We start from the raw sequence: 224491 nt of genomic DNA, 5'->3' as shown, positions 1-224491 counted from the left end.
TCTACGTCTGGGAGCCTGCGGGCAACCGCGTCGAGCTGGCCAATGCCGGCGCGCGGCTGATCCTCGCGCCCGACTGGCAGCCGGTGTGCTGGACCGAGGACGACCGGAACAAGGGCCAGGCTTGGGGTCTGAAGACCATCGAGAGCTTCCACACCCACGGCACGCCGCCGGTGAAGGATTGACACCCCTGCCCGGCGGTGCCGCCTGCGGGACCGCCGGGACGTGCGTATTTGGAAAGAGAAGAAGCGGGAGAGCGGTCATGGCAGTCGTGGTTCAGAACGTGGCGCGGGCAGCGCCAGAGGTCATCGAGGCGCTGGGGCGCGCAGGCGTCGCCACGGTACACGAAGCGCAGGGCCGCAGGGGCTGCCTGCAGAGCTACATGCGGCCCATCTATGCCGGCGCGCAGATCGCCGGATCGGCGGTGACCATCTCGGCGCCGCCGGGCGACAACTGGATGGTGCATGTGGCCATCGAGCAGCTGCAGGCGGGCGACATCCTCGTGCTCGCGCCGACCTCGCCCTGCGATACCGGCTATTTCGGCGATCTGCTGGCGACCTCGGCGATGGCGCGCGGCTGCCGCGGGCTTATCATCGACGCCGGTTGCCGCGATGTGAAGGAGCTGACGCAGATGAGCTTCCCGGTCTGGTCGAAAGCGATCAGCGCGCAGGGCACGGTCAAGGAAACGCTGGGCTCGGTCAACGTGCCGGTGGTCTGCGCCGGGCAGGCGATCGCGGCGGGCGACGTGATCGTCGCCGATGACGACGGCGTCGTCGTCGTCAGGCGCGAGGACGCCGAGTGGGTGCGGGAGAAGGCCGAGGCGCGGCTGGCCGCCGAGGAGGCCAAGCGCCGGCGCCTCGCCGCGGGCGAGCTAGGGCTCGACATCTACGACATGCGCGGGCGGCTGGCCGAGAAGGGCCTGAAATACGTCTGAGACGGGCCACCGGGGCCGCGGCCTCCGGCGACGGCCGATCCGTTCTGGGAGAGCAGAGGGCGCGAGATGGGACAGACCGAGGATTTCGAGACAGCGGGCATTCCCTGCCTCTGGATGCGCGGCGGCACGTCCAAGGGGGCCTATTTCCTCGCCTCGGAGCTGCCTGCGGAGGCCGCGGCGCGCGACGATCTGCTGCTGCGCATCATGGGCTCGCCCGACCCGGCGCAGATCGACGGCATCGGCGGCGCCGACCCGCTGACTTCCAAGGTCGCGGTGCTGGCGCCACCCTCGCGCCCGGATGCCGACGTGGACTATCTTTTCCTGCAGGTCTTCGTGGATCGGGCGCTGGTCTCGGACGCGCAGGGCTGCGGCAATATCCTCGCCGGGGTCGGCCCCGCCGCCATCGAGCGCGGGCTGGTGGCGGTCGCGGGCGACGAGACCCAGGTGCGCATCCACATGCGCAACACCGGCGAGATCGCCCTCGCCCATGTACAGACCCCGGGGGGCCGGGTCACCTACAGGGGCGAGGCGCGCATCGACGGGGTGCCCGGTCATCACGCGCCGGTGCCGCTGCTGTTCGAGGGGTTGGCGGGCGCCATGTGCGGCGCCCTGCTGCCGAGCGGCAATCCGGTGGACGTGATCGACGGCGTGGAATGCACGCTGATCGACAACGGCATGCCCTGCGTGATCCTGCGCGCCTCTGACATGGGGATCACCGGCATCGAGAGTCGCGAGGCCCTCGATGGCGACACGGCGCTAAAGGCCAGGCTCGAGTCGATCCGCCTGCAGGCAGGCCCGCGGATGACCCTTGGCGGTGTCTCCGAGAAGTCCGTGCCCAAGATGACGCTGGTCTCGCCGCCGCAGGCGGGCGGGGTGATCAGCACCCGCAGCTTCATCCCCCACCGCTGCCATGCCGGCATCGGCGTCTTCGCCGCGGTCAGCGTGGCCACCGCCTGCACCCTGCCCGGCACGCCCGCCGCCGAGGTGGCGGTGCTGCCCGAGGGCGCGAGGTTCGCAATAGAGCACCCTACCGGCGCGGCAGAGGTGCTTCTCGAACTGGGCGCCGACGGCAAGGTGCAGCGCGCCGGAACCCTGCGCACCGCCCGCAAACTCTTCGACGGGCGGGTCTTCCCCCGGGCCTGAGCGCGTTCCCGGAGCGGGACGCCGGGGCCATGCCCGGAGTGCGCAATGTCGGTGATCGAGGCGCAGGCCCCTCACCCCGGGCTCACTGCATCTTTACCGGGCGCGCCGCCATGACGTTTGGCGGAGGCCGCTTTCGCGGTACACTGGCTACGGATCCCTGAAGACCGCGCGCCCCGGCGCGCTCCAGCAAGGAGCCTCGCATGACCCACGCTTCACAGACCCGCCGGACGCTCTTGGCCGGTGCCGGTGCCGCGCTGCTCACCGCCGGGAGCGGCCTGCGCGTGCCGGCGCGCGCGCAGACGCAGGCGCCGACCCGCTCGATGCGCGGCGGGGCCAACAACTACCTGCCGGGGGCGCCACTGGTCGAGCGCATCGGCGGCGGCGGCTTCTGGATGTCCGGCACCGTCCGGCGCGCCGGCGATGGCGCTCCCCTCGCCGGGCAGCGCATCCAGATCTGGGCACATACCACCGAGGGCCACGAGCGCGACCCGCACAGCCACGGGGCCACGCTGAGCGACGAGGCCGGCCGCTTCCGGCTCGAGATGCCGCAGATCGTGCCCGCCTTCGGGCAGCCGCACGGCCATCTCGCCTACGACAGCGGCGCCTTCGAGACGGTCTTCCTGCGGCCGGTGATGCGCAGCGCGCGCGACCGCAGCCTGGAAGCCCACTTCGTGCTGCAGCCGGCCTGATCCGCTTGCCCGCCCTCGGACCGCGCAGCCGCGCGGTGGTGGTCTGGCTCGGCCTCGCGCTGGCACTGCTGCTGCCCGTGCTGGCCGCTGCCGAGAGCCCGCTGCTGGCCTGGCGGCGACCGGTCTACATCGTCGCGGGCTTCGCCGGGATCGTGGGGCTCGCCCTTCTCCTGGTCCAACCGCTCCTGGCCCGCAGCGCGTTGCCCGGGCTGTCGCGGGGCCGCGCACGGCTGCTCCATAGGTGGCTGGGCGCAGCGCTGGTTGCCGCCGTGGCCGTGCATGTCGCCGGCCTGTGGATCACCAGCCCGCCGGACGTGGTCGACGCGCTGCTCTTCGCCTCGCCGACGCCCTTCTCGCTCTGGGGCGTGATCGCCATGTGGGCGGTTCTGGCGGCGGGGCTGATGGCGCTCAGGCGGCGCAGGTCGCGGCGGTGGCGGCAGGTGCACCGGGGCCTTGCCGCCGTGATCGTGGCGACGACCGCGGCGCATGCGCTGCTCATCGAAGGCACCATGGAGCCGCTGACCAAGGCCGGGCTCTGCGCGCTGGCACTGCTCGCGACCGCCGCCGCGATCGCGACGCGTCAGGTCCGGCGCCGGGGCTAGGGCCTCAGACGCCCGCCATGTCGAACCCTGCCGCCTCCAGCGCGCTGCGCAGCACCGGCGCCCCGGCCAGCCGCTTGCGCGACTGCATGTGCGTGCGGGCGTCGTTCACCGTCTCCACCGCAGAAAGCCGCTCCCCTGCAAAACGGAAGGTCGCGCCATCCTCGCGCGTGACCGAACAGTCCCCGGCCCCTGCGAGCCCGGCGATCTGCAGCTTGCAGTCGGCCTGGTCGGACCAGAACCACGGCACGGCGGCATAGGGGGCGTCGGCCTTGCCCGTCAGCCGTTTCGAGATGAGCCGCGCATGATCCGTTGCCGCCTGCACCGACTCCAGCCGCACCGGGCGGCCGGTCGCCGGATCGGGGAAGACCGCGCAGTCGCCGAGCACCGAGATCGCCGGGTCCGTGGTGAGCAGCTGCGCATCGACCACGACGCCATTGTCCACCGCGAGCCCCGCCGCCGTGGCCAGTTCGGTGTTCGGGATGACCCCGGCGGCCATCAGAACCAGGTCGGCCTCGATGCGCGTGCCGCTCGCCAGCGAAATGCCATCCTCGCGCACCTCGCAGACCGGATCGCCCAGGTGCACCCGCGTGCCCATGTCCCGGTGCATCGCGAGGAAGCGCGCGGAGGTCTCGGGCGAGACGGCGCGGGCCATCAGCCGCGGCGCGGCTTCGGCCACCGTCACCTCGTGCCCCAGCGCCCGCGCCACCGCCGCGAATTCGAGCCCGATGAAGCCGCCGCCGATCACCGCGCAGCGCATCGGCCTGTCGAGCGCGGCGCGCAGCCGGGCCGCATCCTCGCGCGTGCGCAGGTCGAGCGCCAGCTCGGCCCCGGGGATCGGCGGACGCAGGTTGCGCGTACCGGTGGCGAGGATCAGGTGGTCATAGGAAAATACCCGGTCTGCGGCGTGCACCCTTCGTGCCTCGCGGTCGATGCTGTCGACCCAGGTGCCCTCCACCAGCGTGATCTGCTTGCTCTCGAAGAAACTCTCCGGGCGCAGCTGCAGCGCCCCGGCATCGCCAGACTTGAGATAGGCCTTGGAGAGCGGCGGGCGCTGGTAGGGGAGTCCGGGCTCGGCGCCGATCAGGGTGATCGTGCCCTCGAAGCCGTCCTGCCGCAGGCTCATGGCCGCCTGCAGACCGCCCTGCCCCGCGCCGATGATGACGACGTCGCGCATCGCTCAGACCTGCTCTTCGGGCAGGTGCACGACCAGCCCGTCGAGCTCTTCGGTCAGCTTGATCTGGCACGACAGGCGCGAGACCGGCTTCACCTCGTCGGCGGCGCAGTCGAGCATGTCGTCCTCGCCATCCCGCCGCGTGCCCGTGGCCTCGGTCCAGCCCTCGTCGACGTAGCAATGGCAGGTGGCGCACATCATCGCCCCGCCGCATTCGCCGACGATGCCATCGACGTCATTGTCGAGCGCGGTCTGCATCACGTTGCTGCCGACCGCGGCGTCGACCTCGGTGCGCGTGCCATCGGCCGCGACATAGGTCACCTTGACCATGGTTTCCTCCTCCTTGGTAAGTCGCTGTATCGTCCCGCGCCCGCCGCTCAGTTGAGCGTGACGGGCATGCTGAGCGGGCCGCGGAACCCGAAGCCGTGCCAGACGATCGCCTCGGGGTCCGGCAGGCTCATGTTCGGGAAGCGCTCGAAGAGCTCCGGCATCATGATCTCGCCCACGGTGCGCCGGGCGATATGCGCGCCCGCGCAATGGTGCGGACCGGTGCCGAAGGCCTGATGCGGGTTCTTGTCGCGGAAGACACGGTAGTCCTCGCCGTCCTCGAACAGGTCCTCGTCGCGGTTCGACGAGGCCTGGATGCTCATCACGATGTCGCCCTTGGGAATGTCCACGCCGCCGATCTGGGTATCCTCCATGACCAGCCGCGACGAGGCCTGGATCGGCGCCACCCAGCGAATCCCCTCCTCGAAGGCCGCGCCCCAGGCCTCCTGGCGGCGCACTTCCGCGAGTTGGTCGGGGTTGGTCAGCAACCCGTAGACGATGGTCGCCATGGCGTCGCGCGGCTCGTTGATGCCGCCGCCGATGGCGATCTTGATATTGGCGACGATCTGGCTCCACGGGATCGGGTCTGCGGCATTCACCATCAGCGACAGCGCCGAGTCGTCGGGCTCCGCCCGGAGCCGCTCGGCGCAGGCGGCGATATGCACGTCCATCTCGTCGTTGGCCTTGTCGGTGATCTCGAACAGCTTGGGATCCCAACCAAAATTGCCCGCGCCGTCGATCAGCTGCTGCGACCAGCGCATCATCTCCGCGTCGCTCGCCCCGTCCAGGCCGAGGATATGGGTCAGGATGCGCGCCGAGACCGGGGCGCAGACCTCGCTGTAGAGATCCACCGTCTCGCCGCGCGGCAGCCGGTCGAGGTAGCGGTCGGTGATGTCGCGGTAGAGCTGCGCCCAGTTGGTCTTAATGACCTTGGGGGTAAAGGCCTTCTGCATCGCCATGCGCTCGCGGCGGTGCTCCTCGCCGTCCTTGCGCATCAGCGTGTGCGCCCGAAACGCCGGCTCCATCGGCGTGGTGGGGTCGTTCGAGCTGAACAGCACCGGGTCGTCCTTCACCATCTTGGTGTGGGCGGCCTTGGTCAGGAACGTGCGCTTGACCGAAGGCACCCGGACCACCGGGGTCTCGGCCCGCATGCGGCGATAGATCGGATAGGGATCCCGGACGAGATCCCCGATTGCAACAGTCTCATCAACAGGTGCCAGTGGCATTGTCGACGCCTCCTCCCAAAGAACGTGCTGCAGGCGAAGAGGCCACATCGGCCTCCATCGCACAACCCGATCCGCTTGATACACTTGATCGAAAATTCAGATGGCCCTAGGTAGGCGAGGTCGAGGAGGCCCGATGATCGACCCGCAGCAGCTGGATTTCCGCAGTTTTCACATCCTCAGCGTGGTGCACCGCGAGCGCTCGTTCAGCCGCGCGGCCGAGGAACTGGGGGTCAGCCAGTCGATGGTCAGCTACGCGATCGAGAAGCTACGCAGGGTCTTCGACGACCCGCTCTTCGTGCGCGAATCCGGCCAGACGCTGCCGACCGCGCGCTGCGAGGAGATGGTGGCCTATGCGCTCGATCTCATGGCCGGCTTCGAGGCGATCCGGGCCCGGCCGGAGTTCGATCCGGCCACCGCCACCGACCGGATCACCATCGCCTGCAACTACTACGAGCGCAGCATCATGATCCCGGCGCTCGTCGCCACTTTGCGGCGGGAGGCACCGAACCTGCAGCTCGAAGTGGTCGACGCCTCCGGCCGCGGCCACCAGCGTCTGCTCGACGGCGAGGCCGACCTGCTCATCGGCCCCTATCGCCGGCAGGACGTGTCCCTTTACGAGCGGATGCTGCTGACCGACAGCTATGCCTGCCTGATGGACGGCGCGCATCCGTCGGCGGGCAGCAGCCCGGACCTGCCGACCTACCTCGGCTTCGAGCACATCTTCATCACCTACGGGGGCCTCTGGGTCTCTCCCTACGTGCAGGAGATCGAAAGTGCAGGGCACCGGCTGCAGGTGGCGCTGCGTGTGCCGAGCCCGGCGGGCATCGACCGGCTGGTGGCCGGGTCGCGCCTCGTGGCCACGATCCCGCGGCGCCTGGCGCTCCTCCAGGATCCGGCGCTTGCGATCACCGGATGCCCGATTGCTGCGCCGATCGAGGTCAAGATGGTCTGGAGCGCCCGCACGCATCGCTCTGCCGTGCTGCAATGGGTGCGCGATCTGGTCTCGCGCACGGTGGCGGGTCTGGCCTGAGCTCGCCGCGAGACGGCCTGCGCGGGAAACCCGTCTCAGGCCGAGAAGACCCTGATCCAGCGAAAGACCAGCATCAACACGAGGGTGGTGACCACGAGGCCGAAGAGATCGCCCACTGCATAGGCCGCGAGCACCGCCACCGAGTGATCGGGCAGCACCTCACCGGAGAAGACCAGCGACTGCCCCAGCGAGTTGATCACCGAGGCCAGCGCGCCGACCAGCAGGAGCCATTTCCAGTGCAGGCATCTGTGCTCCGTGGCGTAGAGCCGCCGCCCGGCCACGCGCATCGCCTCGAAGGCCAGCAGCGCAGAAGCCGCCCCGACCATGATGGAGACAAGGATAACCGGGTCCGTGGCCACGCTGACCTCGGCCGGCGTGAACAGCACCTCGGACAGGAATGCCCCCAGGCAGAGCGGAAAGAAGGCGACCCGCCCGATCAGCCAGGTCGACAGCACGCGCACCCCGTGCGGCAGGTAGACCAGGCTGGCGAAGGCGGTGACATCCGGCAGCAGGCGCGACTGCAGCGGCGTGACCAGATGCGCCGTCAGGCCGTGCGCCAGGATGTAGGCCAGGGCCACGACCGCGAAATTGACCACCAAGCTCAAGGTCGCGCCTCGCGGATCGGCATGCGCGGGAGCTCAGGCGCGTGGGAGGTCGAAAGACTTGATGCAGGCATCTCGGTCTGCGTCGCCCGTCTCAGTGCAGCGGCAGCGGTGCGCCGATCAGATCGCTGCGCACAACATAGGTCTTGGCCTTCGACTCGCCGGCCCGCTCGAGCAGCCCACGCGCGAGCAGCGTCCGCAGCGCCCGGTAGAAGGTCGCCTGCGCCGCAGGGCGCACCAGGGCATGCTCCCGGATCTGCTCGGAACTGATCATCTCGCCCGGACGCTGGCACAGCCCGTGCGCCGCGAGCAGCACATCGCGCTCGAAGCGGCTGAGGTCTTCGAGGCCGACATCGCGTTCGAGCTGCCGAAGCATCTCGCGCAGGTGGAGAATTGAGCTGAGCTTGTCCATTCGAGCAGTCTTCCTACACCCGAGCCCTTCCGTCAAGAAATGTCACGGTTCGGCTTTCGCGAGATTATCGAATTGATAATCTCTTGGAGCCAGTGGCGCGCCGTGCTACGCGGACTACGTGGCGTCAGTTGGCGAGTAGTTCGTGTGATGAGTCTCCGTGAGTGGTGGCGTCGCGTCATATTTGATCAGCTTCCGCCTTGGCTGCCTCATGGCGCCAAGGCGTATTACTGACGGACGCGGCAGCGGGCTGCCGCGCGGAACAGGGGAATCCTCGCGGCATAGAGGCAAACGACGACGCAGACGTCTTCCTGCTGGCATCCTGGTGCGGCCGGTCCCCGGGTCAGAGCCCCGGGGAACGGCCGCGCGCTCATTCGATGGTCAGCCCCTTGCGGCGCTGCGTGCCCGGCTCCTCGATGACCGGATCGCGGCCGCCGCGCAGGATCGAGTTGCCCTCGTAGAGCGTGCGCTGGTCGATCGCCGGGGGCTCGAGCCAGTCGCTCTCCTTCATCTGCCCGCTCTGGCCGTAGGCCGCGAGCGCGTTGCCGTAGCAGACCGCGCGCACGGTGCTTTCGGGAACACCGCTCTGCAGCGCCAGCTGCGCGGTCTTGGCGACCCCCAGGCAATCGGAAATGCCCCAGTCGCAGGCGCTGTCGACGATGATGCGCTCGGAGCCGTATTGCTTGAGCAACTCGACCATCCGCGCGTTGCCCATCTTGGTCGAGGGGTAGATCGAGAAGCCCGCCCAGTAGCCGCGCTGCAGCACCTCGCCGACGGTCTCCTCGTTGTTGTGGTCGATGATCACCATCGACGGGTCGAGCCCCATTTCCTCGCAGACGTCCATCGACCGGCTGGTGCCCTGCTTCTTGTCGCGGTGCGGCGTGTGGACCATCACCGGCAGGCCGAGCTCCTTCGCCAGCGTCAGCTGCAGCCGGAAGTATTTGTCCTCGAGCGCGGTCTGCTCGTCATAGCCGATCTCGCCGATAGCCACGACGCCTTCCTTGAGGGCGAAACGCGGCAGCCATTCCATCACGCCCTCGGCCAGTTCCTCGTTGTTGGCCTCCTTCGAGTTCAGCCCGATGGTGCAATAGTGGCGGATGCCGAACTGCCCGGCACGGAAGCGCTCCCAGCCGACGATGGTCGACAGGTAATCGACGTAGGTGCCCACGAAGGTGCGCGGCTGGCCAAGCCAGAAGGCGGGCTCGATCAGCGCCACCACGCCGGCGGCGGCCATGGCCTCGTAATCGTCGGTGGTGCGCGAGATCATATGCGCGTGGGGATCAATCAGCATCATGACACAAACTCCTCGATAACACGTCCTTCGGCCCGCGCCCGATCGAGCTGGGTCCGGATTTCCGGGGTTTCCGCAAACGGGCCGACCAGCGGCCAGAGTTCCTCCATTACCGGCCGCCCGGCGGCCCAGCGTTCGCGCGCGTATTGCACGAGGATGCGGGCCAGCTCGGGATTGGCGCGGTCCTGTAGGCCGGTGATCGGCCCCAGAGCCGCGCCGATGAACAGCGCCTTGAGGATCATGTGGTTCCAGCGATGCTCGTCGAAATGGTCCCGCGGATAGGGGTTGTTGTGGGCGATGGCCTCGAACACCGGCTTGAGGTTGGAACGCAGCCCTTCGCCCACCTCGAAATGCAGGCTCTCGGGCTCGGGATAGAGCGGGAGGCCGCGGTAGAGCGCGATCATCTCGGCGGCGTCCGAGGTGCGGCGCAGGTCCTTGAAAGTCTCGGCAAAGGGGCGGTCACCGCTGAAGGTGAGCAGCCCCAGAACCCGCGCGGCGCCGTCGATGCTCCAGTCTCCCGGCTGCCAGCCCGGGCGCGCGGCCTCTGCCGCGGCCAACGCTTCGGGGCTGAGGGCAAGGTCGGCCTTGCCGAGCCGCCGCGGCGCGAAACCGAGGAAGAGGTGCAGGTCGCGCTCGGTCGCCGCGGGGGCGGCGAGGATCGCGAGCTGGTTCTCGAGCCAGGGCCTCTCGGCCCCCGCACGCTCCCCTATCCATTGCTGCAAAAGGTCTTTCGGACTGGTCATCAAACTCTCTCCCAAGTGGTCAATGAAACACTGGACGGGCGGAGGGGACGCGCGTCATAGTCGGCAAGTATTTTGTTGCTGGATATTTTTTGATCTCATGACACCGACTCTCGTTATTCTTGTCGTCGGCCTGACACCGAAGCTTGTCGGCCCCTTTACCCCCAACATCGCCGCCCTCGCCGCCCGCGGTGGCCTGCGCCCGCTGGAGACGGTGACCCCAGCGGTCACCTGCACCGTGCAGGCCACGCTGGCGACCGGCCTGCCGCCCTCGGGGCACGGCGCCGTGGCCAATGGCTGGTACTTCCGCGATCTCAAGGAGGTATTGCTCTGGCGCCAGCCGAATTCGCTGCTGGAGGGCGAGAAGATCTGGGACGCCGGCAAGGCGCGCGATGCGTCGTTCACCTGCGCCAAGATGTTCTGGTGGTACAACATGTACGCGACCGCCGACTACTCGGCGACGCCGCGGCCGATGTATCCCGCGGACGGGCGTAAGATCCCCGACCACTATGCGCATCCGCCCGAGCTGCACGACGAGCTCGATGCCAAGCTGGGGCGCTTTCCGCTCTTCACCTTCTGGGGGCCGACGGCGAGCATCACCTCCTCGGCCTGGATCGCCGATGCGACGCTGCACGTGATGGAGACGCGCCAGCCGACGCTGACCCTCACCTACCTGCCGCATCTCGACTACGACCTGCAGAAGTTCGGCCCCGATCTCGAGCACCCCGAGGTGCAGCAATCGCTGCGCGACATCGACGCGCTCGTTGGCAAGCTGGTCGCCGCCGCCGATGCCGAGGGACGCCGGGTGCTGGTGGTCTCGGAATACGGCATCACCCCGGTCAGTGACGCCATCCATATCAACCGCGCGCTGCGCGAGGCCGGGCTGATCGCCGTCCGCCCCGAGGAGCACGGGCGCGAAATCCTCGACGCGGGTGCCTCGGCGGCCTTTGCCATGTCCGACCACCAGCTCGCGCATATCTACGTCAACGACCTGTCGCGGCTTGCCGAGGTCAAGGCGCTGGTCGAGGGGCTCGACGGGGTCGAGGCGGTCTGGGACGAGGACGGCAAGCGCGCCAACGGCCTCGACCATCCGCGCTCGGGCGAGCTGGTGGCGATCAGCAAGCCCGACCGCTGGTTCAGCTACTACTACTGGCTCGACGACGACAAGGCACCCGATTTCGCCCCCACCGTCGATATCCACCGCAAACCCGGCTACGACCCGGTGGAGCTGTTCCTCGACCCCGCGCTGCGCTTTCCCAAGCTGGCGGCGGGCTGGAAGCTGGCGAAGCGCAAGCTGGGCTTCCGGCAGATGCTCGACGTGATCTCTCCCTCGCGGACCGACCTCGTGAAGGGCAGCCACGGACGGCTCACCGACGATCCCGGCGACGGTCCGCTGGTGATCTCCTCCGAGGCAGGATTGCTGCCGGAGGGCCCGGTGCGGGCGGTCGACTTCAAGGCGCTGACGCTGAGCCATGTCTTCGACTAGGTCCCCGCAATCCGGCGCTGCAGCACGCGCGTGAGGGCAAACCCGGCGACCGCCAGGAGCGCCGGGAGCCAGCCCCCGTGAACCCCGGCGATCAGCGCCGCGTCATAGAGAGAGATGGAGGCGATCAACAGGGTGACGGCCTTCGGCACGTCGCCCTTCGCCCGGCGGAAGAGGTATCGCAGGGCCATCCCGGTGGCCACGAGGAACCCCAGCGCGATCAGCAGCGCCAGCGGGTTGCCCCAACCCAGCACCAGCACCAGCACGGCGGGAAACCCCATCACCGCCAGCGGCCACGCCCGGCCCAGCCGATCATAGGCCTCCTGCTTGGCGGCATAGGTGAGCCCGACCACATAGGCCATCAGCCCCAGCGCCCCCCAGAGCGCCACGCCCGGAAAGGCGCCGGTGGCGGCGAGGGCGGCCAGCGCGTAGCAGAAGAACCGCGTCACCCCCATGATGACAGGCGCCAGCGCGGTGCGCTTGTGCAGCCAGTCGTAGAGGAAGATGCTGAGGGTGAGCAGCAACGCCGAGATCAGCGCCAGCCCGCCAAGCGGCAGCGTCAGCAGCAGGCCGAGCCCGAGCATGGCGAAGCCGCCGAGGAACACCGCGCCCTGCGAGATCTCTCCCATCGGGATCGGCCGGTCCGCCTTCTGCGCGCGGTCGATCTCGGCGTCGAAGGCGTCGTTGAGCCACATGCCCCCCACGTAGAAGAGCGTCAGCGCCAGCGCGCTCAGCAGGATGGGCACGAGCGCCGAACCGGCCGCGGCGGAGAGCGCCAGCAGCGCCCCCGCCATGGCATTGGTCCAGACCGTCGGCAGGTTCGACACGCGCCCCAGCTTGAGCGCCGTGCCGATCATTGCCCCAGCCGGTCGAGCACCCAGGTCAGTTCGCGCGTGATCGCCTTGTCCACGCTCGAGGTTCGCAGCTCTTGGGGCAGCACGTCCCATGTATAGGTCTCCACTTCGAGATGCGGTGAGATCGGCTCGGCCCGGTGCAGGTCGAGGATGTCCTTGAGAAAGTCCTGCGTGCTGTCGAAGAGCCCGAGCGAGCCGAGGAAGACCGGCACATGGAAATGCACCCGCCATTCCTCGCCGTCCGCCTCGGCGCCACGGGCCAGCGCCTCGGGCAGGTCGGAACAGGCGGTGATCGGGCCCTCGCCGCGGCGGGCGAGCACCTGGTGCAGGTAGGTGGGCTCGACGTAGGCCGCGAGCGCGGCACGCACCTCGGGGGTGACCCGTGCGCGAAGCGCCGAGCTGAGCTGCAGCTTGTGGATCGGAATGCCGGCTTCCTGCAGCAGGGCGAGGCTCTGCGCCGGGTCCTCGTATTCCACCGCCGCGTGGCAGACGTCGTAACAGAGGCCAAGGTGCGCGCGCAGGGCCACATCAGCCTCCGCGCCGTCCAGCCCGGTCAGCTCGGCGAAGCGCGCCACGGCGGTCGGACTGTAGAGCCACTCCTCGAAGAAGGCGACGCTGCCCGCGATGGTCTCCAGGAAGCAGAAGGGCTCCGGCTCGATCGCCAGCGCCACTGTGACCCCGCTGCGCGCCTTGACCGCCACGCAATGCGCCGCCGCCTGCAGGTAGTGCTCGGCCATGGCAGGCTCGGCGCCCTCGGCCAGCGTTCGGAAGGTGCCCGGCACGGTGCTGAGGCTGACCCAGTCGCCGGGCTCCGACAACTCGGCCATGAGGTCGGTGAGCCGGTTAGTGTAGCGCAGCCGCTCGGGGTCGCGCCAGTCGGGCTGGTAGACCTGCTCCTTGACGCGCACGCCGTGGAACGGGCCGTAGGGGAAGCCGTTCATCGTAGCGGGCACAAGGTCGTTCTCGCGCAGGAAGGACTTCAGCCATGCTCGGCGATCGCCCTGATCCAGCTCGTCGAGCGCGTTGGAGGACAGCCGCAGCCCCACGGCGAAACGCCCGTCGGGACAGAGCTGCGCCTTCACTGCCAGAAGCGGCCCGCTGAGGGCGGCTTCGCAGTCGGCCCAGGTTTCGGTGGCATGGATGTTGAGGCAGTAGGTCAGGGTGCCCAGCCCGTTGCCGAGCCTCATGCGTCCTGCCCCGCGTCGTCCGCATCCGCCCCGGCGCCAGCCCGCGCCGCGAGCCAGACAAGCGCCTCGGCCACCAGCTCGGGGCGCATCTCGTGCACCTCGACACCGTCACCGAGGTCCGACAGCAGCGTCACGGTCAGCTCGCCGCCGAGGTGCTCGCGGAACTCCTCGAGCCCGACGAGGACCTCGAGCCGCCCGCCGTCGTCGCGGCGACCGAGGTCCGGATGCCAGGCCGGCAGGCCGAGCGCCTGCAGCACGGCCAGAACGCGCTCCTCCATGCCCGGCGGCAGCAGCCCCGCCAACACCGAGTAGCGCGCGTCGAGCGCGATCCCCATGGCCACCGCGTCGCCGTGGCTGACGGCGTAATGGGTGAGCCCTTCGAGCTTGTGCGCCGACCAATGGCCGAAATCGAGCGGGCGGGCGGAGCCGCGTTCGAAGGGATCGCCGCCCTTGGCGATCTGCCGCATGTGCAGCTCCGCCGAACGGCGGATCATGTATTCCTCGGCCCTCGGCTCGAAGCGCTTCAGCCGGGCGGCGTTGGCCTCGAGCCAGGCGAAGAACGCCGGGTCGCGGATCAGCGCCACTTTCACCGCCTCCGAGATGCCGGAGCGGCGGGTGGCGGCAGGCAGCGTTTCCAGCAGATCGAAATCGTTCAGCACGGCCCAGGGCGGCGCAAAGCAACCGGCGAAATTCTTCGATCCCTCGAAGTTCACCGCGTTCTTCACGCCGACGCCGCTGTCGTTCTGCGACAGCACCGTGGTCGGCACCCGGATATGCCGGATGCCCCGGTGCGCCGTGGCCGCGGCCATGCCCACCGCGTCGAGCACCGCGCCGCCGCCCACCGCGATCACGTAGGAGTGCCGGTCAATACGGTGCTCGAGGATGATCCGGTAGAGCTCGAAGACCTTATCGAACCCGGCCTTGATCCCCTCGCCCCCCGCGACGGAAATCGGCGCGGCGACCAGCTCGACGTCTTCCACGGTGTCTCGGAAATAAGCACTGATCTCGACGGCCAGCCCCGGAAGCTGCGCCAGAAGATCGCGGTCGACAAACACCACGCAACGCTGGCGCCGCGTCTCGGCCCCGGCGGCCAGCGCCTCACGGAGCGCCGGGTTGTGCGCCAAGAACAGCCCGCGCGTGAAGACCACGCGATACGCGTAATCCACCGAGAATGCTTGCGTGACGGTCAGCGTGCCGGGCGCTTGCTCCGGTCCGGTCTCGTCCCTTCCCCGCGCTGCGGCACCGGGCGCCGGCGCGATGCCGCTCTCCGAGCCGGTCGGCTCGGCCGTGGCCACCGTCGCGGCCCTGAAACGGCCAAGCGCGAGCCGGCCAGCCACACCCGCGACCGGCAGCGCCAGCGCGGCACAGAGCGCCAGAAGGAAGGAGTCGATCTCGAGGGCGAGCGCCCCCAGCGAGGCATAGGCCGCGGCGATGCCGAGGTTGGCCAGCGCCACGACGCCGAGGAACTTGCGCAGGGGCAGCCGCGCCACCCCCGCGGCGATGGTCGAGGTTTCGGCCAAGACCGGCACCGCGCGCATCAGCAGAACCGACCCCAGGGCAATGCGCTCGGACACCTGCGCCGCGCGCGCGAGGTAGTCGGGGCCGAGAAGCCGGCCGAGCGCGCGGCTGCCGCCGGTGGCGCCGATCCAGTAGCCGAGCAGGCAGCTCAAGGTCATGCCTGTCCAGCAGACGAGCGTGCCGAGCGCAGCGCCGAGCATCGTACCGGCGGAGACATTGACCACGCTCGACGGGACCGGAAGGATGACGTCGAGCGCCAGTGCCGCGACGATGAGAGGCCAGACACCGGACGGGCTCTGCGTGGGGGACAGAAGCGTGTCGACGAGGGCTTCGGTTCGGCCTTCAAAGAGCAGGAAGCTCGCTCCGAGGACCAGGACCAGCAAGGCAAGAATCACCAGCCAGCGCAGCGACATGGAAACCGACATTACAAATACCTTTCTCAAACACATCGCGCCCCGGCGTGGGCCGGAGAGAAAAAATATATGAGTATCAATCAATTCACTTCGAAACATCCGTACCCAGGGGCGGAAATGCCCCGATAGCGGCACGGACGAGTCCTGACAGGCTAGGCAAGAGATCGCCATTCGCCTAGCCCTGATTTTTTGGCAGCCAGCCCGAATTTGACTTGGAGGATGATTTCCGGCGCCGGCACCTCCCCTGCCCGCGAGGCAAAAGTAACCACGGTCACGTCATCGCCGCTGGACACTCGCAGGCCCCGGGGGTCAGGTGGCCCGTGCCTCGCCCCCGGGCCTGCCATGCGCAGCCCGTTCGGCGCGGGAGGACGGAAATGAGTTCAGCGGGCCCGAAGGGACCCGCTGAACTCGGCGGTGCACCCGGCACCACCCTTTCCTGCGCGAAGTCAGTCCAGCACGGCCGCGATCGCATCCTTGGTGACAGAGACGATCTTGTCCGCCTCCTCGGTGGTCAGGCACAGCGGCGGCGCAAAGCCGAGGATGTCGCCCTGCGGCATGGCGCGCGCGATCACACCGCGCTCGAGCATCGCCGCGACGACCTTGGCGCCCTTGCCCTCGGAGGCGTCGAAGAACTTGCGCCCGTCGCGCTCTGCGACCAGCTCGACGGCGCAGAGCATGCCTTCGCCGCGGACCTCGCCGACATTGGCGTGCTCGCCAACCGCTTCGCGCATGGTGTTGACCAGGTAGGCGCCGGTGCTTGCCGCGTTCTCCACCAGCCCGAGCTTGTCGATCAGTTCGAGGTTGGCGATGCCCGCCGCCGCGCCGATCGGGTGCGCCGAGTAGGTCCAGCCGTGGCCCAGCACACCGTACTCGTCGGTGCCCTGGCACAGCACGTCCCACATGCGCTGGCCGACGATCGAGGCCGAGAGCGGGGCGTAGGCCGAGGTCAGACCCTTGGCGGAAGTGATGAGATCGGGCTTCACGCCGTAGTGGTCCGAGCCGAACATAGAGCCGAGCCGCCCGAAGCCGGTCACCACCTCGTCCACCACCAGCAGGATGTCGTGCTTGTCGAGCACCTTCTGGATCGCCGGCCAGTAGCCCTCGGGCGGCGGCACGATGCCGCCGGTGCCCAGCACCGGCTCGCCGATGAAGGCGGCGATGGTATCCGCGCCCTCGAGCTCGATCAGCGCTTCCAGCTCGGCGACGCAATGGGCGGTGAAGTCGGCCTCGGACATGTTCAGATCGGGGCGGCGATAATAGTAGGGCGCCTCGGTGTGGATCACCTGCGCCAGCGGCAGGTCGAACTTCTTGTGGAAGAGCTCGAGCCCGGTCAGCGAGCCGGTCATCAGCCCCGAGCCGTGGTAGCCGCGCCAGCGCGAGATGATCTTCTTCTTCTCGGGTCGGCCGAGGATGTTGTTGTAGTACCAGATCAGCTTGATGTTGGTCTCATTGGCGTCCGACCCGCCGAGGCCGAAATACACCCGCGCCATGTTGTCGGGCGCGCGGTCCATGACCATTTTCGACAGGGTGATCGAGGCTTCCGAGCCGTGACCGGCGTAAGCGTGGTAGTACGCGAGCTCATGCGCCTGCTTGGCGATCGCCTCGGAGATCTCGGTGCGGCCGTAGCCGACGTTGACGCAGTAGAGCCCGGCGAAGCCGTCGAGCAGCTGGTTGCCGTCGCGGTCGGTGATGTGCACGCCGCTGCCGCCGGTGACGATGCGCTGCGGACCCTCGCCGCGGGCGAACTGGCCGAGGTTGGTCGACGGGTGGAAGAAGTTCTCGCGGTCCCACTTGGCGAGTTGGTCGTTGGTCAGCATGTCATCTCCTTTGCTATCCTGTTGGTGCCTGCGCGGGGATCAGCCCCCAGGGGTCAGCCCCAGTCGCGGCAGACGTATTTGATGTCGGTGAAGGCCTCGAGGCCCTGCCGGGCACCCTCGCGGCCGAGCCCGGACTGCTTGGTGCCGCCGAAGGGGATCGGCGCGCCGGTGACCTTGGTGCGGTTGACCGCGACCATGCCGAACTGCAGCGCCCGGGTCAGTCGGTAGATGCGGCGCGGGTCGAGGCTGTGCACGTAGGCGACCAGCCCGTACTCGGTGGCATTGGCGCGGGCGATCACCTCCTCCTCGGTGTCGAAGACGGTGAGCGGCGCGACCGGACCAAAGGTTTCCTCGGACATGATCGCCGCCGCGTCCGGCACGTCGGCCAGCACGGTGGGCTTGTAAAAAAGCTTGCCGAGTCCTGCGTCGATGCCGCCGCCGGTGAGCAGCTTCGCGCCCTTGGCCACGGCGTCATCCACATGCGCCTGCTGCTTGTCGATGGCGCGCTCGTGGATCAGCGGTCCGATGTCGGGATCATCCATACCCCGGCCCAGCGTCAGGGCCTCGACCGCCTTGGTGAATTTCTCGCAGAACTCCTCGTAGACGGGGCGCTGGATGTAGAAGCGGTTGGCCCCGAGGCAGTCCTGCCCGGAGGTGGCGAACTTGGCCTTGATCGCCTCGGTCACCGCGCGGTCGATGTCGGCGCCCTTGAAAACGATGAAGGGCGCGTGGCCGCCAAGCTCCATCACCAGCCGCTTCACCGTGTCCGCCGACTGGCGGTAGAGCAGCCGGCCCACTTCGGTGGAGCCGGTGAACGACAGCGCCCGGACCCGCTTGTCCGAGGTCCATTCGCCGACGATGGCGGCGGCATCGCCGACCACTGTGTTTACCACGCCGTCGGGAAAGCCCGCGCGCTGTGCAAGCACGGCCAGCGCCAGCGCCGAGAGCGGGGTTTCGGCAGAGGGGTGGATGACCACGGTGCAGCCGGCGGCCAGCGCGGCGGCGGCCTTGCGGGTGATCATCGCGGAAGGGAAGTTCCACGGGGTGATCAGCGCGGCAACGCCCACCGGCTCGCGCCAGAGCTCCATCTCGGCGTCGGGCAGGTGGCTGGTGACGCCCTCGATGTTCGGGCGCAGCGCTTCCTCGGCGTAGAACTGCACGAAGCTGGCGGCGTAGTCGATCTCGCCGCGGGCCTCGCTGATCGGCTTGCCCTGCTCGGCGACCATGATGCGGGCGAGGTCTTCCTTGGCCGCCACGATCAGCGCGTGCCAGCGGTGCAGGATCGCGGCGCGGTCCTGCGGCAGGGTGGTGGCCCAGCCGTCGAAGGCCGCATCGGCGGCATCGACAGCGGCGCGCGCGCCATGCGCGTCGCTGATCGCGACCTGCGCGACCAGCTCGCCGCTCGCCGGGTCGCGCACTGCGAGACGGCCCTGCCCGGCAAAATCTCCGGCACCGGACAGCAGTTCCGGGTCGGTCAGTCCAAACGTCGGTTTGTTCGAAAGATCGCTCATGCCTGCGCACCTCCTTGGATGCTGCAAACATGATCCGCGGCGGGCAGAGATTTCTCCGGGACTTCGCGCCCGGGCCAGAAAATTCCTCTGCCGGTGCCCGCGGGGAGCGAGAAACTCTCTGCGCCCCCTGCCCTAGCCGCGCAGCAGACCCAGCGCGGGCGGGTCGCTCTTCACCGGCTTGGTGACGATGTAGCTGTAGTAGCGCCGCACCCCGGCCCGGCTTTCCAGCAGCCCGTCCATCAGCTCCTGGAAGGCCGCGACATCGGTGCTCACCACCTGCATCAGGTAGTCGTAGCCGCCGCCGATCGCCCAGCAGCCGGTGATCTCGTCGATCCGCGCCACGGTGCGCTCAAAGAGCTGGAAGCTCTCGGCGCGGTGGCTGTCGAGTTCGAGCGTGACGAAGACCTGCACGTGCGGGCCGAGCGCCGCGAGGTCGATCTCGGCGCGGTAGCCGGTGATCAGCCCGGCCTTCTCGAGCCGCTGCATCCGCTCCCAGCACGGGGTCGGCGAGAGGTTCACGCGGGCGGCGAGCTCGGTCTTGGTGATGCGGCCCTCGCGGCTGAGCGTGGCGAGGATCGCGATGTCTCTGCGGTCGAGGCGGGTGGAGTCCATGTCATGCTTGTTCCGGCGAAAACCCGTGATGTCAATCTGGACAAGTCCCGGATCGTCCTTGACCCTGCTCCCTATGTCGCATTGGCCGCTCACCCCCGAGGATGTCACCCGCCCTGCCTATCGAAGCGTCGCGCAGGGGATCGTCGCCGCCATCGGCGCCGGCAGCCTGCGCCCCGGCGACCGGCTGCCGGCGCATCGCGACCTGGCCTGGCAGCTCGGCATCTCGGTGCAGACCGTGAGCCGCGCCTATGAAGAGTTGATCCGCGCCGACATGGTCTCGGGCGAGGTCGGGCGCGGCACCTTCGTGAAGTCCGGCCCGCGCGACACGGTGGAGATCCCCTGGCACCGCACTTCGGCCAGTCGCGCGCCGCTCGACCTATCGCTGATGACCCCGGTGCACCTGCCGCAGATCGCCGATGCCTGGCGCGACGCGTTGCAGCGCATCGCCGCGCATCCGCCGCATGAGACCATGTTCGCGCTGCGGCCCGGCGAGACGCTGGCGCGCTATGGCGCCGCGGCCTCGGCCTGGCTGGCGCGCTGCGGGCTGATCGTGCAGCCGGCGCGCACGCTGGTGACCAACGGCGTGACCCCGGCGATGTTCGTCGCCCTGATGACCGTCGCCCGCCATGGTGACGTCATCGCCTGCGAGGCAGCCACCAGCCACACCCTGAAGCCCGCCGCCCGCCAGCTCGGCCTGCGCCTGCAGGGCATCGCGCAGGACGCGCGCGGCATGCTGCCCGAGGCGCTGGTGGAGGCCGCCGCGGGTTCTGGGGGGCAGATGAAGGCACTCTACCTGCTGCCCTCCGGGGCCGGGCCCTATGCGCATGTCATCGACCGCGAGCGCCGCGCCGAGCTCGCCCGGGCGGCCAGTGCCGCCGGGCTCTTCATCCTCGAATGCGACCCGCTGGGACCGCTGGCCCCGCGCCGCCCGCCTCCCGTGGCCAGTTTCGCCCCTGAACGCAGCTTCTATTTCACCGGGCTGACAAAATGCCTGTCGCCCGGGCTGCGCTTCGGCATTCTTGCGATGCCCGATCACCTCGCGGAGCGCACTGTTAACAGGCATCTTTCGGTGTCCTGGATGGCCACGCCGATTATCGCCGAGATCGCCGTCGACTGGATGGAAAGCGGTCTCGCCGACGATCTGCTGCAGGCACACCGCAAGGAGCTCGCCGCGCGCAACCGGCAGGCGCAACGCGCCCTCGGGCCGGAGAGCGCGGGCTTTGCCTACGGGCTGCACCGCTGGCTGCCCTTGCCGGAAGGCCTTGGAGAACGGGCATTTCAGCGCCAGGCGCTGCGCAATGGCGTGGCCGTGGCGACCGGCGCGAACTTCGCCGTGACCGACCGCCGGCCGGCGATCCGGCTGTGCCTCGGAGGGCTCGGCAGGGGAGAACTGGAGCAGGCCCTGGGCATCCTCGCCGCTTTGTTGCCCATGCCCGGACATCCCCCGGGTTGACAGTCACATCGCGATTCGCCTGAAATTGTCATGATTTAATATAGACATTGACTTGAGTATTTTCGGCTTCGAGGCTGGGCCCATCCGTGCGGGCCGTGACCCGCAACCTGAAACCAAGCCTCGTCTGCCTTTGGCGGCGGGGCCGCACGACAGGGGACCCTCATGACCTACAAGACACTCTTTGCCACCAGCGCCGCGGCGCTTCTGCTCGGCTCGGGCGCCGCCCTGGCCGACACCTGGCGGTACGCCTTCGAGGAGGCGATGGACGAGGTGCAGGGCAAGTTCGCCCAGAAATTCAAGGAAGAAGTCGAGGCCAATTCCGACCACGAGATCCAGCTCTTTCCCTTCGGCACGCTGGGCGAATCTGCCGACACGATGGAACAGGCCCAATCGGGCATCCTGCAGTTCGTCGACCAGTCGCCGGGCTTCACCGGGGCGCTGATCCCCGAGGCGCAGGTGTTCTTCGTGCCCTACCTGCTGCCGCAGGACGACGCGCAGCTTGCGAGCTTCTTCAAGAACTCCAAGGCGATCAACGAGATGTTCCCGCCGCTCTACGCGGATCAGGGGCTCGAGCTGCTGACCATGTTCCCCGAGGGCGAGGTGATGATGACCACCACCGAGCTGGTCGAGACCCCCGCCGACCTCGACGAGGTGAAGTTCCGGGTGATGACCAACCCGCTGCTGGTCGAAAGCTACCAGGCCTTCGGCGCCACGCCGACGCCGCTGCCCTGGGGCGAGGTCTACGGCTCGCTGCAGACCGGCATCATCCAGGGGCAGGAGAACCCGGCCTTCTTCATCGAGTCGACCAAGATGTACGAGGTGACCGACTACATCACCCGCACCGGCCACAACAATTTCACCACCGCGGTGATGGCCAACAAGGAGTTCTACGACGGGCTTTCGGAGGAGGAGCAGGCGATGATCGACAATGCGATCAGCGCCGCCTTCGACTACATCATCGACTATCAGAAGGGTCTGACCGAGGAGTCGCTGGAGAAGATCATGGAGGCCAAGCCCTCGATGACCATCACCGACCTCAGCGAGGAGCAGCGCCAGCCCTTCATGGACACGGCGGATTCGGTGGAGCAGGAGTTCCTCGAGATCGGCGGGCCGCAGGCGCAGGAGATCCTCGACCAGCTGAAGGCCGACCTCGCCGCGGCGGCCGAGGGCTGAACACCCGCACCCCTGCGTTTGGCAAGGTCCGACACCCAACCGGACCGGCCGCCCGACTACGGGCGGCCGGTGCCGAGCCCGGATCTCACCCGGCGGACTCCCCGACAGCCTCCCCGAAAGACTCCCCGACAGCCTCAAGGACAGCGGCATGAAGACTGACCAAGAACGCGCGCCTGCGATCGACCCCGACATCCTCGCCGAAGTGCAGACCTCGGCGGTGGACGATGACATCGACGATTCCGGCTATGTCTCTGGGCTCCCGGGCATTCTGGGGGTGATCGACGTGGCCATCGCCCGTATCGAGGCGGTGCTGCTGGCGCTCGGCGTGCTGCTCATGGCGCTCAACACCATCGCCAATGTGGTCGGCCGCTACCTGCTGTCGCAGAGCCTGTTCTTCTCGGAAGAGCTGAACCAGGCGCTGATCATTCTGATCACCTTCGCCGGCATCTCCTATGCCGCGCGCCATGGACGGCACATCCGCATGTCGGCGTTCTTCGATGCCACGCCGCCGAAGCTGCGCAAGGCGCTGATGGTGGTGATCGCGGCGGTGACCGCCGCGGCGATGTTCCTGCTCGCCTGGTACGCGCTCGACTACGTGATGGCGCAGGCGTCGCGCGGGCGATTGCTGCCGGCGCTGCAGGTCCCGGTCTGGTGGATCATCGTCTGGGCGCCGCTCGGCTTCTTCCTGACCGGGCTGCAATACACGCTCACCGCCATCAAGAACCTGCTGCACAAGGACATCTGGCTCTCGACCAGCACGCTCGAAGGCTATGACGACACCGGCGAAGAGGAGGTCTGAGACATGTCCCTTGCCATCTTTGGCACGATGATCGTGCTGCTGCTTCTCGGCTTCCCGATGATGATCCCGCTGATCGCCGGCTCGCTGATCGGCTTCGTCGCGCTGTTCGGCGGGTTCAGCCAGCTCGACACGATGGTGCAGCAGATCCTCGGCGGCATCCGCCCCGCGAGCCTGATCGCCGTGCCGATGTTTATCTTCGCCGCCGACATCATGACCCGTGGCCAGTCGGCGAACCGGCTGATCGACCTGGTGATGTCCTTCGTCGGCCACCTCAAGGGCGGGCTGGCGGTCTCGACCGCGGCGGCCTGCACGCTCTTCGGCGCGGTCTCGGGCTCGACCCAGGCGACGGTGGTCGCCGTCGGCGGGCCGCTGCGCCCGCGCATGCTCAAGGCCGGCTACAAGGACAGCTTCGCGCTGGCGCTGATCGTCAACTCCTCGGACATCGCCTTCCTGATCCCACCGTCCATCGGCATGATCATCTACGGCGTGGTCTCGGGCACCTCGATCTCCGAGCTGTTCATCGCCGGCATCGGGCCGGGGCTGCTGATCCTCGTGCTCTTCTCGATCTATTCCTACTTCTACGCGGTGCGTCACAACGTGCCGACCGAGCCCAAGACAAGCTGGTCCGAGCGCGGCCGCGCCATCCGCCGCGCGCTCTGGCCGCTCGGCTTCCCGGTGATCATCGTCGGCGGCATCTACGGCGGGGTGTTCTCGCCCACCGAGGCGGCGGCGGCCTGCGTGCTCTACGCGCTGATCCTCGAGATGGGCGTGTTCCGCGAGATGAGCGTCAAGCAGCTCTACGCCACGGCCAAGTCGACCGGGCTGATCACCGCCGTCGTCTTCATCCTCGTCGGCGCGGGCGCGGCGTTTTCCTACGTGATCAGCTTCGCGCAGATCCCGCAGCAGGTGCTGGGCAGCATCGGCATCGACGAGATGGGGCAATACGGCGTGCTCTTCACCATCTCCATCGCCTTCTTCGTCGGCTGCATGTTCGTCGACCCGATCGTGGTGATCCTGATCCTCGTGCCGATCTTCGCACCGGTGGTCGAGAGCGTCGGGCTCGACCCGGTGCTGGTGGGCACGATCATCACCCTGCAGGTGGCCATCGGCAGCGCCACGCCGCCCTTCGGCTGCGACATCTTCACCGCCATCGCGGTGTTCAAGCGGCCCTACGCCGAGGTGGTCAAGGGCACGCCGCCCTTCATCCTGATGCTGCTGTCGGTGGCGGTGCTGCTGATCTTCTTCCCGCAGATCGCGCTCTTCCTGCGCGACCTTGCCTTCGCGAAGTGAGGGACCGAGATGTTCAAGCGGATACTCGTCGCCTATGACGGCTCGAACGGCGCCTGGGAGGCGATCGGCAAGGCCGCGGAACTGGCGAAGATCACTGGCGCGGAAATCCTCGTGCTGACGGTCTACCGGCACCACTCAATGCTCGAGGCCTCGCTGTCGATGGTCCGCGGCAGCGACCGCGAGGGCGGCAGCCTCGACGACACCATGCGCGCCGTCGCCCGCGAGGCCGCGGAAGAAGCCAAGTCGCAGGCCAGGGAACTGGGCGCCGACAAGGTGCAGGCCTTCATCAAGGGCGGCAACTACGCCCGAACCATCGTCAGCTTTGCGCGCGAGAAAGGCTGCGACCTGATCGTCGTCGGCTCGCGCGGGCTGGGCTCGTCCGAGGGCTACATGCTGGGCTCGGTCAGCCACAAGGTGACCAGCCTGACCGACACGCCGGTGCTGGTGATCTGAGCCATGTCCCATGAAGAGCTGCGCCGCGACGGGCTGCGGCGCTTCGGGCTGATCGCCCTGGCCACGGACCTAACCATCGAGGGGGACGCCGCGCGGCTAATGCCGCCCGGCACGCAGCTGCATGTGACGCGCATCGCCTTCGAGAACCCGACCACGCCCGAGAGCCTGCGCCGCACCGGCCCGCGCCTGCGGGATGCCGCCGAGCTGATCCTGCCCGGCATGGCGCTTGACGGCATTCTCTTCGGCTGCACCTCGGCCAGCGCCGTGCTCGGGGCCGGCGTGGTCACGCTCGTTGGCCCTCGTGCCCCGGTCACCACCCCGCTCAGCGCCGCCGCGCGCGCGCTGGAAGCGCTGCGCATCGGGCGGGTGTCGCTGCTGACACCCTATATGGCGGAAACGACGGCGCTCGTTGCGGAGCATCTGCGCCAACATGGCGTCGAGGTGGTGGCGCAACACTCGATGGAACATGCGGATGATCGCGACATGGGGATGCTGACGCCACAGACGGTGATCGAGGCGGCGCTGGCCGCCGACCACCCGCGCGCCGAGGCGCTGTTCCTCTCCTGCACCGCGCTGCCTGCGGTGCAGGTGATCGAACGCCTTGAAAAGATGCTCGGAAAGCCGGTGCTCAGCTCCAACCAGGTTTCGTTCTGGTCGATGCTGGACACTGCGGAAATCTCGGGCGACGGTCCGGGGAAGTTGTTCAAGGTACGCAGATGGTGACGCTCGACGATATAGAACAGGCCGCCAGCCGCATCCGCGGCATGGTCCGGCAGACGCCGCTCAAACCCGCGCCGAGCCTGTCCGTCCTGGCAGGCGGCGAGGTCTGGCTGAAGTGCGAGCACCACCAGGAGACCGGCGCCTTCAAGCTGCGCGGCGCCTCCAATGCCGCCGCCCGTCTGGGCAAGGTCGCGGGGGTCACCACCGCCTCGACCGGCAACCACGGGCGCGCGCTGGCCCATGCCGCGCGGCAGCTCGGCCTGCCCGCGGTGATCTGCGTCTCGCGGCTGGTGCCGCAGAACAAGATCGACGCCATAGAGGCACTCGGCGCCGAGGCCCGGGTGATCGGTGCCAGCCAGGACGACGCCTTCGAAGAGGCGCGGCGGCTGGAACGCGAGGACGGCTTCGTGCTCGTGCCGCCTTTCGACCATCCTGACGTGATCGCCGGACAGGGCACGCTGGGGCTGGAGATTCTCGCGCAGATCCCTGACGCCGCCACATTGGCCATCCCGCTCTCGGGCGGCGGCCTGCTGGCCGGGGTGGCGCTGGCGGCGAAATCCCTGCGCCCCGACATTCGCATCGTCGGCATCTCGATGGAGCGCGGCGCCGCCATGGCCGCCAGCCTTGCCGCCGGGCGCCCGGTCGAGGTCGAGGAGCTGGAGACGCTGGCGGACTCGCTCGGCGGCGGCATCGGATTGGACAACCGCCTGACCTTCGACATGTGCGGCGCGCTGATGGATGAGCTGGTCCTGCTCACCGAGGCGGAGATCGCGGCCGGGCTGCGCCACCTCGCCCGCGAGAACGGCGAGACCGTCGAGGGCGCGGCGGCCGTGGGGGCCGGGGCGATCCTCGCGGGCAAGCTGCGCGCCGAAGGCGGCCCCTTGGTTCTGCTGCTTTCGGGCGGCAACATCGACCCGGCACGCCACGCCGCCATTCTCGGGGAGGAGACATGAGCGAGATCCGCATCCTGCACGAAGCCGAGCTGCGCGCCCGCGTCGCGCTCGATCCCGCCGCGATCGACGTGGTCGAAAGCGCCTTCGCCACTTTGGCGAAGGGCGGCGTCGAGATGCCCCCCATCCTGTCGATGCACATGCCGGACGTGAACGGCGAGCTCGACGTGAAGACCGCCTATGTGCCCGGACTGCCGGGGTTTGCGGTGAAGCTCTCGCCGGGGTTCTTCGACAACCCCTCCAAGGGGTTGCCGTCGACCTCGGGGCTGATGGTGGTGCTCTCCTCCGAAACCGGACGCGTGCAGGCGGTGCTGCTCGACAACGGCTATCTCACCGACGTGCGCACCGCCGCCGCGGGCGGCGTGGCGGCGCGGCAGCTTGCGCGCGGGGATGCGAGCCGCGCGGCAATCTTTGGCGCCGGTCTGCAGGCCCGGATGCAGTTGCAGGCGCTCTGCCTTGTGCGCCCGATCACCGAGGCGGTGATCTGGGCGCGCGATACGGCCAAGGCGCAGGCGCTCGCAGCAGAGCTGACCACCGCAGAGCTGAGCGTGCGCGCCAGCGCAGACCCAGCCGAGGCCGCCGCCTTCGGCGACGTCCTCGTCACCACCACACCGGCGACCGAGCCCATCCTGCGCGCCGACTGGCTGCATCCCGGCCAGCACGTCACCGCCATGGGCAGCGACCAGTCCGGCAAGTGTGAACTGGAGCCGCGTTGCCTTGCCCGCGCCGACCTCTACGTCGCCGACAGGGTCAGCCAGACCCGCCTCATGGGAGAGCTGCGCGCCGCGCTCGACGCCGGTTGCGCGCCCGACCCCGACAGCATTCCCGAGCTGGGAGACATCATCCTCGGCCGCCACCTCGGCCGCACGGACCCCGATCAGATCACCATCACCGATCTGACCGGCACCGGTGTGCAGGACACCGCAATTGCAACCCATGCGCTCGCCGCATTTTCAAAAGAGGCCTGAATGCCCGATCTCCAACGAACGCCAGAGCGCTACACAACCGAGGAATACGAGGCCCGCCTCGAGAAGATCCGCGCCCGCATGGAGCGCGAGGGGCTCGACCTGCTGATCCTCAGCGATCCGTCCAACATGGCCTGGGTCGCGGGCTACGGCGGCTGGTCCTTCTACGTGCACCAATGCGTGCTCGTCGGCCCCGATGGCCCGCCGGTCTGGTACGGCCGCGGCCAGGACGCCAACGGCGCCTACCGCACGGTCTGGATGGAACCCGACTATGTCATCGGCTACCCGGACCACTACGTGCAGTCCACCGAGCGCCATCCGATGGACTACCTCTGCGCCAAACTCGCCGAGCGCGGCTGGGACAAGGGCACCATCGGCGTCGAGATGGACAACTACTGGTTCTCGGCCCGCGCCTACGAGCGGCTGCAGAGCGGGCTGCCGGAGGCCAAGTTCAAGGACACCACCGGCTTCATCAACTGGCAGCGCGCGGTGAAATCCGAAAAGGAACTCGAGTACATGCGCCAGGCCGCGCGCATCGTCGAGCGCATGCATCACCGCATCGCCGACAAGGTCGAGGTGGGCATCCGCAAGTGCGACCTTGTGGCCGAGATCTATGATGCCGGGCTGCGCTACGACGAATGGTACGGCCATGGCGGCGACTACCCGGCGATCGTGCCGCTGCTGCCCTCGGGGCCGGACGCCGCCGCGCCGCACCTCACCTGGGACGACCTGCCGATGAAGCCCGACGAGGGCACCTTCTTCGAGATCGCCGGCTGCTACCAGCGCTACCACGTGCCGCTGTCGCGCACGATCTACCTCGGCACCCCGCCGCAGGAGATCCTCGACGCCGAGAAGGCGGTGCTCGAGGGCATGGACGCCGGCCTCGAGGCGGCGCGCGCGGGCAACCTCTGCGAGGACATCGCCAAGGCCTTCTTCGGCACGCTCGAGAAATACGGCATCGAGAAGGACAACCGCGCGGGCTATTCCATCGGTCTCAGCTACCCGCCGGACTGGGGCGAGCGCACCATGTCGATCCGCCGCGGCGACAAGACCGTGCTGCAGCCGGGGATGACCTTCCACTTCATGACCGGCCTGTGGATGGAGAACTGGGGCTACGAGACCACGGAATCCATCGCGATCACCCAAGATGGCGCACCCGAGGTCTTCTGCGACATCCCGCGCAAGATGCTCATCAAGTCCTGAAGACGCGAAATCGGGCCGGGGCCGCGGCTGCCCCGGCGCCTTCCCTGCCTAGTCCGCCGCCAGCGCGAAGCTGCGCGGGAAGGAGGCGGCGAAGGTCGCGCCGTGCCCCAGCCCTTTCAGCACCTCGAGCTGCAGCTTCAGGTCGGGGCGGCCAGCCAGCCGGGCGCCCATCCGCAAGGTCTCCGGGTTCGGGCGCGGGTTCGGCGGCGCTGGCGTCCCCGAGCGGTGCTCGCTGTCCCCGAGCATGATCAACACCTCGGCCTGCCCCTCGTCTGGCACCGGTGCCGTCTCTTCCATCGCGAAGAGGCTGCCGCCACCGAAGCCGGTGGTCGGGCTGATCGCCATGTAGGCGCGGAAGGCGGCGGGCTCCGAGAGCAGCGTCGCCAGCGCGAAGACCCCGCCATAGGAATGCCCCCAGAGGCTGCGCCGCGCCGGGTCGAGCGGCGCGCGCTCGGCCAGCGCCCGCGCCAGCGGGCCGAGCAGTCGGCCGCGAAAGGCCGCCTGCCCGCCGAACTCCCAGTCCCGTCCCCGGCCGTGCATCGGCGCCTCCAGCGGCACCGGCGTGTAGTCGCGGGCGCGCGAGGCGCCGTCGAAAGCCGCCTCGATCGGGTAGCCGATGCCGACGACCGCGAGCCCCGGATGTGCGTGCAGCTGCGCCGCCTCGAGGCGGCTGAAGGCGGCGTTGCCGTCGAGCATCCACAGCGACGGCCAGCCCTCTGCCGGGGCCTCGCCGCGCGGGCACGCGAGGAACAGCCGGTAGCGCAGGCCCTCGGCCATCACGTCGAACTGCGTCAGCACGTGGCTGGCGGGCGGCGCATCGAACAATGGAAAGGTGGCGGGGCGTTGTTGCCTCTGCGCCAGCGCCGGAACGGCGGCACAGGATGCGGCGGCGGTCAGCGTGGTCAGGAAGCGTCTGCGGGCGAGGATCATTCACCATCTCCTTGAAAACTCAGGGGCTGGCGAAAGGCTGGCTCTGCGATGCGGTCTAGCTGAGCCGCGCGGGGGTGGCAATCGGGCGAAGCGCGCGGTCAATCCAGATGCCGCAGGAAGCGCGCCGCGCTGCGCGGCGCCTGCATGGCCCAGATCATCTGCGCCTCGGTCTCGACGGCGCAGGGGCGCACGTGGCGCAGCCGGGCCAGTGCCTCGTCGGGCGCCTCCCCTGCCTCGATCATCAGCCGCAGCGCCACCATGCCCGAACGCCCGCAGCCGCCGCGGCAATGCACCAGCACTCGGCCGCCGCCCATCAGCGCCTGCCGGGCCTGCGCGCTGACCTCGGGCCAGTGGCGGCGCATCTCCTCGGGCGGCGTGCCGAAATCGGGGATCGGCAGGTGCACCCAGCGCGAGCCGTGGTCCTGCACCTGCGCGCCCAGACGTCCCGCCCCCGCCGCATCCATCTCGGCCCGGGTGACCAGAGTGATCACCATCGCCGGGCGCCATTCGGTCACATGCGCCATGTCCCCGGCAAGATCCCCGCCCGCACCCGGCAGGGGCGAGATCGCGAGGATGCCGTCGAGGACCGAGAGCGCGTGGATCATCATCGGTTCAGATGTCTCCCGAGAAGGTGTCGCAGGCCGCGATATTGCCCGCCTCGTAGCCGCGCGCGAACCAGCCCGAGCGCTGCGCGCTGGTGCCGTGGGTGAAGGTGTGCGGCTGCGGCACCCGGCCCGCGCGCTTCTGCAGAAGGTCGTCGCCGATCATCCGCGCGGCATTGAGCGCCTCCTCGACATCCCCGGGCTCGAGAATGCCGTCCACATGCGTCGCCCAGACCCCCGACAGGCAGTCGGCCTGCAGCTCGAGCCGCACGGTCAGCGCATTGGCCTGCGTCTCGGTCGCCTGTTGGCGGATCTCCTCGACCTGCGGCAGGATCCCGAGCAGGTTCTGCACGTGGTGCGCCACCTCATGGGCGATCACGTAGGCGGCGGCGAAATCACCCTCGGCCCCGAGTTGCTGCTCGAGCGTGGCAAAGAACTCGGTGTCGAGATAGGCCTGCTGGTCAAGCGGGCAGTAGAACGGCCCCGTCGCGCCGCTGGCGCCGCCGCAGGGCGAGGCGGTCTGGCCGGAGAAGAGCACCAGCACCGGCGGCCTGTACTCGCGTCCCGCCTGCTCCGGCAGGATCTGGCTCCAGACTTCCTCGGTGGTGCCGAGAACCTGCGCCGCGAACTCGCCCGCCAGCTGTTCCTGCGGCGTCAGCTCGCGCGGCTCGCTCGAGGTCTGCACCGCGCCGTTGTTGAGCAGCGGGGTGACGTCGACCCCGGCGAAATAGCCGATGGCAAGCACCAGCAGCAGCGCGATCCCGCCAAGCCCGCCTCCCATGGCAACCCGGCCCCCGGACCGGCGGCGGTCCTCGACATTGCTGCTGCGGCGCACTCCTCTGAGACGCATGACCAAATTCCTTATATGAAAATACTTGCGGCAGCCCGAGTGTAGGGGCTGCCGTGGTTTTATGGAACAGAATTTCCCGGTTAGGGCGATCCCTCCGACCCCGGAGCCTGGATCAGACGACCTGCCCCGGATGCGCCTGGGCCCAGCCGTGCAGGAAGGCGGCAAGATCGGGCCTGCCGACCATCGCCACGGCCTTGCGCGGCAGCGCGACGCCGTGCTCGAGCAACAGCGTCAGGCAGGCGAGATGGTCGCGTGCCTCGGCCTTCGGCGCATTCTCGGCCCCGTGCAGCAGGGTGCCGAGCAGCGTGCCGCCATGGGCATTCACGTGGCTCATATCCGGCCGCAGCTCGAGGAAGTACGCCAGCACCTCGGGGTAGCCCTCCCAGGCGGCGGCCTGCACCGGGGTCACACCATCACCTGCGTCCGGCGTGTCGTAGGGCAGCCCCAGTGCCACCAGCGCCCTGATCTGCCCCAGCCGGTCCAGACGGCCCGCGAGCCCGCGCATCAGCCCGTCGTAGGCAGGCGGCAGCGCGTCGGGATCGATGTAGGCGCCCTTGCTGGCCCGTCCCTCGGCGGCCTCGGCCATCAGCGCCTCTTCGCGCGAAAGCGCGGCGGTGACGCCGCGGGCCTCCAGCGCCTCGACCAGCGGGCGGCTGCCGAGCACCCTGGCGTAGGCATAGGCCGAAACCCAGCGCCACTCGCGCGCCGGATCGGCCCCGGCATCGAGCAGCAGGTCCACCATCCGCCGGTCGCAACCGCGCCGCGCCGCCTGGTGCAGCGCGGGGATGGTCTGCGTGTCCTCGTCGAGCGTCGCGCCATGGGCGAGCAAGAGCTCCACCGCGCCATGGTCGTTGAAGTCGAGCGCGCGCAGCAGCGCGTTGGTGCCGCGCGGGTCGGCCCCGTGCTCGAGGAGCAGCTTCAGACCATCCTGCGCGCCCATCTCCACCGAATGGTAGAGCGACTCGCCGTCATCGGGAGAGGCCCCCTGCTCCAGCAGCCAGCGTGCCAGATCGAGGTTCTGGGAGACGCAGAGCGCGCCGTAGAGCGCCGAGAGTTTCTCGCCCCCCGCCCCGTCCTGCGCGTCGTTCACATCCGCCCCCTGCGCGACCAGCAGCGCGGCGATCTCCAGCGTTGCAGGGCGCAACTCGGGGTGCAGCTGGTGCCAGCGCGAGAAGGCGAGGTGCAGGATCGGGCTGCGCGGGCCGCGCCGCTCGGTGGCGAGGCGAGGCTCTTGCGCCAGCGCCGCGCGCACCGCGGGCAGGTCGGCCAGCGCGCATTGCAGGCCAAAGAGGCCCTCTACCAGATCGGGCGTCTCGGCCAGCAGCGCCTGCGCCACCGGCATCTGCCCGTGGAACAGCGCGATCTTCAGCCGCTGGAGTTTCGCCGCACGGTCGAGGCCCTGCGTCTCCGCCGCGAGCTTGAGCTTGGGCCAGCTTTCGAAGCCGCGTTCGCGCGCCACGACCTGCAGGAAGTCGGCGCGCTTGAGTGCGCGGTCGTCGCCGCGCGGCGGCAGCTCGCGCAGGCGTTCGCGCGCGGCGCGGTCGCCCGCGTCGTAGGACTTGTGAAGTCGGCGCGCCTCGCGGCGCAGATCGTCGATGGATGGGGTCGGCCCTGAAAAGAGCATGCCGGTATCCTCCGTCATCGCCCGAGTGTCCGCTGGTCCGGGCAGGAGTGAAACCGAAAGATATGGGATCGGCTCGAACGGCAGGTGCGCGCGCTTTCCGCGGACGGGGCGGCCCCCTGCGATCGGGCCTGAGGGCGTCATAGCAGAGCCCCAGGCCGTGGGGAAGTCCTCGCGCGACACCTGCGCCACGATCCGCCCCGCGCCGGCACGCTCCCCGACGCCTGGCTTTACCTCGCCCCTCCCCCACCTTACCTTGGCCGCAACCGAAGGAGCGCCACGGATTCCATGACTGACGACAGCCCCAAGTACCAGGTACTCGCGCGCAAGTACCGCCCCGAGACCTTTGCCGATCTCGTCGGGCAGGATGCCATGGTGCGCACCCTGAAGAACGCCTTCAAGGCCGACCGCATCGCGCAGGCCTTCATCATGACCGGCATCCGCGGCACCGGGAAGACCACCACCGCGCGGATCATCGCCAAGGGCATGAACTGCATCGGCCCCGATGGCACCGGCGGGCCGACCACCGAGCCCTGCGGCCAGTGCGAGCACTGCAAAGCGATCATGGAAGGCCGCCACGTCGACGTGCTGGAGATGGACGCCGCCTCGAACACCGGCGTCGGCGACATCCGCGAGATCATCGACAGCGTGCACTACCGGGCCGCCTCGGCGCGCTACAAGATCTACATCATCGATGAGGTGCACATGCTCTCGAACAGCGCGTTCAACGCGCTGCTCAAGACGCTGGAAGAGCCGCCCGCGCACGTGAAGTTCATCTTCGCCACCACCGAGATCCGCAAGGTGCCGGTGACGGTGCTGTCGCGCTGCCAACGCTTCGACCTGCGCCGCATCGAACCCGAGGTGATGATCGACCTGCTGCGCAAGATCGCCAGTCGCGAAAGCGCCGAGATCACCGACGATGCGCTGGCGCTGATCACCCGCGCCGCCGAGGGCTCGGCCCGGGATGCCACGTCGCTGCTCGACCAGGCGATCAGCCACGGCGCCGGGGAGACGACGGCGGATCAGGTCCGCGCCATGCTCGGCCTCGCCGACCGTGGCCGGGTGATGGACCTCTTCGAGAAGATCATGCACGGCGATGCGCCGGGCGCGCTGACCGAGCTATCGGAGCAATACGCCGAGGGCGCCGACCCGCTGGCGGTGCTGCGCGACCTGGCGGAACTGACCCATTGGATCTCGGTGGTGAAGATCACCCCCGAGGCCGCCGAGGATCCCACCGTCGGCCCCGACGAGCGCGCCCGCGGCTCGGCGCTGGCGGCCAACCTCGGCATGCGCGCGCTGACCCGCATGTGGCAAATGCTGCTCAAGGCGCTGGACGAGGTGGCACAGGCGCCCAACGCCATGATGGCCGCCGAGATGGCGGTGATCCGGCTGACCCATGTGGCCGAGCTGCCCTCTCCCGAGGAGCTGCTGCGCAAGCTGCAAGACACGCCGCCCCCGCCCGCCCCCGGTCCGAATGGCCCCGGCGGCGGAGGCTATGCCCATGCGCCCGCGGGCGGCCCCGCCGGCGGCGGAAGCACGCAGGCCTACGGCAGCCCCGTGCAGCCGACGCACCCCGGCCCCTCCGGCCCCAGCGCGATGTATGGCAACGCCGTGCCCGCGGTGGCGCAGAACAATGCGCTCGCCCGCTATCCCACCTTCGAACACGTGCTCGAGCTGATCCGCGCCAACCGCGACGTGAAGCTGCTGGTCGAAGTGGAAAGCGGCGTGCGCCTCGCCGCCTACCAGCCCGGCCGCATCGAGTTCACCCCGGCCCGCAATGCTTCGGGCGATCTCGCGCAGCGGCTCGGCACCGCGCTGCAACGCTTCACCGGCGCGCGCTGGGGGGTGTCGCTGGTCAACGGCTGCGAGACGCCGACCATCGTGGAAAAGCGCGACGCCGCCGAACTGGAGCTGCGCGCCGAGGCCGAGCAGCACCCGCTGGTGCAGGCCACGCTCGCGGCCTTCCCCAAGGCGAAGATCGTCGAGATCCGCACCCCCGAGGCCGAACAGCAGCAGGCCGCGGTGGAGGCACTTCCCGAGGTCGAAGACGAGTGGGACCCTTTCGAAGAGGAGTGATCCTCTCTCGCGGCGGGAACATCCGGCGGACCTTCGGGGTTTGGCTTTGGTCATATCCCGGAGGACCCACGATGAGCTTCGACCCCGCAAAAGCCGCCCATAAGGCCACCCTTCCCGCACTGCGCGACCGCATCGGCGACGCGCTGCCCGCCAGCCGCCGCGAGCGCCTCGCGCCGATGCTCTTCGCCGGCGGGTTGCTGGCGGTCGGCGCGGTGCTGCTGAAAACCAAGCCGCGCATCGGCCACGTGCCCGAGCCGCGCCAGTTCGGCAATCTGCCGCGCCGCTCAAAGGCGCGCCGCGCGGCGCTGGCCACGCGGGACCAGGTGTCGACGTTCGCCCCGACCAATGTCACCGACTCCCTCGGTCGTTCGCTGATGATCGGCGGCGCGGCGCTGCTGCTCACCCGGCTGCTCGACGAGGCGGCGGGCCGCGACGGCAAGTAAGGCGCCCCGGCGCGGCCTTCTTCCGCGCCGTTCCGCCGTCGTTTCGGCATTTCCGCCGACGCGTCCCTTGTCGCCCCGACGTGCGATCCGTATCTAGGAGACAACTCGAAGACAGGTCCGTGACGGGCCCCAGACAGGAGACACCAGATGTTCAAGGGATTGGGCGGTCTTGGCGACATGGCCAAGATGATGAAGGCGGCGCAGGATATGCAGGGTAAGATGGCGGAGCTGCAGGAAGGCCTGCACACCACCATGGTCACCGGCGAGTCCGGCGCGGGCCTGGTGAAGGCCACCGCCACCGCCAAGGGCGAGCTCAAGGGCCTCGACATCGATCCCTCGATCTTCAACGGCGACGACAAGGAAGTGGTCGAAGACCTGATCCTCGCCGCGATCAAGGACGCGCAGGCCAAGGCGCAGGACCGCGCCGAGCAGGAGATGCGCAAGCTCACCGAAGAGCTGGGCCTCCCCGCCGACATGAAGATGCCGTTCTAAGGCATCCGCCTCAGGCATGGCGCGTGGCGGGACGGAGCGGGCCTTCGCAAGAAGGTCTGCGCAGTCCCGCACCGAGGAGTGGACCCCGAATGCCCGACCGCAGCGAGATCGACGCGCTGATCGAGATGATGGCCCGCCTGCCGGGTCTCGGCCCGCGCTCGGCGCGGCGCACCGTGCTGCATCTCATCCGCAAGCGCGAGCTGCAGCTCACCCCGCTGGCCGAGCTGATGACACGCGTCGCCGCCACGGCGCGCGAGTGCCTGAACTGCGGTAACGTGGGCACCTCCGAGATCTGCCCGATCTGCGCCGACGAGCGGCGCGGCAACGGGCAGATCTGCGTGGTCGAGGACGTCGGCGATCTCTGGGCGATGGAGCGCGGTGGCACCTTCAAGGGCCGCTACCACGTGCTCGGCGGCACGCTCTCGGCGCTCGACCGCATCGGCCCCGAGGAGCTGCGCATCCCGCAGCTGGTGGCGCGGGTGGAAAGCGAGGGCATCACCGAGGTGATCCTCGCGCTCAATGCCACCGTCGACGGCCAGACCACGGCGCATTACATCGCCGACCAGCTCGAAACCCGCGTCGCGATGAGCTCGCTGGCGCAGGGCGTGCCGATCGGCGGCGAGCTTGACTACCTCGACGACGGCACGATCACTGCGGCGCTCAACGCCCGGCGCAAACTCTGATATACGTAGGGTCACGCGGCTGTGACCCCGGGCCTCTGGGCGGCGCCGCGCCTTGGAGCTAAAGCCCGCCGCATGACCCGCACCGCCTCCCTCCTCCGCCTCGCCCTCATCGCCACGCTTGCTCCCGTCACCGCTCAGGCGCAGGACACTTCGGTGCCCGTGCTCGACCCCGCGCCGCAATCGCAAATCGACCTGCTGTCGCGCGAGATCGGCTTCGGCATCGGCCGGACGGCGGTGACCAGCCGGCAGGACGGGTTCTTCACCGGCGGCTACGCGGCGGGCGGCACCGCCGACCCGGACCACGTGCAGGGGGCGGATTACGACAGCCGCGGTCTGGTGCTGGGCTGGGGCTTCGGCAACGGGCTCTCGGCCTTCACCGGCTACGGTCAGGGTGCCTCCTATCTCGATGACGACACCCACGAGGCACGCATCCGCTCCTATTTCCTCGGCACGGGCTATGCCGGCGAGTCGCACGGCGTCAGCTACGGCGGCGCGCTCTACATGGGGCGAACGCACAACAAACTCTCCAGCCCCGCCTCGGCCAGCGGCAGCACCGATCACAACGGCCGCATCCTCGGCCTCAGCCTGCGCGGCGAGACGCTGCTGCGCGAGGGCGCAGCGCCCGGCACCGGCATCGACCTGGTGATGACCGGCGACGTGCTACGCCATGCCACGGGCGACTACGACCTTGTCCGCAAGGGCGGCGAGATCGAGAGCCGGGTGACCTACTCCAGCGCCTTCCGCGCCGAGCTGGGCGCGCCGATGCGCGCGGTGGGTGGCATCCTGCGCCCCTACGCGGCCTACACGCTCTACAGCGGCGACCAGGACGAGTTCAGCTATGTCACCGCAGCAGGCAGCCGCAAGTTCGACGCGACCGACCTGCTGAGCGAGGACCAGCTCGCGCTCGGCCTCGACTACGGGGCGGCGAGCGGTCATGGGCTCGGCGGGCGGCTCGAGGCGGCCTCGAACTTCGGTGGCGAGACCGCGCTTCGGCTCAATCTCAGCTTTAACTTCTGAAGCCGAGCAAATTGGGAGGCACCCGGGCGCCCTAGACGAGCGCCTCCGCCTCCCCGTCGCCTTCCCGGTCGAGCACGCGGGCCGGAGCGCGGGCGGTGACCAGAAGCGCCGCCACGTCCTGCCCACGGTCCTGCCGCAGCACGCAGCCCTCGAGCGCCACGTCTCCTAAGCCCGCCTCGGCCATAAGCCCGGTCACATAGTCCCGCGAATGCGCGAAGCGCCGGCTTTCCCGGAGCTGCACCGGGGCCTCGCCCAGCTCCACCGTAAAGGCCAGGTGTCCCCCCGGTGCCAGCGCCCCGGCGCACCAGCCGATCACCCGCTCCAGCGCACCGAGGTAGATGAAGACATCCGCCGCGACGATCAGGTCGTAGCGCGGCAGGATCGCCGCCATCTCTGCGATGTCGCGTTTCTCCAGCGCATCGTAGACGCCCTTGGCCTCCGCCTCCGCCAGCATCCCCGAGGAGATGTCGTAGCCGTCGAGCCGAGCGCAGGCAGGACGCAATAGCTCCCCCATCAGCCCGGTGCCGCAGCCGAGGTCCAGAGCGTGCCGGGCGCGGGCGAAGCCCTGCGCGCGCAGCACATCCAGCAGCAGTTCCGGGCCGCGGTAGTTCAGCTTGCCGACCAGCGAACGCTCGAAGCGCGGCGCATATTGATCGAAGAGCAGCTCGACGAAGGCGGGCGGCATGCTCTCGGCCACCGGCACGCCGCGCAGCAGGTCGCGGCGCAGCCCGGCGCCAAGTGGATCGCGCGGATCGGCGTCCACCGCCTTGTCCCAGGCCCCGGCGGCCTCCTCCAGCTCGCCCACGGCTTCGAAATATTCGCCCAGCCGGAACCAGCCAGCCGCCCACCCCGGCACCAGGTCCAGCGCCCCGCGCAGCGCCTCGATGGCACCGCCGAAGTCGCCGAGGTGCGCCAGCGTCTCGGCAAAGCCGGCGCGGCGCTCGGCAAGCGGATCACCACAGGGAAAAGACGTTCCCAGCATCGTTCATCTGTCCAAAGGGCCCGCTCATTTGCCGGAAATGGCCACGCGGCGGGCGACACGCTGCACCGCCTGAGGGTGCATCATCGCGGGCGATAGCCGCTCGCAGAGAGCCCGTCAATCTGGCGCACAAACGGTTGACGTAAAGACAAAAGTTCCGTGTCCGCGATGCCATGGAGACGAAAGCTACCGGCGCCCGGCCAGCGCAAAGAAAAAGCCCGCCGCAAGGCTGCGGCGGGCTTTCCCGAAACCGGTGGAAACGCGCGTCAGCCGCGCGGATCGTCGCTGTCGTCCTCGTCGTCATCCTCGTCGCTGGACGGCAGGTTGAAGAAGCTGTCGGCGTCCGAGAAATCGCTCGGGCCCTTGTCTTCTTCCTCGTCGTCCTCGCCGCGCGGGTCGGAAAGCGAGAAGGTCTCGAGACCTTCGATCGCCGAGGGCAGACGCGGCTCGTGGCTGTCCATGCCGAGGCTCTGCTCGGTCGACACCAGCTTGCGGCGCTCGTCGTCGGTCATCACCTCGTCGCGGTTCTTCGCGGCCTTGGCCACGGCGGCGTCGAGCTCGGACTGGCGGCACAGACCCAGCGCGACCGGGTCGATCGGCTGCATGTTCTGGATGTTCCAGTGGGTGCGCTCGCGGATCGACTGGATCGTCGGCTTGGTGGTGCCCACCAGCTTGGAGATCTGGCCGTCGGTCAGCTCGGGGTGGAACTTCACCAGCCAGAGGATCGCGTTCGGACGGTCCTGGCGCTTCGACAGCGGGGTGTAGCGCGGGCCACGGCGCTTGTCTTCGTCGACGGCGGCGGGGTTGTACTTCAGCTTCAGCTTGGCGAGCGGATTCTTCTCGGCCTTGTCGATCTCGATCTGCTCGATCTGGTTGTTGGCGACAGGGTCGAAGCCCTTCACGCCGCCGGCCACGTCACCGTCGGCGATGCCTTGGATTTCCAATTCGTGCATGCCGGTGAAGTCGGCAATCTGCTTGAAGGTCAGGGTGGTGTTGTCGACGAGCCAGACAGCGGTCGCCTTGGGATGCAGCAGTTTTGCCATGGGTCATCTCCTTACGTAAATCTTCTCCCCTCCCCCAAGGCGCTGGCCTCGGGAGGTCCCGGATTACTTCTCCAGGACGGGTTACCGTTGTCGGGGAACTTCGGGCCTATATAGTCGCGCGGAACCCAAGAGGGAAGAGAAAATGCATTGGCTGCCGATCCTGCTCCTCACCGTCATCTTCGCCGCGCCGCTGCGGGCGGATGGCGAGCGCGCGGGGGTCTTCGACTACTACGTGATGTCCCTGAGCTGGTCGCCGACCTGGTGCGCGCTCGAGGGCGAGGCGCGGAACTCGCCGCAATGCGACCGCGAGCTGGGCTGGGTGCTGCACGGGCTCTGGCCGCAGTATCACCGCGGCTACCCCGAGTACTGCGAGACCTCCACCCGCCCGCCGAGCCGCCAGGAGACCGCCGCCATGGCCGACATCATGGGCACCCCCGGTCTGGCCTGGTACCAGTGGAAGAAGCACGGCGCCTGCGCCGGCCTGCCGGCACAGGACTACTTCGCCCTCGCCCGGCGCGCCTTCGAGAGCGTGACCCGCCCCGAGGTGCTGCGCCGGCTCGACGCGCCGGTCACCCTGCCCGTCAAGGTGATCGAGGACGCCTTCCTGCAGGCCAACCCCGGCCTCGAGCCGGATATGCTGACGATCACCTGCCGTTCCGGCCGCGTCCAGGAAGCGCGGCTGTGCCTGTCCAAGGAGCTGGAGCCGGTGCCCTGCGGCCAGGACGTGGTTAAGGATTGCACCCTGCCAAACGCGCTTCTCGACCCGATCGACTGACGCATGGAGACGGATCGCTGCCGCTCAGGTCGGCCACGGAGCGGTTGGAAGCCGCAGTATCGGAGCAAGTTCGGCGGGGATCAAAAAGCGCCAGAGGGTGTACCCGAACCAAGATCAAATGCTTGCCAGCATACAGAAAACGGAAACGATCATAGGAGCGGTTCACCCCCTGGCACGGCCGCCAGTAGACGAGGTTGCGACCGTGGGCCCAGTCAAATCGCCAAGACATTAACAAATGGTTAACGAAATGGTTAATCGCCTTTAACTTGGCATAATTTCCCAAACCGGAGCCATAAACCCGGCACCGTCCCCTCAGTCGAAGCTATAGCCAAAGCGCCAGATATCCTCGGCGCAGATCCGCGCGACGTGGTCCACGGTCCGCGCGTTGTAGTAGCCCCGGTAGTCGCGGCGACGCTCCGAGGCGTTCTCGTGCCCCACCTCGAGACGGAACCCGAGATGCGCCTCGAAGGGGGCGAGGTCCTCGGACAGATGCTCGAGCCGCAGCCAGATGTCGCCGCGGTCCGCCCCGCTGACATCGCTCAGGTAGCGCGAGCTGGGCCAGGCGCTCAGGCTCGCCGTGGTCTGCGGGTGCAGCACGAAAGGCGCGAAATCGAGCGCCTGCGACAGGCGCACCGCCGGGTGATCGAAGCTCTGCACACGCAGCCAGTGGTAATAGCTCACCATCCGGTCCCACGGGTTGCGCACCAGCGCGACACGGCGCATCCCGGCGATCTCGCCCGGGGTCAGTATGCCGTCGATATCGGCCAGCGTGGAATGCTTCCAGAGCCGCCCGCGCGGGGTCAGCCCCTTCAGCCGCGCCTTGCGCTTCAGCGCCTTCGGCGTGTCGCCGATCAGGATGTCGTCGCGCTGCGCGCGTGCCTCCAGCGCCCGCGCCAGCGAGCTGCCCCCGGTCTTGGGGATATGCACGAAGATGTAATTGCGGCCGGCCGAGATGATCATGTCGCCGACCCTAGCCTCCGGTCGCGGGGCTGAACATCTGCAAGCCCTGCCGGACGCGTCTTTTTCGCAACCGTGACCGCATCGCGGCGCGACGTGAACGCCGTGCCGCGCGGCAGCGATTGCTCCTGCGCGGGGAGCTTGCTAAGCAGAGGCGGAGTACAGGCAGAGCAGCGGGCCCTTCGGCCCGGAAAAGCGCCGCAGAAACGCCCCCGAAGATCGCCCCGAGAACGCACCCCGAGCATGACAGCCCTCAAGGAGTACCAGCGCCTCGAAGCCACCGCGCTCTGGCGGCCCGAGCCGGATGCGCAGCGGCGCGAGGTGATCCTGTCGATGGGCGATGCCACGCTCACCGTCTCGGACATCTCCGGCCGCGCGCTCTCGCATTGGTCGATGGCCGCCGTGGTGCGCGCCAACAAGGGCCGCAGCCCGGCGCTCTACCATCCCGATGGCGATCCCGGCGAGACGCTGGAGCTGGCCGAGGACGAGAGCACGATGATCGACGCCATCGACCGCGTGCTGCGCGACATCGAGCGGCGCCGTCCCAAGCCCGGCAAGCTGCGCCTGCGCATGATCTCCGTGATCGCCGCGCTGGTTGCCGCCGGGGTGCTGCTCTGGCTGCCGGGGGCGCTGCTGGACCATGCCGAACGCGTCGTGCCCCGGGCCAAACGGGTCGAGATCGGCCAGGCGCTGCTCAGCCAGATCGCCCGCGTCTCGGGGCGTCCCTGCGGCACCAGCGAGGCGCAGCGCCCGCTGCGCCACCTTGCCACCCGCGTGCTCGGCGAAGCGCGGCGCGGCGATCTCGTGGTGCTGCGCGACGGCGTGCGCGACACGGCGCATCTGCCGGGCGGCATCATCCTCGTCAGCGGCGATCTGCTCGAAGACTACGAGGACCCGGACGTGGCGGCGGGCTACATCCTCGCCGAGTCGCTGCGGGCGAAGCAATCCGACCCGCTCGGCGACCTGCTGCGCCACGCGGGCCTCTGGTCGAGCCTCAAGCTGCTGACCACCGGCTCGCTGCCGCGCGGCACGCTCGAGAGCTACGCCGAGGAGCTGCTGACACGCCCGCAGACCCCCGTCCCCACCGACGCGCTGCTGGCCGGCTTCGCGAAGATCGAGCTGCGCAGTTCGCCCTATGCCTACGCCCGCGACATCACCGGCGAAGCCGTGCTGCCGCTGGTCGAGGGCGACCCCCGCGCCGCCGAGGGCAGCGTGCCGGTGCTGAGCGATGCGGACTGGGTGCGGTTGCAGGGAATCTGCGGCGGCTGAGGCCCTAATGAGCGAGAAATTGGCTACCCTGACCTTCTAAGGCCCTGACCTGTGAAGACCCTGGCCGCGGCATGGCCAGTTCGACAGGCAAGCCAGCTTGACAGGCATGAGGGGGCGCTGCCCAGCCGATGTTTGCCTGCGCCGCCTGCGACTATCGCGGCCCCTCGGGACCCTTGGGTGGCAAATATCGAGGTGGCAGGGGGCGCTGCCCCCGTCCGCTGACGCGGCCTCCCCCGGGATATTTCTGTCTAGCTGACGGGCGCGATCAGCGCAGGCTTGCCGCCTGATAGCCCGTGGCGCGGACCTTGGCCAAGGCGATCTGCGCCGCGCGGTCGTCGGCGTAGGGGCCGACACGCAGGCGGCGCATGCCGTCGGACTTGCGCAGAAGCTCCTGCACCGGCAAGCCGGCCGCCTGCAGGCGGCGGCTGGCATCCGCGGCCTTCGCCGCCGTGCTGAACGCTCCGATCTGCACGTAGCGCAGCGCCCCGCTATCGTCCGAGGCACTGTCGGAAGCCACCGCGACGACGGAGCTCCCGGTCGTCGACGGCGCAGGCTTCAGCGCCGGATCGCCCTCGAAACGCACCCGCGGCGCCACCGCGGTGGCCACGGTTCCGGCGGTCGAGGCATAGGGCACCTCGTGGGTCCAGACGCGCTGGGTGTCGTAGTAGCCCTTGACCGTCTGCAGCGCGCGATGCGGGTTGAGCCGGTCATCCTCCCAGGCCGGGCGATAGCCGGAGGGGACAATGGTCCGCTCCGCCGGGCCGTCCTCGTAGACATGGCGCGGCAGGATGCGGGTGCCACCGGGCACCATCAGTTTGCCGTCCTGCCAGCTGCCGACGCCGCCGCCCTGGTTGTAATAGACGTTCTTGCCCGGCGCCGGCGCCTCGCCCCGGCGCACCTCGGTCGCATAGGGCGCGGTCTGGGGCCCGCAGCGCACGGTGCGGCCATTGCTGACGATCTCGCCGCTGAAGCCGGGCGCGCAGGCGCCGCCGATGAGCCCGCTCGCCGGTGCTGCGGGGGCCGGGGCCGCATGTTGCGCGGGCACGCGCGCCACGACGCGCGGTGCCGGGGCGGCGGGTGGCTTGGAGGCCAGGGCCTTGACCACGGGCGCGGGCGTCGAGGCCACGGTGGTCATCGGCTGGCTACTGCGAGTGGTGGGCGCCGGCGCAGGTGTCGGCGCGGGCCGGGCGGTTGCGGTGCGGGCGGGCGCAGGAGCGGGCTCGGCCGGCGCTGCCGGGGCGGTCTGGGGCGTTGCGGTCGCGGTCCGGCTCTGACCCGACAGGCTCGGCGCATAGCCGCAGACCGGCTCGCCGGCGCGGCTGACCCGCGGCACCCAGATCACCGCATCATCGAAACCGGCCCGGACGAACACGCAGCCGCGGCTGTCGACATATTGCGACGCGGTATAGCTGGCCGGGGGCACTTCCGCCGGATCGCTGATCGTGTCGATCCGCTGCGCCAGCACGGGGGCGCCAATGAAGGCAGGGCCGATCGCCGTGCCCAGAGCCAGAATGGCGAGACTCGCCGGAACCTTGATACGCATGTCGCCCCCCAGGAAGCTGCGCGGCAAGCATTGCATGAGCGCCGCGCAGCTGTAAAGCGTTGAGGGGGCTTATTTTGTGCCGAACATGCGGTCGCCCGCATCCCCTAGTCCCGGAACGATGTAGCCCTTTTCGTTGAGCTTCTCGTCGAGCGCCGCGGTGATGATCGGCACGTCGGGATGCGCCTCTTCCATGCGCTTGACGCCCTCGGGCGAGGCGAGCAGGCACAGGAAGATCACGTTCTTCGCGCCCGCCTGCTTCAGCAGGTCGATCGCCGCGACCGAGGAATTGCCCGTCGCCAGCATCGGATCGACGGCGATCACCGTGCGGTCCTCGAGGTTCTTGGGCACCTTGAAGTAATATTGCACCGGCTCCAGCGTCTCCTCGTCGCGGTAGAGCCCGACGAAGCCGACGCGCGCGGCGGGGATCAGCTCGAGAATGCCGTCGAGCAGCCCGTTGCCGGCGCGCAGGATCGACACCAGCGCCAGCTTCTTGCCCTCGATGGTCGGGGCCGCCATCTCGCACATCGGCGTCTCGATGTGCTTGGTGGTGACCGGCAGCTCGCGGGTGACCTCATAGGCCAGCAGCAGGGAAATCTCGCGCAGCAGCTGGCGGAAGGAGGCCGTGGAGGTGTCCTTCTCGCGCATCAGCGTGAGCTTGTGCTGCACCAGCGGGTGATCGACGACGGTCAGGTGTTTCATGCGCTCTCCAGTCTCTTCAGCAGCGCCTCGCGCGTCCCGGCCGAACAGAAGGCCGCGTTCGCGGAGGTCTTGGCAATCTCGATGAAGTCCTCTTCCTCCCATCCGAAGGTGCGTGCAAGGTTTTCGTATTCCTGCACCATGGTGGAATGGAAGAACGGCGGGTCGTCGGTGGACACGGTGACCTTTGCCCCCCGGTCGCGCAGCTTCTGGATCGGGTGCGCCGCAAGCGCCGGGTAGACCCCGAGCCGCACGTTGGAGCCGGGGCAGACCTCGAGCGTGATGCCGCGCTCGGCGATCAGCTCGACCAGCCCCGGATCCTCGATGGCGCGCACACCGTGGCCGATGCGCTCGACCCCGAGATCCTCGATCGCCCGGCGCACTTCCGCGGGTCCGCGCCATTCGCCCGCATGGGTGGTCAGCCGCAGCCCGGCCTCGCGCGCCATGTCGAAGCTGTAGGCGAAGTCGCGCTGCTCGCCGCGGTTCTCGTCGCCGCCCATGCCGAAGCCGCAAATCCAGTCACCCGCGGTCTCGGCGGCGCAGAGCGCCGCGGCCTTGGCCTTCTCGGGGCCGAAGTGGCGCACGCAGGTGACCACGCCGCGCAGGGTGATGCCCATGTCGCGCTCGGCGCGGTCCGCCGCGTCCTGCATAGCATGCAGGTACTCACGCCAGGCGCCCAGATCGCCGCCGCCGCAGAAGTCGGGAGAAATGAAGGTCTCGGCGTAAATCACACCGTTCGCCGCGCATTCCTCGAGCACGGCAGAGGTCAGCCGGGCATAATCCTCGGGCGATTTCAGCACCGAGGTCGCCGCCTCGTAAACCTCGAGGAATTGCAGGAAGTCGCGGTAGATGTACGACCCGTCCGCGGCGAAGATGCCGTCGAGCCGCACGTTCTTCTCCTGCGCCAGCCCGCGGATGAAGGACGGGGGAGCCGCGCCCTCGATGTGCAGGTGCAGTTCGACCTTGGGCAGCCCCTTGATCCGGTGCAGGCTTTCCTCGTCGTGGTCTCTTGGGTCTCTCAAAGGAAGCTCCTTCCCGGTCCTTGCGCGGGCACCCGCAGGTGCGCCGCGATACTTGCCGCCACATCGGCGAATGCGATCTGCCCGATGTGCCCTGCCCCGCGCCCGTGCACAAGCACCGGAACGCGCTCCCGGGTGTGATCCGTGCCGACCCACGTGGGGTCATTGCCGTGATCGGCGGTGATCAGCAGCAGGTCGCCGTCGCGCAGGCGCGGCAGCAGCCGGCCCAGCTCGGCGTCGAACCACTCCAGCGCCCGCGCGTAGCCCGAGACGTCGCGGCGGTGCCCGTAGAGGCTGTCGAACTCGACGAAATTGGCGAAGGTGAGCGAGCCCTCCTCAGCCTCCTCCACCAGATCGGACAGGTGGCGCATGAGCGTGGCGTCCTCGCCCTTGCGCACCTCGTCGATGCCCTGCATCGAGAAGATGTCGCCGATCTTGCCGATGGCGTAGACCCGGCGCCCGGCATCCTGCACCCAGTTGGTGAGGATCGGCTGCGGCGGCATGATCGCGTAGTCGTGGCGGTTGGCGGTGCGCTTGTAGCTGCCCGGCGCGCCCACGAAGGGCCGCGCGATGACCCGGCCCACTTTCATCTCGTGCAGGGTCGGGGCGATCTTCCCGCAGAGGTCCAGCAGGCGATCCAGCCCGAAGCTCTCTTCATGCGCGGCGATCTGAAAGACGCTGTCGGCGGAGGTGTAGCAGATCGGCCATCCGCTACGCTGGTGCTCCTCGCCAAACTGCTCGAGCATCACCGTGCCCGAGCCGTGGCAATTGGCCAGCGTGCCGTCCACACCGGCGATCTCGCAGACCTCCGCCAGCAGCTCCGCCGGGAAGACCGGCTGCTCGACCGGGAAATAGTGCCAGTCCCAGGGCACCGGCAGCCCCGCCAGCTCCCAATGTCCCGAGGGGGTGTCCTTGCCCCTCGAGCTTTCGGAGGCCGCGCCCCAGAGTCCCGAAGGATCCGCCGCGAGCCCCGGCACCGCGTCGTCGCTGGCCAGCCGCACGGCCGCGCCGAGCCCCAGCGCACCCAGGACCGGCAGGTGCAGCGGCCCGCTGCGCCCCTCCTCGGCCCGCCCCTCGGCACAGGCCTGCGCGATATGAGCCAGCGTGTTCGCCCCGGTGTCGGGCACGCCCGCGTTGAAATAGGAGGCGGCATCCGGCGCGCCGCCGATGCCCACCGAATCCATTACCACAAGAAATGCCCGCATCAGGCGATCCTTTCCCGCACCAGGGACCCCGCGTCCGGCACCTCGCCGACCCGGATCGCCGCCTGCACCGCCCGCGCCGCCGCCCGCGCCGCATCCTCGCTTGCCGCATGGACCCGCGCCAAGGGCTGCCCTGCCTCGAGCCTTTGGCCAAGACGCACCACATGGGACAGCCCCACCGAAGGGTCAACCGGATCGCTCTCGACCTCGCGGCCACCGCCGAGCCGCACGACCGTCAGCCCCAGCGCCTCGCCGTCGATCGCCGCCACATGCCCGGCCTCGGGCGCGGGCACGTCGATCACCACCGGCGCCTGCGGCAGCATCTCGCGCCAGCGCGCGACGAAATCCACCGGACCGCCAAGCCCGTGCACCATGTGCCCGAAGCGCTCCGCCGCGGCGCCGCTGGCAACGCTCTCGCGCAGCCGCGCCGCGCCGCCGTCGATCCCGGTCCCCGCCAGCAGCTCCGCGCCCAGTGCCACGGACAGCTCCAGCAGCGGCCCGCCAGCCGCCTCGGTCAGCACCTCCATGGAGGCGCGCACCTCCAGCGCATTGCCAAGCGCATCCGCGAGCGGCTGGTCCATGTCGGTGATCAGCGCCGTTGTCGGGCAGCCCGCGGCCTTGGCGGTGCCGACTAGCGCGCGCGCCAGCGCCCGCGCCTCCTCCATGGTCTTCATGAAGGCCCCGGAGCCCACCTTCACATCCAGCACCAGCCCCTCCAGCCCCGCCGCAAGTTTCTTCGACAGGATAGAGGCGGTGATGAGATCGAGCGACTCCACCGTCGCGGTGACGTCCCGGATGGCATAGAGCCGCTTGTCCGCCGGGGCGATCCCCTCCGAGGCCGAGACGATGGCGCAGCCCGCCTCCCGCAGGACCGCACGCAGCCGGTCCTCGCTCGGGTCGGTCGCATAGCCCGGGATCGCCTCGAGCTTGTCCAGCGTGCCGCCGGTATGGCCCAGCCCGCGCCCCGAGATCATCGGCACGTAGACGCCGCAGGCCGCCAGCATCGGCGCCAGCACGAGGCTCACGCAGTCCCCCACCCCGCCGGTCGAATGCTTGTCGAGCACCGGGCCCGGAAGGTCCCACTGCAGCACGTGGCCGCTGTCGCGCATGGCCAGTGTCAGCACCGCCCGCGCCTCTTCGGGCAGACCGCGCAGGCAGACCCCCATGGCAAAGGCCCCGGCCTGCGCCGAGGTCACCGTGCCGTCGGCGAGCCCGGTGGCGAACCAGCGCAGCCCCTCGTCCGAGGGCACCTCGCCCCGGCGCAGCGCCGCGATGATCGTGCGCGCATCCATCAGGCCCGGTCCATGTGCCCCGTGCCGAAGGCGCCCGGCAGCAGCTCGCCGACGGTGGTCTCCAGCGTCGCGCCGTCGGTGGTGGCCAGGGTCACCTTGGCGTGGGACTTGCCGAACTCGGCGAGCTTCTGGCGGCAGCCGCCGCAGGGCGGCAGCGGGTGCTCGCAATCGGCAATGACATAGGCCTCGATGATCTCGGTCTCGCCCGCGGCCACCATCGCGGCAATCGCCCCGGCCTCGGCGCAGGTGCCCTCGGGGTAGGCGACGTTCTCGACGTTGCACCCGGAATAGATCTTGCCCGAGGGTGCCAGCATCGCCGCCCCGACCTTGAACTTCGAGTAGGGGACATAGGCGTTTTCACGCACCGCGCGGGCGGCTTTCTCGAGCGACATGGCGCACCTCATTGAACTTTCGTCGCGCATGTTGCTGAGCACAGGGGCCGAATGCAATCCCCGCGCCGGCGCCGCGCCTTCTTCTAGGCGGAAATATCCCACGGGGGTCCGGGGGTGTGAAACCCCCGGCGCGACCTCCGCCTCAGACCCCGCCTCAGACTGAGCCCTTCGGCAGGGGCGTGCGCGCCTTGTTGTACTCCGACCAGTCCTCGATCTCCGGGTACCATGCCCGGCGCCAAGCCCGCACCTTCGGGTTCATCACCCGCCGCCAGACCGGCGGCACCATCGCCGCCATGGTCATCACCGGGTAGCCGTAGGGCAGCTGCGGCGCCTCGCTCTCGGCGTAGGTCTGCAGCAGGGGAAAGCGCCGGTCCGGCTTGTAGTGGTGGTCGGAATGGCGCTGAAGATTGATCAGCAGCCAATTGGTCGCCGTATGCGCCGAGTTCCACGAATGGTGCGGCCTGACGTGCTCGTAGCGCCCCTCTCCGAGGTATTTCCGGGTCAGCGCGTAATGCTCGACGTAGTTGGTCAGCTCGAGTTGCCAGATCGCCACCCCCGCCTGCAGCAGGAACAGCAGCAGACCGCCCCAGCCGCCGAGCATCAGCGCAAGCGCCAGCATCGCCAGCTGCAGCACGAGGTAGAGCCAGAACGGGTTGCGCCGGTGCCACCAGGGCAGCCCGCGCCGCGCCAGCAGTTTCTTCTCGGCGCGGAAGGCCGAGACCGGGCATTCGCGCAGCACGCGCGCATAGTAGCGGTGGAAGCCCTCGTTGTAGCGCGCGGTCACCGGATCGCGCGGCGTGCCGACCCAGAGGTGGTGCACAAGCAGGTGCTCCGAGCGGAAATGCGAATAGAGCACCATCGCCAGCAGCCAGTCCCCGAGCCGCCGCTCGAGATTGTTGCGCTGGTGCAGAAGCTCGTGGGAATAGACGATGCCGACCGTGCCGGTCATCACCCCGGTGCCGAAGAAGACCCCGAACTTCTCCCAGCCGGTCAGCGCGTCGTTGCCCGACACATACCGGATCAGCGCGAACAGCGTGATGAATTGCACCGGCGCCCAGAGCATCACCCCGGCGCGGTACCAGAAGAGCGCGTGCTCCTCGGTCTGGGGATCGGCATTCTCGGTGTTCAGCCCCAGCGCCGCGTCCAGCGCCGAGAAGAGGTACCAGGTGGCCAGGGGCGGCAGCAGCACCCAGAGCCCACCGCTCAGCGCGCCGATCCAGACCAGCACGGGCAGCAGGTAGACCAGCCAGAACGGTGCGGCGGCGGTCCAGCGCGCGAATTTATCTGCCGAAATCATACACTCGTCCCCAACATCTGCCCCCGACATCGCCTCTGGCTGGCGCAGGGCGCGTGCTGAGAGTCTGTTGCCGCAGCTTGTGCCCTGCGCTTCGCCCGGTCAATGCGGCGCAAGGGCCGCGAACGGCGTGACGTGGCCGCGCTGCCTCAGCCCGCGGTCAGGGCAAAGGCCTTGCGCATCACCGTCGGCAGATCCCCGGCGTCGAAGACCTCCGCCTCGATGAACTCGCCGCGCTCGGGGCGCCGCTCCATCGGCACCAGCGCGGTCTTCACGGTCAGGCGCAGGTGGAAATGGGTAAAGGTGTGGCGGGCCTCGGCGTTGAGCTTCTTCCACTCCGCCCGGATCGGCGGCGCATCGGCCGGCGCGTCCTCGGACCACTCCGAGCCCGGCCAGCCCAGCATGCCGCCCAGCAGCCCGCTGTCGGGGCGGCGCTCCAGCAGCCAGGCCCCGTCCACGCGCTTGACCAGGTAGGCGATGCCGTGACGGGTCGGCTTGCGCTTCTTCGGGGCCTTCTTCGGCAGCTCCGCCTGCGTCCCGTGATCCCAGGCGGCGCAGGCGGTGCGCCAGGGGCAGAGCCCGCAGGCCGGGTTGCGCGGGGTGCAAATGGTGGCGCCGAGGTCCATCACCGCCTGCGCGTAGTCTCCGGGCCGCTCCTGCGGGGTCAGCGCCGCGGCGTAGTCCGTCAGCACGGGTTTCGACTGCGGCAGCGGCAGGTGCTCGTCGTGCAGCCGCGCCATGACCCGCTCGACGTTGCCGTCCACCACGGTCTCGGGCAGGTCGAAGGCAATCGCCGCCACCGCCGCCGCCGTGTAGGGCCCGACGCCGGGCAAGGCGCGCAGCCCCTCGAGCGTCTGCGGAAAGACCCCGTCATGCTCATCGGCCACCGCCCGCGCGCATTTCAGCAGGTTGCGGGCACGGGCGTAGTAGCCCAGCCCTGCCCAGGCGGCCATGACATCCGCATCCTCGGCGGCGGCAAGGTCCGACACCGTCGGCCAGCGCGCGGTGAAGGCCTCGAAATAGCTCTTCACCGCCGCGACGGTGGTCTGCTGCAGCATGATCTCGGACATCCAGACCCGGTACGGGTCGGGCCTCACCCCCGCCGCCCGCGCCGCCGGGCTGACGCGCCACGGCAGCTCCCGGGCGTGGCGATCGTACCAGGTGAGCAGATCTGCGGCCTGCGCCGTGTCACGCGTGGCTGACATTCCCTTGATCATCGACGACAAAAGCGATTCCCTGCTGGCATGCGGATGCGGGGTCACTAGAATAGGTCCGCAGAGAGGGATTCAAGATGGCACGGCGCAACACCTCAACATACGGGTTCGCAAAGACCTCGGGTCTGCTGAACGCGCAGATCCGCAAGGCCAGCGAGAGCCGCGGCTTCGCGCAGTCGCGCCTGCTCACCCATTGGGACGAGATCGTCGGCGCCGACATCGCGGCCATGGCCCGCCCGGTCGAGGTCAGCTACTCGCGCCAGCAGGGGCTTGGCGCCACGCTGACCCTGCTCACCACCGGCGCCATGGCGCCGCTGCTGGAGATGCAGAAGGAACAGCTGCGCGAAAAGGTCAACGCGGTCTACGGCTACAATGCCATCGCCCGCGTCCGCGTCACCCAGACCGCCTCCACCGGCTTTGCCGAGGGCCGCGTCGCCTTCGGCCACGCGCCGAAGGCCGAAAAACCCGAACCCTCGCCCGAGATCAAGGCCGAGGCCCACAAGGTGGCCGGTGACATCCATGACGACGGGCTGCGCCAGGCGCTGGAGCGCCTCGCCGGCAACGTCATCTCGAAATCGCGGCAGTAGCGCCGTGGAACGACAGGCGACCCCGCGCCGCAGGCAGAAACGCGGCTTCGCGCCGCAGGCAGAAACGCGGCTTCGCGCCGCAGGCAAGGCAACCACAAGAGGACCTTACATGACCCGCATTCTTCCCGTCGCCGCGTTCGCGGCCGCATTCGCCCTCGGGGGCGTCGCCATCTCCGGCGCGGCCAGCGCGCAGGAGGCGAGCAGCGAGGCCAGCGCCGCCGAAACCGCCACGGAAACCGCACCCGAGATCGTCGAGATGGTGAAGGGCGATGTGGACGCACCCGTCGAGATCATCGAATACGCCTCCTTCACCTGCCCGCACTGCGCGCGCTTCTCCAACGAGGTACTGCCGCAAATCGAGGAGAACTACATCGACACCGGCAAGGCAAAGCTGGTCTACCGCGATGTCTACTTCGACAAATACGGCATGTGGGCGGCGATGGTCGCGCGCTGCGAGCCGACGAAGTTCTTCGGCATCGCCGACATGATGTACAAGACGCAGGGCGACTGGATCAAGGCGGGCTCCGACCAGGGCATCGCCGACGGCCTGCGCAAGATCGGCCTGATGGCCGGCCTCGGCAAGGACCAGCTCGACGCCTGCATGAACGACGGCGAGAAGCTGAAGGCGCTGGTCGGCTGGTACCAGGAGAACGCGACCCGCGACAACATCACCGCGACGCCCTCCTTCATCATCGACGGCAAGCCCTACTCGAACATGTCCTACGACGATTTCGCCGAGGTTCTGGACGAGCATTACGAAGCGGCGCAGTAAGCGTATCCTGGCCGCCCAGCCCTTCGGCTGCGGCCACGCAGGGGCGTGCCTTCGGGCGCGCCCCTTTTCGTTTGCGGCGCCCGCCCTCTTCGCCCCGCGGCGCCCCCTGTCTCGATAGCGGGACAGCTTGACGGAAGAGCACGCATTTCCCGGATGGCCTTCGCCCCAAGCGCGGGATAAATCTGGATTCGCAAAGAGCCCAAATTTTCATCCATTCCAAGGCTGCCATGGCAAAGGAAATCGAACGCAAGTTCCTCGTGGGCGACGACACATGGAAGCAGCGGGTCGTGCGCAGCGAGCTTCTGCGCGACGGGCTTGTCGCCACGGAAAACGGCCGCAAGGTCCGCGTGCGCTTCTACGACGAGCGGGCCACGCTCTCGCTCAAAGGGCCGCGCAACGGGCTGGTCCGGGACGAGTTCGAATATCCCATCCCCGCCGCGGATGCGCAGGACATGCTCGACAACCACTGCACCGAAGTGGTCGAGAAGCGCCGCCACTACATCCTCGAGAACGGGCTGGAATGGACCGTCGATGTCTACACCGGCCTGCTGGAGGGCATCGTCATCGCCGAGGTCGAACTGACCTGCGCCGATCAAGCTCTGAGCCTGCCCGACTGGATCGGCCCCGAGGTCACCGGCCACCAGGAATACCGCAAGATCAACATGATCCGCGCCCGCCGCGGCGAGGCAGGTCAGACCGTCCGCCTCGCCTGACCCGTCCGCCCTCGGCCACCGGGGCGTTCTGACGCAAAAGCGCCGGCCCGCGGAAACGGGCCGGCGCTTTGTGTTTTCCGGATCAAACCGGGCCGAGGCGTGCCTCAGCCGGCCTCGTCGACGCGCATCATCCGCTGCGCGAGGCTCTCGACGCCGCCCAGCCAGCGCGTGACCAGCTTGGGATCGGAGGGCGCCGCCGAAACCCCGGGCTTGATCTCGCGGTTGAGCACCGCCTCGATCGCCCAGGACACCGGCATCGACACCAGCCGCGCCATGGCGGAACCGCGGGCATCGCCCCAGGCATCCATCACCCAGGTCTTGTGCCAGACGACCTCGCCGGCCTTCTCGGCCTTCAGCGTCACGCAGAGCACCACCCGGTCGGGCTCACCCTCTTCGTACTTGTTCTCGGCCAGCAGGTCGGAGGCCATCTTCGCCAGCCGCGCATCGTCGGCGGTTTCGACCTCGGCGAAGATCTCCTTCCACGCCTCGGACCAGCCGTTGAGGCGCAGCGTGCCGCGCACGAAGTCCTTCACCTTCCAGTCCTGGCCGAACTCGTATTGTTCGATGAACGGCAGCGAGTCGCGGTTGGGATAGACCTCGAAGCTCTCGGGCGGGTCGAGCGGCGCATCGTAGCGGCTCAGCGCATCCCACGGACGCGACACGTTCAGTTCCTCGAAATGGCGGATCGAGCGCGAGGGGGAGCGCAGCGCCTTCAGCACGCCGACCGGCGCCCAGGAGAACTTGTAGCGGAATGCGTTGGCCTCTTTCGGCACGCCGCCGCAGTAGCTCAGGAAGCTGATCTCGTTCTCGACATCGAAGGCGTCGGACGCCCGGTAGGCCGCGACGAGGTCATGCGCCATCAGGTGGTCGATGCCCGGGTCGAGCCCGACCTCGTTGACCAGCGCCACACCGGCTTCTTTCGCCTTGGCGTCCAGCCCGCGCATCTCCGGCGAGATGTAGGAGGACGACACGAAATGCGCCTTCTTCTTGATCGCGATCTCGGCCAGTTTCACGTGCCAGTCGCCCGGCAGCATCGAGACGATCACGTCGCCTTCCTGCACCGCGGGCTCCAGCACCTCGGGGGCGAAGGCGAGAATACGGTTGGTGATGTCGCCCACGGCCTCGCGGGCCTTGGTTTCGGTCCGGTTCCAAACCATCACGTCGTGGCCCGCTTCGATCAGCCGTCGCAGCCCCGGGATGGATGAAAGCCCCGTTCCGCACCAATGAATCATGCAAGTTCCTCCTTGAGGTATCTGTCGTAGGTCGCCGCCGCCCGGCCCCAGACGCCCGCGTCCAGCGCGGGCAGGGTCAGCAGATGCGGCAGCAGTTGCGCGGCGAAATCCTCCGAGCTCTCCCGCGGGAGCAGCGAGGGAAGGTTGTCGATCGCCATGACGTCGAGCGGCGGCTCCTCGTGAACCCGCAACGCGGGGGCCTGCCAGTCGGTCACGCGGTCATAGACCTTCACCGGCGAGAAGTCACTGTCCGGATCGCAGGCAATGTCGCCGATGGCCCGCAGCTTGCGCGAGTCAGTGACCGCCGAGGCCGGCACGAAGACCGGCGTGCCGGGATGCGCGAGGATGCAGTTGAAGAAGATCTCGTGCTCGAGCACCTCGGGGAACGGCCCGCCATGGGCGGTCTCGGCCATGTCCCAGCCGGTCACCTCGACGCCGATCTTGCGGCAGAGGTCCGACGCCCCGGTTCCGACCCGCCCCAGCGCGCCGATGACCAGCGCCTTGGGCCGCGCGCCGCCCGCTGCATCGAGCGCATCGGCAACCGCGGCCTCCATCGCCGCCGCCCCCGGCCAGACCGAGACCGGCGCGCAGAGGCCGCCCTGCTTCTGCGCCGCATAGGCCAGCAGCGTCACCGCCGCGCCAGCGTAGCCCGCCCAGTAGCCGAAGGCCGCAACCCGCCGCCCGTCCTCGCCCACGAGGTATTCCAGATCGTAGAGCGCCCCGCCGCCTTCGACGAAGCGCTTCAGCAGCACCTGCCCCGCCGGCTGGCCCTTGAAGGCATGGCCGAACATGATGTGACGGTGGCGCAGGGGCGTGCCGTCTTCGGGCAGCTCCTTGAGGCCGAAGATGATCGCTTCCCCGGGCGCCTCGGGCCAGCTGTTCTCCGGGGCGATCTCGGCGCCCGCGGCGCGGTAGCCCTCGATGCCGATGACCCGGGCGCGGCTTTCCTCGACGGTGACGCGCAGCCCCGCGGCGATCAGCGCCTTCACCCCCTCGGGCGTTACGCCCACCCGGTCCTCGTTCTGCCGCTGCTCCGCGCGCACCCAGAGATGTGTCATCCGTCTCTCCACAACCCAAATTCCCCGCCTTGCTACAGAAAAGCGCGCAGCGGGGAAACCCGGGCGTCAGAGATGCGTGCGCGCCAGTGACCGCTCCGCCCCTTCGAGGTGCGGCACGGCGTTGAACAGTGTCAGGCACAGCCCGGTCGAGATCGGCTGGAAGCGATGCAGCGAGGTGTTCTCGATGGCGAGGCAGGCATGCGCCAGCGCCTTCATCTCGAGCCCCATGGTCACCCGCATCGCCATGCCGATGAGCCCGCCCGAGGTCACCACCACGGCCCGCCCCTCGCCCGCGGCGATCTCGTCGATCACCTCGCGCACGCGGCCCTCGAAGTCCGCGAAGCTCTCGGGTGCGCCCTCGAGCCGGCCCTCGCGCCAATAGGTGAAAAGCGTCGGTAGGTGCCGGATGAAGCCTTCGCGGTCCGGCGGCAAGGCAATCCCGTGCTGCTGGTCCAGAAGCTGCGCCATGGTGAAATACTCGAGCTCGTTGAGGCGCGCGTCCTGCACCACCTCGAGTTCGATGCCCATCTCGGCCGCGGTCTCGCGGTGGCGCTGCAACGTGCCGCAATAGGCGCGGGCAAAGACCTCGCCGGAGCCGCGCAGGTGATCGCCGAGCCAGCGCGCCTGCTGGCGCCCCAGATCGCTCAGCCGGTCATAGCTGATCTCGTCCTTGGCATGGGTATTGGCCTGCCCGTGCCGCACGAGGGTGACATGAGACATGCGCTGTCCCTTTCATCTTTCCAGAAATGCGCCGAGGCCGAGCCGCGCGGCGGCAAGGGGCGCCCCCCTGCCCCGCCCGGCGCCCCGGCAAACTCAGCAGAAGTTCTCGGGCCCGACGCGCTGCGCCACCGAGTAGCGGTCGCCATGCGCCCAGCCCACGGGCAGCACCTCTTCGATCCGCAGCAGGTCAGCCTCGGTCAGCGTGGCGTGCAGCCCGGTCAGCAGCTCCTTGAGGTGGGCCACCGAGCGCGTGCCGGGAATCGGGATCACGTGATCGCCCCGGGCTAGCAGCCAGGCGATGGACAGCCCGGCCGCGGGCAGCCCCATCTCGGCGGCCAGCGCGCGGAAGCCATCGGTGATCGCGAGGTTGGCCGACAGGCTCGGCTCGATGAACCGCGGGTTGGTGGCGAGGAAGGGGTTGGCAGCGATCGTCTCGGGCCCGATCGGACTGTCGGTGAGCAGCGAGCGTCCCACCGGCGAGAAGGCGACCAGCGCCGTGCCCAGTTCCTTGCAGGCCTGAACCAACCCCAGTTCGGTGAAGCGCGACGACAGCGAATACTCCGACTGCACCGCCGCCACCGGATGCACCGCCGCCGCCCGCCGCAGCGAGGACGGGGCGATCTCGGAAAAGCCGAAGCTCTTGATCTTGCCCTTCTTCACCAGCCCCGCGAGGGTCTCGGTGACCTCCTCGATGGGCCGGGCCTCCTCGCGGCGATGCACGTAGAAAAGATCGACCTGCTCGATCCCCATGCGCGCCAGCGAGCCGTCGAGCTCGCTCTCGAGATGCCCGGCGGAATTGTCGAAGCAGCGGTTGCCCGCCGCGTCCTTGGTGATCCCGGCCTTGGTGGCGATATGCAGCGTCTCGCGGGCACCGGGGTTGGCCTTCAGCCAGGCCCCGATCGCCTTTTCCGAGCGCCCCATGCCGTAGACGTTGGAGGTGTCGATATGCGCCACCCCGGCCTCGGCCGCGGCATCGAGCACCGCGTAGGAATTGGCCTCGGTGGTCGGGCCGTAGAACTCGGCAAAGGACATGGCGCCAATGCCGAAGGCGGGCACCTCGGGGCCGCCGGGGCCCATGCGAACTGTTTTCATGCTCATCCCTTCACTTGTTCGGCGCTGCGCGCCCCGACCGCCGAGATCGCGGCGGCCACGGCGGCCTCAACATCCAGTTTCGAGGTGTCGATGGTTATCGCGTCCTCCGCCGGTTTCAGCGGCGCGTCGGCGCGGGTGGCGTCGCGGTGGTCGCGCTCGCGGGTCTCGGCCAGCACGGTGTCGTAGGTGGTCTCGGCGCCCCCGGCCACCAGCTCGTCGAAGCGGCGGCGGGCACGGACCTCGGCACTGGCGGTGACGAAGAGCTTGGCCTCGGCCTCGGGGCAGATCACCGTGCCGATGTCGCGCCCGTCCAGCACCGCGCCGCCGTCACGGCGGGCAAAGGCACGCTGGAAGTCCAGCAGCGCCGCGCGCACCTCGGGGATCGCCGCCACGCGCGAGGCCGCCTGGCCGACCGCGGCGGTGCGCAGCCCGCCCACCTGCAGGTCGTCCGGCACCAGCTCCTGCGCCGCGGTGATCGGCTCGACCCCGTCGAGCATCTTGCGCCCCACGGCGCGATAGAGCAGCCCGGTGTCGAGATGGGCAAAGCCGAAATGCGCGGCAACGGCGCGGCTGATCGTGCCCTTTCCGGCAGCCGCCGGCCCGTCGATGGCGATGGTAAAGGCCATGGCCGTCCCTTTCTGTCAGATCGCGGCCTTTATGGATCCCGCCGCGATGCGCCGCAAGTTACCTGCCCCGACCCTGCTTCCAGAGGCCGAAGAGCGCGATGGCGCAGACCGCCAGCAGCACGAACTTCATCTGCGTGAAGCCGCTCGACCATTCGACCAGCGCCCGGTCGAGCGCCACCGGCCCGCGCAGCAGCATTTCGTTGATCAGCAGGTTCTCGGCGGCGTCCGCACCCATCCAGGCCAGCGCCAGCAGCATGAAGATGCCACGCCGCCACCAGCTCCGACCGCGCGACAGCATCCACGCCCCGAGCAGCAGCGTGAGACCGAAGATCACCCGGAAGGCCAGCCCCAGCCAGCGCATCTCGAGCAGGTAGACCGAGCGCGCCTCCTCGCTCAGCGCAAGCAGGTAGCGCTGCGCCTCGACGGCGGAATAGCCGAATGCCCGCACGTCGAACGGGGCCAACCCGCCCGCACCGGGCCAGAGCACGCTCAGCGCGTAATAGCCCATGCAGAGCAGCAGCGCGGCGGCCAGCGCCGCGACGAAGGGCAGAACGCGGCGCAAGGGCTCAGGCCTCTCGGCCGAGGTCGGCACCGAGCGTTGTCATCAGCCTCTCGAAGATCGGGAAGGAGGTGGCGATCGGCCCGCCGTCGTCCACCCGCACCGGCGCCTCGGTGGCCAGCCCCATCACCATGAAGGACATGGCGATGCGGTGGTCGAGGTGGCTCTGCGCCGTCGCCCCGCCCGGCACGTCGCCGAAGCCGCGGCCATGCACCGTCCACCAGTCCTCGCCCTCGTCGACCTCGACGCCGTTGAGCCGCAGACCGGTCGCCATGGCGTCGATACGGTCGCTTTCCTTGACGCGCAGTTCCTTGACGCCGGGCATGTGGGTCTTGCCGCTGGCGAAGGCTGCGACCACCGACAGCACCGGGTACTCGTCGATCATGCTCGCGGCGCGCTCGGCGGGCACCTCGATGCCCTTGAGGTCCGGCGAGAACTTGGCGCGCAGGTCGGCGACGGGCTCGCCGCCCTCCTCGCGCATGTTCTCGAAGGTCAGGTCGGCGCCCATCTCCTGCAGGGTGAAGAACAGCCCCGCGCGGGTCGGGTTGAGGCCGATGTTCGGCACCAGCACGTCCGAGCCCTCGGTGATCAGCGCGGCGCAGACCGGGAAGGCGGCGGACGACGGATCGCGCGGCACGATGATGGTCTGCGGCTTCAGCTCGGGCTGGCCGACGAGCGTGATGACCCGACCCTCCGGGCTGTCCTCGGTGCGCACCTGCGCGCCGAAGCCGGTCAGCATGCGCTCGGAGTGGTCGCGGGTCGCCTCGCGCTCGATCACCACGGTCTCGCCCGGCGCGTTGAGCCCGGCCAGCAGCACCGCCGATTTCACCTGCGCCGAGGGCACCGGCGTGGCGTAGCGCACCGGGATCGCGGCCTCGGCCCCGACGATGGTCATCGGCAGCCGCCCGCCCTTGCGCCCGTAGGCCCGCGCGCCGAAAAGCGCCAGCGGATCGGTGACCCGGGCCATGGGCCGCGAGTTCAGCGAGGCGTCGCCGGTGAAAGTGGCGGTGATCGGCGTCGTCGCCATGGCGCCCATGATCAGCCGCACGCCGGTGCCGGAGTTGCCGCAGTCGATGACGTTGCCCGGCTCCGCGAAACCGCCGACGCCGACCCCATGCACGTGCCAGGTGTTGCCGCGCTTCTCGACCTCGGCGCCGAAGGCGCGCATCGCCTTGGCGGTGTCGAGCACGTCCTGACCTTCCAGCAGGCCGGTCACCTTGGTCTCGCCCACGGCCATCGCACCGAGGATCAACGAGCGGTGCGAAATCGACTTGTCGCCGGGCACATGCGCCTCGCCCTTAAGGCCCGCAGACTTGCGGGCAATCATCGGAATCGGGTCCCCGTGGCTCGACATGGCGCCTCTCCTGTTATCGCTCGCGCGCCTGATAGCAGCGCGATGCGCCTGCGTCCATCGCCCGCGCGCGCCGCGCCGATTCCGCCGGCAAACGCGCCACAGGGCGCCAGCGGACGGCACCTGCGCGGCAAAGACCCCTAACATTTCCGTGAGCGATAACAGCAAGGTTGCCCCTGCGGCCGGGTCGCTCTAGCTGTGCTCGCGGGGACGGACACACCGAGAACCTACCCGGTTCCCAGAACACGAAGCAGGTTTGCATGACCGAGACAACGGCCGAGATCGCCGGTGCCCCGACCAAGGATGGTGCCCGGGAATATTCAGCGCGCACGGTGCTTTTCGCACTTTCGATGGGCGGCTTTGCCATCGGCACCACCGAATTCGCGGCCATGGCGCTGCTGCCCAGCTTCGCGTCGGACCTCGGCGTCAGCGAGGCCCGCGCCGCCGACGCGATCAGCGCCTATGCGCTCGGCGTGGTCGTCGGCGCCCCGGTGCTGGCGGTGGCCGGGGCGAAAATGCGCAAGCGCATGCTGCTGATCTGGCTGATGCTGGCCTTCGCGCTGTTCAACACGCTCTCGGCCCTCGCGCCCAGCTTCGGGCTGTTCACCGTCTCGCGCTTCTTCTCGGGCCTGCCGCATGGCGCCTACTTCGGGGTCGCGGCGCTGGTCGCCGCCTCCATCGTGCCGCGCAACAAGCGGGCCACTGCGGTCTCGCGGGTGTTCCTCGGCCTGACCATCGCCACCACCATCGGCGTACCCGCGGCAAGCTGGATGAGCCAGTTCATCGGCTGGCGCTCGGGCTTCGCGATCGTCGGCGCGCTGTCCCTGGCGACGGCGCTGGCGGTCTACCTCAAGGCGCCGCGGACCCCCGCCGACCCCGATGCCAACCCGCTGCGCGAGCTCGGCGCGCTGAAGAACCGCCAGGTCTGGCTGACGCTGGCCACCGGCGCCGTCGGCTTCGGCGGCTTCTTCTCGGTCTACACCTACATCGCCTCGACCGTTCAGAGCACGCTCGGCGCCTCCGAGAACATGGTTGCGCTGATGCTGATGATCGCCGGGATCGGCATGACCATCTTCAACCTCGCGATGGGCGCGCTGGCCGACCGCAATCTCAACCTCACCGCCTTCTTCGCCTTCGGTGGCGGCGCGGTGGTGCTGGCGCTCTTCCCCGCGGCGGTGGCGGGCGGGCTCTGGACCATGGGGCTCGCGGTGCTCTGCATGAGCATCCTGGGCGGTGTCTCGACGGTGATGCAGACCCGGCTGATGAACGTCGCCGGCGAGGCGCAGCAGCTCGCCGCCTCGCTGCATCACGCGGCCTTCAACGTCGCCAATGCGGTCGGCCCTTTCCTCGCGGCGCGGGTCATCGCGGCAGGGCACGACTTCCCGGCCTCGGGCTATGTCGGCGCGTCGCTGAGCGCCGGGGGCTTCGTGCTCTTCGCGATCACGCTCTGGGATGCCCGCCGCAGCGGCATCGAGTGAGCGTGCGGAACCGTCGTCTGCAAACCGGCGCCGGTTCCCGCTTGAAAAAGAACACTTTTGCACGACAGGCGTCGCGGGTGGGAAACTGTCCCAGCCGCGGCGCCTTGCAAAATCAGCGGTCCAAGCCGAGCGCGAAAGCCGGAGCGACGTTCCCGGCCCGCCGCCGCTTCCGCGCCGCCGCGACCTTGCCGCCGCCCCCGCTAGACCGAAATAAGGCGGGGAAACGAACACTTCATTCCGAGAGGCTCACCATGACCTACAAAGCGATCGCTCTTTCCGCCGCGATCAGCGGCCTCACCGCCACCGGCGCGCTGGCCGCCGATCTCGGCCCGCTGGTCACCCCCGCCGAACTGGACACCGCCCTCGCCGCCGAGAGCGCGCCCGTCGTGCTCGACATCCGCGGCGACGGCTATGAAGACGGCCACATCGCGGGCGCCGTCTCGGCCCCCTACGGCCTGTTCCGCGGCCCCAAGGACAACCCCGGCGCAACCGTGCCCGTGGACCAGCTCGAAACCACCTACGAAGAGCTCGGCCTCGCGCCCGACGCGCCGGTGGTCATCGTCTCTCAGGGTGACACCGACACCGATTTCGGCGCCGCCGCCCGCGTCTACTGGACCCTGAAGAGCTCCGGCTTCACCGAGCTGTCGATCCTCAACGGCGGCGCACAGGCCTGGGTCAACACCGGCCTGCCGCTGAGCAAGGACGCGGTGACCCCCGAGCCGACCGAGCTCGACATCACCTGGAACGACGCCTGGACCGCCGAGACCCCCGAGGTCGCGGACGTGGTCGACGGCGGCCACGAGGCGCTGCTGCTCGACGCCCGCCCCGCCGCCTTCTACGAAGGCAAGAAGGCCCATGGCGCCGCCGCCAAGCCCGGCACCCTGCCCGGCGCAGAGAACTACGCCTACACGCAGTTCTTCCAGAGCGGTGCCACCGCCATCGGCCAGATCGCGGACGTGCAGGAACTGAAGGCCTCGCTCGGCATCGCCGACGGCGAAGAGGTCGTGTCGTTCTGCAACACTGGCCACTGGGCAGCGACCAACTGGTTCGCGCTGAGCGAGATGGCCGGCATCGAGAGCGTCAAGCTCTACCCCGGCTCGATGGTCGAATACTCGCAGACCGGCCGTGACATGCAGAACGCGCCGGGCCTGTTCAAGAACCTGCTGAACCAGGTCACCGGGGGCAACTGATGAGCCAGACCGCCACCCAAGGCGCGGCAGGAGCCGCGCCCGCAGGGGCCATGCCGCAGCGCGCCGGGTTGATCCTCGGCGCGCTTGTCGTCGTGGCCCTCGTCGCGCTCTTCGCCGGCGCACGCTACGGCCTGCTGCTGGCCATCGGCCTCGGCTTCGGCATCGCGCTGGAGGGCATGCGCTTCGGCTTCGCAGGACCGTGGCGCGCGATGATCCTGCGCCGCGAGCCCTCGGGCGTGCTGGCGCAGTTGCTGTCCATCGCGCTGGTCGCCGTGGTCGCCATCCCGCTGCTCAGCAGTCACGCCGGGGAGCTGATCGGCGCGCAGGCCCCCATCGGTTTTGCCATGATCGGCGGCGCCTTCGTCTTCGGCGCCTGCATGCAGATCGTGCTCGGCTGCGGCTCGGGCACGCTGGTCAACGCCGGCAGCGGAAACCCGGTGAGCCTGCTGGCCCTGCCCTTCTTCGCGCTCGGCAGCTTCGCCGGGGCGTGGAACCTGATCTGGTGGACCGACCTCGGCGCGTTGCCGATCCTGACGCTCTCGGGCGGCGCGGGGCTTGGCGTGACACTGGTGCTGCTGGCGCTGGCGGCGGCGATCTTCCTGTGGCGCGCCGCGCCCGGCACGGTGAAGCTGAGCCGCCGCCACGCCATCGCCGCCGTGCTGCTCGCGCTGCTGGCGATCGGCAACCTGCTGGTGGCGGGCCAGCCCTGGGGCGTGGTCTACGGGCTCGGTCTCTGGGCCGCCAAGGGGTACGCCGCGCTCGGCGGAGACCTCTCGGCCTCGGCCTTCTGGGCCGCACCGGGCTCGATGGAGCGGGTGCAGTCGAGCGTGCTCACCGACTACACCTCGCTGACCGACATCGGCATCATCCTCGGCGCCTTCGGCGTCGCCGCCTGGCGCCGCGGCGCGCTGGCCAGCAAGCTGCCGTCCTACCCGGCACGCGCCTGGGTCGCGACAATCGTGGCGGGCTTCCTGCTCGGCTACTCCTCGCGCCTGGCCTTCGGCTGCAACGTCGGGGCGTTCTTCTCGGGCATCTCCACCGGCAGCCTGCACGGCTGGGTCTGGTTCGTCGCCGCCTTCGCCGGGGCCTTCCTCGGCATCCGGCTGCGGCCGCTGCTGGGGCTGGAGGCGCGGACATGACCCGCAGCTTCACCGCCGCGCTCGCGCTGGCCTTCCTTGCAGCACTGCTGGTCTTCGACCTCGCGACAACGCCGCCGAACCCCTACCAGGCGCCCGCGCTGCTCGCCTTCGGCTCGGGCAGCATCGCCTCGGGCGGCTTCTGCGGCGCCCTGCCGAACTGATCGGCGGGACAGACATCAAGCCATGAAACGCGGGGCGGCCGGAAATGGCCGCCCCGTTTGCGTTAAGATTGTTACCGCCCGGGACCACTTTGAAGCCCAATGAAACAAGGGCAAAATGACGCTACGACAAGCCAAATCTTCACACAAATTTACGAGTTGTTAACCCCGCCCGGGGTAGGTCCACAGGCAGGGACTTTCTTAATGTGAGTGGCTATTCTACCTCCCGACAAATCCCCTTGGGTCCACACCGCAGCAGGCGGTACGCCCAAGGGGAATTGAGGTCTCCTTCGTCCCGACAGGCAGCTGTCCCCGCGGGGACAGCAGCTCGGATCAGAGCCCCTGCCCGCCCGACAGCTCGACCCGCTGCGCGGTCATCCAGCCAAGCCCGCCGGTCAGCAGCGCCGCGACTCCCGCGCCGATATCGTCCGGCTCGCCAACCCGGCCAAGCGTCGTCATCCCGGCGACCTGCGCGTTCAGCTCGGCGTTGTCGCGCACGGCGCCGCCGGCGAAATCCGTGGCGATGGCGCCGGGGGCCAGGCAGTTCACCCGGATGCCGCGCGGCCCCAACTCCTGCGCGGCGTAGCGGGTGAGCACCTCGACCGCACCCTTCATCGCCGCATAGGCGGCGTGGCCCGGCAGGGTGAACCGCGCCAGCCCCGTGGAGACGAAGAGCACCGCGCCGCCCTCGGCAATCCGCGGGGACAGCGTTCGGGTCAACAGGAAGGGCGCGCGCAGGTGCACGCGGTAGAGCTGGTCGAGTTGCTCCGGCTCGGTGCCGGCGATGCTGGCATGCAGGCCGAAGCCGGCGTTGTTGACGAGGTAGTCGAAGCTGTCGCGCCCGAAGCTGGTCTGCAGCGTCTCGTCCAGCGCCGCGGCGAAGCTGGCGATGTCATCGCCGCCCGCGTCGAAGGGCAGCATCGCCGCGCGCACGCCAAGGGCTTCGATCTCGCGCCGGGTCTCGGCCGCCGCCTCGGGGGCGCTTTTGTAGGTGCCGATCACCTCGACGCCCGCGCGGGCAAGGTGCAGCGCGGCGGCGCGGCCAAGGCCGCGGCTCGCGCCGGTGATGAGGGCAATCTTGCGGGTCATCTCAGGAACTCCTGTCTCCGCGGGGCGGCATATCCGCCCCGTTCGGAGCCAGAGATAGGTTGTCAGGCTGGTTCGATAAATCGTACAGATACGCATAGCCTATCCGGATATCCGAACAATGCAGCAGATCGACCTGAACTCCCTCGCGCAGTTCGTCACCGTGGCGCGGCACCTCAACTTCCGCCGGGCGGCGGCGGAGCTGGCAATCTCGCCCTCGACCCTGAGCGAGCGCATCCGCGAGCTCGAGGCGCGGCTCGGGGTGCGCCTGCTGAACCGCAACACCCGCAGCACCTCGCTCACCGAAGAAGGCGAGCGGCTGCTGGCGCGCAGCCGCGATGCGGTTGCGGTGCTGGGGGAAGCCGCCGCCTCGGTCGGCAGTGGGCGCGATGCGCAGCTCAGCGGGCGCATCCGGATCAACGGCCCGGCGCCGGCGATCGAGCTGCGGCTGATGCCGCTGGTCACCTCGTTTCTCGCGCAGCATCCCGGCGTGCGGATCGAGGTGGTCAGCGAGGGCGACCTTGTCGACGTGGTTGCCCGCGGCTTCGACGCCGGGCTGCGCTACGACGAGGCGCTGGCGCAGGACATGGTGGCGGTGCGGGTCGGGGCCGACCAGCGCATGCTGGTCGCCGCCGCACCCGGGTATCTCGCCCAGCACGGCGCCCCGGCGCAGCCCGATGACCTCGCAGACCACGCCTGCATCACCCATGTCTTCGGCACCGGCACCACCCTGCCCTGGTCCTTCGAAAAGGACGGGCGGGCCTTCGATCTGCACCCGCAGGGGCGGCTCGCGGTGAACAGCGCCGCCGCCGGACTGGTGGCCGCCCGCGCCGGGCACGGGCTGGTCTATACCTTCGACGACTACCTGGCCGAGGATCTGAGGACCGGGCGGCTGATGACGGTGCTGGAGGACTGGACCCCGCCCTTCCCCGGCCCCTCGCTCTATTTCACCGAGCGGCGGCTGATGCCGCCCGCGCTGCGCGCCTTCGTCGACCACGTGAAGGCGCAGGCGCCGCGGGGCTGACGTGCCTTGTGCCCGCGCCGCGAGACCCTATGTTTGGGGCGTGAACCAACGATGGATCGGAGCCCGCCATGAAAAGCTTTGCTGTTGTCTTCGTGATCGGCGCGCTGCTGGTCGTCGTCGGCCTCGCCATGGTCAACCGCAGCCGCACGCCGATGGACGGCGACCAGGCCGCTGCCCCCGGAGCCCAGACCGAAGAAGCCCAAGCCGAAGACGAGCGCTATGCGATGAGCATCGGCCGCCCGGTCGAGCTGACTCAGGGCGAGTTGCAGCAGGTGCGAACGCTCGCCCCCGGCATCGACACCAGCCGGATCCGGCCGGAGCAGGTCGGGAAGATCCGCGCGATCCTGCACAGCCAGGGCAATGACGCCACCAAGCGGGGCCGCATCGAGCGCCTGGTGAACTGAGGCCCGGCTCAGCCGGTCAGCTCGTCGAACAGCGCTTTCGCGTCCAGCACGCCGTAGCCCGCCCCGACGTGGTGATGCGTGGGTGAGCCGCGCACCGTCCGGATCAGCGCCGTCTGGAACTGCACCGCGTTGAGCGGCGGCAGCCCGAGCTTGCGGCGCCGCGACATGACCAGCGCGATCGCCCCGGTCACATGCGGCGCGGCCATGCTGGTGCCGCTCATCGTCCGCGTTTCGTCATGCCCCGTGCCGCCCGATTGCACCGAGCGGACCTGGAAGCCCGGCGCGCAGAGCTCGGGCTTGCGCCGCCCGTCGCGGGTGTTGCCCCAGGAGGAACTGTCGTTGAGCCGCGAAGGCGTCTCGGAATTGCAGGCCCCGACGGTGATCACCGTGCGCGCGGTACCGGGGACGGAGAGCGTCATCTCGGGATCCTGCGTGTCGAAGCGGATGGCCCGCGCGTTGGTGCGCTCGACCCAGATGTGCACCTCGCGCGCGGCGCTGAGCATCTGGCGGCCGTGCATCTCGAGCGTCCAGCCGCCCACCTGGATCGGGTCGGGCTGCGCGCGGATCGAGATCACCAGCCGGTGCGCGCCATTGTCGGGGTGCAGTTCCTTGAGGAACAGCCTGCAGAGATTGCCGCCGAGCGTCGCCTCGATCTCCGGCGCATCGAAGGAGACGAAGTCGGTCGCCTGCCCCGCCGGGGTGATCAGCCGGAAGGCGACATCGTCCATGCCGTCGACCCAGGCCTCGAAGTAATCCGCATCCCGCACCCGCGCCGAGCTGGCCCACTTGAGCTCGGCCAGCAACCCGTCGGCGACCGAGACCTTGGCGTGGCCCGCGTTGCCACGCTCGTTGCCGGCGGATTTGACGATCACGCAGTCCGGGTCGCGCCCGCCGCCGGTGATCGCGTCGAAGGCGGCCTCGAGCGTGGTGGAGCCGTCATGCGCGCCGGCGTTCATCCCGAGGCTGACGTTGATCGCGATGGGCCGCGGGTCGGCCAGCACCGCGGTGCCGCCCTGCGCGGCCCTTCGCAGGAAGGCGAGCGCGTCGACGTGGCTCATCGAGTAGCCGATGCTGGGCGGCTCGCCGGGCCCCTGGGTGATCCCCGCCATGACGCAGAGGATCGGCGCCTCGGGCGCCATGCCCTCGGCCATCTGCCCCGCCGCGCGGCCCGCCGCGATACCGGCGACGTGGCTGCCATGCCCGGCGAGGTCGCGCAGACGCATCGGCACCTCTGCCGCGCCCGCCTCATGCGCGGCGATCATCGCGTCGATCTCGCCCGCGAGAAACAGCCGCCCGTGAGTCTGGGTGAAGGCGGGATCGGTGCCCGCCGGGGTCAGGCCGCCGCCGCTGCGCTGGTCCCAGATCGCCAGCATGCGCGTGCGGCCGTCCGGCTTGCGAAAGGCGTGATGCAGGATGTCGACGCCGGTGTCGATGAGCCCGACGATGGCCTGGTCGCCGCGCTCGTCCAGCGGCGGGCGGTGGATGTCCGCCGCGCCGACGAAGGGCACCGAGTGGTCGAGTTCCTCGATCCCCGCCTCGCGGCTGACCTCGATGGCAACCACCATGGGATCGGCCCGCAGCGCGTCGATATCCGCCGCGCTGGCGAGCGCCGTGGCAAACTGGCCGAAGCGCGAGGACACCGGCATGCCGGCGGGCGGCACCCAGGCGTCGCTGCGCAGGCGGAGCACCACGGGCTGGCGCGGCACCTGAGGCGGGGGTGCGTCGCCCTCGAGCTCCATCTCGAACATGGTCTCGAGCCCGCCCTCGGTGTCGTCCTCGCGGCCGCGCAGCAGCGCCCGCGCCCCATCGTCGAACGTGTCGTCCTCGGCCTCGGTGGCCAGCGCCCGCACCCGCATGAGCTGCACGTAGGCGTCGATCCGGTGCGCCGCGACGCCGGGGATCACCCCTTCGACCGCGACATCGGCCCCGTCCTCGGCCCGGCCCTCGAGGGACTCGAACTCCGGCCCGACGGGGGCGGCGATGCGGGCGGCCTCGGCGGCCTCCTCGATGGCGGCCTCCTCTTCAGGGCTGACCGGCGGCGGGCCGTCGCTCGCCGCCTCTTCGACCGCGCTCTCGAAGCCGTTCTCGGCCTCCAGCGCGCCGGCGAAGTTGAAATGCAGCAGGCGCCCCGTGTGCCGGTAGATCACCGGGATCCGCGCGACGATGTCGTCGGCGTTGACCACCCGCACGTAGCTGGTGCCGAAGGTCGCGCGCATGAAGCCCGCCGCCCCGTCCGACAGCATCCGCGGCTGGCCGAAGGTGACCACCCCGGCGGGCCGCCGCGCCCGGTGATGCGCCGCGGCGACCACGGCGACCGCACCGCCGAGGCTGTGCCCGGTGAACCAGAGCGTGCGCCCGCCCGCCTCCTCGACGGCGCGTGCCACGAGATGCGCCACCGAGACGTAGGCATCGAGAAATCCGCTGTGGATGGCCGCGCCGAAGGCGGCGGAATTGGCAGGCGGGATCTGCAGGTTGCTCATCCAGTCGGCGAGCCCCTGCGTGCCGCGAAAGGCGAGGACCGCCGAGCGCGGCCCCATGGCCAGCAGCCCCTCGGTGGTGCCGGCGCGGAACACCCGGCCGTGCACCCGCCAGACCTGCCCCAGCACCCGGCTGGTCTCGGCGGTGGTCTCGTAGGAGAGCTTGCAGGCGGAGGCCAGCGCATAGGCCGTCTTCCAGGAGAACCCGCGTTGCGCGACCCAGTCGTCTTGGAACCTCATGGCCTAGAAGGCGCCGTAGAGCGGAGAGGTTTCGGCGTCGCTGGACCGGTTCCGCGTCGCCGCGCGGGCCGGAAGAGAGCGGCGCACAGAAAAGTTGCGCGCCTGGCCGAGTGCTGATCGGTTCACGAAAACCCTCCCCGGAAGAAATGCATTTTCAAAAGAATGGCGCGAGCATACCACGAAAACGCACCCCAAAGAAGCGAGCCGGGATGGTTCGCGCCCGTGATCCGGTCGTTCCGTGAGCGCCTATCCGGCGCGCGCGGGCCTTGGGCAGGCGACGTCGGGCCGGTCGCGGAAGCCCTTGGAGTTGTGAATTGACACGGCTCGCGCCGCCGCGCTAGGTCGAGACCAGACGCCGCAGCGCGGCAAATTTCTCAACTCCAGCACCCACCTATCCGGCAGGCAGCTCCTAGATCAGGAATTGTTCCTTGAGCGAACTTGCGATTTCCCTTCCAGCGGGTGCGCCCTGCCTCGGGCTTCCGCTGCGTCTCGGCCCCCGCAGCGGCGTCATCGAGGACGCCAGCTCCGACACGCTCACCGCCTTCGCCGCCGGCCAGGCCATCTCGCAGCGGCTCTATGGTGCCTTCCCCTTCGAGCGCGACCTGCCGGGCTGGCTCTACACGCTCCGTCCCGCGCTGGCCGCCGCCCCGGCCGAACCGCAGGCCGATGACGCCGCCCGTCCGCTCGCGCTGCAGCGCCTGCCGTCGCAGCAGGGCTATGCCGAGGCGGTGGCCGCGACGGCGGCGCAGGTGGCCGACCCCGCGCGCCCGCTGCGCAAGGCGGTGCTGGCGCGGGCGCTGGACCTGCGGACCGACCGCGAACTCGATCCCTTCGCCGTGGCCGCGCGGCTCGGCACCGACCCGCATGTCACCGCCTATTGCCTGCCCCTGCCCGGCGCCCAGGGCGCCGCGCGCTGGCTGGTCGGCGCCACGCCCGAGCTGCTGCTGCGCAAGACCGGCGCCGCGATCCGCTCGCACCCGCTGGCCGGCTCGGCCCGGCGGCGCGAGGATGCCGCCGAGGACGCGCAGGTGAAGGCCGCGCTGCTCGGCTCCGAGAAAGACAATGTCGAGCACCGGGTGGTGGTGGAATACATCCACGATGTCCTCGCCCCCTACTGCGCGAAGCTCAGCGTCCCGGATGCGCCGCAGCTCGACCGCACCGCCAGCATGTGGCACCTCGGCACCTGCATCGACGGCGAGCTGCGCGATCCGGACACGCCCTGCCTCGAGCTGCTGGCGGCGCTGCACCCGACCCCCGCCGTCGCCGGGGCGCCGCTGCGCGAGGCGCTGCAGGCGATCACCGCCGCCGAGCCCTTCGACCGCGAGTTCTATGCCGGCACGCTCGGCTGGGTGGACGGCGCCAACGACGGCGAATGGCACGTCACCCTGCGCTGCGCGATGATCGAGGGCTGCGCGGCGCGTCTCTTTGCCGGGGCCGGGATCGTCGCCGCCTCGGACCCGCTCGAGGAGGTCGCCGAGACCCGCGCCAAGTTCCTCGCCATGCGCCGTGCGCTCGGCATCTCCGAGGGCCTCTGACCCCACACTCCCACGTTCCGCAAGAAAGCTCCCATGGCCCTTCCGAAAATACCCGACTACCCGCTGCCCACCGCCGCCGAGCTGCCGACCCCGCGCGCGCCCTTCGCGCTGGCCCCCGGCCGTGCGGCGCTGCTGGTGCATGACATGCAGCGCTACTTCTGCGCCGCCTACGGCAGCGATGCCTTCACCCGCCAGGGCAGCACGATCGCCGCCGCCGCCGCCAATATCGTGCGGCTTCTCGAGGCGGCCCGCGCCGCGGGCGTGCCGGTCTTCTACACCGCGCAGAAGGGCAACCAGTTCCGCCCCGACCGCGGGCTGCAGGCGGCACTCTGGGGGCCGGGCATGTCGGCGATCCCGGAGCATGAGGAGATCATCCCCATGCTCGCGCCGGCAGAGGGCGACATCACCCTCGTCAAGCATCGCTACAGCGCGTTCCAGCGCTCGAACCTCGCCCACCTGATGCGCGCGCGCGGGCGCGACCAGCTGATCGTCACCGGCATCTACGCCCATATCGGCTGTCTCGCGACCGCCGCCGAGGCCTTCCAGCGCGACATCGAGCCGTTCTTCGTGGGCGATGCGCTGGCCGACTTCAGCCGCGCGCAGCAGGACATGGCGCTGAGCTGGATCGCCGGCTGCTCCGGCGTGCCGGTGATCACCGAGGACGTGGTCCAGACCCTGGGCATCGCCGCGCAGGGCTGAGCCCGCGCCCCGCTCAGCCCCTCTGCTTCGGGGGGCCGGGCCGTCCGGCGCATTCGAGGAAGATGCGCTTCTCGCAGGTGGCGCAGATGCTCTCGTCGAGCTTCGGCACGATCTCGGCGATGGCGTCGCCCTTGGACAGGTGCAGCCGCTCGCGGGTCAGCGTGCGGACCACCTTGAATCGGGCCAGCTTGGTCAGCGTGCGGGGGGTCTTCACCTGCAGGTGCAGCGTGCCGCCCATGCGCTCGCGCCGCTGCGCTTCGTCGAGGATCAGGTCGGCCCCGGCAAGGTCGATGTCGCCGCCGCCCTTGACGATGAACAGCATGGTCTTCTGCAGCGGGCGCTCGCGTTCCAGCCGGCGGAACTCGCGGCGGAGAAACTCCACCGAGCCGAAGAACAGCGGCCCGTCGAGCCGGCAGACCATGAGCTGCGGGCATTCCTGCAGCCCGTTCGGCGCGGCGTGCTTGAACACCCGGCCCGGGGTTGCGGGATCGGGGGCGCCCTGCCCGAGGAACGGCCGCGCCGCACCGCGCAGGAAGAAGCCCAGCGACAGCAGCACCCCGACGTAGATCGCCGTCTCGAGGTCGACCAGCAGCACGGTGACGAAGGTGACCCCCGCGATGATCGTCTCGGTCGAGGAGGAGGTGACGAGGTGGCGGATCTCGCGGAAATCGATCAGCCGCCAGGCCACCAGCATGATCACCCCGGCGATGCCGGGGATCGGCACCACGGCAAAGGCCGGGGCGACCAGCAGCAGGATCCCGAAGAGGAAGGCCGAAGAGAAGATCGCCGAAAGCGGCGTGCGCGCGCCGGCGTCGAAGTTGATGCCGGAGCGGGTGAATGACGCCGAACTCGGGTAGCAGCGGAACAGGCTGCCGATGACGTTGGACAGGCCCTGTGCAAAGAACTCACGGTTGCCGTCGATCATCTGCCCCGAGCGCAGGGCGAGCGCGCGCGAGACCGAGAGAGCTTCCAGCAGGCCGACGATGGCGATGGCCATGGCGCCGCCGCCGAACTCGCGCAGATCGCCGAGCGAGAGCTCGGGCAGGGCCATGCTGGGCACGATCTCTCCGAGCGGGCCGATGGTGGCGATGCCCGCCTCGGCGCCGCCGAGCGCCAGGCTGAGGCCGGTGGCGACCACCAGCGCGGCGAGGTAGTTGGGCCAGAGTGGCCGCCAGAGCTTGATCGCTAGCCCGACGCCGAAGGCCGCGCCGGAGATCGCCAGCGCCCGCCAGTCCGCCGCCAGCGCGCCCTCGGGGATGGCCGAGAGGAAAGCAACGAGATCGCTGGTCGAGGGTAGCGGCACGCCCAGCACGTGGCGGATCTGGCTCAGCGCGATGAGGATCGCAGCGCCGGTGACGAAGCCGGTCATCACCGAATGCGAGACAAAATCCACCAGCGCGCCGAGCCGCGCGAGGGCAAAGGCGAGCTGGATGAGCCCGACCATCAGGCACAGGGTGATCGCGGCGGTGATGTACTCGGGCGAGCCCGGAACGTAGCGCCCGGAGAGCGTGGCGAAGAGCATGATCGACAGCGCCGTGGTCGGCCCGGAGACCGCCTGCCAGCTCGAGCCGAGCAGCGCCGCGACCAGCGTCGAGATCATCGCGGTGTAGAAGCCGTATTCCGCCGGCAATCCCGCGATGGCGGCAAAGGCCACGCCCTGCGGCAGCACCAGCGTCGCGCCGGTGAGCCCCGCCATGAGGTCCGCGCGCAGCGTGTGGCGGCTGGTCAGCCCGACCCAGTCGGGAACCAAAGCGGATGCGCGCGCCCGGAGGGCGCGCGGGGAGGTGCTTGCGTCGGCCATCGGATCAGGCGCGGGCGACCGGGGCGGGCGCGGTCTCGGTATGCGCCAGCTCGGCCTGCATCAGCTGCTCGAGAAGCCGCGCCTTAACCGGGGCCGCCTCGGGCGCGTCCCAGAGGTTCCGCAATTCGTTGGGGTCGGTCTCGAGGTCGTAGAGCTCGCCCCAGCCGAGCCCCTGGAAGACCGAGAGCCGGTAGCGCGCCTCACGCAGCGTGTGCACGTTGGGGCAGACGCCGAGCCCGTCCATCTGCGCCTGGTGGGCGTATTGGATCAGCACGCCCTCGGGGGCGCTCGCCTCGGACATCAGGTCGCGCCCCTGCATGCCCCAGGCCTGTTCGATCTTCGCCCGCTCGAGGATGGTGGCCCCGATGTCCAGCGTCTGGCCGAAGCGGTCGCTGCGGGTGCCCGTCTCGCCCTGCGGGTCGGCCCAGACGAAGGGCACGCGGGTGATCTGCTCGTATTGCTCGGAGCCCTTGAACAGCAGCCGGTGGTCGCCGAGGTGGTCGCCGTGGTCCGAGGTGAAGATGGTGACGGTCTCGCCGCCGCGTCCACTTTCGGTCAAGGCGCCCTGCACCCGGCCCACCGCGTCGTCGATCATGGTGATCATGCCGCAGGTCAGCGCCTGCGCCTCCTGCGCCTCGCGGGCCGAGCAGCCGATGGCGTTCATCCCCTTGAGGTTGGCCGTGCCCGCCTCGCGCGCGCCCAGCACGCCGGCCACATGCGGCGGCGGGGTCCAGTCGTTCGCGGTGAAGGCGGCGGGAAGCGGCATGTCGTCCGGGTCGTACATGTCCCAGTACTCGCCCGGCGGGTTGAACGGGTGGTGCGGGTCGGGCCAGCTGACCATCAGGAAGAACGGCCTGTCGCTGTCTTTTCGCGCCTCCAGCCAGGCGCAGGCGCGCTCGGCGATGTAGGAGGTGGAATAGAGCTCGGAGGGCACCGCGGTGCGCACCGCCTGCGGGCAAGTATAGTCGTGCGGCAGCTGGTTCTGCGCCCCCATCTTGTTGCCGATCTCGGGATCGCGCTCCCGCGCCCAGCGGGCGTAGTCGCCGCCGATGTGGTCGCCGTGGCCGGTCACCAGTTCCACGTGGTCGAACCCGTAGAAGGGCGTCGGCACCGCGGGGCTCTCGCCCGACCAGAAGTCCGGCTCCTCGACGTGGTAGCCCGGCGTGGCGAAATCGTTACGCACCGCCTCGCTGAGCGGGCCGTTGGCCTTGTAGTAGCCGGGGCGTGCCTCGGGCGGGGTCAGCACCGGGGCGATGCCGGTGAAGGTCTGCAGGTGGCTCTTGCCGATAAGCGCGGTGTCATAGCCCGCGTCGCGCAGCAGCTCGACGAAGGTCACGTTGCGCTGCGACAGCGGGATGCCGTTGAAGCGCACGCCGTGGCCCGCGGGCATCCGGCCGGTCATCAGGCTGGCGCGATTGGGCATGCAGACCGGGCTGGCGACGTAGAAACGGTCGAAGGCGGTGCCCTGCGCGGCCATGGCGTCGATGTTCGGGGTGCGCACGATCGGGTGGCCGTAGCAGCCGAGGAAATCGGCGCGATGCTGGTCCGTGATGAACAGGATGAAGCTGGGACGGTCGGTCATCAGAGGGCCTCGGCGGGTTGAAGTTTGCTGGTGCGACGCCAGACGGCGAGCGCGACGCCCAGACCCAGCGCGGCGGCACCGGCCAGCACGTAGGGCGACAGGAGGGTTGCGGCGCAGGCGAGGCGCAGCAGGCGCTCCCAGCCCGGCAGGCGCTGCTTGTCGAAGCCGATGAGCGCGCTCGAGGCCAGGTAGAGCGAGGCCGCCAGCGTCAGCAGCGAGAAGGCGACGAAGCCGAGCGAGGCAGCGGCGGCAGCCTCGGTGCCCAAGAGCAGCGCCGGGTTGTAGACGAAGGCGAAGGGCACGAGGAAGATCATCGCGCCGATCCGCGTCGCCTCGACCGCCGTGCCGATCGGCTTGCCCTTGGAGATCGAGGCCGCGGCATAGGCCGCGATGGCCACCGGCGGGGTGATCACCGAGGCGACCCCGAAGAAGAAGACGAACATATGGGCGGTCAGCAGCTCGACGCCGAAGCCGGTGAGCGTGGGGCCCATGACGGCGACGATGGCGATATAGGCGGGCAGCGTCGGCATGCCCATGCCCAGCACGATGCAACCGGCGGCGGCGATCAGCAGGGCGGCCATCAGCGAGCTGCTCGCGGCATTGGCCAGCAGCACGGCGAATTTGGTCGGGATGCCGGTGGCGTTCAGCGTCGAGACCACGATGCCGACCATGGCGATGGCGATGGCCAGCTGCGCGACGGTCTTGCCGCCCTCGGCCAGCGCTTCGATCAGCTTCCACGGCGCACGGCGGATCTCGGGGTTGATGAAACTCATCGGGAACAGCAGGAAGATCGCCGCGATGGAGGCCCCGGCGGGAGACAGGCCCGAGACCAGCAGCCAGACGATCAGCGCGATCGGCCCGAAGACCAGCGCGAGGTTGATCCAGTCCTGCCCGGCGGGCGGCTCGATCGCCTCGTCTTCCTCGCGCGCGGTGATGCCGAGCTTCTCGGCCTCGAAGAAGACCGCGAGGAAGAGGCTGACGTAATAGGCAATGGCGGGGATCAGCACGGCGAGGATCACCGCGAGGTAGCTGACGCCGACGATATCGGCCATGACCAGCGCGGCGGCGCCCATGATGGGCGGCAGGATCTGCCCGCCGGTGGAGGCGGCGGCCTCGACGGCGCCCGCGAAATTGCCGGAAAAGCCGCGGCGGCGGATCATCGGGATGGTGACCACGCCGGTGCCGACCACGTTGGCCACGGCGCTGCCCGAGACGGTGCCGAAGAGCGCCGAGGCGGAGATCGCCGCATAGGCCGGCCCGCCGCGGAAGCGGCGCATCAGGTGGAAGGAGATGCGGATCATCGAGCCGCCCGCGCCGCAGCCTTCGAGCACCGCGCCGAGGATGATGAAGGGCAGCACGGTTGACAGCACGATGCCCATGATATTGCCGAGGATGCCCTGGCTGGCGTCGTACCAGGTGTTCTGGGCGATGAACTCGTTCATGTCGCCGACCACGGTCTGGAAGACCCCGGGCCAGTAAGGGCCGGTGGCGAGATAGCCGAAGACCACGGCGCCGAGAATGGCGATGGGCGCGCCCCAGAGCCGCCAGCAGGCGATGATCGACAGCACGGCGGGGATCGCCGCCATCCAGGCCTCGCGGGCCGAGAAGAACATGAAGCTGTCCTTCAGGATCATCGAGACCTGGTAGTAATCCCAGGACACCCAGCTCATCAGCCCCAGCGCGATGGCGTAGCCGATCAGGTGGAAGGCGGTGAGCTTCTCGTCGCGGGTCAGGCGCAGCGCGTCCCAGATCAGGAAGCTCAGGAAGCACAGCCAGTAGAACAGCGGCCGGAACCAGTCGAGCTCGAACGGTCCGACGCGCGGCAGGACGCCGTAGGTCGGCAGAACGTTGGCGAGCCCGGCAAGGGCGATGACAAGTCCAACGGCAAGACCTGCCCAATGCAAGGCCTTCACCCTGCGTGCAATCGAAACTGTCATGAGATCTCCTCCCGGCCCGGGGCGGGCCCTTCGCCGTGGCTCGGCGGTGCCCCGGCCCTCGCGCGGGCCGGGGAAGGTTCGTCAGGTCCGGCGCAGCGCCGGGTTCCGGATCACTCCGCTTTCAGCGCGTCCGGAATGGTGATGCCCTGTTCCTCGTAGTAGCGCGCGGCGCCGGGGTGGACCGGCATGTTGGCGCCCGCGAAGGGATCGTCGGTGTTGATCCGCGACAGCAGCGCGTTGGCCGACTTCATGGCATCGAGGTTGTCGAAGAAGGACTTGGTCAGCGCGTAGGCCGCCTCGTCCGACAGATCCTTGTTGGCGCCCATCATCATCACGGTGACCATGATGTTCTGATCGGCGTCGCCATTGGCCTGCCCCTGGTAGGTGCCGGCCGGCACAACATCGGTGCGCACGGCTTGGTCCACGAGGTAATCGGCCCAGCCGTCGCCCGCCACGATGTCATCGGCCACGCCGAGCACCCGGATCTCGCGCTGCAGGCTCAGTTCCTGCACCGATTGCTGACCCACGGCCGCGGACATGATGTACATGTCGAACTGGCCGTCCTGGAACGCCTGGCTCGAGGCTTCCCACGGCAGGCGGATGCCCTCGTAGTCGGTGCCGTCCTCGAAGCCGCCGCTGGCCTCGCGCACCATGCCGCGGGCCTGGTTGGCCGCCGCACCGGCGGGCGGACCGACGTAGACGCGCTTGCCCTTGATATCCTCCCAGCTCTCGATGCCGCTGTCGGCCCAGACGATGGGATGGAACGAGCCACCCGGGAAGGTGAACAGCATGCGCATGTTGCCGGCAAAGACCTGCGCCTGCTTGGCGGTCTTCTCGTAGGGGCCGACGCCGCGCGACATGGCGCCATAGGCGGGCGGCGGCACCACCGCGAGATCGAGCTGGCCCGCACCGACCTTCATCGCCGAGCGGGTCAGCGCCTGCCCGAGCGAGACCTGCAGATCATAGCCCGCACCGGCGGTGAACTGCGCCCAGGTCTGCGGCACGATGCCGGTGAGCGAGGCGCTACCGCCGCCCTCGATGCCCAGCGTCTCGGCGCTGGCGGGCAGGCTGGCGCCCGCCAGGACCGCTGCCACGGTCATGAATTTCAGGGTCTTGAACATCCGCTCTCCTCCGGTTCGGATTTCTCCTCTGGGACGGGAGAATATATCATGCACGCGGGAATGACCTATTCCTTCTCGGCTTCTTTCATATCATTATTGGTATGACGCGGCGCGCGGGACAGGCGCTCTCGGAACATGCCCAGCAGCGTCCGCATCGCCGGTCCTTCCGGCCCCCCGGGCAGCGTGGTCAGCCCCACCGGCCCCTTCAGCGCCGGGTCCGAGATCGGCAGCACCACGACGTGCCCCGCCGCCCGCGCGTCGGCCACCAGCGCCTCGACCGTCACCACGACATGGGTCGAGGCGCGGATGGTCTTGTTGATGAAGCCCGCGTCGATCGACTCGAGCGCGAAGTCCGGCGCGACGAAGCCGCTCTTGAACAGGAAGCGCTCCAATTCCTGGCGGATGATCGTGCCGGGAATGGGCGCCAGCATCGGCTGCTCGAGCAGCGCGCGGAGCTCCGGCGTCACGCCGCTCTGCGCCACCGGATGCTCGGTCCCCACGGCAAAGACGATTGACTCGTCGTAGAGATGCTGGAAGCTCAGCCCGTGCATGGCGGTGGAATCCGACAGCCGCCCGATGACCACGTCGAGCGCCCCCTGCCGCAGCCGCGCCAGGAGGTCCGCGTTGGAGCCCGAGACGACGCGCACCGTGGTCCGCGGGTAGATCTCCTGGAAATCCTCGATGATCCCCGGCAGCGTCAGCCCGCAGACATTGGGCAGCGCCCCGATGCGCAGCAGTTCGCGGCTGCCGCCCATGTCCTGTGTCGCCTGCAGCCCTTCGGTCAGCAGCGCCATGGCCGCCTCGGCGGCGTCGAAGAGCTTGCGGCCATGCACCGTCAGCACAGCCCCGCGCTGGGAGCGGTCGAAAAGGGTGACGTCGAGCGTCGTCTCCAGTTCGCGGATCGAGCGCGAGACAGCGGGCTGGGTCAGCCCCAGCACCTCTGCCGCGGCCATGAAACTGCCACGCTGCGCCACTTCCAGGAAGCAGCGGACCTGCCGGAAGCGCAGCCTGGCCAAAAGGCGTGATGGGTTTTCGATGGCGCGCCTCCCCGTCGCAGCTTGCCTTCCATCTAGCGGAGATCGCCCCGCACCGCCAAGACCCGGCGCGGCGAAGGTGCAGCTCAGAAGATGCCGATCCGCTGCGCCAGCCGCTTCCAGTCGCGCATGCGCGCATCCATGTCGCGCCCGGTGCCATGCGCCGTGGCGTGGATCAGCAGGCTGGTCGCGGCGGTGAGGCCGAGCAGCGACTCGAGGAACAACCCGGTCTTCGAGGGGGTGTTGATCACTGCGTCGGTCACCTCATGCGCCCAGTGGCAATACTCGTCGGTCACCACCACCACGTCGCGCCCCTGCTCGCGCGCCATGCGCGCCAGCGTCTCGCTTTCGGCGGCATAGGGGATGACGTCGATGATCAGCAGGCAACTGCCGCCCGGCGCAGGCGGGTCGAGCCATTCCGACAGCATGCTGTCATGGCCGGACAGGAAGCGCACGCGCGGCCGCGCCAGCGCCAGCCGCCGCGCCGTGTCCTCGGCCAGTCCGCGCACGGTCTGGAACCCGGTGACATAGACCTCCTCGGCGGTGCCGAGGTAGCGCTCTGCGGCCTGGAAGGCGGGGGTGTTGATCTTGGCGTAGACGGTGCTGACCGCGCGCAGCTCGGCGTTCATCTGCTCCTGCCAGTCGCCCGGCAGTTCGGCGCTGTCATCGGCGAGGCTCTCGCCGGTGACCGAGTAGCGGTGCCGCAGCATCGCCTTGAACTCCTTCATGCCCGCGCAGCCGAAGCGGCGCAGCATGCGACCCACGGTGATCTCGGCCACGCCCGCCTTCTGGGCGATGGACTTGCCGGTCTCGAAGGAGATCGAGTTGAGGTTGAGCAAGAAGTACTGCGCAACCTTTGCCTCCTGCTTGGGCAGCGAGGCCATGCCTTCCTCGACTCTGCTTACGAAATCATCAATCGGCGCCTCGGCATAGGACGCAAACCCGTGTGACATGGCAGATCTCCCAATGACAGAAAACTAACATTTGACGAAAAAGACAGTATCGAACCATTTTGGCGACTCAAGGCAAAACCGAAAAACCGCCTGACAGGGAGTCACCGAAACCATGAAAAAGATGCATCTTGCCGCAACCACGGCGCTTGTTCTGGCGCCTCTGGCGGCCTCCGCCGAGACGTTGTCGATCTACAACTGGGGCGATTACATCAACCCCGCCGTGCTCGAGGCCTTCACCGAGGAGACCGGCATCGAGATCACCCTCGACAGCTACGGCTCGAACGAGGAGATGCTGGCGAAGATCCAGGCCGGCGCGACGGGCTACGACATCGTGTTCCCCTCGGTGCACATGCACGACATCATGTTCCAGCTCGGCCTGCTGGCAAAGACCGACATCGGCAAAGCGCCCGGCTTCGAGAACATCGACCCGCAGTTCGTGCGCGCGCAGACCGACCCCGATGCCGAGTATTGCCTGCCCTACGCCTGGGGCAACGTCGGCGTGGTCTACAACAAGGAGCTGGCCGGCGACATCAAGAGCTGGGAGGACTTCTTCGCCCTCGGCGCCGCGGGCAAGAAGATCACTCTGCTCGACGACCTGCGCGAGACCATCGGCATCGGCCTGATCGTGAACGGCAACTCGGTGAACTCCACCGATCCGGCCGAGGTCGAGGCGGCGGCGGATTACATCATCGACCACATCGACGGCGTCACCGCCTTCACCTACGATTCCGTTCCGCAGGTGATCTCGGGCGACGTGGCGGCGGCGCATTGGTACGTGGGCGCGAACCTCTACGTGTCGGAAAACCCGGACACCATCGGCTACATGATCCCCAAGGAAGGCGCGACCATGTACCAGGAGGACATCTGCGTGCTGGAGTCGGCGCCCAACAAGGACGCCGCCAAGAAGTTCCTCGAGTTTTACCTGCGCCCCGAGATCGCCGCGCTCAACGTCGAGCAGCAGATGAACGGCACGCCGAACCTGCCCGCACAGAAGCTGATCCCCGAGGAGATCGCCGGCAACGCAACCATCTACCCGTCGCAGGACGTCATGGAAAAGCTGCAGATCTTCGAGGACCTGGGCCGCGACCTGCAGCTCTACAACTCCGAGTGGACGCGCATCAAGACCGCGCAATGACGCCCTTTGACACCTACCCGGCGGGGCTCCTCCCCGCCGGCTCGCAGGACCGCACGCCCATGCCCTCCCCGCTTGAAATCATCGACGCCCGCAAGTCCTTCCGGACCCCAGAGGGCGGCACCATGACCGCGCTCGACGGTATCTCGCTGAAGCTGGCCAGCGCCGAGTTCGTCACCCTGCTCGGCCCCTCGGGCTGCGGCAAGACCACGCTTCTGCGCACCATCAGCGGCTTCGAGACGCTGGACGCGGGCGAGGTGCTGATCGACGGCAGCGCCGTCACCCAGATGCCGGCGCACCGCCGGCCGGTGAACACCGTGTTCCAGCGCTACGCGCTCTTCGGCCACATGAGCGTGGCGCGCAACGTCGGCTATGCGCTGGAGATCGCCGGGCGCGACAAGCGCGAGATCCGCACCCGCGTCGGCGAGATGCTGGAACTGGTCGGCCTCGCGGGCATGGAGAAGCGCTCGATCCAGCAGCTCTCCGGCGGCCAGCAGCAGCGCGTGGCGCTGGCGCGGGCGCTCGCCGCGAAACCCAAGCTGCTGCTGCTCGACGAGCCGCTCTCTGCGCTCGACAAGAACCTGCGCCAGAAGATGCAGCAGGAGCTGAAGGCCCTGCAGCGCGAGCTCGGGATCGGCTTCATCTTCGTCACCCACGACCAGGAAGAGGCACTGACCATGTCCGACCGGATCGCCGTGCTGGCACATGGGCAGATCCAGCAGATCGGCGCGCCGACCGAGCTCTACCAGACGCCCGCCAACCTGTTCACCGCCGACTTCCTTGGCGAGAGCAACCTGCTGCCCGTGACGGTCACGAGCGGGCGCGGCTGCCTGCCAGACGGCCAGAGCTTTGCCACCCCGCACGCCCCCGGCGAGGCGACGCTGCTGCTGCGCCCCGAGGCGCTCTCGGTCACCCCACCCGACGGCCACGCGCTCAGCTTCACCGGCACGATCCGCGAGACCTATTACACCGGCACCGATCACCAGATTGCGCTGGAAACGCCGGCCCACGGCACAATGCATGCGCTGCTGCGCAGCGGCGGGGCGCTGCCCTGCCTCGGCTCCGAGATCACCCTCTATGCGCCCGCGCAGGGGCTGCACCTGATCGACGAGGCCGCGCCATGAGCCTCGCACGCCGCAAGCTGCTGCAGCTCGTCGGCCTGCTCGGCGTGCCGACGGTCTTCCTGCTGATCTTCTTCTTCGGCCCGCTGCTGATCATGCTGGTCTACAGCTTCCTGACGCCGGGGCTCTACGGCGGGGTCGACTGGATCTTCTCGCATCTGAACTACGGGCGCATCCTCGGCTGGGCCGACACGCGCTACGAGAAGTTCGACCCGGTCTACATCGCGATCTTCCTGCGCTCGCTGAAACTGGCGGCGCTGACCGTGCTTGCGAGCCTGGCTGTCTGCTACCCCGCCGCCTTCTGGATCAGCCGGATGCGGCCCGGGATGCGCGACTTCGCGATCTTCCTCGTCACCCTGCCGTTCTTCGTCAGCCTGATCGTGCGGCTGTTTGCCTGGGTGCTGATCCTGCGGCCGACCGGGTTTCTCAACCAGGGACTCATGGGGCTGGGGCTGACCGGCGGCCCGATCGAGTTCCTCTATACCGACTTCGCGGTGATCCTCGGGATGACCTATGTCTTCATCCCCTTCATGTTCCTGCCGCTCTACGGCTCGATCGAGAAGCTGGACATGGCGCAGATCGAGGCCTCCTCGGACCTGGGCGCCACGCGCTTCCAGACCTTCCGCAAGGTGATCCTGCCCGCCACCCTGCCCGGCATCGTCGGTGGCTCGATCATCACCTTCATCCCGGCCCTGGGCAACTTCATCGTGCCCTCGGTGCTGGGCGGCGCGAAGGTGCTGATGATCGGCAACCTGATCGAGCAGCAGTTCCTCTCGGCGCGCAACTGGCCCTTCGGCTCGGCGCTGGCGATGCTGGTGATGAGCGCGGTGCTGGTGCTGCTGATCGCGCAGTTCCGGCTGGCCAAGAAGGAGGCGCAGTCATGATCCTGCGCCGCCTGCTGAGCCTCTACGGGCTGCTCTTCTTCGTCTTCGTCTACGCGCCGATCCTGCTGGTGGTGATCTACTCGTTCAACGCCAACACGCTGAACATGATGATCTGGGACGGCTTCACGCTGGACTGGTACCGGCAGCTCTTCGGCATGGAGACCTCGCTGACCCAGAGCGCCACCTTCGTCGACAGCACCGACCAGCTCTGGGGTGCGGTGCGCACCAGCCTGATCGTGGCGCTTTCGACCTCGGTCTTCTCGACCGTCTGCGGCACCGCGCTGGCGCTCGCCGTGGCGCGCTACCGGTTCCGGCTGGCGCGCTTCTACCGCACTCTGATGATGGTGCCGATGATCATGCCCGACATCGTGCTGGGCATCGCGCTGCTGATCTTCTTCATCACCATCGGCATGAACCTGTCGATGCTGACGATCATCATCGGCCAGTCGACCTTCCTGATCTCCTACGTTTTCGTGACGGTCTCGGCCCGGCTCGCCGAGGTCGACACCAGCGTCGAGGAGGCGTCGGCCGACCTTGGCGCGACCCCGGCGCAGACCTTCCGCAAGGTGACCCTGCCGGGCATCGCGCCGGGCATACTGGGCGGCTGGCTGCTGGCGTTCATCATCTCGATGGACGACCTGGTGATCACCTATTTCATCGCCGGCACCGGCAACACCACGCTGCCCATCCACATCTGGGGGCTGCTCCGGCGCGGCATCAAGCCGGAGATCAACGCCATCGCCACGCTGATGCTGCTGTTCACGCTGGTGATCGCCGCCGCCGGCCTCTACTTCAGATCGAGACGACAGAAATGACCAAGACTTCCAAACCCCGCGCCCGCGATCTCGGCATTCCCCTGCCCGGCACCCCCGGCCCGCTCAATGCCATCACCGACGTGAAGGGGGTCGAGGTGGGCACCACCGAGTTGCTGTCATCGTGCGATCCCACGCTCGCCACCCGCGGCATCCAGGTGCAGACCGGCGTCACCGCGATCCTGCCGCGCGGCCGCGATCCCGAGCCGAAACCGGTCTGGGCCGGGCAGTTCAGCCTCAACGGCAACGGCGAGATGACCGGCGCGCATTGGGTGCGCGACGGCGGCTGGCTGGCCGGACCGATCATGATCTCAAACTCCCACGCCATCGGCCCCTGCCACACGGCGGCGGTGCGCTGGATGGTCGAGACCTATGGCGCCACCTGGGAGGACAACCACCTCTGGGCGATGCCGGTGGTGGCCGAGACCTACGACGGCGTGCTCAACGACATCAACGGGCTGCACGTCACCGAGGCGCTGGCGCGTCGGGCGCTGGATGCCGCGAAGCCCGGCCCGGTGTCCGAGGGCAACTCGGGCGGCGGCGCGGGGATGATCTGCTACGAGTTCAAGGGCGGCACCGGCAGCGCCTCGCGGCAGCTGGACGTGGACGGCCAGACCTTCACCCTCGGCGCGCTGGTGCAGGCCAACCACGGGCTGCGGCCCTGGCTGACAGTCGCGGGGCGCCGGGTCGGCGAGCAGATGCCCGAGCACCGGATCCTCGACATGATGACCGAGCGCGGCTCGATCATCGTCATCCTCGCCACCGACCTGCCGCTGTCGTCCAGCCAGCTCGAGCGCCTGTCGCGCCGCGCCGCCATCGGCATCGGCCGCGCCGGAAGCCCCGGCGGCAACAACTCGGGCGACATCTTCCTCGCCTTCTCGACGGCCAACGAGATGCCGCTGCCGCAGCTCTCGGGGCCATGGCGACAGATGACCTGCCTGAACGACGAGCTGCTCGATCCGGTCTACATGGCCGCCGTCGAAGCGGTCGACGAGGCGGTGCTCAACGCGCTCTGCGCCGCCGAGGACGTACCGCTGGCGCGCCCGGCGAATGGCATCTGCCGGGCGATGGACACCGACAGGCTCGTCGAGCTGATGGCGGGCTGAGGCGCCGGGCGGCGCGGCATCACCGGCCCCGCCGCACCCGCCCGATCAGCACCAGCAGCGCGGCCAGCGCAAGCGCGGCCGCGGCGAGCCCCGCGCTCAGCGCAAGGTCGTAGCCGCCGAGCCGCCAGATCACCGAGCCGACCTGCGGCGCAATGGCCATGGCCACGAGGAAGGGCACCGCCATCACTCCGGCGATCCGGCCGTAGCCCCGGGGCCCCAGCACCTCCACCGTCACCACCGGCTTGAGAATGCTCACCAGCCCGTAGCTTGCCCCGAAGAGCAGCGCGAAGAGATAGGCCGCCATCGGCACGCGCGGCACCACCACCAGCAGCACGAGCACCGCGCAGACCAGCCCGCTGAACGAGACCGCCGTCACGGTGAGGGGCCGGACCCGGTGACCGAGGAGCATGGTGGTCAGCCGCCCCGCCACCTGCATCGGACCGAAAAGCGACGCCGCCAGCACCGCCTGCGGCAGGCTCAGCCCTGCCCCCGTCAGGATCGGGATCACATGGGCAATCACCATGCCCCCGGTGAAGCCGAACAGCGGAAAGGCGGCAAAGATCAGCCAGAACTCGGGGCGGGCCCGCGCGGCGCGATAGGCCGCCTCGTCCGGCGCGCGCGCCTCGGCACCCCGCGGGACGACCGGGCAGCATTCAAGCATCGTGGCCCCGGCGTGCAGCGCCGGGGCGCCGATCAGCCCGACCACCCCGGCAAAGATCCACACCGCCGCGCGCCAGCCGACGCTCTCGGCCAGGAAGGCGCCCGACGGGTAGGCCAGGCTCGAGGCAAAGCCCGCCACGAGGGTGATCAGCGTGATGTTGCGCCGCGCCCGCGCGCCGGTGGTGCGGGTGACAAAGGCAAAGCAGGGCTCGTAGAGGCTTGCGCCCTGCGCCGCGCCGAGCACGAGCCAGGCGAGCAGGAACACCGCGTAGCTCTGCGCCGTGCCCAGCAGCAGCAGCGCGCCGGCGCCAAGGGCCATGCCGCCGCCGAGCAGCCAGCGGCCGCGGCCAAGGTCCACCCAGCGCCCGGCCAGCGGAGAGACCGCAGCCCCGGTGAGGATCGCGCACATGAAGGCGAAGGTCAGCCAGCTCTTGCCCCAGGGCAGCGCCGCGTCCCAGGCCAGGAGCAAGGCGGCGAAGATGTAGTAGATCCCCGCGTAGCCGATGGTCTGGCCGAGCCCGAGCAGCCAGATCGCCAGCCTCTCGGCCTTCTCCGGCTGTCGTTGCGCGTAGCCGTGCGGGTCGAGCCCGATAGCCCGCCATGCCCGGTCGATGCCGGCCCCGACACGGGTCAGCCCGCCCGCGCTCGGCCCGCGCTGCGCCGGTGTCATGCGCCCGCCCGCAACGTCCGGGCCGTCATTCCGGGGCCGCCGCCTTGGCCTGGCTCATCCGCGCCGACAGCTCGGCATGGCTCTCGACCCGCTCCGAGTAGCGATCGACGAGGTGCTCCTTGATGTCGCGCGTCAGCAGGGTGAACTTCACCAGCTCCTCCATCACGTCGACGATGCGGTTGTAATAGGGCGAAGGCTTCATCCGTCCCGCCTCGTCGAACTCGTCCCAGGCCTTGGCCACCGAGGATTGGTTCGGGATGGTCAGCAGCCGCATCCAGCGCCCGAGGATGCGCAGCTGGTTGACGGTGTTGAACGACTGCGAGCCGCCGCAGACCTGCATCACCGCCAGCGTCTTGCCCTGCGTCGGACGCACCGAGCCGAGCGAGAGCGGGATCCAGTCGATCTGGCTCTTCATCACCGAGGTCATCGAGCCGTGCCGCTCGGGCGAGGACCAGACCATGCCCTCGCACCAGCTCACCAGGTCGCGCAGCTCGGCGACCTTGGGGTGATCCGGCCCGGTGGTGTCGGTCTGCGGCAGGCCGCGCGGGTCGTAGATGCGCACCTCCGCGCCGAATGTCTCCAGCAGCCGCCCGGCCTCCTCGGCGGCGAAGCGCGAGAAGCTGCGCTCGCGCAGGGAGCCGTAGAGGATCAGGATACGCGGTCGGTGGGTGCTGCGAGTCTCGGGGAAGAGCGCTGCGAAATCGGTCGGCCGGACGCAGTCCTCGGAGAGGTTGGGGGTGTCGGGCATCTGGACCTCCATGAGTGTTACGCCTGCGGGAAGCGCGCGCGGGTGCGGTTGGCGAAGGCCACCAGCGAGAGCATCACCGGCACCTCGACCAGCACGCCGACAACCGTGGCCAGAGCGGCGCCGGAGTTGAGGCCGAAGAGGCTGATCGCCACGGCCACCGCGAGTTCGAAGAAGTTGGAGGTGCCGATCATCGCGCAGGGCGCGGCGATGCGGTGCGGCACCTTCAGCAGGAAGGCCGCGCCATAGGCTAGGGCGAAGATGCCGTAGCTCTGGATCAGGATCGGCACGGCGATGAGCGCGATCACCAGCGGCTTGGCAAGGATCACCTCGCCCTGCAGCCCGAAGAGGATCGCAACCGTGGCGATCAGGCCGATCATCGACAGCGGTTTGACCTTGGCCGAGAAAGCGTCGATCGCCTCCTGCTCGCCCAGCATCCGCCGGGTCGCGAGCCCCGCCAGCAGCGGCAGCACCACGTAGAGCACCGTCGCCAGCACCAGCGTCGACCAGGGCACGGCGATCTCGGTAACGCCGAGCAGGAAGGCGACGATCGGCGCGAAGGCCACCACCATGATCAGGTCGTTCACCGAGACCTGCACCAGCGTGTAGGTGGCGTCGCCCCGGGTGAGCTGCGACCAGACGAAGACCATCGCCGTGCAGGGTGCGGCGCCGAGCAGGATCAGCCCGGCGACGTATTGCGCCGCATCCTCGGGCGCGATCCACGGCGCGAAGACATGCTCGAAGAACAGCACCGCCAGCAGCGCCATGGTGAAGGGCTTGACCAGCCAGTTCACCACCAGCGTCACCACCAGCCCCTTCGGCTGGCGCGCCACCCCGGCGACGGCGCCGAAGTCCACGCCCACCATCATCGGGTAGACCATCGCCCAGATCAGCACCGCGACGACGAGGTTGATCGAGGCGACCTCGGCTGCCGCGATGGCCTGCACCAGCCCCGGCGCGATCAGCCCGATCACGATGCCCCCCACCATGGCCAGCGCCACCCAGAGGGTCAGCAGGCGCTCGAAACGGCCCATGGGTTCCGCGGCAGCTGTGATCTCGCTCATCTCTCGGCTCTCCTTGTCCCGTACCCTTGTCCGGAACGGCGGTCTACGTGTTGCTTGTCCCGGCCCCGCCATTGGCGCCGACCCGAGTCATTTCGGAATTACCCGAATTGTCTTCGGCGTAGATGCGCTGCGCGCCCTTGTCAAGTTTCGTCATTTCGGGCATTGACGAATTATGAAACGTGATGACGCCATCGACGCCTTTTCGGCGCTTGCCCATGAAACCCGCCTCGCGGTGTTCCGGCTGCTGGTGAAGGCCGGCCCCGAGGGCGTGCCCGCGCTGGAGATCGCGCGGCGGCTCGAGGCCAAGCCCTCGACCCTCTCGGGGCATCTCGGGATCCTGAAGCGCGCCGGGCTGGTCACTGCCACGCGGCGGCAGAAGGAAATCCTCTACGCGCCGAATTTCGGCGCGGTGGATGCGCTGGTGCGCTTCCTGCTCGAGGATTGCTGCGGCGGCGAGCCCGGCTCCTGCGGCGAGCTGGCCGGGCTCGGCGCGACGATCTCCGGCTGACCGGCCCTCCTCAGCGTTCTTCCGACAGCCCCTGCGGGGCGCCCGCGCGGCGGCCCGTCGCCACGGAAAGCCCGAGAGCGAGAAGCGCGGGCAGCAGCAGACCAAGGCTCATCGGCAGTGGCGTCGAGGAGCCACCGAGCGCAACGCAGGCCGAGACCGTGAAGGCGATGCCGAACTGGATCGCCCCCAGCAGCGCCGAGCCGATGCCCGCCCCCTCGCGCGCCTCGGCCATGGCCAGCGACATGGCGTTGGCCGACAGCAGCCCCACCAGCCCGATGGCGATCCACAGCGGCACGCCGAAGGCCCAGATCGAGCGGCTGCCCGAGAGCAGCGTCAGCGCCAGCCCCGCAAGCACGAAGAGCGGCAGGCCACGGGTCAGGATCTGCGCCGGGGTGAAGCGGTCGAGCAGCCGCGTGTTGAGCTGTCCGAAGAGCACCAGCGCCGCGGCGATCACCGCGAAGGCCAGCCCGTAGGCCAGCGCACTCAGGCCGAAGACTCCCTGGAACACGCCCGAGGAGCCGGTGATGAAGGCGAACATCCCGCCCTGCACCAGCCCCGCGATCAGCGCCGAGACCACGAAGCCGCGCCGTGCCAGAAGCACCTTCGCGGTCCGCAGCCCGCTGCGGAAGGGCGCCTCCGCCCGCTTGCCCGCGGGCAGGGTCTCGGGGATCAGCACCAGCGACAGGACAAGCGCCAGCAGGCTGACCAGCGTCATGAAGACGAAGATCGCGCGCCAGCCGTAGGCTTCGAGCAGCAGGCTTCCCAGCGTCGGCGAAACGATTGGACCGATGGTCAGCAGCATGACCAGCACGGTCATCGCCTTCGCCGCCCGCTGCCCCTCGTAGAGGTCGTTGACCACCGCACGGCCGACCACCATCCCGACGCTCGCGCCTATGGCCTGCACGAACCGCAGCCCGTTGAACAGCGCGATGTCGTCCAGCAGCGGCAGGATGATCGAGGTCGCCGCGAACAGCGCCGTGCCGGCCAGCAGCGGCCCCTTGCGCCCGTAGCCGTCGATCAGCGGCCCCATGACCAGTTGCCCGACGCAGAGGCCGAGGAAGAAGATCGACAGCGACAATTCCGCGGCCGAAGGCTCCGCGTGCATCGCTTCGGCGAGGTCGCCCATGGCGGCGAGATACATGTCGGTCGCCAGCGGCGGGAAGATCGACAGCAGGCCGAGCACGGCGGTGATCGCCGCGGCGCGCCCGGCGGAAAGCGGTTGTGACGGCATGGTCTGTCCTGCGGCTGTGGCCCGACCCCGTTTCACGTCGGGGCGCGGCGCTCTATGGTGGCATGAGGATCAGTTAATAGACTGCAGTCCATAAATCAATGCGCCCGCCCTGTGCGGGGACGGACAGGAGCTGTGCATGGCCAGCGAAAAGAAGCAGGGCGGACGCCCGGTCGACGCGGCGGCGGGGCAAGCGCTCAAGCTGGCCGCGCTGCAGCTGGTGCGGGAGAAGGGCTATGCCAAGGTCTCCATCGCCGCCATCGCTAGCGCCGCGGGCGTGGCGCGCCAGACGCTCTACAATCGCTGGAACACCAAGGCCGACCTCGTGCTCGACGCGGTCTTCGAAGAGACCGGCCGGTTCTCGACCCAGCCGCCGGACGACGCCGGCATGCCCTGCGCAAGGCAGCTCGAGTCCTTCCTCGCCGAGGTCTTCAGCCACCTCACCGTCGACAGCGACCCCCTGCGCGCGCTGATCGCGGCGGCGCAGGAAGACCCGGCCTTCCAGGCCGCGTTCCGCGACCGCTTCGTGCTTCCGCGCGAGCGGATCGTCACCGAGTTGCTGCGCCGGGCACAGGCGCGCGGCGAGCTGAGCGCGGAGCGCGACCCCGAGATGCTCTCGGCCTTCGTGCACGGGGCCTTCTGGTACCGGCTGCTCAACGGGCAGCCGGTGGACGCGGCGCTGGCGCGGGCCATCGCGGCAGAGGTCTTCGCCGGCTAGGCGCGGCCGCTACTTGTCGATCTCCCGCAGCAGCGCCGCCACGGCGGCCTCGAGCTGCGGATCGCGGCCCGCCTCGATGTCGTCCGGGGTAACCCGGACGATCTCGTCCGGCACGATCTCGCGGTTCTCGAAGAACTCACCCTCCACCGTGCGGAAGCCGAGCTGCGGCACGCCCAGCACCAGCCGTGGCTCGAGCAGCGGCGGGCGCAGCACCGCCGTGCCGGTGCCCGGCACCCGGTCGCCGACCGAGGGGCCGAGCCGCTCGCGGATGTAGTAGTGGGGGAAGACCGACGCATCCGAGTAGTCCCAGCTGTTCACCACCAGCGCCGTCGGCTTGGCCCAGCGGGTGTAGGGCGTGGTGCCGAGGTCGACGCCGCTGCGGGTCACCAGCCCCGAGTGGCGACTGCCGGTGAGAAAGGCGGTGAGCTGATCGTGCAGGAAGCCGCCGAAGTTGAAGCGCTCGTCGACGATCGCCCCCTCCTTGTCCAGCGCCTTGCCCATCAGGTCCGAATACACCTGCCGGAAAGAGGCATCATCCATCTTGCGCACATGGGTGTAGCCGAGCCGCCCACCGGAGAGCTCCTCCACCATGGCGCGGCGCGTCGTGACCCAATGCGCGTAGGCCAGCTCGGGCTCGGTGCCGGGCGGGGCGGCCCGCAGGGTGACATCCGTGGCCTCTCCGACCCCTGCCGGCTGCACGGTCAGCCGCAGCAGGTCGCCCGCCCGGCGGTTGAGCAGCGGGGCAATGTCCTCCTCCGGTCCGATCTCGACGCCGTCGACCGCGAGGATCACCGCCCCTTCGGCCAGTGGCGCCCCGACCAGCGCGGCGGGCCCGCCCGGCAAGGCCGCGGCGATGCGCACGCCGGGGCCGTCGTGCAGGGTGTCGTAGTAGAGCCCCAGCTCGGCGGTGCTGTCCCAGTTTGGGCTGTCCGAGGCGAAGCGGGTGTTGAGGTGCGATGCGTTCAGTTCCCCCAGCATCTCGGCCATCAGCTCGGCGAAATCCTCCCAATGCGACAGATGCGGCAGGTAGCGCGCATAGGCGTCCCGCATCTCGGGCCAGTCCACCCCGTGCATCCCGGCGTCGTAGAACTTCGACTGAACGAAACGCCAGTGGTGCTCGAAGAGGTACTCCATCTCGGCCACCGGATCGTAGCTGGCCTGCAGGTTGAAGGGCACCGGGGCGCTTACGCCGCTGGCCACGTCGACGATCTCGACCCCATCTGCATGCATGAGATACAGGGTTCCGCGATCCGGGCTGACCGCGAGGTCGACGATGCCCGCCAGCGAGGTCGCGAAGACCTGCCGCGGCCGCCGCGACGCCATGTCGATCACCGAGCCCGTCAAGACCCCGGCCGTCGGCTGGAAGGTGACCAGCAGCATCCCCGAATTGTCCGGCGTCATCTCGGCCAGCACCGGCACGACCGACGCGCCGGTGACGCGGGCCCGCCGGTAGCGCAGCCCGTCAAAGTCGGGCGCGAGCGGCGCTCCGGCGTCCTTGCCATCCCCGTCATCCCCCGCCGCCTCGATACCGGCAGGCGAACCGGCAGCCGCCTCGCCCAGCTCGCGCTGCAGGTAACCCTCGGGGGTCAGATAGGCGGCCATCACGTCCTGCATGCCGCCGTGTTCGTCGAGGTTGCGCTCCGAGAAGCGGTCGCTGGCCCAGAACACCACCGAGCCATCGGGGCTGAAGCCCGCCCCCTGATCGCCGAAACCCGAGTCCGAGATATTGTAGCGCAGGTGGTCTCCGAAGGTCTCGATCAGCTCTACCTCGGTATTCGCCGAGGCGAAACCGGTGGTGGTGAGGATGTAGCGCCCATCCGGCGACCACGCGAAGTCGAACTCGGCCTCGCCGTAGAAATAGGTGGCGCTGTCGGGGAGGATCTCGGTGCTTTCGCCGCTCGCGGCGTCCCAGATGCGAATCGCGTTGCGGTCGTCGCGGTAGGCGACGCGCGCGCCATCCGGGGCAAAGGCGGGCTGCAGGGCGTCGGTCTCGGTGTCGATGAGCCGGGCCTCCTCCAGCGCCAGCGCGCGCAGGAAGCTCTCGTCCTCCTCTCGGGTCAGCGCGGTCTGGTAGATATCCCAGTCGCCCGTGCGCTCGGCGGCATAAAGCAGGCGCCGCCCGTCCGGGCCGTAGCTGACCGAACGCTCGGCCTGCGGCGTGTCGGTGATGCGGCGCACCTCGCCGGAGAGCGGCGAGAGCACGAAGATGTCGCCGCGCGCGACGACGGCCAGTTCCATACCGTCCGGCGAGACCGCCGTCTCGGTGATCTGCTCGCCGAGATCGCCGTAGACCTCACCCTTGAGCAGCGTGCCCTGCCGGATCCGCACCGGCACCCGGACCGGTGCCTCGGCACCGGGATCAAGCCGCCAGATTTGCGTGTCATAGGTATAAGCCAGCGTGCCGTCATCGGCGGCGGAGACGAAGCGCACGGGCAGCATCTCATGCGCAGTGACGCGGGTCGGCGCCCTCTCCCCCGCGAGCGGCATTTGCCAGATGTTGAAGGTCTCCGGCGCGGCATCGGGATCGGCGATCCCCGCCTCGGGCATCTCGGTTGCCCAGTAGAGCGCGCTGCCATCCGCCGAGAAGGCCGGGCTGCGGTCGCTGCCGCGGTAGTCGGTGAGGCGGCGATGGGTGCCGGCCTCGGTGTCATAAAGCCAGATGTCGGTGGTCCCGTCCGAGATCTCGCGCTTGCGCCAGGCCACCTCGGGCGAGGTGCGGTCGACATAGGCCAGTGACTTTCCATCGGGGCTGACGTCGAGCTGGCCGGTGGGCAGCGGCATCACCAGCCGGGGACGCCCGCCCGCGGCGGGCACGCGCATCACCACGCCCGCGATCATGCCGAGCCCGGTCAGGTGATCGGCGGTCGGGGTTCCGAGCCGCTCGGCGGAGAAGAGCACCTCCGCGCCATCGGCGGAAAACGCCAGCGGGTGCTCGGCCCCGGAATGCCGGGTCAGCCGGGTGATCTCGCCGCCGTCCACCGACATGACGAAGACGTCGGCGATGTTGAACCGGTCGGAGGCAAAGGCGATGCGGGTGCTGTCGGGGGACCAGACCGGCGACGTGCTGCGGAACTGCCGTTCGGTGAGCGGCACCGCCTCGCCCCCCTCGCTGGGCACGATCCAGATCTGGCCGCGGTAGGTGAAGGCGATGGTGGACCCGTCGGGCGAGATTTGCGGCCCCCGCACCCAGTAGGGCGCGGCATCCTCCGCCCGTAGCCCGGCCGCAGACTGGGACAGCGCGAGCAGGACGCCCGCGAGAATGTGCAAAATCGACTTCATTGAAAAATCTCCGGCAGCCGGCTCTATGCAACCGAGCGTAGACGCTCGGGGCCGCTGTGTCATTCCAAAGCCGCACACTTGCCTGCCGCGAACGCCCTGGCCCCGTGCGGATTTCCCGCACAGGCTGCGCGCAGAATTCCGGCCGCACCGCACCCTCCGAGGCGCTATGATGCCCTGACTCAAGCAAGGGACCTGACATGAAGGACACCGACCTCGCCCATCTGCGCGACACCGTCCGGATCGCCCAGGAGAGCCGCGCCGCAGGAAATCACCCTTTTGGCGCGCTGCTGGCAGGGCCGGATGGCGCGGTGCTGATCCGCCGCGGCAATGGCTACCAGGAGGGCAAGGGCGTCGCCCATGCCGAACTTCTGGTCGCTCAGGAGGCGAGCCGCCTCTACCCGCCGGAATTCCTCGATGGCTGCACGCTCTACACTTCGGTCGAGCCCTGCTGCATGTGCGCCGGGGCCTGCTATTGGGCTGGCATCGGCACGGTGGTCTACGGCATGACCGAGAAGCGGCTTGCCGTGCTCACCGGCGACAACCCCGAGAACCTCACGCTCGACCTGCCCTGCGAAGCGGTGTTCGGCGCCGGGCAGCGCAGGGTCGAAACCCGCGGCCCCTTCCCCGAGATCGAGGAAGAGGTCGCCGAGGGGCACCGCGGCTTCTGGTAAGCTCCCAAGGACCGCTCAGAGCGAGTCCTTCACCCGGTCCCATGTATTGGTCAGGTGCCGCGACATGACCTCGCCCAGCCGGTCGCCGTCGCGCGCCTCCAGCGCGGCGATCATCTCCTCGTGCTCGGCGACGGCCTCGGCCCAGTAATCCTCGGTGCCGTTGCCGACGAAGCGGATGCGCTTCAGCCGTCCCTGGATGTTCTGCTGAATCTCCTGCAGCGTCTCGTTGGCCGAGAGTGCCGCCAGCCGCGAGTGGAATTCCTGGTTGAGCTTGTAATAGGGCAGCCGGTCGCGCTTGCGGTAGTAGCCCATCATCTCCTCGTGCAGCGCCCGCATGGCCGCGATGTCCTCGTCGCTTGCCCGGGCGCAGGCGGTCTGCCCGGCGAGCTTTTCCAGATGCCCCAGCACCTCGAGCATGGAAAACACGTCCTGCGGCGAGAGCTTGCGCACCGTCGCCCCGCGCGAGGGCTGGATGACGATCAGCCCCTCGGCCGCCAGCGTGCGCAGCGCCTCGCGGAACGGGGTGCGCGAGACGCCCAGTTGCTCCAGCAGTTGCACCTCGTCGATGCGGCTGCCGGGCTCGAGGTAGCCCTCGATGATGAGATCCCGGATCCGGTTCGCGACCTGATCGTGCAGGGATTCCTTCTTGATTTGCAATGGCATGGCCGAGGAAGACGATAGGTCCATGACACCTCCGGAATTGCTCTTTTTCATAGGTTAGCAAGTTTTTCCTTGCCTTGCGATACCGTATCGGAAAACAAAATATACAAAATACATGCGGAGGAGAATCGAATATGCGAGTCGCATTGGCGATCGGGGATGCCGCCGGGATCGGGCCTGAACTGGCCGCGAAGATCGTGGCGGACGCGCAGGCGAACCTTGGCGACCTGATCGTCATCGGGGACGCGCGGCTGCTGGCAAAGGGCGCAAGAGACGCCGGGGTGAAAATCGATCTGCCGGTCATCTCCACCGCGGATCTCGCAAGACCCCTGCCCGCGGGGTCGGTTCTGCTCGATCTGGGCAATTGCGATCCGGCCTCGGTGCCGCCGGGCAAATCCTCGGAGGCCGGGGGCCGCGCCTCGCTGCAGAATTTCGCCACGGCTCTGCTGCTCGGCAAGGCGGGGATCGCGGGTGTCTGCGCCTTCACCCCGTTCAACAAGCATTCGATGCGCCTCGCCCGGTCGAGCTACGTCGACGAGATCGGTTTCGTCGACGCGGTGATCGAGGCCGAGCAGTCGGGCCGCGAGTTCAACGTGCTCGACGAGGTGTGGAACGCCCGCGTCACCTCGCACATCCCGCTGAGCAAGGTGGCGGCCACGATCACCACCGAGCGCGTCGCGAACAGCCTGAAGCTCACCTCGGACGTGATGACCGCCGCGGGCATCCCGAACCCGCGCATCGGCGTGGCCGCGCTAAACCCGCATGCCGGGGATGGCGGCAATTTCGGCCACGAGGATGACGAGGTGATCGCCCCCGCCATCGAAATCGCCAAATCCCAAGGGATTAACGTGACCGGCCCCGTGCCCTCGGATACCGTCTTCGTGCGGGCCATCAAGGGGGGAGAGTTCGACGCGGTGATGACCATGTACCACGACCAGGGGCAGATCGCGATGAAGCTGATCGGCTTCGACCGGGGGGTGACGCTGATCGCCGGCTACCCCTTCCCGATCGTGACCCCGGCGCATGGCACTGCCTTCGACATCGCGGGACAGGGCCGCGCCGACACCGGCGCGACCTTCAACGCAATCGCTCTCGGCCGCAAGCTGGCCGGGCTGCAGCCCCGGCCACCGGCCACGGAGGAGGACCGCAGCCGCGCGGTCGGGGCGATCGCGGCGCTCACCGAGCCGGAGGTTCTGGCCGGCTGAGCCCACCCCCACCCCCACCAACAGGACCAAGCACTCAGGGAGGAGACACACTTGGAACTCAAGCATATCGCACTGATCGGCGCCGTCGCCGTCACGCTGCAGGCCGCGCCTGCGCTGGCGCAGACCGAGATCATCTTCGGCATCAGCGCCGCCGATGGCTCGCTGCAGGACCAGACCGCCGAGGAATTCGCCCGCCGCGCCAACGAGAAGCTCGGCGACATGGCAGTAGTGAAGGTCTTTGACAGCTCGCAGCTGGGCAAGGACAAGGACATGCTGCAAAAGATCAAGCTGGGCACGATGCACATCACCCTGCCCAGCTCGACCATGCCCGAGATCGCGCCGGAATACGCGCTCTTCGACCTGCCCTTCCTCGTCGCCGACCGCCAGCACCTGGCGAAGATCGACGAGGCGCTCTTCGACAGCGTGCTGAAGCCCGCCGCCGAGGCTAAGGGCTACAAGCCGCTGGCGATCTGGGAAAACGGCTTCCGGCAGATCACCAACTCCAAGCACCCGGTCACCACGCCCGCCGACCTCAAGGGGCTGAAGATCCGCACGCCGAACTCGAGCTGGCGCGTGGCGATGTTCCAGGAGTACGGCGCAAACCCGACGCCGATGCCCTTCTCCGAGCTCTTCGTGGCACTGCAGACCGGCGTGGTCGACGGGCAGGAAAACCCGATGACCAACATCTACGGCGGCAAGCTCAACGAGGTGCAGGAGTATCTGTCGCTGTCCAACCACGTCTACTCGCCGGCCTATCCGACCGTCGGCGTGAAGGCCTTCGAGAAGCTCGACCCCGAGGTGCAGCAGATCATCGAGGAGACCGCCAAGGAGGTCGCCTTCTGGGCGCGGGACACCGGCGAGGCGCAGGACGGCGAACTGGTGGGCAAGCTCGAAGAGGGCGGGCTCGCGGTCAACAAGACCGACCGGGACGCCTTCGTCGAGGCCTCCAAGCCGATCTACGAGAAGTTCGCGGCAGAGGTCGAGGGCGGTCAGGAGATGATCGACCAGGCGCTCTCGCTGGCCAATGGCTCGGGCTCCTGAGCCACACAGGTGAACCGGCGGCGCGGGTATCCCGCGCCGCCTCTCCCCTCGCTGAATTCACGGAGGCAACCTTGCTGTCCCGTCCCACCCGCTGGCTTGACCTGTTCCTGCAGATCGCCACCATCGCGATGATCGTCGCGCTGGCCTGCGTCGTCCTCCTGGGCGTCGCCTACCGCTACAGCGGCCAGTCGCTGATCTGGTACGACGAGGTCGCCGCGGCGCTCCTCGCCTGGATCACCTTCACCGGGGCCGCGCTGGCCGTGGTGCGCAATTCCCACATGGGCTTCAACGGGCTGATGTTCGGCCTGCCCGGCGCCGGGCGCTTCGCGCTCTTCGGCCTCGTCGAGGTCTTGTTCCTGACGATCTGCCTGATCGTTGTCTGGGCCGGCTGGGCGATCCTCGAGATCTTCGGCGACGAGGTGATGACCACCGTCCGCTTCGTACCCCGTGCCGTGCTGCAGGGCGTATTGCCGGTGAGCTTCGGGCTGATGATCCTCGGCCGCCTGCTGACCCTGCCCGAACGCCTGAAGGCGGTGCGCGACGGCGTCGACCCCGACACCGCCGAGATCGAACACGAGATCGCCCGCGCCGAGGCCGAGCTGGCCGGGGCCCGCGACAAGAGCCACCGCAGTCCCGCTGCCGCCCGAGAGGCCACCCAATGATCGAAGCCGGTATCCTGCTGTTCATGTTCGTGCTGATCGCGGTCGGCATGCCCATCGCCTTCTCGATCCTCGGCTCGGCGCTGCTGGGGGTCTTCCTGCTCAACGGCGAGTTGGGCTTTCTCAACGCCGCGCTGTCGCTCTACGACGGCGCCACCAGCTTTCCGCTGATCGCCATCCCGCTCTTCATCCTTGCTGGCGCACTGATGAATACGGGGGGCATCTCGACCCGGCTCATTGCCTTCGTCTCGGCGCTGATCGGCTTCGTGCGCGGCGGCCTGGCGATGGTCAACGTTGGCGTGTCGATGTTCTTTGCCGAGATCTCCGGCTCCGCCGTGGCCGACGTGGCCGCCACCGGTTCGGTGCTGATCCCGGCGATGAAGCAGAAGGGATACAAGCCGCGCATGGCGGCGGCGATCACCTCCTCGTCGGCCTCGCTCGCGATCATTATCCCGCCGTCGATCCCGATGATCCTCTACGGCGCCATGTCCGACACCTCGGTGGTCAAGCTCTTCGTCGCCGGTATCGTGCCCGGCGTGCTGGGCGGCGGGCTGCTGATGGGCCTGTCCTACTACATGGCGCGGCGCTATGACCTGCCGCGCGACGAGGCCTTCTCTCTGCGCCGCCTCGCCGAAACCGGCAAGGAGGCGTCCTGGGCCCTGATCCTGCCGGTGGTGATCCTCGGCGGCATCTTCGGCGGCGTGGTCACGGCGACCGAGGGCGCGGCGCTGGCGGTGGTGGCGGCGCTGTTCATCGGGGTCTTCATCTACCGCGAGATCGACCTGCGCCATCTCTACCAGGCACTGGTGGACGGGGTTCTGCAGACCTCGGTGGTGATGCTGATGGTGGCGGCCTCGGCGGTGCTCGGGCTCTACCTCACCGAGACCGAGATGCCGCAGCGGCTGGCCGCGGGCATCACCCAGATCACCACCAACCCCTTCGCCGTGCTGATGATCATCAACATCTTCCTGCTGTTCGTCGGCATGGTGCTGCACGGTGCGGCGGCGATCATCCTGACGGTGCCGATCTTCATGCCTCTGGTGCACGAGCTTGGCATCAATCCCATCCAGTTCGGTATTCTGCTGACGCTGAATATCGCGCTTGGCCAGCAGACCCCGCCGGTCGCGAGCGTATTGATCACCTCCTGTTCGATCGCCCGCACCGACGTGTGGCGGACCTCGGTCACCAACCTGCCCTTCGTGGGCGTGCTGGTGCTGGTGCTGCTGCTCGTCACCTACGTGCCCGCGGTGTCTCTCTCGCTGGTGGACCTCGTCTACGGCATGTAGCGGGTCCGTCGCGGGTCGGCTCTCCCCGGGGCCGGCCCGTGATCAGCGGGCCACGGTGCCGCTTTCGAGGATCGACTTGCGCAGGCGGCCGTGCACGCCCTTTTCCTGGTTCACCGACTGGGTGATGGCGAAATCCGCCGCCAGCGAGCAAAGCTGATAGGCCTCGGTCTCGCTGATCTTCACCCGCTCGCGGACCATCGCGATCATCTGGCGCAGGGCGATCTGCAGGGCGGTGTCGAGGCTGGCGTGAAAGCCCATCGAGATCAGCTCGGCCCCGGTTTCCGCGCGCGGATGATCGATCGCCGTGGTCCCGGCCTTCAGCAGATCGAAGCGGAAGGTGCCGGTGAGCGCGGTCTCGAGCGCGGTGATGCAGACCTCGCCGTCCCCCTGGCAGCCATGGCCGTCCCCGCAGGAGAAGAGCGCGCCCTCGGCCTGCACCGGCAGGTAGAGCGTCGCCCCCTCGGTCAGCAGCTTGAGGTCCATGTTGCCGCCGTGCAGGCGGGGCTGGATCGACGTGAGCTCGCCCCACTCCGGCGCCGGCGCCACCCCCATGACGCCGAAGAAGGGCGCCAGCGGCAGCTCCGCCCCCCAGGGCAAACGACAGGTCTTCGTGTCGCGGTCGATGGGGATCAGCGAAACGGCGTTCTGCGAGACCGGGAACTCGCCGGGCAAGGTGCCCGAGGCCGGGCGCACGAGGTTGAAGCCCCAGTCCGCGCCCAGCTCGATGCGCTCGATCTCGACCTTCAGCACATCGCCCGGCATGGCGCCCTCGATCGCCACCGGGCCGGTCAGCAGGTGAGCGACGCGCGGCAGGTCCGCGGCGAGGATGTCCCGCAGCTCGGGAGCGACGGTCATGCCGGAGCCCTCCGCCGGCAAGAGCTCCTCGCGCCCCGAGAAGGTCTGGATGGTCACCCGCTCGCCGGGTTTCACGGTCATGACCGGCGGCAGCTCCGACCAGAAGCGCCCCCAATGGACGGTCTGCGGCGTGGCGGCGAGGTGATGATGGGTCATGGCATCGGGCTCCGGGTTGGGTCGAGGCAGCTTCGCGATGCGCGGATAGAAGGTAAAGAGCCCAAAGGGGTTCAGCAGTCACGGCGCAACGCAAGCCGGGCGGACAGCCCCCCTCAAAGCAGAAGAGCGGGCCCGAGGGCCCGCTCTGTCATCTCATGTCTCGGCCAGGATCAGCTCGCCATCTCGGCCCGCTTGGCAGCCAGCTCGCGCTCTTTTTTGCGGCCGAAGATCTTCATCACCACGACGAAGAACAGCGGCACGAAGAGCACGCCCAGCACGGTGCCGGTGATGGTCCCGCCCAGCACCGCTGAGCCCACCGCCTGGCGCCCGCCGGCGCCCGCGCCGGTGGACAGCACCAGCGGCACCACGCCGAGGCTGAAGGCCAGCGAGGTCATGATGATCGGACGGAAGCGCTGGCGCGCCGCCTCCTTCACCGCGACCAGCAGCGGCTCGCCATGCTCTTCATAGCGTTCGCGGGCAAACTCCACGATCAGGATCGCGTTCTTGCCGGTCAGACCGATCACGGTCAGCAGGCCGACCTGGAAGAACACGCCGTTCTCAAAGCCGAACCAATAGGCCGCGCCCATGGTGCCCAGCACGCCGATCGGCATCGCCAGCATCACCGAGAAGGGGATGGTCCAGCTTTCGTAGAGCGCCGCGAGGCACAGGAAGATCGCCGCCAGCGACAGGCCGTAGAGCAGCCCGGCGGAGCCGCCGGAGTCGCGCTCTTCCAGCGACAGGCCGGTCCAGGCGATCTGGTAGCCCGGCGGCAGCTGCCCCGCGAGACGTTCCATTTCCGCCATGGCCTCGCCCGTGGTCACACCCGGTGCGGGCGAGCCCTGGATCTGCATCGACGGCACGCCGTTGTAGCGGTTCAGGCCTTGCGGGCCGTAGGTCCAGCTCTCCTTGGTGAAGTTGGCGAAGGGCACCAGATCCCCCGAGGCATTGCGCACGCGCCACTTCTCGAGATCCGAGGGGGTCGCCCGGCTGTCCGGTTCGCCCTGCACGTAGACCCGTTTGATCCTGCCGTTGTCGTTGAAGTCATTCACGTACTGGCCGGCCCAGGCGATCGACAGCGTGTTGCCGACATTGGTCGGGGTCACGCCCATCGCGCCGGCGGCCCGCCAGTCGATGTCGAGCTTGAACTGCGCCGCGTCCTCCAGCCCCGAGGGCCGCACCGAGGCGATCAGCGGGCTCTGCGAGGCCATACCGAGCAACTGGTTGCGCGCGGTGAGCAACTGCTCATGCGTCTGGCCGCCCTGCGCCTGCAGGTAGAAGTCGAAGCCCGAGACGTTGCCCAGCTCGATCACCGCCGGCGGCACGATCGGGAAGACCATGGCGTCGCGGATGCCCATGAACGCCGGGAAGGCCCGGCCCGCCACCGCCTGCACGCTCTGCGCGGGCGACGGGCGCTCCTCCCAGTCCTTCATCCGCACGAAGGCGAGGCCCATGTTCTGGCCCTGCCCCGCGAAGGAGAAGCCGACCACGCCGAACACCGAATCCACCGCTTCGGACTCATTGGTGTTGAAGTGGTTCTGCACCTGCTCGACCACGTCGAGCGTGCGCTCGGCGGTGGCGCCGGTCGGACCCTGGATCAGGGTCATCAGGATGCCCTGGTCCTCGTTCGGCAGGAAGCCGGTGGGGGTGTTGTTGAACAGGAACACCATGCCGTAGCCAAGCGCCGCGTAGACCACCATCATGCGCAGCGGGCGCTTGATGATGTGGCCCACGGTGCCGGCATAGCCGCCGGTCAGCTTGTCGAACCCCTTGTTGAACCAGCCCAGCGGGCCGCGGTTGCTGTGATGCGCGTCCTTGGACTTGAGGATGGTTGCGCAGAGCGCCGGCGTCAGGGTCAGCGCCACGACCACCGACAGCGCCATGGCCGAGACGATGGTGATCGAGAACTGGCGGTAGATGATGCCGGTGGAACCCCCGAAGAAGGCCATCGGCACGAACACCGCCGACAGCACCAGCGCGATGCCGATCAGCGCGCCGGTGATCTGGCCCATCGACTTGCGGGTCGCCTCGCGCGGGCCGAGGCCCTCTTCTTCCATGATCCGCTCGACGTTCTCGACGACCACGATGGCATCGTCGACGAGCAGGCCGATGGCCAGAACCATGGCCAGCATGGTCAGCGTGTTGATGGTGAAGCCCGCAAGCGCGAGGATCGCGAAGGTGCCGAGGATGACCACCGGCACGGCGAGCGTCGGGATGATCGTCGCGCGCAGGTTCTGCAGGAACAGCAGCATCACGAAGAACACCAGGATGATCGCCTCGATCAGCGTCTTCTGCACCTCGTGGATCGAGATCTCGATGAACGGGGTGGTGTCATAGGGGATGACGTAGCTCACGCCCTCGGGGAAGAACTCCGAGTATTCCTCGATCCGTTCCTTGACCCGCTCCGCGGTCTCCAGCGCGTTGGCGCCCGAGGCGAGCTGCAGCGCCATGCCCGAGGAGGGCTTGCCGTTGTAGCGCGCGATCGTCGAGTAGTTCTCGGCGCCGACCTCGACCCGCGCCACGTCCTTGAGCAGCACAAGGCCACCGTCGGTTTCCGAGCGCAGCACGATGTTGCGGAAGTCCTCGGGGGTGCTGAGCAGCGACTGCGCGGTGATCGTGGCGTTGAGCTGCTGGCCCTCGGGGGCGGGCAGCGTGCCGAAGGCGCCGGCCGAGATCTGCGCGTTCTGTGCCGAGACGGCGTCGACCACGTCGGACGGGGTCATCTCGAAGGCCGAGAGCTTGGACGGGTCGAGCCAGATCCGCATCGCGTATTGCGCGCCGAAGACCTGCGCCCCGCCGACCCCCTCGATCCGGCTGAACTCGTCGACGAGGTTGGAGTTCAGGTAGTCCGAAAGGTCGGCCTGGTCCATGCGGCCGTCATTCGAGATCAGGCCGATCACCATCATGAAGGAGGACGAGGCCTTCTCCACGGTGACGCCCTGGCGCTGCACCGTTTCGGGCAGCAGCGCCGTTGCCTGTGAGAGCTTGTTCTGCACCTGCACCTGCGCCACGTCCGGATCGGTGCCCGACTCGAAGGTCAGGGTGATCGACGCCGTGCCCGCCGAGGTCGAGGAGGAGGACATGTAGCGCATGCCGTCGAGCCCGGTCATCTGCTGCTCGACGATCTGCGTGACGGTATTGGCAACCGTCTCGGCCGAGGCGCCGGGGTACTGCGCGCTGATCCGCACCGAGGGCGGCGCGATCTCGGGGTATTGCGCGATCGGAAGGGTGAGGATCGAGAGTACCCCGATCCCCATGATCAGGATCGAGATCACCCAGGCAAAGACCGGGCGGTCAATGAAAAAGCGTGCCATTGTCAGGTTCCTTGCGTCGGGGTCACTCGGAGGCCGCGGCGGTTTCTTCGGCACCGCCGGCCGCGCGCTCCTCCGGGGTCACGGTCTGACCCTCGGCGATCTTCTGCAGCCCGGCGACGACGACGCGGTCGCCCTCTTCCAGGCCTTCGCTCACGACCCACTGGCTGCCCTGGTCGCTCTCGATGGTCAGCTGCCGGGTCTCGACGACGTTGTCGGCATTCACCACCATCGCCATCGGGCGACCGCGGCGGTCGCGGCTGACGCCCTCCTGCGGCACCAGGATGGCGCCGTAGACCGAGCCTTGCGGCAGTTCAACCTGCACATACATGCCGGGCAGCAAGAGGTGGTCTTCATTGGGGAATTCCAGGCGCAGCACGACCACGCCGGTCTGCTCGTTCACATGCGGCTCGGCGGCGGCAAGACGCCCGGTGTGCTCGTAGAGCTCGCCATCGGCAAGGCGCAGGCTCACCTCGGCCTCGCTCTCGCGCGCGGCGGCCTGGCCGCTGCGGCGCCAGCGCAGCATCTCGGCAGCGGATTGCGTCACGTCGACGTTCACCGTGTCGATGGCGCGGATGGTGGTCAGCGCGGTGGACTGGCCCGCGGTAACGAGGGCGCCCTGCGTCGCGTCCGACAGGCCGACGACCCCCGAAAGCGGCGCGCGGATCGTGGTGCGCTCGAGATCGATGTCCGAGGACAGCAGCTGCGCCTCGGCCACTTTCACCGCGGCCTCGGCCACGTCACGCGCGGCCAGCGCATCGTCCAGCGTCTGCTGGCTGGTCACGGAGCGGTCGCGCAGCTCCTGCTGCCGCTTCAGCTCGCGGTCCGCCGAGGCCAGCGTGGCCTGCGCCTGCGCGAGGCTCGCCTCGGCCGAGGCCTTCGCCGCCTCGTAGGTCGCCGGATCGATGCGGTAGAGCGGATCGCCGCGGTTCACGGTCGTGCCTTCCTCGAACAGGCGCTCGTTGATGATGCCCCCCACCTGCGGCCGAACCTCGGCCACGCCGGAGGCCTGCACCCGGCCCGGCAGCTGGGTGGTCAGCGTCACGTCGGCGGATTTCAGTGTCACGACGGTCACGGGCTGCGGCGGCTGCTCGCCCTGCTGCGCGACAGCGGACGTTGCGAATGTCAGTGCTGCAAACAGGGCGAAGGGCCGCAGCAAGGCGGAGGCGGGGCGGATCGGCATGGGAGAGCTCCGAGAAACAGCATTAACGTGCATCTTGCGCACAGGTCCTGAAACGCGATAAGGAAACTCAATGGTTTTGTAAAGCGCCGAGATGTGCCAGCGCAACTAATTGGATAATACACTGTGACCCAAGGACACCAATGACCGATTCCGACTTTCCCGAAGACACCCAGAGCCCGCCTCGCCGCCGCGGACGGCCGGTGCAGATGGATCAAGAGACCCGGGAAGAGTTGGTCCTGTCCACCGCCAGCCAGATGATTGCCGAGCGCGGTCTCGAGGATGTCTCGGTCGCCGCCATTGCGCGGCAGGTACACATGTCGAAGCGCACGATCTACACGATGTTCGACAGCCGCGAAGCGTTGCTCGGCGCCTGCTTCGCGCGCATCGGCCAACGAATCTTCCGCAGCCGCGACAGCGAAAACAGCGATGCGCCGCTGGAAGAGCGGCTGCGCCACCTGCTGACCCTGAACGAGGAACCGACGCTCAACGAGGCGCCGCTCGAGCTCTTGCGCGCGGTGATCACTTCGGCCCCGACCTACCCCAAGCTCGCCTGCAGCATTCTCGAAAGCGGTGCGCTGACCCTGCGCGGCCACATCGCCCGCGAACTCTCCGAAGCCTGCAAGACGGGGGAACTGGCCCTGAAGCCAGAAGACTGCGATGCCGCGGCCGAGATGCTGATGGACATGTGCCTAGGCAACGGCATCCACAAGCTGCTCGATCCGGAGCGTTTCTGCTCGTCGCCGGAGACGCGTGCCGCGCGCCGCGACCGGGCGATCACCCTCTTCCTCGACGGGGCCCGCCCGCGCTGAAGCTCGGGGCTGCGGTCAGGTCAGGGATGGCGTGAACCGCGCGCTCAGCCGGTTGGCCGCGCCCGGGTAGGTCAGCCGGACCTCGGTCACTGTCTCGCCCTGCCGCCAGGTGCGGCGCTCCATGACGAGGCAGGGCGTGCCCGCCGACAGATCGAGCAGCTTGGCCACCCGCGCCGAGGCGCCGACGGCGGCAATCGTGTGCTCGGCCTCGCTCCACGGGATATGTCGCAGCAGCCAGACCCCCGGCGCCAGCTCGGCAAAGCTCTCTTCGCGCGCGGCAGGCGCCACCTCGAGGTTGATCACCCGGTCCTCGAGGCAGAACGGCGCTTCGTCGGCATAGTGCAGGCAGGTCAGCGCCAGCACTTCGCTGCCTTCCTCGATGCCCAATTCCCCGGCCTCGCTCGGCGCCGCCTTGCGCAGCACCCTCTCCACCACCTCGTGGCGGTAGGTGCCGCCCTGCGCGGTGACCTCGTCCTTGATGTCCTTGATCTCCAGCACCGCGTTCTGGCTCTGCTGCGGCATGACGATCGAGCCCGTCTTGCGCCGCCGCAGCACCAGCCCCGCGTTGGCGAGCTGGGTCATCACCTTGTTCACGGTCATCCGCGAGCAGCCGTATTCCGTCCGCAGCTCCTGCTCGGTCGGAATGCGGTGCCCCGGCGGCCAGGCACCCGAGAGGATCTTCCCCTCGAGATCGCTGCGAATCCGATCGTGCAGCGAAGCTCTGGGGGCGGTCTCCTTGCTCATGCCGCCTCCTGTCAGACCAGCGTCGAGGCGCCGCGGTCGAGATAGGTGTCGAGGAACTGCTCGAGGCGCGGGTGGCGCGGCTTGGCAAAGACCTTCGACGGCGCATCGGTGAACAGCAGCTTGCCCTGGTCGAGGAAGCTGATCTGGTTGCCCACGGTGGCGGCAAAGCCGATCTCGTGGGTCACCACGACCATGGTCATGCCCTCGGAGGCGAGCCCGCGCATCACGTTCAGCACCTCGCCGGTCAGCTCCGGATCGAGCGCCGAGGTGGGCTCGTCGAAGAGCATGATCTTCGGCTCCAACGCCAGCGAGCGGGCGATGGCCACGCGCTGCTGCTGGCCACCCGAGAGCTGGCTGGGGTAGTGCCCCGCCCGGTTCTCCAGCCCGACCTTGCGCAGCTGCACCATGGCCTTTTCCTCGGCCTCGGCACGGCTCAGCTTGCGCACCCGGCGCAGCGCCGCGGACACGTTGCCGAGCGCGGTCATATGCGGCCACAGGTTGAACTGCTGGAACACCATGCCGATCTGCGAGCGCACCTTGCGCAGCTCGGTCGCGCTCTGGCGCTGGCGCTTGCCGGCGCCGTCGTAGACGAAGCCGAGCGGCGCGCCCTCGATGAAGATCGAGCCGTCGGTGGCCTCCTCGAGGAAGGCCATGCAGCGCAGCAGCGTCGACTTGCCCGAGCCCGAGGGGCCGATCAGGCAGGACACCTGCCCGCGCGGGATTTCCAGCGAGATGTCGTCGAGAACCGTGGTCTCGCCGAAGCGTTTCACCAGATGCTGAACGGAGATCGCGTTGTCGCTCATGCCTTGGCCAGCCTGTATCTTGAGAGTTTCTTTTCAGCAAAGCGCCCCAGCACGCCCGCCAGTTCGACCAGCACCCAGTAAACGAGCGCGATCAGCACCATGGCCTCGACGAAGGCGTATTCCTGCGAGCCGATGGCGCTGGCGGTCATGGTCATCTCGGGGACCGTGATGAGCGAGAGCAGCGCCGTTTCCTTCAGCAGGATGATCGCCATGTTGACCGAGGGCGGGATCACCAGCAGCGCCATCTCGGGCAACAGGATGTTGCGGATAACCTGCACGCGGGTGAAGCCGAGGCATTCCGCCGCCTCGACGTGGCCGGGCGGCACCGACTGGTAGCCGGCCCGGAAGATCTCGGCGAAATAGGCCGCACCGTAGATGCTCAGCGCGATCAGACCCGCGGGCAGCGCATCCAGCGACAGACCGATGTAGGGGCCGCCGAAGTAGAGCAGGAAAAGCTGCACCAGGAAGGGCGTGCCGCGGATCACCTCGATCGGCACGGTCAGCGCCTTGTCGACGATGACTCCGCCGTAGCGCCGTGCGGTGGCAATGATGAAGCCGATCAGCGCGGCGGCGAACGTGCCCACCACCCAGACGAAGATCGTCATGGCGATGCCGGAGATCAGCTCGTCCTGCTTCGACAGGATGACGTTGAAATCAAAGCCCATCACTTGCCTCCCACGCCCGGCAGGCGGCGTTCAAGCTGGCGGCCGGCGGTGGCCACCACGAGGTTGATCACCAGGTAGATGAGCCCGGCGCTGGCGTAGATTTCCAGCGGCATGAAGGTCGAGGCGACGAGGTTCTGCGCCATGCGCGTGAGCTCGATCAGCCCGACGACCGACACCAGCGACGAGGCCTTGAGGATCAAGATCGCCTCGTTGATCAGCGCCGGCAGGGTCAGCCGCAGCGCGATCGGCACACGGATGTGGAAGAAGGTCTGCACCGGGGTGAAGCCCGCCATGTCGGCGCTTTCCACAAGGCCGGTGGGCACGCCCTCGAAACCGCCGCGCAGGTTCTCGGCCTGGTAGGCGGCGGTGCAGATCGACAGGCCGATGATCGCGGTGACCAGCGAGGGGATCTGCACGCCGATCACCGGCAGCAGGTTGTAGAGCAGCAAGAGCTGCACCAGCAGCGGCGTGCCGCGAAAGAAGGAGATGAAGAATTTCGCGAACCACTGCAGCGGGCGGATGCCCGAGAGGTTCGCCGCCGACAGCAGGATCGCCAGGAACAGGCCGATCAGGATCGAAACCGAGCTGACGAAGATCGTCATCAGCGAGGCCTCGAGCAGCAGGTTGAAGAGTTTCCAGCTCATATTCCGGGAATTGCCTCGGGCTTGGCGTCTGTAGCGGGGGAGAAAAATGCCGGCGGTGGTCCCGCGGGACCGGCCGCCGGCCAGGCCGAAAGGGCCGGCCCGGGTGAACGGACCGGCAGGGAAAGCCTTAGATGTTGGGCTCGGTCACCGCGTCGGGCGTGTCGAAGGTCTGGCCGAACCACTTCTGCTGCATCTCGCCGAGACGGCCGTCGGCCTTCATCTTCAGCAGCGCCGCGTCGATGGCATCCATCAGCGAGGCGTGGTCGTCGTCCTTCAGGCCAGGGAAGCCGAAGTAGGTCTTGGTACCGAAGGGCGCGACCACCTCGAAGATCTCGGGGCGCTGCTGCGCCACGAAGGCGATGTTCGGCAGCGAGTTGGCGACACCGGCGATGCGGCCGGCGGCGAGGTCGGCATAGGCCTCGTTGAACGAGACGTAGTCCTTGGTTTCCGGTGCCGGGTCGAGCGTCGCGCCGAAGGCTTCGAGCTGGGCGAGCTGCGCGGTGGCGTGGCCCGAACCGATGGTCTTGCCGGCGATGTCCTCGGGCTTGGTGATCGAATCGTCCTTGGCCGACTTCAGCAGGGCCACGGTGGCCTCGGCGATCGGCGGGGTGAAGCGGTAGCGCTCCATACGGGCGGCGGTGATGGTTGCGGGGCCCGCGACCACGTCGAACTGGCCCGCCTCGAGGCCCGGCAGAACGCCGGCCCAGTCGAGGGTGATCCACTCGATCTCGACGCCCAGTTCCTCGCCGATGGCGGCGAAGACATCCATGTTGAGGCCCACGTGCTCGCCCGCGTCGATGTAATCGAAGGGGGCAAAGGCGGTCTCGGTGCCGACCTTCATGACGCCGGCTTCCTTGATCCGGGCGAGCGCGTCCTGCGCCTGGGCCGCGGCGGCCCCACCCATCAGAAGCGCGGCACCCGCGAGTGCGGAGATGACTTTGTTGCGCATATCCAGTAGTCTCCCTGTTGTCGGTCCCTGCCATCCCTTGGGCCGGGTTCCGATTTTGACTAGACAAAAGGGACCACGCCTGTCCCGCATGTCAATCCCTGCCGTTGGCCCTTCTCATGCGGGTTTGTGACAGGCAAGGGCAAGCGCCCAAAAATCAGGCGCATACCCGAAGGTCATCCGCGACTAGAGATCGAAGATCTTCCCCGGGTTCATCAGATTCGCCGGATCCACCGCGCGCTTGAGCAGCTTCATCAGATCCAGCCCCGCGCCGTGTTCGGCCTCCATGTAGCTCTTCTTGCCCAGCCCCACGCCGTGCTCGCCGGTGGCCGTGCCGCCCATGGCGATGGCCCGTTCGACCAGCCGCCCATGCGCCGCCTGCACCCGCGCCTTCTCCGCGGAATCCTCCTCGTCGAAGAGCATCACGAGGTGGAAGTTGCCGTCTCCCACGTGGCCGTGCATCGGCGCGATGATCCCCTCCGCATCGAGGTCCGCACTGGTCACGGCGAGGATGCGCGGCAGATCCGAGACCGGCACGCAGACATCGGTCGACAGCGACTTGCACCCCGGCCGCAGGCCGCGCGCGGCATAGAGCGCCGAATGGCGCAGCGCCCAGACCTTGCTGTAGTCCTCGGGCGTGTTGACCGAGTGCAGCACCGCCCCGTGTTCCGAGGCCAGCGCATCGAAGGTGTCCCGGTCCGTGTCGACCTGCTGCTCCGAACCGGCCAGATCGACCAGCAGCGTCGGCTGCGCGGGCAGGTCGGTCTTGTTGTAGGCGTTGATCGCCTTGACCTGCAGCGCGTCCATCAGCTCGATGCGGTTGAGGCAGAGCCCGAACTGCAGCGCCTCGACCACGGTCTGCGTCGCCGCCTCGATCGTGGGGAAGCTGTAGAGCCCGGCCTTCGACGCCTCGGGGATGCCGGTCAGGCGCAGCGTGAGCTCGGTGATGATGCCCAGCGTGCCCTCGGCCCCGATGAAGAGATGCGTGAGGTCATAGCCCGACGAGGACTTCCGCGCCCGCCCGCCGGTCTTCACGATCTGCCCGCCCGGCAGCACCACGGTCAGCCCCATGACCAGATCGGCCATGGTGCCGTGGCGCACGGTCATCGTGCCCGAGGCGCGGGTCGAGGCCATGCCACCGAGCGTTGCGTGCGCGCCGATGTCTATGGGCAGGAAGAGGCCCGTCGCCCGCAGGTCCTCGTTCAGCGCCTGCCGGGTGAGCCCGGCCTGCACGGTGCAATCCATGTCCTCGGGGCTGATGCGCAGCACCTTGTCCATCTGCGACAGATCAATGCAGAGCCCGCCTTGCATGGCGTTAACCTGCCCCTCGATGCAGCTGCCCGCGCCGAAGGGCACGATCGGGCAGCCATGGGCGGCGCAGAGCGTGACCGCCTGCGCCACCTCCTCGGTGGTTCGCGCCATGAACACCGCCTCGGGCAGGGCCGCCGGATGCCAGCTGTCCCCTGCCCCGTGCTGCGCACGGACCGCCTCGCCGCGTTCGATCCGGCCCGGAAAGGCTGCGTCCAATTCGACGAAGGCGGTCTGATGTGTCACCCCAGGATCCCCGGCAGGTTGAGTTGATGCTCGCGGGCACAGTCGAGAGCGATCTCGTAGCCCGCATCCGCGTGCCGCATAACGCCTGTCGCCGGGTCATTCCAGAGCACGCGCGCCAAACGCTTGTCCGCCGCCTCGGTGCCGTCGCAGCAGATCACCATGCCGGAGTGCTGCGAGAACCCCATACCGACGCCGCCGCCGTGGTGCAGCGACACCCATGTCGCGCCCGAGGCGGTGTTGAGCAGCGCGTTCAGCAGCGGCCAGTCGGACACCGCGTCCGAGCCGTCCTTCATGGCTTCCGTCTCGCGGTTCGGCGAGGCCACCGAGCCGCTGTCGAGGTGGTCGCGGCCGATGACGATCGGTGCCTTCAGCTCGCCGTTGCGGACCATCTCGTTGAACGCAAGGCCCAGCTTGTGGCGCAGCCCGAGGCCGACCCAGCAGATGCGCGCCGGAAGGCCCTGGAACTCGATGCGCTCGCGCGCCATGTCGAGCCAGTTGTGCAGGTGCGGATCGTCGATCAGCTCCTTCACCTTCTGGTCGGTCTTGTAGATGTCCTCGGGATCGCCCGAGAGCGCCGCCCAGCGGAACGGGCCGACACCGCGGCAGAAGAGCGGGCGGATGTAAGCGGGCACGAAGCCGGGGAAGGCGAAGGCGTCCTCGAGCCCCTCTTCCAGCGCCATCTGGCGGATGTTGTTGCCGTAGTCGAGCGTCGGCACACCGGCGTTCCAGAAGTCGACCATTGCCGCGACGTGGTCGCGCATGGAGGCCTTGGCCGCCTTGGTGACGCCCTTGGGGTCGCTCTCCTGCTTCTCGCGCCACTCGGCGACAGTCCAGCCCTTGGGCAGGTAGCCGTGCACCGGGTCGTGCGCCGAGGTCTGGTCGGTCACAATGTCCGGACGCCCGTTCGGCATCGGCTCGCACGCCTTCATGCGGCGCACCAGCTCGGGGAAGACGTCGGCGGCATTGGCGATCAGCGCCACGGATTTCGCCTCGCCCGCCTTGGTCCAGCGGTCGATCATCTCGAGCGCTTCATCCAGCGAATGGGTTTTCTCGTCGCAATAGCGGGTGCGGATGCGGAAGTCGGCGCGGGTCTCGTCGCATTCCACCGCGAGGCAGCAGGCCCCGGCCATCACCGCCGCCAGCGGCTGCGCGCCGCCCATGCCGCCGAGGCCGCCGGTGAGGATCCACTTGCCCTTGAGGTTGCCCTCATAGTGCTGGCGACCCGCCTCGACGAAGGTCTCGTAGGTGCCCTGCACGATGCCCTGCGCGCCGATGTAGATCCATGAGCCTGCGGTCATCTGGCCGTACATCGCCAGGCCCTTCTTATCGAGCTCGTTGAAGTGGTCCCAGTTGGCCCAATGCGGCACGAGGTTGGAGTTGGCGATCAGCACGCGCGGCGCGTCGGGATGGGTGCGGAACACGCCCACCGGCTTGCCCGACTGCACCAGCAGCGTCTCGTCCTCTTCGAGGTGCTTCAGCGACGAGACGATGCGGTCGAAGTCGTCCCAGGTGCGGGCGGCGCGGCCGATGCCGCCGTAGACCACCAGCTCGTGCGGGTTCTCGGCCACATCGGGGTGCAGGTTGTTCATCAGCATCCGCATCGGCGCTTCGGTGAGCCAGCTCTTGGCGGTGATCTCGGTGCCGGTCGCGGGGAAGACGTCGCGCAGGTTGTGGCGGGGGTTGGTCATCTGGGGGCCTCCTCGTTGGGCAGGGTTATTTGGCAAGCGCGGGCGCGAGCGCCTCGACCTGCTTGAGCAGCTCGGCAAGGTGGACCCGCAGTTTCGCGGCCTTGCTCTGGTCATAGGCATAGGGAGCCACCTCGCTCTCGAGGTGGGTGTCCTGCGCCAGTTCCATCTGGATGGCATGAAACCCCTCTTCGGGGCGGCCATAGTTGCGCGTCGTCCAGCCGCCGGTGAAACGGCCGTTCAGCACCGAGGTATAGCCCTCGGCAGCGGCGCAGACCTCGGCCGCGGCGGCCTCGATCGACGGATCGCAGGTCGTGCCCTTGCCGGTGCCGATGTTGAAATCGGGCAGCTTGCCGTCGAAGAGGAACGGGATGTGCGAGCGGATCGAGTGGCAATCGTAGAGGATCGCCACGCCGTGTTTCGCCCGGACCCGGTCCAGCTCGGCCTGCAGCGCGGCGTGGTAGGGCGCGTGGAAGGCGTCGCGGCGGGCGGCGATCTCTGCCTCGTCCAGCTGCTCAAGCCAGATCGGCGTGCCGTCGAAATCGGTGAGCGGCACGAGGCCCGTGGTGTTCTGGCCGGGATAGAGGCTGGCGCCATCCGGCGGGCGGTTGGCGTCGATCACATAGCGGTGGAAGGTGGCGCGCACCATGGTCGCACCGGGCAGCAGCCCTTCGTAAAGCGTGTGGATGTGCCAGTCGGTGTCGCTCAACTCCTTGCCGCGCGGGGTGAGCTTGTGGAAGATCTCGTCCGGCAGGTAGGTGCCGGTGTGCGGCAGGCCGAGGACGATGGGGCTGTCGCCCCGGCTGACGGTGACGGGCTCGTTTCTCACAGCGCTTCCTCCAGTCCTGCAGCATCGAGCAGCGCGCCCGAGCGCACCAGCGCGGCGCCTTCCTCCAGATCGGGCGCGAGGTAGCGGTCGTTCTCCAGCGGCGCGACGCGCGTGCGGATCTTGCCCACCACCCGCGCGAGGCGGTGCGAGGTCTTCAGCGGCGCGCGGAAATCCACGCCCTGCGCGGCACAAAGCGCCTCGACCCCAAGGATCACCGACAGGTTGCGGTTCATCAGCCCCAGCCGGCGCGCGCCATGGGCGGCCATCGACACATGGTCTTCCTGGTTGGCAGAGGTCGGCGTGCTGTCGGTCGAGCAGGGATTGGCGAGGTGCTTGTTCTCGGACATCAGCGCGGCGGTGGTCACCTCGGCGATCATATAGCCCGAGTTCAGCCCCGGCGCGGGCGTCAGGAAGGGCGGCAGGTCGTGGTTCATCGCCGGGTCCACCATCAGCGCCACGCGGCGCTGCGCGATGGCGCCGATCTCGGACAGCGCCAGCGCGATCTGGTCGGCGGCGAAGGCCACCGGCTCGGCGTGGAAGTTGCCGCCCGAGACGATGTTGCCCGGCCCGAGCACCAGCGGGTTGTCGGTGACCGCGTTGGCCTCGATCTCCAGCGTCGTCGCGGCGTAGCGCAGCAGGTCGATCGCCGCGCCGGCCACCTGCGGCTGGCAGCGGATGCAATAGGGATCCTGCACGCGGGTGTCGCCGATCCGGTGGCTCTCGCGGATTTCCGAGCCCTCCATCAGCTCTCGGATGCCCGCGGCGACTTCGATCTGCCCGCGATGGCCGCGCAGCGTGTGGATCTCCGCGCGGGTCGGCGCGGTGGAGCCCATGATCGCGTCGGTGGTGAGGCTGGCCGTGACGATCGAGGTCTGCGCATTGCGCCAGCCCTCGAACAGCCCGACCAGCGCCAGCGCGGTCGAGAACTGCGTGCCGTTGATCAGCGCGAGGCCCTCTTTCGGCCCCAGCACCACCGGCTCCAACCCGGCCTTGGCCAGCGCCTCGGCGCCGTGATGCACCTCACCCTCGAACTCCGCCTGCCCTGCCCCGAGCAGCACGGCGGTCATATGCGCCAGCGGCGCGAGATCGCCCGAGGCACCGACCGAACCCTGACAGGGCACCACCGGGGTCACGCCCTTTTCGAGCATCGCTTCCAGCAGATCGACCGTCTGCACCTGCACGCCCGAGGCGCCGCGTCCGAGGCTGAGCAGCTTGAGCGCCATCATCAGCCGCGTGGTGGCGCGGGGCAGCGGCTCGCCGACCCCGCAGCAATGCGACAGGATCAGATTGCGCTGCAGCGTCGCCGTATCCTCGGGCGCGATCTTGATCGAGGCGAGCTTGCCGAAGCCGGTGTTGACGCCATAGATCGCCTCCGACCCGGCGGCGGCATCGGCGACGACCTTGGCCGAAGCGGCGATGGCCGGGCGGGCGGCATCATCGAGACGGGCGGGCGCATCGCTGCGCCAGAGCTGTTCGAGCTGCGCCAGCGTGGCGGCGCCGGGGGTGAGGATCATGCGTGGCCTCCAAAGATACGGGCATGAAGCGGGTTGAACCCGATGCGATAGGACAGCTCTGCCGGGCTGTCCGTGTTCCAGATACAAAGATCGGCGCGCTGACCGGCGGCGATGCGGCCTCGGTCGGTCAGGCCAAGCGCCTTGGCCGCGTTCACCGTCACCCCGCGCAGCGCCTCTTCCGGCGTCATCCGGAAGAGCGTGCAGCCCATGTTCATGGTCAGCAGCAACGAGGTCAGCGGCGAGGTGCCGGGGTTGGCGTCGGTCGACAGCGCCATGGGCACATTGTGCGCGCGGAAGGCCGCGACGGGCGGCGCCTGCGTCTCGTGGATGGCGTAGAAGGCGCCGGGCAGCAGCACGGCGACCATGCCCGCCTCTGCCATGACCTTGGCGTCGGTCTCGGTGGCGTATTCCACGTGATCCGCCGAGAGCGCGCCGTAGTTTGCCGCAAGCTGGATGCCGCCCTGGTGCGACAGCTGCTCGGCGTGCAGCTTGACCGGCAGGCCGAGCTTCTGCGCCTCGGCGAAGACCGGCTCCATCTCGGCGGCGGAAAAGGCGATGCCCTCGCAGAAGCCGTCGACCGCATCCACCAGCTCCTCGGCATGGGCAGCGCGCAGGGTCGGCAGGCAGATCTGCTCGATATACTCTGCCTTGCTGCCCTCCCACTCGGGCGGCAGCGCATGGGCGCCGAGGAAGGTGGTCACCACGGTGACCGGACGCAGCTCGGCCAGCTTGCGCGCCACGCGCAGCAGGCGCAGCTCGGTGTCGCGGTCGAGGCCGTAGCCGGACTTGATCTCGACGGTGGTCACGCCCTCGGCCAGCAGCGCATCGAGCCGTGGCAGGGATTGCGCGATCAGCGCGCCCTCGTCCGCCGCGCGGGTGTGGCGCACGGTCGAGGCGATGCCGCCCCCGGCGCGGGCGATTTCCTCGTAGCTGGCACCCTCGAGGCGCATCTCGAACTCGCGGGCACGCGAGCCGCCGTAGACGAGATGGGTGTGGCAGTCGGTGAGCGCGGGCGTCACCAGACGCCCCTCGAGCTCGGTCACCTGCCAGTCGGCAAAGGTGTCGGGCAGGTCGGCCATGGGACCGACCCAAGCGATGGTGTCGCCGTCGATGGCCACGGCGCCGCCCTCGAGCAGCCCGTAGCCCTTGTCGCCTTCCAGCGTCACGAGGGTTCCGCCGCGCAGCACCTGTTGCATTGTCATCTCGATTCTCCCGGTCGTTGCGTCTTTATGTCTATACAATTTGTGAGCTGTCAATCGAACCGTCGGGAAAAGCAGGGTGCAAGCGCCGAGATGCCTGCCCAACAGGCGCAACGGGATCCGGGCGGATCGGGAGGTTTCGGCAGCCGCCTTCACTTTAGAAAAACTAAACCAATGCGAAGCCCCGCCCCGCTTGTCCAAAACCCAGCCAAGCGACATTCTCGCTGCATCTTTCGCTTGCCAGAGGACTCCCCATGTCGCGCCCCGACCAGCTCAAACTCGGTACGTTCGTCTATACCTTCGGCTTCCACCCGGCGGCCTGGCTGCACCCGGGCAGCGACGTGCATGGCGCCAATGATCTGTCGCACCTGAAGAAGGTCGCGCAGATCTCCGAGGCCGCAAAGCTCGACTTCATGTTCTTCGCCGACAGCCCGGCGGCCGCCATTGGCGATCCGGCCGCCCTCGCCCGCCAGCCCACGAAGATGAACCGTTTCGAGCCGATCACCGCGATCACCGCGCTGTCGCAGCACACCGAGAAGCTGGGCTTCGTCGCCACCGCCTCGACCTCCTACTACGAACCCTACAACATCGCGCGGCTCTATGCCTCGGCAGACCATATGTCGGGCGGGCGGATGTGCTGGAACGTGGTGACCTCGGACCATGATGAGACCGGCTACAACTACAACCGCGAGGGGCTGCCGCCGCATGCCGAGCGCTACGAGCGCTGCGAGGAATTCGTCGACGTGGTCTTCGGCCTCTGGGACAGCTATGAGCCCGACGCGCTGCTGCTCGACCGCGACAGCGGCATCTACCACGATCAGCACAAGCTCCACGAGCTGAACCACCACGGCAAGCACTTCCAGGTGCGCGGCCCGCTGAACATCGCGCGCACGCCGCAGGGCCGCCCGGTGATCGCCCAGGCCGGCGGGTCCGAGCCCGGCATGGAACTGGCCGCCCGCACCGCCGAGATGGTGTTCTCGCTGGCCTCCAACATCGACAAGAACCGCGCCTTCTATGCCAACGTGAAGGGCCGCATGGCCAGGTACGGGCGGCACGAGGACGACCTGAAGATCATGCCCGGCATCGTCATCAACGTCGGCGAGACCGAGGCGGAGGCGGAGGCCAAGGCGCAGCAACTGGTGGACCTCATGCACCCCGATGTCGGCCTGCTGATGCTGCAGGAATTCCTCGAGGCCGACCTGCGCGGCGTCGATCTCGACAAGCCCTTCCCGATGGAGCGCATGCCGGAGAAGGCCAAGGGCTCGAAGGCGCTCTTCGACGAGTTGAAGGAGTTCGTCACCCAGGGCCACACCATGCGCGAGCTGATCACGCATTATGCCCGCCGCCACACCGGCAACGGGCTGACCGGCACGCCGACGCAGATCGCCGACTTCATGCAGGAATGGTTCGAGACCCGCGCCGCCGACGGCTTCATCCTAATGTTCCCGACGCTGCCCAGCTCGCTCGAGGATTTCACCCGGCTGGTGGTGCCCGAACTGCGCCGTCGCGGGCTTTTCCGCGAGGACTACGAGGCAAGCACCCTGCGCGGCAACCTCGGCATCTCCGAGCCCGGCAACCGCTACACGCTGGCCCGCGCGGCGGAATAGGCGAGGGCCCCAGCAGCGGGGATATTCGGGGCTCTGCCCCGGACCCCGGGATATTTTCACCTAGAAGAAAGCCGGGCGGAGGCGCGGAAATCCTTCCGCCCGGCTGATACAAAGGCGGCCGCGCGCGGCGCGGAACAAATTCCGCATCTCGCAGTTGAGGGGCATGATCCACGCTTTGAGACCGCCCATTTCATGAACCGCACCCCCACCGCCGACCCCGTGCTGCGCGTCAGCGCTGCGATCCTAGCGGGGCTGGCCCTGCTGGTTTGCCTCAAGCTTGCCCAGAACATCTTTGCCCCGCTGATGCTGGCGGTGATCGTCGGCATCATCTTCTCGCCGGTGGCCGACAGGCTCGAAAGGATCGGCCTGCCGCGCGGCGCCGTGTCGATCCTGCTGCTGGTGCTGATCTTCTTCCTGATCGCCTCGCTCGCCTTCATGGCCGAGCCCTATATCACCGCGGCCATCGACCGGATCCCGACGGTGAAATACGAGATCCGCAAGTTCCTCTTCGAGTACCGCGACCTGATCCGCGGCATCGACGAGGTGGAACAGGCGCTCGGCGCGGCGCAGAAGAAGGCCGAGGACGGATCGGCCATGCCCAGCGTCACCGATGCGCTCTACCTCGCGCCGGTGATCGTGGCGCAGGCGCTGGTGTTCTTCGGCGGGCTGTTCTTCTTCCTGCTGACCCGCTGGAGCATCTACAACTGGCTGGCCCATCGGATCGGCGACAACACCACCACCGCCGCGATCCTCGACCGGTTCTGCGCCGCGGAGAACTCGGTGGCGCGCTACTTCGCCACCATCTCGCTGATCAACGTCGGGCTCGGCTTTGCCGTCACCGGGGGGCTCATGGCGATCGGCATGCCCGCCGCGCCGATCTGGGGCATCGCGGCGGCGCTGCTCAACTACGTGCTCTACGTCGGCCCCGCGGCCATGGTGGCCGGGCTGCTGCTGAACGGTCTCGTGGCCTTCGACGGGCTGATGAGCTTCGCGCCCGCGGCGGTCTACCTCGCGCTCAACATGTGCGAGGCGCAGTTCGTGACGCCGGGGCTCGTGGGCAAGCACATCCGCATCAACCCCTTCCTGATCTTCGTCTCGCTGGTGTTCTGGCTGTGGCTCTGGGGGCCGATCGGCGGCATCGTCGCAATCCCCGCCACGGTGATCGTGCTGCACCTCTTCGACATCATCGGCGAGGGCCGCAAGACGCCCGCGAGCCGCCGCCCCGCCTGAGCCGGCCCGGCCCGCGCCTGCTCCGGCCCGCGGGCCGGAGCACGCCGGGGGCGGTGCAAGAAAGTCTTTGCGAAATCGCCCGGATAGAGGATCATGGAGGGGTCAGGAGCGCCCCGCGGATCACGGCATTACCGACTCGGCGGAGCCTGCCTGATTTCAGGAGGTGAGGTGTCCCGGTGTCCATCGCAACCCATTCCATCCCCTTCGCGCTGATCATCCTGCTGTTCCTGCTGGCCCTGCCCGCCTGCGCCTACGCGGGCTTTCGCTTCGGCAGCATGGAGCTTGCCCGCAACCCCGCGCGCTACGCCGAGGGCAAGATGCCCGGCGAGGCCTCGCTCGGCGCGCTGCTGGCGCTGCTCGGCCTGCTGCTCGGCTTCACCTTCAGCGCCACTCTGAGCTGGCGCGAGGCCAGCGTCGCGGCGGTGGTCGAGGAGGCGGCGGCGCTCGGCACCGCCTTCCTGCGCGCCGATCTGCTGCCCGACGCCGAGGGCCGCCCGCTGCAGCAGGCGCTGCTCGACTACGGGCGCACCCGCATCGTGCCCCCCGGCTACCGCGCCACGCGCGAGAACGTCGACGCCTTCGTCGCGGCGAGCACCGAGGCGCAATCGGCGCTCTGGCCCGCGACCATGGCGGCGCTGACGCCCCAGGTCCCCGCGCCCGTCGCGACCTTCGTCGCCGGCGGCATCACCGAGGTGCTGGACGCCCACAGCCGCCGCGTCGCCGCCGCCTCGAAGTCCATCACCTCGGGGATCTGGAGTCTGCTGAGCTTCGCCGCCGCATCGGGGGTCTTCATCATCGGCAACCGCGCCGCGTTGCAGGGCCGAAGCCTGAGCTGGCGCACGCTGGTGTTCTCGGTGGTGCTGACCGCCGTGCTGGTGACCATCGAGGACCTCAGCCGCGCCTCGGACGGTTTCACCGTGGTGCCGCAGACCCCGCTGATCGCCGCGGTGGCCGACATGGAATCCGCCCTCGGCACGGCGGCGCTCGCCAGCGCGACACCGAATCCCTGAGCCGCTTCGCCCACCAGGCCGCCCGACCTCAGCCGGGCACCAGATCCTCGAGGTCGGGCAGAAGCACCACGCTTTCCTGCTCGTTGGGATCGGTGCGGGCGACCACCGCGACGGCGGGCTCCGTGCCGGTGTTGAGCGGCAGGTGCGGCGTGTCCGGCGGGATGTAGACGAGGTCTCCGGCGGCGGTGTCCATGACGTTCTCGAGCCGCGCGCCCCAGTACATCCGGGCGGTGCCGGAGATCACGTAGATCGCCGTTTCATGGGACTCGTGCTTGTGTGCCTTGGCGCGCCCGCCGGGCGGAATGGTGAGCAGGTGCATGCACAGCCCCTGGCTCCCGACCGTTTCCTTGGCGATGCCCTCGAAGTAGTCGAACCCCTGCTTGCCCGAATAGGTCCCTCCGGGCCGCAGCTTGACGCAGTCTGCCATCCGATTGGCCCTCCCGCCCCTGGTGGTCTGCCCCGAAAGGCTACGCCAAGCGCCGCCGCCGCACAAATCAATCCCATCGACACCGGGGCGGCGTGGCGCTCAGGCGGGCGTCTTCCCGCCGCGCAGCAGCTTGGTCACGTTTGACGCGATCGTCTCGAGGTGGCGCTCATCGGTGCCGCAGCAGCCACCAAGGATATCCGCGGCGGGCAGCTCCGCCGCCACCTCGGCCATCTGGCGCCCAAGCTCGATCGGGTCGCCATCCTCGAGATGGCCGAGTTTGCACAGGGCGATCTGCTCCATTTTCACCGCGTTGGGGCGGATGTAGCGCAGGCGCTGCAGCCAGTCGCCCCCCTCCGCCAGCGCCGGCGCGAACTCCAGCGGGTGCGCGCAGTTGGTGCCAAACCAGGCCGCGCCGCCACCGGTGCGCGCGTCGATGGTCTCGACGGCCTCGCGCAGGCTGGGCCCGGAGCGCAGCCGCCCCTCCGTCGTCAGCGTCAGGCTGACCCCGATGTCGATGCCGATCGCCCGCGCCGCCCGGATCACCCCCACCGCCTCGGGAATATTGTTGAAGGTGAGCGCGATGGCCATCTCGGCAGGCGTGGTCCGCAGGGTCGATAGCTGCACCGAATGGTACGCCTCGGCCTCGACCTCGGTGATGGCGCCGCCGGTGCCATAGGCATCGCCGCGCGGCCCGATGCATCCGGCGATATAGGCATCGCGCACCCGCCCCGCGTACTCGCGGCGCAGATCGTCGAGAAAGGCGATGGTCCGGCGCTGCATCTCCGCCAGCGCCTCGGGCGAATAGCCCAGCTTCGCGCCCCAATCGGGACTGGCGCGGTAGTCATGGCCGAGGATCAGCAGGCCGGTGTCATGGGCTTCGGCAACATCGAAATAGCGCCGATACATGTCGCGCAGCACCGCGTCCGCCTCGGGGTCGTCAAGCAGCGGGTACATGGCGAACTCGGGCAGCTCGAAGCCCCATTTGTAGAGCACCTCGGTCTCGGTGCCGGCTTCGGTGAGGTAAAACCTGTTCTCGAGTCTCGGGGGGAAGTCGCGCGCCATGCAAAGTCTCCTGAGCCGGGCCGCCGAGGCGGATGTCGGGAGTGTACCATGGCGCGGCGCTACGGACCAAATCGCCGTGGGCCGCGCAGCTTCGCGGAACACCGGCTGCGCCTCAGCGCCTCGCTGCGCGCCCCCTGCCGGCACTTTGTGGACGATCCCACGCGAGGGCTCAGCCCGACGCGCCCCTCAGGCGCACCGTCGAGCGGAGACCGCCGGTCTGTTTCCGATGCCGGAAAAGGTAAGGCTCCACCTTGGGGGAAGGTGGAGCCTTGAAGCGATCCGGGCCACATGAGGGAAGTCGGGACAGGGTTGCAACCCGGTATCTGGGACAGGACTGGTGGTACGTCCTTGCCCTCTCAACTCCGACGCCCGGGCTTGGTTCCGGCAATTCGTCACTTTTTTTCAGAAACTTCCGCCACCCCGCCCGCGACCCCGCCTGACGCGGCCTCCAGGCCTGTCTCCGCCTCGCGGGCCGTGGCGGCGCGGCGGGCGACCAGCACCCGTGCCAGCTCGGTGTTGAGCTGCGCGCCGAGCAGCGTGACCAGCGCGCTGACGTAGAACCACAGCAGCAGCGCCACCACCGCGCCAAGCGAGCCATAGACCTCGTTCAGCCGGTCGAAGTTGCGCACGTAGCTGGCCAGGGCAAAGGAGCCGACGGCCCAGGCGATCACCGCGATCGCCGCACCCGGCGTCAGCCACGGCATGCGCGATTGCCGCCGGTTCGGCCCGAAGCGGTAGACCAGCGCAACGGCGAGATAGACGACGCAGAGCAGCACGATCCACTTCGCCCCCTCCACCGCGATCTCGACCCCCGCCGGCAGGTGCAGGAAGGCCATGCCGGCCGGGATCACCACCACCGCCGCAAAGGCCAGCAGCGCCACCAGCACCAGCAGCGCGGTCATGCCGTAGGCGACCAGTATGCGCCGCACGGGGTTGGTGCGGTGCGGCGCCTCGGTCACCGCGTTCAGCCCGCGGATCAGCGCCGCCACCGAGGCCCGCGCCGACCAGATCGCCAGCACGATGGAGGCGACCGAGGCCCATTGCAGCGTCGAGCGGTTGGTCGAAATGAGCTGGGTGATCTGCGTGTCGATGAGCTGGTAGGCGGTCTCGGGGATGACGTCGGTGAGCAGCTCCATCTGCTCGGCGATGGCGATCGGATCGGCCCAGTAGCCCCAGATCGCGATCACCGCGGCCATGGCGGGGAAGATCGACAGGAAGGCGTAGAAACCGACCCCGGCGGCGATCAGCCCCAGATTGCGCTCGTCCATGCGCTGCCATGTCCGCCACAGGGCGTGCAGCCAGCCGCGAAAGCCGACGTGGCGCAGGCGCAGGCGCTCTTCGCGAGCGAGGGCGGCCGCGCTGGACGGCTGTGAGGCGGAGGAGGACGGGCTGCTTTGCATGAGCGCAACCTGCGCAGAAGCCGACGCGGCGTCAATCCACTGGTTGCGCGGCGCCCCGTCTTGCGGTGCAATCTGAGGCTTGCGGGCGCGGCCCTGCGACACCTTCGGCCGCTGCGGAACCGCCCGCAGCGGCACGCGTTGACCTTTCGGAACCCCGATGGAGAGCGCCCCAGTGACCGACAATCGCAAAATCTGTGTCATCCTGAACGAGCACTCCGGCGACCACCCCGACAAAGAGAGCCGCCGCGAGACGCTGACCCGGCTTTTCACGGAGAACGGGCTCGAGGCCGAACTGATCGGCCTGACGCCGGAAAGACCCATCCTCGACACCGCCCGCAAGGCCGCGGGCAACGGCTGCGCGATGGTCGTCGCCGCGGGCGGCGACGGCACGATCGGCGCGGTGGCCGCAGCCGCGCATGAGGCCGGCGTGCCGATGGGCGTGATCCCGCAGGGCACGTTCAACTATTTCGCCCGCGGGCTCGACATCCCCGAGGATGCCGAGGGCGCGGTGCGCATCCTCGCCTCGGGTCGCCTGCGCGAGATCAGCCTCGGCGAGGTCAACGGCGAGGTGTTTCTCAACAACGCGAGCCTGGGGATCTACCCGCTGATCCTGCGCACCCGCGAGGGCGTCTACCAGCGCTGGGGCCGCTCGCGCGTGGCCGCCTACTGGTCGGTGGTGCTGGCCCTCGCCGGCTTCCGCAAGCCGCTGCGCCTGCAGGTCGAGGTGGATGGTCGCAAGACCGAGATGCGCACGCCTCTCGCCTTCGTCGCCAACAGCGCCTACCAGCTCGAGCAGTTCAACCTCGACGGCGCGGATGCGATCCGCGACGGGGATTTCGTGCTCTTCACCTCCAAGGGCACCAGCCGCTGGGAGCTCGTGCGCGCCTCGCTGCGGCTCGCCATGGGCAAGGCGCAGAAGGGCGAGGAGTTCGGCTTTGTCACCGGGCGCGAGATCACCCTGCACACCCACCGGCCCCGCGCGCTGGTGGCCCGTGATGGCGAGAAGGAGCTGATGGAGACCCCGATCCGCTTCCGCCGCCGCCCCGAGCCGCTGCGGGTCATGGTCCCGGCCGAGAATGTGCCCGCCCGCGAAGAGCCGGAGCCGGAAGTACCCGCCGATGCCGCCCTCGAAAAAGCCCTGCCCGCATGACCCGCCTGATCCACCTTTCCGACCTGCATTTCGGGCGCAGCGCGCCCGAGCTTCTGGACCCGCTGCTGCGCGCGGTGAACGTCGCCAAGCCCGACCTCGTGGCGATCACCGGCGATTTCACCCAGCGCGCCCGCTGCAGCCAGTACCGCGAAGCCCGTGCCTTCCTGCGCAAGCTGCAGGCGCCGTGGATGGCGGTGCCCGGCAACCACGATGTCTCGCTCGACAATCTCTGGCTGCGCTTCGTGCGCCCCTACCGCCGCTACCGCCGCTTCATCACAGAAGAAATGATGCCGGTAAAGCGCCTGCCGGGGCTGACCGTGGTCGGCTTCAACACCGTCGACCGCTTCCGCTGGCAGCGGGGCAAGATCCGCTGGCTGCAGATGCGTCAGGCCTGCCGGATCTTCTCGGAGGAAAAGGGGCTCAACGTGGTGCTTGCCCACCATCCTTTCGAGCAGGACGCGGATGTCGACAAGTCTCTGATGCGCGATGCCGACCAGGCCATCGAGCGGCTCTCGGAATGCGGCGCCCACCTCGTGCTCTCGGGCCATCTGCACCGCTGGCGCACCGAGCCGTTCCTGTCGCGCAAGCACGGCGCACAGGTGCTGCAGGTGCATGTGGGCACGGGGCTCTCGACCCGGCTCCGCGGGCAGGAGAACGATTTCGCGATCCTTGATCTCGAGAGCCACAGCGCCAGCATCCGCCGCATGATCGCCCGCGAACATCACTTCGTCGAGGCAGAGCGCCGGCACTACAGTTTCGGCGATCAGGGCTGGGAGCGCAGCCCCGAGTGGCCCGTGCGTTCTGCCGCGGAGCGGGAACCGCGTCCCACCTCGGGCGTTCCGAACAGGTAACACCCAAGCATGGAGGAGCCCATGACCTCCGACGACCGCAAGAATCATGCGCATGACGTGGCCCACCCGCACGAGACCCGCGCAGGCCCCGGCGACGCCGGGGCTTCTGACAGACCCGTGCAATTGCCCGAAAACCCGGAGATGCGCGGCAAGGGGCGCCGCGCGATCCTGCTTTTCGTGGTCCTGGCGGTGGCCGCCCTGCTGATCATCGGCGTCTTCAACCGCGCCGGCATGCCGTGACCCCCGCGGTCCGGGCCGGGGCTCGATCCTCGGATCGGCCCGCGCTCGGCTCTCGGGTCAGATCACCCCCGCAACCATCAGGGGCACCAGCACCGCCGCCGCCAGCGTGACGCAACCGATGCTGGCGAAGAGCCCGTCGCGCACCAGCAGCGCCGTGGCGAAGCACAGCACCGTCAGACCGAGGATCGACGAAGAAAACGGCACCAGCTCGAGGAACGGCATCGCCAGCCCGCAGAGCAGGCAGACCGCCTGCAGCAGCTTGCGCATCGGGCCGGCGGTCATCAGCCGCAGGCGGCTGCGGGCGTTGCGGTCGAGCCAGTTCCCGAGGCCGCGCAGCTTGCCCAGCCCCTTGCGCGCCTTCGGCCCGTCGAAGTTCCGCGCCATGAGGAAATCCGGCAACCACAGATGGCGCCGCGAGATCAGCATCTGCCCCGAGATGAAGGCGATCAGCAACCCGCAGAAGGTCGAGAACAGCGGGATCCCCGACAGCGGCGAGACCACCAGCAGCGCGGGCACCATCAGCGCCGGGATGAAGGAGCTTTCGCCGAAGCTCTCCACCATGTCGCGCAGCGAGACGCGCGCGCCCTGCGCCGCCTCCTGCAGGCGGTCGACGATCTCGCCGACCGGGCGATCCGTGGCGGTGTCTCGGGAGGTCTCGGGCGCGGCGGCGCTGCTCATCTGGGGTGGTCCTTCGCGGGTCTCATCCTGTGGGCGAACGCGGGCGCCGCCGGGCCGGTTCCCCCGGCGCATCGTGAGAGGCGGCGCAATCCGCGCCGCCTCTCGCTCGTCAAAAGTTGCCGCTCATTCCGCCGCATCGCGCCGCGGCAGCACCCAGTCGGGGCGCGGGAAGTGGCAGGTGTAGCCGCCGGGATAGCGCACGAGGTAATCCTGGTGCTCTGCCTCGGCCTCCCAGAAATCGCCCACCGGCGCGACCTCGGTCACCACCTTGCCGGGCCAGATTCCCGAGGCGTCGACGTCGGCAATGGTGTCCAGCGCCTCGGCCTTCTGCGCCTCGTCGACGTAGTAAATCGCCGAACGGTAGCTCATGCCCAGATCGTTGCCCTGCCGGTTGAGCGTCGTCGGATCGTGGATCTGGAAGAAGAACTCGAGGATCCGCCGGTAGCTGATGGTCTCGGGATCGAAGAGGATCTCGATGCCCTCGGCATGGGTACCGTGGTTGCGGTAGGTGGCGTTGGGCACGTCGCCGCCGGTGTAACCGACGCGCGTGGCCTCGACCCCCGGCAGCTTGCGGATCAGATCCTGCATACCCCAGAAACAGCCACCCGCCAGTACTGCGCGTTCCGTGCTCATGCCACGTCCTCCACCTGATCGAGATAGGCGCCATAGCCCTCGGCCTCCATGTCCTCGCGCGGTACGAAGCGCAGCGAGGCCGAGTTGATGCAGTAGCGCAGGCCGCCACGGTCCATCGGCCCGTCCGGAAAGACGTGGCCGAGGTGCGAGTCGCCATGGGTCGAGCGCACCTCGGTACGGATCATCCCGTGGGTGGTGTCGCGCAGTTCGGCCACATGGGCGGGCTCGATGGGCTTGGCGAAGCTCGGCCAGCCGCAGCCGCTGTCGTACTTGTCGGACGAGGCGAAGAGCGGCTCGCCGGAAACGACGTCGACGTAGATGCCCGCCGCCTTGTTGTCGAGATACTTTCCGGTGCCCGGCCGCTCGGTGCCGTTCTCCTGGGTGACGCGGTACTGCTCGGGGTCGAGCGTCGCGATCACGTCTGGATTGCGTTCATAGGTCGCCATGGATTCCTCCGGTCTTTGATCTTGGCCTTAAGATGGGGTGCGCGGCGGACAATGCAAAGCCCCCTTCGCAGGCGCGCCTTTGCCGATTTCGCAGCGCGCGGCAGCAGCCCGCCGCCCGCGCCGCCCTTCTGCCCGGAACCGGCGGCGCACCGCCGCATATGGCCCCCTCATTCCGGCGAGTCCCTGCCCGAAGTACACGCCGCGCTCACCTTGCGGGCATCGAGGGATCCGAAGGCCGCTCCCGCGCATTACCTCTCTGACCGGCGCGACGAAGCGCACCGGAGCTACGACCAAGGACGCACCCAGACTGCAAGGAGACCCAAGATGACCCTCCGTTCCACCACCAAGTTCGGCCTCGCCGTTCTCACCGCCGCCTCGCTCTCCGCCGCGGCCCACGCGCAGACCGACAGCGCCTCCGACCCCGCCACGCTGGACGAAGCGCCGCTCGAGACCTCGCAGATGACCGAAAGCACCGGCGCCAGCGGCTCGGGCGTCACCGACACGGTGCCGGTCTCGCCGCAGACCGCGTCGGACCTGCGGGCCGATGTGCCGCAGAGTTACGGGCAGGCGATCTCCTCGCTGCACAATGCCGACCTGGCGATGGCCGATCCCGAAGCCGTATCCGAGGCGACAGAGGTGCAGCTCCTGCCGCTCAGCAAACTGAAGGGCCAGGCGAACGAGAGCGCCACCGCGCTGGATGACGCCCTCGCAGCGGCCACGCCCGAGCTGGAGGCGCTGCGCGCGCTGATGCTGGACAACGACGCGCTGACCGCCGAACTGGACGCGCAGGGGTACGACGCCGACGACGTGATCGGCTTCTACGCCGCGCAGGACAGCCTCGAGCTGCTGATCGACGACCGCGCCTGAGATTGATCCTGACACGTGATCCGCGCCGCTGAGGCGTGGTGAAGGAGCCGTGTTCGTGGCCCCGACCGCCCTCCGTGTTTTCCAACGCGGGGGGCCTTTCTTTGCAGCCCCAGTGCACCGTGACCGCGCGTGCACGCTAGACGGATGCCGCGGATCGAAACACACGCAGAACGTGAACACCGCCGATCTCTTTCGCGTGAATTCGCTTGCAGTGCCGCCCCGCTCCGCCCATCTTTCGAGCAGGAGGCACGTACTCCTGTCAGAACCTCCTGGATCCCAGGAACCCTCGTGGGCGTCGGTGCCATCCCTCGGCACCGGCGCTTTCTGTTTGCGCAGGTCGGGCCCTTCGCGGCGGCCGGGCTACCGTCCCCGCGGGGACGGCAAACGGGTGCCCCCGTGGGGACAGGGGGGACGGGAAGGCCGCGACACCGCTGTCCCCGCGGGGACGAAGAAGATCTCAGGCCGCGCTCAGGTCGCGCTCAGGCCGAGGGCAGCCGCGCCACCGCCCAGCGGGCCGCATCGCGCACCGTCTCGTCGGCATCCTCGCAAAGCCCCTGCGCCACGCCCCGCAAGTCCGCCCGACCCGAATTGCCGATCGCGTAGAGCACGTTGCGCACGAAACGGTGCCGCCCGATGCGCTTGATCGGCGAGCCGGAGAACCGCGCCCGGAACCCTGCATCGTCGAGCGCCGCCAGCTCGGCCAGCGGCGGCGCCAGCAGGTCGTCGCGGGCGTGGTACTTCACCTCCGAAGCGACCTCGGCGAACTTGTTCCACGGGCAGGCCGCGAGGCAGTCGTCGCAGCCGTAGATGCGGTTGCCGAGCAAGCCCCGCAGGTCCTCGTCCACCGGCCCGGCGTGTTCGATGGTCAGGTAGGAGATGCAGCGCCGCGCATCGAGCCGGTAGGGCTCCGGAAAGGCCGCCGTCGGACAGGCGTCGAGGCAGGCCCGGCAGGAGCCGCAGTGGTCGCGCTCGCCCCCGTCCACCGGCAGTTCCAGCGTGGTGAAGATCGCCCCGAGAAAGAACCACGAGCCCAGCTCGCGGCTCACCAGATTGGTGTGCTTGCCCTGCCAGCCCAGCCCCGCCGCTGCGCCGAGCGGCTTTTCCATCACCGGGGCGGTGTCGACGAAGACCTTGATCTGCGGGGCCTCGGCATCGCGGCCCAGCTCGCGCGCGCCCGCGTCGATCAACCATCGCCCGAGCCGCTTTAGCTTCTTCTTCACCACGTCGTGGTAGTCGCGGTTCTGCGCGTAGACCGAGATCGCCGCGCGCTCCTGTTGCGTCAGCACCGTGCGGGGGTCGTGCTCCGGGCCGTAGTTCTCGGCCAGCATGATCACCGAGCGCGCCTCGGGCCAGAGCGCCGCCGGGTTGCCGCGCCAATGGGTGCGCTCCGCCATCCAGTCCATCTGCCCGTGGTGGCCCGCCTCGAGGAAGGCCGCCAGCCGTTCGGCCACCTGCGGCACGTCCCACGGCCGGCAGATGCGGCAGGCGGCAAAGCCCACCTCCGCCGATTCCGCCACCAGCCGTGCCTTGAGGGTGTCCACGCGTGTCGTCCTTGTGGTCCAATTGGTCCAGGTGTCCGGGGCCGGGACGCATTGTCCCCGCCGTCCCGCCCTTCTACGCGCGTCCCGCGCAGACTGTCCACCAATCGCCCCTTGGCGGGCATGGGCTCTCATGACCCCGCGCCCAGCGCAGATCGGAGCGACCCTTCCGGCGGGACCCGTGCGGCAAGAGGGCCCGAGGGGACCCAGCCCCGCCTCCGGATTCTTGCCGATTTTCCACAACTCTCAGGGCGAGACTTTAGCGAGTCGACAACCTGTGGCAGTGTGAGCCCATACATCCCCTCCGCAGGATTGATCGCGGAGACACCGGAAGGCCAGGACGTCCATGACGACCCAGCACAGCAGACGCAACTTCCTGCGGGGGCAATTGTCACGCCCCGAGGCACCGGAGATGAGGCCCCCCGGCGCGCAGCCCGGCTTTGCCCAGCGCTGCAGCGGCTGCGGTGCCTGCGCCCGCGCCTGCCCCGCAGCGATCGTCGTCCCCAAGCGAACCAATGACGCGACACCGATGCCCGTGGTCGATTTCACCAGGGGCGCCTGCACCTTCTGCGGCGCCTGCGCCGAGGCCTGCGACACCGGAGCGCTTCTCCCCGAGAGCGTGTCCGACTGGGCCTGGACCGCCGCCATCGCGGACACCTGCCTGTCGCTGGCTGGCATCTCCTGCCGCGCCTGCGAGGACGCCTGCGAGATACGCGCGATAAGCTTCCGCCTGATGACCGGCGGTCGGGCGGCGCCGGTGCTGGACGCGGCGCTCTGCACCGGCTGTGGCGCCTGCGCCTTCACCTGCCCCGCGGCGGCGGTGTCCTTCGAGCAACGCCAACCCCTCACGGAGGCCGCGCGATGAACATCTGCGGCTGCCTTGTCCACATCGTCCCGACCGCGCTGCCCGAGGCGCGCGCGCAGATCGAGGCGTTCGACGGCGTCGAAGTGCACGCCCAGACCGACGACGGGCGGCTGGTGGTGGTTGTCGAGGATACCGAGACGGCCTTCGCCTCGGACATTCTCATGAAGCTGCACCAAGTCCCCGGCGTGATCACCCTGACCATCAACTACCACCATTTCGAAGAGCTTCCGCACCGCCCATCCCCCGCCGTCCCCCATCCGGAGACCTGACCCATGACCATCTCGGACTCGCGCAGGACTTTCCTCAAGGCCACCGCCGCCGCCAGCACAGCCGCCGCCGCGGGCATATCGCTCGCCCCCGGCGCTCTGGCGCAGACCCCGGGCAATTCGGACATCCGCTGGGACAAGGCCCCCTGCCGCTTCTGCGGCACCGGCTGCTCGGTGCTGGTGGGCACCAAGGACGGCCGGGTCGTCGCCACCCAGGGCGATCCCGAGGCGCCGGTGAACCGCGGGCTCAACTGCATCAAGGGCTACTTCCTGTCGAAGATCATGTATGGCGCCGACCGTCTGACCACGCCGATGCTGCGCAAGTCGGGCGGCGTCTACGACAAGAACGGCGAGTTCGAACCGGTGAGCTGGGACGAGGCCTTCGACGTCATGGCCGAAAAATGGAAGGCAGCGCTGGCCACGAAGGGGCCGACCTCGGTGGGCATGTTCGGCTCGGGACAATGGACGGTCTGGGAGGGCTACGCCGCCTCCAAGCTGATGAAGGCGGGCTTCCGGTCGAACAACATCGACCCCAATGCCCGGCACTGCATGGCTTCGGCGGTGGTCGGCTTCATGCGCGCCTTCGGCATCGACGAGCCGATGGGCTGCTACGACGACCTCGAGCATGCCGACACCTTCGTGCTCTGGGGCTCGAACATGGCGGAGATGCACCCGATCCTGTGGTCGCGGCTGACCGACACCCGGCTGACCAAGGCGGGCGCGCAGGTGCACGTGCTCTCGACCTTCGAGCACCGCAGCTTCGAGCTGGCCGACAACGGCATGGTCTTCACGCCGCAGACGGACCTGGCGATCCTCAACTACATCGCCAATTACATCATCCAGAACGACGCGGTGAACTGGGACTTCCTCGAAAAGCACGTCAACATCACCCGAACGGCCACCGACATCGGCTACGGGCTGCGCGACACCAACCCGCTTCAGGAAGCGGCGGCCAACCCCAACTCCGGCGAGCTCACCCCGATCGACTTCGACGAGTATGCCGCGGCGGTCTCGGAATACACGCTGGAGACGGTCTCCGAGATGTCCGGCGTTCCGGCACACCAGCTCGAACGGCTGGCCGAGCAATACGCCGATCCCAACCGCAAGGTCATGTCGCTCTGGACCATGGGCTTCAACCAGCACACGCGCGGGTCCTGGGCGAACGGGCTGTGCTACAACATCCACCTGCTGACCGGGAAGATCTCGGAGCCGGGCAACTCCCCCTTCTCGCTCACCGGCCAGCCCTCGGCCTGCGGCACCGCGCGCGAGGTCGGCACCTTCGCGCATCGTCTGCCCGCCGACCTCGTGGTGACCAACCCCGAGCATCGCGCCCATGCCGAGGAAATCTGGAAGCTGCCCGAGGGCACCATCCCAGAAAAGCCGGGCCTGCACGCCGTGGCGCAGAACCGCGCGCTGAAAGACGGCACGCTCAATGCCTACTGGGTGCAGTGCAACAACAACATGCAGGCTGGGGCCAATATCAACGAAGAGGGCTGGCCAGGCTACCGCAACCCCGAGAACTTCGTCACCGTCTCGGACCCCTACCCGACCGTGACCGCCATGTCGGCCGACCTGATCCTGCCCACCGCCATGTGGGTCGAGAAGGAAGGCGCCTACGGCAATGCCGAGCGCCGCACCCAGTTCTGGCGCCAGCAGGTCATGGCGCCGGGCGAGGCCAAGTCGGACCTCTGGCAGCTCATGGAGTTTGCCAAGCGCTTCACCGTCGAGGAGGCCTGGGGCGACGAACTGGTGGCCAAGATGCCCGAGCTGGCCGGCAAGACGCTCTACGAGGTGCTCTACGAGAACGGCCAGGTGAACGCCTACCCGCTGGAAGAGACCGCCGAGGGGTTCGACAATGTCGAGGCTCAGCACTTTGGCTACTACGTGCAGAAGGGGCTGTTCGAGGAATACGCCGCTTTCGGGCGCGGCCACGGCCACGATCTCGCGCCCTTCGAGCAATACCATCAGGCGCGCGGGCTGCGCTGGCCGGTGGTGGATGGGCAGGAGACGCTCTACCGCTTCCGCGAGGGTTACGATCCCTATGTGCCCGAGGGCACCGAGGTGACCTTCTACGGCCACCCGGACGGCAAGGCGAAGATCATCTTCGCCCCCTACGAGCCCGCCGCCGAGGCTCCGGACGAGGAGTATGATCTCTGGCTCTCCACGGGGCGGGTGCTGGAGCATTGGCATTCCGGCTCGATGACCAGACGCGTGCCCGAGCTGCACCGGGCCTTCCCCGCCGCGGTGGTGTTCATGCACCCCGAGGACGCCGAGGAACGCGGCCTGCGGCGCGGACAGGAAATCACCATCTCGACCCGCCGCGGCGAGATGCTCAGCCGGGTCGAGACCCGCGGCCGCAACAAGGTGCCAAAGGGGCTGGTCTTCGTGCCGTGGTTCGACGAGGGGCAGCTGATCAACAAGCTGACGCTCGACGCCACCTGCCCGCTGTCCAAGGAGACCGACTTCAAGAAATGCGCCTGCAAGGTCGCGCGCGCCTGAACCGCGCCCGGGCCCGGCCCGCATACCGCCACGGGAGACGCCAGAGGAGGTCCGTCATGCCCGCCGCCACGCCGCTCTCGCCCCAACGCCGCAGGTTCCTGACGGACACCGCGCGGATGGCCGGCGGCTGCGCGCTGGCGGGCGGCGGGCTGGCCTGGCTGGCGCGGGATGCGCGGGCGCTCCCGGCGGAAGCGCTGCGTCCGCCCGGCGCCCTGCCCGAGGCCGACTTCCTCGGCGCCTGCATCCGCTGCGGCCTGTGCGTGCGGGACTGCCCCTATGACACGCTGGCGCTGGCCGAGCTGGGCGCCGACGGGCCGGCCACCGGCACGCCCTTCTTCACCGCCCGCGACGTGCCCTGCGAGATGTGCGACGACATCCCCTGCGTCACCGCCTGCCCCACTGGCGCGCTCGACCCGGCGCTCACCGACATAGACGAGGCGCGCATGGGCACCGCCGTGCTGGTGGACCAGGAGAACTGCCTCAACTTCCTCGGACTGCGCTGCGACGTCTGCTACCGCGTCTGCCCGGTGATCGACGAGGCGATCACCCTCGAGCTGTCGCACAACACCCGCTCTGGGCATCACGCGATCTTTGCCCCGACCGTCCACGCCGAGCACTGCACCGGCTGCGGCAAGTGCGAGAAGAGCTGCGTGCTGCCCGAGGCCGCGATCAAGGTGCTGCCGCTGCGGCTCGCACGCGGCGCGCCCGCCGAGCACTACCGCAAGGGCTGGGAGGAGATGGAGGAAAAGGGCGGGCCGCTGGTCGAGGGGGTGATCGACCTGCCCGACCGGCTGCCAGGCCCCGGCACCGACAACCTCGCCGCGCCGGGCGGCTTCGAGCCCAGCTTCACGCTCCCGGCGCCGGGAGCGGGTGAATGAAGGAGAAGACGAAACTCCCGGTCGGCGTGGAGGCGATCCGCCTCAAGGGCTGGTGGCAAGCGCATCGCTTCCTGCTGCTGCGGCGGCTGTCGCAGGGGTTTTTCCTGCTTCTCTTCCTGCTTGGCCCTTGGTTCGGCCTGTGGTGGGTGGCGGGCACTTTGGCCGGTTCGCGCACCTTCGGCATCCTGCCGCTGACCGATCCGCTGGTGCTGGCGCAGAGCCTCGCCGCCGGGCACTGGCCCGAGCTGACCGCGCTGATCGGCGCGCTGATCGTGCTTGCCGCCTATGCGCTGATCGGCGGGCGGGTCTATTGCTCCTGGGTCTGCCCGATCAACCCGGTGACCGACGCGGCGCATTGGCTGCACGACCGGCTCGGCCTGCAGAAGGGCTGGCAACCGAAGCGCCACACGCGGCTCTGGCTGCTCGGCACGGTTCTGGCCGTCTCGGCGCTGACCGGCACCGTCGCCTGGGAGGCGATCAACCCGATCACCATGCTGCACCGCGGGCTGGTTTTCGGCATGGGCTTTGCCTGGGCGCTGGTGGCGCTGGTGTTTCTCTTCGATCTGCTGGTCTCGCGCCGCGGCTGGTGCGGGCATCTGTGTCCGGTCGGAGCCTTCTACGGGCTGCTCGGCACGCACAGCCTCTTGCGGGTCAGCGCGACGCGACGCGCCGCCTGCGACGATTGCATGGATTGCTTTGCGGTCTGCCCCGAGAACCACGTCATCGCCCCGGCCCTACGCGGCAAGGACGGCGAGACGCCGCTGATCCTCTCGCCCGACTGCACCAATTGCGGGCGCTGCGTCGATGTCTGCTCGGTCGATGTCTTCGCCTTCACCCACCGCTTCGACCGCCGTGTCGAGGGTCCCTCCTCCCCGCCCGGACCATCCCGCCAAACCGTCGCCTGAGTAACCTACCCCGCGTGACAGCAACCAACCACGGAGAGCGCCCATGAAACTGCCGGTCATCGCCAAGATCGCCGCCCTCGCCTCGCCCCTGCTCATCGCGGGGCTGGTCGTGGCGCAGACCTCCGGAGGCATCCAGTCGCTGCGCGGTGCCGCCGTCGACCAGGAGCTGACGCCGCCCGAGGTCTACCCGCAGCAGGAGGGCCGCGAGGTGCGCAACTACCGCCAGCAGCCGCCGACCATCCCGCACTCCATGACCCAGTACCAGATCGACCTGCGCACCAACCAGTGCCTGAGCTGCCACGACTGGACCAACGCCGGCGACCGGGGCGCGCCGACGCTGTCGATGACCCACTATCTCGACCGCGACGGCACCCAGCTCGACACGGTGGCCGGCACCCGCTGGTTCTGCACCCAGTGCCACGTGCCGCAGGCGGATGCGCCCACGCTTGTCGGCAACGACTTCGAAGCCTCCAGCACGTCGCGCTGACGCAAGGACCGAACGGGGAGAGACGAGATGCCGGACAACCACGGGCACCGCCGCCGCAACATCCTGCTCCGGATATGGGACGCTTTCTGGAGCCCCACCGGCCTGTTCAGCGCCGGCTTCCTGCTGATCGCGGGGTTCCTGGCCGGGATCCTGTTCTGGGGCGGCTTCCACTGGTCGCTGGAGCTGACCAACACCGAAGAGTTCTGCATCTCCTGCCATTCGATGGAAACCAACCTCGGCGAGTACCGCGAGACCATCCACTACAACAACCACTCCGGCGTGCGGGCGATCTGCTCGGACTGCCACGTGCCGCATGAATGGCAGTACAAGATGAAGGCCAAGGTGATGGCGGTGAAGGACGTCTACCACGAGCTGCGGGGCACCATTAACACCTCGGAGAAATACGAGGAGCGGCGGCTCGAGATGGCCGCGGCCGTGTGGAAGAAGATGAAGGCGACCGACAGCCGCGAGTGCCGCAACTGCCACGCTTTCGAGTACATGGATTTCACCATCCAGGAGACGCGGGCCGCGCAAAACCATCAGCGCGCGGTCGACGAGAACATGACCTGCATCGACTGCCACCAGGGCATCGCGCATGACCTCGCGCCGGGCTACCTCGAGGAATACCAGCACGTCGTCGAGACGCTGGCGCAAGGCCGGATCCCCGGCACCGCGTCCCGCGTCGATCTCGCCTCGATCAAGTCCTACCTGGGCTTCGCCGCCGACTGACCGGACGCAGGGCAGTGCCTGCCGCCGCGCACACAGAAGGGAGACATCACCATGCTGAGCCTGCTTGATCTACTCGGCACCATCGGGGGCAGTATCCTCGGCCTGCCCGGCATCCTCGGAGTCGCGCTCGGCATGACGACGCGCAACTGGATCGTCGCGCCGATCCTCGGCGGTGCCATCGGGGTGCTCTCGCCGCTGATCCTCGGCGGTCACCATTCGGCGGAGGTGCCGGTCACGACGCTGGACTACAGCGTCTCGACCATCGTCGGGATCCTCGCCGGGCTTGTCGGCTGCGCCATCCGGCACAAGGGCGCGAAGGTCTGAGCCTCCGCGCGCAGACAGAATACCGAGGGGAGGATGGGCGCCGCCAAAGGGTCGGACCCTTCGGCGTCCCATCGCGCCTCCTCCCCCCTGGAGCTGACGGATCCGTCAGCTCCCCACGCGCTTCGCGCCACCGGTGCCCGGAATGGGCAATGGCGGCGACGAGGGCGCGGCCCCAAACGATCCGAAGACCAGCGGCAGCATCGCGACAAGAGCGAGCCCCGCCTGCACCAGGAAGATCAGCGTGTAGGGCGGCAGCGTGCTGCCGTTCGACAGGGTGACCAGCTGGCTGAGAAGCTCGAAGCCTTCGAGTCCGATCTCGGTGCCGATGATGATGACGAAGGCGAGGAACAGCTGCGCCCCGCTCTTCGGCCCCGCGATCCGGCCGACGGCGAAGATCGTCGCCGTGGTCGCCATGCCGCTGCCGAAGCCGGTGAGCAGGCGCGAGCCGACGAAGATGGCATTGTCCGGGATCGGGTAGAAACTCAGCACCAGCAGCCCCGGATAGGCGAGGTAGGACACCAGTCCCAGCGCGGCGATGCCGATGCCCGCGACGATGAGCGGGATATGCAGGCTCCAGCGCGCCAGCGCCGCGGCGGTGCCCGTGGCGGCGATCACCTGCGCCAGCGCCGCCAGCGTGGCGCGGTCGTCGATCAGCGTGGTCGAGCAGGCGTGGCGCACCAGGTAGGCGGTGTCGAAGAAGCCGGTGGTCGCCACGTTCAGCAGGAAGAGCGCGGCGAAGAGCGCGGCGATGCGGCGGCGGGTGGCGGGATCGCTCGCGGCGCTGCGCGGCGCGGCCCGCCAGACCCTTTGCAGGTACCACAGGCTCGCGGCGAAGAGCGCGGCGAGCGGCAGCACGAAGGGCGAGCGGATGGTCTCGAGCGAGGTGAGAAAGGTCACCCCCTCGAAGAGCATCAGCGCCGCCAGCGCCGCCAGCATCAGCCGCCCCGACAGCTGCGCCGGTGCCGCCTCGCCCGTCTCCTCCGGCGCACGCCGGCGCAGCAGGAGGATCGCGCCGATCAGCAGCAGCACGACCATCGCGAAGCCGGCGAAGAAGATGTCGAGCCCGTGCCGCGGGGCGACCACGCGGACCAGCTGCGGCGTGACGAGGAAGGCCAGCGGCATGGCCACCGACCACACGCCGGTCAGGAACTTGTCCCAGCGCGGCCCGCCGAGCCCCGTCCAAGCCTGCGAGATCGGCGCCAGCGTGGCGAGCCCGAAACCCGCCATGGGAAAGAGCAGCACCACCAGCGCCACCCGCGTGTCGACCGGCGGGGCGAAGCGGAACAGCGCCGCCAGACCCAGCGCCGCCGTCCCCGCCAGCAGGCACATCCAGACCGCGAGGCGCTTCGCCGGGATCCGGCGCATCAGCCAGGGCGCGACGAGCAGCGAGACCAGCACCGCGCCCATCAGCAGCTCCATGATCGCCGCCGTGGCCTCGACGGTGATCGACAGGAAGCTGGCAAAGCTGCCTTCCGAGACGAAGACCGTGGAGGCGATGACCGAGCGCAGCCCGTTGCCGAGCAGCACCAAAGGCACCAGCAGGAGAAGCCCGAGCCCGTTCATGCCCCGAGGTGCCCGGCGAGCCGGATCGCCATGGCAGCGATGGTGAGCGAGGGGGCGTTGACCGGGCAGCTCACGTGGGTGCTGGCTCCGAGGATGTAGAGATTGTCGTGCTGGTGGCTCTGCAGGTCGGGGGTCACCACCGAATTCTTGGGATCGGTGCCCATGCGGGTGGTGCCGCCGATGATCGCGTTCGACAGGTAGGGATCGTTGGTTTGCACCTCGGGCGCGCCCATGCGGGTCAGTACTTCGCGCGAGACGTCGGTGGCGACCTTGATCCCGGCGTTGGTGTAATCGTCCACGGTGAAGGCGATGCGCGGCTTGGGGATGCCCGCGCTGTCCACCTGGTCCGACAGGGTGATGCGGTTGTCGGGGCTGCCCAGCGTCTCTGCCGAGGAGTTGAGCCGCACGTGCCGCCCGATCTGGCCGTCGAGCGCCTTGACCAGCGCCGCCCCGCGCATGCCCTTGGCAATCAGCGCCTTCGACAGCTTGGTTGCGTCGGAATTGCCGCTCCAGCCGTTGTTCATGAAGGAGGTGCCGAAGGGCGCGTAGTCCTTGCGGAAGGCGCCGTCGCGGTACTCGGTGATGCCCGAGGTCTGCTGCGGCCCGCGGTAGGGGTAGACCGGATCGCGCACCTCCCCCCAGACATCGACGTTCCACTGCGAGAGCAGGTAGCGCCCGACCTGGTCGTTGCCGTTGGCGACACCGTTCGGGGCGCTCTCCTGCTTCGAGTTGAGCAGCAGGCGCGGGGTCTCGATGGCGTGGCAGGCCAGCACGTAGGTGTTTGCCGTGACGCTCTGGGTGGTGCCGTCGGGGCGGCGGATGGTGAGGCCGCTGACCTTGCCGTCTTCGCCCACCGCAACATGGGTCACCAGAGCCTGCAGCTCGATCCGCGCGCCCGCGGCCACCGCCTTGTCCATGTCGACCGAGGCGTCGTACTTGGCGCTGATCGGGCAGATCGGCACGCAGGTGTTGTTGCCGCAGCAGGGCGGGCGCCCGTCGTGCACCAGCGAGTTGCGGGCATGGCTGAAGATCGCGGCGTTCAGCCCCATGGCGTCGAGCGCCTGGCTCTGGATCTGCTTGTCCATGTACGACGCGGGGATCGGCGGCATCGGATAGGGATCCTCCGCCGCGCGCGGCGCGCCCCAGGTGTGCGCCGGATCACCGGCGACCCCCCAGCGCGCTTCCGCCTGCCGGTAGTAGGGCAGCAGATCATCGTAGCCGATCGGCCAGTCGGCCCCGCGCCCGTAGAGCGTGGCGGCCTGGAAGTCCTCGGGGCGGAGCCGGTCGGCGAAGCCGGTCCAGTGCCAGCTTGTGCCGCCGTAGATGCGCAGGTAGGCCCCGACGAAGCGCGCGGGCCCCGCCTGGTCGTAGAAAGCGTCGTAATCGGTGTCGGTGGGATGCGGTGCGAAGTCCTGGCTCGGGTACGGCGCCTGCGGTCCCTTCACCGGGTTCTCGTAGAAATCCGCGAGGTATTCGCCGCGCGTCTTGCGCCCCCCGGCCTCGAGCACCAGCACGTCGCGCCCGGCTTCGGCGAGGCTGCGCGACAGATGCGCGCCGCCCATGCCCGAGCCGACGACGACGATGTCGGCGGAGAGATCGCCCGGTTCGCTCATGCCGCGCTCCATGCCTCGGACCAGTAGCCGAAGTCGGGCCCGGCGCAGAGCCCCGGCGCCTTCCCGAAGCTGAGGGATTTCCAGCCCAGCGCGTGGGGGTAGTTGATCATGCGGGCACCGTCGTCCTCGGGATCGGAGGTGCCGGTGAACAGCGCCTCGGTCAGCCATTGCAGCTGCGCCTCGCGGCCCGCGTCCTCCTGCGGCTCGAGCAGCGGCGCGACCCCGGCCTGCGCCGCATGGGCCGAGAGCACATCCACCGCGGATGCGCCAAACTTTGCCTCGAAGAGTGCGGTAACGCTGTCGAGAAGCTGCGGCGCGACGCTCACCGGTCCGGCGAGCGCGTAGAGGATCGAGCGGAACATCGCCCGGTCGCGGGCGCCGTTCAGCGAGGCGGCCAGCGCGCCGCCCGGCAGCGCCGCCATGGCGACGAGGCTGGCGCCACCGCTCAGCACGGCGCGGCGGGACTGCGGTGCCGGGCTCATGGCGCCGAAACCACGACGAACCCGCGCGAGCGGTTGGAGCCGCTGTCGGTCATCATCATGCCCGCGTGCAGCGTCTCCACCGTGACCCAGACCGGCGGGTACTTGTACTTGGCCACGTCGAGGATCAGCACGCTGTCGGTGTCTTCGTCATAGGCGGCGACCGGCGAGATGTGCCCGTCGCCCTCCTGCGGCAGCGCCTTGCGCGAGTAGTTGGCGATGAATCGCGCGCCCCGGTCCGAGAGCGTGGTCTTGAGCGCCGCGCGCAGCGCGTCCACCGGGGTCTCGTCGGCGAAATGGTGCTCCGCCGTCATCCCGAGGTTCTCGATGAAGGTGTCGAGCTCGGCCAGAGTCAGCCCCTCGTGCTCGACCTGGGCGTAGGGTTTCAGCTCCTGGTTCGCCGCGTTGAACAGCGTGTCCTGGGTAAACAGCGTCCACGGGTAGAGCCGGTCCGGCGAGGGCCGCGAGACGTCGAGCGAATTGGCCACGGCGGCGACCGAGGCGGGGCCGCAGAAGGTCAGGATCTGCTCGTACTCGAGATAGGAGGCAAGCGGGAAGTAGTCGCGGTTCATCTCGGCCCCGAGCAGCCGGTCCTCGCCTTCCGCGCTGGTCAGGTAGACGAGGTCCGCGGCCATCACCGGCCCGGCGAGGGTCAGCCCCAGCAGGGCGGCGATCAGTTTGCGCTGAACCATTTGGCGATCTCCTCGATGTCGCTGTCGGAAAGCTCTTTGGCGTAGATCTCCATGACGTCCGCCATGCCGCCCTTGCGGTAGCCGGAGCGGTAGGATTTCAGCGCGCTCTGCAGGTAATCCTCGCGCTGGCCCGCCAGGATCGGCACGCCCGCCACCAGCGGGTTGCCGTCGGCGGCGTGGCAGGAGACGCAGGTCGAGACGCTGGCGGGGACCGCCGGGGCATCCTCGGCCAGCGCGGCGCAGGGTGCGAGCAGCGCGAGCGCCGCGAGGTCAAGCCTGAATGGCGACATTGAGCATCATCCCCAGGTCTTCGTGTGGCAGGATGTGGCAGTGCATGACGAACCGCCCGTCGAAATCGGTGAAGCGCATGCGCAGTGTGACGGTGCCCGCGGCGGGCACGGCGATGGTGTCCTGCCATTGCGGATGCGCCAGCGGCTCGCCGTTGATCTTGATCACCTGCATCGGGTTCACGTGCACGTGGATCGGATGCGGGAAGGGCGTGGTGTTCACCAGCTCCCATTCCTCCGCCTCGCCGAGCCTGGCGACGATGTCGTCGCGCTTCGGGTCGAAGGGGGCGCCGTTGAGGGTGAACACCGTGTCCTTGAACATCCCCTTCTCGTCGCTGACGCCGAGCACGATCTGCCGGGTCCGGACGATCTCGTCATCGGCGATGTCGGTGAGGATCTTGTTCTTCGGCAACGGCCCCTTCGGCAGCTCGGTGCCCATCTTCACGTCAGGTGCGATGCGGCTGGTGTCCGCGGGCAGCACGATGACCTCGGCCAGCACCACCTCGTCGAGCGGCTGCTTGCCCTGGCTGAAGGCGGGCCGGCGCAGCGTGTAGCTGCCCGGCTCCAGCGCCTTGACCATCAGGTTCATGCGGTTGCCGGGCGCGAGGAAGACCTCCTCGGTCGGCCGCGCCTCGGGATAGGGGTTGCCGTCGAAGCCGATCTCGCAGAGCTCGAGCCCGTCGAGCGTCATCGGCAGGAACTGCTGGTCCCCGGCGTTGAGCATCCGCCAGTGCTGCACCTCTCCGGCCCGCATGTAGATGCGCGGGTGGTACTGGCCGTTGACCAGCCAGAAGCGCTCGGCGTCCAGCGACCAGATGGTGTCGTAGCTGTCGAGGTCCTCGGCCTTGGGGTCGACCACCGGGCATTGGAAGACCAGAACCCGCTCGATCGCGGCGGCCACCTCGGGCACCTCATCGAGCGTGCCGCCGACGATCATCATGCCGCCGCAGCCCGAGGCCACCTGCAGCGCCACCGAGCCGTGGCGATGCGGGTGGTACCAGTAGTTCCCCGCCGGGTGGTCCTGAGGCAGGCGCACGATGTAGTTGAAGCTCTCGCCGGGGTGGATCTGCAGGTAGACGTTGTCGGAATTGCCCTTGGGGCTGACGTGGAAGCCGTGGAAATGCAGGTTCGTCGTGCTGAACTCGTTGGGCGTGTTGAGCACCGCCGGCGCCGGATCGGCATTCGGCGGCATGTCGTTGTGCAGGGTGATTTCCATGTCGTCGCCGGGACGCACACGGAAGGTGGGCCCCGGGATCTCGCCCTCGTAGAGCCGCAGGTCCGCCATCGCATAGGGCAGCTCGATCCGCGACTGCGTCATCGTCAGGTCGAGCCGGAAGCGCCCGCCCGCCGACAGCACCTCGCGCGGGTTGTGCAGGTCGGCGGCCAGCCCGAGCGGCGACCTCGCGGGCACCTCGGTCTCGGCCCCCGCCGCGAGCGCACGTGTTACCGAGCCCGCGCCGAGAACCACAGCCCCACCGACCGAGGCCGCCGAGAGCAGCAACATCCTGCGACTGAACCCTGGTCCGTGAATGGTGGTGGGATCGGGCTTGGCCTGCGGCATGAGTCGGACGGTCCGTATTCAGTCATCACGAAGAATTGTCCCTCCTGCATACTACCTATGCGAGAATAAGATACCTAATATGCGCGTACAGACTGGTTCCAGATTGGCGACAATAGGCGCCTTCGGCAGAGGGTCACCAGCGGTGCCGAGGCCCCTGTTTGGAAGGCAGACCCCATGCCCGTCTTCACGCGCCATGCCTTGCCATCGCGCGTCGGGCGTCCATATAGCCAGACAGAAGCGCCCGAGTGCCCAGGGCGTCATCATCTCTGCGACCGGTCTCCGGGGCCGAGGTCGTTTGCGAAGATCATGACGTCGGGTTCGCATCATGCAGCCCGACCTTGGCGAAATACCCTGTTCACACCTGTTGAAATCGCCACCGGGGTCAATGTTACACTGTGAATGAAGATTTTCGGTCGCCGGCCCATCACCCCTTTTTGCAAATTGGATATCGAAGGAGGCATCACATCAACGCACAGCTGATCACCGCCCTACTGCTTTCGCCCTTCGCGCTGGCCTTCGTCTACGCAGGTATCCACGAGTATCTGCGGTACAAGTCGGAGGGCCGCGCAAACTACGGGCTTGTCTTCGATGAAGAAACAGGGACGACCTATGTCACCGGGATTGGCGAGGACGAGGACGCATTCGACCCCGAGGATTTCAACCCGGACGACTACAATGATCCGGACGACAAGCAGGAAGGCCCCGGCAGTCGCGCCTGACACCCGCCTTGCGTGCCGTACACGCCCGACCGAATCCCCGCGGGCCGCTTGGCGACCAGCGGAGTTGCGCTCTTGCGCCGACAAACCGCCCACCCGATCTGTTTGCTGACCGAAAAAGGCCGGTCCTTGCATTCCGGAGCCGTTTCGCGGGATACCTCGCCCCGCGCCTTTCCCCTGAGCGGACGATGGAAGACCGATAGCCTCAATGCCTCAGACCGACCTTCTCAAGACAGACTGCTCGAAATGCGCGGCGCTTTGCTGCATCGCGCTGGCCTTCGACAAGGGCAAGGACTTCGCCTTCGACAAGAACCCGGGCGAGCCGTGCCGCAACCTCTCCGGGCACAGCTGCACGATCCACGACAGGCTGACGCAGGAAGGATTTCCGGGCTGCGTTGCCTATGACTGCCTCGGCGCCGGCAACCGCGTAGTTCAGGAGATTTTCGGCGGCCGCTCCTGGCAGCAGGACCCGCGCCTGACGCGCCCGATGATGGAAGCCTTCTCGGGCATGCGCGAGGTGCACAGGCGCATCGACCTGCTGCGGGCCGCGGCGACACTGCCGCTGGACTCGCAGGACGACCAGACCCGCCGGGACTTCCTCGCCCGTCTCGAGCAGCACCGCTGGAGTGGCGCGGAGCTCAACGACTTCGAGGTCGGTCTCGCGCTGGAGATCGACATCTTCTTCCACGGCATCCGAAAATACGTGTCCGCCGAGCGCTCCGCCGGTTGGTGAGCCGCGCTGCCGCCCGGCGAGGCGCGGCTCCCACGGGCGCTTGGCGCAATACGCATGTCGTCCCTTTAAAGCCCGAAACACGGGCGTTGCCCAAGATGCCGCACGGGCGCGGCGAACCTCCGGGCGGGCCTCAGTCGGATCGCTTTCGGAACTCTGACGGGGTGACGTCGAAGGTCGCCTTGAAGGTGCGGCTGAAGAAGGCGGCATCGCCGAAGCCTGCGCGATGCGCGATGTCGAGCACCGGCAGGCGGGTGTAGGTCAGCAGTCGCTTGGCCTCGAGCATCCGGCGGCGTCGGACCAACTCGTTCGGGGAAACCCCGAGAACCCGTTTGCAGATGCGCGTGAGGTGCGGCGCCGACACGCCGATGACGCGGGCATAGTCCTCGACGGTGACCGTTTCAGCGAAACGCTGCTCGACCAGCTCGCAAAATGCCTGGGCCTGCGCCTCATGTCGGCTGAGCTCGGCGCCAGCATGCCCGGCGTCAATATGGGCGGTGCGGCGCAGTTCCTCGATCAGCGTCAGCACGATGGCGTGGCTGAGCGCCCGGAGCAGCGCTTCGCGCTCGCTGCCGACCGAATGATAGGCCGCGCCGAGCTGCCGCATCAGCGCATCGACATCGGCAAAACGCGGTGTTTCGGACTGCGCAAGAAACCCCGCGAACGGCTGGGTCACCTGCCTGAGCCGATCGAGCACGGGCGGGTGGATCTCGGATATGGGAATGGTCAGCACATCGCCGTTGACGTCCTCGGGAAAGCGGAACCCGTGCGGCGTGCCCGGGGGCACCACGAGCAGAAGCGGCTCGCTGGTGCGATGATCCCCGTCGCCGACGCGGAACTTCACGCTGGGGGTGCGGAAGAGGAAGACCTGCAGCAACCGGCTGTGGCGGTGAAGTCGGATTGTCCAATCAAGCTTGCTGCTGCGTTCGTAGATCGTCTCGAGGTGAATCGGGTCTGAAAGCGTGCCGGAAAGCAGTTCTCCGTATAGCTCATAGGTCGGAATCAGACGCGCCATGCGCCCTCCTTGCCGTGTTTACGCCACGGCCATGATCTCGACATGATCGAAAAATGCAAGTTTTTGTGCGTCGCGTTCATTCCGCGCCGGATCGAAAAGGTTATTTTCATCGGCACCATTAAGGGAGGACCCACCATGACCATCACCCGTCGCAACGTGCTCGGGCTGGCCACGGCGCTCAGCACCATCGCCATTTCCGCGCCCGCCTTCGCGCAGGAGTTCCAGTTCTCGATCCACCATTTCCTGAGCCCGAAGTCTCCGGCCCAGACGGTGCTGCTCGAGCCCTGGGCCAAATCCATCGAGGACGCGTCCGGCGGACGCATCCACTTCGAGATCTTTCCGGCCATGTCGCTCGGCGGCTCGCCGCCCGAACTCTTCAGCCAGGTGCGTGACGGTGTGGTCGATCTGGCCTGGACCCTGCCGGGCTACACCCCGGGCAGCTTCCCGCATCTCGAAGTGTTCGAGCTGCCGAACGTGCATGGCGGTGACGCCCGTGCCACGAACCTTGCCATCAACGACATGATCGACGACCTCGCCGCCGACTTCGAGGACGTCCACCCGATCCTCGTCCACGTCCACGCCGGCAACGCGCTGCACCTCGCGGGTCGCACCGTCGAGAGCGCAGAGGACTTCGCCGGCCTGAAGGTCCGCAGCCCCTCGCGCACCGGCGCATGGGTGATCGAGGAACTGGGCGCCGAGCCGGTCGCGATGCCGGTGCCCGCACTGCCGCAGGCGCTGTCGAAGAAGGTGGTCGACGCGGCGCTCGTGCCCTTCGAGGTCGCCATCCCGCTCGGCCTGTCGGAGCTGACCGACTCCTCGGTCGAGCTGGACGGCGGCAAGCGCTTCGGCACCTCGACCTTCCTCTTCGCGATGAACAAGGACAGCTACGAGTCGCTGCCCGAGGATCTGCAGAAGATCATCGACGACCACTCCGGCCGCGCGCTGGCCGAGGAGATGGGCGTGAAGTGGAACGGCATCGAGCCGGTGGGCAAGCAGATGGCCGAAGACGCGGGCAACTCCGTGGTCGCCCTGTCTGCCGAAGCCTCCGCCGCCTTCGACGGGCCGTTCGAGGCCGTGGCGGGCCGCTGGCTGGCCGAAGCCGAAAGCAAGGGCATCGATGGCCAAGCGCTGATCGAAAAGGCCCGCGCTGCCGTGGCAGAGCACTCCGAGTAACTCTGACATGTCCATTCGATCCCTGATTTCCGGGGTCATCGCGACATGGGCGCTGGCGGGCGGCCTCGTGCTGCTCGTCATCGTCCTCGCGACGGCCGTCAACGCCGCCGGCTTCACGGCGGATATGATCGCTGGGCTCTGGGGCGGCGACGTCCCGGGTCTGTCGGGCTACGAGGACGGGGTGACGATGCTGATCGGCGTCGCGGCCCTTGCCATGTTCCCCTATTGCCAGTTGCACGGCGGGCACGCCGCCGTGGACATCTTCATGGACAAGGCACCGGACTGGGCGCGCCGCGGCGTCGAAATCCTTTCGGGCCTGCTGGTCACCGCGCTCGCGCTGACCATGGCGGTGATGCTGATCTACGGCACCATCGAGACCCGCTCCGACAATGTAGAAACCGCCGTGCTGGGCTGGCCCGTGTGGGTTTTCATGCCGACTGCCGTCCTGTCGTGCCTGCTCTGGGCCATCGCGGCGCTGATGGAAACCTTCGGACAGGAGGTGTCCCATGCACAGTGAACTGATCGGTGTCTTTGGCCTCGTCGGCCTTTTTGCGATGATCATGCTGCGCATCCCCGTGGCGCTGGCGATGATCCTCACCGGTATCGTCGGCACATGGGCGCTGAGCCTCGCCTCGCCCTTCATCAAATTCGTGCCCTATCTCATGCAGTTCAAGACCGCGCTGTGGAACAGCGTGGCCAAATACGACCTGTCGGTCGTGCCGCTCTTCGTACTGATGGGCTTTCTCGCCGCAGAAACAGGGCTGAGCCGTGACCTCTTTCAGGGGCTGAGCGTGATGACCCGCAAGATCCGCGGCGGCGTCGCCATGGCGACAATCCTCGCCTGCGGTGGCTTCGGTGCGGTCAGCGGATCCTCCATCGCCACAGCCTCGACCATGAGCCGCGTCGCGCTGCCGGAACTGCGCCGGCTGAAATATGACGAGGGCCTGTCGACCGGCGTTCTCGCCGCGGGCGGCACGCTCGGCATTCTGATCCCGCCCTCAGTGGCGCTGGTAATCTACGCAATCGTCGTCGAGGCCTCGATCCTCGAGATGTTCCAGGCTGCGATCATTCCCGGCATCCTTGCCGTGATCATGTTCCTCGTGGTGATCCGCCTGCGCATCGCCCGCAACCCCGCGCTCGCCCCCGAGCTGACCCCGATCAGCGATGAAGAGGTGCGCCGCTCGCTGCGCCGCCTGCTGCCGGTGGCGCTGATCTTCGGCTCGATCATCCTCGGCCTCGGCATGGGGCTCTTCACGCCGACGCCGGCGGCCGCGGTCGGGGTGTTCCTGATCCTCGTCTACGGCCTGATCCTGCGCGGCTATTCCAACGACGGGCTGACCTGGGCGCGCCTCAAGGCGGCGCTGCTGGCCACCGCCAAGACCGCCTCGATGATCTATTTCATCCTGTTCTCGGCCGACATCCTGAAGGGTTTCTTCGCCCGCTCGGGTCTGCCCGGAGCGCTGTCGGACTGGGCCGCGGCCTCGTCGCTCGATCCCTATGTGATCCTCGTGGCGATGCTGCTGATCCTCATCGTGCTGGGCTGCTTCATGGAGAGCCTGTCGATGATCCTGGTCATCGTGCCGTTCTTCTGGCCGGTGCTCGTGCAGCTCAACGGCGGCGACTACATCACCGCCGAGACCGCCGCCTTCGGCATGTCGAACTCCGACCTGCGGATCTGGTTCGGGATATTGGCCTTGATCGTGGTGGAGCTCGGGCTGATCACCCCGCCGGTTGGCATGAACGTCTTCGTCATCAAGTCCTTCTCCCCGAAGACGCAGATCTCGACGATCTTCCGCGGCGTCGCCCCCTTCTTCGCCATCGAGCTGGTGCGCGTCGCCATCCTGGTGCTCGTGCCGAGCCTGACTCTCTTCCTGACGCGCGTATTGTGAGGAACCCGCGATGACACGAACCATCAAGACACAGGTCTGCATCATCGGCGCCGGGCCCAGCGGGCTGCTGCTCTCGCAACTGCTGGCCAACGCCGGGATCGACACCGTGGTGCTGGACCGCAAGGACCGCGCCTATATCGAGGGGCGCATCCGCGCCGGGGTGTTGGAACAGGGCACCGTCACCGCGCTGGAAGAGGCCGGGGTCGCCGAGCGGCTGCACCGCGAAGGCATCCCACACGACGGCTTCGAGCTGGCCTTCGACGGGGCGCGGCACCGCATCGATCTCGCGGGGCTGACCGGCAAGTCGGTTATGGTCTACGGCCAGACCGAGGTGACCAAGGACCTCTTCGACAAGCGCTTCGCGCAGGGCCAGCAGTTCTTCTTCAACGTCGAGGACGTCACGCCGCACGCGCTGAAGTCCGGCGCGCCGCAGGTGAGCTTCACCCACGAGGGCGAAGACATCACGGTGAGCTGCGACTACGTGGCCGGTTGCGACGGCTACCACGGCGTGTCGCGGCAGGCGATCCCGAAGGACGTGCTGAAGACCTTCGAGCGCGTCTACCCCTTCGGCTGGCTCGGCATCATGGTCGATCAACCGCCGGTCAACCACGAGCTGATCTACGCCAACCACCAGCGCGGCTTTGCATTGGCCTCGATGCGCTCGGAGACGCGCAGCCGCTACTACATTCAGTGCGACCTGTCGGACAGCGTCGAGGAGTGGAGCGACGATCGGTTCTGGGAGGAGTTCGCCACGCGTCTAGGACCGGACGCGGCGGCCAACCTTCAGACGGGGGCGTCTTTCGAGAAGTCCATCGCGCCGCTGCGCTCCTTCGTCGCCGAGCCCATGCGCTACGGCAACCTCTTCCTCGCCGGGGACGCGGCGCATATCGTGCCGCCGACCGGCGCCAAGGGGCTCAACCTCGCCGTGGCCGACGTGCGGCTTCTGGCGCGTGGCCTGATCGAGCATTACGCCGGCAATGACGCGCATCTCGATGCCTACTCCCAGACGGTCCTTGCACGGGTGTGGAAGGTCGAGCGCTTCTCCTGGCAGCTCTCGACGCTCATGCACCAGTTCCCGGAGAACTCGCCCTTCGAGGCGCGCATGCAGAAGGCGGAGTTCGAGTATCTCGCCAGTTCCGAGGCCGCCTCGCGCAGCATCGCGGAGAATTACGTCGGCCTGCCGCTGGAATAAATCACTCACAGAACGCCAAACAGGAACGGCGCGACCCAAGGGCCGCGCCGCTCCACTTTCGTCGAGCCACGCATCCGTTCCGCAAGGGCGGGACAAGAGGAGCAGCCAGCCTCTCCCGCGCTGGGGCCGGGCCTCATTCCGGCGGCGCAGCCTGCGCACCCGGATCAGCGGGTATCACCACGCGGTCATGCCGCCATCCACCACCATGACGGACCCGGTCGCGTAGGACGAGCGGTCCGACGCGAGCCAGAGGATCGCCTCGGCGATTTCGGACGGGCGCGCCGTGCGGTCCATCGGCGCGCGGGCATTCAAACCTGCGACGAAGCCGTCGGGGTCTTCGTGGGTTTTCAGGATCTCGTCGAAATAGGGCGACCATGTCGTCCCGGGCGCCACCGCGTTGACGCGGATGTTCTGCGCCGCATGGTCCACCGCCATGGCCCGCGTGAGCGCCGCGACCGCGCCCTTCGACGCGACATATGCGGCGCGGTCGGCGATCGCGACGAGGGCGGCATTGGATGCGGTGTTGACGATGACGCCGCCGCCCTGCGCTTCCATCACCGGGATCGCGGCGCGGGAGAACAGGAAGACCCCCTTGAGGTTGACCGCCATGAGCGCATCCCAATCCGCCTCGGAGGTGCCCGTCACGCTGGCCCGAATGCCATAACCGGCGTTGTTGACGAGGATGTCGAGCCGCCCGAAGCGGGAAACCGCCTCCGCAACCGCAGCCTCCGCATCCGCGGCGCGCGAGACATCCGCAGCGAAGGGCACGACGGTGCGCAGGTCCGGATCGATCTGCCGTGCGGCAGCCTCGGCCCGCGCCGCATCCTTGTCGGCCAAGAGGACCTGCGCCCCCTGGGCATGAAATAGCGCCACGGTCGCTTCGCCGATGCCAGAGGCGCCCCCGGTCACGATGGCAACCTTGCCGTTCAGATCCATCTGTCGCTCCATTAGTGTGCACACTTGTGCCGACAATAATGGCAGATCATCGCGCAGCAAGGGACGACGCGGTCTTCGGGCGCCTTTTGACTTGCAAGTGTCTACACTTTGATCGTTCCTCGGGAGAAACCAAGGAGAGCCCGCCCCCATGATCTTCGATCACCGCATCTACACCGCGAAACCGAACATGCTGCCGAAATTCCTCGAGCTCTACGAAGAGATCGGCCTGCCCCTGCAATTGCATTACCTCAACGAGCCGATCGGCTTCTACCAGACGCATATCGGCGATCTCTCCCGGGCGATCCACATCTGGCCCTACGAGAGCCTGGCGGATCGCGAGGAGCGCCGAGACAAGATGGAAGCCGATCCGGCATGGCAGGCCTACCGTCTCAAGGTGATCGAAACCGACTACCTGCTCGACATGCGCAACCAGATCGTCAAGCCGGTGTCCTTCTGCGATCCCCGGACCGGCCGGATCAAGCGCTGAGGCCGCGACGATGGAGCTGATCTTCGAAGCCGACGGCATTCGCTGCCCGATCATCACCTCGGACGGGGCCCCCAAGACGCTGGCCGCCCTCGCCGATTGCCTGCCCATGCAGTTGCAGTTGCACACCCCAAAGATCGCCGGCAGCCACATCTTCTGGCATGCGCCCTTCGTCACCGACGTGGAGGGCGCGGTGGACGTGCTTGCGGCGCGACCCGGCGCGTTCATCTACTGGCCGGTGCGCCAGTTCCTCGAAATCACCTTCGCGCCGCTGCAGGCCGAGACCGCCGCCGTGACCGTACTCGGACACATCGACGCGCCGGTGGAGCTGATCCAGGAACTCGGGCTGCGGCTGCGCCGCGAGGCCGGTCATCGGCGCTTTGACGGCACGCTGGTCCGCACGGATGCCGCGCCCGCCAGCCCCGCCGCTCCTGATGTGCCCGAAGCGCTGTGGCAGGGCCGCCGCGCGCTCTGGGCGGACTGCCCTGCGGACATTCTCGCGTTGACCGGCTCGCGCGCGATCATGCATCCGGTCGGCCCGGTGATGCAGGCGGAGTCCGAGGCCCGCACCCTGCACGAAACCCTGTGGTGGATCCGCGGCGCGCTCGGCACCGAGACAGACCACGCGCTGCGTGTCTCGGCCTCTCTCGCACTGGACCGCACCGCATCGCGCCTGCGCGACTTCTGCCACATGACCGAGACGCCCGAACTGCTGTTTGCCTGCAAGGCCGCAGCAGCGGACCCCGATCAGCCGCTGGCCGCGCTGCTGGACGAGGCGATCCTCGTGGCCGGGCGCATCGCCGCATGGATCGACCTGCTAATCCCCTGGAACGACCTCAACGAAGGCTTCCGGGCCGCGCTCTCCGGCACGAGGGACGACGCATGAAGACCATCGGCATCGTCGGCTTCGGCGTGATCGGTCAACGCTGGGCCGCCGCCTTCGCCCACCATGGCTTCGACGTTCGGGTCCATGACCCCGACCCCGAGGCCCCTGCCCGTTTTGCGGCTCTGCGCGACGGTCTTTTCGCCGATCTGGCGGAGCTGCACGGCCCCGCCATCGCGCCCGGCGAGATCGAGGTCTTCGACGACATGGCGGAGGCGCTGGCCGGGGTGGACTACGTGCAGGAAAGCGGGCCCGAGGCGCTCGATCTCAAGCAGGCGCTGTTGGCGGAGATCGAGCGCCATGTGGAGGACGAGGTGATCATCGCCTCGTCGTCCTCGGCGCTGCTTGTGACCGAGATGCAGGCCCGCTGCGCCCGTCCCGAACGGATCGTGCTCGCCCACCCGTTCAACCCGGCGCATATCATGCCGCTGGTGGAAATCGTCGGCGGCGAGCAGACCGCGCCGGACGTTCCGGCACGCGCCCGCGCGGTCTATGATGCCATCGGCAAGAAGCCGGTTCTGCTCACCCGCGAGATCACCGGGCACCTCGCCCTGCGGCTTATGGGCGCGATGTGGCGCGAGGCCATCGCGCTGCTGCGCGACGGGGTGGCCAGCGTCGAGGACATCGACCGCGCCTTCATCTACGGGCCGGGCCCGAAGTGGGGCGTGCAGGGCGCGTTCATCTCGAACGGGCTCAATGCCGAGGGCATGGCCGAATTCCTGCGCAAGTACGGCCAGACCTACGAGGATATCTGGGCAGACCTCGGCGATGCCACGCTGAACGCGGAAACGCGCGAGATCGTGGCGACGGCCGCTGAGCGGCTTTTGCAGGACCGCGAGGCCCTGCGGGCCGACCGTGACGCGGCGATCGTGTCGATGCTGAAGCTGATCGGAGAGCGCGGACCCCTCTGACCCGCGGGGCCTCGGGCCGGGTGCGCTGCGAGCAGAAGACCGCAGGTCGCGCGCCCGGTTCCGGGCCCTGTCGGGTCCCATGGACCGGGCTCGGTGGCCCCGATGAAGGTGACCAGGTGAGTTTGTACCTGTGTATTCCGCAACGTCCGGAAGACACAGGCTTCTTTCGCTCGGCACGCAAAGTGCGCTATTTCTCTGCATACATTTTGATGCCTCCTGAGGGACGCCTATCCCAGGTGAAAGGACCTAGATGCCCGAAAAGTCAGCTCCCGAGGCGAAGTCCAAGCCGAAGCGCAGCGCGGACAGCGCCGAGCGCGCTTATCAGACGGTTCGCAAGCTGCTGGTCGAATTCAAGCTTCGGCCCAACGAGCGGATCAACGAGGTACAGCTCTCGCGCGAGTTGGAGCTGTCACGGACCCCGATCCGGGAAGCGCTGAACCGCCTCGCGAGCGAAGGCTTCGTCCAGTTCGCGCCGAACCGCGGCTTCCACGTGCGACCGCTAAGTACGGACGGATTGCTGGATCTCTACGAGTTGCGCGCGATCATCGAGATCGCGGCGTTCCGCCTGATGGTCGAGCGCGCCGAGGAGGCCGAGCTCGACCGCTTCGCGGAGTTCTGGCGCTCGGTGCGCGACGGCTATCAGATGCGGGCGCCGGACGAGATCCTCGAGTTGGATGAACGCTTTCACATGTTGATCGCCGAGTTGTCCGGCAACCTCGAGATCCCGGTGCAGCTCAGCGCAATCAACGCGCGCATCCGCTTCATCCGGCGCATCCAGATCGAGCACGTCAGCCATGACACCAACCAGGTGCACGCGCATGACGAGATCGTCGATGCCGCGTTGCGGCGCGATCTGGAGGGCGGCGAGGCGGCGCTGCGCCGGCACATCGAGATGACGGTTTCGGCGACTCAACGCGCCCTCAAGGACGCGCTTTTCCAGGTCTACGAGGCCGAGACCAGCCCGCTTCAGAGGCGGAAAAAGCGCGCGGCACGAAAAGAGACCCCCGAAGTAGAAAAATGAAGACATATTTGTCGACACTTTATTGACCGTAACGCATTCCTTTGCTCCCATGCCGGTACCGCAGTCCGCTGGACCGCGGCGCAAGAGACACGAGCCACCCCCTCAGCCCCCGAGATCCGGTTGCCGAGGGGCGGCACGAACACAGGGAACAGGGAATGCAACGCGGCGCAGCCTCGCAGATTTCAGCGGCTCTCCTCGCCACCTCGGCGGGCACTGAAGCGATCAGACTCGGAATGTCGGCACCTTGGTCAGGTGCCCAAGCCCCTTCGGTGCACCATGTCCTCGATCGCTGAGGTCGACTGGAAGACCCCGCACCTCTGGCGCAAGACCGTCGCGGCGCGCACCGCAGCGCCAAGCCTTTCCGGCGAGGTCGAGACCGACCTGCTGGTGATCGGCGGCGGGCTCACCGGGCTCGGCACCGCGCTTGGCGCGATCGAGGCGGGGCTGAAGGTCATGCTGCTGGAGGGCAACGAGATCGGCTCCGCCGCGTCGGGGCGCAACAACGGGCAGGTGGTCCCGCATCACTCGAAGTCTTCTCCCTCCGAGATCGAGGCCGCCTTCGGGTCCACGGTGGGCACGCGCTACAACGAGATGATCAAGGGCTCCGCCGCCTATCTCTTCGACACCATCCGACGGTTCGGGATCGAGGCGCATGCGGTGCAGAACGGTTGGCTGCAGCCCTGCCACAGCGACGCGGCGCTGGCACGTGGCAAGGCGGTGTACGAAGAGTGGAAGGCGCGCGGGCATGAGGTCGAATGGCTCGACGGGGCCGAGGCGTCGCGGGTGACCGGCAGCCGCTATCTCGGAGCGTTGAAGGCGCGCAACGGTGGCCACATCAACCCGTTCGGCCTCGTGACCGGCCTCGCCGCGGCGCTCGAGGGGCTTGGCGTCACGATCTTCGAGAACAGCCGCGCCGAGAGCCTGACCCGCGAGGGCCCGCTCTGGCGGGTGACCTGCAAGGGCGGCACCGTGCGGGCGCGCAAGGTGGTTCTGGCGACAAATGCGCTGACCCGGGACATCTGGCCGAAGCTTGGCAAGGCGATGGTTCCCTTCCGGGTCTATGACGCCGCCACGCAGCCGATCCCCGAACCGCTGCGCGCGCAGATCTTCGTGGGCAATGTCGGGGTCTCGGACACGCGCCGCGACATCCGGGCGTTCCACTACGACTGCGACTTCCGCATCGTGACCGGCGGCACCCACACGCTTTGGCACAATGCCGAGCAGCGCGGCCTCCGGCGCATCCAGCGGATGCTCGAGGATGCGTTTCCACAGCTTGGGCCGCTGGCCAAGGTGGACAATTACTGGGAGGGGTCCTTTGCCGTGGTGCCCGATCGCAAGCCGCGGCTCTTCCGGCTTGGCGACGGGCTGATGTTCGGCGGCGTCTATTCGGGGCGCGGCGTCGCGGCCTCCTTCTCGCTCGGGCGCCATCTGGGCGAGAACGCCGCCGAGGTTCTGAGCGACGATCAGATGCCGCTGCCGGTGACACCGATCCGCACCGTGCCGTCGCATTGGGTCGCGACGCAGGTGGCCAACCATATCCACCCCTACCACCGGATTCGCGACAGTCTGGACTGATCCGCCACCGGCCATAGCAAAAGGGCCCGTCCTCTGCGGGCGGGCCCTTCACTCTTCAGCCGAACACCCGCTCAGCGGTTCTGCTTCAGCATCGTTTCGGCCGCGATATAGCCCCAAGTCATATTCGGCCCGATGGTCGTGCCGGGACCCACGGCGCGGGTGCCGATCGGGTTGGCCATCGCCAGACCCGCCGCGTAGAGCCCGGCCACGATCGATCCGTCCTCGCGCAGCACCTGCCCCTTTTCGTTGGTCCGCGCGCCGCCCTTGGTGCCGATCGTGGTGAGGTTCATCCGCACCGCCACAAACGGCCCCTTCTCGATCTTGTCCATGCCGCGTTCGCGGGCCGCCTCGATGCCCGACGCCGGAGCGCCGCCCGTGCTATGCGCCTTGTAGCTTTCCCAGCCACTTTCGCCCCGCGCGAAGGCGCGGTCGCGGCCCGCCTCGCACATAGCGTTGAACTCGGCCACGGTCTGCTTCAGCGCATGTGCTGGCAGGCCCGTCTTATCCGCCAGCTCGTCGAGGCTGCCCGCGCGGATCACCCAGCCTTTCTCGTAGCGCTGGTACCATTGGAAAGGCAGCGACTGGCGCAAGAAGCGGCGCTCGCCGATCAGGTAACAGGGCAAATGGATGTTCTCGCCGGTCTCGGGGTCACGCTCGTCGAGATACTCGCCGATGTTGAAATCCGCTTCGCTGAAGAAACGCTTGCCGTGCCGGTTGACGATGATCGAGTGCAGCTCGGTCTGCCAGCTGATCGGCAGCCCGTGCGGCTTGCCCTCGTAGCGGGTGGGCAGGCAGGGATAGATGTTCGCCTGATCCATGCGGTCGAGCTTGGCCCCCACCGCCGCTGCCATGCGCTGGCCGTCGCCGGTGTTGCTGCGCGGGCTGCCGATCCGGTCCATCTTGCCCGGAAAGTTCTGCTTGAGCATGGTCTCGTCCCACTCGAAGCCGCCCGAGGCGATGACCACGCCGCGGCGCGCCATCGCGCGTTTGCCCTCCGCCAGTTCGACACCGATCACCCCGCCGGTCTCGTCGCGCAGCAGCGCCTTGGCCGGCGTGCTGCGGCGAAACTCCACGCCAGCGTCCTTGCAGCCCCGGATGAGGCCGGTCATCAGCGCCGTGCCCTGCCCCCCGGCATTGGTCAGCACGCGCCACAGCAGCCGCGGCCAGAGCTTCATGCCGGCGCGGACCGGGTGGTGGTAGACGTCGCTGTTGACGATCTCCTGGTAGGTGAAGCTGTGCTTCAGCGTCGACCGGCGCAGGTGCTTCGCATCCTCGCCCAGCAGGTTGCGCGACAGCGGCATCGGCGAGACCATGCGCCCGCGCAGCTTGCCGCCCGGCAGGTCCGGCATCGAATCCGGCTCCTCGATCAGCCGCAGTTTCAGCGGCGTGTTCTCCTCGACGAATTTCAGCATGTCCGGGCCGTGGTCCGCAAAAGACTCCCAAAGCCCGTCTTCGGTCTCGGCCCAGCCCGGCGGCATGGCGCGCCGGATGTAGTCGATCGCCTCTTCGCGGCTGTCGGCAACGCCTTCGCGCGCCGCGACGTGGTTGGCCGGAATCCAGATGCCCGAGCCCGACATGGCCGAGGTGCCGCCGAGCTTCTCGGACTTTTCGACCACAAGCACCCGCAACCCGCCGCGCGCCGCGCGCAATGCGGCCGAGCAGGCGGCGGACCCCGAGCCGATCACCACCACATCGAAACTTTCTTCAGCAGACATGTCTTCAATTCCTCTTGGTCGCATGAGCGGACCTTGACCGGCCAAACCTAATGTGTCCACTCTATTGTCGACACTTAATTAGAAACACGGCCCGAACGCGGTCCTACGGCGAACAGGAGATCAAGAAATGGACACCAAGCAGCAGAGCGCCGAGATCGGCGTCCATGTCTCCGGACCGGCGGAGCGCGAAAGCTACTGGCAGCCGGTGCCGGCCAACGGTCACATCGACGTGGCGCTGGCGCCGCATATCGTGGGCATGGAGTTCCCCTTTGCCATGGGCACGCAGAACGTCGCTCCGGGTGGCTACGTGCGCGAGCATACCCATGAAGAGAACGAGGAAGCGGTCTTTGTGATCGAAGGGACCGGCCGCGCGGTCATCGGCGGCATCGACTATCCGATGGAGCCCGGCACGGTGGTCTTTCTGCCCAAGGGCGTGCGGCACATGTTCATCAACGAGGGCAGCACCGACATGCGCTGGGTCTGGTTGATCAATCCCAATGGGCTCGAGGATTTCTTCCGCCTCATCGGACGTCCGCGCCAACCCGGCGACAAGGTGCCGGTGAACTTCCCCCGCCCCGAAAACGTGCTCGAGATCGAACAGGCCACCGTCTTCGGCAAGCCGCTCGAAGACCAGTACCAACCCGGCCAGGGCTGAACCATGCCGGTCCACGTCGCGGCAGACGGCTGCCGGATACATCACGATCTCTATGGCGAGGGCGGGCCGACCGTCCTCTTGCTGCCCGGCCTCGGCGGCGACGGCAGGTTCTGGACCGGCACGGCGGAGGGGCTGGCGCCGGATTTCCGGGTCATCGCCACCGACCATCGCGGCGCCGGACGCAGCGACAGGCCCGAACGCGCCTATTCACTGGCGCTGATCGCCAGCGACGTGGCCGGGCTGATCGCGGCGCAGGACGGGCCGGTGCACCTTGTCGGGCATTCGACCGGCGCCGCGGTCGCGCAGATGCTGGCGGTTGCGCCGCCCGCGAATCTTGCAAGCGTGACGATCTCCTGCTCTTGGGCGCGCGCCGACGCCCGGTTCAGGGCGATCTTCGAAGCGCGGGCGGCGATCCTCGAGGCCGGGCTCACCGAGGCGTATCAGGCGCTCACCGATGTCTTTGGCCATACGCCCGAGTACCTCGATGCGCGCGAACCGGCGCTACGCGCGGGCCGCGCGGCGGCGGCGGACAAGCTCGCACCGCTCGATGTGACCGCGGCGCGCATTCGTATGCTGCTTGCGCATGATTGCCTCGACGATCTGCCCCGCGTCGCCCTGCCGACGCTTGTCCTTCCCGCTGCGGATGACATCCTTCTGCCCCCAGCCATGTCGCACGAGATCGCCGCCGCCATTCCGGGCGCGCGGCTGCACTCCCTGCCTGGCGGGCATTTCCATCCGGTGGCGGACCCCGGCCCGATGATTGCCGCGCTTCGCGTCTTTCTGTCCGAGGTCGCATGACAGCACTCGCACCCGCGCAAGGGGCCTTGGGAAAATTACGTGCAAACAACGTGGTGCGCCGCCGCTGTCTTTTTGACATGCTGCCGCAGACCCGACCGGCATCAAGACTGGACGTTCGACAATGACCACAGCCCCCAGACCTTCCGTCGCCGTGATCGGCTTTGGCGCCATGGCGCGAAGCCTGCAGGGCAACCTCGCCGCGCGCCCCCAGGGGCCGCAGATCACCAGTTGCCTGCTGGCGCCGGACAGCGCACGCAGCGTACCTTCGGAAATCGCGGTGCACCGCACCGCCGGGGATCTCGCCGCGTCGCGGCCCGATCTCGTGGTGGAATGCGCCGGCCATCACGCCTTGGCAGAGCATGTGCCGCAGCTGCTGGCCGCCGGAGTGGATGTTGCCATCGTCTCGATCGGAGCGCTCTGCGACGATGCGCTGCGCGAGCGCCTGACCCGCGCGGCCGAGGCTGGAGGGAGCCGTGTCATCCCGGTGGCCGGGGCCGTGGGCGGGCTCGACCTGCTGCGCGCCGCGCGGCTTGCGGGGCTCGATGCGGTGACCTATCGCGGCATCAAACCGCCGCGCGCCTGGGCCGGATCGCCGGCAGAGGAGGTCTTCGATGCGGAAACGCTAGAGGCGCCGCTGACCTTCTTCGAAGGCACCGCCCGAGAAGCCGCAAAGGCGTTTCCGAAGAATGCCAATGTCGCCGCCGCCATCGCGCTTGCGGGCACGGGACTCGACGCGACACGGGTGGAACTGGTCGCCGACCCGGCGGCGCGCGCCAATTGCCACCAGATCGAGGCCAGCGGCGACTTCGGCACCATGTCTTTCGCGGTGGAAAACCGGCCGCTGCCGAGCAACCCCAAGACCTCGCATCTCGCGGCGCTCAGCATCGAGGCGGCAGTGCTCGAAGCCTTCGCCCGCGCCGACTTCTGACGCGGCCGCCCCGGGCAGGCCGCCGACCCTATCCGGCCTTCGAAAGCTCCTGCGCCCGATCCCGCGCCGCGGCAACGCCGCTGCGGCAGAGGTCCGGCAGCCCGCCGGGGCCCTCGAACACCCCGAGACCGGCTTCGGTCGTCCCTTTCTTGCTGGTCACAGCCTGCTTCAGCTCGGCGGCCGTGCGCGGATCGGAGTGCAGCAGGCTCGCGGCGCCCAGCAACGTCTGGCGTACCAGCCTGTCGGCGAGCTCTGCCTCGAGACCCACCGCTTGCGCCGCCGCGATCATGTGCTCGGCGAAGGCGAAGACATATCCCGGCCCGCTGCCCGCGACCGCGGTGGCGGAATCGACGAGCGTCTCTTCGGGCAGCCATGCGAACTGACCCGAACCGGCGAAGAGGGTTTCAACGACAGGACGGTCCCCGGCGGCTAGGTCCGGCGCGGCGTAGCCGACCGTCATACCCGCGCCGACCAGCGCCGGAAGGTTCGGCATGGTCCGCACGATGCGGCTGTGGCCCAGCTTGTGCTGAAGACCCGCAAGCGTCACGCCGGCCATGATCGACACGACAAGCCCGAAGCCCTGCGCGAGCAGCGCGTCCTCGGGCAGCGCGTGGAACATCTGCGGCTTGATCGCCAGCACTGTGGCGTCGAAGGTCTCGTCCCGCACGGCGGTGATGTCGGCGTGGAATGTCACGCGGTCGTCGGGAAGCAGGGCTTGCGCCCGGGCCACATCGGGGTCGACCACCGAGAGCGCCAGCCCCGGGATCTTGCGCAGCGCACCGGCGGCAATCGCCGCGCCCATGTTGCCGCATCCGACAAAGAGGATTTTCATCAGTCGTTCCTTCTTGCTGCGTCTGAAGCGCGCCATCTCGCGAGTGAGCTTTCGACCGTCACAGGGGCGCCTGTGCCGACTGCCCCCTGCCGCCATTGCCAGCCGCGCGGCGGAACCTCGGCGGCCCACCGCGCGACAGGCCCTAGGCGCCTCGGACGAGATCGGGCGTCCGGTCTACGGTTTTCGCGAGCACCGCGAGGCTGCGGCGGGTCGCCTCGAAATCGGCCTCCCACTTGCGCCGCACGATATCGATGCCGGTTTCCGGCGCGTCGCTGGCGCGGAAGCGGGCCGCGAGGTCGCGGACGCCGGTTTCCTGGAGCCGCAGCATCTGCGCGATCAGCCCAGCCTGCCTGCAGTAGACCGGCCATTGCGCCCCGCGCGGCGCGCAGAGGCCGACGAAATAGAGCGACTCCATCGTCGTCGGCAGGATCGCCGCCGCCGTCCGCAGCGGCGTGCCGTCCTGCCAGTCGAGCAGAGCGTCGTCGAGGAACGGCAGCGTCGGGTTGAAGCCGGTGGCCCAGAGGATCGTGTCGAACGTCTCGGTGCGCCCGTCGGTGAAGGTGACCTGCTTGCCCGCGATGCTCTGGATCCCGGGGCGCACCTTGATGCGGCCGTGCTGGATCCAGTAGAGCAGCAGGTCGTTGACCACCGGCGGCTGCTTGTCCAGATCATAGGTCTCGGGTTCGGGCAGACCCGGGTAGTCCGCATACGTGCCCTTCGAGACGGCAACCAGCGCGTTGGTCATCATGGTCTGGAGCTCGGCGGGAAGCTGCGACAGGAAGGGCAGCTCGGCGCGGGGACGCCCCATCAGCGTCTTGGGCTGGAAGACCTGCCCGCGGCGCACCGCGATGCTCACGTCGAGCCGCGACTGCGCCGCATCCACCGCAAGATCGCAGCCCGAATTGCCGAAGCCGACGACCAGCACGCGGCCCTCGATGTCGCCGGTGTTCACGTAGCGGCCCGAATGCAGCGACTTGCCGGTGAAATCCTTGGCGACCGAGGGCAGACGCGGATCCCAAAGGTGGCCATTGGCCACGATCACCGCATCGTAGTTGATCTGCGTGCCACTCGCCAAAGTCACGGTCCAGCCCGCCTCGCCCCGCGTGCCGCGCGGCGAGACATCGCGCACCTCGGTGTTGAACTGGATCCTCTCGCGCAGGCCGAAGGCGTCCGCATAGGCTTCCATGTAGTCGCGCACCTGGTCACGGCTGGGATAGACCGGATAGTCGGCGGGCATCGGGAAGCCGTCGAAACCCGAGCCGTCGCGCGGCGTGATCAGATGGAGCGCTTCGTAGTCGGTGTGCCAATGCCCCCCGACCCGGTCGCTCTTTTCATAGCAATCGACCTCGAACCCCTCGTCGGTCAGCGTCTTGAGGGCGGCCATCCCTGCCGCACCGGCTCCGATGATGCAGTACTTCGCGACGGTCATTTCATTCTCCTGCTGGGCTGTCTGAGCGCATTTCCGCATTGCTTGCTCTTGCAAACCACGGCGAAGCGGTATTTACAATATGTTATAACACAGATCCTTCGAAACTTGCCTTCAGCTCCGCTGGATGCCCAAATATCGGACACCTTTGAGCGACTTCATCTGCCATATGGCCGGGCGCCCGCTCCGCGCCGCCGCGGCAGCCCTCCTCGCTCCGAGCCACCGCCAACAGGACATAGAATGCGCCTCGACCTGACCATCCTCGACGAAAGCTTTGCCATCGACTGCCACACCGACCTCGCGCCGCGCACGCTGGCGCGTCTGGCCGGGCTACTGCCGCTGCCGGCGCAACTCCACACGCCGAAGATCGCGGGCAGCCATATCTACTGGCATGCGCCCTTCGTCGAGGCGCCCGAGGGCAGCGTCGACGTGCTGTCGGCGCAACCCGGCGCCTTCATCTACTGGCCGGTGCGGCAGTTCCTCGAGATCACCTTCGCGCCGCTGCAGGCCGAGACCGCCTCCGTCACGGTGCTGGGCCAGCTCGACGGGCCGGTCGAACGGGTCACCGAACTGGCCGCGCGGCTGCGCCGAGAACAGGGCCGGACGCTCTTTGACGGCGCGCTCTCCCTCACCGATCCGGAGGGCGTCACGCCGCTTGCGCCTTTCGATCACCCGTCGCTGCCGGACACGCTGCAGCGCGCCCGCGATATGCTCTGGGCCGCCTGCCCTGCCGACATCGCGACGCTGCGCGACAGCCGCGCCATCATGCATCCGGCCGGTCCGGTCTTCGCCGCGGAATCCGAGGCCCGCGTACTGCATGAAACCCTGTGGTGGCTGCGCGAGCGGCTGGCGACAGATGCCGAGGCGAACCTGCGCTATGCCGGTGCGCTGGCGTCGAACAAGGCCGCCACCCGGCTGCGGGACTTCTGCCACATGACCAGCAGCGCCGACGCGCTCTTTGCGCTGGAACGGGCCTTCGCCGATCCCGGCACCGAGCTTGCCGCACTGGTGGATCTCGGCATCGTCATCGCCGGGCGCATCGCCGCCTGGCTCGATCTGCAGATCGCCTGGGACCCGATCAACGAAGCCTATCGCGCCACCCTCGACGCATGACCCCTCTCACGGAGCAGACCATGTCCTTCCCCAAGACCTATCGCACCGCGCTTGTCACCGGCGCTTCGCGCGGCATCGGCGCCGGCATCACCCGCAATCTGGCCGAAGCAGGGCTGACCGTCTACGCGCTGGCGCGCTCGGAGGCTGCGCTTGAAACCGTGGCCGCGCTTCCCGGCGTTCGGCCTCTGGCCTGCGACATCACCCGACCCGAGCAGATGGTGGAGGCGCTGGACGGGCTCGAGATCGACGTGCTGGTGAACAACGCCGGGGCGGTCGGCAGCGTGAAGCCGCTGTCCGAACAGGCGCTTTCGGAAACGGCGGAGACGATCGCGCTCAACCTCACGGCGCCGCTGCAGCTGATGCAGCTGCTTCTGCCGGGAATGATCGCCCGCCAGCGCGGTCACGTGATCTCGCTGTCCTCCAGCGCCGGTCACGCCGTGTTCCCCGGCACCACCGTCTATGCTGCGGCAAAGGCCGCGCTCAGCCGCGCGCATGAAGTCTTGCGCTACGACATGGCCGGCAAGAACATCCGCTTCACCGAGATCGTGCCCGGGCGCGTGGCGACGGAGTTCTACCTGCAGGCCTTCGGCGGAGATGCCGATAAGCTGAACGAGACCCTCTACTCCAAGCAGCGTGCCCTGCGTCCCGAGGACGTGGCCGAGGCGGTGATGATGGCCCTGTCGATGGGCGAGCACGCGGATATCGCACGGCTGGACCTCTCGCCCACCGATCAGGCTCCGGGGGGCCATGTCTTTCCCGTCCCCGGCGAAGCGCAGCATTCCTGATACAACCGATCCGAAAATTTGTCGGGCGTCTTCTCTCGGCGCACACTATATGAAATAACAAAAGCGGTTTCAGGAGGTCCCCATGATCGCAGCACTCGAAGGCATCGAGCCCATTGCCCGCAAGGAAACGCTGGGCATGATTGTCCGGGAAGAGCTGCGCTCTGCCCTGATGGCCGGCCGTTTCCAGCCCGGGCAGAAGCTGACCATCCGCGCGGTGGCGAGCGCCCTCAACGTATCGCTCACCCCGGCGCGCGAGGCGCTCTACAACCTGATGGCCGAAGGGATCCTCGAAAGCGGCGCGAACGGAACGATCTTCGTGCCCAAGCTCGACGAGGCGCAGATCGTCGAGTTGACCAAGATCCGCGTCAACCTCGAGGGTCTGGCCGCACGCGAGGCGCTTCCGCATCTCACCGACGCCGACATCGACGCGCTGACCGAGATCAACGCCGAGGTCTGCAAATCGGACGAAGACAAGGACTTTTCCAAGCTAATGTCGCAGAACTGGCGGTTCCATTTCGGGATTTACGGCCGATCCGACATGCCGACGCTGCTGCGCATCATCGAAAGCTGCTGGCTCAAGATGGGCTCCTATCTGAACGTGATCTACCCGGACTACGGCGAAATCGGCACCGGGCTGGAGAATCACCAACAGATACTGAAGGCGCTGAGGGCCCGGGACGCCGACCGCCTGTGCGACACGATCCGCGTCGATATCGAGCAGTCGAGCGGCTACCTCATCGAGATGATCCGCTCCGCCAAATAGCGGCGCGACTTGGCGCGGCGACCTCGCAGAAACGACGTCCGCTTTCGCGGGCGTCTTTTTTTTGTGCGTGCGCCCCTTCCTCCCTGCCGCCAGCACGGATTCAGCTTGTCCACCGCACATCACACCGGTATTTGTTATAACAGATTTGAAGGACCAGATAACGGTATGAAAAACTCACCAAGCCTCGACGACCAGGTCGAGATGTATCGAAAGATGATCCTCGTGCGACGCCTTGAAGAGGCGTTCGGAGCTCTCAGCAAAGAAGGCAAGACCCGCGGCCCGATCCACCGCTGCGACGGGCAGGAAGCCGTTGGCGTTGCGGCCACCGCGATGCTGGGCGCCGATGATTACCTGACCTCCACGCACCGCGGCCACGCGCATTACGTCGGCAAGGGCGTCGACCTGCACGGTATTGCCGCCGAGATCCTCGGGCGCAGCACCGGCCTTTGCGGCGGCCGCGCCGGGCATATGCTGGTGGCCGATGTCGAAAAAGGCATGATCGGCGGCAATGCCATCGTCGGCGCGGGCATCCCCGCCGCGACCGGCATGGCGCTGTCGAACCAGGTGCTGGGCAATGACCGTGTCGCCATGACCATCTTCGGCGACGGCGCCTCGCAGACCGGCATCTGGCATGAATCCCTCAACATGGCCGCGCTGTGGAAACTGCCGGTGGTCTATGTGCTCGAACACAACGAATACGGGCTGACGGTGCATTCCTCGCGGCAGGGGCCGACCGAGGACCTCTCGACCCGCGCCGCCGCCTACGGCATTCCGACCGCCATCGTTGATGGCAATGACGCCATCGCCGTGTACCGCGCCGTCGCCGAGATGGTCGACCGCGCGCGTCGTGGCGAAGGCCCCGGCTTCGTCGAGTGCAAGACCTACCGCTGGGAAGGGTTCTCGACCTCCGACATGGGCGGCTACCAGGACCCCGAGACCATCGCGGAATGGAAGAAGCGCGATCCAATCGAGATCGCCCGCGCCGCCCTCTCCGGGCATATCGAGGACGCAAAGCTCGACGTGGTCCGCACGCAGGCCGAGGAAGAGGTCCAGGCTGCAATGGCCCGTGCCCTCGCCGACCCGCTCCCCGAATTTGAAGAATGCGCCTACACGCGCCCCTACAGCGAGGTGCTCTGACATGGCAAAGCTGCGCTATGCCGAAGCCCTGAATACCGCCCTGCGCGAGGAAATGACCCGCGATCCCTCTGTCTTCCTGTTTGGCGAAGACATTGGAACCTACGGCGGGGTTTTTAAAGTTTCCAAAGGCTTGATGGAAGAGTTCGGCGAGATCCGTGTGCGTGATACGCCGATCTCGGAACAGGCGCTGACCGCGATGGCGGTGACCGCCGCGATGACCGGCACGCGCCCGGTCCTCGAGATCATGTATGCCGACTTCCTGCCGCTCTCGCTCGACGCGCTGATCAACCAAGCGTCGATCTACGAGTACATCTGGAAAGAACAGGTGCAGATGCCTTTCGTGCTGCGCACGCAGGGCGGCGGCGGTGCCGGTGCCGGTGCCCAGCATTCCAAGGCGCTGGACGCGCTGGTCGCTCATATCCCCGGCCTGCAGGTGGTGGCGCCCGTCACCCCCTCGGACGCGCGCGGTCTGCTGAAGGCGGCGATCCGCGATCCGCGCCCGGTGATCTTCCTCGAGCACAAGCTGCTCTACAACACCCGCGGCGAGGTCGACCTCGAGGACGAGGGGCTGATCGAGATCGGCAAGGCCCGCACGGTGACCGAAGGCACGGATGTGTCGATCTTCGCCACGTCCAAGATGGTGATCGAGGCCGAGAAGGCCGCGACGCTGCTTGCTGCCGATGGCATCTCGGCCGAGGTGATCGACCTGCGCAGCCTGCGCCCGCTCGACGCCGCGGCGATCCAGCTCTCGGTGGCCAAGACCAACCACGCGGTGGTGGTCAACGAGGGCTGGAAATTCTGTGGCTATGCCGCCGAGATCTCGGCGACCATCATGGAGCTCTGCTTCGACGATCTCGACGCGCCGGTGGCCCGCGTGACCCTGCCCGATATGCCGGTGCCCTATTCGCAACCACTCGAAGACGCGGTGCTGCCGAACGCCGAGAAAATCGCGGCCGCAGCCCGCGCGACGCTGGGCTGAGGGGGCGGTCATGCAGTTTCCCATCCAGATCGACGCCGCGGGCGGCGAATACATGGAAGACGTGGTCATCCTCGAATGGGGTGCGGCGCTCGGCGACCCGGTAAAGGCGGGGGACGTCATCGTCACCGTCGAGACCGCCAAGGCCGCCACCGAGGTCGAAGCGCCTTCGGATGGCTACCTTGTCGAGATGCGCTTCGCCGTCGGCGATGAGGCCCCGGTCGGCCAGCGCCTCGGCACGATTGCTGAAAGCCTTGACGAGATGCCGGCAGATGCACCCGCTCCAGAGGAGCCGGCCGCAGTGGTTCCGTCCGAGGCGGCCTCCAGTCAAGCAGCCCCCGCGGCAGCCCCCTCGAACCGCGCGGCACAGCTCGCCGTGTTGCAGGCGGGTCGGCAGCGGGTCAGCCCCCTCGCGCGGCGTGTCGCAGGCAAACTTGGCGTGGATCTCGCCGCGGTCGAAGGCTCGGGCCCCCGGGGCCGGATCCGGCGCGCGGATGTCGAGGCACATGCATCGCGTGCCGCCGAGCCCGCCCCTGCTGCGCCGGCCCGCGCACCGAGCGCTTCGGTGGCCGGGTCTGCCCCGGCTGCTCCGAAGGGCAGCACCGCCTCGGCGGCGCCCATCGTGCTGATCCACGGATTTGCCGACGACAAGTCTGGCTGGCGCGCATTGAAGCCCCTGCTCGATCGCGGACATGCGGTGTTGACGCCGGAACTCCCCGGCCATGGCAGCGCGCCGCAGGCCGGGGCCACGCGGCTCGAAGACCTGGCGTTCGGTATCGCCGACCAGCTCCGCGCCGCGGGCGTCGAGGCCGCGCATGTCGTGGGCCATTCGCTTGGCGGAGCCGTCGCCGTTCTGCTGGCCGATCTCGGGCTCGTCGAGGTACGCTCGCTCGGGCTGATCGCGCCGGGCGGCATGGGGCCGCAGGCCAATACCGCCTTCATCAACGGGCTCGCCGAGGCGGAAACGCCCGAAGCGCTGCAACCCTGGCTCGACACCATGGTGGCCCAACCGGCGACGCTTCCGGACGGGTTTGCGCGGGCCGTGTTGCGCCAGCGCGACGCGATGGGCAATGGCCCTGCTCTGCGATCCCTGGCCGCGCGGCTCTTCGGCACCGGCACGCAGGTGCAGCAGGTCCGGCACCGGCTCGAATATCTTGAAATGCCGGTGCGGGTGATCTGGGGACAGGCGGATGCCGTGCTCCCCGCGTCGCAGGCAGAGGGCCTTCCTGCCCATGTCGGCCTGCACCGCCTGCCCGGGATCGGCCATGTGCCGCAGCTCGAGGCACCGCAGATGACGGCCCGGCTGATCAACGAATTGCTCCGCAGCGCCGAGTGAACGGGTAACCTCCCCGACTGCCCCGGTGGCCCTGCCATCGGGGCCCTTTTTTTGCGCACTGGCCAAGCTGGACGGAGCACAAAAAAAAGAGGCGAGCCAGAAGGCCCGCCCCGTGTACTCGCTAATTTTCTGCGACCGGATCAGACCACGAAACTCTTGCGGTCGCGGAACTTGTAGTAGGGGAAGATCTGCTGCGCGACGGCACTCTTGATGCCATGCGCGGCGATCTTGCGGACGCCGTCGACCTGCTCGAGCGGGATGTCCGCGAGCCCGAGCTTGCCGCCGAAGAAATCGCCGAGCAGCAGGCCGAGGTTCGGCGCGAGGTTCACCCCGCGCGTGCCGAAGCCGATGACCGAGAAGACGTCGGGCCGGAGCCGCTGCATGTGCGGCAGGTAGTTGTCGGTGACCGCGACATACCCCTCCCAGTAGCTGTCGAACTCGAGCGGCTGGCCGCGCAGCGCGGGGTAGAGCGCGTTGATCCGCGCGCGGGCATGGGCAAGACCATAGCCCTTGGCATCCCGCGCCACGCCCAGACAGGAGCCGCCCGAAACCAGTCGGCCCTCGATATCGAGCCGGCCAAAGCCGCCGCTCTTGCGCAGGTCGGTGAAGCAGGCGTTGTTCGGCAGGATCGTCTTGCGCAGCTCCGGCGAGAGCGGCTTGGTGGTGGTGTGCCACAGCCGCACCGGGATCACCGTCTTGCGCAGCTCGGGCAGCAGATCGTCGGTGTAGGCGTTGGTGGCGATCAGCACCTTGCCGGCGGTCACGCGGAAGTTCTCGCCCCGCACCACGGCTTTTTGCCCCGGATCCTGCACGATGCTCTCGACGCGGCTATGCTCGTGGATCACCGCACCTTCGGCCTCGGCGGCGCGGGCAAAGCCCAGCGACTGGCCCATCGGGTTGATCACCGCGCCCTCGGGGTTGCGCCAGCCACCGAGATAGCCGCCCGCCCCGAGCTCGGCCGCGACCTCGCCGGCGTCGAGCCATGAGACCGGCGCGCCGAGCGACTTCCACTGCTCGTAGATCGCGCGGGTCTTGCCGAGCGCGACCTCGTCATGCGCCGGTTGCAGCCAGCCGTTCTGCAGGTAGTCGCTGCGGATTCGGTAGTGCTTGACGATCTCTGCGAGCCGGTTCGGCCCGGACATCACAAGTTCGCACAGCTTGCGGCCCTTCTCGCGCCCCAGATAGCCCTCGACCATCTGCGGGCTGACGGCGCCGGGGAAATGCGGCACCACGTAGCCGCCGTTGCGGCCCGAGGCGCCGGAGGCCACGCGGCCGCCTTCGAGCACGAGCACCTTCAGCCCGGCCTGCGCCGCGCGCAGCGCCGTCATCGTGCCAAGGAAGCCGGCGCCCACGATGACGAGATCGGCCTCGGCCTCGCCTTCGAGAGCCGGGCGCTCGGGCCGGTCTTCGCCGCAGGTCTTGGCCCAAGCGACGCCGTCCATTGTTGTGTCGACCCAGTTTGCGGTGGTCATATCACGGTCTTTCCAGTTGCTCCGGCGTGGAGCGGTTGCAGGATCAGGCTTTCTCGAGGTTGCCGAAGTAGATGACCTCGACTTCGCGCAGCGTGTCCACCGGCTCGTCGTCGAAGGCCTCGGCATAGAACGCCCCCGGGCTTTCCACGCCGATCGACCATTTGCCCGGATGCGGATTGAAGGCGCAGCCGGGGAAATGCATGTGGTGGTGCCAGCGCAGCCCCTTCTCCTGCAGGCGCAGGATATGCGCGAGCAGCAGCGAGTCCTTGGCTGCCTCGGAGCCTCCCTTGGCGGCGGCGGGATCGAGGATGTCATCGCCATGCAGCATCTTCACCAGCACCTTGTCGGCCTCGGGAAAGGCTTCGGTGCCCTCGGCGATATAGGTGATGTTCTCTGCGTCATCTTCGACGACGACGGCGTAGTGACCATCGAAGGGATTGTGCACGCAGCCCGGCGACAGCACGTGGCTGTGCCAGTGCTTGCCCGCCGCGGCGAGACGCTCGCCGGTGGGCACGCAGGCGTCCATCGGGATCACGGTGAAGCTGAGGCCGCGATAGTTGATCTTTTCCATGATGTGTCCTTTCAGTCGCCGCAGCCGATGACCGCCACGGCAGCGATCTCCACCTTCACCCCGGGCACCGGGAAATCGACCACGAGCGCGGCATTGACCGGCAGCGTGTCCGCGAAGATCTTGCCCATCTCGGGACCGACGGTGGTGAAGATCTCGGGGGCCGAGACATAGGTGGTGATCTGCACGATATCGGTGAGCTTTGCGCCGGCCTTCTCGAGCGGCAGCTTGAAGTTCTCGATCACCTGGTGAAGCTGTTCGATCGGGTCTTCGCTCATCTCGCCCTTGGCATAGTCCATGCCGATGGTGCCGGAGATATAAAGCGTGTCGCCGACCCTCACGGCGCGGGAATAGCCATAGGCCGCCTCGAACTTCGAGCCCGAGGAGATGTTTTCGCGCTTGGGTGCCATAGGAATTCGGTCCTTCAGGAGAGTACAGTGGGGTAGCCGTTCGACAGCAGCCCGCCGTCGACCGGGAGAACGTGGCCACTGATCATGCCCGCGTGTTTCGAGGCAAGAAAGAAGCAGCCGTCGGCGATCTCTTCGGGCTCGGCGAGGCGGCGCAGCGGCGTCCGGCCGCGCACCCCGTCGAGGTTGTAGATGCCCTGGTCGATGAGGCCCTGCACCATGGCGGTGCGGGTGCCGGTGGGCGCCACGGCGTTGACCCGGATGCCAAGCTCGCCCCATTCGACCGAGAGCGCGGCCACGAGGTTGTGCACCGCGCCCTTCGAGGCGCAGTAGGCCGCGCGCAGCGGCGCGCCCGACGCGCCGTAAACCGAGCCGATCATCACGATCGACCCGCCACCGCGCTGCGCCATGCGCTTGCCGACCGCCTGCGCGTAGAGGAAGCTGCCCGTCACATTGATGTCGAGGTGCTCGCGGAACTCTTCGGGGCTGACCTCGAAGCTGGGTTTCGCCCGGATGATCCCGGCACTGGTCACCAGCGCGGTGATCGGGCCAAGCGCCGTCTCGGCCTCGGCGACGATCCGTTCGACCTGCGCCGCATCCGCGACATCGCCGGGGAAGATTTCGGCCTTCGTACCCTCGGGCAGCGTCGCGAGCGCCGCGCTCAGCGCGCTGTCGTCGCGGTCCACGAGGGCCACCGCATAGCCCTCGGCGGCGAAGCGCTGCGCGCAGGCAAGGCCGATGCCATGCGCAGCGCCGGTCACCAGAACGATTTCATCTGACATGGTGGAGTCCTTCAATGTGCCAGAACCTGAGAAAGGAAGTCGCGCGTCCGCGCGTTCTTCGGGGCCGAGAAAAACTCTTCGGGTGGCGCGGTTTCGACGATGCGGCCCTGATCCATGAAGATCACCTTGTCGGCCACCTGCCGGGCGAACCCCATTTCGTGGGTGACGCAGAGCATGGTCATGCCCTCCTCGGCGAGGCCCACCATCACGTCGAGCACCTCCGAGATCATCTCGGGGTCGAGCGCCGAGGTCGGCTCGTCGAACAGCATCACCTTGGGCTTCATGCACAGCGCCCGGGCGATCGCCACGCGCTGCTGCTGCCCGCCCGAAAGCTCGCCGGGGTACTTGTTGGCCTGCTCGGGGATGCGCACCCGCTCGAGGTACTGCATGGCGATGGCCTCTGCCTCTTCGCGCGGTGTCTTGCGGGTCAGCATCGGCGCCAGCACGCAGTTCTCGAGGATGGTCATATGCGGGAAGAGGTTGAAGTTCTGGAACACCATGCCGACGTCGCGGCGGATGAAGTCGATGTGCTTGCCCTGCCCGTCGATGGTCCGGCCAAGCACCGCAATGTCGCCCGACTGGTGCTCTTCGAGCTGGTTGATGCAGCGGATCAGGGTCGACTTGCCCGAGCCCGACGGGCCGCAGATCACCACTTTTTCGCCTTCGTTGACGTTGAGCGACACGTCATGCAGCACCTTGAACGAGCCATAGAACTTGTCGACGTGAGAGATCGAGACAGCGACGGTCATGCGCGGCGCTCCTTATTTGCCCACGCGCATGCGGCGTTCCAGATAGGCGCCGTATCGCGAAAGGGAGAAGACGAAGAGGAAGTAGACGAAGGCGAGGAAGACGTAGACCTCGACATAGGTGAAGGCCCATTCGCCCGAGCCGTAGGCGGCGTTGCCGGAGGCGAGGAAGTCGAAGACGCCGATGATGATGACCAGCGCCACTTCCTTGAAGCTGATGGCGAACTGGCTGATCGTCGGCGGCAGCGCGCGGCGGAAGGCCTGCGGCAGGACCACGCGGGTCATGCGGTGCCAGTAGCCGAGGCCGAGCGCCTTGGCCGCCTCCTCCTGCCCCACCGGCAGCGACTGGATGCCCGAGCGGATGATCTCGGCCTGGTAGGCGGCGAAGAACAACGCCATGCCGAGGATGACCCGCGAGATCTTGGACAGCGGCATGTCCGGCATAAGGATCGGCAGCAGGATCGAGACGGTGAAGAGGATCGTCACCAGCGGCAGCGAGCGCACCGTGTCGATCAGCACCGCCGCCACCTTGGCGACCAGCGGGTAGCGCGAGCGCCGCAGCAGCGCCAGTACGATGGCCAGAGGCATGCCAACCAGTGCCGTGCCGCAGAAGATGAAGATCGACAGGGTCAGCCCGCCCCATTTCTCCTCGGTCACGGTCTCGAGCCCGAACACCCCGCCGTGCATGATGATCCAGAACAGCGCGAAGCTGACAACCCAGAGCAGCGCCAGCCGCGTCGCGCTCCAGAACACCGGCACGCAGCTTGCGACGATAACGGCGATCAGGATCAGCCCGGCGATCCCCGACCGCCAGTGCAACTCGTAGGGGTAGAGGCCGAAGAACATCAGCCGCCAGCGCGCCGAGATCACCGCCCAGCAGGCGCCGGTTGTCTGCTGACAATCCTCGGGCGTGCCGGTGAAGGTGGCGTCGAGGAAGGCCCAGCGGATCAGCACGAAGGCGATCCACAGCGCCGCCGCGATCCCCAGCGCCGAAAGCAATCCGCTCAGCGGCGTGGGAAACAGGCGCTCCTTGAGCCGCTCGACAAAGGGGGAAACCGGCGGGCGGGCGCGATCTGCTTGGAGTGTTGCGTCACTCATCCTTGGCACTCCTTACGTCCGAAGCTGCGTGCCGCGCAGCGCGATGCGGCGGTTGATGAAATTCATGATCCCGGCCAGCACGTTGTTCATGATCAGGAAGCCCGCCATCAGGATGAGGATCAACTCGACGGTCTGGCCGCTCTGGTTGATCGAGGTCGAGATGACGAGGAAGAAATCGGAATAGCCCACGGCGATGCCCAGCGTGGTGGCCTTGAGCAGCCAGACATATTGGTTGGTCAGCGTCGGCAGCACCGCACGCAGCGCCATCGGCAGCCGCACCCGTGAGAACACCTGCCACGTGGTGAGGCCAAGCGCCTTCGCCGCCTCGATCTGACCGCGGCTCACCGACATGAAGCCGGCGCGGATGATCTCGCCGAGATAGGCGCCGCCGTAGAGGCTCATGGCCACCAGCAGCGCGGCGAACTCGGGCGAGATGCGGACCCCGCCGTCAAAGCGCAGCCCCTTGAGCTCGGCCACGTTCAGCAGCGGCATGCCCGCCTCCTTGCCCAGCAGCATGACCAGCACGCCCAGGCCGAAACCGCCAAAGAGCGCGATGCGCGACAGTCTGGGCAGCATGCGACGGCGCGCAAGGGTCGGGCGCGGCAGGAGCGACAGCACCAGCGCGAGGATCACCCCCGCAAGGATCAGCGCACCGCCGATCATCCCGGCCGAGGCGGAAATGTTCATTCCGGGCAGGTAGATACCGCGCGAGCTGAGGACCACCGCATCCGCGAGAACCAGCGCCTGCTTCGGCCGCGGCAGGTGCGTGAACACCGCGTACCAGAAGAACGCCTGCAGGATCAGCGGCACGTTGCGCAACACTTCGACATAGGTCGTCCCGAAGGCGTTGAGCACGGCATTGTTGGCGGTGCGCAGCGTGCCGACGATCACCCCCAGCACCGAGGCCAGCGCAAGGCCGATCACCCCCAGAAAAAGCGTGTTCAGAAGCCCCGCGAGCAGAACTTTCCAGTAAGGGTCGCTGATGGTGTAGGGGATGAGGCTGAACGAGATGTCCCAACCGGTGGAGCGCTGGAGGAAGCCGAAGCCCGACGTGACCCCCTGTGCGGCGAGCGAGGTCTGAGCGGCGCGGACCAGCAGGACCACGGCGACGATCAGGGCGAGCCCGGCGGCAACCTGGATCCAGAAGGCGCGTGTGCGGCGGTAAGAGGTCATGTCCTCTCCCAAGATTTGTCCGGAATTTGCAGAGTGGGCGGAGGGGCCCCGCCCGCCGTGGTGCGGGCGGGGCCATTGGCCTTAAGGATCAGTCGATCAGGATCGGCCAGAGGACGCCGCCATCCTGCCACAGCGCGTTCACGCCGCGATCGAGACCGTAGGGGCTTTCCTTGCCGAGGTTGCGCTCGAACATCTCGGAGTAGTTGCCCATCACCTTGATCACGTTGTAGCCCCAGTCGTCGCTAAGACCGATGCGTTCGCCGTAGCCCGGGGTGGCGCCGAGCATCTTGCCGATCCCGGGTGCCGGCGGGTTGGCCTTCATCTCGTCGACGTTTTCCGAGGTCACGCCGGCTTCTTCAGCAGCGAGCAGCGTGGTCAGGGTGAAGTTGATGATGTCGAGCCAGTCGTCATCGCCTTCGCGCACCAGCGCGCCGACCGGTTCGGCGGCGATCGAGTCGGGCAGGATCATGTAGTCGTCGGGCTTGCCGCTCTTGAGGCGCAGAACCGCCAGCTGCACGTCCCACTGAGCGAAGGCGTCGCAACGGCCCGAGAGGAAGGCGGCCTCGGATTCCTCGGTCTTCTCGGAGGTGACGAACTCCATCTCGATGCCGACGCGCTCGAGGTATTCGGCCACCGACCGCTCGGTCGAGGTGCCTGCGGGCACGCAGACCGCTCCGCCGTCGAGATCGGCCACGCTTTCGGCGCCGAGGCTCTTGGGCACGAGGATTTTCGTCGGCGCGAGCATGTAGATGTTCGAGAACTGGAAGCCGAGCTCGGCGTCGCGGCCGAGCGTCCAGCCCGATGCCTTGATGATCGTGTCGACTTCGCCCGACTGCAGGGCCGGCCAGCGCTGCGCCCAGGACAGCGGCACGATGTTCACGTGATCTTCATAGGTGCCGAAGATCGCCGTCGCGACGGCGCGGCACAGGTCGATGTCGAAGCCTTTCCACTCGCCCTTGTCGTCCACTTCGGCGAGGCCGAGATACGAGCCGTTGTGGCCCGGGCAGTTGAGAACGCCGCGTTCCTGCACAGCTGCCAGCGTCTCGCTTTCGGCGGCGTAGACAGGGGTCGAGAATGCGAGATGGGCAGCTGCAGCGATGCCCGCTGCGATCAGTCCCTTGGGTCCGGTCATGGAATTTCCCTCTGTTGGATCAGTTCTTGGTCTTTGGTCCCGGCTCTTATGCCGATGCATATTTGTTGTAACAAATTTTTCGTATCCAACAAGCGGCGTCGTCATCAAGCAAGTCGCGCGTTTTGCGTCAGAGACACCATAAGTTATATTTTACAGTTACTTATGGATCATTCTGCAGAATCCCCTCCGAACACAGCTTGGGCACATGATGAAAATTTAGGCACCCGCAGAGGCGAGTCTCGTCTGCTCGGGATGCCGAAGCATTGAGCATCCGCCTTGCGGAGGTCCTGTCGGCCTCGTCTATTTCGTCATCTCATGTTGCACACATGTTATAACAACTGTCAGTAAGTCCGCAGTGCAACCGCCGCCCTCAGAGGCGGCCCCATCGGACGACTCACATGAAGATTTGCTGGATCCACCCCACCTCCGAGATGCCGGACGTCGCGCCGCTCTTCGACATGCTGCATGCGGATGTCCGCGCCACCGCGCGCCCCGACACCGAGATCGAATTTCGCTACCTTCCCAAGAGCGGCTGCTTCACCCGCTCGATGTACGCCGAGCACATGAACTCTGTGCTCTTCGCCGAAGCGGCGCTGCAGGCCCAGGCCGACGGATTCGACGCCGTCTATCTCGGCTGCTGGAACGACCCGCTCTACGAAGCGCGCGAGGCGCTGACCATCCCGGTCGGCTCGGTCGGTGAGCAGTCGATGATGGCCGCGATGGCGATGGGCAAGAAGTTCGGCGTGATCACCGTGTCGGAGAAGACCACCGTCGCGATCACCCGCGATATCGAGGCCTACGGCTTCAGCGCACGGGCCATCCCCCGCCCCGCACGAAGCTTCACCCCCGAATCCGACGCCTGCCTGCTGCTCGACACGCTGAAGGATGCCCGTTCGGCCGTCATTCCGCGCTTCGAGGAAGTGGCGAAGGGCTGCATCGCCGACGGTGCCGAAGTGATCCTGACGGGCTGCACCTACTACGGCCCGATGCTGCGCGCCGCGGGCTATACCGAGGTCCCGGGGACCGGGGTCACCGTGCTCGACGCGACCACCGCGTCGTTCAAGTATCTCGAAGCGATGACCGATCTCTACCTGCAGACCGGCTACGTCAAAAGCGAACGCCTGACCTTCCGCACGCCGCCTACGGAAAAGCTGAACCTTGCCCGGGGCTCGCTGGGCCTCGCGTCCTGACAACTGCCGCGTCACCTCCCGGGGCATGGTGCCGGGAGGTGACATCTTCACTCCGCGTCCCGCTCAGAGCGGATGGGTGATCCGCGCCGCGTCGAGCATCGAGGCATGCAGGTTGCGGCAGGACCAGGCGTCACCGACCTTGTAGACCGCGAACTTCCCTTCCGGATTTGTCACGACAGTCTGCGCACGGGCGTCTGCCAGCGCGCGCAGGTCGACCTCTCCCAGGTTGCTCGAAAGCGGTTTCAGCTCCTGGTAGAGATCATCGTTCGGCAATGTGCCGTTGTCCCCGACGACCTGATCCACCAGCACCGTCCGCTGCTTCTCGCTGTAGGTGTTTTCAAGCGTCGCGGCGATCTTGTTGCCCTGGCGGGTCAGGGCGCTCACCCGCGTATCGGTTTCGATGCGCACGTCATGGGAATAGAGCTCCGTCATGTGGGCACCGAGGTTGGTACCGCCGATCTCTCGGCCGAACTCGCGGTCGGGCGTGACGATGCGGACCTGGGCGCCCTTGTCCGCACAGAATTCCGCCGTCGATGCGCTCGAGGCTGTTCCGTTCTCGTCAACGAGCAGCACCTCCTCGCCCACCGGCGCGCTGCCCGACAGGACGTCCCAGACGCTGGTCGCCAGATCGGCGCCTGCAAAACTGCCGACATTGGGCAATCCGCCGGTCGCGATGATCACCGCGTCCGGCTCTTCGGCCAGAACGTCATCGAGCTCGGCAAATGTGTTGGTGCGCACGTCGACCTTCAGGATCTCCATCTGCCGTGCCAGCCAGGCGGTGATGCCCGACATGTCGCGGCGCCACGTGGTGCGCGACGCCAGCAGCAGCTGCCCGCCCAGATCGCTTGCCGCCTCGAAGAGCACCACCGAATGCCCGCGCCGCGCGCTCACCCGTGCCGCCTCCATTCCGGCGGGCCCTCCGCCGACCACCACGACCTTCTTCTTGATCTGCGCGGGTTTGACGACCTGCGGGATCGTCGCCTCGCGCGAGGTGGCGACGTTATGGGCGCAGAGCGCGTCGATGCCGCGAATGGCACGGTCGACGCAGTAGCCGACACCGACGCAGGGGCGGATGTTCTCTTCGTCCCCTGCCCTCAGCTTGTTGATGTGATGCGGATCGGCGAGGAAGGCCCGCGTCATGCCGACCATGTCGGTAAACCCGCCCTTCAGCGCGTGTTCGGCCGTGGCCGCGTCGGTCATCCGGGAGGCGTGGAAGATCTTGACCTGGCTGCCGACCTCGTCGCGCACCGCCTTGGCAAGCGGCAGGTAGGCCGCCGAGGGCACCCACATGGTCGGCCAGAGCCGTGCCTCGGACTTGTAGTCCGACGCCTGCCCTCCGACGACGCTGATGAAATCGAGCAGCCCGCTCGACGCATAGGTCCGGGCGATCTCGAGGCAATCGTCCTGCGAGAGGCCGCCCTTCATCATCTCGTCGCCGGGCATCCGGATCCCGATCACGTAATCGTCGCCGACGCGTTTGCGCACCGCCTCGAGGATCTCGAGGCCGAAACGCATGCGGTTCGCCAGGGATCCGCCGTAACCATCGGTGCGATGGTTCATCGCGGGCGACCAGAACTGTTCGATCAGCGTGCCCGCCTGGCAGGAAATCTCCACCCCATCGACATCGCCTTCGCGCACGCGGGCCGCCGCGGCTGCGTAATTCTCGATGGTGCGGCGGATGTCGTAATCCTCCATCGTCGCCGGGAAGGTGCCGTGGATGATCTCGCGCAGCGGCGAGGACGAGAAGGTCGGCAGCCAATTGGTCATGTCCCAGCGCTCGCGGCGTCCGCCGTGGGTCAGCTGCACCGTGCACAGCGCGCCATGCTCATGAATCGCGGCGGACATCTTGCGGAATTGCGGGATCACCGCATCCACCGACCCGTTGATCTGGCCGTAGTAGAACGAGTTTTCGGCCGAGACGGCCGTCGCGCCGCCGAACTGGGTGAGACCGATGCCGCCCTTGGCCTTCTCGGCCTGGTAGTCGATGTAACGGTCGGTGATGTTCCCCGCCAGCACGTATCCCGGCTCATGGCTGGTCGACAGGAAGCGATTGCGGATCGTCAGGTTGCGGATCTGCAGCGGCTCGAAAAGGCTCTCATAGGCAGGCATCGGTTCTACGTCTTTCTCTCGAACAGAATGAATGGATACAGCTGCGCCCCAATGTCCGGGCGCCATTGGGCTGTGCGGCTGCGCTTGCAGCCGCGCAAAGCGTGTTGTCGGCGCGGCGTCTGGCTCGGCAACAGCGGGTTAAATGGGGTCGGCAGACCTGCGGCAGCGATCCGCAACCGGGGTGACGTTCGCTGGAGCCGGGGCCTGCACCCCGAGGCGGCGATCATCTTTCGGCTTTGGACGCGGGGCTCATTGCGCCGGGACGACCTGACCTTGGCGAAACCCGGCGCCCTGCGGGCGTCACGCAGACAGACCAGTGAAAGCGCGCCGGCCCACGCGCCCGATCGGCTGAGTTTTGGCTGAAACGGATAGCTAGACCATCGACGATTCCTCTCGTCATCTTGTGTCCCAGGCTAGCTACTGATCTTTGTTGTTACAAATTTATAATGTCACATATCTCGCGTTCGGGCGGGGAAAGCGGTCGAACGTGGCTCCAAAGCGACCAAAAGCAGCAGCCCGTGCGTCGAGAAGGGATGCACATCCCGGCAAAGGGACCTCGACCGGAACGGGGCAGCTGCGTTCCCGCAACGGCTTGCACCCGGCGTGCAAAGCTTTGAAAACTGGCGCAGCGGCGGCGCACAGGGCCCTGCCGGAGCGAACCGCGGAGCAAATATGGTCAAGAGCCCGGAACGGCAGCGTGGCGTCCAATCGGTGGATATGGCGATGCGCCTTCTCGAGATCGTCCGGAAAGACGGCCGACCGATGATGTTGCGCGACATTGCCGTCTGCGCGGGCATCACCTCAGCGCAGGCGCATACCTATATGAGCTCCTTGAAAAAATTCGGCATGATCGAGCAGATCGGCGACGCGGGCCGCTACGCGCTGTCAGACGCAACGCTGACACTTGCGCGACACGTGATCCGCAACGACCCAACCTTGCGCGCCACCATCGAGACCGCCCGCAGCCTGGCTACCGACATCGAGGAAATGGTCACCGTGGATTGCCTCGTACAGCAAAAGCCGACGGTGATCTTCGCGATCCAGGGCCCGCGCACCCCCAGCCTCAGCCTGCGCCCCGGCACCCGAAACCGGATCGGCAACAGCGCCTCGGCCCGTCTCTTCGATGCCTGGAGCGACGCGCCGGAGATGGCCCCGAGCCTCTGCCGGATCATCCGCACCGGCGGATACGCTCATGCCGAAGGCACCCCGGTCCCGCATCTCGCCTCGCTTGCCGCGCCGGTGTTCCGCGGTGGCGCGCTGGTGGCTTCGATCTCGGTGATCGGCTTTCCCGACGCCATGGCCCCGGAGCAGGAGCGGCCGGTGCTGCAGGCCCTGCTGGCCGCGACGAACGTTCTGCAAGAGGCCCCGGCATGAGCGACGCGAGCGAAAAGGAAGGGCGCGGCGTCCGCGCCGTCGAGACCGGGCTGTCGCTCCTCGGGCTGTTCATGAACAACGACGGCCCGCTCAGCGCCGCGGAGCTGGCCTTGCGCTCGGGGCTTAGCAAGGCGCAGGTCCATGCCTACCTCGTCAGCCTGCTACGCGGACACATGGTGGCCCGCGATCCGCAGACCGGACGCTACACCATCGGGCCTTTCGGTCTGGAACTGGGCATGTCGCGGCTGCTCACGATGGACCCGCAGATCACCGCCTCGGAAGAGGCGCTGAAGGTTGCCCGCAAGCTGGGGTAAACCATTTCGGTCGCGGTCTGGGGCCGCTATGGCCCCGTGGTCACGGCCGTGGCCCAGGCCAATGACCAGATCCTCAGCTCTGCCCAACCCGGCACGGTCTACTCGGTGACGGGCACGGCCACCGGGCGGCTCTTTGCTGCGCTGACGAACGAGGCGGAAGCCCGTGCGATCGCCGCCCTGCAGATGGCAGAGGGGGCCCCCCAAAGATACGTCGGCGCCTGCCCGCCCTTCGACGAAATCCTCGCGCCGCTGGAGACCGTCCGGCGCACAGGCGTTTCGATCACCTACTCCTTCCCGCAGCCCGGCGTCACCGCCATCGCCGCGCCGGTCTACAACTTCTCGGACGAGCTTGAACTTGCCGTGACGATGATCGGCGCCGCCGAGGAGATCGACATCTCGCTGGACGGCGACCATGTCGCTCCGCTGCGCGCGCTCGCCGCGACCATCTCGCGGAAGCTCGGATACTTCGCAAACGCCTCCGGCGCCTGATCCCCTCCCCGCGCGCGCCATCTCGTGGGCGCCCGCGATGATGCCGGCAGACGTGCAGCAGCCTATGTCGCGCCGGACCTCTCGCCGGCGCCGCGCGGCCTGCTCCGGCCCGAGTAACAGAGAGCCGGTGCAGGCGTATAGCGGGCGACGATCGGACCTCGCTCAGCCAATGTACCTGATCACAAGCATCTCCAGCCTCTCCTGCCGTCCGGAGCGCGGCAGGTGGGCGACCCTGCCTGCCTCCACGGGGGCCGCTGCGGTTTCAAGATCACCCGCCAGCATCGCCTGAGCCGCGACACCGTCCCACCTCGAATAGCGCGTCCGCAGGGCGTCCTCCAACCGGCCGTCCTGCCACATCCGGGCGGCGGCCTTGAAGCCGGCGGCAGGTGTCCCGTGCCGTCAGGCGACAAAATGAGGTCGATGAGACGCCTGGGATGGCCCGTGCAAGATCAGTCCAAGGTGGCGGCGGGACAGTCCTGCTGCGCACGACGTAAAGACCCGCCCCTTTGCTCTTCTTGCGGCGGCAGGGGGCGAGGAGATCTGTGCAGTGGACTGATCGTGAACCGCCGTTCCCATTTGCACGGTTGTCAAAATCGTTCTGCGCTTACCCCGAAAGCGCAATCGGTCTGAAGCCGTCCGCAGACAGAGGCTCTTCCGGCGGGCTGCAGGGACCGCCGAAGAGCGGCCCCCGCGCGCCTCAGAAGCCTATGGCGCGCAGCAGCAGGAAGCAGGCCGCCGAAAGCAGCGCCGCCGCCGGAACCGTAATCACCCAGGCTGCGACGATCGTCATGAAGTGCGAGCGGCGGACCAGCTTGCGGCGGGCGCGCTCCTGGCGCGGAATGGGCTCGGGTCGGCGATCGCGCTGGACCCGGCGGGCGCGGCGGTCGGCGTGCCATTCGCGGAAGAAGCCGACGCCGAAGATGCCGCCGACAGCGATATGGGTCGAGCTCACCGGCAGGCCGAGCCAGGAGGCCGCGATCACCGTCACAGCGGCCGAGAGCGCCACGCAGTAGGCGCGCATGGGATTGAGCTTGGTGATCTGGTTGCCGACCATGCCGATCAGCTTCGGGCCGAAGAGCACGAGACCGAAGGAGATGCCCAGCGCGCCGATCACCATGACCCAGAGCGGGATCGCCACCTCGCCCGCGACGCTCGCGGATTGCTGCACGTAGACGATGGCCGCCAGCGGGCCGACCGCATTGGCCACGTCATTCGCGCCATGCGCAAAGGACAGAAGCGCCGCCGAGACCACCAGCGGCAGCCGGAACAGGGTCTTGAGCGAGCGCACGCGGTTCTCCAGCCCCGCCGACTGGCGGCGGATGAAGGGCACCGAGATAAGCCCGACCACGATCCCCGCCACCGCGCCGATCAGCAGCGCCGAGCCGAAATCGATCGAGACGACCTTCTTCAGACCCTTGAGCGAAAGATACGTCGCAAAGGCCGCCGCCATGATCCCGATCAGCACCGGCACCCAGGTGCGGGCCGCGGCAATCCGGTCCTCGACGTAGATCACCCGCCACTTGATGAAGGCGAGCATCGCCGCCGCGATGATGCCACCGAGCAGCGGCGAGATCACCCAGCTGGCGGCGATGGCGCCCATGGTGGGCCAGTTCACCGTGCCGAGACCCGCGGCGATGATCCCCGCGCCCATCACGCCGCCGACCACCGAGTGGGTGGTCGAGACCGGCGCGCCGACCCATGTGGCGATGTTCACCCAGATCGAGGCCGCGAGCAGCGCCGCCATCATCGCGCGCACGAAAACCATGCTGTCGGCCAGCCCTGCCGGGTCGATGATGCCCTTGGAGATGGTCGAGACCACGTCGCCGCCGGCGATCAGCGCCCCGGCGGTCTCGAAGACCGCCGCGATGGCAATGGCCCCGAGCAGCGACAGCGCCTTGGCACCCACCGCTGGGCCCATGTTGTTGGCAACGTCATTGGCGCCGATGTTGAGCGCCATGTAGGCGCCGAAGGCGGCGGCCACGACCACCGCGAGGCTTTGCGCCTCGCCGCCGGTCAGGATCGCCGCAGCCACGGCCGCGAGCGAGACGAACACGAGGCTGATGCCGACACCGACCAGCGGTCTCGAGGCATACATGGTGGCCTCTTCGAGACGCGTCAGACGGTTCAGGTCCTTGTCGAGCGTCTTCCACTGAGGCGTGGGTTGATCGGTCACTTTCGAATGTCCTTGCAATCCTGGAGCAGGGAGTCCTGAAGCAGGCCGCGGCCTGCAGCGGCTCAGAGCTGGCGCGTCCTGTCGATCAGGGACGGAAACTCCGCGAGAAGGGACTTGAGCTGCTCCTCCTCCACGGCCTCCGCAGCGGCCTCTGGCGTCATCCACTGGCGGGTGCGGTCGTTCATCTCGGGGTATCTGTCCAGCAGCTTCTCGACCTCAACCGCGTAGACATCGACGTCGGTGGTGACCGGAAGGCGCCCGTTGACGATCTTGCTGTAGCGGTATTGCCCGATGCGGAAGGGCCGCGCCCCGCGATGCTTGACCCCGGCTTCTTCCCAGGCCTCCTGCAGCGCGGTGCCCGCGCCATCGGTGCCGCGCATCGGCCAGCCCTTGGGCAGGATCCAGCGCTTGGTGGTGCGCGAGGTGATCATCAGAACTTCCGGCCCCTGCTCACCGACATGATGGCAGAGCGCGGCGATTTGAACGCGCGCGGGTCGGCCCAGAAGCGGGGCAAGGTAGTCGGTCCAGATACGGCTCATTTTCGGCTCACCGGTTGGCTACAAGACGGATCGGGGGCGTTTAGCGCATACCGACCGGCATCTCAAGGCGACAGCCCCGGCGCCCCGGCACGCCGGAACCCCGGCAGCGGGGAGGTGAAAGACCCACGCCGCTTCAATGTCGCGCCCGAGCATGCAGCGGGGAACGGCATGGCAGACCGGGGTAAACTCGCGGCGCTAATGCCGCGTGTGGTCTTCGCGCGGCGGCCAGCGTGCGCTGCCCCCGGCGCCAAGGTCTGCCGCGGCGATGCTCCCGGCCCTGGCGTGCCGCGACGGAATGGCCACGCGCGGGCCGATCCCGCCCTGGTCTGCGGTCTCGTATCGAATCATGCCAAACACAGCGCTTGGACGATCTCCAAGCCCCGTAAACGCGCCAGACGGTCCATGCGCCCGCCCAACCGCCCACCGCTTCGCCGGCTGGAGCGAGATCGACACCGGCCCATTTCACGCGTGCCGCGCGCCAGCCATTGCCAGCCGCCCGGGCTGGCCCGGCACGGCTCGCGCCAGCGCCGTCGTCCGGCGTGCCATCATGCCACCGGCTGCTCCACCGGGCGTCGCGCCCCCGCCGACCCATCGCACGTGCAGGTAAAGCCGTCTCGACTGGATCAACCCCGGCAGAAACCCTGCCCGCAAGCGGCCCCTGCGGCACAGTCGAAGATAGAGGGGCGGTGCAAATTGACACCGCCGACACGATCGGTAAATACACGTCTTGGAGTAAGGGCCGTTAGCTCAGCTGGATTAGAGCAGGGAACTTCTAATTCTCAGGTCGGGGGTTCGAGTCCTCCACGGCTCGCCATACCCCCCCTGTTGAGCTTTGCATCTGGACTGTCCAAGTCGGCGTCCAACATGCGGTCTGCGCCGGGCGCGCCGGCGCAGACCTTCGTGGCTCAGGCCTCTGTCCCCATCGGCAGGTGCCGGCGCCTTTCTCCTGTCGCCGCGAACAGAGCGTTGGCGATCGCCGGAGAGACCGGCGGCACGCCGGGTTCTCCGACTCCGGTCGCATGAACGGAGAACGGCTGCGGCACGATATGGGTGACCACAGCGGGGAAATTGTCGGAGCGGACCACGTCGTAGTCGTAATAGTTGGACTGTATCACAGCACCGTCTTCGAAGGTGATCCCCGAGTGCAATGCCACGGTCATGCCCATCACCGCGGCGCCCTGCAACTGGCTCTGGATGCGTTCCGGATTCGCCGCGAATCCGCAGTCGATGGCCATGTGCATCTCGGGCACGGTGATCCGACCCTCCACCACCTTCACCCGCGCCGCGCAGGCGACGTAGGAGACGAAGCTGCGATGCACCGCAAGCCCGATCGCCTCGCCCTCGGGCAAGTCCTGGCCGTAGCCGATGCCATCGGCAGCGACATTGAGAACGTTGGCGAGCCGCCCGGTTTCGATCGGGAACTCGTCCATGGGCTCGCCGTAGTTCCAGAAATCATCGGAAAGCCCAGCCTGCTTGAGATCAAGGCTGCGCGGCGCCCCGATCAACTCGAGCCACATCTCCTTCTGGTCCTTGCCGAGTTCATGCGCGAGTTCGCCGACGCAGGAGCCGATCGCCCAGGCATGCGGGATGTTCGACACCGAGCGGAACCAGCCGATCCTGGTGTGTGCCAGCGCCTTGCCGTGCTCGCAGCGGATGTTGGGCAGGTCGAATGGAAGATCGGTCATCCCCATCGCCAGTTCGAGCGGCAAGACGTTGCCCTCGTCCGGCGCGAAGGTTGACAGGATCGAGGGCGCCACGGACCGGTGGCGCCAGCCGGTCACCTTGCCACTCTCATCCAGCGCGACGTCGATGCGCTCCACCGAGGTCGTGTGGTAGAACGAGTGCTTCACATCGTCCTCGCGGGTCCATTGCACGCGCACCGGCGCGCCAACCTCGCGCGACAAAAGCGCCGCCTCGGTGACGAAATCGGCCTTGGATTTCCGTCCGAAACCGCCCCCGAGCAACGTAACGTTCACCGTCACCTGCCCGATGTCCAGCCCGAGCGCCTTGGCCGCATCCTTGCGCGTCGTGTAGGGGCTCTGCACGGGCGCCCAAATCTCGAGACCTTCCGCCGTGTAACTGGCGATCGCCGCCGGAGGCTCCATCGGGATATGCGCGATGTGATCTTGCGTGTAGGTGCCCGTGAAGGTTTTCGCGGCGCCGGCGAGCGCAGCGTCGAAATCGCCCTGATCGCGCGCCACGGTGCCCGGCTGTTCAGAGGTCGCGATCATCTCAGCCATGTAGGGCTCCGAGCTGTAGCCACCGTGCGGCCCGGCCTCCCATTCGATCTCCAGCCGGTCACGCCCCTGCGTCGCGGCCCAGGTGTTGCGTGCCACCACGGCGATCCCCCCAAGCGGCGCGAACTGCGTCGGCATCGAGGCATAGGGGAGCTCGTGCACGCTCTCCACGCCGGGCACCTTCAGTGCCTCGGTCGCGTCGAAGGAGAGCGCCTTGCCACCGACCACGGGCGGTCGGGCAATCACCGCGCATTTCATTCCCGGAAGGATCACGTCGGCGCCGTAGATGGCGTTGCCGGTGGTGATGTCATGGAGATCGGTGATCTGCACCTCACCCTTGCCGATATAGCGGAATTGGTCTTCGGACTTGTAGGCGATGTCCTCATGCGCCGGAACCGGCTGCGCCATCGCCGCCTCCGCCAGTTCGCCGAAGCCGAGGCTCTGGCCCGAGGGGGCCTTCACCTCGTGCATCTCGACGGTGACCTGAGCAGGGTCGAGACCCCATTGCTCGGCCGCGGCACGCGCCAGCATCGTGCGGACCGCACCGCCGATCTTCCGGGCCATCTGGATATGGTGGCGCATCGACCGCGAACCGTCGGTGTCCTGGTTGCCGTACCTGGGCTCGTCGCCGGGCGCTTGCACGATTTTGACCCGGGCCCAGTCTGCCTCCATCTCGTCGGCCATGACCATAGGAATGGACGTCCTGCTGCCCGTGCCCATTTCGGAGCGGTGCGCGACCAGCGTCACGGTGCCCTCCGCGTCGATCGACACGAAGACCATCGGATCCTCCACGAGCCCGTGCTCCATGCTCGCAGCTCCGGTGGCATAGGTGTCGAACGCCCGCGCGGGCATCGCGTAGGCGGCGAGAGCAAAGGCGCCCGTGGTTCCCAGGACGCCCCGGCGCGTGACCTTGGCCAGCCGTACATTTGCGACCGCAGACTCGATCAGAGGTTCGAGATAATTCAGCATGGCTCAGATCCCCGTGCTGGCATGGCGGACAGCCTCGACAATGCGCTGGTAGCAGCCGCAGCGGCAGACGTTGCCCGACATGGCGGCGAGGATCTCCTCGTCCGAAGGTTTGGGAGTCTCGCCGAGAAACGCCGCCGCCTGCATGATCTGCCCGGGCTGGCAAAAGCCGCATTGCGGGACATTGAGATCCCGCCAGGCGACCTGGACCGGATGGTTGCCCTCGGGATCGAGACCCTCGATCGTGGTGACCTCCTTGCCCTCTACGGCGCTGAGAGAAGTCTGACAGGCCCGCACGGCCTTGCCCTCGACATGCACGGTGCAGGCCCCGCAAAGCCCGGCGCCGCAGCCATATTTCGTCCCGGTGAGCCCCGCGACATCCCGGATTGCCCAGAGCAGCGGCATGGACGGGTCTTCGTCGAAATCTCGCTCGACGCCGTTCAGCAGTATGGTGGTCATTTCTTCCTCCCGAGGATGCGAATCGAGGCGGCAGAAACGAAAACGAAAAATTGAAAATCAGGGAGACGCACACAATGGATTCGCCGCCTAGTTGTGCGATGCTAGCATACAATGCCCACACTCTCAGCAGAGATTGGATGACGGTGACCTTCGCCCGACCGGAGCAGCGCGTGCTTTTGGCGAAATCGGCGCGGCGGGCGGACATGCCACAGGTGTCCGGAGCGAGCCCTGAAATGAGAGCACAGGGGTCTGCGCGTTCGGCTTCAGGACGCGCAGTCCACGGTCCGCCGTTGCAGACCGACCCAAGGGTTCGAGCTTCGCTGTCGGAGCAGCCCCCCGCCATCGCATTGCAGCGGCACCGCTTGTTTCAGCGCCCGGGCCAACCCTATCCATGACAGTCAGCGCCGACAGTCGCTTGTCATGCCATCCTGACCCAGCGTATCGAGTGTCTCGGTCTGGTGCTCGAAGCCTGTGATCGGCGCCACAGCCAGCACCGCGTCAGACGTGGCAAGCACGATGGGCTGCCGCAACTGTCCGCTCCAGGATCGGAAATTTCCCCGGACACCCTTGTAGAGATCAACCGAAAGCTCAGGCGACACCAACGCCTCCCTGATCCGCGCGGGCTCGGCGCTGCCGGCTTGGATCGACGCCTCTGCAAGCGCCTTCACCGCAGCCCAGCCAGCCCAGTCCGCCGAGGACATCTGCCGACCCGCGAGCCGGTCGAAGCGCTGGTTGAGCTGTGGTGCTCCATACCGCTCGAACGTCCAGTGCCAGGCGTGGGCAACAAGTCCTTCGGATCCGACAACCGGGCGCGGAGCTTGGGTGGCATAGGGCACGAACCGACCGAAATCACCGACGTCATCGACGAGCCAGACCACGTCATAGCGGGCCCCTCCGGTCAGCAGCGCGATATTGTTGTGATCGCGGCGCCGAGGATCATTTGTCAGCTCGAACATCCGTTCGTCCACGATCCGCAAGCCGAACTTGGCTGCCGAACGTCGGACCGCCTTGGTCCGCTCCGCGTCGGCATCCGAAGAGCCGCGCAGCAAGAGCACATCGCGCCAGTTCAGCGCCCGAAGGTATTGTGCCAACGCGTCGCTCAGCATGGCCTCGGATGGCATCGTGTGCAGCAGGTTCGGGGCGCAGTCCTCGCCACGCCAACGGTCGGACGCATCCCGGATATTGAGAAGCAATGCGTTGGGGCCGGACAGTTGCGCGACCTCGACCATCAGCTCCGGCGGCAGGTCCAGCAGAATGGCCAGCGGACCCGAGGACTTTATCGCATCGAAGCTCCCCGCAAGCCCCGCCGGTTCGGTCATCACCTCTTCCAACTCGAAGCTGAGGCCAAGCGCGCGCCCCATGATCCTGGTGTCGCGCAGGCCGAGACGCACGCCTTCCAAGGGCCTGTGGCGGTCGCGCAAAGACAGGCCGGTGTAGCCCGGTTGCGGCTCGTAGTAGGGATCACCAGCCATGCCAAGATAGATGATGCGCAGGTTCTCCTGCGCCGCCAGAGGCGCGGACAGCAGCAGCAGCAGGGCCAACGCCCTAGCGATCGTCGATGAGAATGTCATACGGCACGCGGCCAACCGGGATCGAGCTGAGCGCCTTGAGGCTGCGCGTGTCGACCACCGTGACATCGTCGGATAGGCCATTGGCGACGTAGAGCCGCGACTCGTCCGCGGTCAGTGCCAAGCCCCAGGCGCGGCTCCCGACCAGCACGTAGTCGATCACCTTGCGCTTCGGCACGTCCACCACCGCCACGTGATTGGCCCGTCCGAGCGCCACGTAGGCACGTAGACCATCGGCGGTGATCTCGAGGTCCACCGGCGTGACCTGCTCGGGCCGGAAGCCGGTGGGCAGGAAGGCGACATCGCCCACCAGCTTCAGGGTCTCGACGTCGATGATGTCGACGATGCCCGCGAGCTCGGCCGAGACCCAGAGCTCCTTGCCATCGGGGGTCAGCGCGAAACGGCGGGGCCGCGTGTCGACGAGGATGTCGGCGATCACCGCATCCGCCTCCAGGTCGATCACATGTACCAGGTTCGCCGCCTCGGAGGCGACGAAAACCAGTCGACCGTCGGGCGTGACCTGCACCCCCTCGGGCTCCTCGCCTGTAAAGTATTCCGCCAGTAGTTCGCCGGTCTCGATATCGATGACCGATGCAGCGGCGTCCTCCTCGTTCGACACGATCAGCCGCCGCCCGTCGGGGTGCAGATCGAAGGTCTCGGGGGCGGGCACTCCGCGGATGCGCCCGGTCAGCTCGAGCGACGCGGTGTCGTAGATGGCGATGGCGTCGTCATCGGCACAGCCGACGTAGAAGGCGGAACGATCGGCACTGAAATGCACGCCCCGCGGGCGGGCACAGGTCTCGACCGTGCGCACAAGCTGCAAATCGGGGGAGAGTATGCTCAGCGTGTCGCCGCGCTCGTCCGAAACGATGGCCATGCCGGTCTGTGCACATGCGACCCCGGCGAAAGGCAGCAGCGAAGCTGTTGCAACCACCAGGGCCCGCAAGACCGGACTGGAGATCAGACAGGGGCGCATCACACCGTGCTATTTTTTTAGACACATTTGAGTTACCCTACGTAACCAAAGCGAGATCTTCAACGCAAACCTTGGGAGGATGTGGTTATGCGTGATTGGTCGAGACTGGCCGCCACCTTAGTGGCGGCACTTGTAGCCTCTGGTTCAGCACATGCGCAGGAAGAAACCTCAGCAAGCACGCTCTATGGCGACTTGCAGTCGGTGACCCAGAGCATGCTTTCGAGAGCCGCGGGCGACGGGAACAATTTCCTGCACCCCAACGCCAACTACGCGCAGACGCGCTACTACCCGGCAAGCCAGATCAACACCGGCAACGTGAGAAGCCTGCGCCCGGCCTGGATTTTCCAGACCGAGATCGTGGACACGATGGAAACCTCGCCGATCGTGGTGAACGGGGTGATGTATGTCACTACCGCCTTCAACCACGTCTACGCGCTCGACGCGCGCACCGGCAAACAGATCTGGCACCACAAGCACGCCATGGGTCCGGTCACCACCTATTGCTGCGGCCCCAACAACCGCGGCGTGGCGGTCGCCGGAGACAAGGTCTTCATGGGCACGCTCGATGCCAAGCTGGTGGCGCTCGACGCCAAGACCGGCAAGCAGCTCTGGGAGACGCAGATCGCCGAAGCCGAGCTGGGCTATTCGGAAACCATGGCGCCGTCGGTGGTCGAGAACATGGTGCTGATCGGCACGAACGGCGGGGAATATGGCATCCGCGGCTTCGTGAAGGCCTTCGACACCGAGACCGGCGAGCTGATCTGGACCTTCCACACGGTGCCCGAGGATTCGGTCGGGGTCTGGGCGACGCATGATGCCACCGGGCGTGACATGCACCGCGACATAGAGGCAGAGAAGGCCGCTCTCGAGACCATGGGCGACCCCTACGAGACACTGGGCGGCGGTGTCTGGCAGAACCCGGCGGTCGATCTCGAGTCCCGGCGCATCTACTTCGTCGTGGGCAACCCCTCGCCCGACCTCGACGGCAGCCTGCGCCCGGGGGACAACCTCTACACCGACAGTCTCGTATCGGTGAATCTCGATACCGGCGAATACGTCTGCCACTTCCAATACATCGCACATGACGTCTGGGATCTCGACGCGGTCTCGCCGCCGATCATCACCACGGTAAAGGATGACGCGGGCAACGACGTCAAAGGCATCCTGCACGGCGGCAAGACCGGCCATGTCTACGTGCACAAGGCCGACGACTGCTCCATGATCCGCTACTCCGAGGCAATGGTGCCGCAGGAGGACATGTGGACCCTGCCCACCGCCGAAGGGGCACGCATGCTTCCCGGCGCCAATGGCGGCGTCGAATGGTCGCCGATGGCGATCGATCCGAGCCTGCATCTGAGCTACGCGATCAACCTGCACCAGCCGATGACCTACACGGTGCGCTCGACCCCCTACCCCGAGGGCAAGCTCTGGCTCGGTGGCTCCTTCGACGTGATCCCGGACGAGGCGCAATGGGGCAATGTCACCGCGATCGACTACAACACCGGCGACATCGCCTGGCAGGTCCGCACTGCCGAGCCGATGATCGGCGGCATTCTGGCGACGGCGGGCGGCCTCGTCTTCACCGGCGAGGGCAATGGTCTCTTCAAGGCCTATGACAGCTCCAATGGCGGCGAGCTCTGGCGCTTCCAGGCCGGGGCCGGGGTGAACGCCCCGCCGTCGAGCTATACGGTGGAGGGCCGTCAGTACATCGTCGTGGCCGCGGGCGGCAACGCCCAGCTCAACTACAAGCGCGGCAACAATATCATCGCCTTCACCCTCGCCGACTGAGGCAGGCGACCGGCGCTGACACCGGGGCGGGCCCGCGGCCTGCCCCCTTCTTTCAGGGAGGACACACTATGACATCGCGCTGCGCCCGGCTGCTGCTTCTGGCCGCCTCGGTCACCGGTCTCGCCACGCATCCCGCCATCGCCAAGGAGGGTTTCCTCCTCGAGGACGAAGTCGCGCTATGCGCGAGTTGCCACGGGGAGGACGGCGTGCCGGTCGACCCTGCCTACCCGGTGATCTGGGGCCAGCAGTATTTCTACATCTACACCCAGTTGCGCGACTACGGCGCGGGACGCCGCGAGAACGACATCATGACCGGCATCGCGGCGGAGTACGACCGCGACCAGGCCAAGACGCTGGCCGAGCACTTCGCTGCGCTGGCCTGGCCGGAGATTCCCGTGCAGCTGCAGGACGGAGACCCGGCGCTGGCCGAAAAGGGCATCACCGGCGGCCAGTGCAGCGCCTGCCACGGCAAATGGCAGGGCGACAGCCGGATCCCGCGGCTCGCCGGGCAGCAGCCGGGCTACCTCGCGCAGACCATGCGCGACTTCAAGAACGACGTGCGGATGAACGCCCCCGACAAGAACAGCACGATGAAACAGCTCGACGAGGCAACCATCGAGGCGCTGTCGCGCTACCTCGCCGACGTGGACGTGCAATAGGGACGCAACGGGCGCGTCGGCTCACCCCGCCAGAAGCGCGCGGATCTCGGGGCTCGCCGCGAGGTCCGTCGCCCCCTGCCCCGCGTGGTCGCGCAGACCCGGGTCCGCGCCCGCCTGCAGCAGGAAGGCCACCATCGCGCCATGGCCGCGCTCGGCGGCGATCATCAACGCCGTGCGCCCGCGGTCGTCCTGCCGGTCGAGACCCGCGCCCGCCGCCAGCAGCTGCCGCGCGGTTTCCACCCCATCGGCGGCGGGGGCGTCGTTGGCATGGCCCGCCGCCCACATCAGCGCAGTCAGATCGTGGCCCCAGACCCGGTCGGCCTCCGCCCCTGCCTCGAGCAACGCCGAGACGATGCCGGGAAAACCCCGCCCCGCCGCATAGGTCAGCGCGCCCTTGCCGCGCCGGTCCTCGGCGTTCGGATCGCCGCCTGCGTCGAGCAGCATTGCCAGCAGCCGCGGATCGCCATCGAAGGCCGCCGCCATCACCGCGGTGACCCCTTCGCGGCTGGCGCTGTTCACATCCGCCCCCGCTTCGAGCAGCTGCGCCACCATGCGCCGTCGCCCGGCCTGCACTGCGCCGAGCAGCGGGGTGATACCGCCGAGGTTGGCATGGTCGATATCCGCACCACGCGCCAACAGATCCGCCGCGATCTCGCGCGCGCCGCGCGCCGCGGCGATGTTGAGCGGGGTGCCGCCGAAACGGTTGCGGGCCTCGACCGAGGCGCCCTGCTCCAGCAGCCGCCGCGCGATCTCGGGACAATCCAGCGAGGCCGCCTCGAAGAGCGCCTCGTTCAGCACTCGCCCCTCGAGCGCGGCGCGGGACTGGGACAGGCGCGTCTCGAGCGCGGTGCAGACGGGCGCCGCGGGCTGGGCCCAAGCGCCGCCTCCGGCGACCGCCAGCAGCCAGAGGCCCAGCCCCAGGAGCACACGCTCGGCGGCCCGCCTCATTTCACGACCACCACGCCACGAAAGCCCTGCGTGTCCAGGCCCTCGACAAAGAAAGGATACTCACCCGCGCGCTGCGGAATGAACCAGATATCGATCTCCCCTTCGTCATCGAATTCGACCGCATGCAGCCCGTAGGGCTTCACCTCCTTGTCCTCGATGACGACCTGGTCGATCCAGCTTTCCCGAAACAGCTCCGGCGCGAGCAGCTTGTACTCCTCCAGCCCGTCGCTCTCGATGCGCCAGCGGTAGTAACGCCCGGCTTCGATCTCATAGCGTTTGATCGAAAACCCCTCGGAAGCAACAAGGCTCAGCGGCTCCAACCGTTCGGCGCGCCGTGTTGCATCGCCGGCAACCGCGCCGGATGACGAGGCGGCAAGCATAAGAAGCGACACCAAAAGAGAACTCAGGTTCCCCGGCATGTTACCCGGCATGGCTCGGCCGCCTTTCCCCTCCCGCGAAACGGTTCGGCAAGTCTAGCATCAGCCCATGAAGCGAGCAAATCGCGGCATATCGAAGCCCGACGTGGTGCCGCAAATTCTCGACCCCCGGCGCAATTTGCGCGGATGCGCCCGGCGTGGCGGACCACAACGACCGCCTACCCCCTCCGCCGGGACCGGGACATGCCTGCCCCGCCCGGCTTAACCGAAGCAAAAATGATCTGGATCAATATATTAGTAGCATTCCTCGCACAGACCCGGTGCGTCCGGCGGCGTTTATGGACGGGCCTGCCGGATGTAGGATTTTACCAAGTCCGCAGAAGGATGTTTCAGGAGATAGGACAATGGCCAACATCTTCCTTCCGACACGTGACCGGCTTGTCATTCCATTTCTTTCCCCGGTCTATTCGAATTTCGCAGAACCCCTGGGGTGGCTCGGCTTCCGCCTGACCATCGGGCTCAGCCTTGTCGTCGCCGGATGGCCGAAGATCATCGCGCCGTTCGCGCAATCGGGGTTCGTGGAATCCCTGGGCATGTATCCCGGCTGGTTCTGGTCGCCACTCCTCGCTGCCATGCAGTTCTTCGGCGGCATGATGATCGCCGTTGGCCTGCTGACTCGACCGGTGGCTCTGGCAAATGCCGTCATGCTGCTGATCACCCTGTGGTTCCACGTGGCGAACCCCTACCCGGAGCCGTTCCTCACCGCAGAAGGGATGAGTTATCTGGCACAGAACCCCGACCTGCTGACCCCCGCCGCACAATCGGCGCTGATTGGTGACGGCGGCGCGGCCTTCGGTGCGCGCATCCAGGAAAAGGCGATCTACGCCTCGCTATTCTGGGCCGCAAGCGCAGCGCTGATCGCTGCCTTTGGAGGAGGCTACTTCTCGATCGACAAGATGCTCCGCAAAGAGTTCTAGAAGGGTCCCGTGCATCGGCGCCAAGTGACACGGCTCCGATGCACCTATCCAAGGCGCAGGCGGTACGCTCTTGATGTACCCCCGATCCCTGAGAGGTTTTTGCGAGGTACCTAGACATGCCGACAGAAGGCGCACAAGCGATGGCTGCCCTTCTGGGCCAGAGTCAGGGACTCGCTTTGAATGCAGCGCCCTGAGACCAAAGCCGTCGCCAAATAGCCCAACCGGAAACGGTCGCCGCTTGGAACAAGCGGCGACGTTGCGTTTGCGGTTCTGGAGGCGCGACAGTCTCGCGCCGTCAGTCGCGGATCGTCGGGTAGCCCGCGTCGACCCAGGACTGCGTGCCGCCCTCCACCCAGCTCACGCAGGCGAAGCCGAGCCTGGCGAATGCCGCCGCGGCGCGTTCTGCCATCGGCCCGGCCTGGCAGGTGGCGATCACATGGAGCGAGCGGTCCGCGAAGGCCGCGGGGAGAGCCCCTGCGTCGATCTGGGCAAGCGGGATCAGACGGGCTCCTGGGATCCGGCCGGTGGTCTCACGGATGGCCTTGACGGGGCGCGGATCGATGAACTCGACCCCCGCGCGACCGTGAAGGGCGCGCGCCTGATCGGCGCTGATTGGGGTTGCCGCGGATTTCTCGGCGATGCCGGTGTTGCTGCAAGTCGTCATGTCATGTGTCTCCTTGTCGGGGTTGGTTCAGAAGCTCAGCGTCGCTGCGCCATCGAGGATCAGCGCATGCAGAGCCGGGGAGCCGACGACCTGGACGCCGTCGATGAAATGGTCCGCGTCGTAGCCGCGCACCTTGGCGCAGGGCGGGCAGACCAGAATGCGCCCGCCGTTGGACTGGAAATTGTCGATCAGCTCCTTCAAGGGGGGATCGAACGGGTTCATCCGCACATTGTCGGCCGCGCCCTTGCGCACCACGTCGACCGCGGCGCTCACCATGAAGAGCGTTACCTGCTGACCCGAGGCGAGCCCGGTGTTGGCAATGGTGAAGGCCACCGTGGCCCGCTCATCATCGAGGCCGCGCGAGACGACGATCGCCAGTTTCTTGATTTGGTCTTCCATCGGTCTTTTCCTTTCATGTCGAAGCGTGTTGGGACGTCCGGACAGACCCCGGTCCGGCCGGGTTCTTGCGTCAGGCGACCTGAGGCGCCTGGCGCTGATCGCGCAGCTCGCGGGCATAGGCGGCGAGCGCGATCGTGAAGGTCACCAGTGACCCGGCGAGGCAGGGCCAGGCACCGATCAGCAGGTCATGCGTTGCCCCGAAGGGCGAAGCCATGAGCTGAATCCGCCGCATACGCAGCGTCTCGCTCTGCAGGCGACCGATCATCACCAGGCAGCACGCGGTTACGGCGAAAAGCGTATGAATCCCGGCGTAGGTCGCCGCACCGATCAGCAGCACCAAGGGCAGGAAGGCGTAGCCCATCTTCTTCAACCACCAGGTGTCGCCTGCCAGAATCGCGATCGTCGTCTGGATCGCCCCTGTGAGGCAGATGGCGGTCGCCGTTTCCTGCCCCATCAGCGCGTAGCTGGTCGCGTAGGCGCAGGTCGCGCCGAGTTGGACCGTGAGGATCTTCCGGCGGCTCTTGAAGAGCGGCCAGATCATTTGAGCCGCGAGCCCGGCCGTGCCGAAAAGAGCCGCGAGGGGAAGTTCAGCTGTGTAGGAAAGCAGGGTGGACATCTTGTGGCTCCATCTCGTCAGACTATTTGGTCTGTTTCGAGCATACCGTTTGGTCTGTTTCAGACGTAGGTGGAGTGGAGTTTCGATTGTTTCACTTGCGTATTCACGGTGAAACGTCGATATTTCTGGCTGTTTCGTGGCAATCCAGCGCAGCCTCGTGTAGTCTTAAAACAGACCGAATGATCGAAAGGTGCCCTGCATGAGCCTCAAGGGTGAGCAATCCAGAGAGCGACTTCTGAGGGCCACGAAGGCGCTCGTCATGAAGAAGGGCTTCGCCGGCACCTCCGTCGACGACATCCTTAAGGAGACCGGAGTCTCGAAGGGCGCCTTCTTCCACCATTTCAAGTCAAAGGCCGACCTCGCGGATCAGCTCATGCGCTGGTACGCCGAAGGAGACATCAGGATGTTCCGGACGATCCTCGCGCAGGCCGAGGCCGCGCAGGACGACCCGATGGAGCAACTCATGCGCTTCCTCACGGATTTCGAGGCGTATCTGTGCGATCCGGAAAGCCCGCCCAAGGGCTGCATGTATGCGCTCTACACCTACGAGGACGACCATTTCGAAAACGACCTGAAGGGGTTCGTCGCCGAAACGCTGCAGAGCTGGACGGCCATGTACATCCGCAAGTTCCAGGAGGTGATCGATCGCCACCCGCCGGTGCGCCGTGTTACCGCCAAACAATTGGCGGAAATGTTCGTTGCGGTGATCGAAGGCGGGCTGATCCTGCAGCGCGCCTATGACACCCCCGGAATGGCGGCAAGGCAGTCCGAACAGTTCCGCGCCTATCTAGAGCTGCTCTTCGATTGGCCCGCCCAGGACGCTGCGTGACGCGCGGCGCCTGCACGAACGCCGCATGCGCCGCCCTGGACGCGGTGCGCATAAGCCCCATGATCGCGGAGTGAGCTAACTGGGTCGGTGGTCTCTCCCGTAGGATCGCAAAGCGCCGCCATGTCCGCACAGTGTGAGTTCGCCTATGCCTCGGCTTCGCAACCGCAGCAACTGGCCGGTCTTGGGAAGCGATGCCGGAGCGGATGACGGCAGGACCGGCGTCGCGAAAGGCTGACAGTGTCGCCCGACTAGAGAAGGCCGCGTGGTCCTTCGCTTCACGCGCAGGCTGGCTGCAGGGATCAGTCCAGCTCGCCGCGCGCCCTGCCCGGGCTTGGCGGCTTGCCAAGAGCAACCTAGACTGCCGGGCATGGGATATGTGACATCGCTCTTCTCGCGCAAGGTGGTCGCCGCGGCAGGCGACGGAGTGGATGCCGGGGCGATGCTGGCCAGTGTCGGACTCACGTCCGACGCCCCTTGTGACGCCGGGCAGATGGTTCCCGCCGAGTGCTACTACGACATGCTGGAAAGGATCGCCGAGCAGGTCGACGTGACCGAGCTGCCACTTCGCACGGGCGCCTCCATGCGGCTCGATGAATACGGTGCGCTTGGGCTGGCGTTCAAGGCGGCAACGACGCTTCGGGCGTCCTACGCGCGGGTGGAACGCTATGCGCGCCTGTGGACCAGCGTCGTCGAATACGAGCTGCGGCCGGCGACCGGGGGCACGCTCTTCATCCTGCATCGGGCGGGCGAACGGCGCCTCGGGATGCGGTTGTCGAACGAGGCAACCCTTGCAAGCGCCGTGTCCCTCGCGCGGCAGGTCTGCCCGGTGCCGCTCACGCCCGTCGAAGTGCTGATCCGGCATCCCGCACCGCATGGGGTCGCCGCGCACGAGGAGTGGTTCGGCTGCCCGGTGCGCTTCGGCGCCGACCTCGACGCGATCCTTTATGCCGATGAGACGCTGGCCCGGCCCAACATCCTCGGGGACGCGGGGATCTCGCAATACCTCACCACGCATCTTGACGCGGAGCTGTCCGAGATCACCCGGCAGCCTCCCCTCGTCGCGCAGGCCAAGGCCGCAATCGCCCAGGCCCTCAGCGAGGGGGCGCCAAAGATGCCCGAAATCGCGCGCGGCCTCGGACTTAGTGCGCGGTCCTTCCACAGACGCCTCTCCGAGCATGGAATGAACTTTCAGAGCCTCACCGAGGAAACCCGCCGGGACCTCGCCGAGGGGCTCTTGCGGGAGGAGAGCCATTCGCTGGCCGAAATCGCGTTCCTCACTGGCTTCTCGGAGCAGAGCGCCTTTACCCGCGCGTTCAAACGCTGGGTCGGCACGACGCCCGCGACCTACCGCAAAGAGATGACAACACGCTGACGGGCGCGCTGGCGACGACGGTCAAAAGGCTGGCGCCGCCGGTCAATACCGCGTGACATCCCTGCGCATATCCTCTGGCCACCGATACCGAAGCCAGGGAGACACCCCATGCAAAACAAAGAGACCCTCGTGATCGGCGCAACCGGCAAGACCGGGAGCCGCGTCGCCAGCCGCCTCAAGGCACGGGGCCTTCCCGTGCGCCGCGCGTCGCGTGGTTCCGCAACGCCCTTCGACTGGGAGGCGCCGGAGACCTGGGCCCCGGCCCTGCGCGGGGCCCAGGCGGCCTATGTCACTTACTTTCCCGACCTCGCCTTCCCCGGGGCCGTGGAAAAGCTCGAGTCCCTGTGCGAAACCGCCAGCGCCGCGGGCGTCGAGCACCTCGTTCTGCTCTCCGGGCGCGGCGAACACCACGCACGGCTGGGCGAAGAGGTGGTGCGCAATTCCGGCATCGACTTCACGATCGTCCGGGCCGCCTGGTTCGCGCAGAACTTCTCCGAAGGCTACCTGCGCGATCCGATCCTGGCCGGCGTTCTCCCGATGCCCGGCGGCGATGTCGCCGAGCCCATCATCGACATTGACGACATTGCCGATGTTGCCGTGGCGGCGCTGACCGAAGAGGGCCACAAGGGCGAACTCTACGAGGTGACAGGCCCCCGGCCGATGTCCTTCTCGACCATGGCGGCCGAGCTCTCGCAGGCTACGGGGCGCGAGATCCGGCATATCCCGATCAGCTTCGAGGATTTTCACGCGAACATCGCGCAGGCCGGCGGCGAGCTCGTGGCCGACATCTTCACCGCCATCGCGCGCGAGACGCTGGACGGACGCAACGCCCACACCACGAACGGTGTGATGCGCGCGCTCGGCCGCCCGCCCCGCGATTTCACGGACTTCGCCCGGGCCGCCGCCAGAACCGGCGCCTGGACAAGCGCTGCCTGACACCACGGCGTAAGAGGATATGACATGAAACCCACCCTGTTCGAGACGAGCGCGCTTGGTCTCTCCGGCCTCAGCGCTCTCACCATCGGCGCTTTCATCCTATTCGCGCCGCACGCCTTCTACGCCAGCTACGGCATCACGCTCGGCTACGACGCCAGCCTGCTCAGCGAATTGCGCGCGCCCGGCGCCGGTCTCGCCGCTTTCGGCCTCCTGATGTTGCTCGGCATCCGGCAGTACGAAATCTTGCCCTTCTCCATGGTGGCGGCCGTCACGGTCTTCTTCGCCTTCCCGCTCGGGCGATTGGTCGGGCTCGCTGTCGACGGAGTGCCGTCCAGCAGCATCATCGGCGCTCTCGTCGCCGAACTGGTGATCAGCGCCCTATGCCTTCTGGCCTTCCGTCGGCGCCTCCGGCTGGCGGCGCCCCGCCTCTCCGTATCAAAGTCTGCGAACTGAGCCTGCCGCGGTGGCTCGGTCCTGGACAGCCTGCCACCTTACCCAAGGAGCTCGCGCCCATGCCCGCCGTTCTCCTCTACCTCACCGTCATCGCCCATGCGCTGGTCGGTGGGGTCTTTCTCGCATTCTCGGATTTCATCATGCGCGGGCCAGTCGGCCATCAGCGGTCAGGGTAGTGTGGAGGCGATGCTGGCGATCAACCGTGAGCGTTCCGCTGGGTCGTCATGGCGCTCTTCTTCGGGCTGGCGCCGGTGTCCCCGCTGCTCGCGGCCTACGGGGCAACAGTCGTCAAGCACGGGCCGGGGATTGTCATGGTGCTGGCGGGCATGGGAGCCTCGGAGGAAGCAGCCCCAGACAATTGGTGCCGCACCAATCTGCCGCGATGGAGCCACTGGAATACCTTCCGCACCTTCGCCTGCCGACTGTCCGCAGCCCTACTGATGCTGTCACTCAACTGGGCGGCGCAATCTCAGCCGGAAGCGGTTTGAAAACCGATCCGGATCAGGGAGTCGACCTGCGCATCGCAGTGGAGGCAGCGTCTGGACGCCGGCAGGTTCGTTTTCGACCCGCAGCGTCCCTGACTGCGATCGCCAAGAAAGAATAAGGAGTGCCAACCCATGGGCAAACCGCGTTGTCGCCGCGCTACCGCAGCGGATCTGGAGGCAATTGTCGCGCTGCTGGCTGACGACGTGCTTGGTTCGTCGAGGGAAACCTCTTCCCCCGTCGTGGACGAGTGCTACCGGGATGCGTTTACCGAGATCGACGCGGACCCGAACCAGTTTCTTTGCGTGGTTGAGCAAGGACCGTATATCGTCGGAACCCTGCAACTGACCTTCATCCCGGGCCTGTCGCGCGGCGGCACCAAGCGTGGACAAATCGAGGCGGTACGGATCGCGCGGGATCGTCGTGGCGGTGGGCTTGGCGAAGCGATGTTTGCCTGGGCGATCAGCGAGTGCCGGGCGCGCGGGTGTTCATTGGTTCAGTTGACGACGGACAGGGACCGGCCGGGTGCTCATCGCTTCTATGGCCTTCTGGGTTTTGTACCGACCCATATCGGATACAAGCTGAAGATCTGAAGACGGGGAACCGACCACCGTGTGCGCGGGTACGCGCGGATGCTGCGAGGACCGAACCCATTTGAGGAACGTCCAGATTGCTCCGCTTCCTCGCCAAGCAGGGTGGCGCGGCGATCGGCAGCCATTGTCGCCCCATTCGAGCACCGTGGCAGCTCCCTGGACCGGCTGATTGATGCTCGTGCCGACCGCCCTACCCTCCGCCGGATTCGCATAAATGCCAATGCGTTGCCGCACCGGCCTTGCGGGCAAGTGATCGACGAGGCTTCTGAATTGCAATGCGCGTAGATTTCTTGCCCAGTCCACTCGCGCTGCTTCAGAACCGCGTGATGACGGTCGCCCCGACGGATCGGAACCTGTCCATGTTCATCAGCGCCTCTGGCGCATCGGCGAGGCCGATCTGGTCTCCCACCAGCCGCGCCGGGTCCAGCTTGCCGCTGGCGACCATGTCCAGCATCGCGCCATAGCGATGCGCCTGCATCCCGTGGGAGCCGAGCAGTTCGATCTCCTGGCCGACGATCTTGGGCATGGGCACGGCAGGCGCCGCGTGCTCGCCGAGCATCAGCCCAACCTGCACATGCTTGCCGCGCGGGCGCAGGCAGAGGATCGAATTGGTCATGGTCACGGGGTGGCCGAGCGCATCGAGCGAGACATGCGCGCCACCGCGCGTGATCTCGCGGATTGCCCCAGACACATCCGCCTCGGCACCATCTATGACAGCCACGGCACCAAGAGCCTTGGCCAGCGCCAGCTTGGCCGGGTCAAGATCGACACCGATGACATTTGCTCCCGCCGCGGCTGCGATCATCACCGCCGACAGACCGACACCGCCGCACCCATGCACGGCCACCCATTGCCCGGCGCTGACCTTGCCCTGGTCGATCACCGCGCGGAAGGAAGTGGCGAAGCGGCAGCCGAGGCTCGCCGCGGTGGCGAAATCCATGCTCTCGGGCAGCGCCACGAGGTTCAGGTCAGCCTGGTGAATGCCGACATATTCGGCGAAGGACCCCCAGTGGGTGAAGCCCGGCTGCTCCTGATGCAGGCACACTTGCTGCTGCCCTGCGTGGCATTCCGAGCAACTGCCGCAGCCGCAGATGAACGGCACCGTCACCTTGTCGCCCACCTTCCAGTTGACGACGTCCTTGCCCACCGCCTCGACCACGCCCGCCAGTTCGTGCCCCGGAACATGCGGCAGCTCGATGTCGCTGTCGTGGCCCATCCAGCCATGCCAGTCGCTGCGGCAGACCCCGGTGGCCCTGACCCTGAGCACGACACCATGCGCCTCCGGCGAAGGGTCATCCACGGTGACCAGCTTCGGGGCTTCCTGGAATTTCTCGAACAAGACGGCTTTCATCGCAGGGTCTTTCGGCTGTTCACATTCATTTTTCGGGAGCACGGCGGCATCGGGTACACCCTGCCTGCCAATCCTGATCCCGCTCGCATGTCTTGCAGCAGGTCCGCCGCGATGACCAGTGCCCGCGGGGCACCCGCCACCTCCCCGGCGGTGGGCTCCCGATAGACTTCGGGGCGCGATCACCACGACCGGGGATCACTGCCCCCAGGTACGCTCCAGCGTCGCGATCCAGTTGCGGTGGGCGATCTTCGCCAGTTCCTCTTCGCCGTAGCCGGCCGCGCGCAGGGCTTCCAGCAGGCGCTGCACGCCGGCCACGTCCCCCATCTGCCGCGACATGAAGGTGCCGTCGAAATCCGAACCGAGCGCGACGTGGTCGATGCCGACACGCTCGACGAGATAGTCGATGTGGCGCACCATCACGTCAAAGCCCATCTCGGGATCGCGGACGCCCTCGGGGTGGAGAAACCGCACGCCGAAGTTCAGCCCGATCAGGCCGCCGGTCTCGCGGATCGCATCCAGTTGCTTGTCCGTGGCATTGCGGCTGTGCGGGCAGATCGCGAAGGAGTTGGAATGCGAGGCGACCAGCGGCGCATCCGAGATCCGCGCAACGTCCCAGAATCCGGCGTCGTTGAGGTGCGACAGGTCGACGAGGATCCCCAGCTCGTTGCAGAGCCGGACCAGATCCTGCCCGGCCGCGGTCAGCCCGCCTCCAATGTCGGGCTCACGCCCCATGACGAAGGGCACGCCATGGGCGAAGATGTTCGGGCGGCTCCAGACCGGACCCATCGTGCGCAGACCGGCGGCATGCAGCACGTGCAGCAGGTCGAGGTCTTCGGTCACGGCCTCGATGCCCTCGATGTGGAACACGGCGGCAAAGCTGCCCTCTGCCATGGCCGCGCGGATATCGGCGGCGCTGCGGCAGAGCGTGACCGCCCCGTCCGACTGGCGCACGATGCGGTGCAGCAGCGCGGCTTGCGCAATCGTCTGCTGAAGGGCGGAGGCCTGCGGCACGCGCGGCAGGTCGCCGTTCTCGTCCAGCGTCTGGTCGCCGGTGCTCACCCAGACCGCGCAGAGCCCGCCAGCGAACTTCGAGGCCTGCGCCCGGGGCAGGTCGATCTGCATGCCCGGCGCGCCGGTCAGGAAGCGGGTCTCGGCTCCGTCAGAGGCGCGCAGCAGCTTCGAGAGCACATCGTTGTGGCCGTCGAAGACGGGGATCATCTCGCTCACAGCTGCACCTCATGGATTTCCTGGTGGGTCGCGACGAAGGCACGGCCCTCGGGGGTGACCCAGCCGCGGAACATGCCGGCGGTATTGAAGGGAGCGCTGACCTTACCCGAGGCGTCCAGCGCCACCAGCCCAGCACCGATGATTCCGGTGGTCTGCGACGAGCTCGAGAGGTCCACGTGCACCACATGCTCGGCCGCCGTGCGGACGTCTTCCTTCAGATAGGCAATCCGCGCCGCGATCTCGTGCCCGACCACGTGCCGGATGAAGAACTCGCCCTTGCCTGTGCCCGACACGGCGCAGACCCCGTCGCGCGCGTAGGTGCCGGCGCCAATCACCGGACTGTCGCCGACGCGACCGGCGGGCTTGTTGGTGTAGCCCCCGGTCGAGGTGGCCGCCGCGAGGTGCCCGGCCACATCGAGCGCCACCGCGCCGACGGTTCCGTGCTTCTCGTTCTCGGTCGCCTCGGTTCCGGCGGCGGCATGGGCTTTCATCGCTGCGAGGGCCTCGACGCGTTTCTGCGTGGTGAAATAATCCTGCGGCATGACCTCGAGGCCCGCCGCGGCAGCAAAGTCATCTGCCGCGCCGCCGGTCAGGAACACCGCGCGACCATCGTCCATCAGCGCACGGGCTGCCCGCACCGGGTTGCGGATGCCGCGCGCCGCGCTGACCGCCCCCGCCTCGAGCGTGGCGCCGTCCATGATCGAGGCATCAAGCTCATGGATACCCTCCTCGTTCAGCGCGGCGCCGTGCCCGGCGTTGAAATGCGGGCTGTCTTCCATGACGACGACGGCGGCTTCCACGGCGGCGACGGCAGAGCCGCCTTCCGTCAGTTCCGCCCAACCCGCGACGAGCGCGCGCGCCAGGTCCTGCCGAGCCTCGGCCCAGTCTTCCGCGCTCATGCTGTCGAGGGGCAGCACGCCGCAGCCCCCGTGAATGGCCAGTGCAATCGTCGTCATAGTCGTCTTCCTGTCTTCATGCAGAGCCGCCCGGGCATAGTGGCCGGGGCGGCTCAATCATCATCCTAGGCGTCAGCCAAAGGAGATATCACCGATCACCCGCACGCGCACACGTCGCGCGCCGCCGGGCAGGTAGGCGATGGGGATGTCCTCGATCTCGAGAACCTGCAGGCTCTCGGCATCGGCACCCGCGGCGACCGCCGCGGCCCGCGCCTCGGTCTCCGCCGCCGCCAGCGCCTGCTCCCGGCTCATATCCGAGAACACCTGGTCGACCTCGCCCGAGACCTGCGCCATGGCCGCGCCGAGCGCATTGGCCACGCCGGCATTCTCGACCCGCAGAACCTCGGAGGCGCCGGGCACCTCGTCGGGGATCAGGAAGGCCCCGCCACCGACCGCGATCAGCGGCACGTCCTCGGCCGAGGTTTTCATCTGATCGAAGTTCTCGGCCACCATGGCGCGCATCCGGGCAAGCGTGTCCTGCACGAAGGTCGGGTCGAGATCGCGGACCAGCGACGGGTCCCCCATCTCGATCATCCCCGCGGCGACCGCGATGTCAGAGGTGGTCAGCGTCTGGCCACCGAAAACCCGGGCTTCCTGCAGGATGCGATAGCCCACCGATCGCGGGCCGATGGCGCCGGTCTCGGGATCGACCACCGTGCCACCGCCAAGCGCGATGGGCAGCAGGTCGGGCATCCGGAACAGCGTTCGCACACCGCCGATATGGACGATGTTGTTGGCCTCGCGCGGGAAGCCCCCGATCAGGCAGCCGATATCCGAGGTCGTGCCGCCGACGTCGACCACCATCGCGTCATTCAGCCCGGTCAGGAAAGCCGCCCCGCGCATGGAGTTGGTCGGACCCGAGGCAAAGCTGAACACCGGGTTCGCCGCCGCCACATCGGCCAGCGCCACGGTGCCGTCGTTCTGCGTCAGGAAGAACGGCGCATCGAGGCCGATCTCGGCGAGCGCCGTCTTGAAGGCCTGCACCGTGGTCTTGCCGAGCGACTGCAGCGAGGCGTTCAGAAGTGCGACGTTCTCCCGTTCCAGCAGGCCGATCCGGCCGAGGCTGTTCGACAGGGTGATCCGCGCCTCGGGGATGATCGAGCGCACGATCTCCGCCGCACGGTCCTCGCATTCCGTGGTCAGCGGCGAGAAGGTCGCCGAGATCGCCACGGAGGTTACCCCGGCGTCGCGGATCTTCGTCGCTGCCTCGCGGATCTCGTCCTCGCGCATCGGCACCAGCGGGCTGCCATCGTATTCGTGCCCCCCATGCACCATGAAAATCATCGGATCGACGGCGCGATAGAGGTCCTCGGGCCAGTCGCACATCGGCGGCAGCGACGCGCCGGTCGGCAGAGCGATACGGATCGCCGCCACGCGTTCGAGCCGGGCGCGTTCCACCACGGCGTTCGTGAAATGGGTCGTGCCGATCATCACCGCATCGAGCGGGCGCGGCGTGTCGCCGATATGCGCGGCGACATGCGCGAGCGCGGATTTCACGCCCGACATCACGTCCTGCGTGGTGGGAACCTTGATCGAGGCGGTGATCTTGTCGCCGTCGATCAGCACGGCATCCGTATTGGTGCCGCCAACGTCAATGCCAATACGCTTCATTTGAATACCGATTTGAAGTCAATGTCATAGCCGAAGGCACGCGGGCCGACCGCCGCCACGCCCGCGGGCGTCGTGAGGATCTCCGGCGCCGGAAGCGCCACCACGCTCACGCGCTGGCCGTAGCGCACGGACTCGGTGCCGATGGCGCTGCCTGACACACTGTCGAGAAGGCACAGCAGGTCCGGCGTCATCGCCACCGGCTCACCATTGCGGAAGGCCACCGCCCATTCGTTCTGGAAGGCCAGTTCGAGCGTCGCGCCGCGATCCGCGTCGATGCCCTCGATCACGGTCTTGCCGCGCAGGAAGCCGCCGGTGGTGGTGCGGTCCACGTCGACGATCTTGCCGCGGAAGATCTGCTTGCCCTTGGCGTGGTCCAGCACGGCGGCCACCGGATCGTCATGACGGGCGCGGGCCTCGAGCACGACACGGCCGAGATCGGTCGCCTGAGTAATCGTGTCGTGGATGCCCCAGTCCTTGACCTCGCGGCCCGTGCGGGGCGCCTTGCAGGTCGCCGCGGTCGAGCCCACGGCGGTGCAGACCGCGCGGGAGACCTTCTCCATCCATTTCCAGCTTTCGGCGCGGGTGACGATCACCTCGTTGTCGCGCACGTCCACCAGCGACAGCGGGAACATCGACAGCCCGCCGATCGCGAAGGAAGTCATCTGCGCCTCGGGATAGGCGCGGCCCATGCAGTCGGCGTTGACCACCGGCCTGCCGAGAAGCGCCGCGGCGAGGAACGGCGACAGCGCGTTGGCTCCGCCGATCTCCAGCGCCATGATCGCGCGGAACGGGCGGCCGAGGTAATCTTCCATCAGCTCGACGGCGCGGGCCATGTGGCGAGGGTCCTTCAGCCGCTCCTGGCCGACCAGCGGAGCGCCCATGCCGGAGACCACCGCGACCATGTCGTCGTCCGCCAACTCGTCCGGCTGCAGGACCTGGACCCGCGCGCCCTCGGCGTAGAGGCGGCGGAGGTTCAGCGTTGAAAGATAGGGGTTGCCGCCGCCGCCCGTACCCAGAATCCACGCGCCGGTGGCGAGGGATTCAATATTCTCTTCCGGAAATTCCTGGAGCATCTGTCCACCTTGGGCCTTGCTTGTGCCGGCCCCGCAAGTCGCGGGACCGGCCTGTTTCAATGGGGGCGCGACCGATCAGTTCGACGGGCATTCCCAGGTGAAGTGCCAGAAGTTCAGGTCCCAGCTCTGCATGGGACGGAACTCGTAGCCCTGCAGGCAGGCGTTGGCCGCGTAGCGGCGCATCGGAGCAACGGCCCAGACGGCGGGCTGCAGGTCATAGATCGATTGCTGCAGTTCCTTGTAGGTCGCGTTGATCTCGGCCGGGTCGGTCTGGGCGCGCGACTGGTCGATCAGCGCGTCGATCTCCGGGTCCTGCAGCCATTCCATCGACCACCAGGTGCCCGACGCCTTGGAGTGGTACTGGTTGAAGAACATCGAGTCCGGCGAGGGGTAGCTTGGGCTCACGTTCACCTGCGTCGACGCCGGGGTGGTGTCGGGGTTCGACGCCAGTTCGACGATGCGGTTCCACGGCTCGGGACGGATGTCGAGCGTGATGCCGACCTGCGCGAGGTTGGCCTGCATCAGCAGCGCCACTTCCTGCTCGAAGGCCAGCGAGGCGACGTAGCTGTTGACCAGCGTGATGTCCTCGCCCGCGTACTTGGACAGCGCCAGCTCTTCCTTGGCCTTCTCCAGGTCGTAGACACCGGTCGGGATCTCTGTGTTGAACGCCGTCTCGAAGGTGTCCGAAAGCGGCCCGTGCATCGGCACGCCCGGGTAGATGATCTCTTGGATCGTCTCGTAGTCGGTCGCATAGGCGATGGCGCGGCGCACATGCACGTCGTCGGTCGGGTAGACCTTGGTGTTCAGCTTGATCTGGAAACCGCCGGCGGTGCGGGTCTGCAGCAGCTTGTAGCCGGGCATGTTGCCGATGGATTCAAAGGTGTCGTTGCCGAGACCGTGCGACGAGAGGCCCAGCTCGCCCTTTTCGGCCAGCGCGCGCACGGTGGCGTCGTCCGAGGTTTGCACGAAGCGCACTTCGTCGATCGGCGTGCCCTTGTCCCAGCCGAGGAAGTAGTCGGGGTTGCGCTCGATCACCATGTCCGCCGAGCGGTTGTAGCTGACCAGCGAATACGGGCCCGAACCGACCGAGTTGTCGCCGACGTAGGCTTCGCCGAGCGCGTCATCCGCCGTCGCGTTCGCCTCGACCAGCTTCTGGTTCAGCACCAGCAGGATCGGGGTGGAGGCAAGGAAGGGCGAGAACGGGCGGTTCAGCTTGATCTCGACCGTGGTCGCGTCGGGCGCGGTCACATTGGCCGGGTCGATCAGGTCGACGAGCAGGTTCGACGGGCCCTTGTTGATCTTCAGCAGGCGCTGGATCGACCAGACCGCGTCGGAGGCGCTCAGCGCCGAGCCGTCCTGGAAGGTCACGTCGTCACGCAGGTGGAAGGTGTAGGTCAGCCCGTCCTCGGAGATGTCCCAGGACTTCGCGAGGTGCGGCACGATCTCGCCCGAGGGTGCGACGGTGGTCAGACCGTCGTACATGTTCACCACCGCCATGTAGCCGGTGTAGTCGGTGACCTTCGCCGGATCGAGCGAGCTGAAGATCTGCATGGTGTTGACCACGGTCGACACCTTTTCCTGCGCCATTGCGGCGGGTGCGGCACCGAGGCCGAGCACTGCTGCAAGCGCGAGGGCCGACAGCCCGCGTTTCTTTGCCAGAATAGACACTGTTGTACTCCTGTTGGGTTTTCTTCTTGGGCTCAGGCGGCCTGTCCCATCGGGGCAAGCGGCGTGAAGGGGATCTCGGGGTAGCCGAAGGCGGCGGGGCCGACGACCTCGAGCGCGCGCGCGGAGCGCAGCAGGTCGTGGCAAGGCACGGCGAGCACCGCGATGCGCTGGCCGTAGCGCAGCATCTCGGTGGTGATCGGGTAGCCGGTGTCGACATCCAGAACGATGATCAGGTCCGGGACGGTCACCTCGACCTCGCCCTCGCGGCGGAAGATCAGGAACTCGTTCTGGATCGCGATGCTGGCGGTCTGGCCCTGGAAGCCGTCAAAGCCGCCGAGTTCCAGATCGCCGACGGCAAAGCCGCCGCGCAGGTGGCGCTTCAGGTCGGTGATCTTGCCGGTGAACACGTGACGCCCGCCTTCCAGCGCGCAGACCGTCGCGACCGGGTCGTCGCCGTTGCGGCGCGCGTCCAGCACCGCCCGGCCGAGGCGGATCGCCTTCGTGTAGCTCATGGGGATGGCGTTCTGGCGCACGAAGCTCGCCGGCATCGGGGCCGTGGCCAGCATCGCCGCCCCGCCCTGCGCGACCACGCAGGCCCGCGCCATGCGCTCGTGGAACACTTCGGAGACCGCGTGCTGGAACACCACGCGGTTGCCGTGCAGGTCGCACATCACCGAGGGAGTCGAGCTATGGCCGTAGATCGAGAAGGTGGTCATCTGCATCTCGGGGAAGGCGCGGCCCATGCCGTCGCAGTCCAGCACCGGCAGGCCGCCGAGCGCCGCCGCCACCAGCGGATTCATCGAGTTGGCGCCGCCGATCTCCTCGCAGACGATGGCATCCATCTTGCGACCGGTCAGCTCTTCCATGCCCTGCAGGCAGCGCAGCCCCTCGCGGCCTTCGCGGATCCGCTCGGTGCCCACCACCGGTGCGCCGATGCCGCCGATCGACATGCACAGCGCGTCATCGGCGATCTTGTCGGTGGCGAGGATGGTCATCTTGTGACCCGCCTTCATCGCCTCGCGGGTCAGCAGCTTGCCCTGGTAGGGGTTACCGCCGCCACCGGTGCCGAGGATCCCGGCGCCGACTTCCAGCGCCTCGAGATCGTCGAGTGTCAGCTCCCACAGGTCGGCGGGATCGTAGGTCAGCTCACGGGTATCAGGCATTTTCGACTTCCATTTCTGCGAGGGCACCCATCTCACCCACGACCTTCACGTGGATGCGGGTGGCATTGCCGGGCAGGTAGGCGAGGGGCATGTCCTCGCGCTCGATCACCTCGATGGTCTCGGCGACGGCCCCGGCGGCGACGGCCTGGGCGCGGGCTTCCGCCTCGGCCTCTGCCAGCGCGCTGTCCCGGGTGACGCCATCGGTCAGGCTGAAGATCCGGTCGGTCTCGCCCGAAATCTGCGCAATCGCCGCCCCCACCGCGTTGGCCACGGCGAAGTTTTCCGGACGGATCACCTGCAGATCACCGATCTGGTCGGGCATCAGCACCGAGCCACCGCCGACCGCGATCACCGGCACCGGCTCGGCCGAGATGCGCGCCCGCTCGACGCAGGCCTCGAACATCTCGGTCATTTGCGTTGCTGCCGCGGTGACCAGCTCGGGATCGAGGCTCGCCAGCGCCGCCGCATCGCCGATCTCGGCCTTGCCGGTGGCCACGGCGATGTCGGTTGCGGTCAGGGTCTGACCGCCGAAGACCAGCGCCTCCTGGCGGACACGGTAGCCGACGGACTGCGGACCGATCACCACGCTCTCGGGGGTGCCCTTCACCAGCGAGCCGCCACCGAGGCCGATCGAGAAGACGTCGGGCATGCGGAAGTTCGTCCGGACCCCGCCGATGTCCACCGAGGTGGAGGCCTGCCGCGGGAAGCCGTGCGACAGCGCGCCGACGTCCGAGGTGGTGCCGCCCACGTCGACCACGATCGCCTCCTTGAGGCCGGTCAGGAAGGCCGCGCCGCGCATCGAGTTGGTGGGACCCGAGGCAAAGGTCAGCACCGGGAAGGCGCGGACGGTGTCGGCGGCCATCAGCGTGCCGTCGTTCTGGGTGATGAAGAAGGGCGCCTTCACGCCCGCCTGCTCCAGCGCGTGGCCGAAGGCCTGCACCGTCTTGTCCGCGAGCCGCAGCAGCGAGGCGTTCATGATCGCCGCGCTTTCACGCGCCAGCAGCCCGTGGCGGCCGATGTCGCGCGACAGCACGACGCTGAGGCCGGGGCATTCTTCCAGCAGGATCTCGCGGGTGCGCAGCTCCATCGCGTCGTTCACACCGGAGAAGACGCCGGTCACCGAGGCCGCCCGGATGCCCTTCTCACGAATTTCGCCCGCGATCCTGCGGATCTCACCCTCGTCCAGCGGCGACAGTACGCGGCCGTCGAACTCGTAGCCGCCCTTCACCTGGTAGCCGTGGTCGCCGACCATCTCGCGGATGTCCTCGGGCCAGTCGACCATCGGCGGCAGACCCGCGCCCGAAGGCAGACCGAGGCGGATGGCGGCCACCGGGTCGAGGTGCCGGCGCTCGATCACCGCATTGGTGAAATGGGTGGTGCCGATCATCACCGCGCCGATACGGGCGCGGTCGATCCCCGAGGCGGCGATCACCTGTTCCAGCGCCTCGAACACGCCCGAGGTCACGTCCTCGGTGGTCGAAGCCTTGATCCCGGCGAGGACCTCATTGCCCTTCAGCACGACGGCATCGGTATTCGTGCCGCCTACGTCAATTCCTACGCGATACACCAAAGGCTCCTTCATCAATCAGTGGTTTTGACCAGGAAGGCTGCACGCTCTTCCGGGCTGACCGCGGGCTTGTGGCGTTCCTCATCGTCGGTAACGACCGGGATCGCCGCGATCAGCGCGCGGGTATAGGGGTGTTTCGGGTCGGCGAAGATCTCGGGCGTGGCGCCTTCCTCGACGATTTCGCCGCGCAGCATGATCGCGAGCCGCGAGCAGAAATTGCGCATCAGCGACAGGTCGTGCGAGATCATGAAGTAGGTCAGGCCCAGCTCCTCGCGCAGTTGCAGCAGCAGCTCGATCACCGTCTTCTGCACCGACACGTCGAGCGCCGCCGTCGGCTCGTCGAGGATCAGCACCTTCGGATCGGCGGCCAGCGCGCGCGCAATGGCGACGCGCTGCTTCTGACCGCCCGACAGCTCGTGCGGATACTTCGCCAGGTAGGACACCGGCAGGCGCACCAGCTCCATCAGCTCGGCCATGCGGGCGTCGCGCGCCGCGCCGGTCAGCCCGGCGTATTTCAGCGGCAGGCCAAGGCTCTGCTTCACCGTCCGCTTGGGGTTCAGCGAGGTGCCGGGGTTCTGGTAGACGATCTGCGCCAGCGGGCGGCCGGGGTTCGGCGTGCCATCCACCGAAACGCTGCCGAAGGTGGGGCGCGACAGCCCCATCATCATCCGCGCCACGGTGGTCTTGCCCGAGCCCGACTCCCCGGCAAGGCCGAAAATCTCGCCCTCGCGCAGGGTGATCGACACGTCCTTCACCGCGGTGAAGCGCTTGCCATGGCGGCCGAATTCCTTGCCGAGCCCGGTCGCGCTGACAATAGGAGCCTGCGCGCTGATCTGCTGTGTCTGCACCCGCGGCCCGTAGAGCGGCGGCACCGCGTCCAGCAGGCCGATGGTGTAGTCGTGCTCGGGCGACGCGAGGATCTTCTCGCAAGGGCCGGCTTCGACGATATCGCCGTGCCGCATCACCACGACGCGGTCCGCCACCTTGCGCACCACCCCGAGGTTGTGGGTGATCATCAGCAGCGCCATGCCCTCTTCGGCCACCAGCGTGTTGATCAGGTTGAGGATCTCGTCCTGCGTGGTCACGTCCAGCGCGGTGCCCGGTTCGTCGGCGATCAGCAGTTTCGGCTGGTGCAGCAGCGCCAGACCGATGAGCACACGCTGGCGCATGCCGCCCGACAGCTCCGACGGGTAGGCGTTCATCACCCGGTCCGGATCGGCCAGCTGCACGCGGCGCAGCACGGCGGCGATGCGGGCGCGCCGGTCGGCGCGGCTCGATTTCACCCCCTCGCGGCTGTCGGCGAAGCGCAGCACGTCGTCGAGGTGCGTGCCGATCTTGAACACCGGGTTAAAGGACGACAAAGGGTCCTGCATGATCAGCGAGAAGGCCGAGCCCTTGAGCGCGTCGCGCTCGCCGCGCCGCAGTTCCAGCACGTTGCGCCCCTCGACCTCAATGCGGCCGGCGCTGACAGTGGCATTGCGCGGCAGCGTGCCGAGGATCGCCTTGGCGGTGACGGATTTGCCCGAGCCGGTCTCGCCGATCAGCGCCACGCGCTCGCCCGCACCGACGGTGAAGGAGATGTCGCGGAGCACCTGCCGGGTCTGGCCGTAGGAGGTGAACAGGACGTCGAGTCCCTCGACTTTCAGAAGTGCGTCGCTCATCTCAGCCCTCCATATCGAACATGTCGCGCAGACCGTCGCCCAGAAGGTTGAAGCCGAGCGTGACGTAGAGAATGACCGCGCCGGGGCACAGCACCTCCCACCAGAAGTCGGGCATGAACTGCCGCCCGTCGGCCACCATCGAGCCGAGGTCAGGGGTCGGGGGTTTCACGCCGAAGCCGAGGAAGCTCAGCGTCGCGCCGAAGAGGATCACGAAGGCCGCGTCCAGCGTCGTCTTGACCGAGATCACTGACACGCAGTTGGGCAGGATCTCGCGGAAGAGGATGTGCAGTGGGCCGGCCCCGGCGATGCGCGCGGCCTCGATGAAGTCCTCCGACGCCACCGATTTCGACACCGCGTAGATCAGCCGTGCGTGCCAGGTCCACCACAGCAGGGTGATCGCGATCATCGCGTTCATCAGCGTCGGCTCCAGCAGGTTCGACACCGCCAGCGCCATCACCAGCGGCGGCATCGCCAGCATGACGTTGGTCAGCCCGGTGATGATCCGTTCGGTCCAGCCGCCGAAGTAGCCCGCGGCGAGGCCGAGCACCGTGCCGATCGGCACCGAGATCCCGAGCACGCCGATGACCAGCAGCAGCGAGATGCGCAGGCCGAAGACGGCGCGCGAGAAGATGTCGCGTCCGACCTTGTCGGTGCCGAACCAGTGGGTCGCGTCCGGCGGCAGGTGGCGCGCGCGGAAGTTCACAACCGCGCCCACGTCCTCCGGCTTCGGGGTGATGTAGGGCGCGAGGATCGCGAAGATCACCGCCGAGAGCACGACCAGGGTGCCGATCACCGCCGCGGGGTTGCGGCTGAAGCGGTACCACATCATGTAGCTTGCGCTCAGGTCCTTGTTCGCTCCGTCCAGAGCCATCTTAACCTCGGCCATCAGCGGGCCTCCTTTCGGCGCATGCGGGGATCGATGATGGCGATCAGCACATCGACGATCAGGTTGGCGACGATGAAGAACAGGCCCGACACCAGCACCACGGCCGTGACCGCGTTCAGGTCTTTCTGCAGGATCGCGTTGAGCCCGTAGGAGGCGAAGCCACCCCATGAGAAGACCATCTCGATGACGAAGGCGTTGCCGATCAGCGAGGCGAACTCGAGCCCCATGATGGTCAGCGGCGCGATCGACGAGAGCTTCAGCAGGTAGCGGAAGATGATCACCCGCTCCGGCACGCCGAAGCTCTGCAACGTGAGCACGTGATCCTTGCGGCGGTTCTCCAGCATCGCCGAGCGGGTGATGCGGGTGATCTGACCGATCCCCGCCATCGACAAGGCAACGGCCGGCAGCGCGAGGTGCTGCAGCGCCGAGGCGAAGACGTCCATCCGGCCGGCAAGCAGCGAGTCCACCAGCATCAGCCCGGTCGGCCCGCCGGTAAAGCCCAGGCCGTGATCCATCCGCCCGATGATCGGCCAGTCGCCGAAGTAGCGCGCCGCCACCAGCTGCAGCGAGATGGCAAAGAGGAAGCTCGGGATGGTCACGCCGACGAGCGAGAACAGCCGCCCGACGTGATCGACCCAGCGATCGCGGAAATGGGAGGTCATGACGCCGAGGGGGATGGCCACGGCGAACATGATGATCACCGCCACCAACACCAGCTCGACCGTCGCAGGAACCGTCTGGCCAAGGTCCATGGTCACCGGTCGCTGCGACAACAGCGACATGCCCAAATCGCCCTGCAGGGCGCGCGCCATGTAGGAGGCGTACTGCACCGGCAGGGAGTCATCGAGTCCCATCTCGGTACGCAGGGCGCTGACCTGTTCCGGCGTGGCCGTGGGGCCCAGTGCCATGCGGGCAGGGTCGCCCGGCACCACCCGGGCCAGCACGAAAATCATGATCGACAGCACGACCATCACCAGGACGAAGGTGAGGAGTCGGGTCAGGATCGCTAAAAACGGGTTTTGCTGCATCAGCCGGAAACCTCCCGGTTGGTCTCTTTCGGCGGACTATTCTGCAGCGTCGAGGGTTCGACAATTTGGGGATGGTATGGGTTTTCATAAAAATGGTATAGGTTTCTGAATGCCCCCCGATACCTCCCCGCCCGCAAGAATATTGCGCAAATCACTGATCGATCGCATCCTGAGCGATCAGACCGGCACGGTTTTCCTGCGCGCCCCCGCCGGCGCCGGGAAGTCGGCCCTGATGCGCGACGCGGCGGAACAGATTGGGGCCTCGGTCTGCGCGCTGCATACCCCGCGCGAGAGCGACGTGCAGAATGGCTGGCTGTTCTGGGATGTGCCGGGCTCGGCGCGCACCGCGCGCCTGCCGGCGCAGGTGGCGGAGACCGTCGAGCACCTAGTGATTGCGCATCGCCCCAGCCAGAAGATCACCGGCCTTGCTCGGCGGCTCCTGCACGGCGGCAAGCAGACGCTAGATGCGCGCGCGCTGAGTTTCAGCGCCGCAGAGCTCAGCAGCAGCTTCCCCACGCCCCTGGCACGGCGGCTGCTGGAAAGCTACGCTGGCTGGCCGGCGTTTCTGCCGCTCGCGGCGACACCGGACCCAAACCTGGCTGCGGCCTATGTCGGCGAGACCTTCCTCGCGCAGCTCTCTCCCGCGCCCACAACCCGGTTGTCGATCTGGCTCGAAGACCCCACCCCGGACCCGGACGACGACTGGTGCGACGCGCTGCCGCCCTTCCTTCTCAGCGCACCCGAAGCGCAATCCGCCCTGATCAGGGCCCTGCGTACGGCCGTGGCCGCGCGGATCGAAACCTTCTCCAACTCCGGCTCGGTCACCGAGGTCGCCACCGCCCTCGAGGCCGCCAACCGCCCGCTCGCCGCCATGGCACTGTTGCTCGACCATGGGCACGAGGCCCATGCGGCGCAGATCCTTGCGCATTCACGCGGGCTCGAACTGATCTACGAGTCAAACCTCAACGAGTTCAGCCGGATCGTCCTGCGCTTCTCTCCGGAGCTCGTCGCGACCAACGAGACGGTGCTCTTCGCGATCACCCGCACCCTGATGAAACAGGGCGAGTTCCAACGGGTCCGCCAGCTGGTGGCGAAGCACCTGGGCTCGGACTATCTCGATCCGCTCAAGGTGCTGTCGCGCGGGACACGGTTCTCCTTCGCGGCGCGCCGCTTTCGCCTGAACATGATGATCAGCGAGGACATGACCCCCTCTGATGCGATGCTGCAGAGGCTCGGCGAGTTCATGGCCGACTACCCGGTGGGCGACGACCAGAAATGGGCGGCGTTCTACAACGCGCTGCTGGAATTCGAGATCCGGCGCAGGAATTTCCGCGAGGCCGAGGCCGCCGCCGCCCGCGCGCTGATCTACTTCCGCAAGATCGGGGGCCACCCGCTGCTCGAATTCTTCATCCACCTGCACCTGATCGTTCTGCACCTGACGAACGGCGATGTGCGGCTTGCCCGGCCCGCCGCGCGCATCGCCCGAGAAAAGCTGCAATCCGTCACGCATCCAGTCGAACAGGAATTCCGGATGCTGCACCTTGCCGAGGCCGCGCTGGCCTACGAGGACGGACAGCCCCAGAAACTCGTGGCCTTCCTGGAGCAGGAGTTCGACGCCTTCGCGCGCGCCGAGATCTGGCCGAGCCTGTTCCACTTCGCGATCCAATACGCGTCGCAGGCGGTGATGGACCATTACCCCGCCAGCATCCGGCCGGGCTTCCTCGACGGCCTCTGGCTCCACCTTGCCGAGCGGATGGACCTGCTGCAGACCGTCCAAATCCGCACCGCCACTGCCTATCAGAACGAGGGCCGCATCGGCGAGGCGACCGCCACGCTGCAGAGCCTGCGTGCCGCGCAGAGCATCCCGCCGGAGGCGATGACCCCCGATTGGCTGGCCCAGCTCAACGACCGCAACGCCATCGCGCTGGCCATGGCTCGTCTGCGCTGCCTCGTCGAGGACCCAGCGCCCGGACCTGACATCGACCGTCAGCTCGCCGCGCTCGAGAGCAACCCGAAAGCGACCCTGCGGGAAACCGTCGCGCTGAAGATCTGGCGCGCCCACCTCGCCCACAAGCGCCGCGATACCGCAGCGGCCCGGAGCCAGCTGCAGGCCGCGCTTCTGTCGGCCTCCCGGCTTGGCTGTTTCGGCGTGCTTTCCGAGCAGCGGATCTTCCTTGCACCACTGCTGCGCGAGGCGCGCATTCGCCAGCACATCGAGACCGCACCGGACATCCGCGCGACCCTGTCGAAATACGCCGCGTCCATCTCGACGCCCAAGGCCAAGGCGCGCGCCGGGGGGCTGACCGAACGCGAAGCTCAGCTCTTGCAGCTGATTGCCGGGGGCTACCCCAACAAGCGGATTTCGCAAACGTTGAACATCGCCGAGCCGACGGTGAAATTCCACCTGTCCCGGCTCTACGCGAAGCTCGGCGCGAAGAAACGCGGCGAAGCCATCCAGTCCGCCCATGCGCTCGGCTGGTTATGATCGGAACGGCGGAGGCCGCTGACGCGGACCCTAGGCCACATAAGAAACTCGGCTCCCCGAAAGTCTCTGGGGGAACTGCGCCATTTCAGAGGTCAGTTGATCAGCTCCGCGAGCACATGAGGGGCTCGCTCCGGGACTGCATCGCTGTTCAGCAAACTGAAAATATCCCCATGGTCTGGCTACAATTGTTCGTGGGAACGTCGCGTTCGCTCAACGCCGCGACCAACTCAGCCTCGTTGACCTGCTCGCGCAACGCAACCATGTGGCTGCCGCTGCGCTTCTTATTGCCCCAGACCCCATGATCGCGCTGCACGGTGACCAGGTCGGCGGTCTCTCCCACGGCATTCTGCATGCGAGGGTTGCGCCGGATGACCCGGTGCCGCGCCTCAGGAATGACCACTAGCTGCCCAAAGGTGTCAGTGCTTATCCTGCCGCAGGTAGCTCAACCCAAGCGCCGCCGGGGCACCGCTGCGCGCACCGCGCCGCGTCGAGGTCAGCGCGAGAACGGCCAGCGTCAGGACGTAGGGAAGCATGGCGCCAAGGTAGACCGGAAAATCGACCCCCAGGGCCTGCAATCGCGGCATCAGCGCCTCGGTGCCGCCGAAGAGCAGCGCGGCAGCAAGGCAGCGCAACGGGCGCCAGCGCGCGAAGATGACCAGCGCGATCACCACCCAGCCGCGCCCCGCGACCATGCCCTCGACCCAGACATGCGCCGAGGCGACCGACAGGTAGGCCCCGGCCAGACCGCCGAAGGCGCCACTGGTCAGCACCGCGCCCAGCTGCACGATCTGCACGTCCACCCCCGCCACATCCGCAGCCCCCGGATCCTCGCCGACGGCCCGCAGCCGCAGCCCCGCGGCGCTGCGCGTCAGGAACCAGGCGACCAGCAGCAGAAGCAGCAGCGCCAGCGGAAGCATCAGCGTCTGCTGCCCGAGAACACGCGGCAGCTCGGCCCCCCATGAGGTCTCCGACAGGCGCGGCACGCCGTCGAAGGGCTTCTGCACATGGCTCCGCCCCAGCACGCCGGTGATCCCGAGACCGAGCGCCACGGTCGCAAGCCCCGCCAGCGTCTGCTCTACGCGGAAGACCACCACCGCAAGCCCGAAGACCGCCGAGAGGCCGAGCCCCGCCGCCGTACCGCCGAGAACCCCGAGCCAAGGCCCCTGCCCCGCGAGGCAGATCAGCGCCCCGGTCATCGCACCGACCGCCATGAAGCCCTCGGGACAAAGGTTCAGCACGCCGGCCCTCTCGGACAAGACCACGCCGAGACTGGCCAGCAGCAGCGGCAGCACGTAGCCCGGCAGCACGGTGAGCCATGCAAGGAAGAAATCGGTCATGCCGGCCTCCGTGCCACGACGCGGTAATCGGCGAAGAGCTGCGCGCAGAGAACCGAGAGCAGCACCACGCCCTGCACCAGCAGGACCATGGCTTCCGATATCCCGTAGAACACCTTCAGCACCCCGCCCGCGGTGTAGAGCCCGCCCAGCAGGAAGCTCACCACCAGCACCGCCAACGGGTTCGACCGCGCGAGATAGGCGATGATGATGCCGCTGAAGAGGTAGCCTGCGCCGATCGACTGGCTGAGCCGGAACTCGGTGCCGGTGACGATCACCGCCCCTGCCAGCCCGCAGAGCGCGCCCGACCCCAGCACGAAGACCGCGACGGTCATCAGCACCGGCAGCCCCGCCGCCCGCGCCGCGCGGCGGTTGGCACCGACCGCGCGGGCGTAGAAGCCGAGCCGGGTGACGCCGATCACCATCGCCGCCAGCAGCACCGCTGCCAGCGCAAGCCAAAGCCCCGCGTGCACCTGCCCCCAGCCGAGCAGCGGCAGGCGTTCGGCGGCGTCCAGCGTCGGCGAGGTGGGAAAGCCCGTCTTGCCGTCGCGCCATGCGCCGAAGAGCTGGTGCTGCACCCAGAAGAAGGCGATGGAGCCGAGCAGCAGCGTCGAGATCACCTCGCTCACATCCCACAGGAGTTTCAGCGCCAAGGGAAGCGCGATCCAGAGCGCGCCCGCCAGCATCGAGAGCGCCAATATCAGCGGCAGGCGCAGCGGCTCGGGCCCGAGGTCGAGGATCGACACCCAGGTGGCCGCCATGGCGCCGAGCCAGAGCTGCCCCTCGATGCCGATGTTCCAGAACTGCACCCGCAGCGCCAGCGCCGTGCCGAGACCGACCAGCACCAGCGGGATCATCGCGGTGACCGTCTGGCCGAGCCCCTGCGAGGTCAGGAAGGTCTGCACGACGAATTCCTGCCAGAGCGCCGCCGTGGGCACGCCCAGCTGCACGAGGATCAGCGCCGCCAAAGCCAGGCCGAAGAGCAGCCCGCCGAAGTAGCTCGCCGCGCTCAGGCGCAGCGGCACCCGCTGGCGGCGAACCAGAAGGGCACCGTCAAGCATGGCCCACCAGGAGTGCGCCGAGCCGTTCCGGGGTGACCTCGGACGCCGGCATCGGGGCGCTGAGCCGACCGTTGTTGATGACGCAGACGCGGGTGGAGAGGGACATGATCTCTTCGAGGTCCTCGCTGATAAGTAGGCAGGCCATGCCGCGCGCCACGCCCTCTGCGATGGCGCCATGCACCGCCCGGGTCGCGCGCAGGTCGAGCCCGCGGGAAGGGGAATGGGCCACCAGCAGCCGCGCGCCGTCCGAGACCTCGCGCGCCAGCAGCAGCTTCTGAGCATTGCCGCCCGAGAGCAGCGAGGCAGGGGTGGCGGGACCGCCGCCGCGCACCTCGTGGTCGGCGATCAACCGCTCCGCCTCGCGGCGCATCTTGCGGCGATCCACCAGCCAGCGCCCGCCGAAACGGCCCGAGGCGACGCCGGTCAGGGCCAGGTTCTCGGCCAGCGATAGCCCGGGCGCCATGGCACTATCGAAGCGGTCGGCGGGCACGACGCGCAATCCCGCGTCGCGGCGCGCGGCGGGAGACGCTGTGAGCAGGTCCGCGCCGCCGAGCCGGATCGTGCCCCCCCCGGGGCGGCGCAGGCCCGAGAGCACGTCCACCAGTTCCGGCTGACCGTTGCCGCCGACACCGGCAATGCCCAGCACCTCGCCCTCGGCCAGCTCGAGCGCCAGCCCGTCGAGCGCCCGGCTGCCGTCGCCGCGATGGGCCGAAAGCCCTTCGATCGAAAGGAGCGGCACGCCGGGTCGGGCGGCGATGCGCGGCGCGGCGGCGGGCATCTCGCCTACGGCGAGCCGTGCCACCTCGTCCATCGCCAGCCCCTCCGCCGGGGCGGCATCGAGCACCGTGCGGCCCTGTCGCATGACGGTGATCCGGTCGGAATAGGCCGCCACCTCGCGCAGCTTGTGTGTGATCAGCACGACCGCCCTGCCCCGGCGGGCGAGCTGCCGGACAAGCGTCAGCAGCGCCTGCGCCTCGTCGGCAGTGAGCACGGCTGTAGGCTCGTCGAGGATCAGGGTCCCCGCGCCCAGCAGCAGCACTTTGAGAATCTCGGCCCGCTGCCGCTCGGCGATCGACAGCTCATCCACCCGCGCGGCGGGGTCGATGCGAAAGCCCAGCTCGGCGGCGCGCGCCGCCAGCAGGCGCGCCGCCTCGGCGACGCTCACCTTCTGCCCCGCCCCGCGCAGCGACAGCGCGACGTTCTCGGCCACGGTGAAGCTGCCGACCAGCCGGAAATGCTGGTGCACCATGCCGAGCCCCGCGGCCATGGCATCGGCGGGACCGCGCAGCGGCACGTCGCGGCCATCGACGATCACCTCGCCCGCGTCGGCGGCATAGACCGCCGTCGCCACGTTCATGATCGTCGACTTCCCGGCACCGTTTTCGCCCACCAGCGCGTGCACCTCGCCCCAGTCGAGGCGAAAGCCGGCGCCGTCGAGTGCTCTGTGCCCGTCGAAGGACTTGTCGATCCCGCGCAGCAAGAGCGCGGGCGCGCGCCCCGGAGCCTCCTGCGGTCCGGGATGCGGGAAATGCATGTCTTGCGGAGACCTCATTCGCCGGCCGGCATGGTCCCGGTGATGCCATCGACGAAGAAATCCATGGTCCAGAGCGCGTCGTCGGGCAGAACCTCGCCCGCGGCCACCACCTCTCCGCCGTCGCGCGCCTTCAGCGGCCCGGCGAAGGGCTGAAGCTCCCCCGCGATGATCTGCGCCTTGGCGTCGGCGATCTTCGTCTTGGTCTCCTCGCTGACCGAGGGGCCGAAGGGCGCGAGGTCGACGACGCCCGATTCGAGTCCCTCGAACCAGCCCCATTCCTCGGGCTCCCAGCTGCCATCGATCACCGCCTTGATACGCGGGGTGAGATAGGCATCCCAGTTGAACACGACCGAGGTCAGGATGTTCTCGGGCGCCGCGGCCGACATGTCGATCTGGTAGCCGATCGCCCCGGCGCCGCGCTCTTCGGCGGCGTTCAGCGCCGATGCGGCGGAGAGGTCGGTGGCGATGACGTCGGCGTTCTGGTCGAGGATCGCCTCCGAGACCTGGCCTTCCTTCACCGGGTCCCACCAGCTGTTGGTGTAGACCACGGTGGTGTCGATCCCGGGCTCCACCGATTGTGCCCCGCGCGCGAAGCCGTTGACGTCCCAGTTGACCACGCCCACCGGGAAGCCCGCCAGCATGCCGATCTTGCCGCTGTCCGAGGCCTCCGCCGCGGCGATCCCGGCGAGGTACCAGGCCTCGTAGGTGCGGGCGTAGAAACTTTCCATGTTCTCGCCATTGTGCACGCCCGAGGCGTTGAAGAAAGCGACGTCGGGATAGGCCTGCGCCGCCTCGTACATCGCCTCGCTGTAGCCGTAGGTGGTGCCGACGATGATGTTGTAGCCGCGCTGCACGTAGAGATCGATCGCGGCGCGCAGGCGAGTAGCCTCCTCGGGGATGTTCTCGGCAACGGCGATGTCGAGCCCCAGCTCCTCGGAAACCGCGGCACGGCCCTTGTCGATGGCCTCGTTCCAGCCGCCGTCCTGCACGGTCGAGGCGTAGATGAAGGCGATCTTCGGTTCGGATTTCAGCTCGAAGGCCCCGGCGGCCACGGGCAGCGAGGCAGCCAGAAGGCCGGTGGCGAATGCGCTGCGCAATTTGATCATGAGGCGATCCTTTCCCTGTTGGCGCCCGGCGGGCGGGCTGAGTGCTTTTTGTGCGTTTTGGGTCGGGGGGCGTCCGATTCCGGCGAATCCCGACAGGCTTTGCTTGCCTGATCCAAAGCCACATGTTCAGAAATTTGGACAGAAAACCTGTATCCTCGGATACAAATCCAAGAATATGGACGATTACTGATGAATTTTCAGGCGCTGAGCACCTTCATCAAGGTCGCCGAGACCGGGTCGGTCTCGGTTGCGGCACGGTTGCACGGCTTGCCGAAATCCTCGGTCAGCCTGAAGCTGAAGCAGCTCGAGGAGGAGGTCGGGGCCGAGCTCTTCGCCCGCCGCGGCCGCACGCTGGAACTTACCGATGCGGGGCGGGTGCTGCTCGAGCGCGGCCAGCACATCCTGTCGCTCTGCGACGACACCGCCGCCGCCGTCGCCTCGATGCAGGACGACGCGGCGGGCGTGCTGCGGGTCGGTGCGTCGGGCGAGTTCGGCACGGCGCTCAACGCGCAGATGCTGCAGGCCTTCCGCGCCGCGCATCCGAAAATCCAGCTCAACCTCGTGTTCTTCGCGCCCTCGGTATTCCTCGACCTCAGTCGCCAGAAGGTGTTCGATGCCGTGCTTTCCTTCGACGACACCTCCGGCCCCGGCGCCGAGGTGCTGGCGACGCTGCGCTACGGGCTCTACGCCAGCCCGCGCTACCTTGCGGAACACGGCACGCCCGGGACCGTTGCCGATCTCGCCCGGCACAAGGGCGTCCTCTACCGCGATGCCGAGGGGGTGCAGCCCTGGCGGTTGAGCGACACCCGCGACAGCGCCGAAATCCTGCCGCCTGCCGACATCGTCACCAACGACTACTGGACGACGAAATACTTCGCCGTCGCCGGCGCGGGGCTGGCCCTGCTGCCCGCCTTCTTCACCGAGCTCGAAGTGCGCGAAGGGCACCTGGTTCCGGTGCTGCCCGAGTGGCAGACCGAGGCGCGCAGCATCACCCTGCGCGTGCCCGACCCGCGCTACGTGGCGCCCAAGACCCGCGCCTTCCTCGCCTTCTGCAAAGACTACTTCCAGCCCGGCTTCGACTTTGCCGGCCCCCGCTATTTCGTGGAGGCGCTGTGCTTCCCCGACGCGTCCAAAGGAGAGACCGAATGACCTCACTGACCACCGGAAACGGCCCGCGCCTGCTCAAGGACACCGGGCTCGACGCCGAGCGTGTGCCCTTCGACAAGCTGCCGGTGATCGACCTCGCGGCGATCTTCACCGAGGACGAGGACGCCAAGCGCGAGCTGGCGCTGGCGCTGCGCCGCGCCTGCTCGGAGATCGGCTTCTTCTACGTGAAGAACCACGGCGTGCCGCAAGCGGTGATCGACGGCGCCTTCGCCACCGCGCGGCGCTACTTCGCCCTGCCCGACGCCGAGAAGATGAAAATCCACGTCGCCAAGTCGCGCAACAACCGCGGCTACGCAGCGCTGCTGGAGGAAAACACCGATCCCACCGCGCGCGGCGATCTGCACGAAAGCTGGGACATGGCGCTGGAGGTTCCGGCGACCGACCCCGACGTGCTGGCCGGCAAGGTGCTCTACGGCCCGAACCAGTGGCCCGCCGATGACGCCGCCTTCCGCGCCGACGTCGGCGCCTATTACGACGAGATGCTACGCCTGTCGCACGCGCTGCTGCACGCCTTCGCGCTGTCGCTGGAACTCGAGGAGGCGCATTTCGACGCGCTGGTGGAAAAGCCCCTCGCGACGCTGCGCCTGCTGCACTACCCGCCGCAGGAGGGCGAGGTCGACGAGCGCCAGATCGGCATCGGCGCGCATTCCGACTACGAGTGCTTCACCATCCTCGCGCAGGACGACCCCCGCATCCGCGCGCTGCAGGTGCTGAACTCCGAGGGTGACTGGATCAGCGCGCCGCCGCTGCCGGGCCATTTCGTGGTGAACATCGGCGACCAGATGGCGCGCTGGACCAATGATCTCTTTGCCTCGACCGTGCACCGCGCGATCAACCGCTCGGGCGTCGAGCGCTACTCGATTCCGTTCTTCTTCGGCCCCAGCTACGACTCGGTGATCCAGCCCCTCGACAGCTGCGTCGACGACGCGCACCCGGCGAAATACGAGCCGATCACCTCGGGTGCCTACATCAACGGCCGCTTCGCCGAAACACTGGCGCATTACGATCCGTCAAAGGAACTGGCCGACTGACCGCGCGCTTTCAAGCTTTCATGGGCGGCCAGCGCGGCCGTCCATGAACCCTGTTAAAAAGGGCAGCGGCTCAAATTCTGTGGCGCATCGGATGGGAACCGACCGGTTGAGGCCGCCTGCCGGTTGGAGGCGACCTGATCTAAGACACGTGCGTTACGACGTCCTTTGCGACGTGTCTTAGGCTCAGGACCCATTGATTTCGGGCAGTTGCCATGATTGAGCCTCCGTAAGGAGACGTTGAACATGGGAACCCTTTCTGGCTTACCGAAGAGCAGTTGGAGCGCCTGCGACCTTTCTTCCCGAAGAGCCACGGCAGGCCACGCGTCGATGATCGGCGCGTCCTGAGTGGTATTATCTTGATCAACCGCAATGGCTTACGGTGGTGTGACGCGCCGGCAGCCTATGGTCCGCACAAGACGCTCTACAACCGCTGGAAGCGGGGGAGCGAGATGGGTGTGTTCGCTCGAATGTTCGAGGGGCTCGCGGCGGAGACATCCGAAACGACGACGATCATGATCGACGCCACCTATCTCAAAACCCACCGCACGGCGTCGAGCCTGCAGGTGAAAAAGGGGGGG

214 protein-coding genes, 1 tRNA gene and 2 pseudogenes (1 of these 217 cut by a window edge) are annotated in these 224491 nt (G+C 68.0%); 101 read left to right on the top strand and 116 right to left on the bottom strand.

Annotation, left to right across the window (positions count from 1 at the left end):
• From LC039_RS09415 to LC039_RS09395, 5 genes are all read left to right on the top strand, one after another.
• A protein-coding gene (locus tag LC039_RS09415; RefSeq protein WP_226623545.1) for a VOC family protein crosses the window boundary here: on the top strand, positions 1 to 182 show its 3' portion. 781 nt of this gene lie to the left of the window's left edge; only the last 182 of its 963 coding nucleotides appear in the window; the start codon falls outside the window, past its left edge; the stop codon is at positions 180 to 182.
• Positions 183 to 259: 77 nt separating this feature from the next.
• Positions 260 to 931, top strand: coding sequence for a 4-carboxy-4-hydroxy-2-oxoadipate aldolase/oxaloacetate decarboxylase (locus tag LC039_RS09410; protein ID WP_226623544.1), 672 nt, complete (start codon positions 260 to 262; stop codon positions 929 to 931).
• 66 nt (positions 932 to 997) lie between these two features.
• Positions 998 to 2074, top strand: a complete 1077-nt coding sequence (locus LC039_RS09405) for a 4-oxalomesaconate tautomerase (protein WP_226623543.1) — start codon at positions 998 to 1000, stop codon at positions 2072 to 2074.
• Positions 2075 to 2274: 200 nt separating this feature from the next.
• Positions 2275 to 2763 carry a twin-arginine translocation pathway signal gene (locus LC039_RS09400; protein ID WP_226623542.1) on the top strand — a complete coding sequence of 163 codons (489 nt, stop codon included), beginning with the start codon at positions 2275 to 2277 and terminating at the stop codon, positions 2761 to 2763.
• A 5-nt stretch (positions 2764 to 2768) separates the two neighbouring features.
• Entirely contained in the window at positions 2769 to 3365 is a 597-nt protein-coding gene (locus tag LC039_RS09395; RefSeq protein ID WP_226623541.1) for a ferric reductase-like transmembrane domain-containing protein, read from the top strand.
• A gap of 4 nt (positions 3366 to 3369) precedes the next feature.
• On the opposite strand, the gene LC039_RS09390 is transcribed toward LC039_RS09395, so the two are convergent.
• Genes LC039_RS09390 through LC039_RS09380 form a run of 3 tightly spaced genes read right to left on the bottom strand, consistent with a single transcriptional unit; the run spans position 3370 to position 6089 of the window.
• Entirely contained in the window at positions 3370 to 4539 is a 1170-nt protein-coding gene (locus LC039_RS09390; RefSeq protein WP_226623540.1) for an NAD(P)/FAD-dependent oxidoreductase, read from the bottom strand.
• A gap of 3 nt (positions 4540 to 4542) precedes the next feature.
• Positions 4543 to 4866, bottom strand: coding sequence for a 2Fe-2S iron-sulfur cluster-binding protein (locus tag LC039_RS09385; RefSeq protein ID WP_226623538.1), 324 nt, complete (start codon positions 4864 to 4866; stop codon positions 4543 to 4545).
• Between the two features lie 47 nt (positions 4867 to 4913).
• Positions 4914 to 6089 carry a cytochrome P450 gene (locus LC039_RS09380; RefSeq protein ID WP_226623536.1) on the bottom strand — a complete coding sequence of 392 codons (1176 nt, stop codon included), beginning with the start codon at positions 6087 to 6089 and terminating at the stop codon, positions 4914 to 4916.
• Positions 6090 to 6222: 133 nt separating this feature from the next.
• Between LC039_RS09380 and LC039_RS09375 the strand changes: the two genes are divergently transcribed.
• Positions 6223 to 7119, top strand: coding sequence for a LysR family transcriptional regulator (locus tag LC039_RS09375; RefSeq protein ID WP_226623531.1), 897 nt, complete (start codon positions 6223 to 6225; stop codon positions 7117 to 7119).
• A gap of 35 nt (positions 7120 to 7154) precedes the next feature.
• Here the strand turns inward: LC039_RS09375 and LC039_RS09370 are convergent, their stop codons facing one another.
• The 4 genes from LC039_RS09370 to LC039_RS09355 all read right to left on the bottom strand — a co-directional run bounded on the left by LC039_RS09370 (position 7155) and on the right by LC039_RS09355 (position 10164).
• Entirely contained in the window at positions 7155 to 7715 is a 561-nt protein-coding gene (locus LC039_RS09370; protein WP_226623584.1) for a hypothetical protein, read from the bottom strand.
• Positions 7716 to 7815: 100 nt separating this feature from the next.
• A complete protein-coding gene (locus LC039_RS09365) occupies positions 7816 to 8133 on the bottom strand; it encodes a hypothetical protein (RefSeq protein ID WP_226623530.1) in 318 nt (105 codons plus the stop codon).
• A 367-nt stretch (positions 8134 to 8500) separates the two neighbouring features.
• Positions 8501 to 9421 carry a TatD family hydrolase gene (locus LC039_RS09360; RefSeq protein ID WP_226623529.1) on the bottom strand — a complete coding sequence of 307 codons (921 nt, stop codon included), beginning with the start codon at positions 9419 to 9421 and terminating at the stop codon, positions 8501 to 8503.
• A complete protein-coding gene (locus tag LC039_RS09355) occupies positions 9421 to 10164 on the bottom strand; it encodes an EboA domain-containing protein (protein ID WP_226623528.1) in 744 nt (247 codons plus the stop codon). The genes LC039_RS09360 and LC039_RS09355 overlap by 1 nt, the downstream gene beginning before the upstream one ends.
• 97 nt (positions 10165 to 10261) lie before the next feature.
• Between LC039_RS09355 and LC039_RS09350 the strand changes: the two genes are divergently transcribed.
• Positions 10262 to 11647: an alkaline phosphatase family protein gene (locus LC039_RS09350; protein ID WP_226623520.1), complete on the top strand. Its 1386-nt coding sequence runs from the start codon at positions 10262 to 10264 to the stop codon at positions 11645 to 11647.
• Here LC039_RS09350 and LC039_RS09345 read toward each other — a convergent pair.
• The 6 genes from LC039_RS09345 to LC039_RS09320 form a co-directional block, all read right to left on the bottom strand.
• Entirely contained in the window at positions 11644 to 12501 is an 858-nt protein-coding gene (locus tag LC039_RS09345) for a UbiA family prenyltransferase (protein ID WP_226623518.1), read from the bottom strand. The genes LC039_RS09350 and LC039_RS09345 overlap by 4 nt on opposite strands.
• Positions 12498 to 13685 (bottom strand): metabolite traffic protein EboE, encoded by a 1188-nt coding sequence (eboE, locus tag LC039_RS09340; protein ID WP_226623516.1) that lies wholly within the window; start codon positions 13683 to 13685, stop codon positions 12498 to 12500. The genes LC039_RS09345 and eboE overlap by 4 nt, the downstream gene beginning before the upstream one ends.
• Positions 13682 to 15628 carry a 3-dehydroquinate synthase gene (locus LC039_RS09335; RefSeq protein ID WP_226623514.1) on the bottom strand — a complete coding sequence of 649 codons (1947 nt, stop codon included), beginning with the start codon at positions 15626 to 15628 and terminating at the stop codon, positions 13682 to 13684. Before LC039_RS09335 ends, eboE begins: the two co-directional genes overlap by 4 nt.
• A 434-nt stretch (positions 15629 to 16062) precedes the next feature.
• Positions 16063 to 17433, bottom strand: coding sequence for an aspartate aminotransferase family protein (locus tag LC039_RS09330; RefSeq protein WP_226623513.1), 1371 nt, complete (start codon positions 17431 to 17433; stop codon positions 16063 to 16065).
• A gap of 53 nt (positions 17434 to 17486) precedes the next feature.
• Positions 17487 to 18944 (bottom strand): NAD-dependent succinate-semialdehyde dehydrogenase, encoded by a 1458-nt coding sequence (locus LC039_RS09325; protein ID WP_226623511.1) that lies wholly within the window; start codon positions 18942 to 18944, stop codon positions 17487 to 17489.
• 132 nt (positions 18945 to 19076) lie between these two features.
• A complete protein-coding gene (locus LC039_RS09320; protein WP_226623509.1) occupies positions 19077 to 19556 on the bottom strand; it encodes an Lrp/AsnC family transcriptional regulator in 480 nt (159 codons plus the stop codon).
• Positions 19557 to 19614: 58 nt separating this feature from the next.
• Between LC039_RS09320 and LC039_RS09315 the strand changes: the two genes are divergently transcribed.
• The 9 genes from LC039_RS09315 (at position 19615) to doeA (ending at position 28562) form a co-directional block, all read left to right on the top strand.
• A complete protein-coding gene (locus LC039_RS09315; protein WP_226623507.1) occupies positions 19615 to 21009 on the top strand; it encodes a PLP-dependent aminotransferase family protein in 1395 nt (464 codons plus the stop codon).
• A 162-nt stretch (positions 21010 to 21171) separates the two neighbouring features.
• A complete protein-coding gene (dctP, locus tag LC039_RS09310) occupies positions 21172 to 22182 on the top strand; it encodes a TRAP transporter substrate-binding protein DctP (RefSeq protein WP_226623505.1) in 1011 nt (336 codons plus the stop codon).
• A gap of 148 nt (positions 22183 to 22330) precedes the next feature.
• Positions 22331 to 22981: a TRAP transporter small permease gene (locus tag LC039_RS09305; RefSeq protein ID WP_226623502.1), complete on the top strand. Its 651-nt coding sequence runs from the start codon at positions 22331 to 22333 to the stop codon at positions 22979 to 22981.
• A gap of 3 nt (positions 22982 to 22984) precedes the next feature.
• Positions 22985 to 24271: a TRAP transporter large permease gene (locus LC039_RS09300; RefSeq protein ID WP_226623501.1), complete on the top strand. Its 1287-nt coding sequence runs from the start codon at positions 22985 to 22987 to the stop codon at positions 24269 to 24271.
• A gap of 9 nt (positions 24272 to 24280) precedes the next feature.
• Positions 24281 to 24724, top strand: a complete 444-nt coding sequence (locus LC039_RS09295) for a universal stress protein (RefSeq protein ID WP_226623500.1) — start codon at positions 24281 to 24283, stop codon at positions 24722 to 24724.
• Between the two features lie 3 nt (positions 24725 to 24727).
• The gene (locus LC039_RS09290) at positions 24728 to 25447 is read left to right on the top strand and encodes an ectoine utilization protein EutA (protein WP_226623498.1); all 720 of its coding nucleotides are present in this window, start codon (positions 24728 to 24730) and stop codon (positions 25445 to 25447) included.
• Positions 25441 to 26397 carry a hydroxyectoine utilization dehydratase EutB gene (eutB, locus tag LC039_RS09285; protein WP_226623496.1) on the top strand — a complete coding sequence of 319 codons (957 nt, stop codon included), beginning with the start codon at positions 25441 to 25443 and terminating at the stop codon, positions 26395 to 26397. Before LC039_RS09290 ends, eutB begins: the two co-directional genes overlap by 7 nt.
• Positions 26394 to 27362, top strand: coding sequence for a cyclodeaminase (locus LC039_RS09280; protein WP_226623495.1), 969 nt, complete (start codon positions 26394 to 26396; stop codon positions 27360 to 27362). Before eutB ends, LC039_RS09280 begins: the two co-directional genes overlap by 4 nt.
• Positions 27363 to 28562 carry an ectoine hydrolase DoeA gene (doeA, locus tag LC039_RS09275; protein WP_226623493.1) on the top strand — a complete coding sequence of 400 codons (1200 nt, stop codon included), beginning with the start codon at positions 27363 to 27365 and terminating at the stop codon, positions 28560 to 28562. It begins immediately after the preceding gene.
• Between the two features lie 48 nt (positions 28563 to 28610).
• Here the strand turns inward: doeA and LC039_RS09270 are convergent, their stop codons facing one another.
• The 4 genes from LC039_RS09270 to LC039_RS09255 form a co-directional block, all read right to left on the bottom strand.
• Positions 28611 to 29492 carry an alpha/beta hydrolase gene (locus LC039_RS09270; RefSeq protein ID WP_226623491.1) on the bottom strand — a complete coding sequence of 294 codons (882 nt, stop codon included), beginning with the start codon at positions 29490 to 29492 and terminating at the stop codon, positions 28611 to 28613.
• A 98-nt stretch (positions 29493 to 29590) separates the two neighbouring features.
• Entirely contained in the window at positions 29591 to 30100 is a 510-nt protein-coding gene (locus tag LC039_RS09265; RefSeq protein ID WP_226623484.1) for a dual specificity protein phosphatase family protein, read from the bottom strand.
• 4 nt (positions 30101 to 30104) lie between these two features.
• Positions 30105 to 30944, bottom strand: a complete 840-nt coding sequence (locus tag LC039_RS09260; RefSeq protein WP_226623483.1) for a neutral zinc metallopeptidase — start codon at positions 30942 to 30944, stop codon at positions 30105 to 30107.
• Between the two features lie 112 nt (positions 30945 to 31056).
• Positions 31057 to 32586: an ankyrin repeat domain-containing protein gene (locus tag LC039_RS09255; RefSeq protein ID WP_226623481.1), complete on the bottom strand. Its 1530-nt coding sequence runs from the start codon at positions 32584 to 32586 to the stop codon at positions 31057 to 31059.
• A 267-nt stretch (positions 32587 to 32853) separates the two neighbouring features.
• Between LC039_RS09255 and LC039_RS09250 the strand changes: the two genes are divergently transcribed.
• From LC039_RS09250 to LC039_RS09230, 5 genes are all read left to right on the top strand, one after another.
• A complete protein-coding gene (locus LC039_RS09250) occupies positions 32854 to 34641 on the top strand; it encodes a DNA polymerase III subunit gamma/tau (protein WP_226623480.1) in 1788 nt (595 codons plus the stop codon).
• A gap of 71 nt (positions 34642 to 34712) precedes the next feature.
• Positions 34713 to 35084, top strand: coding sequence for a hypothetical protein (locus LC039_RS09245; RefSeq protein WP_226623479.1), 372 nt, complete (start codon positions 34713 to 34715; stop codon positions 35082 to 35084).
• A gap of 147 nt (positions 35085 to 35231) precedes the next feature.
• The gene (locus tag LC039_RS09240) at positions 35232 to 35576 is read left to right on the top strand and encodes a YbaB/EbfC family nucleoid-associated protein (RefSeq protein WP_226623478.1); all 345 of its coding nucleotides are present in this window, start codon (positions 35232 to 35234) and stop codon (positions 35574 to 35576) included.
• Between the two features lie 89 nt (positions 35577 to 35665).
• Positions 35666 to 36259 carry a recombination mediator RecR gene (recR, locus tag LC039_RS09235; protein ID WP_226623477.1) on the top strand — a complete coding sequence of 198 codons (594 nt, stop codon included), beginning with the start codon at positions 35666 to 35668 and terminating at the stop codon, positions 36257 to 36259.
• A gap of 72 nt (positions 36260 to 36331) precedes the next feature.
• On the top strand, positions 36332 to 37276 hold the full coding sequence (locus LC039_RS09230) for a hypothetical protein (protein WP_226623476.1): 945 nt from the start codon (positions 36332 to 36334) through the stop codon (positions 37274 to 37276).
• Between the two features lie 31 nt (positions 37277 to 37307).
• Here LC039_RS09230 and LC039_RS09225 read toward each other — a convergent pair whose 3' ends face one another.
• Together LC039_RS09225 and LC039_RS09220 are read right to left on the bottom strand one after the other, a co-directional pair.
• The gene (locus LC039_RS09225; protein ID WP_226623475.1) at positions 37308 to 38258 is read right to left on the bottom strand and encodes a class I SAM-dependent DNA methyltransferase; all 951 of its coding nucleotides are present in this window, start codon (positions 38256 to 38258) and stop codon (positions 37308 to 37310) included.
• A gap of 263 nt (positions 38259 to 38521) precedes the next feature.
• Positions 38522 to 39298, bottom strand: coding sequence for a DUF1013 domain-containing protein (locus LC039_RS09220; protein ID WP_226623474.1), 777 nt, complete (start codon positions 39296 to 39298; stop codon positions 38522 to 38524).
• Between the two features lie 142 nt (positions 39299 to 39440).
• On the opposite strand from LC039_RS09220, the gene LC039_RS09215 reads away from it, so the two are divergent.
• The gene (locus tag LC039_RS09215) at positions 39441 to 40073 is read left to right on the top strand and encodes a ribonuclease T2 (protein WP_226623472.1); all 633 of its coding nucleotides are present in this window, start codon (positions 39441 to 39443) and stop codon (positions 40071 to 40073) included.
• Between the two features lie 312 nt (positions 40074 to 40385).
• Here LC039_RS09215 and LC039_RS09210 read toward each other — a convergent pair whose 3' ends face one another.
• Positions 40386 to 41033 carry a sulfotransferase family 2 domain-containing protein gene (locus tag LC039_RS09210; RefSeq protein WP_226623470.1) on the bottom strand — a complete coding sequence of 216 codons (648 nt, stop codon included), beginning with the start codon at positions 41031 to 41033 and terminating at the stop codon, positions 40386 to 40388.
• A gap of 240 nt (positions 41034 to 41273) precedes the next feature.
• Between LC039_RS09210 and LC039_RS09205 the strand changes: the two genes are divergently transcribed.
• On the top strand, positions 41274 to 42299 hold the full coding sequence (locus tag LC039_RS09205; protein ID WP_226623466.1) for a hypothetical protein: 1026 nt from the start codon (positions 41274 to 41276) through the stop codon (positions 42297 to 42299).
• A gap of 265 nt (positions 42300 to 42564) precedes the next feature.
• Here the strand turns inward: LC039_RS09205 and LC039_RS09200 are convergent, their stop codons facing one another.
• The 8 genes from LC039_RS09200 to mutY form a co-directional block, all read right to left on the bottom strand.
• Positions 42565 to 43842, bottom strand: coding sequence for an SPOR domain-containing protein (locus tag LC039_RS09200; protein ID WP_226623465.1), 1278 nt, complete (start codon positions 43840 to 43842; stop codon positions 42565 to 42567).
• A gap of 69 nt (positions 43843 to 43911) precedes the next feature.
• Complete coding sequence (gene upp / locus LC039_RS09195) at positions 43912 to 44541, bottom strand: uracil phosphoribosyltransferase (protein WP_226623464.1); 630 nt, start codon at positions 44539 to 44541, stop codon at positions 43912 to 43914.
• Positions 44538 to 45560: an adenosine deaminase gene (locus LC039_RS09190; RefSeq protein WP_226623463.1), complete on the bottom strand. Its 1023-nt coding sequence runs from the start codon at positions 45558 to 45560 to the stop codon at positions 44538 to 44540. Before LC039_RS09190 ends, upp begins: the two co-directional genes overlap by 4 nt.
• A complete protein-coding gene (locus tag LC039_RS09185; protein ID WP_226623583.1) occupies positions 45557 to 46765 on the bottom strand; it encodes a phosphopentomutase in 1209 nt (402 codons plus the stop codon). The genes LC039_RS09190 and LC039_RS09185 overlap by 4 nt, the downstream gene beginning before the upstream one ends.
• Positions 46762 to 48051, bottom strand: a complete 1290-nt coding sequence (locus LC039_RS09180; protein ID WP_226623461.1) for a thymidine phosphorylase — start codon at positions 48049 to 48051, stop codon at positions 46762 to 46764. Before LC039_RS09180 ends, LC039_RS09185 begins: the two co-directional genes overlap by 4 nt.
• Positions 48051 to 48443, bottom strand: coding sequence for a cytidine deaminase (locus LC039_RS09175; protein WP_413463819.1), 393 nt, complete (start codon positions 48441 to 48443; stop codon positions 48051 to 48053). Before LC039_RS09175 ends, LC039_RS09180 begins: the two co-directional genes overlap by 1 nt.
• A gap of 154 nt (positions 48444 to 48597) precedes the next feature.
• Complete coding sequence (locus tag LC039_RS09170; protein WP_226623458.1) at positions 48598 to 49740, bottom strand: alkane 1-monooxygenase; 1143 nt, start codon at positions 49738 to 49740, stop codon at positions 48598 to 48600.
• A gap of 146 nt (positions 49741 to 49886) precedes the next feature.
• The gene (mutY, locus tag LC039_RS09165; protein ID WP_226623456.1) at positions 49887 to 50942 is read right to left on the bottom strand and encodes an A/G-specific adenine glycosylase; all 1056 of its coding nucleotides are present in this window, start codon (positions 50940 to 50942) and stop codon (positions 49887 to 49889) included.
• Positions 50943 to 51028: 86 nt separating this feature from the next.
• Here mutY and LC039_RS09160 point away from each other — a divergent pair, with 86 nt between their 5' ends.
• From LC039_RS09160 to LC039_RS09150, 3 genes are all read left to right on the top strand, one after another.
• The gene (locus LC039_RS09160; RefSeq protein ID WP_226623449.1) at positions 51029 to 51538 is read left to right on the top strand and encodes a DUF721 domain-containing protein; all 510 of its coding nucleotides are present in this window, start codon (positions 51029 to 51031) and stop codon (positions 51536 to 51538) included.
• Between the two features lie 109 nt (positions 51539 to 51647).
• Complete coding sequence (locus tag LC039_RS09155; RefSeq protein WP_226623443.1) at positions 51648 to 52310, top strand: DsbA family protein; 663 nt, start codon at positions 51648 to 51650, stop codon at positions 52308 to 52310.
• A gap of 227 nt (positions 52311 to 52537) precedes the next feature.
• Complete coding sequence (locus tag LC039_RS09150) at positions 52538 to 53023, top strand: CYTH domain-containing protein (RefSeq protein ID WP_226623441.1); 486 nt, start codon at positions 52538 to 52540, stop codon at positions 53021 to 53023.
• Positions 53024 to 53127: 104 nt separating this feature from the next.
• On the opposite strand, the gene LC039_RS09145 is transcribed toward LC039_RS09150, so the two are convergent.
• The 7 genes from LC039_RS09145 to aroA all read right to left on the bottom strand — a co-directional run bounded on the left by LC039_RS09145 (position 53128) and on the right by aroA (position 59664).
• On the bottom strand, positions 53128 to 54255 hold the full coding sequence (locus LC039_RS09145; RefSeq protein ID WP_226623439.1) for a saccharopine dehydrogenase C-terminal domain-containing protein: 1128 nt from the start codon (positions 54253 to 54255) through the stop codon (positions 53128 to 53130).
• Positions 54252 to 55313 (bottom strand): saccharopine dehydrogenase, encoded by a 1062-nt coding sequence (locus tag LC039_RS09140; protein WP_226623437.1) that lies wholly within the window; start codon positions 55311 to 55313, stop codon positions 54252 to 54254. Before LC039_RS09140 ends, LC039_RS09145 begins: the two co-directional genes overlap by 4 nt.
• Before the next feature lie 66 nt (positions 55314 to 55379).
• Positions 55380 to 56033 (bottom strand): histidine phosphatase family protein, encoded by a 654-nt coding sequence (locus LC039_RS09135; RefSeq protein WP_226623435.1) that lies wholly within the window; start codon positions 56031 to 56033, stop codon positions 55380 to 55382.
• 93 nt (positions 56034 to 56126) lie between these two features.
• Positions 56127 to 57125, bottom strand: coding sequence for an aldo/keto reductase (locus tag LC039_RS09130; RefSeq protein WP_226623433.1), 999 nt, complete (start codon positions 57123 to 57125; stop codon positions 56127 to 56129).
• 2 nt (positions 57126 to 57127) lie between these two features.
• Positions 57128 to 57751, bottom strand: a complete 624-nt coding sequence (locus tag LC039_RS09125) for a (d)CMP kinase (protein ID WP_226623431.1) — start codon at positions 57749 to 57751, stop codon at positions 57128 to 57130.
• A gap of 58 nt (positions 57752 to 57809) precedes the next feature.
• The gene (locus LC039_RS09120; protein ID WP_226623429.1) at positions 57810 to 58313 is read right to left on the bottom strand and encodes a hypothetical protein; all 504 of its coding nucleotides are present in this window, start codon (positions 58311 to 58313) and stop codon (positions 57810 to 57812) included.
• A 4-nt stretch (positions 58314 to 58317) separates the two neighbouring features.
• The gene (gene aroA / locus LC039_RS09115; protein ID WP_226623427.1) at positions 58318 to 59664 is read right to left on the bottom strand and encodes a 3-phosphoshikimate 1-carboxyvinyltransferase; all 1347 of its coding nucleotides are present in this window, start codon (positions 59662 to 59664) and stop codon (positions 58318 to 58320) included.
• A gap of 257 nt (positions 59665 to 59921) precedes the next feature.
• Here aroA and LC039_RS09110 point away from each other — a divergent pair, with 257 nt between their 5' ends.
• The 4 genes from LC039_RS09110 (at position 59922) to LC039_RS09095 (ending at position 63629) form a co-directional block, all read left to right on the top strand.
• Positions 59922 to 61139 (top strand): MFS transporter, encoded by a 1218-nt coding sequence (locus tag LC039_RS09110; RefSeq protein ID WP_226623425.1) that lies wholly within the window; start codon positions 59922 to 59924, stop codon positions 61137 to 61139.
• A 251-nt stretch (positions 61140 to 61390) separates the two neighbouring features.
• Entirely contained in the window at positions 61391 to 62329 is a 939-nt protein-coding gene (locus LC039_RS09105) for a sulfurtransferase (RefSeq protein ID WP_226623424.1), read from the top strand.
• Complete coding sequence (locus LC039_RS09100; protein WP_413463818.1) at positions 62329 to 63468, top strand: YeeE/YedE family protein; 1140 nt, start codon at positions 62329 to 62331, stop codon at positions 63466 to 63468. The genes LC039_RS09105 and LC039_RS09100 overlap by 1 nt, the downstream gene beginning before the upstream one ends.
• Positions 63465 to 63629 carry a hypothetical protein gene (locus tag LC039_RS09095; RefSeq protein WP_226623422.1) on the top strand — a complete coding sequence of 55 codons (165 nt, stop codon included), beginning with the start codon at positions 63465 to 63467 and terminating at the stop codon, positions 63627 to 63629. Before LC039_RS09100 ends, LC039_RS09095 begins: the two co-directional genes overlap by 4 nt.
• Positions 63630 to 63959: 330 nt before the next feature.
• Here the strand turns inward: LC039_RS09095 and LC039_RS09090 are convergent, their stop codons facing one another.
• Positions 63960 to 64715: an SDR family NAD(P)-dependent oxidoreductase gene (locus LC039_RS09090; RefSeq protein WP_226623421.1), complete on the bottom strand. Its 756-nt coding sequence runs from the start codon at positions 64713 to 64715 to the stop codon at positions 63960 to 63962.
• A 118-nt stretch (positions 64716 to 64833) separates the two neighbouring features.
• On the opposite strand from LC039_RS09090, the gene LC039_RS09085 reads away from it, so the two are divergent.
• On the top strand, positions 64834 to 65736 hold the full coding sequence (locus LC039_RS09085) for a LysR substrate-binding domain-containing protein (RefSeq protein WP_226623420.1): 903 nt from the start codon (positions 64834 to 64836) through the stop codon (positions 65734 to 65736).
• A gap of 68 nt (positions 65737 to 65804) precedes the next feature.
• A complete protein-coding gene (locus tag LC039_RS09080) occupies positions 65805 to 66140 on the top strand; it encodes a hypothetical protein (protein ID WP_226623419.1) in 336 nt (111 codons plus the stop codon).
• An 8-nt stretch (positions 66141 to 66148) separates the two neighbouring features.
• Here the strand turns inward: LC039_RS09080 and LC039_RS09075 are convergent, their stop codons facing one another.
• Positions 66149 to 68857 (bottom strand): S8 family serine peptidase, encoded by a 2709-nt coding sequence (locus tag LC039_RS09075; RefSeq protein WP_226623418.1) that lies wholly within the window; start codon positions 68855 to 68857, stop codon positions 66149 to 66151.
• 428 nt (positions 68858 to 69285) lie between these two features.
• Here LC039_RS09075 and LC039_RS09070 point away from each other — a divergent pair, with 428 nt between their 5' ends.
• Entirely contained in the window at positions 69286 to 70392 is a 1107-nt protein-coding gene (locus tag LC039_RS09070; protein ID WP_226623417.1) for an isochorismate synthase MenF, read from the top strand.
• 33 nt (positions 70393 to 70425) lie between these two features.
• Positions 70426 to 71091: an isochorismatase family protein gene (locus LC039_RS09065; protein WP_226623416.1), complete on the top strand. Its 666-nt coding sequence runs from the start codon at positions 70426 to 70428 to the stop codon at positions 71089 to 71091.
• Between the two features lie 13 nt (positions 71092 to 71104).
• On the opposite strand, the gene LC039_RS09060 is transcribed toward LC039_RS09065, so the two are convergent.
• The 6 genes from LC039_RS09060 to LC039_RS09035 all read right to left on the bottom strand — a co-directional run bounded on the left by LC039_RS09060 (position 71105) and on the right by LC039_RS09035 (position 79519).
• A complete protein-coding gene (locus tag LC039_RS09060) occupies positions 71105 to 72892 on the bottom strand; it encodes a SulP family inorganic anion transporter (protein ID WP_226623415.1) in 1788 nt (595 codons plus the stop codon).
• A gap of 4 nt (positions 72893 to 72896) precedes the next feature.
• On the bottom strand, positions 72897 to 74474 hold the full coding sequence (locus LC039_RS09055; RefSeq protein WP_226623412.1) for a sulfatase: 1578 nt from the start codon (positions 74472 to 74474) through the stop codon (positions 72897 to 72899).
• Entirely contained in the window at positions 74474 to 76411 is a 1938-nt protein-coding gene (locus LC039_RS09050; protein ID WP_226623409.1) for a TRAP transporter permease, read from the bottom strand. The genes LC039_RS09055 and LC039_RS09050 overlap by 1 nt, the downstream gene beginning before the upstream one ends.
• Before the next feature lie 110 nt (positions 76412 to 76521).
• Positions 76522 to 77532, bottom strand: a complete 1011-nt coding sequence (locus tag LC039_RS09045) for a TAXI family TRAP transporter solute-binding subunit (protein WP_226623408.1) — start codon at positions 77530 to 77532, stop codon at positions 76522 to 76524.
• A 65-nt stretch (positions 77533 to 77597) separates the two neighbouring features.
• Complete coding sequence (locus LC039_RS09040; protein ID WP_226623407.1) at positions 77598 to 78548, bottom strand: LysR substrate-binding domain-containing protein; 951 nt, start codon at positions 78546 to 78548, stop codon at positions 77598 to 77600.
• Between the two features lie 104 nt (positions 78549 to 78652).
• The gene (locus tag LC039_RS09035) at positions 78653 to 79519 is read right to left on the bottom strand and encodes a MurR/RpiR family transcriptional regulator (RefSeq protein WP_226623404.1); all 867 of its coding nucleotides are present in this window, start codon (positions 79517 to 79519) and stop codon (positions 78653 to 78655) included.
• 112 nt (positions 79520 to 79631) lie between these two features.
• On the opposite strand from LC039_RS09035, the gene LC039_RS09030 reads away from it, so the two are divergent.
• Genes LC039_RS09030 through LC039_RS09010 form a run of 5 tightly spaced genes read left to right on the top strand, consistent with a single transcriptional unit; the run spans position 79632 to position 84574 of the window.
• On the top strand, positions 79632 to 80654 hold the full coding sequence (locus LC039_RS09030) for an ABC transporter substrate-binding protein (protein WP_226623403.1): 1023 nt from the start codon (positions 79632 to 79634) through the stop codon (positions 80652 to 80654).
• Positions 80651 to 81775, top strand: a complete 1125-nt coding sequence (locus LC039_RS09025; protein ID WP_226623402.1) for an ABC transporter ATP-binding protein — start codon at positions 80651 to 80653, stop codon at positions 81773 to 81775. Before LC039_RS09030 ends, LC039_RS09025 begins: the two co-directional genes overlap by 4 nt.
• Complete coding sequence (locus LC039_RS09020; protein WP_226623401.1) at positions 81772 to 82656, top strand: ABC transporter permease; 885 nt, start codon at positions 81772 to 81774, stop codon at positions 82654 to 82656. The genes LC039_RS09025 and LC039_RS09020 overlap by 4 nt, the downstream gene beginning before the upstream one ends.
• Positions 82653 to 83471, top strand: a complete 819-nt coding sequence (locus tag LC039_RS09015; RefSeq protein WP_226623396.1) for an ABC transporter permease — start codon at positions 82653 to 82655, stop codon at positions 83469 to 83471. The genes LC039_RS09020 and LC039_RS09015 overlap by 4 nt, the downstream gene beginning before the upstream one ends.
• Positions 83468 to 84574 (top strand): P1 family peptidase, encoded by a 1107-nt coding sequence (locus LC039_RS09010; RefSeq protein WP_226623392.1) that lies wholly within the window; start codon positions 83468 to 83470, stop codon positions 84572 to 84574. Before LC039_RS09015 ends, LC039_RS09010 begins: the two co-directional genes overlap by 4 nt.
• 19 nt (positions 84575 to 84593) lie before the next feature.
• Here LC039_RS09010 and LC039_RS09005 read toward each other — a convergent pair whose 3' ends face one another.
• From LC039_RS09005 to arsB, 3 genes are read right to left on the bottom strand one after another with little or no spacing between them, the layout of a single operon-like run.
• The gene (locus LC039_RS09005) at positions 84594 to 85904 is read right to left on the bottom strand and encodes an MFS transporter (protein ID WP_226623391.1); all 1311 of its coding nucleotides are present in this window, start codon (positions 85902 to 85904) and stop codon (positions 84594 to 84596) included.
• 25 nt (positions 85905 to 85929) lie between these two features.
• Entirely contained in the window at positions 85930 to 86652 is a 723-nt protein-coding gene (gene arsH, locus LC039_RS09000; RefSeq protein ID WP_226623389.1) for an arsenical resistance protein ArsH, read from the bottom strand.
• 17 nt (positions 86653 to 86669) lie between these two features.
• Positions 86670 to 87683 carry an ACR3 family arsenite efflux transporter gene (arsB, locus tag LC039_RS08995; RefSeq protein WP_413463820.1) on the bottom strand — a complete coding sequence of 338 codons (1014 nt, stop codon included), beginning with the start codon at positions 87681 to 87683 and terminating at the stop codon, positions 86670 to 86672.
• A 202-nt stretch (positions 87684 to 87885) separates the two neighbouring features.
• Between arsB and LC039_RS08990 the strand changes: the two genes are divergently transcribed.
• The gene (locus LC039_RS08990; RefSeq protein ID WP_226623380.1) at positions 87886 to 88221 is read left to right on the top strand and encodes an ArsR/SmtB family transcription factor; all 336 of its coding nucleotides are present in this window, start codon (positions 87886 to 87888) and stop codon (positions 88219 to 88221) included.
• A 10-nt stretch (positions 88222 to 88231) separates the two neighbouring features.
• On the opposite strand, the gene LC039_RS08985 is transcribed toward LC039_RS08990, so the two are convergent.
• Entirely contained in the window at positions 88232 to 89452 is a 1221-nt protein-coding gene (locus LC039_RS08985) for a multidrug effflux MFS transporter (protein ID WP_226623378.1), read from the bottom strand.
• Positions 89453 to 89588: 136 nt separating this feature from the next.
• Between LC039_RS08985 and LC039_RS08980 the strand changes: the two genes are divergently transcribed.
• Positions 89589 to 90167 (top strand): TetR/AcrR family transcriptional regulator, encoded by a 579-nt coding sequence (locus LC039_RS08980; RefSeq protein WP_226623377.1) that lies wholly within the window; start codon positions 89589 to 89591, stop codon positions 90165 to 90167.
• A 9-nt stretch (positions 90168 to 90176) separates the two neighbouring features.
• On the opposite strand, the gene LC039_RS08975 is transcribed toward LC039_RS08980, so the two are convergent.
• The gene (locus tag LC039_RS08975) at positions 90177 to 93446 is read right to left on the bottom strand and encodes a S41 family peptidase (RefSeq protein ID WP_226623375.1); all 3270 of its coding nucleotides are present in this window, start codon (positions 93444 to 93446) and stop codon (positions 90177 to 90179) included.
• A gap of 197 nt (positions 93447 to 93643) precedes the next feature.
• On the opposite strand from LC039_RS08975, the gene LC039_RS08970 reads away from it, so the two are divergent.
• Complete coding sequence (locus tag LC039_RS08970; RefSeq protein ID WP_226623373.1) at positions 93644 to 94117, top strand: nucleoside deaminase; 474 nt, start codon at positions 93644 to 93646, stop codon at positions 94115 to 94117.
• A gap of 15 nt (positions 94118 to 94132) precedes the next feature.
• Here LC039_RS08970 and LC039_RS08965 read toward each other — a convergent pair whose 3' ends face one another.
• The gene (locus tag LC039_RS08965; protein ID WP_226623372.1) at positions 94133 to 94804 is read right to left on the bottom strand and encodes a GntR family transcriptional regulator; all 672 of its coding nucleotides are present in this window, start codon (positions 94802 to 94804) and stop codon (positions 94133 to 94135) included.
• A 107-nt stretch (positions 94805 to 94911) separates the two neighbouring features.
• On the opposite strand from LC039_RS08965, the gene LC039_RS08960 reads away from it, so the two are divergent.
• The 4 genes from LC039_RS08960 (at position 94912) to LC039_RS08945 (ending at position 98968) form a co-directional block, all read left to right on the top strand.
• Positions 94912 to 95982, top strand: a complete 1071-nt coding sequence (locus tag LC039_RS08960) for a 4-hydroxythreonine-4-phosphate dehydrogenase PdxA (RefSeq protein ID WP_226623370.1) — start codon at positions 94912 to 94914, stop codon at positions 95980 to 95982.
• Positions 95983 to 96033: 51 nt separating this feature from the next.
• Positions 96034 to 97023 (top strand): TRAP transporter substrate-binding protein, encoded by a 990-nt coding sequence (locus LC039_RS08955; protein WP_226623368.1) that lies wholly within the window; start codon positions 96034 to 96036, stop codon positions 97021 to 97023.
• Between the two features lie 71 nt (positions 97024 to 97094).
• Positions 97095 to 97685 carry a TRAP transporter small permease gene (locus LC039_RS08950; protein WP_226623366.1) on the top strand — a complete coding sequence of 197 codons (591 nt, stop codon included), beginning with the start codon at positions 97095 to 97097 and terminating at the stop codon, positions 97683 to 97685.
• Positions 97682 to 98968, top strand: coding sequence for a TRAP transporter large permease (locus tag LC039_RS08945; RefSeq protein ID WP_226623365.1), 1287 nt, complete (start codon positions 97682 to 97684; stop codon positions 98966 to 98968). The genes LC039_RS08950 and LC039_RS08945 overlap by 4 nt, the downstream gene beginning before the upstream one ends.
• Before the next feature lie 42 nt (positions 98969 to 99010).
• On the opposite strand, the gene LC039_RS08940 is transcribed toward LC039_RS08945, so the two are convergent.
• From LC039_RS08940 to LC039_RS08930, 3 genes are all read right to left on the bottom strand, one after another.
• Positions 99011 to 99979 carry an acetamidase/formamidase family protein gene (locus tag LC039_RS08940; RefSeq protein WP_226623363.1) on the bottom strand — a complete coding sequence of 323 codons (969 nt, stop codon included), beginning with the start codon at positions 99977 to 99979 and terminating at the stop codon, positions 99011 to 99013.
• Positions 99980 to 100149: 170 nt separating this feature from the next.
• On the bottom strand, positions 100150 to 103290 hold the full coding sequence (locus tag LC039_RS08935) for an efflux RND transporter permease subunit (protein WP_226623362.1): 3141 nt from the start codon (positions 103288 to 103290) through the stop codon (positions 100150 to 100152).
• Positions 103291 to 103312: 22 nt separating this feature from the next.
• Positions 103313 to 104470, bottom strand: coding sequence for an efflux RND transporter periplasmic adaptor subunit (locus tag LC039_RS08930; RefSeq protein WP_226623360.1), 1158 nt, complete (start codon positions 104468 to 104470; stop codon positions 103313 to 103315).
• 140 nt (positions 104471 to 104610) lie between these two features.
• Between LC039_RS08930 and LC039_RS08925 the strand changes: the two genes are divergently transcribed.
• Positions 104611 to 105279, top strand: coding sequence for a TetR/AcrR family transcriptional regulator (locus LC039_RS08925; RefSeq protein ID WP_226623359.1), 669 nt, complete (start codon positions 104611 to 104613; stop codon positions 105277 to 105279).
• Positions 105280 to 105294: 15 nt separating this feature from the next.
• Here the strand turns inward: LC039_RS08925 and hutC are convergent, their stop codons facing one another.
• The 10 genes from hutC to hutI all read right to left on the bottom strand — a co-directional run bounded on the left by hutC (position 105295) and on the right by hutI (position 115865).
• Complete coding sequence (gene hutC, locus LC039_RS08920) at positions 105295 to 106023, bottom strand: histidine utilization repressor (RefSeq protein WP_226623357.1); 729 nt, start codon at positions 106021 to 106023, stop codon at positions 105295 to 105297.
• A gap of 11 nt (positions 106024 to 106034) precedes the next feature.
• Entirely contained in the window at positions 106035 to 106826 is a 792-nt protein-coding gene (locus LC039_RS08915) for an amino acid ABC transporter ATP-binding protein (protein ID WP_226623355.1), read from the bottom strand.
• Positions 106823 to 107491 (bottom strand): amino acid ABC transporter permease, encoded by a 669-nt coding sequence (locus tag LC039_RS08910; RefSeq protein WP_226623353.1) that lies wholly within the window; start codon positions 107489 to 107491, stop codon positions 106823 to 106825. The genes LC039_RS08915 and LC039_RS08910 overlap by 4 nt, the downstream gene beginning before the upstream one ends.
• The gene (locus LC039_RS08905) at positions 107491 to 108135 is read right to left on the bottom strand and encodes an amino acid ABC transporter permease (RefSeq protein ID WP_226623351.1); all 645 of its coding nucleotides are present in this window, start codon (positions 108133 to 108135) and stop codon (positions 107491 to 107493) included. Before LC039_RS08905 ends, LC039_RS08910 begins: the two co-directional genes overlap by 1 nt.
• Before the next feature lie 127 nt (positions 108136 to 108262).
• Positions 108263 to 109084, bottom strand: a complete 822-nt coding sequence (locus LC039_RS08900) for a transporter substrate-binding domain-containing protein (RefSeq protein ID WP_226623349.1) — start codon at positions 109082 to 109084, stop codon at positions 108263 to 108265.
• Between the two features lie 183 nt (positions 109085 to 109267).
• The gene (locus LC039_RS08895) at positions 109268 to 110635 is read right to left on the bottom strand and encodes an FAD-binding oxidoreductase (RefSeq protein ID WP_226623348.1); all 1368 of its coding nucleotides are present in this window, start codon (positions 110633 to 110635) and stop codon (positions 109268 to 109270) included.
• Positions 110632 to 112323: a urocanate hydratase gene (gene hutU, locus LC039_RS08890; RefSeq protein WP_226623343.1), complete on the bottom strand. Its 1692-nt coding sequence runs from the start codon at positions 112321 to 112323 to the stop codon at positions 110632 to 110634. Before hutU ends, LC039_RS08895 begins: the two co-directional genes overlap by 4 nt.
• A gap of 25 nt (positions 112324 to 112348) precedes the next feature.
• Complete coding sequence (gene hutG / locus LC039_RS08885) at positions 112349 to 113149, bottom strand: N-formylglutamate deformylase (protein WP_226623342.1); 801 nt, start codon at positions 113147 to 113149, stop codon at positions 112349 to 112351.
• Complete coding sequence (gene hutH, locus LC039_RS08880; RefSeq protein ID WP_226623340.1) at positions 113146 to 114663, bottom strand: histidine ammonia-lyase; 1518 nt, start codon at positions 114661 to 114663, stop codon at positions 113146 to 113148. The genes hutG and hutH overlap by 4 nt, the downstream gene beginning before the upstream one ends.
• Entirely contained in the window at positions 114660 to 115865 is a 1206-nt protein-coding gene (hutI, locus tag LC039_RS08875) for an imidazolonepropionase (RefSeq protein WP_226623331.1), read from the bottom strand. The genes hutH and hutI overlap by 4 nt, the downstream gene beginning before the upstream one ends.
• 251 nt (positions 115866 to 116116) lie before the next feature.
• Between hutI and LC039_RS08870 the strand changes: the two genes are divergently transcribed.
• From LC039_RS08870 to LC039_RS08860, 3 genes are all read left to right on the top strand, one after another.
• Positions 116117 to 117469, top strand: coding sequence for an LLM class flavin-dependent oxidoreductase (locus tag LC039_RS08870; protein ID WP_226623329.1), 1353 nt, complete (start codon positions 116117 to 116119; stop codon positions 117467 to 117469).
• A gap of 192 nt (positions 117470 to 117661) precedes the next feature.
• Positions 117662 to 118699 carry an AI-2E family transporter gene (locus LC039_RS08865; RefSeq protein ID WP_226623328.1) on the top strand — a complete coding sequence of 346 codons (1038 nt, stop codon included), beginning with the start codon at positions 117662 to 117664 and terminating at the stop codon, positions 118697 to 118699.
• Positions 118700 to 118875: 176 nt separating this feature from the next.
• Entirely contained in the window at positions 118876 to 119709 is an 834-nt protein-coding gene (locus LC039_RS08860; protein ID WP_226623326.1) for a hypothetical protein, read from the top strand.
• 28 nt (positions 119710 to 119737) lie between these two features.
• On the opposite strand, the gene LC039_RS08855 is transcribed toward LC039_RS08860, so the two are convergent.
• From LC039_RS08855 to LC039_RS08845, 3 genes are all read right to left on the bottom strand, one after another.
• Entirely contained in the window at positions 119738 to 120136 is a 399-nt protein-coding gene (locus LC039_RS08855) for a cupin domain-containing protein (protein WP_226623322.1), read from the bottom strand.
• Positions 120137 to 120235: 99 nt separating this feature from the next.
• Positions 120236 to 121198 (bottom strand): homocysteine S-methyltransferase family protein, encoded by a 963-nt coding sequence (locus LC039_RS08850; RefSeq protein ID WP_226623321.1) that lies wholly within the window; start codon positions 121196 to 121198, stop codon positions 120236 to 120238.
• A gap of 392 nt (positions 121199 to 121590) precedes the next feature.
• Entirely contained in the window at positions 121591 to 122598 is a 1008-nt protein-coding gene (locus LC039_RS08845) for a YihY/virulence factor BrkB family protein (protein WP_226623311.1), read from the bottom strand.
• 172 nt (positions 122599 to 122770) lie between these two features.
• Here LC039_RS08845 and LC039_RS08840 point away from each other — a divergent pair, with 172 nt between their 5' ends.
• From LC039_RS08840 to LC039_RS08830, 3 genes are read left to right on the top strand one after another with little or no spacing between them, the layout of a single operon-like run.
• Entirely contained in the window at positions 122771 to 123748 is a 978-nt protein-coding gene (locus LC039_RS08840; protein ID WP_226623309.1) for a diacylglycerol/lipid kinase family protein, read from the top strand.
• The gene (locus LC039_RS08835) at positions 123745 to 124599 is read left to right on the top strand and encodes a metallophosphoesterase family protein (protein WP_226623308.1); all 855 of its coding nucleotides are present in this window, start codon (positions 123745 to 123747) and stop codon (positions 124597 to 124599) included. The genes LC039_RS08840 and LC039_RS08835 overlap by 4 nt, the downstream gene beginning before the upstream one ends.
• Before the next feature lie 21 nt (positions 124600 to 124620).
• Complete coding sequence (locus LC039_RS08830) at positions 124621 to 124839, top strand: hypothetical protein (RefSeq protein WP_226623307.1); 219 nt, start codon at positions 124621 to 124623, stop codon at positions 124837 to 124839.
• A 57-nt stretch (positions 124840 to 124896) separates the two neighbouring features.
• On the opposite strand, the gene LC039_RS08825 is transcribed toward LC039_RS08830, so the two are convergent.
• The 3 genes from LC039_RS08825 to msrB all read right to left on the bottom strand — a co-directional run bounded on the left by LC039_RS08825 (position 124897) and on the right by msrB (position 126596).
• On the bottom strand, positions 124897 to 125517 hold the full coding sequence (locus tag LC039_RS08825) for an exopolysaccharide biosynthesis protein (protein WP_226623306.1): 621 nt from the start codon (positions 125515 to 125517) through the stop codon (positions 124897 to 124899).
• Between the two features lie 123 nt (positions 125518 to 125640).
• Entirely contained in the window at positions 125641 to 126150 is a 510-nt protein-coding gene (msrA, locus tag LC039_RS08820) for a peptide-methionine (S)-S-oxide reductase MsrA (RefSeq protein ID WP_226623305.1), read from the bottom strand.
• Complete coding sequence (gene msrB, locus LC039_RS08815; protein WP_226623304.1) at positions 126147 to 126596, bottom strand: peptide-methionine (R)-S-oxide reductase MsrB; 450 nt, start codon at positions 126594 to 126596, stop codon at positions 126147 to 126149. Before msrB ends, msrA begins: the two co-directional genes overlap by 4 nt.
• Before the next feature lie 324 nt (positions 126597 to 126920).
• On the opposite strand from msrB, the gene LC039_RS08810 reads away from it, so the two are divergent.
• Positions 126921 to 127463, top strand: a complete 543-nt coding sequence (locus LC039_RS08810) for a hypothetical protein (RefSeq protein ID WP_226623303.1) — start codon at positions 126921 to 126923, stop codon at positions 127461 to 127463.
• A 479-nt stretch (positions 127464 to 127942) separates the two neighbouring features.
• Here LC039_RS08810 and queG read toward each other — a convergent pair whose 3' ends face one another.
• A complete protein-coding gene (queG, locus tag LC039_RS08805; protein WP_226623302.1) occupies positions 127943 to 129004 on the bottom strand; it encodes a tRNA epoxyqueuosine(34) reductase QueG in 1062 nt (353 codons plus the stop codon).
• 343 nt (positions 129005 to 129347) lie between these two features.
• Here queG and napF point away from each other — a divergent pair, with 343 nt between their 5' ends.
• The 8 genes from napF to LC039_RS08765 are packed head-to-tail and all read left to right on the top strand — an operon-like array spanning position 129348 to position 135954.
• Entirely contained in the window at positions 129348 to 129866 is a 519-nt protein-coding gene (napF, locus tag LC039_RS08800; RefSeq protein ID WP_226623301.1) for a ferredoxin-type protein NapF, read from the top strand.
• Positions 129863 to 130135: a chaperone NapD gene (locus LC039_RS08795; RefSeq protein ID WP_226623300.1), complete on the top strand. Its 273-nt coding sequence runs from the start codon at positions 129863 to 129865 to the stop codon at positions 130133 to 130135. The genes napF and LC039_RS08795 overlap by 4 nt, the downstream gene beginning before the upstream one ends.
• Positions 130136 to 130138: 3 nt before the next feature.
• Entirely contained in the window at positions 130139 to 132631 is a 2493-nt protein-coding gene (gene napA, locus LC039_RS08790) for a nitrate reductase catalytic subunit NapA (protein ID WP_226623299.1), read from the top strand.
• 56 nt (positions 132632 to 132687) lie between these two features.
• Positions 132688 to 133509, top strand: a complete 822-nt coding sequence (gene napG, locus LC039_RS08785; RefSeq protein ID WP_226623298.1) for a ferredoxin-type protein NapG — start codon at positions 132688 to 132690, stop codon at positions 133507 to 133509.
• Positions 133506 to 134414: a quinol dehydrogenase ferredoxin subunit NapH gene (gene napH, locus LC039_RS08780; protein ID WP_226623297.1), complete on the top strand. Its 909-nt coding sequence runs from the start codon at positions 133506 to 133508 to the stop codon at positions 134412 to 134414. Before napG ends, napH begins: the two co-directional genes overlap by 4 nt.
• A 43-nt stretch (positions 134415 to 134457) precedes the next feature.
• Positions 134458 to 134901 carry a nitrate reductase cytochrome c-type subunit gene (locus LC039_RS08775; RefSeq protein WP_226623296.1) on the top strand — a complete coding sequence of 148 codons (444 nt, stop codon included), beginning with the start codon at positions 134458 to 134460 and terminating at the stop codon, positions 134899 to 134901.
• A 27-nt stretch (positions 134902 to 134928) separates the two neighbouring features.
• On the top strand, positions 134929 to 135630 hold the full coding sequence (locus tag LC039_RS08770; protein ID WP_226623295.1) for a NapC/NirT family cytochrome c: 702 nt from the start codon (positions 134929 to 134931) through the stop codon (positions 135628 to 135630).
• Between the two features lie 51 nt (positions 135631 to 135681).
• Entirely contained in the window at positions 135682 to 135954 is a 273-nt protein-coding gene (locus LC039_RS08765) for a hypothetical protein (protein WP_226623294.1), read from the top strand.
• A gap of 105 nt (positions 135955 to 136059) precedes the next feature.
• On the opposite strand, the gene LC039_RS08760 is transcribed toward LC039_RS08765, so the two are convergent.
• From LC039_RS08760 to LC039_RS08735, 6 genes are read right to left on the bottom strand one after another with little or no spacing between them, the layout of a single operon-like run.
• Complete coding sequence (locus tag LC039_RS08760) at positions 136060 to 137517, bottom strand: hypothetical protein (RefSeq protein WP_226623293.1); 1458 nt, start codon at positions 137515 to 137517, stop codon at positions 136060 to 136062.
• Positions 137514 to 139130 (bottom strand): GMC oxidoreductase, encoded by a 1617-nt coding sequence (locus tag LC039_RS08755; RefSeq protein WP_226623292.1) that lies wholly within the window; start codon positions 139128 to 139130, stop codon positions 137514 to 137516. Before LC039_RS08755 ends, LC039_RS08760 begins: the two co-directional genes overlap by 4 nt.
• Positions 139127 to 139612: a sugar dehydrogenase complex small subunit gene (locus LC039_RS08750; RefSeq protein ID WP_226623291.1), complete on the bottom strand. Its 486-nt coding sequence runs from the start codon at positions 139610 to 139612 to the stop codon at positions 139127 to 139129. The genes LC039_RS08755 and LC039_RS08750 overlap by 4 nt, the downstream gene beginning before the upstream one ends.
• A complete protein-coding gene (locus tag LC039_RS08745) occupies positions 139609 to 140301 on the bottom strand; it encodes a phytochelatin synthase family protein (RefSeq protein ID WP_226623290.1) in 693 nt (230 codons plus the stop codon). The genes LC039_RS08750 and LC039_RS08745 overlap by 4 nt, the downstream gene beginning before the upstream one ends.
• Complete coding sequence (locus LC039_RS08740) at positions 140283 to 140591, bottom strand: c-type cytochrome (protein WP_226623289.1); 309 nt, start codon at positions 140589 to 140591, stop codon at positions 140283 to 140285. Before LC039_RS08740 ends, LC039_RS08745 begins: the two co-directional genes overlap by 19 nt.
• Entirely contained in the window at positions 140572 to 142149 is a 1578-nt protein-coding gene (locus LC039_RS08735) for a multicopper oxidase family protein (RefSeq protein WP_226623288.1), read from the bottom strand. Before LC039_RS08735 ends, LC039_RS08740 begins: the two co-directional genes overlap by 20 nt.
• Before the next feature lie 395 nt (positions 142150 to 142544).
• On the opposite strand from LC039_RS08735, the gene LC039_RS08730 reads away from it, so the two are divergent.
• Together LC039_RS08730 and LC039_RS08725 are read left to right on the top strand one after the other, a co-directional pair.
• On the top strand, positions 142545 to 142868 hold the full coding sequence (locus tag LC039_RS08730; RefSeq protein WP_319003711.1) for a hypothetical protein: 324 nt from the start codon (positions 142545 to 142547) through the stop codon (positions 142866 to 142868).
• 205 nt (positions 142869 to 143073) lie between these two features.
• Positions 143074 to 143598 carry a hypothetical protein gene (locus LC039_RS08725; RefSeq protein WP_226623287.1) on the top strand — a complete coding sequence of 175 codons (525 nt, stop codon included), beginning with the start codon at positions 143074 to 143076 and terminating at the stop codon, positions 143596 to 143598.
• A gap of 130 nt (positions 143599 to 143728) precedes the next feature.
• Here the strand turns inward: LC039_RS08725 and LC039_RS08720 are convergent, their stop codons facing one another.
• Positions 143729 to 144610 carry a helix-turn-helix domain-containing protein gene (locus tag LC039_RS08720; RefSeq protein ID WP_226623286.1) on the bottom strand — a complete coding sequence of 294 codons (882 nt, stop codon included), beginning with the start codon at positions 144608 to 144610 and terminating at the stop codon, positions 143729 to 143731.
• A gap of 135 nt (positions 144611 to 144745) precedes the next feature.
• Between LC039_RS08720 and LC039_RS08715 the strand changes: the two genes are divergently transcribed.
• The 4 genes from LC039_RS08715 to pobA are packed head-to-tail and all read left to right on the top strand — an operon-like array spanning position 144746 to position 148864.
• A complete protein-coding gene (locus LC039_RS08715) occupies positions 144746 to 145783 on the top strand; it encodes a TRAP transporter substrate-binding protein (protein WP_226623285.1) in 1038 nt (345 codons plus the stop codon).
• 7 nt (positions 145784 to 145790) lie between these two features.
• Entirely contained in the window at positions 145791 to 146300 is a 510-nt protein-coding gene (locus LC039_RS08710; RefSeq protein WP_226623284.1) for a TRAP transporter small permease, read from the top strand.
• Complete coding sequence (locus tag LC039_RS08705) at positions 146290 to 147672, top strand: TRAP transporter large permease (RefSeq protein ID WP_226623283.1); 1383 nt, start codon at positions 146290 to 146292, stop codon at positions 147670 to 147672. Before LC039_RS08710 ends, LC039_RS08705 begins: the two co-directional genes overlap by 11 nt.
• A 10-nt stretch (positions 147673 to 147682) precedes the next feature.
• Positions 147683 to 148864 carry a 4-hydroxybenzoate 3-monooxygenase gene (gene pobA / locus LC039_RS08700; protein ID WP_226623282.1) on the top strand — a complete coding sequence of 394 codons (1182 nt, stop codon included), beginning with the start codon at positions 147683 to 147685 and terminating at the stop codon, positions 148862 to 148864.
• Positions 148865 to 149038: 174 nt separating this feature from the next.
• On the opposite strand, the gene LC039_RS08695 is transcribed toward pobA, so the two are convergent.
• Positions 149039 to 149860: an SDR family oxidoreductase gene (locus LC039_RS08695; RefSeq protein ID WP_226623281.1), complete on the bottom strand. Its 822-nt coding sequence runs from the start codon at positions 149858 to 149860 to the stop codon at positions 149039 to 149041.
• Positions 149861 to 149948: 88 nt separating this feature from the next.
• Here LC039_RS08695 and LC039_RS08690 point away from each other — a divergent pair, with 88 nt between their 5' ends.
• The 5 genes from LC039_RS08690 to LC039_RS08670 all read left to right on the top strand — a co-directional run bounded on the left by LC039_RS08690 (position 149949) and on the right by LC039_RS08670 (position 154674).
• On the top strand, positions 149949 to 150287 hold the full coding sequence (locus LC039_RS08690; protein ID WP_226623280.1) for an NIPSNAP family protein: 339 nt from the start codon (positions 149949 to 149951) through the stop codon (positions 150285 to 150287).
• Positions 150288 to 150297: 10 nt separating this feature from the next.
• Positions 150298 to 151170: a hypothetical protein gene (locus LC039_RS08685; RefSeq protein ID WP_226623279.1), complete on the top strand. Its 873-nt coding sequence runs from the start codon at positions 150298 to 150300 to the stop codon at positions 151168 to 151170.
• Entirely contained in the window at positions 151167 to 152078 is a 912-nt protein-coding gene (locus tag LC039_RS08680) for a 3-hydroxyacyl-CoA dehydrogenase NAD-binding domain-containing protein (RefSeq protein WP_264179493.1), read from the top strand. Before LC039_RS08685 ends, LC039_RS08680 begins: the two co-directional genes overlap by 4 nt.
• 250 nt (positions 152079 to 152328) lie before the next feature.
• Positions 152329 to 153099, top strand: coding sequence for a GntR family transcriptional regulator (locus LC039_RS08675; protein WP_226623277.1), 771 nt, complete (start codon positions 152329 to 152331; stop codon positions 153097 to 153099).
• Positions 153100 to 153351: 252 nt separating this feature from the next.
• A complete protein-coding gene (locus LC039_RS08670) occupies positions 153352 to 154674 on the top strand; it encodes an NAD(P)/FAD-dependent oxidoreductase (protein WP_226623276.1) in 1323 nt (440 codons plus the stop codon).
• Positions 154675 to 154745: 71 nt separating this feature from the next.
• Here the strand turns inward: LC039_RS08670 and LC039_RS08665 are convergent, their stop codons facing one another.
• Positions 154746 to 156389, bottom strand: coding sequence for an FAD-dependent oxidoreductase (locus tag LC039_RS08665; RefSeq protein ID WP_226623275.1), 1644 nt, complete (start codon positions 156387 to 156389; stop codon positions 154746 to 154748).
• Between the two features lie 127 nt (positions 156390 to 156516).
• Here LC039_RS08665 and LC039_RS08660 point away from each other — a divergent pair, with 127 nt between their 5' ends.
• From LC039_RS08660 to LC039_RS08650, 3 genes are all read left to right on the top strand, one after another.
• Complete coding sequence (locus LC039_RS08660; protein ID WP_226623274.1) at positions 156517 to 157044, top strand: cupin domain-containing protein; 528 nt, start codon at positions 156517 to 156519, stop codon at positions 157042 to 157044.
• A 3-nt stretch (positions 157045 to 157047) separates the two neighbouring features.
• Positions 157048 to 157842, top strand: a complete 795-nt coding sequence (locus LC039_RS08655) for an alpha/beta fold hydrolase (RefSeq protein ID WP_226623273.1) — start codon at positions 157048 to 157050, stop codon at positions 157840 to 157842.
• A gap of 121 nt (positions 157843 to 157963) precedes the next feature.
• Positions 157964 to 158770 (top strand): aspartate dehydrogenase, encoded by an 807-nt coding sequence (locus LC039_RS08650; protein ID WP_226623272.1) that lies wholly within the window; start codon positions 157964 to 157966, stop codon positions 158768 to 158770.
• 28 nt (positions 158771 to 158798) lie between these two features.
• Here the strand turns inward: LC039_RS08650 and proC are convergent, their stop codons facing one another.
• Positions 158799 to 159602: a pyrroline-5-carboxylate reductase gene (gene proC, locus LC039_RS08645; RefSeq protein WP_226623271.1), complete on the bottom strand. Its 804-nt coding sequence runs from the start codon at positions 159600 to 159602 to the stop codon at positions 158799 to 158801.
• A 142-nt stretch (positions 159603 to 159744) separates the two neighbouring features.
• Entirely contained in the window at positions 159745 to 161031 is a 1287-nt protein-coding gene (locus LC039_RS08640) for a flavin-containing monooxygenase (RefSeq protein WP_226623270.1), read from the bottom strand.
• A 237-nt stretch (positions 161032 to 161268) separates the two neighbouring features.
• Between LC039_RS08640 and LC039_RS08635 the strand changes: the two genes are divergently transcribed.
• From LC039_RS08635 to LC039_RS08610, 6 genes are all read left to right on the top strand, one after another.
• On the top strand, positions 161269 to 162141 hold the full coding sequence (locus LC039_RS08635) for a hypothetical protein (RefSeq protein WP_226623269.1): 873 nt from the start codon (positions 161269 to 161271) through the stop codon (positions 162139 to 162141).
• Positions 162138 to 162926: an SDR family oxidoreductase gene (locus LC039_RS08630; RefSeq protein WP_226623268.1), complete on the top strand. Its 789-nt coding sequence runs from the start codon at positions 162138 to 162140 to the stop codon at positions 162924 to 162926. The genes LC039_RS08635 and LC039_RS08630 overlap by 4 nt, the downstream gene beginning before the upstream one ends.
• An 82-nt stretch (positions 162927 to 163008) precedes the next feature.
• Entirely contained in the window at positions 163009 to 163689 is a 681-nt protein-coding gene (locus tag LC039_RS08625) for a GntR family transcriptional regulator (protein ID WP_226623267.1), read from the top strand.
• A 165-nt stretch (positions 163690 to 163854) separates the two neighbouring features.
• A complete protein-coding gene (locus LC039_RS08620; protein ID WP_226623266.1) occupies positions 163855 to 164826 on the top strand; it encodes a thiamine pyrophosphate-dependent dehydrogenase E1 component subunit alpha in 972 nt (323 codons plus the stop codon).
• 1 nt (position 164827) lies between these two features.
• Entirely contained in the window at positions 164828 to 165805 is a 978-nt protein-coding gene (locus LC039_RS08615) for an alpha-ketoacid dehydrogenase subunit beta (RefSeq protein ID WP_226623265.1), read from the top strand.
• Positions 165806 to 165815: 10 nt separating this feature from the next.
• Positions 165816 to 167138, top strand: a complete 1323-nt coding sequence (locus tag LC039_RS08610; protein WP_226623264.1) for an acetoin dehydrogenase dihydrolipoyllysine-residue acetyltransferase subunit — start codon at positions 165816 to 165818, stop codon at positions 167136 to 167138.
• A 140-nt stretch (positions 167139 to 167278) separates the two neighbouring features.
• Here the strand turns inward: LC039_RS08610 and LC039_RS08605 are convergent, their stop codons facing one another.
• The 8 genes from LC039_RS08605 to LC039_RS08570 form a co-directional block, all read right to left on the bottom strand.
• Positions 167279 to 168610, bottom strand: coding sequence for an NAD(P)/FAD-dependent oxidoreductase (locus LC039_RS08605; protein WP_226623263.1), 1332 nt, complete (start codon positions 168608 to 168610; stop codon positions 167279 to 167281).
• Between the two features lie 43 nt (positions 168611 to 168653).
• Complete coding sequence (locus LC039_RS08600) at positions 168654 to 169181, bottom strand: hypothetical protein (protein WP_226623262.1); 528 nt, start codon at positions 169179 to 169181, stop codon at positions 168654 to 168656.
• Positions 169182 to 169192: 11 nt separating this feature from the next.
• The gene (locus LC039_RS08595) at positions 169193 to 169588 is read right to left on the bottom strand and encodes a Rid family hydrolase (RefSeq protein ID WP_226623261.1); all 396 of its coding nucleotides are present in this window, start codon (positions 169586 to 169588) and stop codon (positions 169193 to 169195) included.
• Positions 169589 to 169602: 14 nt separating this feature from the next.
• A complete protein-coding gene (locus LC039_RS08590) occupies positions 169603 to 170367 on the bottom strand; it encodes an SDR family NAD(P)-dependent oxidoreductase (protein WP_226623260.1) in 765 nt (254 codons plus the stop codon).
• An 11-nt stretch (positions 170368 to 170378) separates the two neighbouring features.
• Positions 170379 to 171116 (bottom strand): amino acid ABC transporter ATP-binding protein, encoded by a 738-nt coding sequence (locus LC039_RS08585; RefSeq protein ID WP_226623259.1) that lies wholly within the window; start codon positions 171114 to 171116, stop codon positions 170379 to 170381.
• 12 nt (positions 171117 to 171128) lie between these two features.
• On the bottom strand, positions 171129 to 172211 hold the full coding sequence (locus tag LC039_RS08580) for an amino acid ABC transporter permease (protein ID WP_226623258.1): 1083 nt from the start codon (positions 172209 to 172211) through the stop codon (positions 171129 to 171131).
• A 12-nt stretch (positions 172212 to 172223) separates the two neighbouring features.
• Positions 172224 to 173384 carry an amino acid ABC transporter permease gene (locus LC039_RS08575; RefSeq protein WP_226623257.1) on the bottom strand — a complete coding sequence of 387 codons (1161 nt, stop codon included), beginning with the start codon at positions 173382 to 173384 and terminating at the stop codon, positions 172224 to 172226.
• A gap of 88 nt (positions 173385 to 173472) precedes the next feature.
• Positions 173473 to 174516 carry an amino acid ABC transporter substrate-binding protein gene (locus tag LC039_RS08570; protein WP_226623256.1) on the bottom strand — a complete coding sequence of 348 codons (1044 nt, stop codon included), beginning with the start codon at positions 174514 to 174516 and terminating at the stop codon, positions 173473 to 173475.
• A gap of 398 nt (positions 174517 to 174914) precedes the next feature.
• Between LC039_RS08570 and LC039_RS08565 the strand changes: the two genes are divergently transcribed.
• Complete coding sequence (locus LC039_RS08565; protein ID WP_226623255.1) at positions 174915 to 175706, top strand: aspartate/glutamate racemase family protein; 792 nt, start codon at positions 174915 to 174917, stop codon at positions 175704 to 175706.
• 63 nt (positions 175707 to 175769) lie between these two features.
• On the opposite strand, the gene LC039_RS08560 is transcribed toward LC039_RS08565, so the two are convergent.
• Positions 175770 to 177815 (bottom strand): FAD-dependent oxidoreductase, encoded by a 2046-nt coding sequence (locus LC039_RS08560; protein WP_226623254.1) that lies wholly within the window; start codon positions 177813 to 177815, stop codon positions 175770 to 175772.
• A gap of 672 nt (positions 177816 to 178487) precedes the next feature.
• Here LC039_RS08560 and LC039_RS27060 point away from each other — a divergent pair.
• The 4 genes and pseudogenes from LC039_RS27060 to LC039_RS08545 form a co-directional block, all read left to right on the top strand.
• Positions 178488 to 178661 (top strand): annotated as a pseudogene (locus LC039_RS27060) (helix-turn-helix domain-containing protein); the annotation flags it as partial.
• Complete coding sequence (locus LC039_RS08555; protein WP_413463821.1) at positions 178662 to 179189, top strand: hypothetical protein; 528 nt, start codon at positions 178662 to 178664, stop codon at positions 179187 to 179189. It abuts the pseudogene before it with no gap.
• Complete coding sequence (locus tag LC039_RS08550) at positions 179186 to 179503, top strand: helix-turn-helix domain-containing protein (protein ID WP_226623252.1); 318 nt, start codon at positions 179186 to 179188, stop codon at positions 179501 to 179503. The genes LC039_RS08555 and LC039_RS08550 overlap by 4 nt, the downstream gene beginning before the upstream one ends.
• A 48-nt stretch (positions 179504 to 179551) precedes the next feature.
• Positions 179552 to 179992: an IclR family transcriptional regulator C-terminal domain-containing protein gene (locus LC039_RS08545; protein ID WP_226623251.1), complete on the top strand. Its 441-nt coding sequence runs from the start codon at positions 179552 to 179554 to the stop codon at positions 179990 to 179992.
• A 697-nt stretch (positions 179993 to 180689) separates the two neighbouring features.
• Here the strand turns inward: LC039_RS08545 and LC039_RS08540 are convergent.
• Entirely contained in the window at positions 180690 to 182165 is a 1476-nt protein-coding gene (locus LC039_RS08540) for an inorganic phosphate transporter (protein WP_226623250.1), read from the bottom strand.
• 62 nt (positions 182166 to 182227) lie between these two features.
• A complete protein-coding gene (locus tag LC039_RS08535; RefSeq protein WP_226623249.1) occupies positions 182228 to 182704 on the bottom strand; it encodes an NUDIX hydrolase in 477 nt (158 codons plus the stop codon).
• A 736-nt stretch (positions 182705 to 183440) separates the two neighbouring features.
• Between LC039_RS08535 and LC039_RS08530 the strand changes: the two genes are divergently transcribed.
• Positions 183441 to 183518: transfer RNA gene (locus LC039_RS08530), tRNA-Arg, on the top strand.
• 91 nt (positions 183519 to 183609) lie between these two features.
• Here LC039_RS08530 and LC039_RS08525 read toward each other — a convergent pair.
• The 4 genes from LC039_RS08525 to LC039_RS08510 form a co-directional block, all read right to left on the bottom strand.
• The gene (locus LC039_RS08525) at positions 183610 to 185910 is read right to left on the bottom strand and encodes a xanthine dehydrogenase family protein molybdopterin-binding subunit (protein ID WP_226623248.1); all 2301 of its coding nucleotides are present in this window, start codon (positions 185908 to 185910) and stop codon (positions 183610 to 183612) included.
• Between the two features lie 3 nt (positions 185911 to 185913).
• Positions 185914 to 186366: a (2Fe-2S)-binding protein gene (locus LC039_RS08520; RefSeq protein ID WP_226623247.1), complete on the bottom strand. Its 453-nt coding sequence runs from the start codon at positions 186364 to 186366 to the stop codon at positions 185914 to 185916.
• A 398-nt stretch (positions 186367 to 186764) separates the two neighbouring features.
• Positions 186765 to 187907: a branched-chain amino acid ABC transporter substrate-binding protein gene (locus tag LC039_RS08515; RefSeq protein ID WP_226623246.1), complete on the bottom strand. Its 1143-nt coding sequence runs from the start codon at positions 187905 to 187907 to the stop codon at positions 186765 to 186767.
• 4 nt (positions 187908 to 187911) lie between these two features.
• Positions 187912 to 188910 carry a PQQ-dependent catabolism-associated beta-propeller protein gene (locus tag LC039_RS08510; protein ID WP_226623245.1) on the bottom strand — a complete coding sequence of 333 codons (999 nt, stop codon included), beginning with the start codon at positions 188908 to 188910 and terminating at the stop codon, positions 187912 to 187914.
• A gap of 213 nt (positions 188911 to 189123) precedes the next feature.
• Between LC039_RS08510 and LC039_RS08505 the strand changes: the two genes are divergently transcribed.
• Together LC039_RS08505 and LC039_RS08500 are read left to right on the top strand one after the other, a co-directional pair.
• Positions 189124 to 190698, top strand: a complete 1575-nt coding sequence (locus LC039_RS08505) for a pyrroloquinoline quinone-dependent dehydrogenase (RefSeq protein ID WP_226623244.1) — start codon at positions 189124 to 189126, stop codon at positions 190696 to 190698.
• A gap of 68 nt (positions 190699 to 190766) precedes the next feature.
• Positions 190767 to 191357, top strand: coding sequence for a c-type cytochrome (locus LC039_RS08500; RefSeq protein WP_226623243.1), 591 nt, complete (start codon positions 190767 to 190769; stop codon positions 191355 to 191357).
• A gap of 21 nt (positions 191358 to 191378) precedes the next feature.
• Here LC039_RS08500 and LC039_RS08495 read toward each other — a convergent pair whose 3' ends face one another.
• The gene (locus LC039_RS08495; RefSeq protein WP_226623242.1) at positions 191379 to 192305 is read right to left on the bottom strand and encodes an ankyrin repeat domain-containing protein; all 927 of its coding nucleotides are present in this window, start codon (positions 192303 to 192305) and stop codon (positions 191379 to 191381) included.
• Positions 192302 to 192736: a hypothetical protein gene (locus LC039_RS08490; RefSeq protein WP_226623241.1), complete on the bottom strand. Its 435-nt coding sequence runs from the start codon at positions 192734 to 192736 to the stop codon at positions 192302 to 192304. The genes LC039_RS08495 and LC039_RS08490 overlap by 4 nt, the downstream gene beginning before the upstream one ends.
• Positions 192737 to 193086: 350 nt before the next feature.
• Between LC039_RS08490 and LC039_RS08485 the strand changes: the two genes are divergently transcribed.
• Complete coding sequence (locus tag LC039_RS08485) at positions 193087 to 193659, top strand: DoxX family protein (protein ID WP_226623240.1); 573 nt, start codon at positions 193087 to 193089, stop codon at positions 193657 to 193659.
• Positions 193660 to 193954: 295 nt separating this feature from the next.
• Here LC039_RS08485 and LC039_RS08480 read toward each other — a convergent pair whose 3' ends face one another.
• The 3 genes from LC039_RS08480 to LC039_RS08470 form a co-directional block, all read right to left on the bottom strand.
• On the bottom strand, positions 193955 to 194323 hold the full coding sequence (locus LC039_RS08480; protein ID WP_226623239.1) for a rhodanese-like domain-containing protein: 369 nt from the start codon (positions 194321 to 194323) through the stop codon (positions 193955 to 193957).
• Between the two features lie 27 nt (positions 194324 to 194350).
• On the bottom strand, positions 194351 to 194722 hold the full coding sequence (locus LC039_RS08475) for a DsrE family protein (RefSeq protein ID WP_226623238.1): 372 nt from the start codon (positions 194720 to 194722) through the stop codon (positions 194351 to 194353).
• Positions 194723 to 194792: 70 nt separating this feature from the next.
• Positions 194793 to 195338, bottom strand: a complete 546-nt coding sequence (locus LC039_RS08470; RefSeq protein WP_226623237.1) for a YgjV family protein — start codon at positions 195336 to 195338, stop codon at positions 194793 to 194795.
• 199 nt (positions 195339 to 195537) lie between these two features.
• On the opposite strand from LC039_RS08470, the gene LC039_RS08465 reads away from it, so the two are divergent.
• From LC039_RS08465 to LC039_RS08440, 6 genes are all read left to right on the top strand, one after another.
• Positions 195538 to 196167: a TetR/AcrR family transcriptional regulator gene (locus LC039_RS08465; protein ID WP_226623236.1), complete on the top strand. Its 630-nt coding sequence runs from the start codon at positions 195538 to 195540 to the stop codon at positions 196165 to 196167.
• Between the two features lie 367 nt (positions 196168 to 196534).
• The gene (locus LC039_RS08460) at positions 196535 to 197539 is read left to right on the top strand and encodes an AraC family transcriptional regulator (RefSeq protein ID WP_226623235.1); all 1005 of its coding nucleotides are present in this window, start codon (positions 196535 to 196537) and stop codon (positions 197537 to 197539) included.
• A 108-nt stretch (positions 197540 to 197647) separates the two neighbouring features.
• Entirely contained in the window at positions 197648 to 198475 is an 828-nt protein-coding gene (locus LC039_RS08455) for an NAD(P)H-binding protein (RefSeq protein WP_226623234.1), read from the top strand.
• Between the two features lie 24 nt (positions 198476 to 198499).
• Positions 198500 to 198928 (top strand): DUF4345 domain-containing protein, encoded by a 429-nt coding sequence (locus LC039_RS08450; protein ID WP_226623233.1) that lies wholly within the window; start codon positions 198500 to 198502, stop codon positions 198926 to 198928.
• Positions 198929 to 199152: 224 nt separating this feature from the next.
• Positions 199153 to 199416: a hypothetical protein gene (locus LC039_RS08445; RefSeq protein ID WP_226623232.1), complete on the top strand. Its 264-nt coding sequence runs from the start codon at positions 199153 to 199155 to the stop codon at positions 199414 to 199416.
• Positions 199417 to 199545: 129 nt separating this feature from the next.
• Positions 199546 to 200004 carry a GNAT family N-acetyltransferase gene (locus tag LC039_RS08440; RefSeq protein WP_226623231.1) on the top strand — a complete coding sequence of 153 codons (459 nt, stop codon included), beginning with the start codon at positions 199546 to 199548 and terminating at the stop codon, positions 200002 to 200004.
• A 313-nt stretch (positions 200005 to 200317) separates the two neighbouring features.
• On the opposite strand, the gene LC039_RS08435 is transcribed toward LC039_RS08440, so the two are convergent.
• From LC039_RS08435 to LC039_RS08385, 11 genes are all read right to left on the bottom strand, one after another.
• Entirely contained in the window at positions 200318 to 201355 is a 1038-nt protein-coding gene (locus LC039_RS08435; RefSeq protein WP_226623230.1) for a zinc-dependent alcohol dehydrogenase family protein, read from the bottom strand.
• Between the two features lie 195 nt (positions 201356 to 201550).
• Positions 201551 to 202573 carry a dipeptidase gene (locus tag LC039_RS08430; protein ID WP_226623580.1) on the bottom strand — a complete coding sequence of 341 codons (1023 nt, stop codon included), beginning with the start codon at positions 202571 to 202573 and terminating at the stop codon, positions 201551 to 201553.
• Between the two features lie 5 nt (positions 202574 to 202578).
• The gene (locus LC039_RS08425) at positions 202579 to 203538 is read right to left on the bottom strand and encodes an isoaspartyl peptidase/L-asparaginase family protein (RefSeq protein WP_226623229.1); all 960 of its coding nucleotides are present in this window, start codon (positions 203536 to 203538) and stop codon (positions 202579 to 202581) included.
• A 72-nt stretch (positions 203539 to 203610) separates the two neighbouring features.
• A complete protein-coding gene (locus LC039_RS08420; protein ID WP_226623228.1) occupies positions 203611 to 205149 on the bottom strand; it encodes a hydantoinase/oxoprolinase family protein in 1539 nt (512 codons plus the stop codon).
• Positions 205146 to 206222: a DUF917 domain-containing protein gene (locus LC039_RS08415; RefSeq protein ID WP_226623227.1), complete on the bottom strand. Its 1077-nt coding sequence runs from the start codon at positions 206220 to 206222 to the stop codon at positions 205146 to 205148. The genes LC039_RS08420 and LC039_RS08415 overlap by 4 nt, the downstream gene beginning before the upstream one ends.
• Before the next feature lie 75 nt (positions 206223 to 206297).
• Complete coding sequence (locus tag LC039_RS08410) at positions 206298 to 207890, bottom strand: ABC transporter substrate-binding protein (RefSeq protein ID WP_226623226.1); 1593 nt, start codon at positions 207888 to 207890, stop codon at positions 206298 to 206300.
• A 32-nt stretch (positions 207891 to 207922) separates the two neighbouring features.
• Positions 207923 to 209053: a DUF917 domain-containing protein gene (locus LC039_RS08405; RefSeq protein ID WP_226623225.1), complete on the bottom strand. Its 1131-nt coding sequence runs from the start codon at positions 209051 to 209053 to the stop codon at positions 207923 to 207925.
• Positions 209046 to 210620 carry a hydantoinase/oxoprolinase family protein gene (locus LC039_RS08400; protein ID WP_226623224.1) on the bottom strand — a complete coding sequence of 525 codons (1575 nt, stop codon included), beginning with the start codon at positions 210618 to 210620 and terminating at the stop codon, positions 209046 to 209048. The genes LC039_RS08405 and LC039_RS08400 overlap by 8 nt, the downstream gene beginning before the upstream one ends.
• Before the next feature lie 14 nt (positions 210621 to 210634).
• The gene (locus tag LC039_RS08395; RefSeq protein ID WP_226623223.1) at positions 210635 to 212281 is read right to left on the bottom strand and encodes an ATP-binding cassette domain-containing protein; all 1647 of its coding nucleotides are present in this window, start codon (positions 212279 to 212281) and stop codon (positions 210635 to 210637) included.
• A gap of 1 nt (position 212282) precedes the next feature.
• Complete coding sequence (locus LC039_RS08390) at positions 212283 to 213167, bottom strand: ABC transporter permease (RefSeq protein WP_226623222.1); 885 nt, start codon at positions 213165 to 213167, stop codon at positions 212283 to 212285.
• Positions 213167 to 214195: an ABC transporter permease gene (locus tag LC039_RS08385; protein WP_226623221.1), complete on the bottom strand. Its 1029-nt coding sequence runs from the start codon at positions 214193 to 214195 to the stop codon at positions 213167 to 213169. Before LC039_RS08385 ends, LC039_RS08390 begins: the two co-directional genes overlap by 1 nt.
• 142 nt (positions 214196 to 214337) lie before the next feature.
• Between LC039_RS08385 and LC039_RS08380 the strand changes: the two genes are divergently transcribed.
• Positions 214338 to 216680, top strand: coding sequence for a helix-turn-helix transcriptional regulator (locus LC039_RS08380; protein ID WP_226623220.1), 2343 nt, complete (start codon positions 214338 to 214340; stop codon positions 216678 to 216680).
• A 148-nt stretch (positions 216681 to 216828) separates the two neighbouring features.
• On the opposite strand, the gene LC039_RS08375 is transcribed toward LC039_RS08380, so the two are convergent.
• The 5 genes from LC039_RS08375 to LC039_RS08355 all read right to left on the bottom strand — a co-directional run bounded on the left by LC039_RS08375 (position 216829) and on the right by LC039_RS08355 (position 221715).
• Positions 216829 to 217032, bottom strand: a complete 204-nt coding sequence (locus LC039_RS08375) for a hypothetical protein (protein WP_226623219.1) — start codon at positions 217030 to 217032, stop codon at positions 216829 to 216831.
• Positions 217033 to 217096: 64 nt separating this feature from the next.
• A complete protein-coding gene (locus LC039_RS08370; protein WP_226623218.1) occupies positions 217097 to 218017 on the bottom strand; it encodes an ABC transporter permease in 921 nt (306 codons plus the stop codon).
• Entirely contained in the window at positions 218014 to 219075 is a 1062-nt protein-coding gene (locus tag LC039_RS08365; protein WP_226623217.1) for an ABC transporter permease, read from the bottom strand. The genes LC039_RS08370 and LC039_RS08365 overlap by 4 nt, the downstream gene beginning before the upstream one ends.
• A complete protein-coding gene (locus tag LC039_RS08360) occupies positions 219068 to 220609 on the bottom strand; it encodes an ABC transporter ATP-binding protein (RefSeq protein WP_226623216.1) in 1542 nt (513 codons plus the stop codon). Before LC039_RS08360 ends, LC039_RS08365 begins: the two co-directional genes overlap by 8 nt.
• Before the next feature lie 14 nt (positions 220610 to 220623).
• On the bottom strand, positions 220624 to 221715 hold the full coding sequence (locus LC039_RS08355) for a BMP family ABC transporter substrate-binding protein (RefSeq protein WP_226623215.1): 1092 nt from the start codon (positions 221713 to 221715) through the stop codon (positions 220624 to 220626).
• Between the two features lie 189 nt (positions 221716 to 221904).
• Here LC039_RS08355 and LC039_RS08350 point away from each other — a divergent pair, with 189 nt between their 5' ends.
• From LC039_RS08350 to LC039_RS08340, 3 genes and pseudogenes are all read left to right on the top strand, one after another.
• Complete coding sequence (locus LC039_RS08350) at positions 221905 to 222864, top strand: LysR family transcriptional regulator (protein ID WP_226623214.1); 960 nt, start codon at positions 221905 to 221907, stop codon at positions 222862 to 222864.
• Positions 222861 to 223913: an isopenicillin N synthase family dioxygenase gene (locus tag LC039_RS08345; RefSeq protein ID WP_226623213.1), complete on the top strand. Its 1053-nt coding sequence runs from the start codon at positions 222861 to 222863 to the stop codon at positions 223911 to 223913. The genes LC039_RS08350 and LC039_RS08345 overlap by 4 nt, the downstream gene beginning before the upstream one ends.
• A gap of 248 nt (positions 223914 to 224161) precedes the next feature.
• Positions 224162 to 224491, top strand: a pseudogene (locus LC039_RS08340) (transposase); the annotation flags it as partial.

The sequence above is a fragment of the Alloyangia pacifica genome (assembly GCF_020524285.1).
Taxonomy (GTDB): Bacteria; Pseudomonadota; Alphaproteobacteria; order Rhodobacterales; family Rhodobacteraceae; genus Salipiger; species Salipiger pacificus_B.
Note: the sequence above shows the minus strand (reverse complement) of the source record. Positions and strands in the feature narration are given on the sequence as shown.

Bases quoted from the DNA above. Each gene is read 5' to 3' on its own strand.
- LC039_RS09410 (WP_226623544.1), top strand. From the start codon at position 260: ATGGCAGTCGTGGTTCAGAACGTGGCGCGGGCAGCGCCAGAGGTCATC.
- LC039_RS09405 (WP_226623543.1), top strand. From the start codon at position 998: ATGGGACAGACCGAGGATTTCGAGACAGCGGGCATTCCCTGCCTCTGG.
- LC039_RS09400 (WP_226623542.1), top strand. From the start codon at position 2,275: ATGACCCACGCTTCACAGACCCGCCGGACGCTCTTGGCCGGTGCCGGT.
- LC039_RS09390 (WP_226623540.1), bottom strand. From the start codon at position 4,539: ATGCGCGACGTCGTCATCATCGGCGCGGGGCAGGGCGGTCTGCAGGCG.
- LC039_RS09385 (WP_226623538.1), bottom strand. From the start codon at position 4,866: ATGGTCAAGGTGACCTATGTCGCGGCCGATGGCACGCGCACCGAGGTC.
- LC039_RS09380 (WP_226623536.1), bottom strand. From the start codon at position 6,089: ATGCCACTGGCACCTGTTGATGAGACTGTTGCAATCGGGGATCTCGTC.
- LC039_RS09375 (WP_226623531.1), top strand. From the start codon at position 6,223: ATGATCGACCCGCAGCAGCTGGATTTCCGCAGTTTTCACATCCTCAGC.
- LC039_RS09365 (WP_226623530.1), bottom strand. From the start codon at position 8,133: ATGGACAAGCTCAGCTCAATTCTCCACCTGCGCGAGATGCTTCGGCAG.
- LC039_RS09360 (WP_226623529.1), bottom strand. From the start codon at position 9,421: ATGCTGATTGATCCCCACGCGCATATGATCTCGCGCACCACCGACGAT.
- LC039_RS09355 (WP_226623528.1), bottom strand. From the start codon at position 10,164: ATGACCAGTCCGAAAGACCTTTTGCAGCAATGGATAGGGGAGCGTGCG.
- LC039_RS09350 (WP_226623520.1), top strand. From the start codon at position 10,262: ATGACACCGACTCTCGTTATTCTTGTCGTCGGCCTGACACCGAAGCTT.
- LC039_RS09345 (WP_226623518.1), bottom strand. From the start codon at position 12,501: ATGATCGGCACGGCGCTCAAGCTGGGGCGCGTGTCGAACCTGCCGACG.
- eboE (WP_226623516.1), bottom strand. From the start codon at position 13,685: ATGAGGCTCGGCAACGGGCTGGGCACCCTGACCTACTGCCTCAACATC.
- LC039_RS09335 (WP_226623514.1), bottom strand. From the start codon at position 15,628: ATGTCGGTTTCCATGTCGCTGCGCTGGCTGGTGATTCTTGCCTTGCTG.
- LC039_RS09330 (WP_226623513.1), bottom strand. From the start codon at position 17,433: ATGCTGACCAACGACCAACTCGCCAAGTGGGACCGCGAGAACTTCTTC.
- LC039_RS09325 (WP_226623511.1), bottom strand. From the start codon at position 18,944: ATGAGCGATCTTTCGAACAAACCGACGTTTGGACTGACCGACCCGGAA.
- LC039_RS09320 (WP_226623509.1), bottom strand. From the start codon at position 19,556: ATGGACTCCACCCGCCTCGACCGCAGAGACATCGCGATCCTCGCCACG.
- dctP (WP_226623505.1), top strand. From the start codon at position 21,172: ATGACCTACAAGACACTCTTTGCCACCAGCGCCGCGGCGCTTCTGCTC.
- LC039_RS09305 (WP_226623502.1), top strand. From the start codon at position 22,331: ATGAAGACTGACCAAGAACGCGCGCCTGCGATCGACCCCGACATCCTC.
- LC039_RS09300 (WP_226623501.1), top strand. From the start codon at position 22,985: ATGTCCCTTGCCATCTTTGGCACGATGATCGTGCTGCTGCTTCTCGGC.
- LC039_RS09295 (WP_226623500.1), top strand. From the start codon at position 24,281: ATGTTCAAGCGGATACTCGTCGCCTATGACGGCTCGAACGGCGCCTGG.
- LC039_RS09290 (WP_226623498.1), top strand. From the start codon at position 24,728: ATGTCCCATGAAGAGCTGCGCCGCGACGGGCTGCGGCGCTTCGGGCTG.
- eutB (WP_226623496.1), top strand. From the start codon at position 25,441: ATGGTGACGCTCGACGATATAGAACAGGCCGCCAGCCGCATCCGCGGC.
- LC039_RS09280 (WP_226623495.1), top strand. From the start codon at position 26,394: ATGAGCGAGATCCGCATCCTGCACGAAGCCGAGCTGCGCGCCCGCGTC.
- doeA (WP_226623493.1), top strand. From the start codon at position 27,363: ATGCCCGATCTCCAACGAACGCCAGAGCGCTACACAACCGAGGAATAC.
- LC039_RS09270 (WP_226623491.1), bottom strand. From the start codon at position 29,492: ATGATCCTCGCCCGCAGACGCTTCCTGACCACGCTGACCGCCGCCGCA.
- LC039_RS09265 (WP_226623484.1), bottom strand. From the start codon at position 30,100: ATGATGATCCACGCGCTCTCGGTCCTCGACGGCATCCTCGCGATCTCG.
- LC039_RS09260 (WP_226623483.1), bottom strand. From the start codon at position 30,944: ATGCGTCTCAGAGGAGTGCGCCGCAGCAGCAATGTCGAGGACCGCCGC.
- LC039_RS09255 (WP_226623481.1), bottom strand. From the start codon at position 32,586: ATGACGGAGGATACCGGCATGCTCTTTTCAGGGCCGACCCCATCCATC.
- LC039_RS09250 (WP_226623480.1), top strand. From the start codon at position 32,854: ATGACTGACGACAGCCCCAAGTACCAGGTACTCGCGCGCAAGTACCGC.
- LC039_RS09245 (WP_226623479.1), top strand. From the start codon at position 34,713: ATGAGCTTCGACCCCGCAAAAGCCGCCCATAAGGCCACCCTTCCCGCA.
- LC039_RS09240 (WP_226623478.1), top strand. From the start codon at position 35,232: ATGTTCAAGGGATTGGGCGGTCTTGGCGACATGGCCAAGATGATGAAG.
- recR (WP_226623477.1), top strand. From the start codon at position 35,666: ATGCCCGACCGCAGCGAGATCGACGCGCTGATCGAGATGATGGCCCGC.
- LC039_RS09230 (WP_226623476.1), top strand. From the start codon at position 36,332: ATGACCCGCACCGCCTCCCTCCTCCGCCTCGCCCTCATCGCCACGCTT.
- LC039_RS09225 (WP_226623475.1), bottom strand. From the start codon at position 38,258: ATGCTGGGAACGTCTTTTCCCTGTGGTGATCCGCTTGCCGAGCGCCGC.
- LC039_RS09220 (WP_226623474.1), bottom strand. From the start codon at position 39,298: ATGGCAAAACTGCTGCATCCCAAGGCGACCGCTGTCTGGCTCGTCGAC.
- LC039_RS09215 (WP_226623472.1), top strand. From the start codon at position 39,441: ATGCATTGGCTGCCGATCCTGCTCCTCACCGTCATCTTCGCCGCGCCG.
- LC039_RS09210 (WP_226623470.1), bottom strand. From the start codon at position 41,033: ATGATCATCTCGGCCGGCCGCAATTACATCTTCGTGCATATCCCCAAG.
- LC039_RS09205 (WP_226623466.1), top strand. From the start codon at position 41,274: ATGACAGCCCTCAAGGAGTACCAGCGCCTCGAAGCCACCGCGCTCTGG.
- LC039_RS09200 (WP_226623465.1), bottom strand. From the start codon at position 43,842: ATGCGTATCAAGGTTCCGGCGAGTCTCGCCATTCTGGCTCTGGGCACG.
- upp (WP_226623464.1), bottom strand. From the start codon at position 44,541: ATGAAACACCTGACCGTCGTCGATCACCCGCTGGTGCAGCACAAGCTC.
- LC039_RS09180 (WP_226623461.1), bottom strand. From the start codon at position 48,051: ATGGATGCGCGCACGATCATCGCGGCGCTGCGCCGGGGCGAGGTGCCC.
- LC039_RS09175 (WP_413463819.1), bottom strand. From the start codon at position 48,443: ATGTCGCTCGAGAAAGCCGCCCGCGCGGTGCGTGAAAACGCCTATGTC.
- LC039_RS09170 (WP_226623458.1), bottom strand. From the start codon at position 49,740: ATGATTTCGGCAGATAAATTCGCGCGCTGGACCGCCGCCGCACCGTTC.
- mutY (WP_226623456.1), bottom strand. From the start codon at position 50,942: ATGTCAGCCACGCGTGACACGGCGCAGGCCGCAGATCTGCTCACCTGG.
- LC039_RS09160 (WP_226623449.1), top strand. From the start codon at position 51,029: ATGGCACGGCGCAACACCTCAACATACGGGTTCGCAAAGACCTCGGGT.
- LC039_RS09155 (WP_226623443.1), top strand. From the start codon at position 51,648: ATGACCCGCATTCTTCCCGTCGCCGCGTTCGCGGCCGCATTCGCCCTC.
- LC039_RS09150 (WP_226623441.1), top strand. From the start codon at position 52,538: ATGGCAAAGGAAATCGAACGCAAGTTCCTCGTGGGCGACGACACATGG.
- LC039_RS09145 (WP_226623439.1), bottom strand. From the start codon at position 54,255: ATGATTCATTGGTGCGGAACGGGGCTTTCATCCATCCCGGGGCTGCGA.
- LC039_RS09140 (WP_226623437.1), bottom strand. From the start codon at position 55,313: ATGACACATCTCTGGGTGCGCGCGGAGCAGCGGCAGAACGAGGACCGG.
- LC039_RS09135 (WP_226623435.1), bottom strand. From the start codon at position 56,033: ATGTCTCATGTCACCCTCGTGCGGCACGGGCAGGCCAATACCCATGCC.
- LC039_RS09130 (WP_226623433.1), bottom strand. From the start codon at position 57,125: ATGAAAACAGTTCGCATGGGCCCCGGCGGCCCCGAGGTGCCCGCCTTC.
- LC039_RS09125 (WP_226623431.1), bottom strand. From the start codon at position 57,751: ATGGCCTTTACCATCGCCATCGACGGGCCGGCGGCTGCCGGAAAGGGC.
- aroA (WP_226623427.1), bottom strand. From the start codon at position 59,664: ATGTCGAGCCACGGGGACCCGATTCCGATGATTGCCCGCAAGTCTGCG.
- LC039_RS09110 (WP_226623425.1), top strand. From the start codon at position 59,922: ATGACCGAGACAACGGCCGAGATCGCCGGTGCCCCGACCAAGGATGGT.
- LC039_RS09105 (WP_226623424.1), top strand. From the start codon at position 61,391: ATGACCTACAAAGCGATCGCTCTTTCCGCCGCGATCAGCGGCCTCACC.
- LC039_RS09100 (WP_413463818.1), top strand. From the start codon at position 62,329: ATGAGCCAGACCGCCACCCAAGGCGCGGCAGGAGCCGCGCCCGCAGGG.
- LC039_RS09095 (WP_226623422.1), top strand. From the start codon at position 63,465: ATGACCCGCAGCTTCACCGCCGCGCTCGCGCTGGCCTTCCTTGCAGCA.
- LC039_RS09090 (WP_226623421.1), bottom strand. From the start codon at position 64,715: ATGACCCGCAAGATTGCCCTCATCACCGGCGCGAGCCGCGGCCTTGGC.
- LC039_RS09085 (WP_226623420.1), top strand. From the start codon at position 64,834: ATGCAGCAGATCGACCTGAACTCCCTCGCGCAGTTCGTCACCGTGGCG.
- LC039_RS09080 (WP_226623419.1), top strand. From the start codon at position 65,805: ATGAAAAGCTTTGCTGTTGTCTTCGTGATCGGCGCGCTGCTGGTCGTC.
- LC039_RS09075 (WP_226623418.1), bottom strand. From the start codon at position 68,857: ATGAGGTTCCAAGACGACTGGGTCGCGCAACGCGGGTTCTCCTGGAAG.
- LC039_RS09065 (WP_226623416.1), top strand. From the start codon at position 70,426: ATGGCCCTTCCGAAAATACCCGACTACCCGCTGCCCACCGCCGCCGAG.
- LC039_RS09060 (WP_226623415.1), bottom strand. From the start codon at position 72,892: ATGGCCGACGCAAGCACCTCCCCGCGCGCCCTCCGGGCGCGCGCATCC.
- LC039_RS09055 (WP_226623412.1), bottom strand. From the start codon at position 74,474: ATGACCGACCGTCCCAGCTTCATCCTGTTCATCACGGACCAGCATCGC.
- LC039_RS09050 (WP_226623409.1), bottom strand. From the start codon at position 76,411: ATGACAGTTTCGATTGCACGCAGGGTGAAGGCCTTGCATTGGGCAGGT.
- LC039_RS09045 (WP_226623408.1), bottom strand. From the start codon at position 77,532: ATGTTCAAGACCCTGAAATTCATGACCGTGGCAGCGGTCCTGGCGGGC.
- LC039_RS09035 (WP_226623404.1), bottom strand. From the start codon at position 79,519: ATGTCACACGGGTTTGCGTCCTATGCCGAGGCGCCGATTGATGATTTC.
- LC039_RS09030 (WP_226623403.1), top strand. From the start codon at position 79,632: ATGAAAAAGATGCATCTTGCCGCAACCACGGCGCTTGTTCTGGCGCCT.
- LC039_RS09025 (WP_226623402.1), top strand. From the start codon at position 80,651: ATGACGCCCTTTGACACCTACCCGGCGGGGCTCCTCCCCGCCGGCTCG.
- LC039_RS09020 (WP_226623401.1), top strand. From the start codon at position 81,772: ATGAGCCTCGCACGCCGCAAGCTGCTGCAGCTCGTCGGCCTGCTCGGC.
- LC039_RS09015 (WP_226623396.1), top strand. From the start codon at position 82,653: ATGATCCTGCGCCGCCTGCTGAGCCTCTACGGGCTGCTCTTCTTCGTC.
- LC039_RS09010 (WP_226623392.1), top strand. From the start codon at position 83,468: ATGACCAAGACTTCCAAACCCCGCGCCCGCGATCTCGGCATTCCCCTG.
- LC039_RS09005 (WP_226623391.1), bottom strand. From the start codon at position 85,904: ATGACACCGGCGCAGCGCGGGCCGAGCGCGGGCGGGCTGACCCGTGTC.
- arsH (WP_226623389.1), bottom strand. From the start codon at position 86,652: ATGCCCGACACCCCCAACCTCTCCGAGGACTGCGTCCGGCCGACCGAT.
- arsB (WP_413463820.1), bottom strand. From the start codon at position 87,683: ATGGGCCGTTTCGAGCGCCTGCTGACCCTCTGGGTGGCGCTGGCCATG.
- LC039_RS08990 (WP_226623380.1), top strand. From the start codon at position 87,886: ATGAAACGTGATGACGCCATCGACGCCTTTTCGGCGCTTGCCCATGAA.
- LC039_RS08985 (WP_226623378.1), bottom strand. From the start codon at position 89,452: ATGCCGTCACAACCGCTTTCCGCCGGGCGCGCCGCGGCGATCACCGCC.
- LC039_RS08980 (WP_226623377.1), top strand. From the start codon at position 89,589: ATGGCCAGCGAAAAGAAGCAGGGCGGACGCCCGGTCGACGCGGCGGCG.
- LC039_RS08975 (WP_226623375.1), bottom strand. From the start codon at position 93,446: ATGAAGTCGATTTTGCACATTCTCGCGGGCGTCCTGCTCGCGCTGTCC.
- LC039_RS08970 (WP_226623373.1), top strand. From the start codon at position 93,644: ATGAAGGACACCGACCTCGCCCATCTGCGCGACACCGTCCGGATCGCC.
- LC039_RS08965 (WP_226623372.1), bottom strand. From the start codon at position 94,804: ATGGACCTATCGTCTTCCTCGGCCATGCCATTGCAAATCAAGAAGGAA.
- LC039_RS08960 (WP_226623370.1), top strand. From the start codon at position 94,912: ATGCGAGTCGCATTGGCGATCGGGGATGCCGCCGGGATCGGGCCTGAA.
- LC039_RS08945 (WP_226623365.1), top strand. From the start codon at position 97,682: ATGATCGAAGCCGGTATCCTGCTGTTCATGTTCGTGCTGATCGCGGTC.
- LC039_RS08940 (WP_226623363.1), bottom strand. From the start codon at position 99,979: ATGACCCATCATCACCTCGCCGCCACGCCGCAGACCGTCCATTGGGGG.
- LC039_RS08935 (WP_226623362.1), bottom strand. From the start codon at position 103,290: ATGGCACGCTTTTTCATTGACCGCCCGGTCTTTGCCTGGGTGATCTCG.
- LC039_RS08930 (WP_226623360.1), bottom strand. From the start codon at position 104,470: ATGCCGATCCGCCCCGCCTCCGCCTTGCTGCGGCCCTTCGCCCTGTTT.
- LC039_RS08925 (WP_226623359.1), top strand. From the start codon at position 104,611: ATGACCGATTCCGACTTTCCCGAAGACACCCAGAGCCCGCCTCGCCGC.
- hutC (WP_226623357.1), bottom strand. From the start codon at position 106,023: ATGAGCAAGGAGACCGCCCCCAGAGCTTCGCTGCACGATCGGATTCGC.
- LC039_RS08915 (WP_226623355.1), bottom strand. From the start codon at position 106,826: ATGAGCGACAACGCGATCTCCGTTCAGCATCTGGTGAAACGCTTCGGC.
- LC039_RS08910 (WP_226623353.1), bottom strand. From the start codon at position 107,491: ATGGGCTTTGATTTCAACGTCATCCTGTCGAAGCAGGACGAGCTGATC.
- LC039_RS08905 (WP_226623351.1), bottom strand. From the start codon at position 108,135: ATGAGCTGGAAACTCTTCAACCTGCTGCTCGAGGCCTCGCTGATGACG.
- LC039_RS08900 (WP_226623349.1), bottom strand. From the start codon at position 109,084: ATGCGCAACAAAGTCATCTCCGCACTCGCGGGTGCCGCGCTTCTGATG.
- hutU (WP_226623343.1), bottom strand. From the start codon at position 112,323: ATGACCAACCCCCGCCACAACCTGCGCGACGTCTTCCCCGCGACCGGC.
- hutH (WP_226623340.1), bottom strand. From the start codon at position 114,663: ATGATCCTCACCCCCGGCGCCGCCACGCTGGCGCAGCTCGAACAGCTC.
- hutI (WP_226623331.1), bottom strand. From the start codon at position 115,865: ATGACAATGCAACAGGTGCTGCGCGGCGGAACCCTCGTGACGCTGGAA.
- LC039_RS08870 (WP_226623329.1), top strand. From the start codon at position 116,117: ATGTCGCGCCCCGACCAGCTCAAACTCGGTACGTTCGTCTATACCTTC.
- LC039_RS08865 (WP_226623328.1), top strand. From the start codon at position 117,662: ATGAACCGCACCCCCACCGCCGACCCCGTGCTGCGCGTCAGCGCTGCG.
- LC039_RS08855 (WP_226623322.1), bottom strand. From the start codon at position 120,136: ATGGCAGACTGCGTCAAGCTGCGGCCCGGAGGGACCTATTCGGGCAAG.
- LC039_RS08850 (WP_226623321.1), bottom strand. From the start codon at position 121,198: ATGGCGCGCGACTTCCCCCCGAGACTCGAGAACAGGTTTTACCTCACC.
- LC039_RS08845 (WP_226623311.1), bottom strand. From the start codon at position 122,598: ATGCAAAGCAGCCCGTCCTCCTCCGCCTCACAGCCGTCCAGCGCGGCC.
- LC039_RS08835 (WP_226623308.1), top strand. From the start codon at position 123,745: ATGACCCGCCTGATCCACCTTTCCGACCTGCATTTCGGGCGCAGCGCG.
- LC039_RS08830 (WP_226623307.1), top strand. From the start codon at position 124,621: ATGACCTCCGACGACCGCAAGAATCATGCGCATGACGTGGCCCACCCG.
- LC039_RS08825 (WP_226623306.1), bottom strand. From the start codon at position 125,517: ATGAGCAGCGCCGCCGCGCCCGAGACCTCCCGAGACACCGCCACGGAT.
- msrA (WP_226623305.1), bottom strand. From the start codon at position 126,150: ATGAGCACGGAACGCGCAGTACTGGCGGGTGGCTGTTTCTGGGGTATG.
- msrB (WP_226623304.1), bottom strand. From the start codon at position 126,596: ATGGCGACCTATGAACGCAATCCAGACGTGATCGCGACGCTCGACCCC.
- LC039_RS08810 (WP_226623303.1), top strand. From the start codon at position 126,921: ATGACCCTCCGTTCCACCACCAAGTTCGGCCTCGCCGTTCTCACCGCC.
- napF (WP_226623301.1), top strand. From the start codon at position 129,348: ATGACGACCCAGCACAGCAGACGCAACTTCCTGCGGGGGCAATTGTCA.
- LC039_RS08795 (WP_226623300.1), top strand. From the start codon at position 129,863: ATGAACATCTGCGGCTGCCTTGTCCACATCGTCCCGACCGCGCTGCCC.
- napA (WP_226623299.1), top strand. From the start codon at position 130,139: ATGACCATCTCGGACTCGCGCAGGACTTTCCTCAAGGCCACCGCCGCC.
- napG (WP_226623298.1), top strand. From the start codon at position 132,688: ATGCCCGCCGCCACGCCGCTCTCGCCCCAACGCCGCAGGTTCCTGACG.
- napH (WP_226623297.1), top strand. From the start codon at position 133,506: ATGAAGGAGAAGACGAAACTCCCGGTCGGCGTGGAGGCGATCCGCCTC.
- LC039_RS08775 (WP_226623296.1), top strand. From the start codon at position 134,458: ATGAAACTGCCGGTCATCGCCAAGATCGCCGCCCTCGCCTCGCCCCTG.
- LC039_RS08770 (WP_226623295.1), top strand. From the start codon at position 134,929: ATGCCGGACAACCACGGGCACCGCCGCCGCAACATCCTGCTCCGGATA.
- LC039_RS08765 (WP_226623294.1), top strand. From the start codon at position 135,682: ATGCTGAGCCTGCTTGATCTACTCGGCACCATCGGGGGCAGTATCCTC.
- LC039_RS08760 (WP_226623293.1), bottom strand. From the start codon at position 137,517: ATGAACGGGCTCGGGCTTCTCCTGCTGGTGCCTTTGGTGCTGCTCGGC.
- LC039_RS08755 (WP_226623292.1), bottom strand. From the start codon at position 139,130: ATGAGCGAACCGGGCGATCTCTCCGCCGACATCGTCGTCGTCGGCTCG.
- LC039_RS08750 (WP_226623291.1), bottom strand. From the start codon at position 139,612: ATGAGCCCGGCACCGCAGTCCCGCCGCGCCGTGCTGAGCGGTGGCGCC.
- LC039_RS08745 (WP_226623290.1), bottom strand. From the start codon at position 140,301: ATGGTTCAGCGCAAACTGATCGCCGCCCTGCTGGGGCTGACCCTCGCC.
- LC039_RS08740 (WP_226623289.1), bottom strand. From the start codon at position 140,591: ATGTCGCCATTCAGGCTTGACCTCGCGGCGCTCGCGCTGCTCGCACCC.
- LC039_RS08735 (WP_226623288.1), bottom strand. From the start codon at position 142,149: ATGCCGCAGGCCAAGCCCGATCCCACCACCATTCACGGACCAGGGTTC.
- LC039_RS08725 (WP_226623287.1), top strand. From the start codon at position 143,074: ATGCCTCAGACCGACCTTCTCAAGACAGACTGCTCGAAATGCGCGGCG.
- LC039_RS08720 (WP_226623286.1), bottom strand. From the start codon at position 144,610: ATGGCGCGTCTGATTCCGACCTATGAGCTATACGGAGAACTGCTTTCC.
- LC039_RS08715 (WP_226623285.1), top strand. From the start codon at position 144,746: ATGACCATCACCCGTCGCAACGTGCTCGGGCTGGCCACGGCGCTCAGC.
- LC039_RS08710 (WP_226623284.1), top strand. From the start codon at position 145,791: ATGTCCATTCGATCCCTGATTTCCGGGGTCATCGCGACATGGGCGCTG.
- LC039_RS08705 (WP_226623283.1), top strand. From the start codon at position 146,290: ATGCACAGTGAACTGATCGGTGTCTTTGGCCTCGTCGGCCTTTTTGCG.
- pobA (WP_226623282.1), top strand. From the start codon at position 147,683: ATGACACGAACCATCAAGACACAGGTCTGCATCATCGGCGCCGGGCCC.
- LC039_RS08690 (WP_226623280.1), top strand. From the start codon at position 149,949: ATGATCTTCGATCACCGCATCTACACCGCGAAACCGAACATGCTGCCG.
- LC039_RS08685 (WP_226623279.1), top strand. From the start codon at position 150,298: ATGGAGCTGATCTTCGAAGCCGACGGCATTCGCTGCCCGATCATCACC.
- LC039_RS08680 (WP_264179493.1), top strand. From the start codon at position 151,167: ATGAAGACCATCGGCATCGTCGGCTTCGGCGTGATCGGTCAACGCTGG.
- LC039_RS08675 (WP_226623277.1), top strand. From the start codon at position 152,329: ATGCCCGAAAAGTCAGCTCCCGAGGCGAAGTCCAAGCCGAAGCGCAGC.
- LC039_RS08665 (WP_226623275.1), bottom strand. From the start codon at position 156,389: ATGTCTGCTGAAGAAAGTTTCGATGTGGTGGTGATCGGCTCGGGGTCC.
- LC039_RS08660 (WP_226623274.1), top strand. From the start codon at position 156,517: ATGGACACCAAGCAGCAGAGCGCCGAGATCGGCGTCCATGTCTCCGGA.
- LC039_RS08655 (WP_226623273.1), top strand. From the start codon at position 157,048: ATGCCGGTCCACGTCGCGGCAGACGGCTGCCGGATACATCACGATCTC.
- LC039_RS08650 (WP_226623272.1), top strand. From the start codon at position 157,964: ATGACCACAGCCCCCAGACCTTCCGTCGCCGTGATCGGCTTTGGCGCC.
- proC (WP_226623271.1), bottom strand. From the start codon at position 159,602: ATGAAAATCCTCTTTGTCGGATGCGGCAACATGGGCGCGGCGATTGCC.
- LC039_RS08640 (WP_226623270.1), bottom strand. From the start codon at position 161,031: ATGACCGTCGCGAAGTACTGCATCATCGGAGCCGGTGCGGCAGGGATG.
- LC039_RS08635 (WP_226623269.1), top strand. From the start codon at position 161,269: ATGCGCCTCGACCTGACCATCCTCGACGAAAGCTTTGCCATCGACTGC.
- LC039_RS08630 (WP_226623268.1), top strand. From the start codon at position 162,138: ATGACCCCTCTCACGGAGCAGACCATGTCCTTCCCCAAGACCTATCGC.
- LC039_RS08625 (WP_226623267.1), top strand. From the start codon at position 163,009: ATGATCGCAGCACTCGAAGGCATCGAGCCCATTGCCCGCAAGGAAACG.
- LC039_RS08620 (WP_226623266.1), top strand. From the start codon at position 163,855: ATGAAAAACTCACCAAGCCTCGACGACCAGGTCGAGATGTATCGAAAG.
- LC039_RS08615 (WP_226623265.1), top strand. From the start codon at position 164,828: ATGGCAAAGCTGCGCTATGCCGAAGCCCTGAATACCGCCCTGCGCGAG.
- LC039_RS08610 (WP_226623264.1), top strand. From the start codon at position 165,816: ATGCAGTTTCCCATCCAGATCGACGCCGCGGGCGGCGAATACATGGAA.
- LC039_RS08605 (WP_226623263.1), bottom strand. From the start codon at position 168,610: ATGACCACCGCAAACTGGGTCGACACAACAATGGACGGCGTCGCTTGG.
- LC039_RS08600 (WP_226623262.1), bottom strand. From the start codon at position 169,181: ATGGAAAAGATCAACTATCGCGGCCTCAGCTTCACCGTGATCCCGATG.
- LC039_RS08595 (WP_226623261.1), bottom strand. From the start codon at position 169,588: ATGGCACCCAAGCGCGAAAACATCTCCTCGGGCTCGAAGTTCGAGGCG.
- LC039_RS08590 (WP_226623260.1), bottom strand. From the start codon at position 170,367: ATGTCAGATGAAATCGTTCTGGTGACCGGCGCTGCGCATGGCATCGGC.
- LC039_RS08585 (WP_226623259.1), bottom strand. From the start codon at position 171,116: ATGACCGTCGCTGTCTCGATCTCTCACGTCGACAAGTTCTATGGCTCG.
- LC039_RS08580 (WP_226623258.1), bottom strand. From the start codon at position 172,211: ATGAGTGACGCAACACTCCAAGCAGATCGCGCCCGCCCGCCGGTTTCC.
- LC039_RS08575 (WP_226623257.1), bottom strand. From the start codon at position 173,384: ATGACCTCTTACCGCCGCACACGCGCCTTCTGGATCCAGGTTGCCGCC.
- LC039_RS08570 (WP_226623256.1), bottom strand. From the start codon at position 174,516: ATGACCGGACCCAAGGGACTGATCGCAGCGGGCATCGCTGCAGCTGCC.
- LC039_RS08565 (WP_226623255.1), top strand. From the start codon at position 174,915: ATGAAGATTTGCTGGATCCACCCCACCTCCGAGATGCCGGACGTCGCG.
- LC039_RS08560 (WP_226623254.1), bottom strand. From the start codon at position 177,815: ATGCCTGCCTATGAGAGCCTTTTCGAGCCGCTGCAGATCCGCAACCTG.
- LC039_RS08555 (WP_413463821.1), top strand. From the start codon at position 178,662: ATGATCGAGCAGATCGGCGACGCGGGCCGCTACGCGCTGTCAGACGCA.
- LC039_RS08550 (WP_226623252.1), top strand. From the start codon at position 179,186: ATGAGCGACGCGAGCGAAAAGGAAGGGCGCGGCGTCCGCGCCGTCGAG.
- LC039_RS08535 (WP_226623249.1), bottom strand. From the start codon at position 182,704: ATGAGCCGTATCTGGACCGACTACCTTGCCCCGCTTCTGGGCCGACCC.
- LC039_RS08525 (WP_226623248.1), bottom strand. From the start codon at position 185,910: ATGCTGAATTATCTCGAACCTCTGATCGAGTCTGCGGTCGCAAATGTA.
- LC039_RS08520 (WP_226623247.1), bottom strand. From the start codon at position 186,366: ATGACCACCATACTGCTGAACGGCGTCGAGCGAGATTTCGACGAAGAC.
- LC039_RS08510 (WP_226623245.1), bottom strand. From the start codon at position 188,910: ATGCGCCCCTGTCTGATCTCCAGTCCGGTCTTGCGGGCCCTGGTGGTT.
- LC039_RS08505 (WP_226623244.1), top strand. From the start codon at position 189,124: ATGCTTTCGAGAGCCGCGGGCGACGGGAACAATTTCCTGCACCCCAAC.
- LC039_RS08500 (WP_226623243.1), top strand. From the start codon at position 190,767: ATGACATCGCGCTGCGCCCGGCTGCTGCTTCTGGCCGCCTCGGTCACC.
- LC039_RS08495 (WP_226623242.1), bottom strand. From the start codon at position 192,305: ATGAGGCGGGCCGCCGAGCGTGTGCTCCTGGGGCTGGGCCTCTGGCTG.
- LC039_RS08490 (WP_226623241.1), bottom strand. From the start codon at position 192,736: ATGCCGGGTAACATGCCGGGGAACCTGAGTTCTCTTTTGGTGTCGCTT.
- LC039_RS08485 (WP_226623240.1), top strand. From the start codon at position 193,087: ATGGCCAACATCTTCCTTCCGACACGTGACCGGCTTGTCATTCCATTT.
- LC039_RS08480 (WP_226623239.1), bottom strand. From the start codon at position 194,323: ATGACGACTTGCAGCAACACCGGCATCGCCGAGAAATCCGCGGCAACC.
- LC039_RS08475 (WP_226623238.1), bottom strand. From the start codon at position 194,722: ATGGAAGACCAAATCAAGAAACTGGCGATCGTCGTCTCGCGCGGCCTC.
- LC039_RS08470 (WP_226623237.1), bottom strand. From the start codon at position 195,338: ATGTCCACCCTGCTTTCCTACACAGCTGAACTTCCCCTCGCGGCTCTT.
- LC039_RS08465 (WP_226623236.1), top strand. From the start codon at position 195,538: ATGAGCCTCAAGGGTGAGCAATCCAGAGAGCGACTTCTGAGGGCCACG.
- LC039_RS08460 (WP_226623235.1), top strand. From the start codon at position 196,535: ATGGGATATGTGACATCGCTCTTCTCGCGCAAGGTGGTCGCCGCGGCA.
- LC039_RS08455 (WP_226623234.1), top strand. From the start codon at position 197,648: ATGCAAAACAAAGAGACCCTCGTGATCGGCGCAACCGGCAAGACCGGG.
- LC039_RS08450 (WP_226623233.1), top strand. From the start codon at position 198,500: ATGAAACCCACCCTGTTCGAGACGAGCGCGCTTGGTCTCTCCGGCCTC.
- LC039_RS08445 (WP_226623232.1), top strand. From the start codon at position 199,153: ATGGCGCTCTTCTTCGGGCTGGCGCCGGTGTCCCCGCTGCTCGCGGCC.
- LC039_RS08440 (WP_226623231.1), top strand. From the start codon at position 199,546: ATGGGCAAACCGCGTTGTCGCCGCGCTACCGCAGCGGATCTGGAGGCA.
- LC039_RS08435 (WP_226623230.1), bottom strand. From the start codon at position 201,355: ATGAAAGCCGTCTTGTTCGAGAAATTCCAGGAAGCCCCGAAGCTGGTC.
- LC039_RS08430 (WP_226623580.1), bottom strand. From the start codon at position 202,573: ATGATCCCCGTCTTCGACGGCCACAACGATGTGCTCTCGAAGCTGCTG.
- LC039_RS08425 (WP_226623229.1), bottom strand. From the start codon at position 203,538: ATGACGACGATTGCACTGGCCATTCACGGGGGCTGCGGCGTGCTGCCC.
- LC039_RS08420 (WP_226623228.1), bottom strand. From the start codon at position 205,149: ATGAAGCGTATTGGCATTGACGTTGGCGGCACCAATACGGATGCCGTG.
- LC039_RS08415 (WP_226623227.1), bottom strand. From the start codon at position 206,222: ATGCTCCAGGAATTTCCGGAAGAGAATATTGAATCCCTCGCCACCGGC.
- LC039_RS08405 (WP_226623225.1), bottom strand. From the start codon at position 209,053: ATGCCTGATACCCGTGAGCTGACCTACGATCCCGCCGACCTGTGGGAG.
- LC039_RS08395 (WP_226623223.1), bottom strand. From the start codon at position 212,281: ATGAGCGACGCACTTCTGAAAGTCGAGGGACTCGACGTCCTGTTCACC.
- LC039_RS08390 (WP_226623222.1), bottom strand. From the start codon at position 213,167: ATGGCCGAGGTTAAGATGGCTCTGGACGGAGCGAACAAGGACCTGAGC.
- LC039_RS08385 (WP_226623221.1), bottom strand. From the start codon at position 214,195: ATGCAGCAAAACCCGTTTTTAGCGATCCTGACCCGACTCCTCACCTTC.
- LC039_RS08375 (WP_226623219.1), bottom strand. From the start codon at position 217,032: ATGCAGAATGCCGTGGGAGAGACCGCCGACCTGGTCACCGTGCAGCGC.
- LC039_RS08370 (WP_226623218.1), bottom strand. From the start codon at position 218,017: ATGACCGATTTCTTCCTTGCATGGCTCACCGTGCTGCCGGGCTACGTG.
- LC039_RS08365 (WP_226623217.1), bottom strand. From the start codon at position 219,075: ATGCTTGACGGTGCCCTTCTGGTTCGCCGCCAGCGGGTGCCGCTGCGC.
- LC039_RS08360 (WP_226623216.1), bottom strand. From the start codon at position 220,609: ATGCATTTCCCGCATCCCGGACCGCAGGAGGCTCCGGGGCGCGCGCCC.
- LC039_RS08355 (WP_226623215.1), bottom strand. From the start codon at position 221,715: ATGATCAAATTGCGCAGCGCATTCGCCACCGGCCTTCTGGCTGCCTCG.
- LC039_RS08350 (WP_226623214.1), top strand. From the start codon at position 221,905: ATGAATTTTCAGGCGCTGAGCACCTTCATCAAGGTCGCCGAGACCGGG.
- LC039_RS08345 (WP_226623213.1), top strand. From the start codon at position 222,861: ATGACCTCACTGACCACCGGAAACGGCCCGCGCCTGCTCAAGGACACC.